Consider the following 176,766-nt stretch of genomic DNA (forward strand, 5'->3'; position numbering starts at 1 on the left):
AATAGACGACATTATAATTCCTTGAAACCCAGTACTTAATCTAGTAAAAAAGTTCAATAAACCAAAAAGAAATTTTTGATTTTTGCCTTTTTTTAATCAAAATCACAACTTTTTCGTCTACAAACAGAAGAAATCTCCCCCAAGAACCACTCTGTCGTAATTTTATCGTAAGTTTTAAATAACAAAACTAACCGATACACATCCGCGTATCGGTTCATTTTGCTTAAAATCTTTTAGGATTCTAATTAAGCGAGGCCGTTGATGACCTTAGCAACCTTGGCCTTGTAGTTGGCAGCACGGTTGGCGCAGAAACCAGCGCGGTGAGAAACGGCAGCCTTGTCGAGCATGCTGAAGAGCTTCGGCATTTCTTCGAGGGCAGCAGCTTTCGTAGCAGCAGTGCGGATAACCTTGAGGCTAGCACGAATAGCGCTACGGGTGGAACGGTTCATTGCGTTGGCCTTTTCGGCCTGGAGCAAACGCTTTTTGCAAGACTTGTGTTGAGGCACCTTAAATTCTCCGGGTGAAAACCTACTTAAAAAATGTTAGCACAAAGATAGTAAAAGTTTAAAAGTTGTCAAGGGGCGGGAAAATGCTAAATTGCACACCATGATTCCGTTTATCAACGTACGTGCGCAGCGCGAAGCCTATTTATCCGAATTTAAGCAAGCCGAACAAGAAGTCCTCGACAGCGGTTGCTTTATCGGAGGACCAGTCGTACAAGCGCTGGAATCTGAACTTGCGGAATTCACAGGAGCAAAGCACGCCATCACCTGCGGTAGCGGAACGGACGCATTGACTATTGCCCTCCTCGCCCTCGGGCTCAAACCGGGAGACGAAGTCATCGTCCCAGACTTTACCTTTATCGCCCCCGCCGAATGCGTGATGCGCCTCGGAGGCATCCCGAAATTTGCAGATATCGACGCAGAAACGCTCCAGGTCAGCGTCGAGAGCATTGCAAAACTCGTTACACCAAAGACCAAGGGCATTATCGTGGTAAACCTCTTCGGGCAGTGCGCCCCGTATGCGGAAATCCGGAAATGCGCCTGCGCAAACAACCTTTGGCTGATCGAAGATTCCGCTCAGGCGTTCGGGGCCACGCAAAACGGAGTCCCCGCTTGCACGTTCGGCGACATTTCCATCACGAGCTTTTATCCCGCAAAACCACTCGGCTGCTACGGGGACGGCGGTGCGCTGTTCACGCAGGACGACGAACTCGCGAACAAAATCCGCCTCATTGCAAACCACGGCAGCCAGACGCGCTACGTTCACGAGATTTGCGGCATGAACAGCAGGCTTGACGCCATCCAGGCAGCAGTCCTTCGTGTGAAGCTCCGCCATTTCAAGGACGAACTCAAGAAGCGCAGCGAGAACGCAAGCAAATACAACGAGTTTTTCAAAACTGTTCCGGGAATCGCGCCGCAAAAAATCGCAAGCGGTAACACGAGCACGTACGCGCAATACACTGTATTGGCGGATGACCGCCGCAAATCCTTTATCGAAAAAATAGACGCCGCGGAAATTCCCTATTGCATCCACTACCCGCAGCCGCTACACACGCAGCCATGTTTTAAGGAACTCAATCAAGGGCGCGGAAACGCCAACGCCATTGAAGCCTGCCAAAAAGTCGTAAGCCTCCCCATGTGCGCCTTCACGGACGTGGAAGAAATTATTGCGAGACTTAAGAAAGAAATGTAAAAGCGAAATAGCTAGTTACTAGTTATTAGTCAATAGTTATTAGTTTAAATCTGGTGACTTCGTCGCGACCTTTTCAACTAGCGACCAACGACCATTGACTAACGACTACAACACAAATTTCTCAATAACTTCAGTAATTCCGGAGTGGTTGTTGTCATGCTCGGTCACGTAATTGGCGACAGCCTTTGCCGCCGGTGACGCATTCGCCATCGCGACCCCAACGCCAGCCGCCTCAATCATCGGGCAATCGTTTTCTTCATCGCCCACGGCAATCGTATTTTCAATCGGCTCGTGATAGAAGTCCGCCATGTAGCGCACAGCAGCGCCTTTATTCGAAAGCATGTGCGAGAACTCAAGCATTTCGGGCTTGCTAAACACGTCGAACAGCTTGCCCGCCGTAACCGTCCGCATCTCGGCGCGGAAATCCACGAGACTCGAATGTTCAAACGGCGTAATCACGTTCACCTTAATCGGCGGCTTAACCACGACATTGATCGGACCGTCATTGCAATTAACCCCACCATAATAATTGCGGATATCATCTACAACAACATAATCCATTTTCATCAAGCGACAATACGTCTTGAGCTGTTCCGTCTCGTATTCCGAGACCACCAAATCGCCCGCATACGTATGCGCATGCATCCCGCGCTTGTGAGCCTCGTCCATGATGAACTTTACCTGATCCACTGCGATGCGACGCGTCAAAATCGGCTGTTCGGTTCCGCAGTCGTAGATGAGCCCGCCATTAAAGCTGACCAGAAAATATCCCGGCTTCAAGAAGCCGTACTTTTCAGCAATGTGCTTTACGCTTGTGAGCGGGCGCCCTGTCGTCATCACGAACTTGTGACCAGCCCCGATCATCGCCTGGATTGAAGCCATGTCTGCCTGGCTAATATTCTTCTCGTCGTCGAGGAGCGTGCCGTCTAAATCAGTAAATAAAAGTTTCATCACGGCAAATATAGAAAGTCCATCAATTCAATCCAAAAATATTTATTTACATTTTTCAAAAAAGAAGGAAAGCCTTATGCAAATTGATGATTTACTGAAAGAAGCTAAAAGCGTTGCCATTTTTGGACACGTGCGCCCCGATGGAGACTGCGTGGGTTCTACGCTCGGTCTTTACAACTACATCTGCGACAACTACCCGACTACGAAAGTCCGCATTTTCTTGGAACGCTTCCCGGAAAACTACAAGATTCTCTCCAATTCCAACGCCATTAATGAATTTTACAACGATGAATTCGGCTCGTTCGATTTGGCATTCCTTTTGGATTCATCCACATTCGATCGCGTCGGCGCAAACGGCGAAAGCTGCATCAAGGCAGCCAAAAAGACATGCAATATTGACCACCACATCAGCAATCCGCTGAACCTCTGCGACGTCAATTACGTAGATGCAAAGGCAAGTTCCGCATGCGAAGTCCTCTACTTTTTACTCGACCCGAGCAAAGTCAGCAAGGCAACAGCAGAATGTTTGTACCTCGGCATCGTGCATGACACAGGCGCCTTCAAGTTCAGCAGCACCGGGCATAAGACGATGACTGTCATCGGCGACCTGCTTGAAAAAGGCATTGACTTCACACGCATTATCAACGAGACGTACTACACGAGAACGTACACCCAGACACTCGTAACGGGCTACGTGATGATGAGCAGCAAACTCGCTCTCGACGGAAAAGTTGTCTACAGCTACATCACGCCCGAGGACATGGACCGCTATTCCGTGACACCGGTTGAACTCAGCAGCGTCATCGATACATTGCGCGAAGTTACCGGCACTGAAGTCGCCATATTCCTCTACCCGGTCAACGGCGAATACAAGATTAGCCTACGCAGCAATTACGTTGTCGATGTCAACAAAGTTGCAGGAGCATTTGGCGGAGGCGGCCACGTTCGTGCCGCAGGCGCAAGTTCCAAGGACTCGCCCGAAGAGACAATTGCAAAACTATTGAAAGTCATCCAAGAACAGCTTTAAAAAGGGACGCGCGATAAAACGCGCGTTTTTTATACCATAAACAAGGCAACAGCCAAGAAAACGAACACCGCACCGCTAAACCAGTTCAGATTGCGGTTCGCCTTCGGCGATGTCAAAAGGAACTTCTTCACTGTTCCTGCTAAAAGCGCAATGCTCCCAAATACAATCATTGTCGCCAAGATAAATTCACCGCCGAAAATAGCCATCTGCAAACTCGGGTGAATCGGACGATCCAAGCGCACGGCCGGCGGAATCAGCGAAAGCACAAAAAGAATCACCTTCGGGTTCGTGAGATTCATGATAATGCCACGCATGTAAAGGCTACGCGCTGAAGGAACGCCGCTAATCGCATCACTAGACTTTACTGGATCCTTCGACTCCGTTACACTTCGCTCAGGATGACAAGAGTCAACACGCACAACGCCGGCTTTCACCCCGAAACTCTTGTACGCGAGATAAAGCAGATAAGCCGCGCCGAGACACTGAATGACAAAAAACGCCGTCGGGCTAGCCGCAATCAACGCCGAAACGCCCGCCACAAGCAGGCAAGTATGTATGGCAATTCCTGTGCAAAGCCCAAGAATAATGCAAAAACCAAGACGCGCCCCGTATGTAGCGCTCTGGGCAAGCACAAAAAGGTTATCTGGTCCAGGAGCAATCCCAATAACAAGCGCAGCGATAAAAAATTCAAGCATTACAGTTTACTCAAAAAAGCGTCCACGTCGAGATCCGCAAGGTCTTTTTGCAATGCGTCAAGTTCATCGTCCGTAATAGCGGTGTGATTTTGATCACGTTCGTCAGCACGTGCATTCGAGACATCGACAAGCTTTTTGAGCGCATTGGCAACCTCGCCCACAGTGCCTTCCTGACGCATCACGACGTTCAAAACCTTCGAAAGTTTTTCACGCAACTTCGAGAACTCTTCGCGGTCTAACTCAGATACTTCCCCATGATAGCACATCAAGGGGGTCTGGCACCTAGCACACGGAAACACCATCATATTCGAGAAGTCTCCGTCTATCTGGACCTTAAATTTTGTTCCGCAATGCGGGCATTCGATATCCATTTCACTCATATTCTAAAATCTAGAATTTTTTACAATTCCTAGCCAACATAACTACAATATTTTATCTTTACGGAGTCCATCTCGTTTTGTGCTCTCACTATATTTTTCCCTATTACCTAAAACCTATTACCTAAAACCTAAACTATGCTTTGCCACTGGCTATATCAAACAACTCACATTGACCTTTTTGACGGTCGTCTCTTCCGTGCGGGCGTTGCCGCCATGCTCTCCATTATTTTGGTGCTCTTCTTCATGCCGAAGTACATTCGCTTCTTGCAGAGGTTGGACGCCACGAGCGATTTCGACAAGGACGGAAAGACAAAATCTCCCCCGATTATGGGCGGTCTCCTCCTCGTGATTGTCGTTGAAATTGTTTCATTGCTCGTTTGCCAGATGAACGGCTACACCATCTCGACTCTCGTAATTTTGGCATTGTTTAGCGCTGTGGGTGCCACCGACGATATGGCCAAGGTCCGCGCGAAGCGCCTTGTAAATCAGGGTAAGCTCAAAGCCGCCGAATACATGGACAAGGCGGATGGCATTTCCAGCTCACTTAGACTTTTCCTCTACTTTTTGTTTAGCTTTGTCGTTGCCGTTTTCTGCTACAAGTTCATCCCCGAACTCAAGGGCGATTTGACCATTCCATTCTGCCCGATTGACGTGTTCCAGATCCACCTCCCCAACTGGATTTTCGTTGCGTTCATGACGTTTGTCATCGCCGCTTCTGCTAACGGAACGAACTTCACAGACGGTCTCGACAGCCTCGTTTCTGTACCAATCCTCACCAGCATGGTGTTTGTCGGGCTCGTCGCTTACGTGAGTGGCAACTTCATCTTTAGCCAGTACTTGAGCGTGCCGTACCTCCCCGGCTGCGACGAACTTTTCCCGCTCGCCACCGCCATCGCAGGCGCATTGCTCGCCTACTTGTGGTTCAACAGCCCTCCGGCAGAAATCTACATGGGTGACGCAGGTTCCGTCGGCTTCGGTGCAGCCATCGGTATCATGTTCATCTTGGTGCAGGCAGGACTCTTCCTCCCCATCGTATGCATCATCATCATCGCCGAAGCTTGCTCTGTTTTGATGCAAATTACATGGTTCAAGATTACCAAGAGAACGACCGGCACCGGCAAGCGCATCTTCCTTTGCGCCCCGCTCCACCACCACTACCAAAAGAAGTGGGACGGACGCTTCCCGAGCAAACCACTCATGAACTCCAAGATTGTGTGGCGCATGCATCTCGTGAGCATTTTCGCCCTCATCTTCAGCATGGTCGTGTTCTTCGGTATTAGATAGTTTACCATAACAACAAGACTTATCGTGCCCGCCATTGAGCGGGCATTTTTCTTTTTATTATATTACATCGCATGAATATTATCGAAACATTGAACGCAGCAGGTCAGCAAGAACTGGCCCAACATTTGGAATCTTTGACGGGCGACGCCCGCGCAAATTTGGAACGCGATATTTTGAGCCAGGACTGGCAAGAACTCAAGGCTCTCCACGCCGAAAAGTCCGCTGCCAGCTTGAGCGATAACGTTTCTGCAGACCTCACTCCGATGCCATGGAAACTCGCAACCGACGATCTCCGTTATGATTTTTGGAAAGAAACGGGTGAAATTCTCCTTGGTCAAGGCAAGGTTGCCGCTTTCCTCGTGGCAGGCGGTCAAGGTTCGCGTCTCGGTTTCGATGGTCCGAAGGGCATGTTCGATATCGGTCTCCCGAGCCACAAGAGTCTGTTCCAGTTGCAGGCAGAACGTTTGCGCAACTTGGGCGCACGCGTTGGTCACGCCATTCCGTGGTGCATCATGACGAGCCCCTTGAACCACGAAGCAACGGTCAACTTTTTCAGCGAAAATAACTTCTTTGGTTTAAACCGCGAAGATATCCGCTTCTTCCAGCAGGGAACGATTTGCGCCCTTACCGCAGACGGCAAGGCAGTCCGCGATGGCGAAGACCATTTGGCTCTTGTGCCCGATGGAAACGGCGGTTGCTTCCGCGCCCTCGCCCAGAGCGGAACGCTCGCTTGGCTTGTGGAACGCGGCGTGCAATACGTGTTCCTCTACAGCGTCGATAACGCCCTCTGCCGCATTTGCGACCCGGCATTCATTGGCGCACTTGCCGAAAAAGGCACGATTCTCAGTGCCTCGAAGGTCGTCCACAAGGCTGGTCCGAACGAAAAAGTCGGCATTTTCGCCTTCCAAAACAAGAAGCCAGGCGTTGTCGAATACAGCGACCTTCCGGAAAACTTCCGCGACATGACGAATGCTGACGGTTCCCTCACATTCGACGGCGGCAACATCGCGATTCACTTGTTTAAAATCAGCGGACTCCGCAAGTTGCAGACTAGCAAGCTCCCGTGGCACACCGCACGCAAAACTGTTTGTGGCATCGAAAAGTGCTTCAAGTTCGAACAGTTCCTCTTTGACGCATTCCCGCAGCTCGGTTCCATGCTCCCGTTCGGCGTTGTACGCGAAGAAGAATTCAGCCCGGTCAAGAACGCCGAAGGCAACGATTCTCCGAAGACTGCACGTACAATGATTGGCAAGCTCCACCGCGAATGGCTCCGCAAGGCGCACGTCAAGATTGACGAGAAGAAGTTGTACGAAATTTCGCCGACGATTAGCTATGCTGGCGAAGGTCTCAAGCAGAGCATCTTTGACCGCGAACTCGGAAGAAACATCCTGGAATTCGACGAGAATTAGGATTTTATACGGGAATGCGCCGATTCAAGGTCATAACGTACAAGTTCCTAATCAACATTCTGCTGCGTTTGCCGGATGCGTTTTACGCAGTTCTTTTTGCTATCGTTTTCCCGGTTTACAAAGCTTTGCACAAGAAGCGCGCCTACGGGCGCGTCGAAAAGCACTTGGCAACCGCAAAGGAATACGAGGCAAGAGAAGGCTACGGCACTAACAAGATGCCGCGCGATGTGAAAAGCCCGAACATAAGCACGATTGCAAAGATAAATGCTCGCGACACATTCAAAGGCATTTTTTGGAATGCGCTAGAATCCTACCGCGGACTCGCACGTTTCAAGAGCGTTGAAAAGCGAATCGTTTACGAGAACGAGCATATTATTCGCAATGCCATCGCAGATTGCGCCAAGCAAAATGCTCCTATCGCAGGAATCAGCATCCATCAAGGTGCATTCGAGCTCATGCACCGCGCTCTTTGCCGCTACAGCGAACACGTCCACCTCATTACAGATTCCGTCGGCGACATCGCTTTCCGCGAAGTCCTCAAAGACCTCCGCAGTGACCCGCACCTTACCGAATATCATCCCGACGAAACAGGCCGCCTTATCCGTGAACTATTCCGCACCAAAGGCATTCTTGCAATGGTCATTGACCAAGGCAAACACACCAAAGGGAACTCGGTCTCGTTATTCGGCCGCCCAAGCACACTTTACTTGCGCCTCCCGCAAAAAATAAACGAAATGGGAGCAGGAATTGTCACATTCCGCACATGGAGCGAAAAGAAGCGCATCGTCATCCGCTTCGAAAAATATTACCCGCCAAAATACGATGAAAGCATCGGGAACGCCATAAATGCCGCGCCATCAGAAAGTGCGCTCGTCACAGGTATTGCGCGCGAAGTCGAAACATGGATTGCCGAGCACCCCGAACAGTGGAGCTGGAATTACCACAGGAATTTTATTGCAACACTCTAAAAACAATGCCAAACGCAATGTCACCCCGGATTTATTCTCTTTGACCACTTAGAACTTTAGTTCTTATGTGGTCATGATCCGCGAATGGGGACGGGGTCACCTCTTTACACACAAGAAAGCAAAGCTTTTTTTATATTTAGCTTCAAAAAGAGATTTACAATGCCTTTAAATGCCGAAGAAGAATTTCAGTTAGAATGGATCAAGAACCACCAAATGGAAGACAAGGACGAACTTGCCGAAATCCAGGCCGAGGCTGAAGCCGAAGCAAGACCGCAACGCGCCACACGCGGCAAGAAAATGCGCCGCAATCCCGCCGCCTGGGAAATGCCGAACCCCGAAGATGAAATAGACCTTCACGGCCTTACCTCCGAAGAAGCCGCCGAAGCCGTCGAGCGCCGCATCGACGACCTCCTCATCGCAGGTCTGAGCGTTCTGCGCGTGATTCACGGAGGCGGCAATCCGGAATATGGCAACGTCAAGCGCATCATTGACCGCAAAGTGCGTTCCGAATGGAAAAATCGAGTCGTTTTTTATAAGGTTGAACCCGACAACGCCGGTTCCAGCATCATGAAAATCGGCAAACCGCGCCCTCAAATCGCAAAAAAGAAAAAATAATGAAAAAAATTTCACTTTTTTTGCCCTTACCCCTTTAAAAGTGAATCGAAATTAACTATAATTGTGCGCGTCAACGACGAAGCGTCAAGACAAAAACAAAACGGAATATAGCTCAGCCTGGTAGAGCGCTTGCTTCGGGAGCAAGAGGTCGTGAGTTCGAATCTCGCTATTCCGACTAAAACAAAGAAGACTCCTTTACGGAGTCTTTTTTGTTTTATACTGATATTCCGAGAGATGAGAACTCACGAAGTGAGTTCGACAAATTTGTTCCGTGAACGAAGTGAACAATGAACAAATTTGAGATTTTGGCGCAAGCCAAAACCCGAAGGGGCAAAAGTTGAAACGAAGTGAAACTTTTGTCTAATCTCGCTATTCCGACCTCTCGCCTACCCACCGTTTTTCCGGATTCGGGCAATGATCCTCATGACCGTCAGGCCAAACCCACACTTCGTCCGCAAACGGACAAGCCCCGCACTTACCGCCAACAGCGCACTGGTCAGCACAATTCTTAAAAAACAAACTTCCTTCATGCTTCACATTCGAAGCAGAAAACACACCCGCCCGAAACTCATTGCGCAACGATTCTAACGACGCATCATCCAGCGCATACATTTCACGGAGCATTTGCAAAGCGGAACTCAGCAACACCACTTTATTCCACTTGATTCGATCAACCCCAATTGCAGAAGCCCATTCCACCAACTCCGGCACTTTTTGCAAATTCTTTTTATGCAGCGTCACTTGCAACGAGACCGTCGCGATTCTCGATTTCGCAATTCCCGCGCAGTCAGCATCAGCGTCCATCGCGCAATCAGCATCCTCACAGCCAGTTTTCTCGCGCAACTTATCGCGCACCCGAACTAACTTTTCAACGTTCGCTTTCCAACCGTCAAACTGTTCCGAAGCCAAATAGCTTACTTTGATATCGCGGCACGAACGCAATAGCACGCCCATCGCGTCTTCGCTCCCCCACTTTCCAGGGAACGTCCCATTCGTCGTGAGGTTCAACGGAATTCCAAGCGCCCTGCACAACTCCAGCAGTTCGTCAAAATGCGAATAAAGTAGAGGTTCTCCCATCGTCGAAGGAATCACTTCTCGCAACAAGCGCTTTCCCGAAGCATCCCGCTCCGCAGCATACTTTTCAATCGCCGCCCGTGCAACTTCAAAAGGCATTTCGCCCATGCCAAACGCGCGGCGCTCCTTATTACAATAAAAAAAGCGTTCCCTACCATTATCCGGCGGGCAATCCCCGTTACCATTCTCAGCACTCCGCGCATTACAATTATGCAAAGCCCGCTGGTTCAAAAAACACAGCGGACAATGCAAATTGCAAACGTCAGGATTTGTGAGTAAAGTAACGCGACGCATTTTCAGTGCGCCTTACTCTCTATGTTCTCTCAGATACTTAATTGCAGCGAGACCAGCAATAGCGCCTTCGCCAACGGCTACAGCCACCTGGAGCGTACCACCCGTGCAGTCGCCAGCAGCAAAGAGTCCTGGAACTGTTGTCTGGAAATCCTTATCAAGCACAAGCTTCCCGGCATCGAACGCAGCGCCCGCCTTCAAAGCCAAATCAGTCGCATTAGCACTACCCATAGCGACGAACATACCGTCAAAATTGGCTTCAAGACCATCGTCAAACTTCACGCCTTCAAATTGCCCAGCGCCCTTGAGCCCCGTAATCTTGCGGGTTTCAATCTTCACACTTTCAGGGAATTTCGCTGTGAGCTCAGCACCGTTCGTCAAGAGTGTTACACTGTTGACTACAGACAAAAGTTCAGTCGCTTCGTGCAACGCATACTCGCCCGAGCCAAGCACAGCCACATCCTTTTTACGATAAAAGAATGCATCGCAAACAGCACAATAACTCACGCCGTGGCCTTCCATTTCGGCCATTCCTGGGAGCGGAGTCTTTTTACGAGCAGCACCCGTCGCCATCACGCAAACCTTGCCACGATACGTTCCGTTCAAGCCCGTCGCCACAAAACCAAAACCATCAAACATGAGGTCCGTTACCTCATCGTCCACGATTTGCGCACCAAGAGCAATTGCCTGTTTCTTACCGACTTCGGCAAGTTCAGCCCCCGTGAGCGGTTTTTCAAGACCAAAATAATTTTCAATTTTGTGGGCCTTTGCAAGCGCGCCTACATCCTTACCCACAAGCTGGACCTCAAGTCCAGCACGAAGACCATAAAGGGCTGCCGAAACTCCGGCCGGTCCATGCCCCAAAATCAATATATCAGCCATAATAACCTCAACATTAATATACGATTTTATTTATTTTAAAACACATAATAATTAATGATTTTGGATACCAGGACGATGTTGCAACGCTACCCGACGCGAGATTTATTTGTTGAAGCTGGATATGGTCCCAATTTTGCGGACCAGCTTATTCAGAATGCCTATAGCAAACTTTTTGAGGGCGATCCGATCGACGAGCGCATCTACTTTGAAGCGTCCGACGACATGGCATACATCATCGACATTGGGCACGACGACATCCGTTCTGAAGGCATGAGCTATGGCATGTTCATTGCCGCGCTGACCGACCACGAAGTCACGTTCGACAAGCTCTGGAACTTTTCCAAGCGCTTTGTCCGCAACAACGATGGTCCGCACAAAGGGTATTTCTCATGGCAAGTCAACACAACCGACTTTTCCATGATGGACCCAGGAGCCGCTCCTGACAGCGAAGAATACTTTGCCGCCGCCCTCCTTATCGCCGCAAAGAGATTCAACCGCGAAGACCTCCTCAACGATGCCAAAGAGCTCATACATGATATCAAGTACAAACCGCAGAACGAACTTGTAGGCCCTATTATCGATCCGGAACGCAAGCTCATCAAGTTCTCCCCCGTTCTCGGCAACGACTTTACCGACCCAAGTTACCACACAATGGCATTCTACCGCATGTTCGCCGAAGCAACAGGCGATGAATCCTGGCTTGAAGTCGCACAGGCAAGCATTGAATTTTTGCAAAAGGCGGCCCACCCGGTCACCGGTCTTTGCGCTGATTACGCCGAATACGACGGCACTCCAAAGGCCATGCCCTGGTTCCCCGAAAGCAACAACTTTAGCGGAGACGCATGGCGCGTTGCGCTCAACTTGAGCCTCGACTATGCCATCTTCCACGGACACGAAAGCGAAAAAGAAATTTGCGAACGCATCTTGCACTTCTTCCAGAACTGCACGCCGTACCTCTCCGACTACTCCGTCGACGGAGGCCCGTACCCGCACCAAGGCCGAAACGCGACGCCAGGGCTTATCGCCATGAACGCAGCCGCCACGCAAGTGCTCCCGTTCGATGACCCACGCATTACGCCGTTTGTCAGACGTCTTGCCGCGCTCTCCGTGCCCTATCGTTTTTGGCGTTACTATGACGGGATGTTGTACTTAATCGGATTACTCGCCACCGCGGGAAAAATCACACTCTAAGGAGGATCGTATGAAACTACCTGCCATCTTATTCATTGCGGCAAGCTCTATTGCTTTTACCGCCTGCGACGATGTTCGTGTTGAAAAATACCCGAACGGAAACGTCCGCTTCGAAGCCACCTACGTCAACGACAAGAAGGAAGGCATCGAAAAGGAATACTACGATGACGGTACGCTCAAGCGAGAATCCAATTACGTGAATGACCGCCGCGAGGGTGTGACCAAGGAATATTACAAGGACGGCACGCTCCAGACGGAACTCCCGTACGTGAACGGCTACATCGAAGGAACGGTTATCCGTTACCACAAGAACGGCAAGGTTGCAACAAAGGCTGAATACAAGCAAAATAAGCAAGTTGCCTTCAGCGAAACATACAACGAAGACGGAAGCCCCGCTACAAGCGGAAGCTACAAGGATCCGCGTGACGGCATCTCCTACGAATGGATTGTCATTGGCGACCAGCTCTGGACTGCAGAGAACATGAACTTCGCTACCGCTTCCGGTGCAATTTGTTCACAATGCAACCACTGGGGACGTCTCTACGATTTCCAAAACGCACAAAAAGCTTGCCTCGAAGGATTCCATATGCCGAGCAAGGCCGAATGGCAAAAGCTCCTGAAAGTCGCCGGCAAAAAGCCGGGGGTCGCCCTCAAGGCTGGCTACGGCTGGGATCCGATCAAGCCGGAATCTCCGATTTTCGGAAATGGCAAAGATGAACTCGGATTTGGTGCAAAAGCTGGCGGCGCACACTTTGCCAAGAGCGATGTCGCTATAAAGGACCGCAAGTTTGATGAAGCAGGTAAAAAGGCATACTTCTGGACAAGCGAAGGCGAAGTCCTCGTGTTCTTCCACGACAAGGATATCGCCAAGTTCGAGAAGTTCAATCCTGAATTCGGCGCAAGCCTCCGCTGCTTAAAAGACTAAAGAGCATTTTTCGCGATTTTATGCTACTAAAATCAATTTTTAGGCTTTTTTGTAGCATGTTTTTTACTTTATCCACAGTCATTTCATGCAAGAGTCTCTTTTTTGTGCTACAAAATTAGCATTTTAACGGTTTTAGTAGCACGAAAAGAACAGACAAACTCATATTTCAAGCCATTTTTGTCTAATTTATCCAAAAATCATGCTACTAAATTGAGATTTTTCAACATTTAGTAGCATTTTTTTGATTTTTGGGGTTTATCAATTTGAAAAAAACTAAAGCATCGCGTGTGCTGCAATCGTATAAATCGCAGTCACGTCCTTCGCCTTGAGCGGCACAAAGCCCCAGCCATCACCCGGATTCAGCTTTTCGACAAGCGTCGGGATGTCCTCTTCCTTCGCGCCGAGTTCCGCAAAGTTAATCGGCATGCCGATGGAATGCAAGAATCGACGGAATGCCTTAATGCCTTCGAGCGCAGTCGCTTTCGGATTTTCAAAGTTCATTTGGCAACCGAACACGCGCGTTGCCATCTGCGCAAATCGCATCACGTTATGGTCAACTACATATTCCATCCATGCAGGCATAATAACTGCTAGCCCCGCGCCATGGGCGCAGTCATAGAGTCCCGAAAGTTCGTGCTCGATCGCGTGACTGTTCCAGTCCTGACTGCGCCCGCAGCCCACAAGACCATTGTGGGCTACCGTACCCGCCCACATGATATTCGCACGAACCTCGTAATTGTCGGGTTCGGCCATGGCGCGCGGGCCTTCCTTGAGCATCGTGATGAGCAAAGCTTCGCAAAGGCGGTCGGTCGTTTCGACTTCCAAAGTATTCGTGAAGTAGCGTTCAAACACATGTGCCATGATGTCGGTAATGCCGCAAGCCGTCTGGTAAGCAGGCAACGTGCAGAGCAAAGCCGGATTCTGCACAGCAAATCTCGGGCGGATCACGTCAGCACCGATATCGCGCTTAAGCATACCCTCTTCTTTTGTTACAACAGAATCGCCGCTCCCTTCGGAACCAGCGGCAGCAATCGTCTGCACCACGCCAATCGGGAGTGCCTTCGTGACCGGCAACTTTTTCGCATAAAAGTCCCAAAAATCGCCATCGTAGAGCGCGCCCACAGCAATGCCCTTAGAGCTATCAATGACGGAGCCTCCGCCCACAGCAAGGATGAAATCAACATCGTTTGCACGCACCATTTCGATGCCCTTGTAAATCAAGGTATCACGCGGATTCGGCTTCACGCCACCGAGCTCCACAAATGAAACGCCCGCAGCATTGAGCGACGCCTTAACGCGGTCAATCAAACCGGAACGCACCGCAGAGCCACCACCGTAATGAATCAGCACCTTCGTGCCGCCATACTTTTTGACGAGTTCACCGCATTCGTTTTCGCGGTCCTTACCAAATACAAATTCTGTGGGGCTGTAGAAATTAAAGTTATCCATATTCCATCCTTATATTTTCCAACTAAAATACAAGAAAATCCCACCCAGCGGCAGGATTTTACCAAATTTTCTGTTCTCTAGAGGAAACATCTACTAAAATTTAAGCGAAACGCCTACGTGCGGAACAATCTGAAACCCAGAAAAGACATGATTGAGTTTATAATCAATTGTTTCAAAATTATCGTTGCTATAATTAAATTCTTTCGTTCTATTTCCAAAACCGAACAAATTCACAACCACATCTACACCCGCATTAATTCCTAGCCTTTCCGTAATTCGATACCCCAAAACAATATCGCCACCTCCAACAAAATTAAACAGCAACGTTGAATATTCTTGAGTGAAATCCTCCATCTGATAAGATTTTCCCAAGTATTTCATGTCACCACCCAAAATAGCATGTACCGCTAATATGAAATCATTTACAAACGGAGCATAGCCCAATCCAACTTTTGCATTCAAATCAAAACGAGAATCAATCTGATTCATATGGTCATACGGATCAAAATAAGAATATTTTTTGGATTCATTCACAGGGAAATTAATAAAACCAATTCCCGCGCCGACCTCAAAAGACAAACCACCCTGATAAACCAAATCACGAGTCCACTTCAATTGAAGTCCCATGATCATATCCATTTTTAAATCACGATCACGAGTAAATTTATTTTCGTATTTTAAATTGCTATACTGTTCCCACGTTCCGCCCCAATCCATCGGAAGCGCAATACTAAATGTATGGAAAACAATATTTTTCTTCTGTATTCCTTCACTCTGAGCAAAAGACGTTAAAGCCAAGAGCATCACGGCAACAAACGCAATTTTTACCAATTTGGACATTCCATTCTCCATCAAAATTTATACGAAAAGATAAATATATTTTAATCAAAAACATCTTTGGATTCTTCAAAATCAAAAAATTCTCTGAATGACGAAAAAAAACTTCCCGGAGCATACCCGAGAAGTTTTAAACAATCACTGGATCCTTCCCCCCTTTGGGGCTCAGAATGACAACTCCAATGACCAATGACTATTGACCAATAACTACTAAGTCGTGTACTCTGCGTTGATTTTCACGTAGCCATAGCTCAAGTCGCAAGTGAATGCGCTTGCAGAAGCCTGACCAATGTTCAACACGAGCGTTACTTTGTATTCACGCTGACGAACCACGGCATGCAGTGCAGCCGTCTGCTTTTCATCCAGCTGTACCGGACGGCCACCTTCGAGAACCTTGACTTCACCGAAGTAGAGGTCCGTGTGTTCGGCAACCATGTTGCAGCCGCTAGAACCAGCACTGCTAAGGATACGGCCCCAGTTCGGGTCTTCACCGAACATAGCGCACTTAGCGAGGTTCGACGTACCGATGAAGCGGGCCATGCGGAGAGCTTCTTCGTGGCTTTCAGCCTTTTCAATGCGGAGTTCGATGAGCTTCGTTGCACCTTCACCGTCGCGGACAATGTCCTTGGCGAGGCTCTGCATCACGAGCGTCAAAGCAGCGCGGAATTCGCCCTGTTCGCTGAGGGAGAGGTCTTCGTACTTGATGCCGCTCATGCCGTTAGCGAGCATGATGCAAGTGTCGTTCGTGCTGGTGTCACCATCAACCGTAATTGCGTTGAAGGAGTCTGCAATGTTGGCGCGGAATTCAGCAAAGAAGTCTATCGGCAAAGCAAGGTCAGTCGTGATGAAAGCAAGCATCGTAGCCATGTTCGGGTGGATCATGCCAGAACCCTTGCAGGCGCCACCGATAGTCACCACACCCTTTTCGGTCTTGATTTCCACGGCATGGCTCTTGAGAGCAAGGTCCGTCGTGAGGATAGCGCGGCCGAATTCTTCGGAAGCATCTTCATGGAGCTTTTCCACGAGCTTCGGGATACCGGCTTCGATCTTGTCCATCGGCATCAAGTGGCCAATCACGCCCGTGCTGCAAACAAGCACGCTCTTCGGCGTGAGCTTGAGAGCTTCTTCGGTAAGCACAGCCATGCGTTCAGCATCGGCATAACCCTTTTCGCCTGTGCAAGCGTTAGCGTTACCGCTGTTCACGATCACAGCAGATGCAAAGTGGGCATGTTCCAAAGCGGCCTTGTCATAAAGGACCGGAGCGGCCTTCACCTTATTGGTGGTAAAAACGGCGAAGCAGCGGGCTGCCTTTTCGCTCTTGAGAAGAGCCATATCGGCATTGCCGCTGGCCTTGATTCCGGCGCAAATTCCAGATGCGGTAAAGCCCTTGGGGGAGCAAACGCCGCCTTTTTCCAACACAGTGTACATAGTATCTCCTAAAAAGAAGCTTTCTTTGCGATTCTGGGCTCGCAAGGCCCGTTAAAATTTTTACCTTATGGAGCATGGAAAAGATCATGTTTACACAAGAGGCTTACGACAAGCTCGTTAAGGACCTTGAAAATTTAAAAAATGTTGAACGTCCCCGCGTACTTCAAGAATTAGTTGATGCCCGTGCACAAGGCGATTTGAGCGAAAACGCAGAATACCATGCCGCCAAGGAGCGCCTCGCCGCTATCGATAACATCGAAATGCCGAAGCTCCAGGACCAGCTCGCCCGCGCCCAGGTGATTGCATTTGATGCGAACTCCGATACCATCAAGTTCGGCGCCACCATCACGGCCAAGAACTTGAAGACCAAGCGCGAAATCGTGTACCAGCTCGTCTCCCCCGAAGAAGCCGACGCCCTCAATGGCAAGATCAGCTTCAAGAGCCCAATTGGCGCAGCTCTCATGGGCAAGAAGCGTGGCGATACAGTCGAAGTCGTAACGCCCAAGGGCAAGAACCAGTTCGAAATCATCGATTTCAAGTAATCCATGTTCGTAACGCTCATCGGCAAAGACCAGTTCAGCAAGGACAAGCGGATTGAAAAATTCCTGTCCGAGACTCTTGGCGACCGGATTTCAGATCCGATGGCTAAGCAGGTGCTATACGCCACCGACACAAACATCGCCTCCATCTCCGATGTCATCATCGAAGCGTGCGATTCCGTGTCGATGTTCTCGCCTGAACAGGTCATCGTCGTACGCAAGGCGGAAGCCCTCAAGACCGACGACATGAAGGCGCTCGCCAAGTGGCTCCCCCACGCGGCAAGCGGCAAGTTGCTCTTCGATTTTGAAACGCTCCTCGCCTCCAGCGAGCTCTACAAGGCGCTTGCAAAGGTTGGCAAGGTCGAAAAGTTCGACGTCCCGAAGCAATACGAAATGGCCGAATGGATTTCAGCCGTCGTCCCGACGCACTTCAACAAAGCGATTGAGCCTACGGCATCGCAGTACCTCGCCGAAGCGCTCGGCAACGACACCAAGCTCGTGAGCGAAGAAGTCGAAAAAATCCTCCTCTACGCTCCGGACTGCAAAAAGATTACGCTCGACCTCGTGAAAACGATGGTCGTCTCCCAGCGCGACATCCCGACCTATGAGATTGAAGGATTCTTCGGCATGCAGAATGCTCAAGCATACGTCCAGAAGCTAAACGAGCTCTTGAACAGCGGCGTCGACGCTATCCGCATTTCGAACACGCTGTACAACTACGCGCTCTCGCTTTTGAACTACGGCTCGCTTACCGCAAAGGGAATCTCGCCCGAAGAAGCCGCCAAAAAGATCGGCAAGAACTACTACATGTTCGTGAAAAAAGGCCAAGCCGCCGAATGCTGCCGCCGTTGGCGTAAGCCGCTCCTCGTGCGAGTGCTCCGCCGCCTCGCCGACCTCAATTACGAAATCAAGAGTGGCAAGTGTCCGACTCGCATGAGCCAGGAACTCGCCCTCGCCGCCCTCGTCGTGCGATAATTAGAATACAGAACGTCGCAACGCGACTCTAGAACAAAGACTAAAAAGCCCTGGCTCAGCCAGGGTTTTCGCTTTTAGAAAGCAAAAAGCCGGACCTAAGTCCGGCACATGCTAATTACTAATTCCAGCTATCGTCGTGAGAGTTTTCTGGAACCGGAGCTTCCGGAGTTTCGCCCGTGGCGATCGGAGAGTTCGCAATCGCCGGGTCCACCGGCTTGAGTTCCGGAGCAGAACCAGAAGTTTCTTCGGACGGTTCAGAGATTTCGACATTGCCGATGTAATTGCGGATAATACGCGGCGTCACGAAAATCACGAGGTCCTTCTTCGTAATAGACTTACGGCTATACTTGAAGAGGTTGCCCAAGAGCGGAATGTCCTTGAGGAACGGGATACCGCTTTCGCTTTCGGTGTTTTCGTTACGGGTAAGACCACCAATCACGACCGTTTCACCGTCAGCCACAACCACCTTGGTCTTTGCTTCCTGAGTCGAAATCACGACTTCGCCCTTTTCGTCATAGCCATAGGAGTTGTTTTCCGGATGGAGGTCGAGCAAGATGCGGTTGTCGCCAGAAACATGCGGCGTTACCGTGAGCTTGATACCCGTTTCCACCATCTTGGTCGAAGATTCACCGCTATCGTCAATCACGCGGATGGAGACCTTGTCACCCATGAACACCTGAGCTTCGGTGTTGTCGAGCGTAGAAACCTGCGGAGAAGCAAGCACTTCCGTAGAAGCGTCACCCATCAAGTTCGAAATAGCAATCTGGAGGTTGTTGTCGAGGAGGCTGGCCGTAATGGCGGTATTAGCCTTGGACACAGCCGGAGAAGTTCCGTTCGGGAAAGACTGGATGGCGCCACTGATTCGGCTAGAACCAGCCGTAGCCCCACTGGCGAGAGAAGCGGTCCCCGGAGTAAGCGTTGCAGAACCAACTGCTGCAGTCCAGTCAACACCAAGTTCACGGGCAAGTTCGCTGTTCACGACCACAAGCTTAGCCGTAATCATGATCTGAAGCGTTTCGACGTCAAGTTCCGTAAGCGCATTGCCCATCTGCTCGATCTTGCTTTCGGTATCGTAAACGATGATGGAGTTCGTGCGTTCCACGACAGAAATCTTGCCGCGGTTGGACTTCATGCTTTCAAGCACCTTGACAAGTTCATCAGCCTTGGCATGATGCACCTGGAAGTTCTTACGAACAAGAGGAGCATTCTGTTCAGCCTGATTTTCTTCGTCAGCAAGCTTTTTCTGCTTTGCCTGGTAAGTGCTCAAGCGCTGGATGGAAATATACTTGTCCTGAATCACCCACGTGAGGTCATTCATGTTACAAATAATGTCCAACGTTTCTTGCCAAGTCTTCTTGGTCACGCGTAAGCTGATTTTGCCCTTGACATCGGGGGCAATCAAGATGTCCACGCCAGCAATGACCGATACGGAGCGGAAAATAGCTTCGTAGTCCATGTTGACGAAGTTAAAGTCATATAGTTTCTTATTCGGGGCAACAGAGCCTTCGGCAGGAGCAGCCCACGCAGTAGCAAAGCTTGCCACCATGATAAGAATCGTCAGAATTTTAGTCAGCTTTTTCACTTTTGACCCCCAAATTTATCGGGAAGACCCATAGAGTAGCGACGGCTCACCCCGAATTCTTGAATCAAGAAGAGCACATCAGTTTGTGTAATTTTAAGAACTTTTCCGTTCATGATCTTATCGCCTTCCTTAAGCGTGTAAGATACACTCGGATTTTTGGATTCGACGAGAATAGCCACCGGCTCCTCGGCTTCCCAAATGATACCCACCAATTCAACCTGGTCGATGTTGATACCTTCTTCGACCAAGCCCTTGATTTCAACAAACGGGTCACGACGACCGAAAGAGCTGTAAGTCACGCGGTCTTCGTAAAGTTCATCAAGAGCGCTTCCAGCAGGTTTCATGCCCTGCGTCAGCATATCGCCGCGTTCCTGGTCCACCTTCTTCAAGCGTTCCATCTGCACGGCAGAAAGTTCATCCGTAAAGCTTACCGCACGGCGGTTCACGTAACCAATCTTATTGCCCACCTGAACCTTGCGATAGAGTCCGTTCAAGTCCATATTCACAAGGCGGTCGCCAAAGACCACACGCTGCATGACTTGAGCCTTTTCGCTCGGAGCCGCATAGAATTCCGTTTCGTCAGCAACGACAATCAATTCGCGCAGGACAGGGCGCAAATGGAACGTCTGCGTACTAGAGACAACCTTCTTGCTATCCTTTTCGTAAGCCTTGACAAAGTCCGAGAATTCAGGAACGGCATCTGGAGACTTCATCCAGTCACGGACATAAATGCCATTCGGACGAGCGCTCCAGAAAACAAAGCCATCACGGCGAACCGCATTTTCGGAAGTCTGCAAAATCAAGGCACCCTCCTGCACCAAGACGGCAGGGCGAGCTTCAGCGGAAAGCTGGATATTGAGACCGTCCATATCCCAGAACACGGACTTCACGAGAGAACCTGCGCTTACCTTGAACACCGGAGAGCGTTCAGGGCCATCAATTGCCACCTTAATCACAAAGGAAGCGTTCGGTGCAGAAACCTGGCTAATCTTGAGATGGGAATCGGCAACCAGTCGGAACTGCTCCATGCCAGAGCCGATAAGCACAGTCATTTCCTTAAGTCCCGGAAGCAAGGCGGATGCACCTACAACCGGAGCAGCTGCTGCCTGAGCGAGATTTTCACGGGCGGCCTTTTCGGCGGCCTTACGTTCTGCAGCCAAGCGTTTTTCTTCTTCACGGGCGGCCTTACGGTCAAGAGCAGCCTGCTTTTCGGCAGCCTTGCGGTCTAAGAGAGCCTGTTTTTCAGCAGCCTTACGTTCTGCAGCAAGGCGCTTTTCCTCTTCGCGGGCAGCCTTTTCGGCAGCAGCCTTCTTGCTTGCATAAAGCTTCGAAAGCGTCCAGGATTTGCCGTTCTTGCCAGCAAACTTCAAAAGGAAACGAGACTTGTCGAGAGCAATGGCGTTCTTGTCCGAATTGACGGACGCGCCCACCGGCATACGGATCATCAAGAAGTTCATGCCGCGATACAGTTCCTTAGAAACGCTCATGGAACGAATAAACGGCGAAGAACCATCGACATCGTAATCACCTGAACCAAGAGCAAAGTCCGATTCAGAAAAACCAACCGTCAAAGTCTTGGAGGTATTATCGTATTTCTGGAAGAATGTCGGCAAATTCTTGTCAGAGGCAAACTGGAATACCATCTGGCAATTCTTTGAACAATCAAAGCGGACATCCTTAATCAGTGCCGCCTGCAAAGCAACGGCACTAGACAAAAGCATAAGAAGGAACTTGCATTTCATTATTTGCCAACCTTCTTGGATGTATAAGTGGTCAAGTTGAAGTTCACCGACATGGTAATCGGAGTCCAACCGTGAGTTTCAGCTTTCTGCACTTCAGCTGCAATACCTGAATAGCGAGAAAGTCTCAAGTTCGTAATAGCTGTCGGGTAATTGAAGTTTGCAATTTCAGCAAACAGGTAACCGAGCATGTGGTAACCGGAGTTAACCGCAATGGAATAACGGTTCTCGACGTAGTGTTCCCTTTCGGAACGTCCTTCCGGATTGAACTTCTGGATCTGCACACCAGAGCTGCGAAGCACGGAGTAAAGGTCCTGCAAACGGAGCGGCACCTTTTCTTCTTCCGGGAACATCTCCTTCAGCTTTTGAAAGTCCTTTTCTGCCTGCGCGAGCTGCATTTCGAGTTCTGCCACACGGTGTTTCTTGGAATTAATCTTGTCCAATTCTTTCTGAGCCGATTGCAACTGGCTCTGAAGATTTTCTTCTTCGAGAACGAACGGATCCCAAATATACGTATAGACAGAATACCCTGCCAAAAGGATGATTACAATCATCACAATGCAGTATATATTCTTTTTGTCCTTAAAGTCTATATTAAGGTTGCCCATATCACCCCTCCTCTCCAAGGTCTTTCTTGAGTTCGACCTTGAGTGTAAAGCTGTAGGCTTCGTCGCCATCAACCTTTGTCGTGGAGATAGAGACAAGCGAGACTTTCTCTACACTCATCTGCTTTTCGAGCTTGACCATGTATTCGGCAACCTCGGAAAAGTCAAACGTCGTTCCCTTCATTTCGAGATTGAACTCGCTGACCTGGGAAAGACTCAAGAGCCACATGTTAGGCGGCAATACAGAAGATATGTTTTCAAACAGCACCACCCAGCGCTTTTTGCTGATCTGGATAGACTTGAGCGCATTGATTTTTGTATTGATAATGGACTGGTTCTTTTCAAGTTCGCTTATCTTCTTGAGCAGCGGGCGTTCGCGTTCAACGGCAGCACGCACAGACTGGAGTTCAGCTTCCAGGCTAGAAATAGATTCCAGCGTGTAGGCATAAACAAACAGAGCCGCAAAAACGGAAACAATGAAAATAACAGTCGGCCAAACAACACGGCGGTCGGTAAGCCATGTCAAGTCCTTTTGCTTTTTGCGGTGTTCACCCGGCAAAAGGTTGATATTAATTGCAAGCGCCTTGTTGGCACCCTTATTCTTTTTCGTAGCCATTAGAACTTCCTCATTGCAAGTCCCAAAGCCGGGGCGTAAATGTTAGAGAGGGCGATAGACATGCCATCCTTGTCGACCACGCTGGAGTCGCATTCCACAGAGCGGAAGGGGTTGACCGTCGCCGTTTCGATCCCAGTCTTTTCAGCGATATACTGCAAAAGCCCAGGAACTGCGGCACCACCGCCACCGATCAAAATTCTTTCGAGCGGACGGGAGTCTTCTGCGGAAGAATGATAGCGGATACCAAATGTAATCTGAGACATCAGTTCTTCGAAAGCAACCTTCATGGCGTCTTCAAGAACGGATATAGCCACATTGTCGATAACCTTCAAGTCGTTCTTTTCGAACATCTCATGACACTTTTCGGCAGTAATGTCAAGACTTGAAGAAAGTTTGTTTATAATAACATTCAACGAACCGCCATTCATGGATCGCACAGAGTGGAATGCGCCATCCTGAATGAAGCCCACGCTCATCTTGTTATCGCCGATATTGAAGATAGCGGTTGTCTTCTTGCGTTCTTCATCAGAAGCTGTCATGACAAATGAATTCAACAAGCCAAAGATATCGACATCCAGCGCTGACAGTCGAATGCCCTTGCGGGTAAAGAACTGAGCCCAGGAATCGAGCATGGAGCTTTTTGCAGCGACCACATTGACCTTGACATCGTCGCCTTCACGAGAAACAACCTCGTAGTCCAGAACGTTGTCCTGGTCATCAAACGGCGGACGTGACTGGGCGGTCTGAACGATAATGGCTTCTTCGTTTCCGTTCTTCGGAACCTTGATCGAGAGGCGGTCCACAAGAACACCACCTTCACCGGCTCCGCAGTTCACGGAAGCAACGACATCCACAGTCTCATCAATCGGGTGACGAAGCATAAGCTTGGAGAAAGCTTCGCCCAACTTGTCGAAGCCGTCCTTCTCTTTCTTCGCCCCTTTATCTGTAGTCAAATCGTCGGAATCACGTCTTTGGATAAGACCATTGATGATGGAGCCTGCAGGTACAGGTTCCAAATCCACTTCGCGCACAATTCTTTTACCGTTAGCATCATGATAGACCTTAACGTACTTGATGCTGTAGTGGCCAACATCTATGCCAACAGTTTCGCGCTCTCCACGAATTCTAGCAATCAACCCTAAAGCCAAAATAAACTCCGATAGGAAACAATACTATGTAAATTTTACTTTCATAAACATCGAATGTCAAGCGAAAAATCATCACAAAAACACATAAATCTAAGTTATTTCGCTATTTCCCCCGTTTTTCTTTGACTTTGTTTTACGAGTGACCTCAAAAATGTACTGAAGGACTCGTTCTTGCGTCCAGGCATAGGCACCTGTGAATACCGCCGAGATGGAATTGTACTGTGGATAAGCCGGGTTCCGATGACCAAGATTGTTCAAAATCTTGACATCCACGTTCTGAACTCCAAACGTCGGCAAGTTAAACGAAATAGAAATCTGCTGATTCGGTTTGCAGTCTTCTTCCAGTCCCAGAAGAATACCGCCAGCCGAAAGGTCGTAAAGGCGCCCCATGTGCACCTCGCCGTTCGGGAACATCGCCTTCACAGGGAAATCGACAACTTCACGGACCCACTTACGCAACTGCTCCTTGTCGAGCTGGTCGCAGTGGGTAAAAACAACTTTTTCGGGAGTCGCCGAAAACACAATCATTCTTTTAGAATAAACGGCATCGTTCATTCGAGTCCAGCGGATGAGCGCATGAGAACCTTGTATCATCTTGGCTAAAGAATGTGAACCTTCAATCTGAACGCTCCATGTTTTTTCCGAACGTTCCAGAATAGGCACTCGTCTGAAAATTTGTCCGTTTTCCAATTCCAAGTCCACTTTATCGCCGACATTGAACTGCCTTGTCGAACAGACCATGGACAAAGGATTGGAGCCAGAAAATTCCATCTTGCGCCTGAGGCCGGCAATCGCATCGAGCGTTTCTTCTGGAACAGAAAATACATTACGAATGCGATAAAATTCCGAGACAGCGGCTTCAAAGAGTCCTGAAGAATTCAGCACAGCATCCTTGTTTTCGAACTTGGAGGAACGCACCAACTCATCCAGAGTCTCTATTTCCTTTGGCGTAAAATCAAACGCCTTAATCTTCTCGTCGAACGCTTCTGTACCAAACATCACTTCATTTTCGCGACGTTTGTACATGAGCTGCATTTCAATCAGCACAAGCGCTACAAACGGAAGAACCGGAAGAATGTAGGACTGGAAAAATTTCCAGACTTCTTGAAGCTCGCTAGTCATCAGACCTCACTACAGCTCCGTCCAAACACCGTTGATGTAGGTTGCAAGAATCGACGACGGCAATTCCTTGCCCAAGAGCGGAGAGTTGCAGACGTGACCGGCAAAGTCGCTTTCGAGAACCTTGTGCGTTTTTTCCGGAGCAAGCACCACCACGCTTTCGCCGGCGGATTCTGCACCCGCCAAACGAGCAGGAGCAGTCGAAAGGAGTTCGATAGCACGAGCTTCACCGACACTTGCCACAAGTTTGTTCCAAACAGCAGGGAGTGCGACTTCCAGAGAAAGTGCGCCCGGCACAGAATCTTCGAAGTTCACAACTGTATCCTGACGAAGCACCGGCGTGTGGTTCACGCTAATCGCATTGACGGTTCCATCGACAACGCCCTGCCACAAGGCTTCGCGGTCTGCAGCCGAACGAATCGGCGGGAGAATGTGGTATGCGGAGTCGAGCGTTTCGAGGCAGGAATCATCCAAGAGCAAGTGGTACAAATTCACATCGCAAGTGACATCGATACCGTTCTTGCGGGCGTTACGGACTAGTTCAAGAGTTTCACCGCAAGTGACCTGCTTGAAGTGTACCGGCACCTGGAGGAATCGAGCCGTTTCAAGAACCGTATAGGTGGCAATCGTTTCTGCAATGCGAGGAATGCCCTTCATGCCGAGCATGTCGGAATAGGCGCCTTCGTGAACGCAACCGCTGTGGCGGAGCGTCTTGTCCATCGGCTGGAAGAAGAAGCGCTTGCCCGTCATCTTGCCGTATTCCATCGCCAAGCGGAGGAATCGAGAGTGCGGGATTACGCCATTACCGTCGCCAAAGCCAGCGACACCAGCTTCGGCAAGTTCGACCATTTCAGCCAAACTATCCGTGCCAAAGCCCTTGCTGTAAGCGCCGAGGAACTTGATATCGAAAGCATCTTCGCCGCGTTCTTCGGACTTGAAGCGGTTCACCATCGCCGTGAACTTGTCGGCATCGTCAATCGGGTTTGCGGCACTTTCGTAAAGGCCACCGTAGAAACCACCCTTGCGCAAGGCATCAAAGCCATCGGCAAACGTATAGACGTCATCGCGAAGCGGTTCCATAAAGTCAATGCCAAGACCAAAGAGGGCCGGCATCACAAGCGCGCCATTGCAGTCAAATTCAACCGTTTCGGACGTTTCGCAAGCGTTCAGGCGAACTTCGTTCTGAAGTTCAAAAGACTTGCCGTTCCAGAACTTTGCATTTTTCAGAACGACATTCACAAGACGACCTTTACAAGGTTTACGCATTTTCATTGTTGCGACCTCCAGCCAAAAGGAAGAGAACGGCCATACGGACGGCGACACCGTTGGTCACCTGATCAAGAATAACAGAATGTTCGCCATCGGCGATGTCGGAATCGAGTTCCACGCCGCGGTTGATTGGACCCGGGTGCATGATGATGACCTTGTCCTTAGCGCATTCAAGGAGTTCTTCCGTAATGCCGAACGTATTGCGGTATTCGCGCATGCTCGGGAGGAGAGCGTCATCCATGCGTTCTTTCTGCAAGCGGAGAGCGATGATGGCGTCGGCATTGGCAACCGCCTTCTTCACGTCAGGTTCCCACGTCACGTGGTTCATGAGGTCCGTATTGCGCGGCACAAGCGTCGAAGGTCCGCAAAGCGTCACGTGAGCGCCCATCGTGGACATGCCCCAGAGGTTACTGCGGGCGACACGACTGTGGCGGATATCGCCAATGATCGTCACGTTCTTGCCTTCGAGCGTTCCGAGCTTTTCTTCGATCGTCAGCATGTCGAGGAGAGCCTGCGTCGGGTGTTCATGGGCACCGTCGCCAGCGTTCACGATAATAGCGTTGCTGTTGTCCGCAAGGAACTTCGGCACGCCCGTCCCCTTGTGACGGACAACCACGATATCAATCTTCATGGCTTCGATATTGCGGAGCGTATCGACGAGCGTTTCGCCCTTCTTGACGCTAGAGTTGGAGCTTGCGAAGTTCACCGTATCGGCAGAGAGGCGCTTTTCGGCAAGTTCAAAGCTAGTGCGCGTACGGGTGCTGTTCTCGAAGAACAAGTTCACGACCGTCATGCCCCGGAGGCTCGGCACCTTCTTGACCGGGCGTTCGAGAATTTCGCGGAACTGTTTTGCATGGTCCAGAATCAGACGGATATCATGCTTGGACACTCCACGAAGTCCAAACAGGTGTTTAATTTCCAAAGCGCTCACTTTACGCCTCCACTTCTACGAGATAAACGGAATTTTCTTTATCAATAGGTTCTATCGCCACGCGAACTTCCTGGTTCCTTGCGGTTTCGACCGTAAGCCCCACACAATCCGGAGCAATCGGAAGTTCACGATGTCCGCGGTCCACGAGCACGCAAAGGCGGATTGCAGCAGGACGGCCAAGGTCCAAGATGGAACGCATGGCAGCCAAGGCCGAACGCCCCGTGTAAAGCACGTCATCCACGAGGATAACCGTCTTGCCTTCCACAGAAGCAGGCATTTCGGTAAAGCGCATTTCAGTCGCCACCTTCTTGCGGTAGTGGAAGTCGTCACGGTAGTACGTGGCATCGAGGCTACCCATTTCGATAGGCTTGCCAAATTTCTGAGAAAGACGTTCGGTGAGCTTTTTTGCCAGCGGAATACCACGGCTAGCCATGCCGAGCACAATCATGTTGTCTGCGGACGGATGCATCTTCGCAATCTTCGCCGCCATCTCGTCCAGCGCAAATTCCATCGTCTGCGCTGTCAGAAGCTCGCTTACTTTTTTGCAGTTATCATTCATAAAACAGTCTTAGTTATTAATCGTTAATCTTCAGTCTTTTAATTTCCTGACCATATTTTTAGGTGAATGTAGTTTTTTTAGGGGCTATTTGCCTTAGCTAGTTGTAAAACACCCCCTTAATTTTATATATATAGGCAAAAAAACACTAGTTACAGGAGCCCCAAATGGCATTTAATCAGTTAGACAAACCGCAGGCAGGCGAAACCATCGCCATCATGAAAACCAACCACGGCACCATGAAACTCCGCCTTTTCGAAGAAATCGTCGGCGAATGTGCCACAAACTTCATTGAACTTGCAAAGCAGGGCAAGTACGATGGCGCTCCGTTCCACCGCATCATCAAGGACTTCATGATCCAGGGTGGCGACTTCACCCGTAGAAACGGCACCGGTGGCCACGCCGCCAAGGGTCCGGGTTCCACCATCGGCGACAAGTACGACAGCCGTCTCACCCACGTCCGCGGCGCTCTCAGCTGGGCAAAGACTTCCATGCCGCACTCTATCGGCAGCCAATTCTTCATCGTTCACGGCAACAACGTCCACTTCCTCGACCACGAACAGTGCGGTCCGGGCCCAGCTGACGGTTACTCTGTATTCGGCCAGCTCTATGAAGGTTTCGAAGTGCTCGACAAAATCGCCGGTGTCGATACCGACCGTATGGACCGCCCGTACGATGACGTGATCATCGAATCCGTCACGATCGAAAAGGCTTAATAGACAAAAAGCCGGTCTTTACGCGATGTCATCCCCGCCTCCGAGCGGGGATCTCTTTTTTTAAAACAATTTTGAAAAAAAATTTCAGTTTTTTCAAAATGCACCCTTGACACGCACAACAACTCATTCTATATTTGTGCGCGTCCTCGGGGTTATAGCTCAGTTGGTAGAGCGCCTGCATGGCATGCAGGAGGTCAGGAGTTCGACTCTCCTTAGCTCCACTAGAAAGACTCGCTAAAAAGCGGGTCTTTTCTTTTTTGCAACAATTTATTTTTCCTATTTACAAAATAAACAACTCCCACGATAATTATAGGGAAAAAGGCACTACTTTTCCAACAACGTCGTTATTATAAAATAATATTTTTGTATTTTATTCAACACTATGGTCAGGCTTACAAAAATTTCGTCACTCTTACTCTCCGCCGGATGCGTATTAAGCTTTGCCGGCACAAATCCAAACATTGTCTGCGACGCATCCAAGATGGATGCCTTTGCATACGAAGACTGCATCGCCACACAAAGAGGCGCCAAGCTCGACAACACGGACTTTTCCGAAAGAAACGCCCCACCAGCCGAATTGATTTCGGAATCGTACGTTGAACCGTTCACTTACGACCCGTTCAATCGTGATGCATACCTAACATCGTCTTTCGGCGAAAACCGTGGCACACGTTACCACGCTGGCATCGACTACTCCACACAAATGGAAGAAGGTTGGCCCATCTACGCCCCTGAAAACGGCTACATCAAAGAGATCAAGACTTCCCCCTTTGGTTACGGCAAAGTCATGTTCTACGAAGGCAATAGCGGAAAGACCTGGGTTTTCGCTCACCAGAGTAGTTTCACCCAAGCCATAGAAGACCTGATCAAACAAAAGCAGTACGCCACCAAGAGTAACGACATTTCCATCAAGCCGAACATCAGATTCCGCAAGGGTGACACGCTCACATTCGCCGGAAGTACCGGAATCGGCAATCCGCATTTACATCTCGAAGTCCGCCTGAACAAAGACGACATCACTTCGCCCTGTCAACTCGGAGTCAAATGCCTCGACACCATAGCACCGCAAATTTTTGGAGTCGCCGTATGGCAAGGGAACGAACTCGCCCTTACAACTGACGAAGCGCTCCGCAACGGTTGTGCAGAAACCCCCGTCAAGAACGAATTTAACTTGTCCATGGCAATAAAGATTGCAGATTACAGCCGCGAACCCAAAGAAAATCCGATGGCAATCCGTCGTCTTGAATTGTGGCGTTACGACGACAAAATCTACAGCAAAGTCATGGACACGCTCAGCTACAAAAAGATGCTCGACATCCGCAACGAGCTCCTTTGGGCTGAAGAAGCGGACACCGCAGGCGACTGGCATTACATCAACGCAAAGCTCGGACCCATTTCCACATACAGACTCGAAATCGAAGACTTCAGCGGACACATCATTAAACGCGAATTCAATTTCCACCAGTCCTGCAAGGATAACGGCAAACTCGTTCTCATACAAAATCAGAACACCCCGCTTTACACGTTCTTGAGCAAGAGCATGCTTGACATTTACCGCTGCGAATCCGGTTACAAGTTTGCGGCACTAAACAAAGACGAACAAGTCATCAATAACGACCTCTGCAAGATCTTTGACCACAGTAAGCCGCTCCCGATTGGAAAAATCGTCGAGACGTTCCCAGAAACAAGGTTCATTCAATACAGCGCAGATGCCGCTGCCACAGGCACCGGTCGCGGAGTGAACGAACTCATTTCGATTTACCCATACGGCAAATACAAGACAAGCATCAACTGGTATACTAAAGTAGGCAACGTTAAAATTTCGCAGAAGATTTCGGGGATTCCGGTTGTTGGCGATACTTCGCAGCGCGTTCTCGCCGTTACGCGCAACCAGACCGACAGCGTAGACTTCTATGAATTCCATCCGAAGGGATTGCAATTCTATGGCAAGTGGAATGTCTGCATTGAAAACGAAGACAATCCGGCACCGCTTTACTGGCTTGGCGAAACAACCCGCCGTTGGTTCTATTTCGAAAAGCAAACCGGCTCCAAGAACCGTTGCGCATCAACAAATGAACTTAGAGACCTCGCCAACATTTCTGACGAAGACGGGTTCTCGCTCGGATTCCCCTACTGGGCAGAAACGCTCGTCGGAGGGATGTACCAATCGGCACTCAAGATTCCGCTTTATGCTAGATATGCAGGAATTCCAGACGGAAACGCCATTACGGTCAAGTACGGCAACAAGTGGATTGCAGCGGAATACGATTCAGAACCGCGCGAAATCATCCTCCTCGGCGATGCACTCCCCGATGCAGGTGAAACAATCTCTATCGAAATCACCGACGATTCTAAGCGCAAGACCAAAAAGGAAATTACGATTCCTGGATTTTAAAGATCGCGATAAAGCGTGAGGCAGCGCTTTCTGCCAAGCGCTAATCGAATAAGGTCACGAATCTTGTCGTTCAGACGCGGGAAATCTACAGGATGGACGGCAATACGAGGAACGCCGAACGGGATTTTTAAGATTCCTTCGGCATAGACAAAAGCAGCCTTTTCCGTTGATTTTGGAATGCCCGCAAAACTCGCCACCGGCGATGCATAGCGGACACCTTCAGTGGTAGTCAAAGAAAAGCGGTCTTCGTACAACATTTTTTCTGCACGGACTTGCCCCGGCAAGAACTTGTTGCTAAACCACGTCGGCGGGACAAACGCAACAGGAGCTTCAGCATTTCCGTTTTCATCAGCGAATAGCTTTTTCCAGGATTCCAGAGCCGCTTGCAAAAGGCGGCTCGATTCGTACTCGGAAAGCCCCGCAAATTCAGCCTCGCCACCCGTGAGGTTCATACCCACGAGACCCGCATAACTGCGGCCCTGGCTGAATTCTGCTTTGTGCTTAAAGCCATGCAGTGCAAGTTCAAATCCTTCGGACTTGAGCTTGGCGAGAGCTGTGCGGAAATTTTCAACGGCTTCAGGCGTTGCGTTCTCCGTATCGGGAATCACGAGTAAGCTAAAAGGCCCACCGACTAATTCCTTGAGTTCATCAAGAATCGGGGTCACTTTCTGGTAGTTCCAGACGCTAAAATCGTGAAAACAAAGGAGAAAACGCTTGCTCATGGCAATGAAGATAGTAATAGTTCCGCCAACTAATTTACTACATTTAGCTTACTATGTTCGAATCTATCATTCTCGGCCTTTTGCAGGGCCTCGCCGAATTCCTCCCCATCTCCAGCTCCGGCCATTTAGTGCTCGGGCACGAACTTTTAAACATGAACGAAGCGGGCATGTTCTTTGACATCATGCTCCACGCAGGCACGCTGCTTTCGATTTTCGTGGTGTTCCACAAGAAGATTACGGATATCATCGTCGGTTGCCTCCGTCGCGATCGCGACCAGCTCCGCGAAGCAGGCTACATCATTCTCGCGAGCATCCCGACGGCAATGATCGGCCTCGGCTTCAAGGACGCTCTCGAAAGCCTGTTTGAAAACCCGCGCGCCGTCTGCGTTGCAGAACTTTTCACCGGTCTTTTGCTTTTCACATCGCAGTGGGGCCCGACCGGCGCTAAGCACCCGGATAACGAAGGTGTCAAGATGAACTGGTGGCGCGCACTCGTGACCGGCACCGTGCAGGGCATCGCTTGCATCCCGGGCATCAGCCGTAGCGGTTCGACCATCAGCGCCATGATGTTCATGGGCGTGAACCGCAAGTACGCCGGCGAATTCAGCTTCCTCATGAGCATTCCGGCCGTTGGCGGTGCAGCTCTCCTTGATTGCATCAAGTGGTTTAAGTGCCAGAACGTCGAAAAAGTCGCTCAGATGGCTTTGGAAAATCCAGAAAAAGCAGCCAAGTGCGCCGAAGCTGGTAACTTTACCCCGGAACTTTTGGTCGGCATGATTGTCGCATTTATCTTTGGCGTCATCGCCCTCAAGTGGCTCATGAACTTTGTCCAAAAGGGCAAGTTCCAGCACTTCGCCTGGTACGTCTGGGCAGTCGGCATTCTCGGATTGATTTTGCTGTAATAGACTTTATATGCAAAGAGCCCGTTCACAAGATAGTGAACGGGCGTTTTTCGTTTGGAAAAATTTTAGTCTTATAGAGGCTCTTTTGGAGCATTGTTAAAACAGTAAGCCGGGCGTTGCGGGTCGGCGTTTGAGACCCGCAGTAGGGGTAGCGTATGCCGCAGGCGGCAGAAGCGAGGGGGATGCCTCCCCCTCATTATCCTATTCATAATAATCATCTTTATAATAACGGGCCTTCGCTGCCCCATTCTCTCGTCTTTCGTCTCTAGTCTCTCATCCAAATTGGCACGGTTCTTGCATATACTAGCGCGGAAACAAAACAAAACCGCCCTTTAGTTTCAATTTGAAACATTAAAATTGCGGGATTGCTTAAAAATTTAACAGGAGATTAAAATGGCAACAGAAAAGATGGAGTTCCAGACCGAAGTTCGCGACATGCTGAACTTGATGATTCATTCTCTTTACAGCAACAAGGAAATTTTCCTCCGCGAATTGGTTTCTAACGCAGCAGATGCACTCGACAAGCGTCGTTTTCTCTCGCTTTCGAACTCCAGCCTCCTCCCGGTGGGCACTCAGTTGCGCATCGATATTTCGGTGAACAAGGAAGGCAAGCGCCTCGTTGTCGAAGACAACGGTATCGGCATGAACAAGGAAGACTTGATCAACTGCTTGGGCACGATTGCTCGTAGTGGCACCAAGAACTTCATCAAGAACTTGAAGGATGCCGACAAGAGCAGTGTTGATTTGATTGGTCAGTTCGGTGTGGGTTTCTACTCCGTGTTCATGGTCGCGAAGAAGGTTGAAGTGTTGACCTTGAAGGCCGGTGAAACTCAGGGTTACCTGTGGTCTTCCGAAGGCACGGGCGATTTCGAAATTTCTGAAGCACCGCTCGACAAGGTCGGCACGAAGATTACGCTTTATCTCAAGGACGACGAAGACGCCGAAGATTTCGCGAGCGAATGGAAGATCAAGGATATCGTCCAGAAGTACAGCGGCTTCGTGAGCTACGGCATCTACTTCCACCCGGAAGCAAAGAAGAACGACAAGGGCGAACTCGAAGAAAAACCCGAAGAACGTTTGAACGAAAAGACTGCTTTGTGGCGCCAGAGCGAAAAGGAAGTCACCGAAGAACAGTACAAGGATTTCTACAACGTCATCAGCCACGAAGCTGACGAACCGGCCGCCTGGAGCCACAGTCACGCTGAAGGTTCCCAGGAATTCTGGAGCCTCGTTTACATTCCGTCGAAGGCTCCGTTCAACATTTGGCACAACGACGCTCTGCACGGTCTCAAGCTCTATGTGAAGAAAGTCTTTATCATGGATGACTGCAAGGACTTACTGCCGCCTTGGCTCCGTTTTGTGCGCGGCGTGGTCGATTCCGAAGACTTGCCGCTGAACGTGTCCCGTGAAATTTTGCAGAACAACAAGATTATCACGAACATCCGCAAGCACGTGATCAAGAAGGTGCTCGACGCCTTGCAGAACATGGCTGACAAGGATGTCGCTAAGTACAACGCTTGGTGGCGTGAACTCGGCATGGTCTTGAAGGAAGGCTTCTACATGAACTGGGAACATCTTGACGAACTCAAGAAGTTGCTCCGTTTCGAAAGCACCAAGACTGAAGGCGACGCTCTCGTAAGCCTCGACGAATACGTAAAGCGCATGCCGGAAGGCCAGAAGGAAATCTACTACCTCGTGGGCGACAAGAACGCCATCAAGTCGAACCCGATGCTCGAAGCCTTCAAGGCCAAGGGCTACGAAGTGTTGCTCATGAGCGACGGCATCGATGAATTCATGATGTCTAGCCTCACGGAATTCGGCGACAAGAAGTTCCACGACATTTCCCGTGGCGATGTGGACTTTGAAAAGACCGAAGAAGAAAAGAAGGCCGAAGAAGAAAACAAGGGCATTTTCAAGGGTCTCTGCGAAAACTTGCAGAAGGTCTTGGACGAAAACATCAAGGAAGTCCGCGTTTCTAGCCGCCTCAAGGATAGCCCTTGCTGCCTCGTGACGAGCGAAGATGCGATGAGCGCCCAGATGGAACGCATGATGAAGGCTATGGGCCAGAAGAACTTGCCGAAGTCCAAGCGAATCTTGGAAATCAACCCGACGCACCCGATTTGCGAAATGCTCAAGAAGAAGGCCGAAGCAAACGAAGATCTCGGCGATTGGCCGAAGGCCCTCTACGGTCAGGCTTTGCTCGCCGAAGGTTCTCCGCTTCCGAACCCGGCTGAATATGTGGCCGCGATTACAAAGTTACTGACTGCATCTGTCAAGTAATTACGCGCTATGCACCATCAAAAAGACCGCGATTCTATCGCGGCCTTTTTTGCATTTCTGCGACACTCGGCTTGCTAGTCTTTGCACTACTTCGTAGTGCAAATCGCTTCGCCTCGGTCATGGGAAAGCAAGCTTTCCCGCGGACACTCGGCTTGCTAATTTTTGACGCAGCGGACAGGATACGCAAAGTCCTTGACCATGTCGGTCATTAACACATCATCTCTATCATATACGAATATTATGGTCGTCGCAGCAGATTCATAAAGCCCTGTAGATGTCCAAATGTATGTCCACAAATCATCTTCCGTGTCATATCTAGATTCGGTGGGCAAAACCGAGAACGCGTAGTCATCCGTTCCCGGTTTTGCATCATCATCATTATCATACCAGCCACTTGTTGATTTCAGCACCTTGCCACCCATCAACTCGCCTCCGACTGCCGCAAATAAAATTTCATATTCTTCACTGGTCGGCAAATGCCACCCTTCAGGGCATACCCCACGTACAGGGTAAGTCGGCGTACATATATTGCCCATGCCGCAATCCTTGCCATTCGAGCTCCACTCGCCTACACTATCCATAGCAGCAGACCAAAAGTAGAAGCGGCCATGTTTTGCACACTTGCTAGGATCGTTATTAAAGCAAAGACTGCCTTCCGCATCAAAGTTCAGATTTTCAGCCATCCACCATTGCTTATCAATCTTCACGGTCTTGTAAGTTTGTTTGTCGCGGGAGTCCGTTAGCGTGCCATATTCACATTCATCTTTAGTTTCAGTTTTGCAGGCTTTCGCCGTAGGCTCTGTAACCGAAGGCTTTGGCTCGACATCCATCACGCAACGGACAGAATAACCGTAGTCTGCGTCTCTGGAGCGGATATCCGCGTTATCATACTGACCCTGAAAATACACGCATCCACTACTGTTTTCATATTCATCAGAGGTCCAAAAGAACGCTTGATAACCCACCTCCCAATAATAGTTTGAGACCCAGTCCCTGAAACCTGCAGGAAGCACGGAAAAACCGAAAGCATCCGTCGCCTCGCCACTGGAGATCCAGTCACTCGTCTTGAGTGTTATGCCAGCGACTTTTTCGCCCCCCACTGAGTCAATCAAGGTTTTCCATTCCGCTGTGGAAGGCAGATGCCATCCCTTGGGACAAGCGTCCGCAGCTGCATCCCATACATATAAGCGCCCAAACTTATCGCAATTATCTTTTGAATTATTGTAACAATAGCAATAATCGTTTTTGTATTTAGCCTCTCTTCTGTAATTCAGGTTCTGGGCCATCCACCACTGGTCACCGATTTTCACAGTCTTGTAAGTTTGTCCGTCGCGGTCATCCACCAGCTCGCCATACTCGCAATTATCTTTAGTTGAAGTTTTGCAGCCTTTGGGCACAGTCACAGAACTCCCCGATTTCGCAGACGAAGAAGACTTCGCACTTGACGACGATTCCGCCTTTTTGCTGCTGCTAGACTTTGTATCAGACGAAGTTTTGGAATCCAAAACGCAGCGGACGGACAATGCATTATCCATCGGCTCGCCCCCAATATCAGCCGATGCGTAACGATTATCCAAAAACATGCTAAACGCGTGATCGACCAGAATACTGTTGCGATCAAGTCTAGTCGACGATTCAATATCTTCCGTAGAACTCCAGAAATACGCCGCAGTCTTGTCACCAATAAAATCGTACGATTTAACATTCTGAGAGACATAACCACTAAAATCATATTCCATTCTGTAGCCTCCAGGGAGGGCAGAAAAACCATACTCATCCGTTCCGACCGTTTCTTTTTTCTCAAATTTCCAGCCGTCAACAGACTTGAGCTTTATCCCCGCATTATCGCTACCGCCGACTGTTTGGATCAAGGTTTCAAATTCATCCTTAGAGGGCAAGTGCCAACCGCCAGGGCAAGCCTCCGTTGCAGCTTCCCACTTGTAAAGACGACCGTACTTATTGCATAAGCCAGGGTTACTATTTTGCATGTATGAAGGTTCTTCACCATAGCAATAGCTAAAGCACGAATTATAATTCAAGTTTTCCGCCATCCAGACCTGGTCGCCGATTTTCACGGTCTTGTAGGTCTTGTTGTCGCGAGGGTCCTTCATGGTGTTGTTTTTTTCGTCGTATATAGCCTTAGCACTGCTCGCACTTGAGGGCGTTTTCGAAGACGAAGAAGACTTTACAGAACTAGACGAAACTTTTTTACTTGACGAGGAGTTCGCCTTGCTACTGCTCGATTTTTTGACGGCACTGCTGGACACCGGTTCTTCTGAATCAGCATTGCTGCCAGAATCACCACCGCAGGCGGTAAAGACAGACATAGCCGTCACAAGCAAGAACGGCAAAAACCTAGCAAACATTTTCATAAGCATCTCCTCCCCATACATTTGAAGGAAATATAAGAAATTTGGGGATTGAAAAAGGCGACCCCGTCCCCATTCGCGGATCATGACCACATAAGTGCTAGTTGCATTCAAGGCGAGTGTCGCGACAGGCTGCTTGCAGACTGTCATGATTGAGCCGAAGATGCTGACGCAAAGCGTCAAAGTTCTAAGTGGTCAAAGAGAACAAGTCCGGGATGACAAAGCAAGAAAATCTCATTCCACAATTTTTTCAAGCAGCGAAATAGCCTTTTTCATCTGTTTTTCGGGTACCGATGAATAGTTGATGACAAATTCGTGTTGCGATGGTGTTGCCATCGTGTAATAATCCGAAAGCGCTCCGATGCGTACGCCTTTTTCGAGAGCCCGATTGCAAAAGTCTTCGTCGGAAAGCGTTGTCTTCACTTTTAGAATAAAGTGCAGACCGGCATCCTGTTCGGCAATTTCAACGCGGTCGTGAAGCGAGCTGCGACGGATGATATCAAGCAGAGCATCACGGCGATGGCGATAGAAATTACGCATGCGGTTAATGTGCTTTTCATAATGACCGCCACTGATGAACGCTGCAAGCACATACTGCACGAGATTTGAAATTGTACAAGTGTAAAACGAGAACTCTTCACGAAATTTTTTCGCAAGCGGTTTCGGGAGAACCATATAGCCCACGCGCACCGTAGAGGCAAGCGTTTTAGAAAATGAATTTATATAAATCGTCTTGTCTTGCACGTCAATGTTCTGCAACGCAGGTATCGGGCGGCCCACCATGCGGAACTCGCTATCGTACTCGTCTTCGACGATGTAGCGGTTGCTCGATTTTGAAGCCCAGCTCAAGAGTTCATAGCGACGGCTCACTGGCATTACCTTCCCTGTCGGGAAATGGTGCGATGGCGAAAGATGGACTACGTCCGTGCAAGTTTCTTCAAGCTGGTCTATGCGAACGCCATGCTCATCAAGCGGGATAAAATTGCAAACAACATTTAGCTTTTGGTAAATTTTAGAAATTTTACTGTAGCCGGGATCTTCTACGCCGTACTTTTTATCAAAGCCCAATAGTTGCACAAGCCAAGTATAAAGGCAATCTGTTCCAGCACCGACGACAATCTGCTCCGGATCCACACGCATTCCGCGAAAATCCAGAAGCATTTTAGCAATCGCTTTTCGGAGAGCAAGGACTCCTGAATTTGGCGAACGAGTCAGCAGTTCATTTTGCTGTTCACAAAGGACTTTTCGCGTAATCTTCGCCCACGTCGAGAACGGGAACGTCGAAGCATCTACTTGATTATTGACGAAATCGGCAATGTAATGTAGAGCCTTAGGCGTTTCAACGCGTTGCGATTCACGGGATTGCTTGGCGGGAATAGGCTTTGGGAGAATTTGCGGATTTTTTGATTGAATCGCCGCAACGAAAAAGCCCTTGCGCGGAAGCGAGTAAATGAAGCCCTCCGCTAAAAGCTGCTCGTACGCATTTTCAACGGTCACGACGCTCACGCCCAGCGCATTTGCAAACGGACGCTTCGACGGAAGCTTCGCATCCGCCTCCAGACGTCCCGACAGAATATCGTCCCTGATAGAACGGTACAAGAAATGATAAAGAGTATCATCCCCCGCCTTTGAGATATCATATGAAAGCATTTGTGCGAACTCCTTCTAGCAAAACGGGAACAAACTCAAGTTTTTTCATTAAGAAATACTGAAATTCTCGTAAACGAGCGTCGTAAAAACGTGCGAGAAACAATTCGCAGCGAGTGAAGCGAGCGAGGACCGTTTCGAGTGTTTTTACAATGCGAAGTTCTTGCATTATCAAGCATTCCTTTTGAAAAAACTGACCACAAACTGACATTAAACTGAACCTATTAAAATAATAGAAATTTGAATATTTGATAAAGTCAATAAAAAGTCTAATTTATGCCACGAAAACAAGAAAAAACAGCACTAGAGTCATTAACGCAGCCCTTCGGCAAGCTCAGGGATCTTTTAAGGTTGGTGAGCCTGTCGAACCACGCTCAGGATGACACTCAAAACAAGGAGCCCCCAAATGTCTACAGAAAATCGCTACGAACTCAACAAGAATCTCGCCCAAATGCTTAAAGGCGGAGTCATTATGGATGTGACTACCCCGGAACAGGCAAAAATAGCAGAAGCAGCCGGTGCCGCCGCAGTCATGGCCCTCGAACGCATTCCCGCCGATATCCGCGCCGCAGGCGGAGTCTCACGCATGAGCGACCCCAAGATGATCAAGGGAATTCAAGATGCCGTCTCCATCCCCGTGATGGCAAAATGCCGCATCGGGCACTTCGTCGAAGCACAACTTTTGGAAGCCATCGAAATTGACTACATCGACGAAAGCGAAGTACTCTCCCCCGCCGATGACGTATTCCACATCAACAAGCACGAATTCAAAGTGCCGTTCGTCTGCGGTGCCCGCGACCTCGGCGAAGCCCTCCGCCGCATCGAAGAAGGCGCTTCCATGATCCGCACCAAAGGCGAACCAGGAACCGGCGACATCGTACAGGCAGTCCGTCACATTCGCCTCATGAATCAGGAAATCGCACGCATCTCGTCCATGCGCGAAGACGAACTTTTCAACCGAGCCAAGGAATTGCAAGTTTCGTACGAACTCGTGAAATATGTTCATGACCACAAGCGCCTCCCCGTCGTAAACTTTGCCGCTGGTGGTGTCGCCACTCCGGCTGATGCCGCCCTCATGATGCAGCTCGGCGCCGAAGGCGTGTTCGTCGGCTCGGGCATTTTCAAGTCCGGCAATCCGGCCAAGCGTGCCGCCGCCATCGTACAAGCCGTCACAAACTACACGGACGCAAAGCTCATCGCCAAGCTCTCCGAAGATTTGGGCGAAGCCATGGTCGGCATCAACGAAAACGAAATTGCACTTTTAATGGCTGAACGAGGCAAGTAAATGAGCGAAAACAAAACAAACAACCACATCAAAATCGGCGTACTCGCCGTACAGGGAGCGTTTGCAGAACACCGAACGATGCTTGAAAAGCTTGGGGTCGAGACGTTTGAAATCCGCCAGTTGCGCGACTTGGAACAAGATTTCGACGGACTCATTTTACCCGGCGGCGAAAGCACCGTGCAAGGAAAACTTTTGCACGACCTCGGACTTTTCGAGCCTTTACGCGAACGCATCGAAAGCGGACTCCCGACTTTTGGAACTTGCGCAGGACTCATATTGCTCGCCGAAAAATTGAGCAACGACGGTCACACGTACTTTGCGACAACGCCCGTTACTGTAGAACGCAACGCTTACGGCAGGCAGCTCGGAAGTTTCTACACTGAAGAAATTTTCGAAGGAATCGGAAAAATCCCGATGACGTTCATCCGAGCCCCGCTCATACAGCGCGCAAGCAAAGACGTACAAGTTCTAGCGACCGTCCAAAACCAAATCGTCGCCGTGCGGTACAAGAATCAACTCGCCATTTCGTTCCATCCGGAACTGAACAACGACCTGAGAATCCACAGGTACTTCCTGGAATCAATCGTTCAGGCAAGGACTCAGTATTCTATCAGTGCATAAACAGAAAGACCACGATCCACTCGTGGTCTTTTTGCATTTTCGCTTTTGCTTACCGCGCACCGTTTATGCGGAAAAATCCGCCATTCTTGAGAATAAGCACTTCATGGTTACGAATAAGCACTTTTGCAGGTGCAAGCCTTGCGCTTTGACCGTTGCGATATTCCCCAAAATCAGCAATGGGCAAACGATTCTCTTCCGTTGAATCGGAGCTGTCGCTTCCAAAAGGTAACAGCGGATAATCCGCATCCGGGAGGCCGCCTGCAACAAGCCCTTCCACTTCAACAGTTTCAAATGTTGCGGAATCCGGCGGCACGACCAACATCAGTTCTGCAATATGTGCTGAATTGTCTTCAGAAGGCCACAAGTCATCGATTTCCATTTTGATTTGGGTGTATTTTCCCTTTTTCCAAAATACATACTGAGGGTTTTCATCTTCCTTGAACATTCCAGTGGCAAGCACTTGATATTCTTCACCATCGGTAGTTCCCGAAATGGTAAAGCTACGCAAGTAACCTTCCGACATTTCGTCACCTTGGTACATGAGCCCCAAAGTTTCCTTTTCGGTCGATATCGCAAATTCAACAGGGAATTTGTTCAAGTTTGCAGATTTCCAAACCGTAGAAGGATTCCAGTCTCGAAGGTTTTGCACAGAACTCTTGGAATCTGTAGTTGGAATATTTTCGAAAGTATATTTACCACTCAAGACGTAATCTACAACGGCATTCGGATTACCAGGCATGACAAAAGCCCATTCATAACGCCCCTGATCCGAAAGTTTTACAGTATCGTCGTTGACGACTAGCTCTTGCACCAAGCTATCGCGGACATAGTCCTTGATGCTCAGAAACGAGAGCGTTCCTTCATCCTCGTAATCATCTCGCTGAATGGTAAAGAAATACTTCAACGGTTTTCTCAAATCGAAACCCGCCGAAATATCCGTAAGGTCGTAACCGAATTCCATCTCCTCCGTATGCACGCCGTCTTTCCACTTGCCTAGCATTGGGCCCTTGAAACCGTCATTGCGGAAATGGTAAAGATATTCCGTTTTCGATGGAACCTCCGAAGACGTATCCTGCGAAACACCTACAGATAACCGAATCTTTGAGCGGTTTCCATACGACATGCGGACTTTCACGGTGCGCTTGGGGGCATAATCCTTGCGCAAATGGAAGACTTCAACGACAGGAGAACGGCTCTCCGCATAGACGCTGTAGGGCACAAGGAATCGGCCTTCGTTTCCGAAGGAAAGTCCCCAGCTGTTCTGCACAATCCACACGCCGCAATCTTCACCGATGCAAATGCTATCGTCGTAACCCGCAATCGTTATCGAATGATTTGTCGCCCCCGGGAGCGATGTTGCGACAACCCAGGATTCATCCTTGACTTTAACGGTATCCAGCGTCCAGGAATCAATATCAAAACTGGCGGCTGCTACTCCACCTGCGGCAAAAGTCGTATCGCCCCAATGATTGTAGAGCCAACCCTTGAGCGAATCCCTACCTTCGGGAGTTGCAAGCGAAACAAAAGTCACGCTGTCGATTCTGTTGTGCATGGCATCATGCCAACGCGAATACCCCTGCATCCAGCCGTAGTCTTCTTCCACATTGCCGGAGAGCTTTCCGTAAGTGTTAGAATAGAGAATTCCTCCGTAAGTGGCAGCATCAGGAATGCCCACCTTTTGTGCAAGCAATGCTTCGGACGCATGCCCGGATGCCACGACCTGCCATGTGAAAAACGCAGGCAAAAGGTTCGAAGAATCCGCAGGAACCCTGTAATAGGCGTTACGTTCATAGCCAAGCGACATCGTAATGCGGGAAACAGATGCACACGCACCCGATTCACCTTGGTCGTAACCCCGGAAAAAATAAGGAGTTTCAGAATTGTCAACTGACGAAGGCAAGTCAGACGCTAATGCGAAGCCGTTAAGCAGCCCCAAAGACAATCCCAAAATTAAACGAAAATGGTTCATTATGACCTCAAAAAAAAGCTCCCCCAGAGCATAAGGAGAGCTTTGTGAATTTATTAGGATGGATTAATAAGTGTCCTTGTCGTCCACCCATTCATAGTCGAATTTGAACTTATAACCCGTATGAGGTTCATTACCACAAGCTGAAGTGCATATATCTGTTGTTGGATTAAAATCGAATCCACTCGAACCCATAAGGTATTTAAACGAGCCCTTGTAAGGAGCGACTTTACCATCCCCCTTTATATCATTCTTCAGAACTTTTGCCATCTCAGCATACGACCAAGTGATAGACTGTTTTGCGGTAGTAGTAGCATTACATTTTTCAGCAGCATCTTCGCAAGACTTAGACAAAACATCGAAGTCCAAATATAATCCCTCAGAGCCAATGGTATCAGTATGCTCAGCGGTACTAGGCATGACGTCTTTTGTATCTTTTGATTTAGACAAGAAAAACACAGCATCCTTATTATCATTGTCTCCAGCCTTCCAATCATACCCATACCAATGAGAAAGCTTTCTTCCACCGGTACCATCACCTGCATAGAGAGTAACATTTGCTTCAATAAATGCTCGCCCCTTAAGGCCATACATATAGTGTTCACCACCAAAGTCAGTCATCTTATAGGTTACCTGAATTCGGCCTACACTACGTGAATGCAGATCTGTACCTTTAGAGAACACCATGTCGTTTCCTTCCTTGGCATAGGCGAAAACTCGATAAGAATAATAAGGAGAACCACCGCCAACATCATCGGTATAGCTTCCATCGCCGTCATCATCTACATAGGTGTTGATATTTTGATAAGTACCTTTATGTAAGATTTTTGTTTTGTTCAAAATACTATCCGGTATATTGGTTCCTTTGAGGGCTCGCAAAACGACATATCCATTTACACGAGAATCCTTAGAACGATCAAAGGTCACTATAATATTATCTCGATTTTCGCTTTTTTTGAGTTTCAAATTGGTCGGAGGTTTCAAAGACGAAGAAATCGACAAAGTGTATGTTTTGACCGTTTTTTCATCTTCAGAATTCACTTCAATCTTGACACTTGTCGGCTTCAATACCGTAAGTGTCGGGGTGTTGAATGTGTAAACTTTCTTGCCATTTACTTCATTCCCTTGTACACATTGCTCGTTACTATCCGTTATAAACTTCACATAAGTAACCTTTTTTGCATTTGGCACAACCTTGATAAAAGCAATCGGCGCTTGAATAGAAACAGAGAAATTGCTGTCTTTAGCGAGAGCCGCGGAATCCAAATCCAACTTAACGGAATCTTTCGCCGGCGACGAGGAGATCACTTCTAGCGAAGGAAACACCTGGAGCAAGGAAAGGCTTGCATCCGTAAACAACGGGCGCTTGGTCGGTTCCGGGTCTTCCTTGTCATTCATACCATCGCCATCCGTATCAGCTTCGACTGGACTTGTATAAATCTTGACAGTCGATTCCCCCTTGGTCCAACCAGAGATTTCATCGTAATCCGAAATACCATCGCCATCCGTATCCACCTTGGTGTCATCCGTTCCAAACAGGTGTTCTGTCGGGAGAGGCACACCATCGTGGTCTTGGTCCTTGCTGTAGAAGATATGCACGGCATCACCCGCACCTATGAAAATCTTTTCCATATCGTAGGAGGCACAGGCGAACGAGTACAAATCCATCGTGTTGATACCTTTTTTGAGGTTTGCTGCACGCTGGATGGTGACATACCACATGGCGCTATCGGCCAAGCTAAACTTGAATCCTTCAATAGAAGCCAGCCCATAAAGCTTCTTCTTTGAAGGGCCTACAACAGAATCCTGTTCGAAATCTACATGGGCATTGCGCAAAAGTTCTGCAAGAGTCGTCTGCGCATACATATCGTCGGAACCCTTGTGGTCGACATTGTAGCGGTAATTTGTTGCAACCTGATAACGTGCCGACGGGTTACCTGCAGAACCGGGACCGTAATCAATGGTGATATCGGCAGTCTTGGCGGCAACCTTCGTGTAAGCGACAGTAAAATCGGAGGAGCCACCATCAAAAGTTACCTTTTGCGATGAAGCTCCAAGAACGATGGAACTCGTATTGTAAATCATATTTTCAATGAGTTCAACCTTCACATTGTCGTTGCAGAAATTCGCATCAACCGATTCCGCCGGCTTGAGAGTGACATCGCTCCATTCGCCTTCTCGGGTCAATTCGGCCAAGATTTTCAAGGAACTCGTATCCTTAATGTCGTAAGTAGAGGCAGACAGTTTTAACGCCTCAATGGTAAACGCAATATCCGATGTGTTTTTGAGTTCCACCTGCATGCAGAGAGTCGCTCCGTTCACTTCACGGCCTTTAGACTTTTCATTGGAAACGGCTTTTTCGTAGTTTTCAGCAACGCTTTTTTCTTCGGTGCTACTCCAGCTCATACCTGTGGAAGTTGTGTAGCTGCCGTTATAACCTACAGTCACACTTCCCGTATATTTACCTTCAAAGCCATCTGCAACACTCCCGCCGAGTTCCCAACCTTGAGTCGTTGAAAGTTCCCAAGAATTCATGAGGTCTGCACTGCGTGTCTGTTCATAGCTCACAGAATTCGTCTTGGTAATTTCCTTGCCTTCCGTGACAGAAACGCTTTCTGTTACACCTTCCGAAACCGAAACATTGAGGTTAATGCGGGGCGATTTTTTGAGCGTTACCCTAAGTCCCGGCACATCAGCAATACGCGGGTTGAACTTGGTCGGGTTCGTGGGCGAATACATGCCGTCAGCAAGTTCTTCACCGTCGCTCCAGCCGTCACCATCCGTATCGGCAGAATTCGGGTTCGTGTCGTATTTGTAAATCTCGCTAAGGTCGGTAAGGCCGTCGCCATCCTTGTCCTCATCGGAATCCACTTCGACAATTTCGATGTTCTTGATTTCGGAAAGCTTGAATGTATGCTTACCCGCAAAGATACCATCACCCACCACGACAGTCATCGTTTCCTTGCTCTTGTCCTTGAGCGTGAAATCAATGTGATCCATATCCGAAAGCTTGATAGCGCTCTGCTTTGCCTTTCCCGAGAATTCCATCTCTTTCTTTTCGGCTTTTCCAGAGAAAGTCAAGCTATCAATAGTCGTGAGGTTAAGACTTGTCGAGGCTTTCTTGGCATCTTCTGTATAAACATTGAGGACACCAGCCATGCTAAGCGTTGCCGATGCAGCAAGAAGGGCGGAAACTGTTTGAATCGTTTTCATAATTTTCCCTTACTCCTTCACGTTGATGTTGAGAATTGTCTGACGGACACCCGATTGAACGCGCACGGCATAGAAGCCAGCCTTAAGACCGGGACGAACTTCGTTTGCGCCCTTCACGAGACTTGCGTTACGGTAAACGCAATTACCCAAGACATCAAAAATCTGAACTGACGAACGAGCTTCAGGAACGACCACGGACAAGCTTGAGGTTTGACGATTCCATGAAACCGACGCATCAAGCTTCTGAATCGACAGAGGAATCGAAACGGTCTTAGCCGAATCGTTCTTGTCGGCCACAAACGTTATTTTCGACACTGTTTCCACCCAGAATCGCTCGGTGGTACCGTCGGCCTTAGTGACTTTGATAAGATGCGTTTTTTCAGCCAAGGCGAAGGCTGTCAAAACGATTGCTAGAAGCACTAGTTTTTTCATTTTTGTCTCCATTTTTAATGTTCGGCGGAGCAAGGTAAAAAAAAATCAAACAAAAAAAAATAGCCCAAATGGGCTAATCCTAGGGTTATTTTAGGGGTTATTTTCGCCCCCAAAAAACTTAAAAAAGGCGAAAAAAAATCATCCCCGTCAGCAACGAGGATAATTTTTTGGAGATTTTTTAGCGCAGATGCAGAAAGATTTAGTGCATTACAAGGGCTACAATCGCAGTTATAAGGCCTCCCACCGCGACACCAGCAAGCACAATAAAAGCAACCATCATCCATTTGACGTACTTTGCCAGGCGGACTATCATTGCAGACTGATCCTTTGCAAAATGCTGGTAAGCGTTGAGAGCAGCCATCACCGTAAAGCCCACATCATCAAGCCAGCCAAACAGCGGAATCGTATCCGGGACCGCATCAATCGGAGACAAATCGTAAACCACCGCAAGCATAGCGATAATTACAGAAAGCGCTTTCCAGACAACAGGAGCGCCATTCTGTTCATCCCCCGTTTTCACAGTTTTCCTATCACGATGCATATCGTTCATATCGTGAACCTCGACATCATCGTAAACTTTACCATTAGCCATTCAAACCCATCCTTTAATCAAATTACTTTTTAAATATACAAACAAAAAGAAAAAGACTACCGATTTCTCGATAATCTTTTTCTAAAAGTATCTGCTATTTGCGCCGTTTAGCGAACGTTCCTAGCCATGATATAATTTACTTGTCTGGTAATTCGGTTCAGACGTGAGGTTCACACCGAGGCGGCGGAACACACCAACGTCAACCTGCGAAAGAATCACGCTGGAGTGGACTTCGCAATGGCGGAGTTCCGGGAGTTTTTCGAGCGCAATCTTTGCATTGTAATCCGTCAGAGCGCAAACGGAGAGAGCCACGAGGACTTCGTCCATGTGCAAGCGCGGGTTCTTGTGACCAAGCTGCATCGTCTTGAGGTTCTGAATCGGCTCGATCACCATCGGAGATAGCAGGCGGACTTCGTCCGGAATGCCAGCCAAGTGCTTGAGAGAATCGAGCAACATAGCAGAGGATGCACCGAGAAGCGAAGAAGTCTTGCCCGTAATAATCGTACCGTCGTTCAGTTCAATAGCGACTGCCGGACCGTTCGTTTCTTCAGCCTTAGCTACAGCAGCGACAGCAACCTTGCGGTCCTTAGCGCTGATGTGAGCCTGTTCCATCACGAGTTCAAGCTTGTAAACTTGATCCTTTTCGGCATTGCCCTTGCGAACTTGGCACAAAGTATTGTAGTAACGGCGAATGATTTCAGCATTGGCGGCTTCGCAAACAGCAGCGTCGTCAACAATGCAGTTGCCAGCCATGTTCACGCCCATGTCCGTCGGGCTCTTGTACGGAGATTCACCGAGGATGCGCGTAAAGAGAGCGTTCAACACCGGGAAAATTTCGACGTCGCGGTTGTAGTTAATCGTCGTCTTGCCGTAAGCTTCCAAGTGGAACGGGTCAATCATGTTCACGTCGTTCAAGTCAGCCGTTGCAGCTTCGTAAGCGAGGTTGACCGGGTGCTTGAGCGGGATGTTCCAAATCGGGAACGTTTCAAACTTGGCATAGCCAGCCTTGACACCGCGCTTGTTTTCATGATAAATTTGCGAGAGGCAGACGGCCATCTTTCCACTTCCCGGCCCCGGAGCGGTTACCACCACGAGTTCGCGAGAAGTTTCAACAAATTCATTTTTGCCATAACCGTCATCGCTCACCACGAGCGGGATGTTGCTCGGATAACCGGCAATCGGATAATGGCGATAGACCTTGAGTCCGAGGCCTTCGAGCTTTTTCTGGTAAGCAACTGCGCTCGGCTGTTCTTGCCAGCGGGTCAGCACCACACTGCTCACGTAAAGGCCATAACCGCGGAAAGCGTCAATCAGGCGAAGAACGTCCTGATCGTAGGTAATGCCGAGGTCGCCACGAACCTTGTTCTTTTCGATGTCGCCAGCATTGATGGCGATGATGACTTCGGCCTTATCCTTGAGCTTTTCGAGCATGCGGATTTTGGAGTCAGGAGCAAAGCCCGGCAAAACGCGGCTTGCATGATGGTCATCAAAAAGTTTTCCACCAAATTCAAGATAAAGTTTTCCACCAAATTTAGAGATACGTTCTTGAATTTTTTCAGATTGAGTTTTTAGATAAGCATCGTTATCAAAACCAACTTTAAACATATATCACTACCATTTTTAGGGTTTTCACAATTATAAAAAAATGTAAACCACTATCTCAAGTCCAAAAAACTATTTTTTTGCCATATTTCTAAATTTGTGGCATACATGTTTACATATCGCTACAGAGAACTCGCTGTCGCCCTTGAAAAAAAAGGCGAAGTCCGTCTTGCGCTCGCCAAGACGCTCCGAGTGAATCCCGAAGAAATCTTCAATCTCGAAGTCGAACGCTTTTCGCTAGACTCCAGACGCAAAGGCGACTTGCACTGGTCTTACAATGTCGTTTTCGACCTGAAACGCAAAGTCCGTGCTACGGGGAACAACGCCCGCGGGCTCATCGAATCCAAACGCGAGATTCGCAGCCTCGATGCTGAACCGTTAAAAGACACTGTAGCGATGGCTAGCCACGTGGACGTGATTGGAGCAGGGCCTAGCGGTCTCTGGGCGGCGCTACACCTTTTGCGCAAAGGGTTCTCTGTCGACATCTACGAACAAGGTAAGCAAGTTGAAGAACGTTTTCGCGACATCCGCAAATTCTTTGTAGACCGCAAGTTCAACGCCTACAGTAACGTGCTATTTGGTGAAGGTGGAGCAGGCGCATTCAGCGATGGCAAACTCAACACCCGTAGCCGCAACCTGTTCAGCGAAACCGTACTCAAGGACATGGTGGACTTCGGCGTTGACGAAAGCGTTGTCGCATTTGCAAAGCCGCACATTGGTACAGATAAACTTGTACTCATGTTGCGTCAAGTCCGCGCCGAGATTGTCCGCCTCGGCGGGCATATCCATTTCAACACGAGCCTTGAAGATATTGAAATTAAGGATGGGCGAATTTGCGCGATCAAGCTAAAGAACGTCATTGCGAGCCCCGGAACAATGTCCGGGATAAACTCCGCGAAGCAATCCAATACAAGCGCCGCGATTTCGCATTGGCAACCGTGCGAAGCGCTAGTCCTTGCAGTTGGGCATTCCGCACGTAGCGTTTACGAGATGCTCCACGCTCGCGGCGTAACTCTCGAAAGCAAGGCGTTCGCCATGGGCGTCCGCGTTGAACACCCGCAGTCGCTCATCAACATGCGACAGCTCGGACTGAACGTCGATACAAGACTCACTGGAGCCGCCGAATATTTCCTCGCCACGCCGACAATCAACAAGACTTCGAGCGCCTACAGCTTTTGCATGTGCCCCGGCGGAGTCCTTGTGCCATGTGCCTCGGAACCGGGAACGCTTGCGACAAACGGCATGAGCTATAGCCGCCGCAATGGTGCATTCGCGAACGGAGCCATTGCCGTCCCGATTACTGCAGGCGCCGAAGGCTTTGACATTCCTTCAAGCGGTTCGCTTTTTGGCGGTCTCGACTTGCAACGAAAAATCGAAACAGACGCCTACAACGTCGGCGGAAAAGTTTACGCCGCCCCCGCACAAACGATCAAGAACTTCCTCGCCCACCGCGAAGACAAAACGCTCCCCAAAACCACCTACCCTTGCGGGCTCGTGCCAAGCAATCTGTGGGATTGGATGGACAAGACGATTTGCCAAAGTCTCGCCGAGGGCTTCCAAAATTTTGACCGCAAAATTCCGGGATTCATCAACGAAGGCCTGATAGTCGCCCCCGAAACACGCACTAGCTCGCCGCTCCGCATCACGCGCAACAACGAGACACTCGAAAGCGTAAACACCCAAGGACTCTTCGTCCTCGGCGAAGGAGCCGGCTATGCAGGCGGAATCGTCACCAGTGCAGCAGACGGCGTACGACTTGCACACTACGCCAAAAAATGCAAGTAAACCATTAACTAGTAACTAAAAATGATTACACGTACTATCGATCGCAATTTTGCAAACATGCGCCTTGACCGTTTCCTCCGCAAGGCATTCCCCGAAGAATCGCTCTCGGTGTTCTTCGCAGTCATCCGCAAAAAGAAAGTCCGTGTAAACGGCGTTGTCGGCAAGGCAAACCAGATGCTCGTCGAAGGCGACGTAGTGAACATTTACGAGAACTTCAAGTCGGTAAGTGACGACGACCAAAAAGGGGAAAGCCTTCCCCTCGCTTCCGCCGCCGAAGCGGCTCCCGCTACCCCTTCGAGCGGGGACACCCCGCAACGCCCCGATGCAAAAAGTGCAATAGGATTTGCCAAGAACAAGTCCACCTGGGGCCACCACCTCACAGGTGCCGAAAAGCAGGCGCACTGGGGCGCTCACGAGCTCGACCTCGTCGTGCAAACCGAAGATTACGTGATTGTGAACAAGCCCTCGGGACTCGCAAGCCAGCCGGGCAGCGGCACGCGCCCAGGCGAAAGCCTCGTGGAATACCTCTGGGAATGGGGACGTAACGAAGGTCTCGATTTCAAGCCGACCATCGCCCACCGCCTCGACCAAGAAACTTCCGGCCTCATCATTGCTGCTCTCCACGGCGACACGCTTCGAGACTTCACCCGCATGATTCGCGAACATGTCGTAGACAAGTTCTACTTTGCACTCGTCAAAGGCAACCTCAAGAAAGACCGCGGCACCATCAGCGAATCGCTCCTGCGCACAGACAGCGCTAAGGGCAGCAAAATGCTCGTCGGCCAAGATGACGAAAACGCACAGAAAGCCATCACGCATTACCGCGTCAAGCAGCATTACGAAGGCTACGATCTTGTGAAAATCAAGCTCGAAACAGGCCGCATGCACCAGATTCGCGCCCACTTCGCAAGCATCGGGCATCCGCTTCTCGGCGATACACGTTACGGCGACTTCGCGCTCAACCGCGAAGTCAAAAAGCTGTTCGGACTGAACCGCTTATTCTTGCACAGCTGTCGTCTGGAATTCGATTGGCAAGGCGAACATAAAGTTTTTGATTGCCCGCTCCCCAAGGAACTCCGTGACGTCATCAAGCAGCTCAAGCCGATGCGTTACGAGCGTCCTGAAAACAACTTCCAAAGAAGCAGACGATAAAATGGCGATGTCAGTCCCCCCGTACTTGTTACGGGGCCGACATTTATCCTCTACACTTTCGATAACGGAAAATCGAACTGAATCGAGCGCGGAGTCGCAAACTTGTCAAAAGTAATTTCGTAACAGAAGTTCTTTTTATCGACACCGCTGACGGTCCCGATTCCAAAAATCTTGTGTACCACACGATCGCCTACCGCAAATTCTGCCGTAGGCGCTTTCTTTACCGCGCCAAGACTCTCGTCTTCATCAAAATCGCCCATCAAGTCTCGATTGCGGTCCGCTTCCGCAATAAAAGCCCGTGCCGCCAAAAGCAAATCGTCCGAGAATCCACGCGCCACATCAAGCTCGCCCATGTCCATCTCGAGCAAGAATCTCGACGGATAGCGTGACCCGCTCTCGCCCGCCACGCCATCTTCGGCGTCGCTCAGGCAAAGCACGTTTTCGGCACGCGTGAATGCCACATACGCAAGCCTGCGCTCTTCTTCGAGCTGAATCTTGTTCTGCACACGCTTCACCGGGAAAAAGCCCTCGTTCAAGCCGCACACAAAAACATACGGGAATTCCAGGCCCTTCGCATTGTGAATCGTCATGAGCTGCACGCGGTCCTTTTCCTGCACATCTTCATCCGCATTCGTAAACAGCACGATGTTCTGCAAATACTCATCCAGCGAAGCATCTTCTTCGTAGTAATTCTCAAATTCGAGAATTCCCTGCTTGAGTTCCGCAAGATTGTCCAAGCGGTCTTCATCGCCATCCAGACGAAGCATTTCCTCGTACTTCGTCTCGCGAAGCATCTTCGAAAGCAATTCCGAAACGCGCATATCCTTATAACGCGAGCGGTACTTTTCAATCAGCTTCACGTATTCAACAACATTGCTTCTCGACAAGAATTCCTTACAGTCAAAATCGATTTTCCGATGGTCATTGCCGACCGACGAAAGTTCCGCCTGCGTCGTGACATCAGGCGCCACATCGTTCAGGCGCCCCGCCTCGTACACAATTTCAAGCAAAGCCTCGTAAAGCCCGACCTTGCGCGTATCCGCAAACGCCTGCAAAATCGCCATTTTCTTCGGCCCGAACTGGCGCTTTGGCGTATTCACCGTCCGGATAAACGACAAGTCGTCGGCATACACGAGCATTCGCAAATAGCAAATGATATCCTTGATTTCCTTGCGCTGGTAAAAGCCAACCCCGCTATAGACCTTATACGGGATAGACTCCGACATCAGCGCCTCTTCAACAGAGCGCGACTGCGAATGCATACGGTACAAGACCGCAATATCCTTGTAATGCACGCCGCTCGCACCGTTTTTCACAGAATTCTGCACAGCATTCTGGATGCGCTCCACAATCCATTTTGCTTCTTCGCGAGTGTTCTTCGCATGGTAAAATACAGGCGTCTTGCCGCCTGCACGGACCGGCCTCAAGACCTTCTCTATTCTATACTTGTTGTTCTTGATGACCGCATCCGGCACCTTCAAAATGCTCGGCGTCGAGCGGTAATTGTTCTGCAACAGAATCGTCTTCGTGCCTTTATGGAACTGGTCAAATTCCAAAATGCGATTGATATCGGCACCGCGCCAGCCATAAATCGTCTGGTCCGGGTCGCCCACCACAAACAGGTTCTTGTGGTAACTCGAAAGCAAATCCGCCAAGCGGTACTGTTGTCCGTCAATGTCCTGGTACTCGTCGACCATCACGTACATCATGCGCTTGCGCCACTTGTCAAGCTTTTCCGGGAAATTCTCCAAAATATATAGCGTCACCAGAATCAAATCGTCAAAATCGAGCGCATAATTTTTCTTTTGCTCGTACAGATAGCGGTAATAAACCGCCATCCACTTGTCCGGAGCCTCGTCCGCAAGCTCCACCAGATGCTCGCGTTTCTCGTTTTCAACCGCCGGCGCATTCCCGGCAGCCGATACTTTCTCCTCATCCGCCAAGTGTTCAGCAAACAGCGACACATAGCCGATATCATTCGCCTTGCGGCCACCCACAAAATCAAGGACACTGCTGATTTTCAAGTCCTTGAGCGAGAACCCCAAATCCGCATACGCCTTGCGCAAAAGCGACTTCTGGTCATCCTCGTCGAGAATCATGAATTCCTTCGGGTAATTCAGCACGTGGATTTCTTCGCGCAAGAACTGCACGCAAAAGCCGTGGAACGTCGAAATGTAGCCGCTATCGTCGCCACCCAGAATCGAGCGGATGCGCTTTTTCATTTCGGCAGCCGCCTTGTTCGTGAACGTCACGCAGAGAATATTCGCAGGCGAAATGCCCATTTCCTTCACGAGATACAGATAGCGGTGCGTGAGCGTCCGAGTTTTACCCGACCCCGCCCCAGCCACCACACGCACGTAGCCCTCAGTTGTCTCAACCGCCTCAAGTTGCTCCTTGTCTAGGCGGGAACGCTCCCATTCGAGGGAGTTTTCAACATTTTCGCTTTTCGGGCTTTTTTCCATACGCGCACCGCCTTGTAGTGAACATCTGTTTTACTGCACAAAAAGTAATCTATTTATAGAAATCCGTCAAGTTTTACATAATTTTGGTTCAATCATTCTATCTTGGAATATAGCTATAAACTTTTCTTAAGTTTTTCGTAAGTATCGAAATATATTTAGAGACGGAGCAATGATAAACCTCGTTTTCAGCAAAGGGGAGAAACATGTTTACTACGCTTTCCAAAATAGTGGGGGTCGCTATTGTGTGTAGTACGGCGTTGTTTGCACAAAATAGCGCTGTTAAAGACTCAGCAACGATCCATCCCCAGTTGCTCCCAATAGTCCCAGATTTCGATGATAACGCATCCAGTTACATAGTTACACCCAAAGTGGACACGGTCTCAAGCATTAAGGAATCCGTTAAGGATTCTATTAAGGAACCTATTATTAAGGATTCTGTTGAAATTAAGGCACCTATTGAAGAACCAAAAGCCGAAATCATAAACGAGGCAGACTCTTCCAAAGTCCAAGTTACCGAAAGACCGGCAACTATTGAAGAAAAAGTGGTGTTTTCCCCCAACGACTCGACAAGCACAAGCTCTCCAGCCTCAAAGAGCAAATTCCGTACAAACAAAACTCTCCAAAGCTACAACTTCTATCTTCCTATCGAATCTGAGAAATGGGAAATCAAATCACAAAAGCATGAATGGAATTCTTTAAGTTTCCAGTTTCACTGGACTCGCTATAAAATGCAGGAAAACGGCTTTTCGACATTACTCGATCTTGGTGGAGGCTTTATCACAGGAGACCTCAAAGACAAGTACTTTGATAAAAAAGTCGACTTTAACGGAATTGATCTCAACATTAAATCGGGTCTAGGCTTTGCCCCTATATCAAACGATTTTATCTTAGCGTTCTACCTCATTGGTGGAGTTAACTTAAAAATGCTCAACGGTAGAATCACTGTAGACGATAAGAAAATCAACCCCTTTACCGTATTCGTAGATGCAATAATTGGTGGTGATTTTACCCTCGGGTATCAATTTTTTGAATCGGCAGGAATTCTTGCGGGCATTGATGTTACCACGAACGCTTTTGGTATAGGCGGCTATTCTAGAGAGATTTCCAAGACATCAAAAGTCACCCAGATGAAATACATATTCTCGGGAATTAATCTCACCCCTCATATCGGAATTTTCTTCGCTTTCTAATTCATAAAACATCTCCTCAAAAAGACCCCTCCCCTGCACTTGAAAGAAAGTGCAGGGGTTTTACGTTTTACAAGGATCTATCTGAGGCAGATAACAGCAAGCGTTGCCGCAAAAGCCATATAGGTAAATACAAAAAGGGCTGCCTTTTTACGGCTACCTTCCAAACGGATTTCAGGCAGAGTACTTACAAAACAGATTTGCCATAAATCAAACAAAACCCACGCAAGGTTTACAGCAGCCAAGCTCAAGCCTACATGATGCGGAGCAATAATAGCAACAAGGGTCAAATAAATTTTAATGCTTCCCGAAACACTATTAGCAAGCAAGAAGTTATGCGCCCCGACAAATCCGCCCAAGCAAGCAACGATTGCCATTTGAGTTCGGTTGCGAGGTTTCAATTCACTAAAGTCCATTTTGTCTCCCATATACACACTCGATGCCAAAGGTAAAAATATTCTCGACATTCAAAAAACTTTTTACTTCTTACTTTTTAAACACGGTGACTTACATCACAAATATTTCTATTTTATAAATATGTCTAATTCATTACTTTTTGGAAAATTTGCTGCCGTTCTCCCCGCAGGCGGACTCGGCAAACGCATGGGTGGGACAATCCCCAAGCAATTGATGAATCTCGGCAACAAGCCTGTTTACCAATATAGCCTTGAAACATTCCTCAACATGGATGAAATCGCAGAAGTCGTTATTGCGGTTCCTGCCGATTGGAAGGACTACTTTGAAAAAGATATTTTTAGCCGTTTGAGTCCCGCATTTGGAACCGGATATGGGAATATCTTAAACAAACTAAGGATTGTCGTTGGCGGGAAAGAACGCTGGCAGTCCGTGCAAAACGGAGTGAACGCGCTCACTAGCGGCGCTGAATACGTGCTCGTCCACGATGTCGCACGTCCGTTCATTAGCGAAAAGATTATCCGCGACGTTTGCGAAACGCTCGTCAACAAAGGGAGTTGCCTCGTCGCAAAGCCTGCCATCGACACCATCAAGATTGCAAGCGATGGCCGCGTCGAAAGTACAATTGACCGCAATAAGGTCTGGCTCGCACAGACTCCACAAGCGGCCCGCATCGATTTGCTCAAGAGCCTCTACGCCCGCATCGAAAAGGAACCGCTGAACTTCACGCCGACCGACGAAGCAAGCATCCTCGAATTCTTTGGCGAGCCCGTCTATATCGTGAAAGGCGAATCTGCAAACGACAAGCTCACCACCCCCGAAGACTTCGAAATCTTCGTGAACCGCGTGAGCAAATAGAGTCGTTTTTTCTATATTTACCGCCGAAAAATTTAAAGGGTATTAAAATGAAAGTTTCTTTGAATTGGCTTAGACGTCACGTTGACCTTCCGGAATCTGCGGAAGATGTCGCAAAGGCGCTCACCTCCATCGGTCTCGAAGTTGAAGGCATGGAAGAACCGGGCAAGGTCTATGACAAGTTGCTCGTTGCAAAGGTTCTCACTTGCGATCCGCACCCGGATAGCGATCACTTGCACATCACTACCGTGAACGACGGCACGAACACCATCCAGGTTGTTTGCGGAGCCCCGAACGTCGCAGCAGGTCAGACGGTTGTGCTCGCCCCGATTGGCGCAGAACTCCCGCTCCCTGATGGCACCAAGCTCAAGATGAAGAAATCCAAGATTCGCGGTGTCGAAAGCTTCGGCATGATCTGCGCCGAAGACGAAATCGGCCTTTCTGACGACCACGGTGGAATCATGGTTCTCGACGATTCCATCCCGGCAGGTACGCCGTTCGTAAGCCTCGGCATGTACGACGTATGCTTCGAACTGAACGTCACGCCGAACCGCCCGGATGCGCTCAGCCACCGCGGTGTCGCACGCGAACTCGCCGCCAAGTTTAACCGTCCGCTCAAGCCGCTCGCTTACAACTTCAAGGAAGATTCCGAAGACGCAAGCGCCGCTATCAGCCTCGAAGTCGTTCCGGGCTGCGGTTGCTCCCGTTACGTGGGTCGAGTCATCAAGGACGTGAAGGTTGAAAAGTCTCCGGCATGGCTTGCTAAGCTTTTGCACGCTGTCGGCATGAACAGCATCAACAACGTCGTCGATATCACGAACTTCATCTTGATGGACGTCGGTCAGCCGCTCCACAGCTTTGACATGGACCAGCTCCACGGCAACAAGATCAAGGTCCGCCGCGCCGTCAAGGGCGAGCATATTGAAACGATCGACCACACCGCACACGAACTCATCGAAAACGACCTCGTGATTTGCGATGGTGACCGTCCGGCTTGCGTCGCTGGCGTGATGGGCGGTGTCGAATCCGAAATCGTTGATGCAACAAAGAATGTGTTCCTCGAAAGCGCCTGGTTCAACCCGACCGTTATCCGCAAGCAGGCCAAGCGCCTCTGCATTTCTACGGACTCCAGCTACCGCTTCGAACGCGAAATCGACTTTGCAACGCAGGACGAATACAGCAAGTACGCTTGCGCCATGATCCAGGAAGTCGCTGGTGGCCGCATCCTCAAGGGTTCCGTCGAATACACCGGCGACGACCACAAGAAGGAAAACAACCAGGTCACGCTCCGCGTCGCTCGCGCCGCCAAGGTCATCGGCATGGAAGTTTCCGCCGAACAGATTGAAAAGTTCCTCACGGGTATCGCTCTCGAAGTCGTGAAGAAGGACGCCGAATCTATCACGTTCAAGATTCCGAGTTTCCGCCCGGACCTCGAACGCGAAGTGGACCTCATCGAAGAAATCGCTCGTCTCGTCGGCTTTGACAACATTCCGTACAGTTTGCCGAAGTTCACGATGCAACCGAACGAACTCCCGGCTATCGAAGTCTTGAACCGCAAGATCCGCAAGACGCTTTCTGCCATGGGCCTCCACGAATGCTTGAGCCTCCGCTTCACGAGCAAGGCCCGCACCGAAGCCCTCTTTGGCCCTGAAAGTGACGACCGTCGCAGCAAGCCGGCTCTCCTCTTGAACCCGCTTTCCGAAGAACTCGGTGCTGTGCCGACGAGCCTCCTCCCGAATTTGCTCAAGGCTGTTGCCGAAAACGAAAAGAACCGTCCGGGTTCTGTTCGTCTGTTCGAAGTTGCCAAGGGACAGTTCAAGCGAGCTCGCAAGGACGAACGCGATCCGGGCTTTGACGAATCCAACCTCGTCGCCCTCACCATCGCCGGTAACTTTGACACCGATCCGCTCAACGACAAGCCGAAGCAGATTGACTTTGCCGCATTCAAGGGCTTTGTCCAGAGCTTCTTCAAGCGTCTCGGCCTCGTCGTGGAATTCCGCGCCGCAGCAAAGCCGGAACTTTTCCTCCACCCGGGCAAGCAAGCCGAAATTGTCTGCAATGGCACGGTTCTTGGAACGATGGGCGAACTCCACCCGAACTGCCTCAAGGCTAACGAAATCAGCTACGAGACCTACGTGATGGAAGCCGACATGGACAAGATGGAACACGAAAGCCACAAGAAGATTGTGTTCCAGCCGTTCAGTCGCCAAGTGCCTTCGACCCGCGACATTTCTATCGAAGTTGCCAAGTCGATGACCCACGAAGACGTGCTCGCCCGCATCAAGGCTCTCAACCCGAAGAACCTCGCCAAGATTACTCTCAAGAGCATCTACGAAGGCGAAAAGATTGAAGCCGGCAAGAAGAACATGGTTTACAGCCTCACCTACCAGGCTATGGACCGTACGCTCACGGACGACGAAGTCAACAAGGCTCACAACAAGCTCCGCGACAAGCTCGTTGCCAACGGTGACATCGTTCTCCGCTAGTAGCGACTGCGCCACAACTAATAATTACAAGAAACGCTCCCGATGGGAGCGTTTCTTTTTTATTACTTGATCTAAAATTTTGTACCCGACAAAGGTTTTAATTCAAGCCAAGTTGTTCACGGACATTCTTAATAAATTCATATTCTTCGGGCGATATATTAGTCCTGTTGTAGTCTTCGTGCGAAGCATTTGCAATACGGACCATGCAGTTTATCACGAGAACCTTTGAATCACGGGACTGCGACTGAAGCGCCTTGACGCAAGCCTTAGTACGGTCGCTTGCCGACTTGAAGCTTGCATAAAGGTTGTTGAATTCGTCCCAACTGGCGTTCGGAGTCACTTCGTCATGAATCTTGTCGAGTTCTGCACTTTCCGCTTCCGTAGCCGAGGCAGCACCCGGCAAAAGCTGTTCATTTTCGTGGTTATGCGAAAGGCAGGCTGTCTGCCAGCACAAAATCAAAAGCGCCATATCAAAATTCATAAGTACCTCTGTTAGACTATTTGCTCTTATAAAGATACGAAATTATTTACTATATTCCCAAGCATGGCATACATCGCAATGGCGCGTAAGTGGCGCCCGCAATCATTCAGCGATATGGTCGGTCAGGAACATATCGCAAAGACTCTTGAGAACGCCATTCAGGGCGGTCGTCTCCATCATGCATTCCTTTTTACCGGCACCCGTGGTGTGGGCAAGACTACTAGCGCCCGCATCCTCGCCCGCACGCTCAACTGCAAGGGCTCTGACCCGCTGCACCCGTGTGGGCAGTGCGACAGCTGCAAGGATATCGCCGGCGGAAACCCGATGGACGTCTATGAAATAGATGCGGCCTCTAACACCAGCGTCGACAACATCCGCGATGTGATTGAACGTGTGCAGTACCCGCCCGTCATCGGCAAGTACAAGATTTTCATCATCGACGAAGTCCACATGCTCTCGACAGGCGCCTTCAACGCTCTCCTCAAGACACTCGAAGAACCGCCGTCCCACGTGATTTTCATCTTTGCAACGACCGAAGTCAACAAGGTTCCGCAGACAATCTTGAGCCGCGTGCAGCGTTTTGACTTCAAGCGCCTGACCGTAGACCAGATCCGCAGCCGCCTCCGCTACATTTGCGAACAGGAAGGCATCAAGGCCACCGACGAAGCCCTCGACATCTTTGCCGAAAAAGCCGATGGTTCCATGCGTGACGGCCTCACCTACTTTGACCAGGCATACGCCTTTACCGGGAACGAAATGACTGCGGAATCCGTCCGCTCCGTCCTTGGCATCCCGCCTGTAGAACTTTTCTTCTCGCTCATCCAGTCCATCGAAAACCACGACATCAAGGGCTGCTTCCGCATGGTGGATGACGCCGTGAAAATCGGTATCGAGTTCATCCCGCTGCTCGACGGCTTTGGCAAGTTCCTCCGCAACTTGCTCTACGCCCGCCTCGACGCCTTCACGCCGGATGCACTCAACATCACCGAAGAGCTCTACACCAAGTACAAGAGCTGCGCACAAAGTCTTACGAACGGCGACATCCTCCGCATCAGCAAGATGCTTATCGACTTGCAGGGTACGCTCCGCTACAGCACGAACCCGCGACTCCTTGTCGAAACGACGTTCGCCCGAATGGCTTGGCTCGACCGACTGGTCGATTTGCGAAAAGCTCTTGCAGCGATTAACGATCCTAAAAGCGCCGAAAACGACGCGGTAAAAAAAAAAGTAACTGAAGTCAGCGCCATGATAGACGCCCAGGAAGAAGTCCAGGCGTCTTATGATGACCCATTTGCAGGCTACGATCAGGGTGGCGTGCAGGCTTTTTCACGTTACGAAATTGCCGCCGCATGGCCTTCCATCCTCTCCAACATCGCTAACGACGGCGACTACGTATTCTCCGCCGCCATTGCCGGCACAACGCTCGAAACCGGCGACACCGAGCAGAATCCGTTCCCGATTGCGCTCACCTACGCAGGCACAACCGAGAATGCCGAAAACTGGGGCTACCGCCAGATGACGGAGCATCCCGAATACGTCGAACGCGTGACACGCATTTTGGAAGACCGCCTGCAGACAAAGATTGCGCTTTCCATCCGCACGCGCGCCTTCACCGAGAGCGAACTTGCCGAACAGCGCGCCGCCAAGATGAGCCCGTACGAACTCGACCTGGAAAAGGAACCGGGACTTTCAAAGCTCCAGCAGATGTTTGCGACGGAACTCGTTTTCACCAAGAAACTCAAGAAAGCGGCCATCGTTTCACAATGCGACGACGAGGATTGCGACGCATAGATTATCATGGACCCTATCGGTCGCAAGCTCCCTCCAGGGTGACAATTAAAACGTCATCCTGGAACGAAACGTAGTGTAGTGATAGGATCCAACCAAATAAAAATTCTATAATTACGAATGGAAAACAGTCATCCTGACACGCAAGTGGAAGGATCCAATAACCTTTAATACACTCAAAAAGCGAGGATATATTCATGGACATGAGCAAGATGCTTAAGGACCTTCAGAAAATGCAGAGCAAGATGCTTAAGGCACAAAACGACCTCAAGGCACAGAGCTTTGACGCCGAAGCCGGTGGCGGAATGGTGAAGGTCGCCATGAACGGAAAGGGCGTACTCACGATGGTGAAGATCAATCCGGATGCTGTTGACAAGGACGATGTAGAAGCTCTCGAAGACCTCATTATGGCTGCCGTGAACTCCGCCGTCAAGAAGAAAGACGACGCCCAGCAGGCAAGCATTTCGGACATCACTGGCGGCATGAAAATCCCCGGTTTGATGTAATTTTCGCCAAATTTCGCAAAAATTCGCAAATTCGGATGCACTTCATCCCCAATATTTGCGTTTCATCAAAAACAGAAAAAAGCCCCCTTATGAAAAGGGTGCTTTTTTTTTACATTTGGCAAGCTTAATATATTAGGAGAACGAATGTCAAGGAAATTTTTAGTCCTTTCTGCCCTCGCTTTAGGGCTGATGGTACCGGCCTCGGCAAAAGTCTACACTCGAGATGAGGCGATCAAGACCGCCATGGAAAATTCTTCGGACATCAAGAGCGCCGAAGAAGATCTCGTTTCTGCAAATTCCCAAGTAGACGCTGGGTATGGTAACGCCTACCCGTCCATTGACCTTAGCGCCAATGTAACCCGTATTTTCGGGCTTGATGACGTCAAGCTTGGCACCCCCATGGCCGACGCCGCCAAGGATTCCACTTTGGGCGCCAACAAGTTCGATAAAGAACGTGTCGCTCCGGCTTTAGACAAGATGATCAATGGTATGAGCACACAAGGTTACCGCTGGCAGTCCAGCGTGGGCCTCACGCTAACCCAGGTGCTCTACGCCGCCGGCAAGGTTGGTACCGCTATCGATATCGCCAAGGCCTATAAGCACTTGCAAGAGGTCAACCTCGAAAATACGAAGTCGAATGTCCGCTACGAAGTCGATAACGCTTTTGACCAGCTCATTTACTTGGATTCCTCCATCGCCATTGTTGACGAAAGCATGAAGATTACACAAGACAACATTGACTTTGTGGAACAAGGCGTTAAGAGCGGACTTGCTACAGAACTTGATTTCGCTAGAGTTCAGCTCGCCATGGAAGCCCTCAAGGTAGACAGAAAGACTCTCGAAGACAAGCGCCTCCTTGCCAAGAACGCTCTTCTCAACACCATGGGTCTTGACTGGGACAACGACGTTCAATTCAACGGAGAACTCCGTAGCCCGGAATCCAACCTCCCGTACCCGGACACCTCCATGGCAAGCGTCAAACAGCGTCGTAGAGAATTGGTGATGCTCCAAGCTACCGAAACGATGAAAGAAAAGAACATCGAAATTGAAGAAGGTGGCTACAAGCCGACAATCGCATTGGTAGGCGGCCTCAAGTATGCAAACAACCAAAACAAGATTACCGAATGGGACGCTCCGAAGTGGGACAAGCTCAATAAATACGTTTCTTTGAACTTGTCGATGAACCTTTTCAATGGCATGCAGACCAAGGAAGCAGTGGTCCAAGCTAAATCCAGCCTCCGCAGCACCCAGATACAGAAAGAAACCGCAGAACGTGGCTTCCGCGTGCAAATCGAAAGCTGCGCACAGACACTCGCCTCCGCAGAACGCAATCTTGAAGTTTTGAAGAATAACATTGACCTGGCCCAGCGCATCTACGACATGACCGACGCGGCTTTCAGAAACGGCATGGAAACGCAGCTCAACCTGCTTACCGCCAACATGGACCTCCGCAAGGCAAAACTCAACTACTTGCAGGGAATTCTCAACTGGAACACCGCTTATAACGCACTGCTCCAAGCCACAGGTGAATACTAAGATTTAAGAGGAAGACAATCATGAAGACCATTACAAAATCAATCATTACTATTTCTGCCCTGTCGCTCCTCCTCGCTGGATGCGGCGACGCCAAGAAAGACGCCAAGTCCGAGAAAAAAGTTTCGACCATCGAAGAAATCCAGAAGGTCAATGGCAAGCCAGCCCGCGTTGTGAAGGCTGCTACAGTCAAGCTCACAGACGTCCGCGCCTTCAGCGGCACCATCGAAGGTAGCCAGCAGACGACCGCAACCGCCAAGCTCGGCGACCCGATTGCCAAGATCAACGTCCGTGTTGGTTCCAAGGTCAAGAAAGACCAGGTTCTCGCGGAATTCGTCTTTACGGGCGACAACACGGCTTACCAGCAAGCAAAAGCAGCCATGGAACTGAACGAAAAGACCCTCGCCCGCACCAAGGAAGTGCAGGCAAAGGGCGGTGTCACTCAGAGCACCGTTGACCAGCTCGAAACCCAGATTAGCATATCCAAGATGCAATTGGAAGCAGCCCGTCGTGCAACGCTCGTGCTCGCCCCGTCTTCGGGCACCATTACCGAAGTCAAGTTTAAGGCTGGCGAAGTCCCGGGTGTCGGTGGTGCCATGTTCACCATCGCAAACCTCGACAAGGTGATTCTCAAGCTCAACGTCACAAGTTCCGAAATCGGTTTCTTCAAGAAGGGCGCCAAGGCAACAATCGAACTCAACGGCGAAAAGCTTCAGGGCGAAGTAAGCCTCATTCCGCTCGCCGCAAACCCGATAACCCGCTTCTTCCCGGTCGAAGTGACCTTCAAGAACAAGAACCGTAAGCTCCTCCCAGGCATGTACCTCACCACAAAGATTGACGCCCGCGAAGTCACCGGCGTTACCGTCCCGGTCGAAGCCATTGTCTATAGCAACGGCGTGAACTCGGTCTGGACAGTCGATAGCGAAGGCAAGGCCAAGCGCAAAATCGTGCAACTCGGAGTGCAGACCAAGACCGACATCCAAATCAAGGATGGCCTTAGCGAAGGCGACGTCGTGATGGTCGAAGGCCAGAACCGCATGAATGACGGCGACAAGGTGCTGATTGTCGAATAATCGACACTGGAGAATAGCCAATGATTAAAGCCAGTATTTACAAACCAATCACCATGCTCATGGTCATCTTGACCGTGGTGGTGTTCGGTCTTTATACCTATTCCATGATGGTGGTGGACTTGATGCCGAAATTCGAAGTCCCCGTGGTTACGGCCACCATCATTTACAAGGGCGCAAACCCTGAAGAAATCGAAACCACAATTATCAAGCCGATTGAAGAACAGGTGGAACTCGTGGACGGTATCGACTACGTGCAGTCCATCTGCTTGGAAAACTACGGCATTATCGTCGCCATGTTCAACATGGGCGTGAACGTGGACGTTGCCGCAAATGACGTGCGTTCCAAGGTGGACCTCGCCTCTGCGGACTTTCCGGATGCAGTACAGGCGCCGATTATTTCGAAGGTCGATATTAACGGTGCTGCCATCATGGCAATCTCGTTCACCGGTCCTCTAAACTCTACAGAACTCCGCCAGAAAGTCGAAGACGAAATCGAACCGCTCTTCACTTCTGTTTCCGGTGTTGCTAGCGTCGATATTTTCGGTGGTACAACCCGCCAGATCGCCATCGAAGTCGACAAGGAAAAAATGATGGACCGCGGTGTTGATATCGGCACCATGATGGGCCTTTACGGCATGTCCAACGTAAACCTCCCGATTGGTGAAGTTATCGGCAAGCACAAGAACACGTCTGTGCGTACCGCAGGTAAGTTCAAGAACCTCGATGAAATGCGCAACATGGAAATTCCGACGGAAAAGGGAGTCGTCAAGCTCTCTGAAATTGCCGTCGTGAAAGATACCATCGAAACAATTACATCGACTTCCCGCTTTAACGGCATCAACTCAGTCGCTCTCGATATCAAGAAACGCTCCGATGCAAACGTCGTGGAAGTTTCCAGAGGCGTGCTCAAGCGCATGGCAGAAGTCAACAAGACTCTCCCGGAAGGCTTCAAGCTCACGCTCATTTACGACAAGTCCGAAGCCGTGAACGAATCTATCGATAACGTTATCCAGAACATCATTATCGCAATTGCGCTTACCGCAGGCCTCCTGCTCCTGTTCCTCGGCAAGTTCTCGACGATGATTATCGCGGCTCTCACGATGCCGATTTCCGTGATTGGTGCATTTACGCTCATGTACTTTGCAGGCTTTGGCATCAACATGATGTCCCTCATGGCTCTTTCAAGTTCCGTGGGTCTGTTGGTGACGAACTCCATCGTGGTGCTCGAAAACATCAACAACAAGCTTTTGCAAGGTCTTGATCCGAAGGAAGCTGCATACAAAGGCACCTCAGAAATCATGATCGCCATCATGGCATCAACGCTTACAAACGTTGCCGTGTTCGTGCCTATCGCATTCATGAAATCCATCGTGGGTATCTTCTTTAGAACATTCGGTATGACTATGGTGTTTGCAACGTTCGTGTCACTCCTCGTGACATTCACGCTGACACCGCTCATGGCAGCCTACTTGTTCAAGGGCAAGAAGAAAGATGAAAACGGCAATATCATCGAAGAAAAGCCGGGCATTATCGAATCCGCTCTTGGAATTTTCCCGAAGATTTTGAACGGATTCCGCTTCGTTTACTTGAAAGCTCTCGGTTTCTGCCTCTCTATCCCAGGTGTGATTTTCCAGGTTCTCGCTCTCGCTGCAACACTTTATTTTGTCGGAACCCTCGCCAAGAACAACTTGACTGTTGAACTTACCCCGAGACAGGACCAGGGCATGATGAGCATCAAGCTCGAAATGCCTGTGGGTACAAACATCGAGACAACCGATAGCGTGGCTCGTATTATAGAATCCCGCGTCAAGGATATTCCTGAAATTGTTCACTACAGTATGAACGTGGGTGGTTCCAACGGCTTTACGACCGTAAACCAGGCCACCATGCGTGTTAGACTCTTGAAGGACTGGGAAAAGAAGAACAATCCCAACTGGAAGGGCAGACATCGCAGTACGGACGAAATCGTCGACTCCATCCGTCCGTACCTCGCCAACATTCCAGACGCCTACATTTCCGTAAAGTCCACCTCCGCCTCTGAAATGCAGAACAACTCCGCTGGCGATGTGGTGCTCGAAGTGAGCGGTCTCCATGCAGACTCCGTCATCAAGGCATCACAAATCGTCCTTGACCGAGTCCAGCAAAAGATTGACGGCATCGTGGATATCAAGACGAGCTATGAAGCCGGTAAGCCTGAAATCCGCTTGATCCCGAACCGTGCCGCCATGGCCGACTATGGCGTAACGCTTGAAACAGTCGCAAACTACAACTACATTGCAGTGAACGGTTTCGAAGCAGGCCAGTACACCGAAGACGGTGAAGAATACGACGTTTACGTACGCTTGATGGAAAAGGATAGGCAGAGCCATGCCGACATCGAAGACCTGCCTGTCAAGACACCGAAGGGCTACGTAAGTGCTAGCGAACTCTTCCACATCGAAGATGGTGCTGGTCCGACACGTATTGACCGTAAGCGCAAGATGAGACGTGTTGACGTTTCGATGAACTTGCTCCCGGGACATACGACCGGTGAAATCATGGGCAAACTCACGGAACTTACAAACAGCATGAAGGACGAACTCCCAGAAGGCATCACGTTCAGCTTCGGTGGTAACGCCGACATGCAGAACGACATGCAGAAGGAATTCATGACGGCAATCGTGATGGCTATTATCCTCACCTACATTTTGCTCGTCGCTCTTCTCGAAAGCTTCATGCAGCCGTTTATCATCATGACGACCATCCCGATGGGTGCAATCGGCGTGCTCCTCGCCCTTATCATTACCGGCAAGGCACTCTCCATGATCGCTCTCATGGCTATCGTTATGTTGATTGGTGTGGTGGTGAATAACGCTATTCTTTTGCTCGACGAAGCAAACCGCCTGTTGCGTAGTGGAAGCATGGGCCGCCGCTCGGCAGTGCTTACAGCCGCAAAAGCCAAGTTCCAGCCGATTATGCTTGCAACGCTTGCCTCCGTGATTGCACAGCTCCCGCTTGCATTCGCTCTCGGTGGTAACGTCGCTGCCATGACGCAGCCGATGGGTATTGCTTCTGTGGGTGGTTTGATTGTGTCCGCAGTGCTTACCATGTTCCTTGTGCCGACATTCTTCTGGCTCCCGAACGCCCTCTTTGGCAAGGCAAAGAAAGGCGCTCGCAAAGTCAAGGCAAAAATGAGCAAGGCTTAATCGAGTTTCATTAGACAACTCCGCAAAGTCCCCCTCTCCGGGGGACTTTTTTGCATTTATAGCCATTGGCTATTAGTCAATAGTATTTAGCCATTGTTTTTTATAATCGCGGCTTCGCCGCCAAACTTTAACAAACAACTAATGACCATCGACCATTAACTACTTTGCAAACAGTTGGTTGCAAAATTTGCATGGATATGTTTTTTCGTGATTTTTGTTTGTATTTTACGGGGATGAATACAAAAAACTTGTCCAAAAAATGGTGTCAGAAAAACGGAATTGCGGTTGTTGAAAGCGCCGAGGAAAGCACAGAGGAATGCGCCGAGTCCCTAAAAATCGCCGTGCAGAACGCAAACGATGAATTCCTTCTCGAAAAAATCCGCTTTGTCACACAGCAACGCATTATACCTGAACAGCACTCCCCAGCTGAAATCAGGCTCATGCATAACCACGCCGAATCAATCGATGACGAAGATTTACTCCAGCATCTCAATCATCTCGAGATTTCACGAAATTCTTCTTGGGAATCGGAACCGATTATAAACCTCGTCGATAACCTTATCGTCAAGGCGCTCCAGAAAAAAGCGACCGACATTCACCTCGAACCGTTGGCAGATTCACTCCGCGTGCGATTCCGCATCGACGGGCTTTTAACAGAATACAGAACATTCCCGCAATGGCTCGCCGAGCCTGTACTGATTCGCCTCAAGGTCATGGCCAATGTCGATATCACGGAACGCCGATTGCCGCACGACGGAAGTTTCGCCTTTGAAGATTTTCACGAGAAAGTGAATGTTAGACTAAGCACCATTCCCGTCAATAACGGCGAGAAATGCGTACTGCGATTACTCCCCGCTAACGACTCCGCACAAACGCTCGACAGCCTAGACTTTAGCGAAACTACACTCCAAGCCATTCGGAAAATTTTCAGCGCGCCACAAGGACTGTTCCTCGTTACAGGCCCCACCGGAAGCGGCAAGACAACAACGCTTTATGCAGGCCTCCGAGAGATCATCCAGCGAAAAATCAATGTCACAACTATTGAAGATCCAGTGGAATACGAACTCCGCGGAGCAAATCAAGTTCCCGTCAACGAAAAATGCGGATTCACATTCGCCGTTGCATTGCGTTCTATTTTGCGTCAGGATCCGGACGTGATTCTCGTCGGAGAAATCCGCGATGCAGAGACCGCACAAATTGCATTGCAAGCCGCACAAACAGGGCATCTCGTATTGAGTACATTGCACACAAACAGCGCAAAAGCAGCGGCGATGAGACTTCTTGATTTAGGCGTTCAAAAGAGTATCTTGGACGAAGCTTTACTTGGAGTTTTTGCGCAGCGCCTCGTAAGGAAACTTGATAAAACAACTTCTTGCGATTCCACACCACAATACAAAGGCAGAACAGTCGTCTGTGAATTGCTATTACCCAACAACACCTACGCCGACGGCACCATGCAAGAAAACGCCACCCACCTCATCCAACAAGGAATCACCACCGAAGAAGAAATTAAGAGAGTGCTAGGATCATAATAATTCTTATTCAGCAAATCAAAAAGCATTGAATCCGTTTAAAGCGAGAATAGTTTATTAAAATAAAAACAGAAGAAGTGAACTATTTCTTAGTTCACTTTTTCCCACCAAACCAATCGTTGATGTCTTCGCCTTCTTTCATCGACAATTTGCCGAATTGATCCACGCCATCACCGAGCACAACCGTGCGGATTCCCGCCTGAGCAAAGACAGTCTGCAAATACTCCGTGCCACTGCGCCCCGCTTCATCTTTATCTAGGCAAAGCACGACACTCTTGTTTTTAAAGAGCGGGAGCCATTCTGTCTTGAAAGAACGCACGCCCGGGATTCCAATTGCAGCAATGCGTTGTCCCAAGAACGTGAGCGTATCAACCACCCCCTCGCAAAGGTAAACCCACCCCGGCCTTTCATCAAGCGCGGAAACATTGTACGGGAACGGCACCGTTCCGCGCAAGTTCAGTTCCTTCGGCACAACCGTGCTATCGATTGCGCGCGCCTGAAAATAAAACGAACGACGTTTGGTATCGAGATACGGGAAAAATAGCGGATGCTTGTAATACCTCAAGTTCCCTTTTTCGCTGAAAAGACCCACGTACTTGAGGACTTCCAAATCGTAAGTTTCCTTGAGTTTGTTGTTGAGTGCACCGTAATCCGTAATCGTGCGCAAAAGCATTTTATCCCAAATCGGCTTGTAAATGCGGCGACGTGCAAGGTATGCAGCCGCGGGCGTCTTGTCGACAGGACTCAACATTTTCAAGAACGAGAGGATAATCTTCTTGCGTTCATCTTCACTCACAAGCTCTTTTGCAGACTCGGGAGAACGGTATTCAAGAGCGGCATCACGGACTGCCGTTTTCGCAACAAGCGCTGCACTTTGTTCAGGCGACACATTCGAAGCAGGAGCTCGATTCGGCATCGTTGATGCAGAGGCGGAATTCGTCGTTGATACGCGATTTTGCGCCTGAGGCTTTGTCCCACGCAACAGGAATCCATACGTTTCCTTGAGCCAGTTCAAAGCTTCTAGGAACGAGCAATTCTTGACAAACTGCACAAGCGAAATTACATCACCACGAACGTCATCGCAAACCCAGCAACGGAATGTTCCACGTTCTTCGGAGAACGATACAGACGGAGTTCTATCGCCATGCGCATGGCGTGTCGGGAAAAAGCAACGACAACGGCCACGCACCACCGGAAGGCCTAAATCCATAGCCACCGTCGTAATCGAGAGTGCAGCCTTAAATTGTTTGAGTTCCTCTTCTGTCATTGCACCAAGAATATATATATTTTCGTCATGATTATTCAAGAAAATGTACCGATGAGCGAGCACACGTCCTTTAAAGTAGGCGGTCCCGCACGATATTTCGTCAAAGCAGAATCCGTAAGCGATATTAAGGAAGCAATAGCATTTGCAAACGAGCGCACACTCCCGAGCTACATTCTCGGCAAGGGCACGAACATGCTCGTCTCTGATAGCGGATACAACGGTGTCATCATCCAGCTCGGTAAATTTTTCTCGGAAATCACAAATCTTAGCAACGGGAAAATCAGGGCCAGAGGCGCCACGCCACTTGCCCGCCTCGCCCGCTACACGATCAACGAAGGACACGCAGGCATCCACAAGCTTGCAGGCATTCCCGGAAGCCTCGGCGGTGCGATTTACATGAACGCAGGTGCTTACGGTCAAGATGTTTCGCAAACCTGCATCGAAGTCGAAAGCATCGATTCTGCCGGCAATTTGCACACGCGAACCGCAGCCGATTGCGCCTTCAGCTACCGCCATAGCATTTTTCAGGAACTCGCCGCATCTTGCGAAAATGCAGAAACAATTCTTTCTGCCACATTTCAGCTTACGCCCGCAACAGAGCTTGGCAAGACCGCCAAGAATCTCGAAAGCGAAATGCAGGAATGCATGACAAAGCGCCGCAATTCGCAGCCGCTTTCCATGCCCAACGCAGGCAGCACATTCAAGCGTCTTGATGCCGGCGCCGCCGAAACGCCAACACAAATCGCACCAGGTTACTACATCGAACAGGCGGGTCTAAAAGGCTACCGCATAGGCGGCGCCGAAGTGAGCCGTGTGCATGCGAACTTTATCGTAAACGCAGACCATGCTACCGCCGCAGACATCAAAGCACTCAGCGAATACGTTCAGAAAGTTGTCGCCGAAAAATTCGGCATTAACCTTCACAGAGAAGTGATTCTGCTCGGCGAATTCTAAAAAGACAGTCTACTTCACAAGCGGATCGTACTTGTTCAAAATTTTCACGACGAGCCAATAGACAAGTCCGCCAATCATACCGCCAAGCGTATCGGCAATCAAGTCATAACCGCTACAGTCACGACCTTCCACAAAGCTCTGGTGGTATTCGTCCGTGCAACCGTAAGCAAGCGCAACAGCCATAATAATCAGCACCTTGAGCCACGGCTTTATAGACCACTGTCCGCGCGCCCACCACATGCAAAAGCATCCCGCCAAAGTGGCATATTCACAAGTATGCGCAAGCTTATCCCACACATGCGGGAATCCTTCGAGTTCATAAGAAGTCATCGAAGAAATTTTGAAAATAATTGCCATGCAGAGGATGGCAGGGACTTTTCTAAAAAACGGATACTTGTCAAAGAGCGATTCAAACATGCGCCCAAATTTAGCTTTTGTAAAAGCTATTCGTTCTTGAGCAAGCGCTTGGAGACGACATTTTTGTATTCTTCTTCTGCCGTCATGTCGTTGATTCGGTTACTCTTCTTGCCATCTTCGTAATTTTCGAAGAAGCAATACGTCTCATAAACTTTCCTTGCCTTGATCTTTTTGCCGTTTACAAATGTGGCGACAATTTCAAAATGGGCTATTCGATTCTGCTTGAGGCGAATCGGCAATTTAAATGAATTTGTCATCAATTCATCGTCTGCAAAAGTCTTTACCACAACACCCTTGCGTTTCACGATAATCTTCTTGATCTGACTCAAGTCCGAGCCCATCAGTCCAGCAACACTAAAGCGAAGCGTCGCCGGGATATCACGCTCTTCGGGCAATACGTGAATGCGTTCACGACCAGAACCTTCTATGACAATCGAAGGCTTGAGTTTTTTTGGCTGGACCGTATCCTTAGCAGCCGTAGACTTGCGTTCATTAGCCTTCGTCAAGACTTCCGCCATCTTCGCCGAAACAAAGTTCGTATGCCAGGTATGGCAAATGTATTCCACTTCGCCATTGCTGCAATTCACAACAAAATGCTTCGGACCAAACGCTGTAGAATCAGCCCATTCAAACGTACGCCTGTAGAGTCCGCTTTCAGGAATCGTATCGACAATTCCAAGCACAGAAACTAAGCTTCCTGGGATAAACAACGCTTCAAGCGCTACACTCGGCTTGCCAATGTATTCATTCAAGACCTTCGGCTTAAACTCAATCTGCGAGCTCTTTATGAATGCTTCCGATTTTTTCTTGTAGGCTTCATCAAATTCCAACAGCATCGTTTCGAGTTTGTCGAGATTCAACCTTGCAGCGCGCACACCAAGTTCAGTAGCAGCTCCCGTTGCAATAGAATCAAGAGCACGAGCTAAAATAAGCGTACCCGAACTTGCAAGCGATAAAATCTTTAAGCCATTCATATTGGCAATCAAAGTCTGTCCGCTCTTGACCGACTGCGCCGTATCGGTTTTCACCGCCACGTCAAGACGACCTTCCTTAAGCGACGAGATTTCCAACCCATCAACATTTTCAATAAAGCCCGCCGTTCCACGAACAACTGACGAAACATTTTCCGTACGGATTTCAAACTCGTCCTTGACCGCCTGTTTCTGCACATCAAACAATAACTTTCCATGGTGGAGTGCAACGGTCATTCTTGTTTTCAGTTCATACGCTTTAGTGACTTCAATAGCCATCTCAGACCGGCCATCGGTCTTGAGCGCAGAACCGTCATCAACAGAAATAACAACCGAAGAACCCGCCTCAGTCACAATCGATGATTTTTCATGAACGGATAAGCCGACTTTCAACGACTTGGCATGGCTATCAGCAGTCTTCACATGGGCATCGCCCACAACGCTCTGGACAACGCCATTAAACAAAGGCTTTTCGGGAACCGCATTTAACGATTCTTTTTTGGAGGATTCAGAATCACCACAGGCAGAAAAAGATACAGCAAAAACGAGGGCCAAGCCCAAAAGTCCAACCCTAAAAATATTTGCTTGAGTCTTTCCTACCATGTTTTTTAATCTAGTAATTAAAATTTCAAAAAAGAAATTTACAATCACTTTTCCCCCTCGATTAAAAACAATAATTTGCGCACCGTCACACGTTTTATGAACCACACAAATACGTGACAAAATAAATATAACTAAAAATTCTAAATTTTCACCTATGAAAGCAATTACATTGAAAGCCGGGCGTGATAAATCAGCCCTCCGTTACCACCCGTGGATTTTTAGCGGCGCCATTGATGAAGTTGTTGGCGACCCCGCTCTTGGTGACGTTGTCGAAGTTTATAGCTACCACAGCGATTTTTTGGGCCTTGCAGCCTATTCCCCGAAATCCCAGATTCGAGGCCGTTTCTGGACATTCGGGACCGAAGGAAAGAACGTCAAAATTGACCGCGAATTCTTTAGCGACATTTTGGACCGCGCCATCGCCTCCCGCAAGAGCCGTGGGTTCGACATCCACGACAAGGAATGTGCATTCCGCCTTGTGAACGCCGAAAATGACGGCATTCCGGGTTGCATCATCGACAAGTATGCCGACATCTACTCCGTCGAAATCCTTGCTGCAGGCGCCGAAGTCAATCGCCAGATTATTTACGAATTGCTCGCCGAAAAGACAGGCTGCCGTGGCATTTATGAACGCTGCGATTCCGAAGTCCGCAAAAAGGAAGGCCTCCCCCTCCGCACAGGCGTCGTGTTTGGCGAAGTCCCGGACGAGCCGGTCATCATCAACGAAAACGGAATTTTGTTCCCGATTGACGTAAAGAACGGACACAAGACCGGCTACTACCTCGACCAGCGCGATGCCAGACGCCGCGTAGGCGAACTCGCTCGTGGCAAAAAGATGCTCAACTGCTTCTGCTACACCGGCGGCTTTGGTCTGTACGCTCTCCGTGGCGGTTGCGAAAAGGTTTATCAGGTCGATGTTTCCAAGGATGCCCTCAAGCTCGCCAAGGAAGGCATCATGCGTAACAAACTAAGCACGGCTCATGCAACCCATGTTGAAGCCGATGTGTTCCAGTACTTGCGCAAGTGCCGTGACAAGGCAGAGACGTTCGACTTCATCGTACTTGACCCACCGAAGTTCGTCGAAAGCAAGGACAACTTGCAGAAAGGCGCCCGCGGTTACAAGGATATTAATTTGCTTGCAATGAAGCTCCTTGCCGAAGGCGGCATGCTCGCCACGTTCAGCTGTTCCGGCCTTATGGAAATGGACTTGTTCCAGAAGATTATCGCCGATGCCGCAGCCGACGCCCACCGTCGCGTGCAGATTATCGAGCGTTTTGGACAGCCCGCGGACCACCCCGTGAACACAGCCTTCCCCGAAGGACAGTACCTCAAGGGGCTCCTAGTCCAGGTCGTGTAAAAAGAACGTAAAAGCTTTCAAAAAACTTACTACACAGGTGACAAAGCCTGTGTAGTTTTTTTATAATTTCAGCAGAAGAAAAAGGTATATGTGGACGGTTTTATAGAGGTCACAAATGTATCTAGTCACTTACGACATTGGCAACTCCTTTATAAAAGCAACGCTCACAAAAATTGCTAATTCAATTGAGTTTGTGGGAGCAACGGTAGTCAATACCCACAGCACAACAACGCTTGGCGGAAAAGGTGTCGAACAGAGCACCGAGCAATGGTGGGATTCCATCTGCCGCAGCACAAAAGAACTCCTCAAAAATTACGGGATTTCAAGCGACCAGATCAAGGGCATCAGTTTCTGCTCCCAGATGAACGCCACCGTACTCGTTGATGAAAACGGCAATACCGTCCGACCGCCCATGACGTTCCTCGACAGGCGCGCCGACAAAGAATTTAAGGACTACTTCAATCACGGATTGAAAATTCACGGATTGAACATATGGAAGCTCATCAAGGCGATGCGACACACATGCATGGTGCCAGTCGGAGCTTACAGCCCCATCTGGAAATACAAGTGGGTACAAAACAACGAGCCCGAGAATTTTGCACGAGTCGATAAATTCCTAGATGTTGGCGATTATCTTTTGTACAAAGCCACAGGACGACTCGTCCGCACAGAAGACTCCGCATTCTGCACCGCACTCAACGATTGCCGCAAAGGGCATTCCGGCTGGAGTCATACGATGGCAAAGGCCTATGGCATCAAAGAAACGCACTTGCCCGAAATTGTGCAGAGCACCGACATCGTCGGTCGCATTACCGCCACAGCAGCCGAACAGATGGGTCTAGAGAAAGGAACTCCAGTCATTGCAGGTGGTGGAGATGTCGCCATGGTCGCTGTTGGCTGTGGCAATATTCAAAATAACCAGACTAGCATTTACTGCGGAACATCAGGCTCTGTCTGCACGGTCGTTGATAGAATCATCCAGTTTGCAGACATCATGATGATCGCGGTCAAGGGACCGGATCCCAAGCAAAAATACTTGTACGGCGAACTTGAAACCGCAGGCAAGTGCTTCGCCTGGGCTCGAGAACTTATCGGCAAGCTCGACAATTCGCAATACAGCTACGAAGAATGCGCTTCGCTCGTTTCGAAAGCGGAACCCGGCGCACATGGGCTTATGTTCACGCCGTTCATGAACGGTTGCAAGACGCCGTTTGAAGACGGAGATATCCGCAGTACGCTTTCGGGCATCAGCTTAGAAACTACTCGTGGCGATTTGCTCCGCGCTGTTATCGAAGGCATCTGTTTCCACTTCCGCTGGCTCTTGGAATGCCAGGCCAAGAAGTGCAAGATTTCGGACACGATCCGCTTTGCGGGTGGGCTTGCGAGAATCAACATCATGAACCAGATTCTCGCCGATGTGACCGGGCATACGATTGAAACGGTCAAGCATCCGCAGTACGTGGGAGCGCTCGGCGCCGCCGCAGTTGCTGCAATCGGGCTTGGACAAATGAAGTTCGAAGACATCCACAGCTACATCGAAATCACAAACACGTACACGCCAAATCCTGAGAATCACGAGATTTACAACAAACTCTACAAGAAATTCTTGGATAAAGTCAAGAGCGATCGAAAGCTTGTGAAAGGATAATTTTTCTCAAAAATTTTTTCAAAAAAGGCGATACCCGCCCTTCGACAAGCTCAGGGACCTGAGCGGGCATGACATCTTAAAAACAATGAAGCCGGGACAAGCCCGGCATAACATTGTTCAAAATTTTTCAGTTGTAACTAAAAACTATAGACCATTGACTAATGGTCAATTAGCGTTTGTTGCGCGGGAGTTCGCTAGCATGCTTTTCAAGCCATACAGCGTCTTCGAGAGCGCGTTCAGCTTCGGTTGCCCAGTCGGAATCCGGGAATTCACGAACAACATCACGATAGCGCGTTACAGCACTGTGGAAGTCACGCATTTCGCGATAGATGTTGCCCATCTGGAGCATCGCAAAGTAGCGTTCGTCCGGCGTGATTTCATTTTCGAGCAAAGCCTTGTACATCTGGAGAGCGGCTTCGTGATAGCCATCCGCATAAAGTGCATTGGCGTTGGCAATGGAATTCGAAGCGGTCGGAGCAACGTCTTCCTTCTGCGGTGCAACATCAACAGACTTCGACTTGTCGTTCCCGCTCTTCTTAGCTTCCTTCAAAGCTTTGGCTTCGGCTTCTTGCATTGCCTTTTCTTCGGCAGCGGCACTAGCGACAGCGTTAATTTCAGCCAAACGGTCTTCGGCAGACTTGCGGAACTTGGCATCCGGAGCGGCCTTCTTCAAGTATGCAGCAAGGTACTTCTTTTCTTGATCGGTACGCTTGCTCTTCTGGTTAATCTTTGCCAAATAGTAGTTAGCGTCGTTACCGCGTTCCTTGTACGAAAGTCCCTTCTTCAAGTTGAACTCGGCCTTGTCGTATTCTCCCATCTCATAACGGGTTAAGCCCGCATAGAAGTACGCACCGGCGTCGCCAGGCTTCTTCGAAAGAACTGTTCTCCAAAGCGGAGCGGCTTCAGCATAGCGGCCTTCGGCAAGCAAAGCCTTGCCCTTTTCAAACGGATCTTCAGAAGCGGTAGCCGTTGCAGGCGCCGTTTGAGCAACCTTCGGAGTTTCAACCTTTGCAGGAGCTGCGGTCTTAGCCGGTTCAGCCTTTGTAACAGGAGCAGTTTGTGCGGGCTGTGCAGTCTTTGCAGGTTCTGCTTTAGCCTCAGCCTTCGGCGTACTTGCAGCAGCCTTGCCGCCCTTCATCTTAGCACGTTCAGCATCAGCCTTAGCCTGCTGGCCCATGGTTTCATAAGCCTTAGCGGCACCTTCGTACGCTTCTGTCAAACTCGGATCATAACCATAAGCGAGGCGGAAGTTAGCCACAGCCCCCTTATAGTCCTTCATCTTCATGCGAACCTTGCCTGCCGCCATATAAGCTTCAGTATTCTTCTTATTTTCAGCCAACATGGCTCGGTATTCACCAAGAGCCTTATCATATTGACCCTTGGCCTCAAAGCGGGCACCCTGTTCAATACGGGGGTCCACAGCCCAAGCTTGAGACAAACCAACCAACAACGCAAGCGCAATAAAAGACAATTTCTTGTTCATGTCGAAAAATTTAGTAAAAAGCATTGACTTTACGACACAGATTGACGATATTACTAGCAGAGACACGGATAATTTTAATTATCAGCAAAGGAGAAAAAATGAAAATCACTGAAGCCGTCGATAAATATAAAGCCGATGAACAGGAGCTCATCATCGAAGCCTACGAACGTGAGGGTGGCGACACCGAAGATGTGGATCTCATCCTCCTTGACCGCATTTGTGCACGACTTGGACTTGGGCTCGACAACGAAGACCTAGACAACGACGACATTGCCGAAGAAGTCAATTTTGATGATTACGGGAGCCATTTCGGAGACGTGTCCGAAAGCGAGGATGAACTGTAAAATTTTAAAGTGACATTTAATGACATAATCTTTATCTAATTTTTAGACAGTTAAAGATAAACATTAAAGGTCACACATGTTCAATACGCACTATCCTCTTAGCCCGAGCAAAATTTTTCTTCTTTCCTTAACCGTAATCGTCTTCGGGCTTTTCGTTTACCTCTCGGGGAGTTTCGCCACAGCGACAGTATTTTCTATACTGTACGCTTTTTTTGCTGTTGCCGATTAATAGACGAGCGAAGCATCAATCCGCAACGCAGCGGACATAAAGTCCCTTGTAAACGCTGACATCGGTTCGTTCGATATCCTTGTCAGAGCGATTGAATTCCCACGAACGGGCGGTATTTTCCTGGACAGAGCTCTTGGACCAGTAATGTCCAGAATTAAATCCATCGCAGAAATTGTCCCAATCCTGGCAACCACCCTGCCCTAGATTATCCCAATCCAGCGTCGCACGGTCTTTCTGGAAATCACGCCATTCGCCGTCATCTGGCAAATGCCAACCCGGAGGGCAAGCCTTGAGCGCATCTTCGTAAGTGTAATAGCGCCCGAATTTTTCGCAGAAAGACTTATCTTCAACATAACACTGCTTTGCAGAGGTCACACTGAATGCAAGATTTTTCATCATCCAGATTTTACCACCGCGAACGCCAACCTTGTACTTTTTGTTATCGCGTTTATCTGTAAAAATCATATCCTTCGGAGAGATATTCTTTTCGGCAAACTGGTCGCGAGGGAAAACGCAACGAATCTGGACAGCATCGGCTTCTTCGATATCCACGTACTTTGTGGTTCCACGTTTGGTTTCAAGCCTTATAGCATGATTCGCCGGACCGCGCACTGCAAAATAGACGAAGCCCTTTCTAGCATTTACCACTTCATCTTCTTCAAACTTGTAAAATCCACGTGAAGAATTCCCAACAAAATCACTCATATTCTGCATTTTGTCGGAACCAGAAAACTTATCTTCGATGAGTTCATCCCAATCCGTTTCATCCGGGATTTGCGAACCTTCCGGGCATGACGCCTGCCAGCTTTCGCTACGATAAAAAGGGATTCCGTTTTCGTCGGTAAAATGTGAGGTCTTGCTGTACTTAAGACTTTGCTTAAACCAGTTTAACGACCCTGATGGAATTCCGCGATAAACGCGCCCATCTCTATAATCCTTAAACTCTGCTGCGTAATTATGGCTGACCACAGACACGGTCAAAATTGCTACGGCACACAAACGATGCCACACCTCATCCAACATCAAAAAAACCTCACAAACATAGTCGACTTACGAAGTAAGCCTACACAATATATATACGCTTTTTCGTAAAAAATGCTATAAAAAATTGTCAAAAGTAAAAAATTGCGCCAATATTGCCCGGAAATGCCCAAAAAGCAATATTCTTTTTACAAATCTCATGCAATTTGAGGACTCCAAGGCTCACACCCGTCCCCATGAGCGATCCAACTACCACATCAGTAGGATAATGTTTACCAGCAACAACACGCAAGGCACCAACAGCCGCTGCAAGAGTCAAAGACGACGCCCAGACGAGACTTTTGTACTGGGAGTTCGGGTAAATTTCAGAGAACCATTCGCCCGTAAACACCGCCACCGTAAACGCAGCCGAAGCATGTCCTGAGTAAAACGAGCCATAAGCTTCCCCACGTGCAGACTCCGCTTTTTTGCGGCCTTCGCCGCGTTCAGCGTAAATGAAAGGACGCGGCCACAACTGCGTCGAACGGACAAGCTGATTCAAGGCATTCTGCAAGGCAACCGCTTCCACAAACATGAGCGTAAAGGCACCAAAGTCATGACCGTCAGCATCGCCCTTGTACCAGGAGTACCCTGCCAACGCCAAAGGTGCAACCGCCAAAGCTCCCGAATAATGGCTCACTGTAGTCGCCCACCCGCTGTAATGCCCCGCAAACGGGCGGTCCCAAGGCAACAGTTCGGATTTAGGCTTCAAGTCGCTTGATGAAATTTTCGACATCCCGTAGTACTGATAAACACCCAGCACAGAGGTCATGACGATTCCAAGCGAGAGCGGGACATCCAAGCGAACAGAGACTTCGTAATGGCGAGGTGCGGGATTTTCTACGGGGAATGCGCCGGACATGTTCCGAGATGCGTCGGGCGTACTCAAAGCAAGCGTTGATGAACACAACACCGCAAAAAGCGCTCGAAACAAGCTTTTAAATCGCCCAGAAAACATCAAAAGTCCATTAAAAATTTATATTCACAAAGACAAACATAAAAAAGTATTGGCGGACCACGTGACAAATTCGAATTTAAACCAGAACCGAGAACCCATCATCCCGAACATGGAACTTTTTGGAGCCATTTCCGACGAAATGCGCCTCAAGATACTGCTCCTACTGGACCAGTCCGAATTTACAGTCAACGAAATCAAGGACATTCTGGATATCCACCAGAGTAACGCCAGCCGCCATTTGGCAAAGCTTTCGCAATGCGGGCTCGTAAAAGACCGTCGCGATGGCATCAAGGCTTATTACCGCCTGAGCGAAGAACTTTACATGAGCAGCCGCCTGTTGCAGATTATCCGTGAAGCCTACGACGAACTGCAGGACAAGGATATTCTCAAATGCCGCGCCGCACAAGCGCTCGAAGAACGCACCGACAAGACCAAGGGACAAATTCACAAGCTCGACCAGGCAGGCGGTAGCCTCAAAGCGCAAATCAGCCTGTTCAGCAAGCTCATGGTGCCGTTCGAAAACGCCGTGGACATCGGTTGCGGCGAAGGCGGCGACCTCTCGCTCATGCTCGCAAGCCGTTGCAAAAACGTGACCGCCCTCGACTACGATCCAAAAATCATTAGCGGTTTTCAGCAGATTTTGCGCCAGAAAGGCATCGAAAACGTGACGCCGAAAGTCGCCGACATGACGCAGACGGGCCTCCCGTCCAACTACGCAGACCTCGTCTTGATGAGCCAGGTTTTGCACCACGCGACCGACCCGCGCCTTGCCCTGAAGGAAGCGACCCGTATCTTAAAACCGGGTGGAATGCTCGCGCTTTTGGACCTCGCCCAGCACAAGGAAGAATCGTTCCGCACGACACACGGCCACATTTGGCTTGGTTTTGAACGCAGCCAGCTTGAATTCTTTGTGAAGGAGCTCAACTGCAAGGTGGTCGAGAGCGAAATCATCCCGAGTGAAAACGAAGTCGACAAAAAGCTCCCCGTGATTTGCATGATCATCACGAAAGAGTAAAAAAATTACTAATATCTTTATTAAAAATAAGCCAAGGAGAAACCTTATGGGAAAATTGATTAAGTACGTCGTCATCGCCGCAGTGTGCATTATTTCTGCATTCGGCATCTACAGTCTCGTCAAGACCGCCAAGACCGACGAAAACACGCTCGAATAATCTCGATAGCAAATTCGTTCAAAAGCAAACAATTTAACAAACCGTAGTGGGACACCTCTGCGGTATTTTTATATTTCCTGACATGAATTTTCTCAATAAGAAACCCGCATTCTTTGTGGCAATGGCCACAGTTTTCTTTGCGATTTTGCTGTTTGTCTTCCGCGATTTCGCATTCGATTCCAGTCAACTCATGCTCAACAGCGACCAGCTGAACGGCATTGGCAGCCGCATTTTGCGCACGTTCGACGTCATCCTCACGGAATGGGACGATAGCCGCCTTGGCGGTGTCCCGACGATTGACGCGCTCTTTGCCGACGCTTACCACCCGCTCGTGTGGACGCAGTTCATCATGGATCCGGCACGCGCCGTCGGTTTCAAGTTCATCTTGACCGTGTGGGTTGCCTTCATGAGCGCCATGCTCCTCGCCTGGAACTTAACCGGCAACAAGTGGTGGGGTTCACTCCTCGGGTTCCTTTACGCATTTTCGCCGGAATACTTCACTTACATTTACGGCGGCCACGATGGAAAGATGATGGTTTTCGCCATCGCTCCGTTGGCTCTCCTTGCCATCCGCAAAATTGTCCGCGACGGTAGCCTCCCCTACCTCATCGTCTTTGCACTGAGCATCACATGGATGATTCTCGGAAGCCACTTGCAGCTCACGTATCTCTTCTTGTGGGGTGCAGGGCTTTACACGCTCTACGAAGCCGCATTCCATTGCAACACGCTTGCTGTACGCGGTAAACGCGTCGGGCTTGCAGCCGCAGCACTCGCCTTTGGACTTGCCCTCAGCTGCTTCCAGATTGTACCGCCCTACCTCTACACCACGACGCAATCCGTTCGCGGTGAAGGCGAACATACCAATTACGGTCACGCCGTGAGCTGGTCCTTCCACCAAGAAGAAATGGCGCAAATGCTCATTCCGGGATTTATCGGTGTCGACGTCTACGAGCAAGATGAAAAGTCCAATTCGTTCAAGGGCAGTTCCTTTGTCGATGTGACGATGGACGAATACCGCAAGATGGCTGAAGCCGGCAGTCAAGGCAGCCCGTTCTACTGGGGCCATAACAGCTTCAAACTCGACCACAACAACGCTGGCGCACTCCTCACGTTCCTCGGATTCCTCTGCTTGTTCCTCCCGGGCAAGCGCCGTTGGGCAAGTTTCTGGGGACTCGGTGCTGTCGTTGCTTTGAGCTACGGCATGGGCGACCATTCCCCGCTCTTCAAGCTCTGGTACAATATTCTGCCGGGCGTCAAGAACTTCCGCGCTCCGGGCATGGCTCTCTTCTGGCTTCCGCTCTTGCTCGTGATGATGGCTGGTCCTGTACTCAAGGCCATCTCTGATGAAAGCGAAAATGCCGCCAAGAACCGTCGCGCACTGTTGCACGGAACAGCGATGTTCGTCATTCTACTTTTGCTCGTCGTGATTGCTCGTTTCAACTGGACACTCTTTATCAGCCCGTTCGGATTTGTCGTTTGCCTCGCCTACGCAGTCGCATGCCTCGGTGTGATGAGCCTCGACGATCAAGGCAAAGCAATTAACGTCAAGAACTTTGTGGACGCATTCAAGGCAAAACTTCCGGGAACATCGAGAGGTGTCCAGGCTGCCGTCGTTATCGGATTTGCAGTCATCGGCATTTTCCTCATGAGCGGACAAAAACTCCTGAACGATCCGGTTACCGCCCCGTACTTCAAGCCGCTGAATGAAGTCGTGATGAACATGACCGCCTCGAAAATTATCCCGAGCTTCGTCTTGATTCTCGTCGTCATTGGCACAAGCATTGCCGTATTCAAATGGAAAGGGAGCACGCCCGCCAAGGTCGGAATCCTCGCCCTTGTCGCAGGCATCGAACTTTTGACCATCAATGGCGCATTTATCCAAAACGTTCCCGCCAGCGAATACTTGCAGCCGAACAACGGCGTTGTTGCCGCCCTCAAGGCACCGTACAAAGCCGACCCGATCAACCAGCCACGCGTACTTTCGCTCTCCCGCCATAAAGCTTTCGGCGCAAACATTTTCCCGCAGTACCACATGCGTAATGCGGACGGTTTCCACGACAACGAACTTGCAAGCTACCGCGAATTCCGTGGCGGTCAGGGCAATGCGAACTATCTCTTGAACATCAACGACCAAAGCGCACCGCACCCGTTCCTTGACTTGATGAACATCAACGCCATCATCTTCGACACGCAGCGCGGAACAAGCTACATGCCGATTACAACCGCCATGGGCGAAGCCTACATCTACGGGGAATCCACCACGATGGATGATGCCAAAGCCATTGACGCGCTCAAGAACGGCTTTGAATACCGCGAAAAAGTCATCCTCTCCGAAGAACCGCAAAACAAGGGCGAAGGCGGAGTCGCACAGGGCAAGGCAAAGCTTGTCGCAAGCCCCAAGATGGACACGCAAGTGTTCCAGGTCGAAAGCGACCGCGCAGGTTTCATGGTTGTCGCAGGCAACTACCACCCCTACTGGAAAGCAACCGTCAACGGCAAGGAAGCCAAGGTCTACAAGGCATTCGGCGACCTCCGCGCTGTCGAAATTCCGAAGGGCAAATCCGAAGTCCGCATGGAATATCGCTCTAAGCCGTTCCACGCCTGCCTCAAAGTCAGCTTGCTTGCCGCAATTCTGCTCATCGCCTTCGGCGCATACCTCTTCGTGAAAAACAAAAAAGCGCAGAAAGCATAATACGTGAATCGCGCGACGCATCTGTAATACGAGATGCGCGAATTTCAATAACGGGATGCGCACAGTTCCGTAACGAGACTCGCAAATTTCACTACAAGACGCTCGCCAAACGCGAGCGTTTTTTCGTACACAAAAAAAATCCCGCCAGGGGTTACCTGACGAGATTTTAAAACGTTCAAAGCTATGAACTGCGGTATCTACTTCCCCGCTAAGTATAAGCGAGCGAGACAAAGCCGCAGACCCCGAAGCTGTACAAGTAGTACAGCGAGAGGGTCGAGAAAATCCTTGAGGCGAATGCAGCGCAAGCATATTTATATGCTTGCATTGCTGAGCCGATTGGATTTCTGCAACGCCGCTAGACGAAGCTTAGACAACTTTCGTCATGCCGCTCATGCGGTCACGCAGCCAAGCACCGACTTCTTCCACCGGATGCTGACGGATGTTCTTGTTCACCTTGATGAGTTCTTCGTTATCGACAGCGTTGGTATTGCCTTCGTTGAAGATATCGCCAATGTCGCCCTTCTTGACTTCGTTCTTCATGAAGTCTGCGAGGAGAGGAACGCACTTGTTAGCAAAGAGGTAGCAGCCGTATTCTGCAGTATCGCTGATGACGCGGTTCATTTCGAACAGCTTCTTACGAGCGATGAGGTTTGCAATAAGCGGAGTTTCGTGGAGGGATTCGTAGTAAGCGCTCATCGGCTTGATGCCCACAGAGCACATGGTTTCGAATGCGAGTTCCACACCGGCCTTGATCATAGCGGTCATGAGAACGCCACGATCGAAGTATTCCTGTTCGGTGATCTGCTTGTCAGTTGCGGCAACCTTTTCGAATTCGAGTTCGCCGGTTTCGCCACGCCACTTGAGGAGGTCCTTGTCGCCAGCTTCCCAGTCGACCATCATCGTGCTGGAGAACTTGCCAGAGATGATGTTGTCCTGATGTTCCTGGTAGAGCGGCTTCATGATCTTCTTCATCTTTTCAGCAAGTTCCGTTGCGCGGATCTTAGCCGGGTTGGAGAGACGGTCCATCATGTTCGTGATGCCACCATGCTTGAGGGCTTCGGAAATCGTTTCCCAGCCGTACTGGAGGAGCTTCACAGCGTAAGCCTTGTCGATACCGAATTCCTTCACCATCTTGTCGTAGCAAAGGATCGTACCGGTCTGGAGCATACCGCAAAGGATGGTCTGTTCGCCCATGAGGTCAGACTTCACTTCGGCGACGAAAGAGCTTTCGAGAACGCCCGGACGGTCAGCGTGGAGACCAGCAGCGTAAGCCTTGGCATAGTCCCAGCCCTTGCCTTCAGGGTCGTTTTCCGGGTGGACAGCGATAAGGCACGGCATGCCGAAACCACGGAGATATTCAGAACGAACTTCGGAACCCGGTCCCTTCGGAGCGACCATGATCACCGTGATGTCCTTGCGGATTTCCTGACCTTCTTCGACGATGTTGAAGCCATGGCTGTAGGAGAGAGCTGCGCCCTTCTTCATGAGCTTCATGATAGCCGGGATCACGTTGTGGTGCTGCTTATCCGGTGTGAGGTTGCAAACGAGGTCTGCATCCGGAATCATTTCTTCATAAGTACCGACCTTGAAGCCGTTTTCAGTAGCGTTCTTCCAGGACTGGCGCTTCTGTTCGATGGCTTCCTTGCGGAGCGTGTAGGAAACATCCAAACCGCTATCGCGAAGGTCGAGACCCTGATGGAGACCCTGAGCACCGCAACCGACGAACACGATCTTCTTACCCTTGAGGGCTTCAACACCACGGCTGAATTCAGAATGTTCCATGAAACGGCAGTGGCCAATTTCTTCGAGTTGGCGACGCATAGGGATAGAGTTGAAATAATTCATTTTTTTGAACCTCTGTTAAGTAAAATGTTCCAAGCGGAAAGATAGCAAAGTAAAGTGGAAAAAGTTACTAGTTTCCAGCCACTAATTACTAGAAAACGTAAAAAAACGGGACTGGAGGGGGAAGCCTCCCCCTGATTGCAGCCCCGGCACGCCGGGTCTTCCATCACCCCTACTGCGGGCGCTCAGTCGCCGCCCCGCAACGCCCCGGCTTCATCAGCAAAAAATTTCATTTTTATTCTTCTAAAAATTATCCTATATTCCTTAACATGGATTCAGAAAAGAAAATTTCACTTATTATCGATTGTGATAACGCAAAACCAGACGCCATCTATGGTATCATGGAAGAACTGTCCAAATTCGGAGAAACAAGTATTCGAAAAGCTTACGGCAACTGGAAAGGCAATAATCCTTGGGAAGACGTTTTACATCCTTTTGCAATACAACCAATTCAACAATTTCCATACACAAAAGGGAAAAATGCAACTGATCTTGCTATTACAATAGATGTTATGGAAATTTTATTCACAGAAAGCATTGATATTTTTGCAATTGTAAGTAGCGATTCAGACTTCACCCCACTCGCAATGAAATTAAGGTCAAAATCAAAACAAGTCATTGGATTTGGGGAAGAAAAAACACCGCAACCATTCATAGATGCCTGCAACTCATTTATATATATAGACAAATTCAAAAAACCAACCGATACAGATGCAACAACCAATGATATCAAGCAACAGGATCGCAACAAGCTACGTGGTAATGCCAAAATAATGAATGCAATACGCACGGCAATAAAAGAGGAAGCGGAAGAAGCTGGTTGGGCTGTAGCATCAAAAGTTTCACAGCAAATAAACCGAATAATATCTTTAAGCCCCAAGAACTTTGGCTACTCAAAATGGCAATCCCTAATTCGAGCAACCGACTATTTCGAAGAAAGCAAAAATTCCAAAGGTCAACTAGTATTTCGAATCAAGAACAAATAACAACTCCAAGAAACTACTATCTATTCGCAGCTACTCCGTCCCTCATAGGCGAGAAGGAAAAATGATGGGCAATCCGTTTTCTTTCATAAAAAATATATTCAGCAGCAGCACACAAAAGCAAGCAATTGATTTAAAAGTTGCACGGACAACAAACCACGACAGTCCCATCTATAGTACAGATTATCTTTGCGATGTGATGAAAAACATCATCAATCAATTAAAAGAAAGAAACATTCCCATAACAGAATGCAGGATGAGCGACTATCATTTTCATGAATACTACATTCGTGTGAATGCAAATTCAGAAATCATAAAAACGCTACATTTCGAAGGTGCAAAGATTGTTGAAAATTCAATTGTATGCGATTGCCACTGGAGTATAATGGAATTCAAGGAAGAAAGCTAAACATTCTTTGCAACATTAAAAAAAGCCCAACAAAAAGGTTTCCCCATGCCCATCACAAATAAAGCGACCGTCACACAATGGAACGAAGAAAAAGGATTCGGTTTTGCAACCGCAAACGGAATAAAGTACTTTGTCCATATTTCAGCTTTAGGGCATCCCGTGAGACCGCCTAAAGTCGGCGACACAATCATCATTTGCAGCTTCGGCAAAACAGAGAAAGGCGCAAGAATCGAAAAAGGAATTCTCGATGGTGTCGCCTCACGAGACGAGCAAGTAACCTCCCCAGTACGCAAAAATTATCGCAAGGCGAAAAAATCCAAGATTGCTGTGATAGTCGCGATATGCATCGCGTTGGCATTCGCATTCGACATATACGTAGTTTACACAACCCCCGATGATGCGCCCCGCAACAAAAAAGTCTGCCTGCTAAAAGAAAATCCCGCCGAAAAGGAATACACATCAAGACTCCATGTTGCAAAGTACATCTGCGACAATGACCGTCTACCTTCCTATTATGTCACCAAGAGCGAAGGTAAAAAGCTTTACGAACAAAAGACCGGCAAAACATTTGTGAAATGGAATTTCAATCCGCATACAACGCTCGGCGTGATGATTGGCGGCGACTACTTCGACAATCGCGAAGGAAGACTCCCAACAGCGTATTACTACGAAGCCGATGTTGATTACTTCGGCAACAATCGCGGCACAAACCGCCTCGTCTATAGTAGCGGCTGTAACATCTATTACACCACCGACCACTACAAAACATTCAGCAAAATAGTGTTTGAGAAACAACCTTGAATTAAAATTTGTGCGTTTTAGAAAATTTCGCTACCCTTCCAATTTCCAGCCGCAGTCGTTGTGGTAAATCATCTGGCGAGTCATACCTCCGTCAATGCAGATGTTTTCGCCGGTAATAAAGCCGGCCTTGTCGCTCGCGAGGTAAAGCACCATATTCGCGATGTCGAGCGGATTGCCGACGCGACCTGCGGGTTGCTGAGTGGCATCGGGACCATCGTAAACCTTGAAATCCGTATCAATCCAGCCCGGTGAAATCGAATTCACGCGCACACGACCTGCAAAACTCACGGCTAGAGCATGCGTGAGAGCAGCAATCCCGCCCTTTGCCGCCGTATAGCTTTCAGTTTGCGGTTGACTCATGCGGTCGCGAGATGACGAAATATTTATAATGCTCGCGCCCTGCGCAAAATGCGGCGCAAAAAGTTTTGCAAGATAAAACGGAGCGGTCACACCGACAGCGAGCGCATAGCTGAATTCTTCGTAACTACATTCGTCAATACCCTTCATCAGCGGGAGTGCATTATTCACCAGCACATCCACGTGGTCGTACTTTTCGATAACGAACTGCGCAAATTTTTCGAGGACTTCTTTCTTTGAAAGGTCCCCGACAAAGCAAGGATTTTCGCGGATGTCGATATACGCGACTTTCGCGCCCTCTTTTTCAAATTCACTCACGATGGAAGCGCCGATTCCATGCGCCCCACCCGTCACCACAACCACTTTATTCTCAAACAATTTCATAAGGGTAAATATACATTCCTGTTCTTTACAAGTGAACAGTCTCTACTCCGCGAATCCGGGAGGCGGCAAGTGCATGCCTGCCATTAGGAGTTTGTTTTCGCGAGCGTATTGCATAATGCGTTTGCGGCTTGCAGTGGATTTTTCCTTATCCATGTCGTAATTGGAATTGATTTCGGGATGGTTCTTTTGCAAAGCGTAGCCGTGCATCAAGTCTCCGATTACAAGCAGATTTGAAATTTGGAAAGCAGTGTGTCCTGGCGTGTGGCCAACAGCATCCATCGCAAGCACTCCATACGGTAAGCTATCACCGAAAGCAAACAAATGAAGGCTATCTTTATAAAGCGACATGATGTTCTTTTGCAAGTCATTTTTCGGGATATCGTTCATCCACGCATCATATTCCACCTTGCCCGCATAAACGGCGGCATTCTTAAAGACCTTTTCCATCTTCCCGGCGCTACCATTTTTCACAAGGCCTGCAATGTGATCTGCATGAAAATGAGTCAAATACACAAGACCGATAGAATCCGGATTCACTTTCAAAGCATCAAGACGCTTTAAAAGCTGTCCGCCCCACGCTCCAAGACCAGCATCAAACAAGATGTACTTACCATCCGTTTTTACCAAGAACGCGCTGACTGAAGCAGGGAGACCCGCAGGCATATTCAAACTTTCGTAAAGAGAGTCGCTTGCATCGCTGAAAAGTTCACGAGGCATCAGTTTTTTGCCCTCGTTATCCTGAATCCAAGTGACCGTAGCCCCATTCGCAAGCGTCCGAGTTTCCGCCCCCTCGACAGCAGGCGTGTTCACCGTAGCAGAAGGCATCGTCACTTTTGCAGAAGTTTCAAGATTTACCGCAGACTTACTTTCCGCAGATTCTTTCGTGGAATTTTTCGATTCATTGCAGCCAGCAACAGCAAAAGCAAGAGCAGCGACAAAAGGGATAAATTTATTTTCAAACAGTTTCATAAGAATAAATATATACCAAAAGACGCAGGATTACATTCGCAAACTTGACACACAAGACTCATTATCCTATTCTTTCTGCAAATGCTCCAGTTTTTCGATGTCACAAGAGATGCCCCCTGGTTTCCGCAGGTCAAGGCGCTGTACGAATCGGCGTTCCCGGCTAACGAACGCATTCCAATAAAGCATTTGCTCGACGATAAAATCAAGCGAGAATTTTGGGCATTTTTTAACAAGGAAGATGGCGAAGGTGGCGCGGCCGAAAATACCGCGGCTCCCAGGTTCTGCGGGTTCTCAAATTCCATTTCACACGGCGACATCACGAACATCGTCTATTTTGCGGTTATGCCAGAACTGCGCAGTCGCGGATACGGCTCACAAATTTTGCAGGCCATCCGCGATAAGCATCCGAACTCCCGCATCGTCGTTGATATTGAAGTCGAAGAAGATTCCAAGGACGCCGAAGAACTTGAACGCAGGAACCGCCGCCGCGACTTTTACCAGCGCAACGGCTTTGACTCCTCCCCCTTTGATTACGTCTGGCAAGGCGAGCACTATCGCCTACTCACCGCAGGCGGCACCGTCACCGAAAAGGAATTCCGCGATTTTTGGAAAGAAATTTTGAAGGATATTCCCGGAGCGAAGTACCCGTAAGATTTTACAGCGGCACTTCGCACAATCTTTTCTCAATTTCCTCAATAGAGGGCATTGTGCCTTCAACCTTTTCAGGGTAGAATTTTTCCAATTCATATTCCGAAATGCTGATAGGTTGCGTACTTGATTCCAGTGCGTACTGTGCCTGCACCTTGTCCTTTTCCTTGCAAATCAGCAGACCGATTGTCGGGTTGTCGCGCCCTTCCTTTTTAAGGATGTGATTGCATGCCACCATGTATCCGCCCAGTTGCCCGATATCGGCAAATTCAAAGCGCCCGATTTTCACCTCGACAACGACATAGCAAGAGAGATTCAGGTTGTAAAAAAGCAAATCCATGAACTTCTCCCTTTCGCCCACCATAATGCCATATTCTCTGCCGACATAGGCAAAGCCCGTGCCCAATTCCACAAGAAAACGGGTAATGTTGTTCAGCAGGCTATCTTTCAGCAGTTTTTCGTTGTAGCGACCCGTAATACCCGTAAACGCGAAATTGTAAGGATCTTTCGTCAGTTCTTGAGCCAAATCGCTTGTTTCGGCAGGGAGAGTCCGTTCAAAATTCGTCAAAGCCTTTCCCTGGCGCTCGTAAAGATCGGTAGAAAGCGCATTCAGAAGGGACGAACGGCTCCAGCCATTTTCTATCGTCTGGCGGGCAAAAAACAGGGCCTTTTGTGGGGCGTCTGAGCACTTATCGATGAGCAGCATGTGGTGCCCCCACGGAACAGAGAATAATGTAGATTCAAGTCGTTCTAAAGGACTTTGAGATTTTTCAGCAACCTGCTGAAGATTTTCCAAGACAGGACTATATAGTTGGAAAAATCTTTTAGAATAGCGAATATTCGATGGAGACAGCCCTTCGGCGTTAGGGATTGCTTTCTTTAAATCAGTACTAAGCGTACCATAAAAGTTGCTCCCATATTTATTTTCAGCCTGCTTGGTTACAATATCGCACCCCAATTCCCAGTAGTAGCGCAGCATTTCACTATTTACCTTTACCGCAGCCTTGATCTGGCTCTTGCGATAACGGGAAGAAAGTTCCTTGACCCAGTGAATGTAATCCTTGTCCAAGATGTTGATAGATTTTTTCGACATTGACATCCTCTTTAAAATGGTTGCACGACGGTGCGAATACACCGTAAAAACGACGCACTATACGCCCGTTCTTTTTTGTTTTGTAATGGAGTTTCCACGATTTGCGTGGAATGGGATAATCTTGCAATTCTGTTGGCGGGGGCTTTCCCCGGCGTTACTTGCCACTCTTTCGAGTGAACTCGAGTAGGTCGTGTTCCTACCAGCTATCCAACAGGACCGTCAAGAAGGTTGATGGGCCCCGCCGCGAATGCACGTACGGACCAAATGGTCTATGTCGACTGTCGCGAGGATTATCGAATTACGATTGTAATATAAGTAAATGTGTATTCCCGGCCAAGGGGCACGCAGCTAGTTTCAAACCACCAGAGTTTCATCTTCTTCAAGAAATCCGCATCCAGTGGCCACCCTGAAGCATCGGGGATTACGGAATCCACGGCGCAATAAAGGCACAATGCCGTCCGACGACGAATCGCCAATTTAATCGCCCCCCGCTCCACAGTCTGCCTGCTGAGCGTCTCCGACAGGGAATTCCTGGAAATCTACAGTCATTTCGGCAGCACCAGGGCTCCAAAAAAAATGGCCCAAATCCCAGGAATCCATCCAATTCTTCTGATTTTTTCAGCGTCAAACCGCTTGCGAACCCGCATAAATAAAGGTATATTCAGAAAGCAGGTCTTATAGGGGCTCTTTTGGGGCAGAGGTAAAACTTGATATTGGGGACATCACCGTTGAGAATGAGTGATTTGATATGAAAAGATGCATCTTATATATATTGGCATTTGCCTTTTTTGCAGTAACGTACATTCTTATTTTTGATCCATGTTCAAAGATTTGTATTTTGTCTTTTGTTCCGCCTATTTTCTTTTGGCTGATATTTGTATTGATGCATTCTCATGGTTGGAAAACAAACGCAGACATTATGTCGGCACAAATGAAAAGTGGAACGTTATTTGATTACGAACGAGATGATGAGTTTGATAGAATTTTGATGAATAAACCTCGCGAAGAGAAATATATTCTAATGGATAAGTATTTAAATCATGATTTCGCTCATAATCCTGAAGACGACCTATTTGACGAATATATGAAAAAAATGAAGGAGAGTAAAAAAACACAGAAAAAAATTAGACGTGTATAATCCCCACGAAAACTACAAAGGTCGCCTCAGGCGACCTTTTATCTTATAAGGGCTCTTTATGAGCTGAGGTAAAACTATCCCTTTGAAAAAGTGGTATATTGTCCTAAAAGAGATTTATCTTGTTTAGTTAAGTCCTATAGGGATTCTTTAAAAGCCGAGGCAAGCAATGATAATCGCGATCAACAAAGATGATCCGTGGTGGGAAAAGACCCGCGCTTTCGCGAAAGATTGCCCATGGCAGCCGGGGCGTCGTTTAGCCGAGCGAATGTCAAAGAACGATTTCCTAGACTGGGAAAAAGTTTTCGTTGCTGTACACGGTGAAGATGTTGTCGGCTTTTGCGTTCTCGAGGAGAACGGGAACATTCCTGCGAAATTCAGTTGCAGCCCTTTTATAAATCTCGTTTACGTTGGCGAAGAATTCCGGGGAGAGCGGCTATCCAAAAGCTTAATTGACGCGGCGCTTGATTACGCCCAAAGGCTCGGCTACAAAAAAGTTTATCTCAAAAGCGAGCACCACGGCCTATACGAAAAATACGGGTTCAAGAAGATTGCTGATTTCGAACCAACGGTCGGGTTTGCGAACCAACTGTTTGAAATCAAAATTTCAATTTAACATTAGCTTTTTAAGCATTCCTTCGCGGCAAAAAGATTTTTGACTTTTCCACCCTTTTTATCCTATATTAAAAGTATGAAATACTTAAAAATGTTTTGTAGGGGGCTGCTAGGGTTATTTATGACCTATGCAGGTATCAGTCACTTGACCATCGCTAGGCAGGAATTCCTGGCGCAGGTTCCGTCGTGGTTTCCGCAGAATCCGGGATTCCTGGATTTCGTGGTATTGGCCTCGGGCGCCGTCGAGATTTTGCTCGGCCTCAGCATGATATTCTTGTACAAGCACAAGGGTACGGTTGGCGTACTGCTCGCGCTGTTCTACGTTGCTATTTTCCCGGGCAACATCAGCCAGTACGTGAACGGCATCAACGCATTCGGACTTGACACTGACCAGGCTCGTTTTATCCGCCTGTTCTTCCAGCCGGTGCTGATTGCCTGGGCGCTCTGGTCCACTGACGGCATCCAACAAATCCGGGAATGGCGCAAAAGTCCTAAAAAGGCGGAATCTCCGTAAAAAAAAACGCCCATCCCTAAAAATGCGCCTGTAGTCACAAATGTCCACAGGCGTTTATTTAATTTTTGCCAAACTATATTTTGAGTATATATTTACAGGAAAACCGTTCCGCAGGGACCATTTAAAAGGCGTTGTTTATGGGATATTCAAATTTTTTCACAGTGGCTGCATTCGGCACGCTATTTGCTGTCTCCCCCACATTGGCCATCGATGTTACCGTCGATGCAGATGCGGGCATCAAGAAAATTTCGCCGTACCTTTACGGGCGAAACATCGACAAAATCAGCGATGGCGACGCTGAGGTGACCGAAGAAGAGTCTGCCTTCATCAACCAGATGCTCGATGCGGGCATCCACATGTTGCGAGCGAACAACGGCAACAATGCCACGCGCTACAATTGGCGTCACAAAATGACAGTTCACCCTGACTGGTATAACAACGTGTACTCGCACGATTGGGCGATTACCGCACAAAAGGTGCTTGACAAGATGCCGGGAGTCGACGCTATGTATGCTTTCCAGCTCACAGGCTATGCAGCTAGCAGCACTGACTACAACTTTCCCGACTGGAACTGGAAACAAGAACACGGCACGTACGCAACGCAAACGTTCGACCTTGCGGGCGGCGGCGAAGTCTCAGAAGACGGCAAGACGCTCATCAAAGCGGGCGACCCATCGCTTTACAACATGGAATGGCCGGCCGATTCTACGGTAGCGATTATCCCGCATTGGAAAGACGAACTCAAGTTTGATATGAGCCGTTTCAAGTATTGGAGCATGGACAACGAGATGGAAATTTGGCGCGGTACACATTCCGACCTGGATTTGCCTGTCACGGGAGACTTTCTCGTTGAGCGTTACATCGACGTAGCCAAGAAGGCCCGCGCCGCCTGGGGCGACATCAAGCTCACCGGCCCGGTGGTCGCAAACGAATGGTTCTGGTGCTCCGTGTCCTCGTACAACAAACAGGATAGACCCAAAGGTCCCGATCGCGATTACTGCTGGCTAGAATACTTCATCATGAAAGTTGCCGAGGCGCAAAAGTCCTCTGGCACACGTCTTCTCGATGTTTTCGACATTCACTGGTATCCGAGTGAAAAAGATTACGAATCGCGCGTGAACTGGCATCGAGTTCTATTCGACACCACCTATAACTATCCCGGAGCAAACGGGATCAAGATGGTGAACGGCGGCTGGGACAACGACAACCAAAAGGAATACATCTTCAAGCGTATCAACGACTGGCTCGAAAAATATTTCGGCAAGGATCACGGCATCACGCTCGGCATTACCGAAACCGACCTGAACGATTCTGATCCTATGGTGACAGCGCTCATCTATGCGTCTTTCCTCGGAACCATGCAGGACAACGGTGTCGAGATTTTCACCCCGTGGACATGGGGCGACGGCATGTACGAAACGGTGCACCTGTTCAGCCGCTACGGCCATCCGAACCGCGTGCAGTCCACCTCCAGCAATGACTCGCTGGTGTCCGCCTACAGTTCTATCAGTAACAAGGGCGATTCGCTCACAGTGATTTTTGTAAACCGCACCGAAAAGGACGCCCAGAATGTGAACCTCAATTTGGCGAACTTTGCCTCCGACGGAACGGTTAAAACGCTCACCTTGCAGAATCTCAAGGGCGAAACGTTCGTTTCGCACACAAGCAACGCCTTGAAAGAGAACGCAGTAGAAGCAAAAACGCAAGGCGAAACAACCACTGCGACGGGCTACAGCATAAACAGATTCAAGATGACGCTCCCTGCAAAATCCATCACCGCGGTGCTACTCACTACGACTACGCCAAAACAAATCGACGCCATAGCCCCCACGAGAAGCGCACTCACAGGGAACCTGCTGCACCATGAAAACGGCAACTGGTTCATCAATAACGGCTCGGGCAACGTGCGCAGCATAAGCGTGTTCAACAGTCTCGGGCAAAGCGTACTGCGAATGCACGCCATCGCCCGCGGAAACATCCGCATTGCAAGCGAAGTACTCGGCAGAGGCAATTTCATTGTGCGCATAGAAACTGCAAGCGGAACGCAAATGCAAAAAATAACAGTGAAGTAGAATTTATCTATAGCAACAACTAACGAAAGCCTATCATACCAGAACGCTAATCAATCAAGTCGTTCTGGAATCTCGACAGGTGTTCGAACGGCAAGATTTGGCGACCTCTAAACAGTCCGCAGCCATCGTTGATCAAGTGATTGTTGATGGCCTTGAACATGTTCACGTCCAGCTTTGAAAGCTCAAGTTCCTGCAATTTTGTCAGGCGCTCATAAGCATCGTCAAAGTAAACGCACTCACCACTCGGAATTTGATCGTGCTTGGAACGACGCGTTTCTTGTGTTTTTTCATAACCGAAGTGGTTTGCATCACCGATTTCGGCAAAGTCGTCCATATCCTTTGTTCTAAGTTGGACTTCAGTATAGCAACGGGCAAGATTGTCATACATCGTTATATGCAACGATTGATAACCGGAGCTTCGCGGAGTCACCACCGAGTCATGGTAATACGGCTGAACAGCATCTTTCAGCAAGTCGCAATGGCCGCCATCCTTGTGTCTTGAAATTTCTGGAGTAAAACCTCGTTCCTCCAAAAATTCCGGCATCACATTCGCAATTTCATAAAGATATTTCCGTTCGACTTCAGTGCGATCTTCGCCCTTCTTGATGTGGCAAGCAGGCATCGAAATAACGATTCGATAAGCAATCAAGTCGCGAAAATTCAGCGTGCTTTTAATTTCGGCTTCAGACGGGAATACTCCATTTTTCTTGTAATAGTTATAAACAAATTCAAGGATATAGCCATTGAATTTTTCTTCGGCGCGAATCAGAGATTTGATACGCCCTTTGAACGTAAATGCCAAGAAGGGATATTCCCTCGTCATGTACTTGTAGAACTCTTTGATTCTTTGAGACTGAGAGGTCAAGAAGTCGTTATGCTCCAAAAGCTCTATTATCTGTATCAGAAAATTCGAATGCGCAAGATCAATGCTATTATGCGTTTCCTTAGCACTGTTTCTGAGGTCATTTGAATATTGGTGCAAAATTTTCAACACAGTGTTTCCAGAAAACAGATAGTCATTCAAAGAAATCATCTTACGCCTCCCGAAGCAAAAATACTCGCGTCTTTACGTGTCATAATATAACAAAAGCTCTTGCGAATTCCCACGAAATAAGGTAAATTGCAAAACAAATATTTTTTTGCAATTCAAAGCATTACGTACGATGTAAAAGAGGTTTCACGAATTGTAATAAGTTACAAAAAATTGAAAAATTTCATTCTTTAATATTCAGAAAAAAATTTATGGAAAAAAGAGAACTTAAAATTCACTGCATTTACAAGCACTTCAAAAATCGCTACTACATTGTTGAAGGAGTAGCGAAACATTCCGAAACAGACGAAGAATACGTCATCTACCGCGCACTTTACGGCGATAATACAGTTTGGCTTCGCGAGAAATCCATGTTCTTAAGCGAAGTCGATCACGAAAAATATCCGGACGTCAAACAAAAATATCGTTTTGATGAAGTCGAATTAGGATAAACTATTTAATTTTTAACAAACCTTACAACATCTGTTGAACCCGCAGGCGATTTCACAACAATTCCGTAAACGCCAGGCGGCAACGAAGACAAGTCAAGATCCTTGCGGGAATATCCATGAACTTTGTGAGATCCATTCACGGACATAATTGTATAGCGGAACGAGTCCATACCTCCGCGAACAAGCAAACGATTTCCGCAAATTTCTACTCCATACGATTTTGGAAAATACGGTAAGGCAACAACATCCGAATCTCTATTCAACGAATCCGGAACATCTAGAGTTTTTGCGACTTTAGCCTCGCGAGCATCATTAAAGAACTTGACCATTTTATCGAGATTCGCCTCGACATACATTTCATTTCCTCCATGGGAACCGCCCTGCACAGAAACAAGTTCCGCCACGACATTATGCGCCTTGAGGGAATCGTAAAGTTCTTGGCTTTGTTCTTTATTCACAATTTGGTCGGAGGTCCCGTGAAAAAGGATTATAGGCGGATCATCGTCACTTGCGTAATACGGTGAACTTGCCACCATCCACTTGTCTTTATTCCCCTCACGTTCCGCACCGATAAAAGCACCCTCGTATGTTCCCGAACCCATGAAATTATTAATCGGATTCATTGTATAAATATCTGTTGGCGGAGACCACAGCGTTGCCGCATCAATACAGCTACTGAACGAAGTAAATTCACCGAGCGAGCCCACTAAATCTACAGTCACAAACCCAGACTTGCCTTCTTTCAAGCCACAGGTTGTTGCGACCAAACTAGAAAGGTGACCACCCGACGAGAACCCTGACATGGCAATAAAATTCGTATCGATTTTATACTTTGAAGCGTTGCCACGCATAAAACGCACAACAGCTTTGAGGTCATGAAGTTGCGCCGGATAAATTGCATCGCTCGCGGAACGGTGATTCGGAGTAACCACAGCATAGCCAGCCTTAAGAAGCGCCGCACAGATTGTATTTAAATCCGCAGAACCCTTGGAATTGTTCTGGCTCCAGGCACTACCGTATGTATGGATTACAACCGGATAAGAATCCATGCTCTCCTTGGGCAAGTAAATATCCAGCGTATGGTAGACTTTGCCATCGCCCGCGTAATTTACATCGGCAAACTTTTCAGAGTACTCCATCTTACTGTTGCCAGATTGCGGACCGCCAAATCCACCACCTCCGAATCCACCGCCGCCCCACTGAGCGAACGCAGAAACAATAGCGGTAAAGCAAACCGCTATAGGCCATTTTTTCATATACACTCCAATCAACATCGGTCCTAACACACGGACCCCATCTAATTAAAATTTATACACAAAACAGACAAACAAGCAATTAGGGCAAATATTTCCATTGTTTTATTTTACAACTAACGATTGAATGTATTTTCATTACTTATATTATACGTTATGAACAAGAAAACACTCATAACTTCGCTTATTATTATCGTCGGGATTCTCATGATTACATTCTTCGTGAGAGACTGGCTTGTATTTTACAACTGCGGTGCCGTCGAACAGTGCCTCGTCGAGAGCAGTAACTACCAGAACATCGCTAAGTTCGCTGTTACCGCCATCATGACGATTGTCGTATTTTTCATTGGCGAAAATTGCCTGTGCAAGCGCGACCGCAACTTTTTGCAGGCGGGTTTCGCTATGGCTTTGTGCGCGGATTTCTGCTTGAAAATCATGCACAATTATGCACACGTTCTGGAGCACCGCAGCGATTACACGTTGCTCGGCATTTGCTTCTTTATGGTCGTGCAGGCACTTTTCATTTACCGTCACACGCGCACAAGCGATACAGACAAGAGCTCTCCGTGGATTTTGATTATTCCGTTTACGGTCATGTTCATCACGAATGCGCTTCATCTGTTCCGCATTTTCGAAGGACCGACCGTCCCGATTATCGCAACCTACGCCGCATTCCTCATTTGCTCACTCGTTGTCGCCTGCAAGGTTCCTAGCAAAGGATATTTCCCCGCTAAAAACGCACGCAACATCAAACGCGGCATGATTCTATTCTTCTGCTGCGATGCATGCGTAGGCATTTCGCTTGCAACCGGCGATGACCACAGCGTTCAAGAAATCGTGGCAACCGTCGCCAACAACTTCGTATGGTATTTCTACACGCCGGCCCTGATTTTACTCGGGCTCAGCGGGTATAAGAGAAAAGAATAAGACTCCTTATGAAAGGGAGGTGCCCGCTCGGAGGCGGGCATGACAATAACGCTTATTTCAGCTTACGGCCCTTGAAATCGTAGGTGCGGGATTCGCGGGAATTATCGCCCCGCAGCCCGTCGCCGAACAGCACGTAAAGCATCCCATTCTTACGGAAAACCTTTGCGCCATAAGCAGGGGCAATCGTCCGCGCAGTCTCGTGGATTCCAACAGACGGGTCCTTCGTCGGGATTTCATCATCAGACTTGAGCAAGCGCCACATCTGATTCCATTCCCAGTCATCAGCCCAACTTTGCACCACGCGTTCGCCATCCGTCGTTGCACGCAGATACATATTGCTGTGTTGCATTTTCATGCGCACCACGGAGCCCTCATAGCCGGATTGCTTTTCCATGACCACCTTTTGATGCCCGCCGCCGTTCCACTTGTATAGCCCCATCGTCACACCCGCATCAGTTGACTCATTCGGCGTATCTAGCGAGATATCGCCAAAATTGATGCGGTAAGTCGTCGAAGAAAGCGGAGTTATCATCGCAATCGCATTATCGCTGCTGCAATCGCCAAGCGCAAGCTTGTCCTCGGCAGTTCGCGTCATGCATGTACCAAAATTCATCGACATAATGCGCACGGTATCGGGCTTCGCTGGTTTCGCCTGCCATACACGCACCCAGTCTGCTTCGAAATACGCAGGCTTGTCCGACGTGATTTCAATATCATCGCCCGCCCAGCCGCCAATCGCCAAATTCACGATAATGTACTGCGCCGAAAGCTGCTTGATTTCAGTCGGGCGGTTGTAACTTGCAAACTTTTTGTCGTCAAAATAAAAGCTAAGCGTTGACTCGTCCCATTCCACCGCATACGTGTGGAAATCCGCCGAGCGGTCCACATTGTCGTCCTTATGGCCGCCAAAAGAGGCTTCGTGGTCCCATGCCGAACCATGGCTGTTGTACCAGCTCGGGTCGGTGTAATGCAAATAGTAATGGTGTTGCTTGCGTGATGCTGGGATTTCCAAGATGTCAATTTCTGGAGGCCAGCCATCCTGCAACGTCCAAAACGCAGGCCAAGTTCCCTTTTGTGAGGGCGCCTTGAATCGGCCTTCAATATATCCGTACTTGACTTCGAAATGGCCTTTGGTGTCAATTGCACCCGAAGTGTAATCGACCGGGATTTCCTTGTTGTTGAATTTGGCCTTTCGTCCTTTGGCATCAGGATGCGTTTTCTTTTCTCCCTTGAGCTTGAGCGTTCCATCGGAGACAATCACGTTTTCTTTGGCGCAGTAGGCGCGATGGTTATGCGTCGGGCCCCAGTTGTACGTCGAATTCCACTTTTTCGTGTCAAGCGAAGTGCCGTCAAAGTTATCTTCAAAAACGAGATCCCAGCCGCTAAAGTTAGACGGCGGGGCAGCAAAAGCGATAGAGGCGAGCGCAACGAAGCCCACAATGACGTGATTTTTCTTCATATCCAATTCCAATCCTCACCCACGACCTCTGCAAAAATAGCCCACACCAAAAACAAAAATGCCGCAGGTCTTATAAATATACCTACAGCACTTCGATAAGCCTAGTTAAAAGTTGTAAAAAAGCCCCGAATCTACGATTTTTGAGCTTTACTTAGCGTTCATCACGTGTCTGCGCCATTTTCCGCTCTTCCAGCGACGCCAGAAAATCAGCGGAGCCGTGCTATAAACGGCAACCACGACAATCCAAGCGTAATGGGCCGGCAGATGGAAGACGTAAGCCACGATGTACAAGGCAATCGCCACGAACCAGTTCATGATACCGCATGCGAACATCACCCAGACCGTATCGCCCGCACCGCGAAGCGCACCCGCATAAATCACGAGCAAGACTTCAACAAAGATGTAGAACGTCGCAATCCGAAGCATAAACATGCTCATTGGGCGAGCCGCATTAAAAATCGCAAGCGCACTATCCGTAGCCCCAGCGACATCCGGCTTAAAGATATCCGTCAGCACACCCGGCAAGAAGATAAAGAAAATACCCAAAACCAAAGAATAGCCCCAGCCAAGCTTAAGCCCGGAGTAAGTTGAACGCGTTGCCGCAGCGGCATTCTTGGCGCCCACATAGCGCCCCACCAGACTCGTCGAAGCAACTTCCAATCCCATCAGCGGCACATACGCCACCAAGTCCCAGTTGAACATGATCGAAGACGCGGTCGCCGCCTCAGGCCCAAGCGCATGGAACATCAAAATCAACGACTGAAACGCCGCCATGTTCAAGAACATCTCGACGCCAGACGGAATGCCCTTTTGCAAAAGTTCACGAGTCAACGGCCAGCTAAACGCAAACGCAAAACGCGTACGGAACCGACGATGGCAACTATTGCTAAAGAACTTCGCAAACAGAATCACCGTAGAAACCACATTGCCAATAAGCGTGCCATAAGCAGCACCCGCAACGCCCATCGCGGGAATCGGACCGTAGCCATAAATCAATACAAAGTTGCAGGCCACGTTCACAATCATGCCAACGAAAGCAGCCTTCATCACGACCTTGGTTTCGCCAATACCGCTAAAGAAACACGGAGCGGCATTACGCAACAAGTTGATTACGCCACCGAACATCAAGATGTTGAAATACGTCTTCTGGTATTCAAGCTGGTCCGCCGGCAAATGTTCCAGTCCAAACGCAAAATGCCCCAGCGGAATCGTGAGGTACAAAAGCGGCACTGAAATCAGCGACAGGTACACCGACTGCATGAACACGCGGGCACAATCCCAACGCTTTTTGCCGCCCAGGCGCTGTGCCACCATCGCCGTCGTATAGCTAATCGCGCCCGTAAAAAACATCGTGAGCGCAAGTTGCACCGCGCCCGCCCCAAGCGCCGCATTCATTTCGGCGGGGCCAAGCTTCGAGAGGAACAGGCGGTCGATAAACGTCATAAACGTATCAAATGACATCGACAGAAGCATCGGGAGTGCCACCACGAGCACATCCTTCACGTCCCCGTTCTTCTTGAATTTCGAAGGTTTATAAAACCTATTTAAAATAGCATCAACCATAGCTTGGCAAAGATAGAAAAAATCAAAGACCGCGCGACAGCCGATTTTACTTTCCTATTTCTTTTTTCAGCCTCAAGAGAACTTCTTTCTTATCTGAATCCGAGTTAAACCAAAGGCTATCGATATACAGGCCATCGACAAAGCCTTTGGCAAGCGCCTCGTTGGCATGCTCCTGAGTATCCCACTTTTTTATCTGTAACGTGATAGATTCCTTGGCAAGCGAAGATGAAGCCTTCTTCAGCAGGGACTCATCTTCTGCGCGAACTACACCCACAGAAAACGTCAATGACGTTTCCTCTTTTTTGACAGTTGCGCGTTTGCGAGCACAGCAATCAAAACGAGCCATCGCAAGGGAACTCAGCAAAATACAAAGTAATACAATCTTTTTCATATGAGCTCCTAGAAGTCAAACATCGCTTCTACACCAAAAATAAAGGAAGGATCATTCTTATTCCCTTCGGACGGCCAATCATCGCCATACGGGATATCGACAAGCACCATCGAAATAATATCAATTTTGAAATCAGGCACATTGAAGTAGAATCGCCCACCCATGCGTACAGAGCCTAAGTCGTCCTTTTTATCTAATGTATTTGTATGCAATTCCAGCGGAAGCCCGATAGTCCAGAACTCGTTCACGGCAACACTCGGTTCAATGAAAGCAAAAAAGTATTCCGGACGCGTCGTGATTTCTAGACTTGTACGAACAGGGTCATCGATGAACGCATAGAACAAAGAGCCCACTATGCAAAATCTCGAAATATCAAATGACGGTTCTACAAGCAAGACGTGGTTCGAGACAGCATCGTCACTCGCGAGGAATACCGAATGAAATCCGTACAACCCGTGGAAAGCAAAGTTTCCCAAAGATAGCGATACATCCAAGCCTGCATAAAGTTCATTGTAGTCTTTACGCTGATAGCTTTTGTAATCAAAATAAGGACGGAAAACTTGATTTGCAATTTCTAAGTCGTACGCCGCATGAACTTCATACGTATAACCTTCCAGACAATCCATTCCCATGTACTCGCCAAACATGAAATGGTAATGGCAACTTTGGTCATTGCCCGCAGTGCCAAAACCTATATCAAATTGCAATCCGTTCCACTGGAATTCTAAACCGCGAATCGTCTTTTGCGAAATGCCTGCAGCGTCATCGCGCGGATCCCCGAAATCATAATAATTCTTGAAAATACCTTCAAAAAATTTCAAGTCACCAACGCGAAAGAAAGTGCGTTCCGAACGAGTGTATTGAATATACGCGCCATTAAAGACAACAGCAGGATTTACGGGATCCATAGACGATTCATCGCCCATGTCCATCCCTTCCATATCCTCCATTCCGTTCATCGCCATCCCCATCGCTTCGAGTTCAAGCCATGCAGACCAGCGATCGTTAAAACGAAGGCCAAAGTCCAAATCTAGCATGGATTCAAAACGGTGCGTAACCTTAGGCTCATCCGTATTCCAATCGGCATAAGCGTGGACCATCACCATCCCAGAAAGGTCCAACTTCGGGCGAATTTCAGAAAAAGCGACACCCGCAAACAATAAAACGCATGATAAAATTATTTTATTCATAACACAAAGGAGTATCTTTTTACAGATACTCCTCCCCATAATTAATAATTACTTGTCGCCCTTGATAAAGTTGTCGATATAGTCCGTTACCGTTTCTACAGCGGCTTTGGAACCCCAATGTGTATTATGGTCCGCATCTTTGACTTCACGGAACACGACTTTCTTTGCCTTAGAAAGGCCATCCTGCAACGCTTCCTGCGACTTTTTATCGAATATAGCGTCTTTTGAGCCCCAAATAATTTGCACATTCGAAGAAATCGAAGAAAGGCGCTTTGCATTGTCAACAGCTACAAAGTTTTTGACAAGGAATTTCCAAGCATAATAAGGGACTTGATGCAAATGTTCCAAGTGTGCGGTCTGGAAATCCTTATCCGGATTCGTGCTATTGCCCCACTTTTCATAGAATGTATCAGGAAGCTTTTGCGTTGAATCATAAGCATAAACGCCATCGAATAATTTATCATCCGTTCCGTTCAAGAGCCAATCAATCGTAGCATTTTTCTTATCCACAGAGGCCGCCGAGCCAATCAATGTGATGGAACCGATTTTATCCGCATACGAAATAGACAATTCCTGCGCCACAAATGAACCAAAAGAATGTCCAACAATATGCGGTTTGTTCAATTCAAGCTTATCGATAAAAGCTGCGATATCCTTTGCCAATTCCTTGATTGAATACGCCGATTCTTCAATTGGCTTGTCCGTCTTTCCGTTGCCTCGCAATTCAGGAACATATACACGATAGCCCTTCTTGGCAAGCTGTGGAGCCACCTGCGACCAAGAAACGCGACCATCCGTAAGGCCGTGGATCAAAATGACAGGAGTGCCCTTTTCGTCACCCGTGACCGTATAAGCCAAGTGGATTTCTGTAGACAAATGCACAGCCTTTTCGGTCCAATCCACTTCCTGATAATCCGAAAATCTCTTGATCGTAAAGGTATTGTTCTTGCCCATAAAATGATGGCCATTCACATTTGCGTTGTCTTCAAAAGCGTAGACATCCGTATTGCTGCTACCCACATGAACCACATCGGCACTACCCGAGAAATCGACGCGGCCAGAGCGCTTAATCAACAGATTTCCCGTGACCTTGACATTTTTAAGCACCGTTGCGCCCGGCGTTGACGTATTCACCGTCAAGACGCCTTCAATCGTCGTATCTTGCAAAAAGATGATGCCATCTTTAATATTTTCATCGCCAAGTGTCAAGCCACTTGATGCAGATTTGTGGTCACCAGATTCCGTAGCATGACCAGAATGTTCATCGGCAGCACCGGAATGCGTTTCGCCAGAACCGGAGTGTTCTTCCGTAGAATGGTTTTCATGATCTTCAGAGGTTGAAGGAGCGACAGAATTTGAATCGTCATCAGAACATGCAGAAAGTGAAAGGATAGAAGCTAAAATAATAGTCGAAAGTTTCGTACGGTTTTTAAAGATATTCATTGATTCCTCCGTTGTTAAGTTGTTTTTTGTTGGCACAATATTAGATTCTGCGGAGGCTTTTGTCCAATACTATTATTTCATTACTGATGATACAATTTTTTTATAACTAAAAAAGGAGCAGCATTCCGCCACACCTTTTAATTACAAATTAATTCACACAAGCTATCGTTTCAACTTTTTCAAATTTTCCAAGCGATTGAGTGCTTCGTAAAGCGTTTCATCTTTCTTTGCGAAATGCAAACGAACAAGATGGTCCACCGGCTCGCGGAAGAAGCTCGAGCCTGGAACAGCCGCGACACCCACCTTCTGCGCCATATCGATGCAGAATTGTTCATTTCCTTCATACCCGAACTCGCTAATATCAACGAGTACAAAGTAAGCCCCTTGCGGTTCGGTAAAACGCAACCCGAGATTGCGGAGTCCGTTCGTAAACACATCCTTCATGTGCGTGTAATGCGCCTGCAAACCCGTATAATACGAGTCGTCAAAACGGAGCGCCGTCACAGCCGCTTCCATCAACGGAGCCGCAGCACCCACCGTCAAAAAGTCATGCACCTTCTTGATGCGTTCCATAACCGGTTCCGCTGCAAGCACATAGCCCAAACGCCAGCCCGTAATCGAGTAAGTCTTGCTCAAGCTGCTACATTCAATCGTACGTTCGAACATTCCCGGGAGTGTCGCGATGTAAGTATGGCGATGCGGAGCATAAACGATATGCTCATAAACTTCGTCCGTAATCACATACAAGTCGTACTTGACCGCAAGCGATGCAATAATCGAAAGTTCTTCGTGCGTAAAGACTTTACCGCTCGGGTTCGCCGGATTGCAAAGCACCAGCGCCTTCACGCCAGGTTGCGCCATCGCACTTTCAAGCACGTTCGCATCAAAGCTCAAGTCCACCGGCGAAAGCGGCACATAAACCGGAGTCGCCCCGCACAAAATCGTATCGGCGGAATAGTTCTCGTAAAACGGCGAGAACAAAACCACCTTATCGCTCGGATTGCAGACCGACATCATCGAAGCCATCATCGCTTCGGTACTGCCGCAAGTAATCACAATCTCTTTTTGCGGATCGTAACGCAGCCCGCTAAAATGGAACTGCTTATCGCTCAGCGCCTCGCGGAAATTCTGCGCGCCAAAAGTAATCGCATACTGGTGCGGCCCCGTCAAAGCCACTTCCGAAAGACGCTTCGTGAGCGCCTCAGGCGGGTCAAAATCAGGAAATCCCTGCGACAGGTTAATAGCCCCGCAAGCATTGGCAATACGGGTCATTCGGCGGATAACGGAATCGGTAAAAGTTTCGGTGCGTTTACTTAACGGTTGCATGGCAGGGAAATTTAAAAATTTTTCTACTATTTATCCAATAGGAGATTTCTATGTCAAACCCCTTACATCCCATTGTTTCGGCGCTTAACACCGCCTTGTATGATTTCTACATAGTCCCGCTATTTTTGATTGTAGCCGGGGTATTTCTTTCCGTTCGCTTGGGATTTCCGCAAGTCCGCTACCTGATTGAAACATTCCGCGTTACTCGCGAAAAGCCATTGCACAAGCACGGAATTTCGTCATTTGCGGCATTGATGGTCTCGACAGCCTCCCGCGTCGGCACCGGAAACATCGTCGGCGTATCTTCGGCCATTTGCCTCGGCGGCCCCGGCGCCATTTTCTGGATGTGGGTCATCGCCATCCTCGGCGCAGCCTCCGCATTCGTAGAATCCACACTCGCCCAGATTTACAAACGCCATGATGACGTATCAGGGCACTCCTACGGCGGACCGTCCTATTACATCCATACTGCACTCGGCAAACGCTGGCTAGGCGTTCTCTTCTCGGGCTTTGTGCTCCTCACCTACATCGTGGGCTACAACCTGCTCGCTTCGTACAACATTCAGGACTCCCTCACCGGATACAAATTCTACGATCAGGCATCCACACCGTTCATCGTCGGATTCATTTTAGCCGCCCTCTTCGCTCTTTGCATCTGGGAAGGCGCCAAGAAAATTTCCACCATCACAAGTTACCTTGTCCCCTTCATGGGAACTATCTACGTCATCGTCGCCTTCGGCATTATCATCTACAACATCTCGAATGTTCCTGCCATGTTCGGCACGATTTTCAAGAATGCATTCTCGTTTGACGCAGGATTCGGCGGCTTCGCCGGAAGCTGCATCATGTACGGCATCAAGCGCGGCCTCTACTCCAACGAAGCTGGTATGGGTTCCGCCCCGAACGCGAGTGCAAGCGCAAGCGTCTCGCACCCCGTCAAGCAAGGCCTCGTGCAATCGCTCTCCGTATTCATCGACACGCTCCTCATCTGCTCCGCCACAGCCCTCATGTGCCTCTCGACCAACATCGAACCCAGCAAGGACATTTCGGGAATCATTTACGTACAAAAGTCTCTCGCCTCCGTTCTCGGCAGCAACGGCGCCATCTTCATCACATTCTCCATGTGCCTCTTTGGCTACACCACGCTCATCGGTAACTACTACTACACCGAAGGCTGCCTCCGTTTCATCTTGAACAGACGCCCCACCAAGAAAATCCGCAACGTATTCAAGACCATCGCGACCGCCATCGTCTTCTTAGGCGCCACATCCAGCGCATCGTTCGCCTGGGACAGCGCCGACCTTTGCCAAGGCCTCATGGTCCTCGTGAACATTCCCGTCATCTTGATACTCTCGCCAATTGCCATCAAGGCCCTCAAAAACTACACCGACCAAAAGAAGAAAGGCCTCGAACCCGTCTACATCGCAAAAGAATGCGGCGTCGAGCAACCCACCGATTACTGGAATCCCGGACAAAAGCTGTAAAAATAGCTGTATACACACGCACAAAGGACAGGTTACTTCAACCTGTCCTTTTTTTTATTCACGAAACATCAAAAATTATTTAGTAGATCAGGCAAAACTATTCGATTTACGAGGCAAGATTCAAACATTTTGCGTTTTCGGGAAAAAATAAATAAAAAGATTTTGCATTTTCGTGAAAAACAGACCAAAAACATTTCTCAATTTCGAGAAAAATATATAAAAAAGATTTTACCATTTCGGGAAAAATTAATATATTTAAGAAGGAGGAAGCCATATGTTCAAGCGTAAGATCTATAGGGAAATGCTACAGTGGAAAGCCGTTTCCAAGGGAAAAACAGCTCTTTTCATAGAAGGAGCCCGCCGCATTGGAAAAAGCACAGTAGCACTCGAATTCGCCAAGAACGAATACGACGACAACCTCGTCGTAGATTTTGCAAAAGTCGGTCCAAACATCAGAGAATTGTTTCAAGAAGGACTTGACGACCTGACAACTTTCTTCAGGAATCTGTTCCTATTCACCAAAAAGAAGCCCAAGAATGGACGAATGGTCATCATCTTTGACGAAATCCAGCTCTTTCCATTGGCACGACAGGCAATCAAGTACCTAGTTCAAGACGGTCGATACGATTACATCGAAACCGGCTCCCTTATTTCCATCAAAAAGAACACAAAGGACATTCTGATTCCTTCCGAAGAATATCGTTTGAAAATGTACCCGATGGACTTTGAGGAATTCCTGTGGGCAACCGGTGACGAGGTGACGATGGATGTTGTTCGCGAGGCATTCAATGCAGGGAACGGCGTCGGTGGACGCGCTCACCACGAGATAATGAAGTCATTTCGAACATACATGGCCGTAGGCGGCATGCCCCAAGCCGTAGCATCGTTTGTTGCTGGCGAAACATATGCGCAAATTGATTTTATCAAGCGAAACATCCTTGCTCTATACGAAGAAGACCTAGAAAAACACGACTCTGAAAACAACGAGAAAGCATCGATTGTGTTCAAATATTTGCCAGAACAATTGAATCGCAAGAACCCAATTTTCAAGATGTCAGCCATTGACAAGAACGCCCGATACAAAAATTACATCAGCGCATTCAACTTCATCAGAGAATCGATGATTGGCAATATATGCACCAACGTAACTGTTCCTGATGTTGCGATGGAACTTTATAGAAAGAGCGAGCGATTTAAGCTGTACATGGGCGATACAGGACTTCTAGTCACGCAGATAATCAAGATGCAGAACTCGGAGGAACTCTACGAATCACTAATCGCAGGCAAGCTAGGAATCAATCAGGGAATGATTTTTGAAAACATCGTAGCCCAAATGCTCAGAGCCAAAGGCGACGACCTTTATTTTCACGAATTTACCGCATTAGATAAGGAATCAGGCAAAGAAAGAAAATATGAGATGGATTTTCTGCTAGTTCGCCAAAACAAGATTTGCCCCATTGAGGTCAAATCTTCAAGCTATCGCCAGCACAAATCCCTTGATGCTTTCACCGAAAAATACAGGCTAAAGCTTCCTCAAAAATATATCATTTACACGAAGGACTACCAACAATTAGATGGCGTGACTTGCTTGCCAATTTACATGGTTCCGTGTATTTAGAATATAAACAGCAGGTCGTTCGCACGGCCTGCTTTTTTACATTCTTAAAAACTGAATTTCAGTTACAAGCTGCGAATTTCCTCTTCAGAAAAACCTGTCGATTTAGCGATTATAGAAACATCGACATTCTGTTCCTTGAGACTTTTCGCCATTTCGCGTTTTTCCTTATCCGCTTTTGTACGCTCGGCAGAAGCCCCTTCGGCATAACCAACGGCACGGCCTTCTTCCTTGCCTTCGGCAAAAGCGTTTTCGCGTTCAGCCATCACATCCGTCATTTTCTTTACCTCGCAGTTGATAATAGAACTGAATAAGAATTTACTATTTCGAAAATGAGCGAGCAAGGGACCGAGCATTCCATAGAAAAAGCAGATCGTTCGCTCGACCTGCTATATTCATCAACGTCAAAAATTATTTAGTAGAAAAATAATTTTTCTACTGGATAATTTTCTTTGAGGGCGTTCCCGCACATATATGTGCGTCGGGCTATATTTGACGGCTATGGTTCTCCAGCCCTAAAAATCAATCCACGCGCAGCTCGATATTTGACTCTTTCTGCAAATTTTGGATTATTTCCCTATTCTGTTTTTTTAAACAAACTCATATAATATGAGACGTGCCAAACAGCAACTATTCGAAAAAATTGGATAGTTGCGAACGATTTTTTCACAAATTACGAGATCAAACAAGCGTTTTTATTCAAATTTGAGCACTAAAGGGTGGGTGGGCGGGGTAAGCCCAGGCGTTGCGGGCTGGCATCTGAAGCCCGCTAGAGTGGGTAGCGGAAGCCCCCGGCTGAAGCGAGGGAGAGACTTCTCCCTCCCCCATGTGGCTTTTTCACTAACATTTCTCTCGTCTCTCGTCTCTCGTCTCTCGTCTTATTACTAAATTTGACCTACTATGTTTTCACAGCTGACTGATTCTCTAGAAAATACTCTCAAGAACCTGCGTGGGCAGGGCAAACTTACCGAAGAAAATGTGGCGGAATCGCTGCGTGAGGTGCGTCGCGCGTTCCTCGCTGCCGACGTGAACTTCAACGTGACCCGCGACTTTGTGAAGTCTGTCAAGGAAAAGTCCATGGGCGCCGAAGTGCTCAATTCCGTGACCCCGGGTCAGCAGATTGTGAAGATTATCCACGACGAACTTGTGGCCGTCATGGGTGGCGAAACTAAGGAAATCAATCTTTCCGCACCGTCTCCGGTGGGCATCATGATGGTTGGTCTGCAGGGTTCGGGTAAGACGACTTTCGCAGGCAAAATTGCCCTCTGGATGCGCAGCAAAAAGAAGCGCAAACCGCTCCTCGTCGCCGCTGACGTTTACCGTCCGGCCGCTATCAAGCAGTTGCAGGTGCTCGGCAAGTCCATCGGCGTTCCGGTTTATGACGAAGGCCAGGGCAATCCGGTCGAAATCATCAAGCACGGCTACCAGTATGCTAAGGACAACGGTTTTGACCTCGTGATTTACGATACCGCAGGCCGTTTGCAGATTGACGAAGAGTTGATGCAGGAACTCGAAAAGGCCCGCGACGCGGTTCATCCGGACGAAATTTTGTTCGTTGCCGATGCTATGATCGGTCAGGAAGCGGTGAATGTCGCCGAAACGTTCTGGAACCGCCTGAACTTCACGGGCGTCTGCCTCTCGAAGATGGATGGCGATACCCGCGGCGGTGCAGCGCTTAGCATCAAGAAGATGACGGGCGTGCCTATATGCTTTATCGGCGTTGGCGAAAAGCTGAACGAAATCGACCTTTTCCACCCGGACCGCATGGCTAGCCGAATCCTCGGCATGGGCGACGTGGTATCCCTCGTGGAAAAAGCACAGCAGGTCATCGACGAAAAGGACGCGAAGGACCTCAAGAAAAAGATTCTCAACAACACGTTCGACTTGAACGACTTCTTGAAGCAGCTCCGCACAATCAAGAAGCTCGGACGCATCAAGGACATTTTGAGCCTCATCCCGGGACTCAACAAGCTCCCGCTCGACCAGATTGACGAAAAGCAGTTGGTCTATGTGGAAGCTGTCCTCAGCTCCATGACGCCGAAGGAACGCAAGAAGCCGCAGATTATCGACGGCAGCCGCAAGGCCCGTATCGCAAAGGGTTCCGGCACGGACGCCGCCCGCGTGAACGCGGTCCTCAAGCAGTACGAAAGCATGAAGGAAATGTTCAAGAAGGTCGGCGATTTCGCCAAGCGCCAGAACAACGGCGGCACGATTGGCTCGAACTACACCCCGCCTAAGGACAAGAACAAGAAAAAGAAGCGCTAAGCGAACGCTCGGCGTTAGATATTCATTCTCGCGCCGATGGTTCTGATAATCGTATTGATGATTTCGTCGCGACCCCCCTTGAGGGACATCTTGTTCTTGTACATCATGGCGTCGGCGCGTTCAAATACAGCGGCAGTATTCTTGTCGTGACCTTTGTCATACACGGAAATGCCGCAAGCCACAATAACCTTGTCTTCTTCGGCATTGCGCTTTACGGTTTCATAAAATTGCTGTGAAAGCTCTTCGCGGTTAGTGAAATCAGACCCACGCAAAACTACAACAAATTCATCACCGCCCACGCGAAATACGGGGCTATGCTTAAAGGTTTCGCAAATAAGCTTAGCCGCATCCCTAATGTATATATCACCCGTCTTGTGTCCCTGCGTATCGTTTACAGTCTTGAGGCCGTTCACATCACAGAGAGCAATCGCAAATTCAATATCCTTACCGCACTTGATTTGCTGATCCAATTTCTTTTCAAATTCACCGTAAGCGTTCTTGTTCCTGATGCCGGTCAAATCATCGTGGCGAGCCTTTTCATAATTGGCACTCGCCTCTTCCCTAATTTTCTGTTCACGGCGCACCTGCGCATCCACGTTGGTCACGCTGATAACGACATGATTCTTGTCGGCATAGACAGCCACCAAATTCACGTACATCGGACCATTGGGGCTATTCAGTCGGTACGTCATCGAGAACACACCATGTTCATCGAGTTCACGCAAGAAAGCTTCTCGCTCTAAAGCGGCAGTAATCAAAGGAATATCTTCACTATAGATGACCTGCATGGCATCCTTCTTCAGCTGATTGAAGAAGTCATCGCCTTCAACCGTAATGCTCAACTCGCAGAACAAGCGTTCACTCTTGTACTGTGCAAAATGGTCTGTCACCAAATCCACCATGTACAAGGCATCATAGCGCTCAGCAAGCGCCATCACAATCTGGCCATAAGTCTTGCTCTTTGACGCCTTCTGTTCCAATTCCAATCGTTCACGTTCTTGCTTGTCAATGTTGTTCACACCGATAATCAAATATTCCCGCCCCTGCGAACAGCCAAGGACAGCCTTCATCTGGAACCAGACGGGTTCCCCTTCCACCAGCAGACGGTACTTGAAATTAAAAACGTTATCGTCTTGAATCGCTTTCAAGAGCGTTTCGCGGTTGATATGCTCCGAGAACGACTGTTTGTCTTCGGGATAGACGACGGCTTCCATATTGACCTTCGTATCCGCCCAAAAATCTCGCGTATCGGTCAGTTCTAGCTTGGTATGCTTGCCTCGAAATGCAAACAAAGCATACTGATTAGTCTCGTTATCGACAAAGAATACGCACTCGTAATCAAGTGAAAGTGCAGATGCAACATCTTCAAAAGTCAATTGCATATCCATAGAATGGCCCCTCAAATCACTATACATACTTAATATAACTCTTTATTTGAGGAGAAAATCGAAAAACAACTGGAATTCAGCCACAGATTGTAAGAAGTTTGAAATATATCACACATAGGTAATCCGCCGGCTCAAATTTGGCGTTTTTGAATGAATTTCGGCAATTTTATAGATTTTTGCGCCGCTCAACAAATTAATTTATAAGAAAAGGACGGATTTTTTTTCAGTGCCGTCCTTTACACACAAAAGTAAGTTTGCTATATTTGGCATCAAAAGAACAAAAACCCCGAAATTTCGGGAAAAACCCCATAAAGAGGTATAAAATGGCAACTGTTATCCGTCTCGCCCGCTTCGGCAAGCGTCACAACCCGATCTACCGCATCGTCGTCATCGACAACCGCAAGGCTCGCGACGATAGCTTTATCGAACAGGTCGGTTTCTTCAACCCGAACCTCAAGCAGCCGGAAATCCGCTTCGAACAGGAAAAGGTCCTCAAGTGGCTCTCCGTCGGTGCACAGCCGTCTGACACTGTCAAGTCTCTCCTCAAGAAGACTGGCATTTCTGACTTGTTCCACGACCTCAAGGCCAACCGCTCCATCGAAGGCAAGGCTCCGGTCGCTCGCGAAATCAAGTCTAAGCAGCGCAAGTTGAGCCCGAAGGCTCAGGCTCGCCTCGAAGCCGAAAAGGCTGCCAAGGCAGCTGCTGAAGCTCCGGCCGCTGAAGAAGCACAGGCTTAATTACGCCTTTAATAAAGAGTCTCGTGCCACATGCACGGGACTTTTTTTCTTGCTAGTCAGCAGTCAACAGTCATTAGCTTTTAGTTATAAAACGCACCGCAGGTGTCAAACTTCAACTAATGACCAATGACTAACAACTAATAACCAAGCACAAACAACCATCTCTCGTCTTTCTTCTAAAATGGACTCTCAAGAATTCATCACCGTCTGCCAGCTCATGCGTGCGCATGGCGTCAAAGGCTACATCAAAGCGATGCCCCTGACCCACGACCTGACTCGCTGCAAGAGCCTCAAAGACGTGCGCGTTCAAAAGAGGAATGGCGAAGTTTTGGAACTCACCCTCGAAGATGCCAAGCAGGCAAACAACCTCTGGCTTTTGAAATTCAAGGGTTTCGACACACCAGAATCACTCTCCCCGCTCGTCAATGGCGACGTCATGATTCCCGAATCCGAACGTCTCCCGCTCCCCGAAGGCGAATACTATCTTGACGACCTGGAAGGTTTCCGCGTCCACACCGAAGACGGTCGCGACGTCGGCGAAGTCATCGAAGTGCAAGAACTGATGACGGTCGATGCGTTCCTCATCAAGTTCGACCTTGCCGTACAATCCGAATTCAGCAGCAAGTCCATCCTCGCCCCTTGGATTGACGATTGCGTCAAGGAAATCAACGACGAAGAAAAGTACATTGTTTGTGATAGCGACTATTTAAAATCCGTTTGCCCGGAGGAACGATGAAGATCGACTGCATCACCATCTTCCCCGAAATGTTCGCACCGATGAAAAGTTCAATCATGGGCCGCGCACAGGCAAAAGGCTTGTTTGAGTTCAATACAGTCTATCTGCGAGACTTCGCCATCAACGCCTACGGGCAGGTGGACGATGTTCCGTACGGTGGCGAACCGGGCATGGTACTCCGTCCCGAACCGCTTGCGAAGGCCATTCGCAGCACGGGAGTCAAGGAAGATGGCGGAAAAGTCATCTACCTCACGGCAGATGGCGTCCCCTTCACACACAAGATTGCCAAAGAACTCTCTCAAGAAAACCACCTTGTTCTTGTCTGCGGACACTACAAGGGAATCGATGACCGCATCCGCCAGACCGAGGTCGACATGGAAATTTCCATCGGGGACTTCGTCGTAAGCGGAGGCGAACTTCCGGCGATGCTCGTCACGGACGCCGTAGTGCGACTGCTGGACGGGGCTCTGGGCCACAAGGAATCCGGTGAAACGGACTCTTTTGCGCAAGGCGTTTTGGGCTGGCCCGTCTACACCCGCCCCGAAGAATTCGAAGGAAAAAAGGTGCCTGAGGTGCTACTTTCCGGTCATCACAAGAACATTTCAGAGTGGAGACGTCAAGAATCGTTAAAAAGAACGCAAGAAAGACGCCCCGACATCTTTAAAAATCTTGAAATAAATACTACATTTGGCGACAAATAATAACGAGGTACACATTATGTCCCTGAACATTGAAGCAATCCAAAACGAAAATTTGAAGACCGACCTTCCGGAATTCCGTGCTGGCGATACCGTTACCGTTAACGTCAAGGTTATCGAAGGTACCAAGGAACGTATCCAGCCGTTCAAGGGCGTCGTTATTCAGCAGAAGAACTCTGGCATCGGCAAGTCCATCACGGTCCGCAAGATGTCCGGTGCAGTCGCTGTCGAACGTATCTTCCCGGTCAACTCCCCGCGCATCGACTCCATCGTTGTCGAACGCTCCGGTAAGGTTCACCAGGCTCGCATTTACTACATGCGCGACCTCCGCGGTAAGGCTGCACGTATCGAAGAACGCCAGGCTTAATTAGCCGGACTTCGAAGGCGGTTATTTCCCGATGATTACGGGGAATTCGCAACCAAGACTTATCCCGCCCACGCGACTCCGCGTGAAGGCGGGTTTTGTTGTATCCTCACCAGAGGACGAAGACAAGAAAATCATCCTTTTGAACGAAGGTGAGCTTGTCGCACTCGACCCTAAAGCGAACAACAAGGTCGTTTTCAAGATCCATCCCGGAAATCTCGTGGGCGTAGGCGCCCTGCTTGAACGCGAACCCGTACGCTATATTTTCCAGGCGACCACCGATTCCACCATCACCATCATCAATGACGAGTGCATGGAATCCGAGCTAAAGGCGCTCCCCGTCTGGCTTTTGGCAGCTATCAAGGCGATTTCGGCCAAAACGCGACGCATCAACGAGTCCATCCGCGCTGCAAAGACGGAAAATCCGCTCGAAAGCCTCGCCTCTTTCTGCAAGTTCTACAGCAAAGACGAAATTTTGCAAAAGCAGTTGCTGTTGCAAGAATTCTCGTGGCTCACCAAGACGCCGTTCCCCGCTGCAAACGAAGCGCTAAAGACGCTGATCCGCCGCAAGATGCTCATCCCGCAAGCCAACGGCTCGACGCTTACCGTCCCGGACCCGCGCCTTCTTGAAATTTTCGCGGACTACCTTAAGACGCAAGAACTTGAACTTCCGTGGCTTCCGTTCAAGCTCACGCTCCAGCAAAAGAGATGCCTCGTCTGGCTATCGACACTCGCCCCCGAAACGACCATGGACGGCTCTGCATGGATAAATTTATTCAAGGAACACCACCTTGAAGTTAGCGTTGCAGACTGGCTCCAAATGCAGCAATTTGAATGGTTCAGCGAAAAAGAGAACAATCTTTTTGCGCTTAGTTTTGACAAAGTAAATTACTATTTATTGGCATTGCAGTACGAGCCAAATCTCAAGGGGACGGTCAAATGATTTTGAGAGAAGGCGAAAAACTCTGCCAGCAAGGCGACCACACCCATTCCTTTTACATCGTCAAAAGCGGTACGCTTACCGCGACTTCTAAAGACGAGCAAAACGGCACGCAAGTTCTGAATTTCGGACCCGGTTCCACGTTTGGTGAACTCTGTCTCATCGCAGGCGAACCCATGGATTACACGGTTTGCACCGAAGAAGACTGCGAACTCGAAGTCATTCCGCAAAGCGCCTTGCACGACACGATGAAGGAACAGCCCATCTGGCTCAAGTCCATCCTCGCATTCCTCACGCAACGCAACCACATTGCGCAAGAGAACAAGCGTAAGAGCGACTTGATTACAACGTTCCCATCGCTGTTGTTTGTACTTTCGAGGGTGCCCGCAAAAAATATTAGTTTAGATGCACTACAACACGAGATTGCTCATTTTTCAAAGCTTTCTGCGTTCGGTACATACAAACTACTAGTCATTTTGCAAGACTTCAAGCTCGTCCGTCTGCAATCGGAATCCGTATCGGTCGAGAACAAGCCGCTGATCAAGATTCTCTACGAAACGCTCCGCCATCGCGCCATTTACAAGAGCACATCGCCGAACATTCTTTCGCTTACCGACCAGGCAATTCTTACCGCATTCGTGAAAGCCGCCTGCGATAAAGGCGACCTCCAGTCCGACGGTCTCGTTGCAGTAAACTTGAACGATTTGATTGAGCAGACCAAGCGTACCATGCACGGGATGAGCCTCACCCCGCGAAATCTCGAAACGCTTTTGCAAAAGCAGCTCCTCAAAGAGCTCCCCAAAGAAAAATATTGCGCCAACTTCGACAGGCTCCTAAACCTGCTCGAACTCAACCGCATTTATCCATTGCTCGATAAGAAATTAATTACTGGTCAGTAGTCATCGGTCATTAGTCAATAGACTGTATGTCATTCCCGTCCCGGAACAAGTCCGGGATGACAGTCGGGAATCGCCTTCTTGTAAAACGAAAAAAATTCAAGTATCGATTATTGCCAGCAATTCTAAGCTCTAAGTTCTAAGTTCTAAAATCCAAATTACTATCTTTGTTACGTAACACATTCACCCTTTTACAAGGTTCAATATGAAACTCTCTGCACTTCTCGTGACTCTTTCCTCCATCGCCGCTTTCGCTCAGGACGCAGCCGCTCAGCCGGAACAGCCGGGCGCTCTCGCTAGCTTCCTCCCGCTCATCCTCCTCTTTGTGGTGATGTGGCTCTTCTTCATCCGCCCGAAGCAGAAGGAAATGAAGCAGATGGACGAAATGCGCAAGCAGCTCAAGAAGGGCGACAAGGTCATGACAGCCGCTGGCATCATCGGCACCATCGCTAGCATGGAAGAAAACATCATCATGCTCCGCACTGGCACCTCCACCATCGAATTCGAAAAGGCTGCCATTCTCCGCGTCATCAACAACGACACTTCCGCTAAGGTCGAAGAAAAGAAGTAATCATGGCCATTCTCCCCATCAGAATTTATGGTGATCCGGTACTTCGCAAAAAGTGCGAACCCATCACCGAAATCACGCCGGAACTCCGCCAGCTTGCAAAAGACATGCTCGAAACCATGTACGATGCTCCAGGCTGCGGCCTTGCCGCTCCGCAAATTGGCAAGAACATCCGTCTCGTGGTCATCGACACCGCCATTCCAGACGAAGAGGAACCGCGTCCGTACATCATGTTCAACCCCGAATGGGAAGCTGAACCGGATGCCAAGAACGTCGATTACGATGAAGGTTGCCTCTCCCTCCCGGAAATTTTCTGCAACGTTGTCCGCCCGGACCGCGTGACAGTGCGTTTCTTTGACATCAATGGCGAAGCCCAGGAAATTCATAACTGCGAAGGTCTGTTCGCCCGCTGCATCCAGCACGAATGCGACCACCTCAACGGCGACCTCTTTGTCGATAAGATCTCGACGTCAGACCGCACGATGAATCAGTCCAAGCTCCGCAAGATGGCAAAAGAAACCCAGGCGAAGCTCAAAAAGAAATAAGGTCCATGGGCCTGCTCCGGATATTTTCAGCAGTTGCTTTGACGACACTCTCCTTGGCGACCTCATCTCTTGCGGCCGGCAATTCTGAGTATAGCCCGATCGAAGCAAACAGCGTATCTGAGCAGACCATCGTTCCTCAAAAAATAGCCAAAGAACTCAACCGCCCTATCCAGGTGGGCGTCTTTGTCGGTGTGCCAAACATTTTCGTCCGTCAAAAGAACGAAGAACTGCACATCACCGCCTCTAAAGGCAAACTTAAAATCAAGACAAAATCAAAGCGCCAGCAAACCGCAGACCGACGCGTTTTCAAGGCCACAGGATCTTCCGCAAGCGATTGCATCGCCATTGCAACAGACAAGGCAGGCCTCAATAAAGCCTGCTACAACGGTGAATTTATCGTCACCGCCAATGGCAACAAGCTAAACGCCATCAATGTCATCGACATTGAAGATTACTTGCGTGGCGTCGTTCCTTACGAAATCGGCAAACTCGACGAATCCAAGTTCGAAGCACTCAAGGCACAAGCTGTTGCCGCACGCACCTACGCGTACAAGCACTTCGGCAGTCGAGTTGCACAAGGCTTTGACGTTTACGCCGACACACGCGACCAAGTCTACAAAGGTCTCCACAGCGCCACAGAACTTACAGACAAAGCCGTCCGCGAAACCGAAGGCGTCGTGATGACGTACAACGGAGAATTCATCACCGCCTATTACCATTCCACTTGCGGAGGCGAAACCGAAGGCGTTGTTACCTGGGGTCGCCCAGACCACCCCTATCTCAAGAACAAGCCCGACCTCCGCCCCGACGGAACGCCGTGGTGCCGCGAATCAAGCTACTCGGAATGGACTCGTGAATTCACCGAAGATGAACTTCGTGATTTATTCCAGATAAACGCAAAAGAAGCAAAAGCAAACGTCCCGAGTTTTTCGAGTATCAAGTCGATGCACATTCAAGACACGCTCAAGAGCGGTCGCATCCACACGCTCGTCATCGAAACGAACAACGGTTCTTTCACTGCCAAAGCAGACAAAATCCGCTGGCTTTTCAAGCGTGGCGGCACCATCCTCCCCTCCAGCTTTTTCCGCATCCACAAGAACGGTAATGAATGGATTCTCAAGGGCAAGGGATTCGGGCATGGCGTTGGGCTTTGCCAAATGGGCGCTCGCGCTCGCGCACAGGCCGGTCAAAGCTACATCCAGATTTTAACGCACTATTACCCCGGCATCACGCTGGAAAAATTCAAGAGATGATAGTCGTTTTAAGCCAGGGCTGTGCCGCAAATTTCGGTGACGGTGAAAAGATTGCGCGCATTCTCTCGCAAAAATCCGAAGTCACGTTCGAGTTTCCAGAAGCGAAGCCGGCGCATTCCACAAAAGCCGAGAATGCCGCGGACTTCCGCACTGAAAAGCCCGAAGCATTCTACTTGAACGTTTGTACGGTTAAAGGCAATGCAGGCGCCATGAAGCTTCTGCGCAAAGCAGCGAGCACATTTCCGGGCGTTCCCATATACATCACGGGTTGCGCCCCCAAGGACTTCTGCGAAGAAGCGCTCCGCACCGTTCCACACGTTCAATTCACAAGCCTGAAAGAACTTGAAGATTCGGCAGCATTACCAACCCAGCCCGCGCAATCACCCTCAAGCCAGATAAACGCGCGCACTCCCGACAGCAATAAAGCCTCTCGCAATGTCCTTCGCGAATCCCCGTTCGTCGGCATAGTGAACATCGAAGAAGGCTGTCTCGACGCATGCGCCTTCTGCAGCACGCATCTCGTCAAAGGACGCCTCCACAGCTTTGCGCCTCAAACCATCGTGGATCAAGTCCAAGCGCTCGTCGATGACGATTGCCTCGAAATCCAGCTCACCGGCCAAGACTGCGCCTGCTACGGTTTTGACATCGGCACGAATCTCGCTGAACTCACGCAAAGAATCCTCACACACGTGAACGGCAATTACCGCATCCGCCTCGGCATGGGCAATCCGCGCCATGTCCTCGGCTATCAAGAAGCGCTTTTGGATTGCTTCACGGATGATCGCATTTACAAGTTCATCCACATTCCCGTCCAGAGCGGCAGCGAAAACGTGCTCAAGGCGATGAACCGTCGCCACACCGCACGCGACTACGCGACCCTCGCCCACGCCTTTACCGAGCGATTCCGCAAGTTCACGCTCAGCACCGACCTTATCGTCGGCTATCCCGGCGAAACCGACGCAGATTTCAACGACACGTTAAAGCTTTTGAAAGAAACTCGCCCGACAGTCTGCAACATCACGCGTTTTGTCGCGCGCCCAGGCACTGTCGCCGCGCATCTTGAGTCAACAATAAACAGCGCGCATCTCGAAGCTAGCAATTCAGAACGTCTCGCCCCCGCCCCCCTTGCAGTCCCCGACACCGTCAAGCACGAGCGTTCCGCGATTCTCGCCGAAGCATTCCAGCAAATTGCCATCGAGAACAACAGCGAATGGATTGGCGATGAATGTACCGTCGTCACTGAAAAGCAAGGCTACCGTGCCGGAACCACAATCGCCCGCAACGAGGCGTACCGCCCAGTCGCCCTTCAAGGCACATTCCCTGCCGGGCAAACGCTCCGCGTCCGCGTCACCGATGCAGAGCCCTTCGCATTAATTGCGAAGCCTCTCTAGCCATTCCTGCGCAATTCTCGCGCATTTTTCTAGCAACCAAAGACTATTGACCATTGACTATTAAAAAACTCCCCGTGGCATTCACCACAGGGAGTCTTGAAAATCTCTAAGAAATCTTATTTCTTCTTAGCGGTTCTACGGTAACCACGTCTCGTCGTTTCAGTAGTACGCTGGAACGGCATCGTCATCACCGTTGCGTTATTACCGTTACTCAGATAGCAGTATTCGTAGGCTTCCTTAACGACGGTCATCTGGTAAATGTACGGACCCGTTGCAAGCAAGCGACCCTTATCCGTCACCGGATACATCTTGATCGTAGCAGTCATGGCACCCGATGCACCATAGAGCTTTGTATTGGAGCAACCAGGAACTTCCATACCATTCGGAGCAGACGGATTACCTGTACCCAGAGCCTTTTCATATTCTTCCTTAGTCACGCGCTTGTTGTACTGGTTCACAAAGTGACCCAAGTGGTCAAACACGCGAATATTTACCTGGAACGGCTGAGTTGTCGAGAAATGCCATTCAGAACAAGATTCATTACTCTTCTTGCCCGGAATCTTAGAAGAACCATCATTATAGCAGAGAGTCGAATTCGTAGCCTGACCAGCGCCATAAACAACGCCATTAGCAACAACTGTATTGCCCTTGCCACCAGAAGCCATAGTTTCATCGGCATGATCCTTAGCCCACTTCAGCGGGTCGGTGCCACTGACAGCCGGAATCGGAGTCAAAACGAGGTCTGCAGTCATGTCTGTCGGAATCGTACCATCATTGCTTTCTGCAAGATCCGAAAGCTTCTGAGCTTCTTCCGTAAAGTCCGGACGGTCGTATGCCGGGTCATCAGGAATCACAGGCGTCGTAGCCACAGCGGTATAAGAAATCTTACCCCACTTTTCACGTTCATCAAAGCCTTCCACGTGCTTGCCAGAACTAGAAGCCACATAGAAATTCACCTTCTGAGACCAGAACATCAACTGAGACCATTCGATATCCGTATAGTTACCACCGTTGCCATCGTCATGAAGTCCCTGACTAAACGGTACGTTGAAAGCAATGCGGTCATCGCCCAAAAGTCCGCCATCGACAATATTGCCAGCAGCATCCTTCACAACACCTTCAAACTGGTACATCTGACCATCGGCACCCTTGTCAATCGGTCCCGTCATCGAAGTTACATAGAAACCATAGACAACAGTCTGCTTCACACCATTTGCATCAGTCACTTCACGCAAAACCACCATCGCCGGGATGCCCATATTACCCGAGTTCTGGATAGCGGCAAGGCTGGAGTCAGCAAGCGGGACGTTCATATACATGCTGTTATGAGACACACCGTTTTCGTCCACCTTCACAACGACATCGCTCACAGAAGGCTGACCATAGCGAGACGGAGCGAGTTCAGCAAGAGACGTACGGATGTAAATGTTAGAACCATCGGACTGGCGGTCAGCATAGAAGAAGTGCAAATGATGCCAGGTATCATCAGCCCAGCCAGACACGTCACTAGAATTCAAGCAGTTGGTATAAGTGGCAAGCGGTTCACCAGCATGGCAACCATGGTTGTTCATAGCCAAAGTCTGGATATTGACCTTACCCGGAGCAGCCAAGTGCGTACCGCCCAAGTCCACAACAAGCACACCGTCCACAAAGATCCACATGTCATCGTCACCGGCGAATTCAAACACTTCCGGAGTCGGGAGCTGGTTAGAAGACTTATACTTGAAACTTGCATAACCCATCATAGTGAAAGCGTAGTTACGGAGATGCTGCATGCCGAGGCTACCATTCATAGCAGCGGCGTTCCATGCGGCACTATAACCATTTCCAGTCGGGTTCACAGCACGCGGACCACCCTGATTCAACCAGTCCGTGCAGAGCTTAGCCGTATTCTGTCCCAAGAAGTCAGCCTGATCTTTAGCATACTGATAATTGTACGGCGGGCAGAAAATGGAGAGCGTCTGCGGACCAAACTGATCGCACACACCATTCGGCTGAATAGAGGCATTACAGGACTTCGGACCAACCCATTCTCTCGTAAGCGGGTTAATACTGTCGAGCGGAGAATAACCACCATTATTGTAGTTATAGTCATAAATGTAATACTTGGATTGCGTATCCTTCGGGATATCCATCGTCGTATTGACACGTTTATTCTGGCCAGGAACATCAAGGAACCACTGGTCAAAAAGGGAGTTATCACAAAGGTCATTCTGCTTAAGGATGACAACATCGTTAAGCATATCGATTTTGCCTTCTTCCTTAGGAACAAACATCAAATACGGCTTTACCATCCCCGGCGTGTAAATAACCGGGTTATTCCAGTTCATACCGCCACCTGGGCACTTGTAGCCACTGACATTTTCTTCAGCATTCTTGTAACCACGAAGTGTAATATTGCCGTTTTTCTGGGAGCATTCACCGTATTCCAACACGGTTCTAGTAGTAGAAGTCCCTTGCAAATAACCCGGCAAGAGCAAGTTCGCCTGAATCGGAAGACCATCGGTACCAATCTGGGCACCCACGATCCCCTCCCGGAATGTATTCATGTTACCACAAGTAGTGTGATAAGGAGCATTGGCATACCATGCATTGTCGTAGCCAAACATATTCATGGCTGCGCCGGTAGCGGTCCTGTAATTATAGATTTCGTTAATATGATTAACTGATTCTTCCGAGAAATTTTCAAAGTCAGGGTGATTCGGCTGAAAATCGCGAATCACAATATCCAACGTACGGACATCCTGGGTCTGGGCAAAAGCAACAACGGAACAACCAAACAGAGCACCGAGGGTTATCCATCTATAAAATTTCATAATATTCCAATCTCCACCTAAAGATAGGTTACAACAATTCCACCTAAATATAAACCAAATAAAATGAAAAGAGGTCTTGCAATATTGCAAAATATATGTAAAAACATAAAATCTTGAGAAATTTCAACAATTACCGTATTATATCGAAAAAAACACAGCGTTCACAAGCTCTTTTTGAACAGATTATCTATTTTTTCGCGCGTGAATTGGTCCATTATTTTTTTTATCGCCATGATGCTTTTGCTCTTGCGCATTTTGCGCTTGAGAATCCGCGCCAATACAAGCCGTTCTGAGTCATTCAAGCGACTCCCCGCCAAAGATCAGCTGGCGGTGCTCAAGGAATGCCTCCTGAATAATCCTTCGGAAACAAACCTCAAAAATCTTGCCGATTTTGCCGAACGCGCATCGATAGAAATCGACATCGAAAGCTACCGTCCGTTCCTCAAGTCGCAGTTAGCCATTTTCGGTCGTAAAGACGCCATCGCCGAAGACAACGAGCTTTATATTGCAGAATCTGCCTGGATGGACAAAATTAGACCTCTCGAATTTCAAGAAGCCTATACATTCAAAAGCGAAAACAATACGCAAAAATATATCGAAAGCAGCCTAGAAGGCATTGCCCGCCTGTATTCTGACAATACCATACTAGACGAACTCGCAAAACTCGCCCCGAATTATCCGCATGCAAGCGAACTCGCCGAAAGCTACAAGCAGCTCATGCAAAAGCGAGACGAAAGCGGTGCCGACGACAAGTCCCTCGAAGCCCTCCGCAAGCTCAAAGACGCTTGGGAAGAAGACCTCTTGAACGTGAGATTAGTAGACATAGGAAGTAGACGGTAGGAAGTGGACTACAATCCTTAACGTCATGCTGAGGGCAAACGCCCGAAGCATCCAGTTACTTTTCTAAAAAATCCAACGCTTCGCCCGCCAGTTCCACGCAACGATTGCACGGGATGATCTTATTCGGGCGAATTTCCTTACACTTGGTACAGCCTTGCGCCCCGCGCTTAAAGACTTCTTCAATCGATTCAGCATGGTCGGGCTGCATCATCTTCGCGGCATAGAGCGCCCCGCACAAGCCGTCCGGAGCCTTGCCGCCGCCAAACGCACGGAACATTTCGGCAGCCTTCACCGCCTCTTCTTCGGACTTGCCCGTTGCTCGCGCATAGCCATAAGCAACAGCCATGGCACAGTTACCGCGCTTATCCGCATGGAATTTCTTCGAAAATTCAGCAATTGACATAAAAGCTCCTTTTACATTGTCTCGCCGGCCTCCGTGTTCTTTGACCACTTGCGCTTTAGCGCTTATGTGGTCATGATCCGCGAATGGGGACGGCATCACCTTTTCTTATAAATATATATATTCTAGACATGCCTAACGAAAACAACGACATTCAAAATCTTGACCTCGACCAGCTCATCGGCAACATGAGTTCCATCAACAGCGAAGACTACTGGTTCACCAAAGTCTCAAAAATCGAGGAACACGACGAAACCGCCGAGCCCAAGCAAGGCGAACAAGACTAGAACGAAAACGCCAAAACGGCGCCGTAACGCCCATCCAGTGGATTCAGCAAGGGAGCGATTCCAACCTGCATGGAATTGCTTGAATTTTTAGAAATTTCCCACTTTTGGTAGTATTTTTCATACTTACTGCGACGGAGTAAAGTCGCGATTTCAAAGATTATATATCCAATCCCAGCCGTTCCCATAATAGCTAAGGGAGCGATAATACCAACCATTTCCATGGTAGACATTTTTCCACCGCGAGATCCCGCACCCAAAGCCACAGGTAAAGAGATACAACCAGACGCGATCATGCCCCCAATATAAGTCCAAAACATCACGTCTTTCACAAAAACATCGGTGTGATATTTTTCCAAGTTGTACTCGTACATTTTCTGATAATACGCCGCCGAATCAACTGGCGTAACAGTAGCCGGTTCATCAGCCAAGCATGGCATCATCAACAACGCGACACACAACAAAATAATTTTCATGCGAATTAATATAAAAAACTCCGCACAAAAATGCGGAGCTTTTAAAATCCAAAATTTTATTTTGAATTACTTGTCAGTAAGCACTGCAACACCCGGAAGAACCTTACCTTCCAGGAGTTCGAGGGAAGCGCCACCACCCGTAGAGGTGTGGGTCACCTTCTTGTCTGCGCCGTACTTCTTGGCAGCCGTAGCGGTATCGCCACCACCGATAACGGTGATTGCGCCAGCAGCGGTAGCTTCGACGATAGCGTCAGCCATAGCCTTGGTAGCCTTTTCGAAGGCTTCGAATTCGAACACGCCTGCAGGACCGTTCCAAACGATGGTCTTTGCGGACTTGATAGCGTTCACGAAGAGCTTGGTGGATTCAGCGCCCACATCGAGGCCCATCCAGCCAGCCGGAATGCCTTCAGCGTCAGAGACAGCCTTGGTAGCAGCGTCGGCAGCGAACTTGTCAGCAGCGATGTAGTCGACCGGGAGGATGATTTCCTTGCCAGCAGCCTTAGCCTTGGCCATCAGATCCGGAACGAGCTTGGCACCTTCTTCGTCAAACAAAGAAGAACCGATTTCGATGTTGTTGAGAACCTTCTTGAAGGTGAAAGCCATGCCACCGCCGATGATGATCTTGTCGGCCTTGTCGAGGAGGTTGTTGATGAGCTGGATTTTGTCAGCGACCTTTGCACCGCCGAGGATGGCAAGGAACGGACGCGGAGGATTGTTGAGGACCTGGTCGAATGCCTTGAGTTCCTTGTTCATGAGGAAACCAGCAGCACGCTGCGGGAGTTCAACACCAGTCATGGAAGAGTGGTCGCGGTGAGCGGTACCGAAAGCGTCGTTCACATAAACGTCAGCGAGCTTGGTGAGGCTTGCGCGGAATGCCTTGACGGCTTCCTTGTCGGCCTTTTCCTTAGTTTCGGTGCCATCGGCGTTCTTGATCTTGCGCTTGCCTTCTTCTTCGATGTGGAAGCGGAGGTTTTCGAGGAGGATGATTTCACCCGGCTTGATAGCAGCGCAGGCAGCTTCAACTTCCGGACCAACGCAGTCCGGGAGGAACTTCACCGGCTTCTTGATGAGTTCTTCGAGCTTCTTAGCAACCGGGGCGAGCGTGTACTTCATGTTCTTTTCGCCATTCGGACGGCCGAGGTGGGAAGCGAGCACGACTGCTGCACCCTTTTCGAGAGCGTACTGGATGGTCGGGAGAGCGGCTTCGATACGCTTGGTGTTGGTGATTTCGCCAGTCACCTTGTCCTGCGGAACGTTGAAGTCGACACGGATGAACACGCGCTTGCCGGCGAGTTCGAGATCTTCGATAGAAAGCTTTGCCATTATAGCACCTTCTTTTTTAGAGTTAAAATTTTACGGATGAAAATATAGTAACTTTTGCGTAGGGCGAACAAAGCGAAGCTGCTTGCAGATTCATTTTTGAGCCCAGCAAAAGACGCTCAAAGAGCGTCAAAGGCGAGAGCAGCGGCAAAAGTGTACAAGGCGAGAGTAGCAAAATCGTACTTGCGCGAATTTATTACCGAGCCGTAGCCACGGACGCTGTAAGCGTCAAACAACTTGTTGTTTTGACATTGCCGAGCCGTACTAGATGCGCTCCAAAGGAGCGCCATATAGTAAAGTAGTCACTAGTTACTAGACGTTAGTTGTTAGAAAAGTCTTCTTGGAGTGTCACAACGACATTAAAGACCTCAATCGTCCAATCACTTCGATTGAATTTCTTGTAACCAGATTTTTACAAACAAAGCGTTAAACCGTACAATTAATTGATAATTTTATCACACCAATAATTTATTCATCGCATTTGTGATTCTCCGCGTGAAAAAAAATTATATAATTCACTATCGGTGTTTTTTTTATATATTTTTCCAAAAAAATTGGATTATTCGGAGTAGATACGATGAAGCGTTCTTTCTTATTGGCCCTATGCCTTTCCGCTGCAGCAGCTTTCGCTGGAGTTTATGATATCGCTGATTTTACGGCAAAAGATGCCGTCATGTCTGACAATCAAGTTTTTGCCTCTAGCGGCGAACTGAGCACAGCTTCTGTTGACGAAGCTGCCGCCGTTCCTTCCGGAAACGTCGTTCTCCGTCAGAAGTTCGCACAGGAATCTGGACTCAATGCTTATCAGCTTTACATTGGTCAAGTCGGCGATCTTTCTTCCATGACCGCTTTGAGCATTCCTTCCACAGTTTCTTACAAGAACGTCATCAAGTCCAAGCTTTACGTTCGCCGCGGCATGAAGCCGGGTGACGACGCCGAAAAGGTCTACTTCGATGGCAAGTACGTTTACATTCCGGGTGCCACATCCGCAATCACATTCGTGAACGGCATCGCAACAGAACTCAAGGGCGAAGCTCCGTCCGCCTCCGCAAGTTCTGCTCCCAAACAGGAATGCGATGAATTCGACGTTTCTTGCGACGAAGACATCATTGCAGCAAAGAACAACAACAGCTACGATGTTTCTGGCGACCTGAGCCGCACAAACTCCCGTGCAGACGCTCGCGATTACTCTGCATCCGCTGCCGCACAGGACGTTACCGACCGTTTCGGTATTGCTGACGAAGTCCGCTTCTGGAGTGCAGTTGCACTTTCTGCAGTTGCCGCAACAAGCGCTGTTGTCGGTGTCCTCAAGCAGATGAAGTCTAGCGAAGCTGACAAGGCTTACAAGGATCTCGAAGGTGTCGCTAACATTGTCGGTGAAAAGATCGAAAGAACTTGTAGCTCAATTAGCGGTGTAACCAACCAAGAAAAATGCGTTGACTGGTACAAGAACAAAGCAGACGCATCGGCATTCATTGCTCAGAAATCTGGCTGGACCTATGCAAATCTCCAAACGAGAATGCAGACCAACAAGGACACCAAGGATTCCTACGCCATGGCTCGTAACATCTGGTTTGGTGTATCGGCACTTACCTTGACTACAGCTATCGTATTGTTCGCATGGTAATGGAACAAGGGCGAATCCGACTCAAGGACGTTCAATTTGATTGTATTGTAGGCATACTCCCCTACGAACGCGAAAACGAGCAACCAATCATCTTGAACCTGACCCTTTGGTTGGACTTTGCCAAAGCTGCAGAAACAGAAGATTTAAACGAATCTATTGATTATGCAAAGCTGGCGGAAGAACTTAAAGGGTTCATCCGCCTTTCTTGTTTCAAGCTGGTAGAAACGCTTGTTGTAAAGACTGCAGAATACGTCTTGGAACATTACCCCAAAGCAACCGCCGTTGAAGTCTCCGTTGCAAAGCCTAAGGCGGTCCCCGGCTGTCTAGGCGCCGAAGCAAGCATTAAAATCAGTAGACAGTAGGCGGCAGGAAGTAGGAAGGAGACTTCCCCAGTCTGTCATCCTCGAAGCAGTCATCCTCGACCGAAGGGAGGGGATCTAGAAAGCAGTGTTCCTAAGCCATCAATTCAAAAAGATCTTTCCATTCGGAATTAACAGATTCAATTAATCTTATTTTATCGCACCGATGCAATCGCTTTAATTTTTTCTCCCTTTCTATAGCAAAGCGAATTGATGTTAGCTCTTCAAAATAACCTAATTTATCCACATTATATTTTTTCGTGAATCCAGGAATGATTTTAGACTTATGCTCTAAGACCCGCTTTTTCAAATCAGAAGTCACTCCAACATAAAGAGTTCCATTCTTTTTATTGAATAAGATATATGTAAAACCTTTCTTTTGCATATTTATCGACATATAAAATTCTTCTTGGATCCCCTCCCCTCTCGCGCTGCGCGTTCAAGGGTCGAGGATGACAAAAATTTCCAAATTAGCCACTAGCCTCTAAAGGCACGGTAGCGCAAGGCTTCGGAAAGATCCATAATATCAACGGCGGAGGCGCCGCGCAAGTCAGCAATCGTGCGCGCGACTTTTAACAATCTAAAATATCCGCGCGCACTCAATTCCATTTTAGCGGCAGCATTTACCGCAAAACTTTCTATAGCAGGCGTCATCGCCGCAAATTTCCGTGCGTATTCCGATGACATTTCGGCATTGGATTTAAACGTCAAATTACGGAAGCGTTCCCGCTGAATCGCACGTGCCGCACATACGCGCCTACGAATATCAGCAGAAGACTCCCCTCGTCCTTTTATCGCAAACATCGCAGCATCTACAGGCGGCACGCTCACTTGAATATCAATACGGTCCAATAGCGGACCCGAAATTTTTTCACGATAACGTTTACGCGCCTCGGGTAAGCAAGTGCATTCACGCTTCGGATCCATAGAATAGCCACACGGACACGGGTTCATTGCAGCGCCCATCATAAATCGAGCAGGCCACACTACAGTACCGCTTGCTCGGCTAACCGATATTTCTCCTTCTTCCATCGGCTCGCGTAACGCTTCCAAGACACTCCGGTTGAACTCAGGCAGTTCATCCAGAAACAGTACCCCATTATGCGCCAAGCTCGCCTCGCCCGGCAAAAGCCTAGTGCCGCCACCCACAAGCGAAACCATCGACGCTGAATGATGCGGTGAACGGAACGGTCTAGCAAGCACAGGTTTAAATTCGTCAGAATCACCTGCACTACGAGCACACGAATGAATTCGCGTTGTCTCCAAGATTTCCTGTTCAGTCATCTCGGGCAAAATTCCCGGCAAGCATTTCGCACAAAGCGTCTTGCCCGCACCAGGCGACCCAACAAGTAAAAAGTTATGCGCACCAGCAGCGGCAATTTCAAGCGCACGCTTTACGCCTTCCATCCCCACCACATTCTTAAAATCAGGGACTTTATCATCAACATCTACTCGGTACGAGGCAATCCCTTTTGCAATTTTCACATTCTGACTGGAATTGCGCGCCAAGATTTCAACACATTCACCAAGTGAATCCGCACAAACAAAATGAAGACCTTCCACCAGCGAAGCCTCCTGCACATTCCCGCGCGGAATAACGAGAATACACCCACGTTCTGTAGACAAATTCATTGCAATGGATAACACACCACGGACAGGCTTCAACAAACCATCCAATGAAAGTTCGCCCACAAAGACATAACGTTCCAACTGCGGGACTTCAATCTCCCCCGTTGAAACAAGCAAGCCAATCGCCAGCGGAAGGTCTAACGCACTCCCCTCCTTTCGCAGATCCGCAGGTGACAAGTTTACCGTTGTACGAAAACCGGTCACCACTTTTCCGATGGAACGTATCGCCGAAACAACACGTTCTCGAGATTCCCTTACCGCATTGTCCGGAAGCCCAACAAGAGTAAACCCAGGCAGTCCTTGAGCGGCATCGACTTCTACACTAACAGGAACAGCCTTTATTCCAAACAAGCAATAAGAACGGATTCTGCGAAACAACTTGCACCTACCTTAAGCTACTGCAGCCTGATACTTTTCAAGCACGCAATTTTCAATGTGTTCACGCAGCTGACGCGTAATCGGCAAACACACAGTACGATAATCTTCGCCCTTGTAGAACGTATCAATCGGGTAGCCCACAAACATGCCATTTTCGCCATCCATCACGCGGAGCCCGCGAATCTGGATTTGGTCGTTCAACACGATGGTCGCAAGCCCCTTCATGTGGCCAAGGTTTGCACCTTCCTTGAACGGAAATACTTGAACATTCGTCACGGCAAGGCAATCAAATGCCGGGGACATTGCAGGGAAACCCGGAGTTTTCTTTTCTGTTTTTTCAGCCATATCGGCCTCCTATTTTTTTGAAGATTAACCGCAATTGAACGCACTCGCATTCTTGCGGAACGCTACACAGTATGCAAAAGACGTGCCAAAGACAAAATCGGCGTTTTTATGCAAAATTCGGCATTTTCATTCGAATAAAAAAGTGATTAATCGATTTAATCACTGATTAATCAGCCCTTTTAATTCATATAAGTTAATCAAATTTAATACTTTATCCACATTAAATTAAAGTTATAAAATAAGGTCAATAGTCATTAGTCAATGGTCATTAGAAAATCTTTAGTTTCAATAATCAACTATTGACTAATAACCAATAACTAACTACCAATAACTTTTTCTAATTTCTACCCATGCTATTAAAACCGAATATGAAATGGACGGCAAATCAGGGTATCATCCACCCGATGGTCACTGCCGAGTTTTCGCAAACGACAAATTGCATCGTCGTCAAGTTTACCGTTGAAGAACCTGTAGACTGCTACCGCGCCGCCGTTCAGAAAGACAACGGACGCAGCTGGGAAGATTCCTGCGTGGAAATCTTTTTGCAGAACCCAGCAAACCCAGCCGAATATTTCAACTTCGAAACGACAAGCCGAGGATTTGTACTTGCTGCCCGCGGCACCGATCGCAATAACAGACAAACGCTTTCGCTTGAAGCAATTGCAAAAATCAAGCGTTCGGGAACAGCGCCAAGCATCCAGGACGATTCCGTCTACTGGACAATGTCGATTGAAATTCCTGCCGAAATTTTTGGAATCAAAGCATTCGAGGCGCCACTCCGCGGGAACCTCTACAAGTGCGCCGATAAAGCAAACACGCCCCATTACCTGAGCGCGTTCCGCATAGAAACAGAAAAACCGGACTTTCACCGTCCGGAGTTCTTTCAAGTTTTAGGATAAAAGGCGATTCCGGCACAGAGGCCGGAATGACAGTCGCCATTACATCATACGGAGTTTCATCTCGAAGACGGCGCGATCATTTTCGTCAAGGATGCGCATGTACGTAGCACCGTTGTGATCGGCACGGAAGACTCTCATCGTCTGCCCTTCTTCGGATTCGCCCAAGTAATGAACTTCGAGCTCTGACGGGATGCAGAGTTCCAAATCCGAAGCGCTAAACACGTTCAACGCAAGCTTCACGTACTCGATGTTGTTCATGTGGTGCGACATATCGATATGTTGCGGCAACACCTTTTGCTGATAAACTTCTTCGTATTCTTCGGGCTTCACGTTAAAGCGGTCGAATTCGTCCGTCATAAACGCATCCGGGAATCCTTCCGTCGGGAAGTCCACATCCGAAAGGCGCATCGGGCGATGGCGATCCAAGCTCAGACAACACATTTCCTGTTTTGCAAAAATAATCGGTTCGCCTTCCACCGTGGTAATTGCCGTATTTTCGTTCAAACGAATCAGCTGATTATCTGCCGGGAAGGACGTTGTCACGACTTTATCGCGCCAATACGGGCGCTTGAGGAACTTGAACTTCGCCTTGTAAACGACCCAAAAGCCGCCCTTTTCTTTCACCACGAAATTATCCATTTTCATGGCGCCAAAATTTTCTGTAATATTGTCCTGGACCATGAGCACAGTCTGTGCAAGGCCCATCTTTCCAGAAACATCAATATAAGCCGAAGTTATTGTTCTCGGCTTTTGGAACACAAGCGGATTTTTCGCCAAAGTATAAATATCAATCATGGTTTTTAATATAATTTTTTTATCATTTGGGCGCATGTCTACCGTTATTATTTTCAATAAGCCTTTTGGTGTTTTGAGCCAGTTCACCCCCGAAGCGGGCCACCCCGCCCTCGATAGCTTCGGATTTCCGCCGGGAGTGTACGCCGCAGGCCGCCTCGACCATGATAGCGAAGGCGCTTTGCTCCTGACTGATAACGGCAAGCTCATCAAAAAACTTTTGGACCCGAAATACGAGCACCCGCGCACATACTTAGCTCAAGTGGACGGTCAAATCACCGAAGAAGCCGTCCGTAAGCTCGCCAAAGGCGTAGACATCAAGGGCTACCACACCAAGCCCTGCAAAGCTGAAATTGTCGAAGCCCCAGACTGGATTTGGGAACGCAATCCGCCGGTACGTTTCCGCGCAAACATTCCCACTAGCTGGGTAAAGCTCACACTCATCGAAGGCAAGAACCGCCAAGTTCGCCACATGACTGCAGCCGTAGGCTTCCCCACGCTCCGCCTTATCCGCATACAAATCGGAAACATTCCGCTTGGCAAATTAAAGCCCGGCGAGTGGCGTATTGTTATAGATAAAGTTATTTAAACATCCGATCATTCGCCTTTGATAAATTGACAATGGAAGATTTCTAAAAGCCAATATTTATCCCCTACAAAGAGATATTTTCTTAATAGTAATCACCAAAGGGGGATATTTGGATGCGATACACAACAATCAAGGTTGTAGCCTTGTTAGCGGCTACAGCCATAACAGTCTATGCTAACGAAGGCCCTTGCGACATTTACGCCAGGGCAAAAACTCCATGCGTCGCAGCACACAGCTTGACACGTGCACTCTACTCCAGCTACAGCGGGAACCTCTACCAAGTCCGCAGAGCCGATGGGCAAACCAAGGACATTCCTGTCGAAGAGCCGGGAGGCTTTGTCAAATCCTCCGTGCAAGACGACTTTTGTGCAGGTTCCAAATGCACAATTTCAATCATTTACGATCAGAGCAGCTACAAGAACGACCTGAAAAAATCGCCACCAGTCTATTGGCTAAAAGAAGGCGCCAAGGAAGCGGACGCCAACAGAGCCCCGATTTACATCAGCGGGCACAAGGCTTACGGATTCTATCGCGACGCCTGGTCCGCTACCGGTTACCGCAATAACAACACCAAAGGTGTAGCCACCGGAGACGAAGAAGAATCCATGTACATGGTGGTTGATGGCAGGCATTACAACGACCTTTGCTGTTTCAACTACGGAAACGCAGAAACGACCGGTAACGATGATGGCCCGGGAACCATGGAATGCATCTACTTCGGAAGCGACAAGGACTGGGGCGGTCCAGGACAAGGAAACGGTCCGTGGGTTGCCGCCGACTTGGAAGACGGAGTGTTCAAGGGAAACGATGCTGGTTGGCAATGGGGCAAGACCCATACGACACCGTGGCCGGACGCACTTTCTATTGAAGCAGACTATGTGACCGCCATGCTCAAAGGCCCGAACGACGGGACGTTCAAGCTCAAAGGCGGCAGTGCCCAAAAAGGAAACCTCAACACCATGTGGGACGGACCACGCAAAAGAGGCTACAGCCCGCGCAAATTGCAAGGCGCCATCGTTCTTGGCAACGGCGGTGACGGCAGCGACGGCGGCGCAGGAACGTTCTTCGAAGGCGTGATGACCATCGGAAACCCGCCCGATTCCGTTGACGATTTGGTACAGGCAAACATCGTTGCCGCCGGTTACGGAAGTAAAATTGACATTTCCAAAAAAGTCGAAATTGAACCGTTCAAAGATACGCTTACCATCCCCGGAAAAATCGAAGCCGAGAATTACGACAAGGGCGGAAACGGTCGCGGATTCCTGGACAGCGATATCGAAAACGAAAACAACCTCTACCGCGAAGACAACGCAGGTCTCGACAGCGCAGGCGACGCCATTATTTACGGCTGGGGTTATGCCAACGATTGGTTGCGTTATACGGTAAAAGTTTCCAAGAACGATTCGCTCGACATTACCGCACGCGTCTCGTCGCCAAGCGATAGCACATTCTTCTCCATTCTCGTTGATGATAAAGATATCGCCAAAATCACAGTTCCCAACACCGGTGACTGGAAAAACTTCGAAACCGTCACAACGACCGTACCTGCAATTACCGCGGGCGAACACGTACTCAAGATTAGAATCGACAAGCCATACTTTAATCTCGATTGGATTGAAATTGCTGCGGCCAAAGAAAAAACGGCATTGCCTAAATTCAGCATTCGGACAAATTCATCGCAAGCCTACTCCGTCTATGATGTCCTTGGGAACCGCGTGACCTCATTCCAAGCAAGTGAAAGCTCTATGCAAAACATTTGGGATAAAGCTCGTGTAAATCTACCAGGTGGCATTTACGTCATCAAGACCAATAGCAAAACAATTCGAATTTCAAATACGAAATAACACACTCCTCACAACCAAACAAAAGCACCCCGCAAGCACAAACTTGCGGGGCGTTTCTAAAGGAAGGAGATTCCGACTAAATCAAGCCTTCGAAGAAGTTGTTGCCCCAATGAGACTCCGTATTTGGCTATCGCATTAAAGAACTTACGACGCCAAATACTCCGCGCTTCTACGGCTCGTCAAAACGAGCCGCATCCGCTTGGCACAAGGGCAACATCTTTTAAATCAGTCCTTCAAAGAAGTTGTTGCCCTTGTCATCCACGAGGATGAATGCCGGGAAGTCCTTGATAGTGATCTTGCGGATGGCTTCCATGCCGAGTTCCGGGAAGGCCACGATGTCGTTGGACAGAATGTTCTGTTCAGCGAGGATTGCAGCCGGACCACCGATAGAGCCGAGGAAGAATCCACCGTACTTCTTGCAAGCGTCGGTCACGTCCTGAGAGCGGTTGCCCTTGGCGACCATGATCATCGAAGCACCCTTGCTCTGGAAGCGCATCACGTACGGGTCCATGCGATTAGCCGTCGTCGGGCCGAAGCTACCCGTGGGCATGCCTGCCGGAGTCTTGGCCGGACCAGCGTAGTAAATCGGGTGGTCAGAAACAACCTTGAGCACGGTCTTTTCTTCGTCCGTGAGTTCTTCGCCGCGTTCCTGCTTGTCGAAGATTTCAGCAATCTTCGCGTGGGCCATGTCGCGGGCCACAATCATCGTACCCTTGAGGGAAAGGCGCGTCTTCACCGGATACTTGGTGAGGTCAGCGAGCACTTCCTTCATCGGACGGTCGAGGTCAATTTCGATAGCCGGAGCGAGGTTCACGGCGTTGCCAGCCGGGATGTAATTTTCCGGATGGTGTTCCATCTTTTCGAGCCAAAGACCGTTTTCGTCAATCTTAGCCTTGATGTTACGGTCAGCTGAGCAAGAAACACCGATAGAAACCGGGCAGCTAGCAGCATGACGCGGAGCGCGGATCACGCGGACATCGTGTACGAGGTACTTGCCACCGAACTGAGCGCCAATGCCCGTCTTCTGGCAAATGTGGAGAACCTTTTCTTCCATTTCAAGGTCGCGGAAGATACGGCCGCCTTCGGAACCGCTCGTCGGAATATCGTCGAGGTAGCCGCAGCTAGCGAGCTTCACCATGTGCGTGTTCATTTCGGCAGAGGTACCGCCAATCACGATAGCGAGGTGGTACGGAGGGCAAGCGGCTGTACCGAGAGTCTTCACCTTTTCGGCGAGGAACTTTTCCAAGGACTTCGGGTTGAGGAGCGCCTTGGTCATCGGCCAATAATAAGTCTTATTGGCAGAGCCACCGCCCTTCGCCACAAACAGGAACTTCATTTCGGCACCTTCTTCGGCGTGGATATCAATCTGAGCCGGGAGGTTGCAACCGGTGTTCTTTTCTTCGTACATCGTCAAGGGAGCAATCTGGCTGTAGCGAAGGTTCTTGGTCGTGTAGGCGTTGTAGACACCTTCAGAAATAGCTTCGGCGTCATCAAAGCCCGTCCAAACCTGCTGACCCTTGTGGGCAACGCAAATAGCCGTACCGGTATCCTGACAGAACGGGAGGATGCCCTTGGCGGCAACGCATGCGTTCTTGAGCATGGTGAGGGCGACAAACTTGTCGTTATCCGAAGCTTCCGGATCCTGGAGGATCTTTGCGACCTTAGCCGTGTGGGCCGGACGGAGGCAGAATTCAACTTCTTCGAAAGCAGCCTGAGCAATCTTTGTCAAAGCTTCCTTAGAAACCTTGAGGATCTTCTTGCCTTCGAATTCGGCGACGGAAACGCCATCTTTACCGAGACTTACGTATTCGGTAGTATCTTCACCGTGCTGGACGGTAGCTTCGTATTTGAATGCCATAGTAGTTTGGGCGCCAGAGGCGCAGTTGATAGTTAAAGGACAGGTCCACAGTCATTGGTCAATAGTCATTAGTTTTATTTAGGCGCCAAAGGCGCAATTATATCTAATAACCAATGACCAACTACTAAAAACCTTATTTCGTTACTTTCGGCTGTAAAAAATAATTCTTTCCGTCGAAAAAGCCACCCAAATTCGTTCCACTTATCCCCCAGAACCGACCATTCATCCCCCTTTTTCACATTTTTTTTGAACTTTTTTACTTTTTCCATGACCCAAATCACAGAAGATGTATTATTTTTGATAACGAAACAAAAAAACTCATTTTATAAGAGGATTGAATGATGAAAAAGATTCTGCTTGCTACGATGATTTCGGCAGCCATGGTTTTTGCAGCTCCGGCAGCAAAGAAGGTTAGCAAGGCAGCAACGGCTAAGAAGGCCGTCGCCGCTAAGGTTGAAAAAGCAGCCGAAGCACCTGCTGCAGTAGAAGCTAAGGCTACAGAAGCCACAGCCGCTGCTCAGACTCAGGCCGCAGAAGCAACAACAGCCGCTCAAGCTCAGGCAACTGACGCTAAGGCAGCAGCAGCCCAGACTGCAGAAAACACTGCAGCCGCAGCTCAGGCTCAGGCAACCGCAGTAGCCGACACCGCTAAGGCACAGGCAACAGAAGCAGCCGCAGCAACGCAGGCTCAGGCCGCTGACGCCGCACAGGCAGCAACTGCACAGGCAGCAGCAACCGCCGACTCCGCTCAGGCTCAGGCACAGGCTGTCGTAGATACCACTAAGGCTCAGGCCGCTGAAGCTACTGAAGTTCTCGAAGCTAAGGCCGAAGAAGCTCCGGTTGACTCCGCCGCTCTCGCTAAGGCAGAAGAAGAAAAGAAGGCTGCCGAAGCAGAAGCTCAGGCAAAGGCTGAAGAAGAACAGAAAGTTGCTCAGGAAACCAGCGGCACCGCTAAGTCCGCCGTCATGGACAATCCGTGGGAATTCATCGCCGTGTCTGCAGCATTCATTGCATCTGTTCTCGTGATCATCTTCACTGGGGACGACTAATAAGCGCAATTCAACGCTTTCCCAAAAGTTTAGAGACCGCCCGAAAGGCGGTCTTTTTTTGTACCCAAATTTTGCAAAAACGAGGAACAATTTGAGAACAGAAATAAATTTATTTTAAGTCATTTCCATCCAAATAATTTATTTTCATTTTTAAGTAGATAAAGTAATAGAGCAAAATTCATTTTTGCCTTTTTACATGTTTGGGAGGAAAGATGTCTATCATAAAGTATCTTTTGATACTGTGTGTTGTTGTACAATTTGCAAACGCGCAACAAGAGCAACCCACTCCTTATGACCTGATCAGGCCAACATTCCCGCTAACATGGGACACGACCGTTTTTGATCATTATGATGCATCGGTCACCAAGAAAAGAAACACGATTCCCAAAATCAAGACAACTCCATTTTATGCACCGAACGCCTTTATCGTTGATACTCTAGACCAAGCTTATCTCGATGCTATCAATTACCACATGTCGCCCATCCGCGTGAACCAAGCAGGCTATCTCGAAAGCGACAAGGAACGCCAATTTTACTACATCGGAACCGCATCGACTTTTGAAATCGTCGATGTCAACGGCAAGCCCTTTAGCCCAACCATTACCGGCACGCTAAAGTCATCAGGTCATACAACCTCCTCTGACTGGACCATTGTCGCAGGCACAAACGCCGCCACAAACGACCAGATGCGCTATAGAGTGGATGTTACCGGTCAATCCGGCACCATCATGATCGGAAACATTCCGCAGGGACTCCCCACCGACACCCGCCTCCGCATTAAAGTCGGCAACGACATTTCTAGCACATTCATCATTTCCGACCAGGTGTACACCATGGTCAAGGACGCCACCATCAAATTCTACGGCATCAACCGCAGCGGTTACGGAGATTCCTGGTTTCACCCAGCAAGCCACACTAAAGATGGCGCCGGTGCAGTAACCGTCGGCGACAAAACCGAAGTTCGAAACCATTACGATGCCTCAATGGCAGGAACTCTCGAAGGCGGTTACTACGACTGCGGTGACCACCTGAAAGAATCCCAGACCCAGATGTACGCCTTTATGGTAGCAGCGGTCATGGCAGCCACAAACCCGGATGTGGACGTCGACCATTACAAATACAACCACGGAGCAGGCGGACGCGACGGCGTCCCGGACATGCTCCGCGAAGCGAAGCACGGCGCCGATTTTGTACTCCGTTCTTTCGTAAGAGCAAAAGGCATTATCGACGATATGGCTCTTTCCATTGGAGCGAAAGGATCTGATCACGGCTGGTGGGGACGCCCGGAAAACCAAGATGGTCTTCCGGTAGATGGTTCGCCATCAGCAACAGACCGTGGTGGCCCAAGTTCTAGAATGGTCCGCTTAGGCGAAATAGGCTCGAACATTGGCGGCGAAACTGCCGCAGGCCTCGCCATTCTTGGCAAGATGTTCAAGGATTATCCCGAATACGAAGCATTTGCAGACAGCTGCCTGATGGTCGCCCAAAAGATGTACAGCATGGCAAAAGCCATCGCTCAAGGCAAAAGCACTTATGACGGCGACAAGCCTATTAAGAACAACACATCTGCAGCAAGCTGGTCCAGTCAAGCCTATAACGGCAACAATGAATTTTACGACGACCTGGCACTCGCCTCAGTAGCTCTTCTCTACGCCACCGGAGACAAGCAATACGCCGATGATATGATCCGTACCAGAAACTTAGTGCCGTCAGGAGTAAAAATTGGCGACAAAGGTGAAACGGCTCCAACTCAGGAATATATGGAAAACTGTGCCGGTTGCTTTGAAGGTGGCTGGTTCGTCACAAACGACAAGGGCTTTTTAAAAAACGTAAAGACAACTAGCTGGGCAAACAGCTACACATTCGCTCTATACGCATTGTACAAGCTCATCCTCGCCGACAAGAACAAGGCCATCACGCAATACGGTTTAACCGAAGATGAATGGCTGAACGCCGTTGAAGACTGCGTTGCCAACTTGATTTACAACGTTTCCGACATGTCAGAAGGTGCCGGAAATGCATCCATCGAACTTCCCATGGGAAGCATCATCTGGAAACCGAACAAAGTTATATATGACGCCGACTGGTACAACATGGCATCTCCTTCGGGGGAATGGATTTACAACCGCTACCAGGCAGGCAACATTTTTGATGTCATGGCATACGTCGATGTCGCCAAAAGCATAGAAGCCCAAGGCATCACGCTCCCGCACATGGGCACGCCCAACTGGAAAACCGACGAAATGCAGCAGCTCGCCATCAACCAGATGAACTACATGCTCGGTGTGAATCCATGGGACATTTCGTTTATCTATGGTGTTGGAGACAAGAACGACGCGCATCCGCACCACCGCGCATCAAACCCCGAAGGAACCAATGTTCCCGGCAGTCATTACCCGTATAAAGTCCCCGCTGGCGCCTTCCTTGGAGGCATCAAACCCGGTGGAGCCAACTCATTTGTCCCCAAAACAATGAGCTGGGAAGACTACGAAAAATCCGAAGTTTGCATCGACGCCTCGGCAACGTTCTTAGGCGCAGTCAGCCTTGTCGCCCACAAATTCGACATGACCCAGGCGCCAGACATAAGCGTAGAAATTCGCCACAAAAGCACAGACTCCGCCATCGTAACAGTCAATCTCACCGTGCGCGGTACAGCTGTAATTCATTACGGCACCACAGAAGGTGAATACACTCTTACCGCAACAGATGATACCAAAAGCGTCCAGCACGACATCATCCTCCGCAACTTGACTCCAGGCACCACCTATTACTTCTACGTTACGGGCGCAAACGCCTACAAACCAGAAAATGCAAAAAACAAGTTCCTAGTCGACAGCACACAAACTCCTTATTCATTCACGACCCGAAGTTCCGTTGAAAGCGCAGAAATCACCAACGTCACCGTCTGTAACGTTTCTGCTGACAGCGCCGAAATCATGTGGTACACTCCCAACGGCGAATACGAATCCAGAATTTACTGGGATACCCAGCCACATTCCACAGCAGCCGAATATGCAAACAACAGCGGAATCGGGAACGCAGATGTATCCGGCATTCCAACCCAGTTCCATTACGTAAAGATTGGTGGACTCAAGGAAAAGACGACTTATTACTTCATGGTCGAAAGCAATGGCACATTTGCCAATGTCGACGATGACGACAAGCCGCTAAAATTCACAACACCCGTCATGTGGTACGACTTTAGCGTAAAAACTTACCAATATCCTTGGCAAGGAGATATGGCCATGGTCAACATCAATATTTTCAATAACGAATCAAGAGCATTCGACAGCTTGACCATCCGCCTTTACATGCGCGGTACCGACGAAATCGAAAACGATATCGGCATGGGCACAGACATTTGCAACGACTACGACGAAGCGGGTTTCAGCGGCTCATGCCCTGAAGAAACCATCGAGGAACTCGCAAGACTCCTGCGCGATGCCCATCCTGTCAAAATCGAAGACACCTACGATGATGCTACGGGAACCTGGCAATGGTACTTCCCGCTAAACCTCGGTTCGACCGTCATCAAGAGTTCTAGCCGCCTGCGCTTTGACGTGAGATTCGATCACCGCAGTCCGTACCCTCCGTACAAGGACTTGATGAACGAAGCGCCGAATAAAAAACTTTATTGCTATTCTGGCAACAAATGGTATGCCCCGTCCAACGAAACTCCGGGCGCCCCCACTTTAGACGAAAATCCGGGAGACTGGAGCTGGATGCCGCACTCACGCGCAAATGGCGAAGAACTGGATTACCCCGGCATGCCGTGTATCGAAAAAGACGAAGGAGATACCGACTTTGATGCCGCTCCGGTGAATCCGTATGTATCCGTCTACCGCAAGGATGAATTTATCTGGGGTTACAGTCCTTCCAAGAAGGAAATGCAAACCAAAAGAGCGAACTACAAAATCAACATGGTACTTGATCCACCGTTCAATGTTTCCAACGGTTCCCATATCGATATTGACCAAACCAGCAGCACCATCCACGTTACCGGCAAGGTGCACGTTTCCGAAGGTGGATACATCACCAAAATTTGGGCAAATGGCGTTAAAGTCAGTGGCATGGCATTCAACGACGGCTTAAGCCTAGACAAGTGGCTTTTGGACGAATCCGGAACGAAGATTATCGCTAAATACGATATTCCGACAGACATGTGGGAGCTTGATATCCCAGTCAAGATGAGTATCGGGAGCAAGAAAGTCGACATTACTCTGTTCGCAGGACCAGACCCCACGTGCGATGTCTGCTTAGAAAACGGCGGTTGTGCCTTCGAGAACAGAACCTACTACGTAAACTTTTCCAAAGGCGATGCCACAGAATCGCAGCTCGTCATCAAGGACGCCTCTGGCAACCCAATTATAAGTCCCGCCAATCCGGAAGGCACGACATTCTACATTGACGTGATGGATAAAGACAAAGTAAAGAGTAATACAAAGACTATCGATCTCGAAATCATCAACAACAAGAAGAACGACAAGCTCGTTGTAACCTTGAAAGCAGACGAAGCGAACCCCGGTCACTTTGTCGGAGGTCCAATTACCGCCGTCAACCATTCCAAGGAAACGAGAAACCAGACTTCCGAGATTTCTTTCTTCGCAGGCGACACCATCCAAGTCATCTACACCGACCCGAATGACGAAGACGATATTTCGAAGCAATCGTTCTACGCCATATCCAAGGTTCCGTCGCCACAGAAGGTTCTCGCCATCGACACCGACTGCGACAACAAGGCAGACCAGCTGAAGATTATCTTCACGAACAAGCTCGCCGAAGGCTACACGCTCGACAGCATCAAGTTCTTTATCGAGGGCATGGCTGATTCCGTAAAAGTCCCGCTCATAGCATCGAAATATGCGGACATGAACGAAGTCATCATCCCCATCGACACAAGTCTTATCCCGACCAACGCCTCCCCTTCCGGGAAAATCACAACTTACATTACCGACCAAGGGACGCCTAATGCAGAAACCACAAAAATAACAGACGGCATTCTCCCCACGCTCACAAGCGTCTCGATTCTCGAAAAAACAGACGACGACCAAAGCGAATACGATACAGTCCTCGTCGCCTTCTCGGAAGAAGTCATCCTTTCTTCCTTGAACGAATGGCCGCTTATCATCGCAGGAGCAACAGGCTCTCCGACTCTCGTTGGACCTGCAACAACCACGAACAACGGCAAGAGCTGGCAGCTCATCATCAGTGGGAATACCAACAGTGCTCTCGTACCCATTGGCGCCCAAGCTGGCGCAAAAACGACCAACAACTATTCCATCACCGACCAAAGTTTCAACCCAATCGATCCGTTTGGCTGCAAGCCGACCGTACCTGTAACACTCATTTCCCGCCCGGTACCTATCTACCATGCCGAAATGATCGACAAGGAAGGCGACGGCATTCCGGACGTGGTCTACATGATGTTCGAAAGAAAGCTCAAGACGAAGGACATGTTCGACAGCGTCGTGACAGTCTGGGGTGACCCGGGCATCACGCGCACATTCAAAACAACGGCAGACACCACAGGTGGAGTCATCAAGCCGAAGGAAACCTACTGGACCATCCGCGACTCTGTATCCGCACCGTTCAAAGTCATGCTTCCCGACTCCACGACGAAGGATTCCGTCAACACCTACAGCATCGTCGAAATCACCATCCCGGCTGACAACGCCTACCCCTATGGCTCTACCAGCGGCGAAAAGGACGGCAACGGAACGGTATCCCCGCTCAAGGGTGCTGCAAACGGCTTCTTCGAAACGACCTACACGCTGTATGACAAGTGCGCCCCGGTCATTTCCACGGCACGATTGATCAAAGGCATGCTTACCGTCAACATGTCCGAACCCTTGACGATTCTGGACCACAACGGCAAATACATCCAGCGTGAACGTGGCGAATACATTCCGTCCGAGGAACCGCAAGGTTCTGGTAAAACTCAAGCATTCATCTACAACGAGAAGGACAATGTCGTCCATGCCGGTGACCGCATCCGCCTCGTCCCGCAGGAACTCGGTGCCGCTTACGTCGACAAGAACAACAACGCTCCGACGAAGTTCAATCCCTACGTCCGTATCACTGGCGATGACAACATCCGCTTCAACGTGACGCTCTCCAAGCCGGTCTCGACACCCTCGCAGAACGCCTACATCGGAAGACCGGAAGCGACCGCAAACGACGCATTCGTGACGACAGCGGTTATCGCAGGCAAGAACAACTTCATCAACGGCAACGGAACACTCCTCGGGGTCGCCGACACCGCTGCATATGTGGGTTCGGGTCCGAACTTCCAGATCGAAGTCACAATGCCTTCTGCAAGCTTCACGACCAAGGATGGCATGCCCATGTACGATATTCACCTGAAGATCGTCATGGACCTTTACGATAACCTCGGTCAGTACGTCAACACCTACAGGCTCGACATTCCACGTGAAAACTTTGCCGCAATCCGAAATCTTATCGACAATGGCATCCTGAAGCTCAACGTGGAATGGTCAGCCAAGGATAACGAAGCCCCGGTCGCCAAGAAGGGCAACAAGATCGGAACAGGCGCCTACATCGCAAAGTTCGACTTTACGGCAGAATCCTTCTGTACTTCGAAGTTCGACGAGACGACCAACGACTACAAGGCATCCTGTGCTGAAGTGGGCGCTAGAGTCGAAAAGGCAACCGACAGCAAGACCAAGACTCTTGGCTTCAAGAGAAGAAAGTAATTGCAGCAAGGTCGCCTGGATTTAGCAGTCCAGGTGACTTTTTATCAAATACATTACGTAAACTTTTGTATACAAATTTATGGAAATGGAATTTTTTTGATTCCTTTTATCCCACTTTTTCATTTTCTTTATTCATATGATACGCTTTAACAAACAGAAAAGCAAAGTAGAGAATATTTTGAGAACAAAAAAGGAATATATCACAAAACTTTTTTACATAAATAATCTATTTTAGCATTTGAGAGAATATAATTAGAGGGCAAGACTTGTTTTGCCCGCTTTTTACATATGTAAAAGGAGACACTGTGAGTATTAAGAAGTATCTGATTGCATTGTGTACCGCCACCTCTGTTATGGCGGCACAACAGGAACAACCGACTCCTTATGACTTGATTCGCCCCACATTCCCACTCACATGGGATAGTACTGTATTCAAGTATTTTGACACCTCGGTTACCAAGAAAAAGAACATGCTGCCCAAGAACCTGACTCCGGCAGCATACGCCCCCAACGCATTGATTCCCGATACGTTGAACCAGGCATATTTGGATGCAATCAACTACCGCATGTCTCCGATCCGCGTGAACCAGGCGGGTTATCTAGAAAAAGACTTAGAACGTCAATTCTATTACGTCGGTACAGCCACGACATTCGAAGTTGTCGATGTCAACGGCAAATCCCTTAGCCCTGCTGTGACTGGAACGCTCAAGTCCTCCGGTCAAACAACCACTTCTGACTGGACGATTATTGCAGGCACAAACGCCGCCACCAACGACCAGAAACGCTATCAAGTCGACATCAAGGGTCAAAGCGGCACCATAATGATCGGTAACATCCCTCAGGGTGTCCCGACTGAAACGCGCCTCCGTATCAAGGTAGGCAACGATATTTCGAGTACATTCATTATCTCCGATAAGGTTTACTCCATGGTGAAGGACGCCGCCCTCAAGTTCTACGGCATCAACCGTAGCGGAAATGGGCAGTCCTGGTTCCATCCCGCCAGCCACACATTGGATGGTGGTGGTCCTATCGTTACAGAAGCTGATGACGTCCGCGGACCGTTCAACGCAGCTCTCGCAGGTACGCTTGAAGGCGGTTACTACGACTGCGGTGACCACCTGAAGGAATCGCAAACCCAGATGTACGCATTCATGGTTGCCGCCGTTTTGGCAGCCACGAACCCCGAAGCTGACGAAGACCATTATGCATTCAACCAGGGCGAAACAGTCAATACCGATGGTATGCCGGACATGCTCCGAGAAGCCAAACACGGTGCAGACTTCGTCCTCCGTGCTTACGTCCGTGCAAAGGGAGTCATCGATGACATGGCTCTTTCCGTCGGTAACTTTGGTTCTGACCACGCCTGGTGGGGCCGTCCCGAAAACCAAGACAAGCTCCCTGTCGACAATTCTGCATCAGCAACAGACCGTGGCGGTCCGGCATCCCGTACCGTACGTCTTGGCGAAATCGGTGCCAACATCGGTGGTGAAACGGCTGCAGGCATGGCCATTCTCGGCAAGATGTATGCCGAATACCCCGAATACAAGGATTTTGCCGATAGCTGCTTGAAAGTCGCAAGAGAAATGTACGACTTTGCAAAGTCCATGGCACAGGGCAAGACCTACACCAACAACAAGAAGGCTGCCGGCTGGTCCAGCCCCGCTTACAACGGGAACAACGAATTCTACGACGACATGGCTCTTGCTTCTGTCGCCCTCCTCTATGCAACAGGCGAAAAGCAGTACGCCGACGACATGCTCCGCAACAAGAACATGGTCCAAGGACAGGAATATTCTGAAGGTCCGGGATTTTTCCAAGGCGGTTGGTTCGTCACGAACAACAAGGGTTTCTTCAAGGACGTCAAGAACACCAGCTGGGCAAACGCCTACTCCTATGCCCTTTACGCCCTGTATAAATTGATCCTCGCCGATAAGACTAAAGCAACGACCGAATACGGCTTGACCGAAGATGAATGGCTGAACGCTGTCGAAGACTGCATTATCGACATGATCAGTAACTTGAACGACATGAGCGGAAACGGAAGCGGCTCCATCGAGCTCCCGGCAACCGGCAACTGGAAATCCCGTACATTCCAGTTCGACCCGATTTGGTACACGATGCACACGGACCAGACCTGGATTTACAACCGCTACCAGACCGGCAACATCTTTGAAGTTCTTGCTTACGCAGACGTCGCCAAGGACATAGAAAAGAAAGGCATTACCCTCCCGCACATTTCGAATCCAAACTGGCACGCCGATGAAATGTACCAGCTCGCCATCAACCAGCTCAACTACATGCTTGGCGTGAACCCGTGGGATGTTTCTTTTATCCTCGGTATTGGCGATAAGAACGACGCCCACCCGCACCACCGTGCAGCAAACCCCGAAGGCAAGAACATGCCGGGCGCAAGCTACAAGTACAATCCGCCGACAGGCGCCCTCTTCGGTGGCGTGACACCGGGCATGACAAACTCCTGGGTTCCTGACAACAAGAGCTGGGAAGACTACCACCTTTCTGAAACCTGTATCGATGCTGCTGCAACTTTGGTCAGTGCAGGCATGCTTGCCGCCAATAAAGTCGACAAGACTCTCGCTCCGGATATCAGCGTGGAAATCCGCCACGTGAGCATGGACTCCGCCATCGTGACCGTCAAGCTCACCCAGCGCGGCACCGCAACAATCTCTTACGGCACAACTGAAGGTCAGTACAATTTGAACGCAGCAAGTGCAGGCGCAGGCGTCCAGCACGACATCGTTCTCCACGACCTCAAGCCGGGTACCGCTTACTACTTCTACGTCACAGGCGCTAATGCCTACAAGCCTGAAAACACGAAGACCAAGTTCCTCGTCGATAGCACACAGACTCCGTTCACTTTCACAACGCTCAGCACGGTCGAAAACGCAAACATCGCAAACGTCACCGTCTGTAACGTTACCGCCGACAGCGCCGAAATCATGTGGTACACCCCGAACGGCGAATACGAATCCAAGGTCTACTGGGATACAAAGCCGCACTCTACGGCAGCTGAATTCGCCAACAACACAGGCATCGGCAACGCAGACGTTTCTGGCATTCCGACGCAGTTCCACTACGTAAAGATCGGTGGACTCAAGGAAAAGACGACTTACTACTTCATGGTAGAAAGTAATGGCGCACAGTCTACCGTAGACGACAATGGCAACTTGCTCAAGTTCACGACGCCTGTCACCTGGTACGACTTTAGCGTGAGAACATACCAGTACGAATGGGATGGCAAGCCAGCCATCAACATGAACATTTTCAATAACGAAGCAAGACCGTTCGACAGCCTCACGGTTCGTATGTACATGCGCGGTGACGACGACCTTTACGATGACGTCGCCATCCGTACTGATATTTGCCAAGCCTATGACGAAGCAGGCTTCAACAAGGCTTGCGATGCGGCAACACTCGCCAACCTGAACGAAGGTTTCCGCCATGCCCGTCCGGTCAAGATCGAAGATACCTACGACGAAAAGACAAAGACCTGGCAGTGGTACTTCCCGATCCCGCTCGGCTCTACAGTCATCAAGTCTTCTAGCCGTTTCCGCGTTGACGTTCTCTTTGTGGCACGTATCCGCGCTGTTGGTCAGGACGATCCGCTCGACATCCCGCCGCAGAACAAGAGACTCTACTGCCATTCCGACGTCGACAACAAATGGCACTGGGTCACAGACCTCACCAGCCAGCAAGCCATCGACGCCAATCCGGGCGACTGGAGCTGGATGCCGCATTCCCGCACGAACAACGAAGAAAAAGACTACCCCGGCATGCCTTGCGAAGAAAAGGATGCGGGTGATATTGACCTTGATCTCGCCATCGAAAACCCGTATGTGTCCGTCTACCGCAAGGACGAATTCATCTGGGGTTACAGCCCGTCCAAGAAGGAAATGGAAAACAAGAGAGCGAACTACAAGATGGATATCACGCTCGACCCTCCGTTCAACGTTTCCAACGGCTCCCATATCGATATCGACCAGGCAAGCAGCACCATTCATGTTACCGGCAAGGCTCACGTGAGCGAAGGTGGCTACATTACCAAGATTTGGGCAAATGGTGTTAAGGTCAGCGGCATGGCATTCAACGACGGCGTCAGCCTCGACAAGTGGCTTTTGGACGAATCCGGAACGAAGATTATCGCTAAATATGACATTCCGACAGACATGTGGGATCTCGACATTCCGGTCAAGATGGGCATTGGCTCCAAGAAGGTGGACATCACCATCTTTGCAGGTGCAAACCCCACATGCGAAACATGTGCCGAAAACGGCGGCTGCGCCTTCGAGAACAGAACCTATTACGTGAACTTCTCCAAGGGCGACGCTACAGCTTCGACTCTTGTCATCAAGGATGCCTCAGGCAACCCGATTGTAAGCCCGGCAAATACCGAAGGCACCATCTTCTATATCGACCTGACGGACAAGGACAAGATCAAGAGCAACGCAAAGACCGTCGATGTCGAAATCATCAACAACAAGAAGAACGACAAGCTCGTTGTAACCTTGAAAGCAGACGAAGCGAACCCCGGTCACTTTATCGGAGGCCCGATTACCGCCGTCAACCATTCCAAGGAAACGAGGAACCAGACTTCCGAAATTTCGTTCTTCGCAGGCGATACGATCCAGGTTGTCTACACCGACCCGGATGACGAAGAAGACATCTCCAAACAGACATTCTTCGCCGAATCCAAGGTGCCGACTCCGCAAACCATTCTCGCCATCGACACCGACTGCGACAACAAGGCAGACCAGCTGAAGATTATCTTCACGAACAAGCTTGCCGAAGGCTACACGCTCGACAGCATCAAGTACTTTATCGAAGGCATGGCTGACACAGTCAAGCTTCCGCTTACAGCTTCCAAGTACGTGGACATGAACGAAGTGTTCATCCCGATCGATACAAGCCTCGTCCCGACAAACGCAAGCCCGTCCGGAAAAGCAACGACATACGTCACAGACCGTGGCACGGCAACCCCCGAAACGGTCAAGATTACAGACGGCATCCTCCCCACGCTCACAAGCGTCTCGATCCTCGAAAAGGCTGATGACGACAAGAGCGGATACGACACAGTCCTGGTCGCCTTCTCGGAAGAAGTCATCCTTTCGTCCCTGAACGAATGGCCGCTCGTCATCTCGGGTGCCGCAGGAACGCCGACACTCGTCAGCCCCGCAACAACCACAAACAACGGCAAGAGCTGGCAGCTCATCATCAGTGGAAATACGAACAATTCTCTCGTACCCATCGGTGCACAGGCTGCAGCAAGAAACAGTGACGACTTTAACATTACCGACCAGAGCTTTAACCAGATTGACCCGTTTGGCTGCAAGCCGACCGTACCTGTAACGCTCATTTCCCGCCCGGTACCTATCTACCATGCCGAAATGATCGACAAGGAAGGCGACGGTATTCCGGACGTAGTCTACATGATGTTCGAAAGAAAGCTCAAGACGAAGGACATGTTCGATAGCGTCGTGACGATCTGGGGTGACCCGGGCATCACGCGCACGTTCAAGACGACAGCCGACACCACGGGTGGAGTCATCAAGCCGAAGGAAACCTACTGGACCATCCGCGACTCCGTATCTGCACCGTTCGTTGTTCAGATTGACTCTGTCACGACGAAGGATTCCGTCAACACCTACAGCATCGTCGAAATTACCATCCCGGCGGACAACGCCTACCCCTATGGCGCTACCAGCGGTGAAAAGGACGGCAACGGAACGGTATCCCCGCTCAAGGGTGCTGCAAACGGCTTCTTCGAAACGACCTACACGCTGTATGACAAGTGCGCCCCGGTCATTTCCACGGCACGCCTGGTCAAGGGCATGCTTACCGTCAACATGTCCGAACCCTTGACGATTCTGGACCACAACGGCAAGTATATCCAGCGCGAACGCGACGAATACATCCCGCCTGACGAACCGCAGGGCTCCAGCAAGACCCCGTACTTCATCTACAATGAGAAGGACAACGTCGTCCATGCCGGTGACCGCATCCGCCTCGTCCCGCAGGAACTCGGCGCCGCCTACGTCGACAAGAACAACAATGCCCCGACGAAGTTCAACCCCTACGTCCGCATCACAGGCGATGATAACATCCGCTTCAACGTGACGCTCTCCAAGCCGGTCTCGACACCCTCGCAGAACGCCTACATCGGAAGACCGGAAGCGACCGCAAACGACGCATTCGTGACGACAGCGGTTATCGCAGGCAAGAACAACTTCATCAACGGCAACGGAACACTCCTCGGAGTCGCCGACACCGCTGCATATGTGGGTTCAGGTCCGAACTTCCAGATCGAAGTCACAATGCCTTCTGCAAGCTTCACGACCAAGGACGGCATGCCCATGTACGATATCCACCTGAAGATCGTCATGGACCTCTACGATAACCTCGGTCAGTACATCAATACCTACAGGCTCGACATCCCGAGCGAAAACTTCTCGAACGTCCGTAACCTCGTCGACAACGGCATCCTGAAGCTCAACGTGGAATGGGCAGCCAAGGATAACGAAGCCCCGGTCGCCAAGAAGGGCAACAAGATCGGAACAGGCGCCTACATCGCGAAGTTCGACTTTACGGCAGAATCCTTCTGCGCCTCGAAGTTCGACGAGACGACCAACGACTACAAGGCATCCTGTGCTGAAGTGGGCGCCAGAGTCGAAAAGGCAACTGACAGCAAGACCAAGACTCTTGGCTTCAAGAGAAGAAAGTAATTATAAACAGGCAGCCACCAGGATCTAGCCATCCTGGCGGCTTCTTTATTTTTGGATAAAAGAAGAGAAAGTATGAAAAGATTACTCAGCATTGTTTCTTTACTTGCTATGTTCTGCATGGATTATGCAGAGGCAGAACTACCGAACATAGACAGAACATGTACCACCTGTAGCCGACGCTATTTGGACTCGTTGAACGTCTACAACAGACGTCCGATCCGAATGAACCAAAGCGGATTCAGACCGCAAGACTACAAGTACGCCTATGTCGCCGATCCAAAGGAAATGACCTTCAAAGTCATCGATGCGAACAGCGGTAAAGAAGTTCCAGGTGGCGGAAACCTCTCGCTTATCAAGAAAGGCGCTACAAAGCCAAACATCTGGATTAACGGCGCATTCAACTCGTTGGAAAGCATTTATGAGTTTGGTAAACAGGACTCCATCAGCACAGAAAAAGAAGACCTGTACCGAGCCGATTTTACTACGCTTTCAACAACGGGCGAATACTTCCTTGTCGTGGGCAAAGACACATCGGCAACATTCCATGTGCACCCTTCCATCTACAACTCCATCCTCGAAAACTCCTTGCAGTTCTTCGGGATCCAGCGCTGCGGTAATACAGATTCGCACTTCCACAAGCCCTGCCACTTGAAAGACGGCTCCAAAGTCGGACATGACTTGACGGGTGGTTGGCACGACTGTGGTGACCATTTCAAGGTTTCTGAAACTCTTGGCTATACCGCCTACGTGCTTTCGATGGTTTACCTTACCTACCCCAACAAGGCAGAAGACCGCTATGGTCATTCTTATGCTGACACAGTCTTTACAGACGGCATCCCGGATATTCTCTACGAAGCAAAAATCGGTGCCGATTACATACTCAAGCTTTACAAGGCCTCCAAAGAAGATGGATTGATTGCCCAAAATGACATGTACCATTCCGTGGGCGTTGACGAAAAAGACCACTCATTCTGGGACTTGCCGGAACGTCAGGACGCTCAGCCAGAATCTAAGGGCGGTCCAGACCGCGTTGTGCTCACAGGCATAGGTGCAAACACTTCGGGTATGTTTGTTGCAGCCCTTGCAAACGTCGCTGCCGGCTATCGCGTTTACGACCCAGCCTATTCTGATACGCTCATCGAAGCAGCAAAAGACATTTACAAGAACGTGATGATGCCGCTCTTTGACTATGGTAACGGAAACGAAATGGGAAAGACGACATCATTCCCTGGATTCTATACCGGTGGCGGTCCGCGTTATGACGATGGTGCGGCAGCTGCACTCGCCTTGTGGTACGCCACTAAGGACACGACCTACCGCTATGACCTTTACAAGAACACCAACATTTTCAACAACCCCACCAACTCTAGATTCAACCTGGACTACTTCAAGGCAGGATTTCTCGGCAATGAAAGTGGCTTTTCTCCTGGCGGCTGGGCAACAGACTACCAGAACATCCACACCTATGTGCTGTTTGCATTCCAGAACCTGATTTTGAAGAGCACTGAAACAGCTGCAGAATTCGGTCTTACAGAAATCGAACGCGACTCCCTCTCGATGCGTACGATGGCAACATTCCGCAAAATTTTGAATGACGCCACAAACCAGGGAGACTCTACCGTTCTCGTCAATCCGGGGGTAAACTCCAACGAAAAAAGCGAAGCTCATGAAGGTCCGACAGACCTCAAGGTCATTACACCCTACAACCTTGTATGGACTAGCTTTGACTGGGGCGTGATCCGCTACAACCTGGGTACAGCCGTTTCCATCTTCTTGATGTACGAACTCACGAAGGACGAACGCTATTTGAAGGTCGCTCTCGACAACATGTACTACGCACTTGGCGCAAACCCGTGGGATATTTCCCTCTTGATGGGCGCAGGTGACAAGAACCCGCAACACCCGCACAACCGTTCTGCAAACCCCGATGGCTTCAATACCGGTGGCATGCCTTACCAGTACCGCTGCCCGAAGGGTGCACTCATGGGTGGCCGCGATCCGGAAAAAACACTTATCGAAGACTGGAGCAAATACACCTCTACCGAAACATGCATTGACTTCTCGGCACAGTTCCTCTTCCCGGCCCAGAGCCTTGCTGAAACACTCCCGCCCGATAACGAAGGCCCGATTTTTAGCAACATCGTCGGAACGCCGATTACAGACTCTACCGCTATCGTAAGCTGGGACGCAAATGAAGTCGCCCTTGTTACGGTTTTCTACGACGTCGTCCCCAATTCCGCCAATCCGAAATCAGTGCAGCAGACCACAGCCTCTAAGGGCGGTTCTGTAACGCTTACCGGCCTCATTCCTGGACAGACATATTACTTCTTCCTCGAAGGCATGGACACCAAGAGAAACATCACGACTGATGACAACCATGGTTATTGGTACTCCTTTACCATGACTCCCAAAATGACTGAAATCAAGGGAGTTACGATTTGCCAGGTAGACCATCGCAGTGCAAAGATTTACTGGTGGAGCACCGACCGTCTGAACGGCGTCGTCAACTACGGAAAGGCCAAGGGAGCCTACACTGAAACCCAAAATGCAAGTGGCAGCGCCGTCCTTTTCCACGAAGCTGAACTCACAGGACTTGAAGCCGGTACGACCTATTACTTTACCGTTTCCTCGGGCGCAAAGACTTCTGAAGAATACTCATTTACCACAGAAACCCACGCCACCTACGCTGACCTCGATATTTCTTTGAAACCGAGTTCTTACGGTGGAGAAGCAGCCTGTAGCCAATGGCAAGATTGCCATGCCTTCATCATGTCGCTTTCAAACAACGACACCGTACCATTCGAAGACTTTGAAGTGCGTATGTACCTCAAAGATCCAAACCTCTCCGCACTCGGAAACTGCCACCAAAACTTCGGTGGAGACGGTCAAATGGGTAAGCCGATTAGCGTTACTTTCGGAAGCGCTCAGGAAGACGGTTTTGGAGGCTATTACCTCCCCATTAACGTCAAAGGCAAACTAGAAGTTTCTGGACAGTTGATTATCCAAATCATCTTCCACAACTACGATCCTAATGTAAAGACAGTGAAATTCAAGGACATCGAAGGTTCCTGGTCACTCCGCGCACACACCGAAGAAACCGATCCGGAACATTTCGAAGGCATTGACTTGACACAAGCTCCTTACTTCAAGGGTTCTGAAACGACATTCCTTGAACACAATTCCAACGGTGAAAAAGTCGTTGCCTTTACCCGTGACCCCTATATTACCGTCTATTACCACGGCAAACACATCTACGGTTACGGTCCGGACTACACGCCAGAAAATGGCCCGCAAGTCAAACGCACCATCGAAACAACATTCACGAGCCCGTTCGTAAGCCCGAGATACTCTGTTGAAAGGGAAGATCCGCTCACAACGTACGCCGCCACAAGTAAGGTTTCGCCGACGGGTGTCCTCGATGCTGTTGAAATGAACAGCAACCCGTACAAGTTTGAATACCCCAACACCAAGCGCACCGACTCTATCGCCTTCGGTACAGATACGACTCTCGCCTACGGCAACAACTACATGGAATGGGTCACCTGGCATAACCGAAATGCCAATATGAAGGACGAAAACAAGTATGACTGCGCCTGTGCCGTGGTCCGTAGCAACGTTGAAATCGACAGTATCACGAAGCCACTCGAAAAACGTTACCTCGTTTTCGACAAGAGCAATATTGTCGGTTATAAGGACAAGTTCATTGAAGTCCAGATTTCGCTCCTCGACAGCAATCTCGAGCTCTACAAGGACGAAAAGAACCTGAACGTCGAATTGGTTAGCGATGATCCGAATGTTCTCTTCTATACAGACCCCACAGCCACTATTCCGGTAACAACCATAACGCTTTATGACGGTGTTGCGACAATCTACGTGAGCTCCAAGGTCGCCGTGAAGACAACTATTTCTGCAACACACGCCAATACCGCAGATTACGCCTACACGCCGGCAGTTGCGGAACTCGACATCGAAGAATTGCCGCCTTGGCCGATTATCGACGTGGCAAAGATTGTGGACTTGAACTGCGACCACATCCCGGATGCCATGGACATCACGCTTTCTTCGGAATATACGGCAAACCAGAGTTTCACGTCTATTTCGTTCACTTACGGAAGCACGACCATCAATGCGAACAAGGTCAAATCCCTTAATGGCAAGTCGCTCGTTGTCGAATTTGACGACATCAAGGACATCGTAACAAACGCCACAGGAAAGATTACGCTTACAAGTAATATCGAAGGACAGGTCAAGACCGTCGAAGATTCCTATTCCGACGGCATTCCGCCCGCACTCCTTTCAGCTACAGTCCTCGAACGCCAGGATACGGCAAACGCAGATCACGTTTATCTGCAATTTAGCGAACCGATTTCTGCTCCGGGCACAAACTTTCCGCTCATCCTTTACGCAGCAGACGGCATTACAAAGGCTGCTACACCGACGGTCCTCTCGGCTAAGCTTTACAATGAATCGAAGAACATCTGGGACTTCGAAATCGCCTTTGATGCAAGCAACAATTCTGTAGTCACTGCAGGCATGTGGGGACAACTCGACCCGGCAGGTTCCATCAAGGACTTGAACGGCAACGGCGTAGCCGGTCTCTGCACACCAGAAAAGGTCGAAATCCTCCTGAAGATTCTCCCGATCCCGATGACTTACGCCGTCATTACCGACAAGGATAAGAACGGCTATGCAAGCCACGTCGATGTACAGTTCTCCAAGGCACTTGACGCCAAGCACACACCGGATACGCTCGAAATCATCTTCGGTATCGCAAAGCCAGAAACGCTTAAGGTCGAAAAGAGCAAGTTCGCCCTCAACGGTGAAAACCTCGCTATCGACCTTGAAAAGCCGTTCCAGTTCGGCAATACCGCAGGTAACTACGACGGAGCACTCCCAGGTGGAAAGATGCTGACTCATGCAGGTCTTGTCACGCAGTACCTCGGTACAGGCGCCGCCACGGAATCGAACTCGGTCCTCGCCGAAGACAAGGTCGGTCCGGTCTTTGTTTCCGCAACAATCAACCAGACAAACTCTGCCGACGTTCTGAACATTACCGTCAGCGAACCTCTCGTTGTTGCAGACTCGACTCAGGAATTCTACAGACACAAGCGTGCCGAAAGACTTTCCAATGCGTTTAGCAGCAACTTCTCCGCATGGAGCTTCTCGCAGAGCAATTCGAGCCTCACCTTCCTCTACATGAACAGCCTCGCAGGCACCGTCATGGAAGGCGACTATGTGAGAATGGGTTCCATGATGACAAGCACATTCAAGGATGCCAATGGCAACTATCCTGAATTTGATGTTCCCTGGGTTTTGGTCAACGGCAAGGGCGCTCCGAAAATCAAGTTCGACGTGCATCTCCGCGAAACCGTTACCGATGCTAATTCGCTCAACCACTCTAAGGTCAACACCGACGAGACCATGCGATTCTACATCAGGAATCCGTCGAACAACAAGTTCGACCTCATCCAGGGCGGCAAGGTCACACAAACCGCCATTGACTCAGCAGATATCGGCGGTGCCATCTTTGACGTGAAGCTGACTGTTCCGCGCGGCTCTTCGTTTGGTGAAGAATGCGCATGGGAAAGCCTCCTCGTCAAGTTCAGCATTCCGATATACTCGAACCTCGGTAACTTTGTTAATAGGTTCAAGCAAGCGTTCAGTGTAGATCCGAAACAGTACCTCTCGACGAACAACCTGGTGGAATTCGCCATCGAATGGGCAAACAAGGCCCCGTCTGGCATCCGCACCAAGGATGACAGAGCCGTTGGTACTGGCGCCTACATTTACAAGGCAGAAATAGAAGCTACATTTACGCCAAACATGAACAATCCTGATGTCAAGGGAGACGAGAAGCTCATCAAGAACTTCTCGACGAAGAGTTCGTTCGATCAGACAAAGACCTTCGGCATCAAGAGAACTAAGTAAAAAGGTCAAGAAGCTGGGAAAATATGCAAGAGAGTCTATTTACAAACTCGCCCTACGTTATAACGCTTACTGTAGTAGCGTTGATCATCGTATGCTATTTTCCCATCATGCTTGGTCAAAAGACGTCCGTCAAGCAGCTCCCTCGCCCCATACACCAGCTGGTCATCATCAGCATATTCTGGCAAGCAAGCAACTTGATAGGCGACATTTTCTTTAGTGGCGATAACTTTATTGCAGGGACCAGAGCCTATACGGCAAGGCAACTCATATTCTGCGCGGCAGCCCTTGGCTGGATCCAGCTCGGGAACGCCATACACCATACCGCAGAAATCAGTCTCAAGATAAAGCGCAAGAACGGCTGGAAGCTCATGAACATTTTCGGAGCTTTAGCGGTTCTTATTTCGACATATCTCTTTATCAGTAATCCTAGCTTCATTCCCAATTTAAACTTCTTTGGTTACCATCCCTTTGCAGAACGCCCTGTATTCAACTTTTATTCTTTACTGTTCTGCTTATTCGTAGTCCCCAACATCATCGTTACCGCCTACATTATTCTACGCAACATTGTACAAACTAGCGATACGACGCTCCCCTACCAGGTTAGCATTTACATGTTATCCTCGTTTGTATTCTTTGTAACCTTGGCGGCACTCTTCGATTTCGTTATTCCCATTTCCACAAAATTCAGTAACTACGACCAATTCCTCAAATGGTCGCAATTCATCTCGGTATTCTTGGCAATCCTTTCGGGGCAATATTTCACTTCCGTATCGTTCAAGAACAAAAGCGCATCCTGGTTTTTGGACAAGCTAAAAGACAAGATGGTAGACGGGCTTATCTACTACAACTACAAAGGTGAAATCCAGCTTGCAAACCCAGCAGCTCTTGGAATTTTACACACAACGCAAGAAGCCCTCCACAACAAGAAAATCACGTCCATATTCCCGCAAATACAAGACCCGGCAAGAGAATCGACCTACAACAAGATTAGAGTCAAAATCGATAACGAAGACCATATTTTTAATGTCTCGATTTTTGAAATCCGCCAGTCATTGACAACAAACTATAACGTCGCCTTTTTCAGCGATGTCTCCAACACGCTGCATTACCAGCAAATTATCAAGACCCGCGATGAGCAGTTCAAGGAATACCAGCTCGACCAAATCCGTTATCAGGAACGACTGAACATCTGGAAGAAGAAGGTCGATGAAAGTAAGTACTTCTTAGACACGCTTATCAGTACACTCCCCTTCCGCTTCTGGTCCAAGAACGAACAGGGCGTGTTCATGACGCAAAACCAGACAGACATCAAGAGCCGCGGAAACCTGCTCCAGACATCAGAACCGGACAGCAAGATTTTGCCGCAGGAACTCTTAGCCCGTAACGAAGGCGAACCGCAAAGCTTTATTTCTTACGAACGAATTAAGAGATCGTTTAACGAAGACCAGGATGAAGAAGACGATATCGAAATTTTGAAGCAGGACGACTACAATATGGCAGTCCGCAAGGGCGCTGCTAAGGATATCATGATTTTCAACAACATGTTCATCCCAATTATGGCGCCCCGCAAACCGTACAAAATCATCGGTATCAAAATCGATATTACCAAGGAAATGCGTCTCGAAAAAGAACGCGACATGTTGCAGGAACAAAAGCACATCCATTCGAGACTCGAAGAACTGGGCACCATCTGCGGTGGCTTCGCGCATGACTACAACAACATTCTCGGCTCGCAAATCGGCTTCTGCGATCTCGCCCTTGAAGTGCTCGACAAGGATAACCAAGCTTACATGTTTATCCAGGAAGCCCGAAAGGCTGCAACACGCGGTAAGGAATCGCTCGAAGAGCTTTTGAACACCATCCGCGGAAAGACATCCGAAAAGGACAAGCTGACAGAATTTGCGCCGTACATGATTATCGACGACGTGGTGAAGAAGCTCTGGATTACGCTCCCGCCGAACGTGAAGGTCAAGGCAGAAAACCTCGACAAGAACATCCGCATCGTCGGAAACGTCTCTGCACTCGACCGTATTATCAGCAACCTCGCGAACAACGCCATCTTTGCCATGAAGGAAAACGGCGGTACGCTCACGATTGCCCTCAAGCGCGAAGTGCTCACGGAACCGCTCATTACGCCATACGCCCCGCAGATCGAAGCGGGCACGTACGCCAAAATTACAGTCGAGGATACCGGTACCGGCATGGACACCGCCACCCTCGAACGCATCTTTTCACCGTTCTTTACGACCAAGGCACCGGGTGAAGGACTCGGTTTGGGCTTGTCATCCGCATTAAGACTGCTAAAAGAAGGCAATGCGGGCTATACAGTCCAAACAACATTGGGCGAAGGAACTATTTTTAATCTATATTGGTCTATAAGAAACGAGAAAATGGAGGCTTAATGTCTACAATACTCATCATTGACGATGACGCTCAGCTCAACCTCATGTTGAAGTCTGCTTTGGAATTGAAAGGTTACACTGTCGATACTGCATGCAACGGTAAGAAAGCCAAGTCGCTTTATCAGAAGAATACTTATGATGTGATTATCACCGATATCATCATGCCGGAAGGCGATGGCTTCGAAGTCATCCTCGATCTCCGCCGCATGGGCCTTAGCGACAGGGTTATTGCGATTAGTGGTGGTGGACGCACCTCCGCCGAAGACTACCTTGCAACGGCACAGCATTTCGATGTTGCTGCTATTTTCAGCAAGCCGCTGGACCTCCAGCAGCTCCGCAACAAAGTTGACGAGATCATCAAGGTACATTCGTAATAGCATAAATGATGAATATCCTGATCGCTGATTTTGATCGGAAATTTGTCGAGGAGCTACAACGGAACTGGTCTGTAGCCGGAACGAACCTCCTGGTCTGCTCCGACGACAAGACTTTGATGCCGCTAATAAAAAAAACGTCGATAGACCTTGCGTTTATCGAGGTTCCTTTTTTAATGCTCGACAATATGGATTTGATCAGCTATTTGAAGGAACGCCAGCCTGGTATCGAGATTTTTGTACTGTGCGATGACCGCAACTGGCAGGGAGCTGCTAGCGCCATTACCCGTGGAGCCAGCAGTTTTTTGAAGAAGCCGGTCACGCTATCGCTCCTTGAGAGCACGGCAAGCAAAATCCAGGCTCAGCAGCAAAACAAGTCCAACACGCAGCTCATGGAATCCCAGGTGTTGGACAGCCTTCTCGGCGACACGCCCGAGATGCGCAAAATTCTAAAGACAGTTTATAAGGTCGCACCGACCAACAGCACCTTGCTTATAACCGGCGAGTCCGGTTCGGGCAAGGAATTTTTGGCAAACGTCGTCCACCGCTACAGCAAGCGTGCAAACGAACCGTTTGTGCCAGTCAACTGTGGCGCCATCCCCGAGAACCTCGTGGAAAGCGAACTCTTCGGTAGCAAGAAGGGATCGTACACAGGTTCGACCGCCGACAAGAAGGGCTTGTTCGAATCCGCCAATGGCGGTACGCTCTTTTTGGACGAAGTCGGTGAACTCTCACTGGCAACCCAGGTCAAGCTTTTACGTTTTCTGCAAAGTCACGAAATTCGTCGCGTGGGTGAAACGGACGCCCGTTACCTGGACATCCGCATTATAGCTGCAACGAACCGCGATTTGCAAAAATCCATGCACGAAGGACGATTCCGCGAAGACCTTTACTACCGCTTGAACACGTTCCACTTGCAGCTTCCGCCGCTCCGCGACAGGAAGCCCGTCATCCCGAACTTAATCCGTTACTTTATCTTAAAGAACAAAGAAGCGCAGGGCAAGGAAATTCTCGACCTTGAACCAGCCGCTCTTTATGCTTTGACAAAGTACCCCTACCCCGGCAACATCCGCGAGCTCGAAAACATCATGGAGCACGCGATTGTGCTTTCGGAAGGTGGAGTCATCAAGCTCGAAGACCTGCCCGAATACGTGCAAGTAGAAGCCCGTGAAAAGACAGTCGCCATTCCACATATAAAGGAAGCCGGCAGCAATAAAGAAAGCTCCAGCGAGTCTATTTACAACAAAGTCGAAGATACGGAAGATGACGAGAAGTCCGCCGAGAATCCATTCGGAAAGCCGATTCATTTTGAACCGATTTCGGGCAAGACGGATAGCGCAGGACTTTTGACGCACAACCCGACGAAGTTCATCACGCATAATCCGGCGCCCGCCGAAGAAGAAGAAATTCTTTCGCTCGACGAGATGGAACGCAGGCACATTCTGCATGCCTTAAGCATTTGCAAAGGCAACAAGACTGAAGTCTGCAAAAAGCTCGGCATTAGCCGTGCCACACTTTGGCGCAAGCTCAAAGAGCTCAAAATTGAAATGGACGGCGGAGAAGATTAAACTTCGACAAGAGTTGCGACTAAGCAAGAATCTTTTGTAGAACCGCTACCGACAAAGTCTACGTCTTGGGATTTTTTCCAAGACGTTTTTGCTTTCGGGTGCACAGAAGAAACGGCGGCGAGCACATCGCGGGCAAAAGCGGACAAGTTAAATTCACTATAGTTGGAACTGACCATGAAAAAGCCGCCCGGATTTAAAAGCGTCGCACAATCGGCAACGAGCGGCATCAAGTGTTCGCGCACATTGAAGTTAAAGCCCTTGAAACGCGCAAAGCTCGGCGGGTCAAGCACAATACCATCAAAGCGTAAGCCCTTCTTTTGAGCCCAGTGAACGTATTCGATAGCGTTACCGCGGAAGAACTCTCCAGGGCGCAAATCAAGCCCATTTAAGGCATAATTTTCACGACCCTTGTCAAGAATTTTGCCACTGATATCGGCGTTTGTAGCGACAGCAGCACCGCCTAGACGGGCATGCACGGAGAAACTGCATGTATAGCTAAAAAGATTGAGGAAGCGAAGGCTCTCCCCGGACATTTCACGGAAGCGTTCTTCGACTTCGAGACGCACATGGCGCATATCGAGAAAAAGTCCCGGATTAATCGTATCCAGCAAATCCACATGGAAATGCGCATTGCCTTCGCGGACGGTACCCACGGCATCTTCGCGCGAGCCAATCACGACATCCATCGGAGCGTTCTCGAGCGATTTTCCAGAGCTCGAAAGGCGTTCCTTTGTCACAACACAAACAGGATTGAAAAGAGCGGCTACAGCCTCGACAATTTCAGTCTTGCTCGTTAAAAGCTCCGGTCCAAAAAACTGCATCTGGTAACGGTCACCAAGCTTATCAATCGTAAGTCCCGGGAAGCCGTCAGCAGCGCCATTCACAATGCGCAAAGCATCCGTTACCTCGAATAACGAGGCGCGCTTGTCGAAAGCAATCGCTAACTTGTTTTTTAAATCAAAAGCCATTCGAAAAAAGACGAATTACTTATCAAGAGTCTTGATCTGGTCGACGAACTCGCCCACTTCCTTAAATTCACGATAGATGGAAGCAAAGCGGACATAAGCAACGGCATCGAGCTTTTTGAGTTCCTGCATCACGAGGTTGCCAATCTGATCGTAGCTGACTTCAAAGCCCTCTGACATCTGCAACGAATTTTCAACTCGCGTCACAAGTTGTTCGATATCGTCCATGGAAACCGGACGTTTTTTGCAAGAGTTCATGACGCCACGCTGGAGTTTTTCGCGCTGGAACGGTTCGCGTTCGCCACTGCGCTTGATGACGGTCAGCGGCTGAACTTCGATATATTCACGAGTCGTAAAGCGACGACCACAGGCACAACATTCACGACGACGACGAATGGACGAGCCACTCACGCGGCTATCGACAACCTTGTCGTTATCATTCTTGCAAAACGGGCAAATCATACCTTGAATATAGCTTTTTTAAGAAAAAATTGCAAAAAACACAATAAAATTACATAGCCAACAGATACACTACCGGTTTAGTCCTTTATCTTTGTTGCGATAGTATATATACGCATCTTCGCTTTCCCAACATCCGCAATATTCAACAGCAGCAAAATTACATCCATTTATTTTTTTGAGGCATTGTACGTCATTAGGGCTTTTGCACTCTATAAAACGAGCATTACCAAGACTGGCGGAAGCACAGGCAGGAATCAAAGTCGGAAGATAAAACATTCGATCCCCTTTATCCTTACTACTACCAGATTTGACTACTCGACTACTGCTGCTAGATTTAATTACGCAACCAAATCCATAAGGTCAAAGTACATCAACCTTGTATGCGGATCGTCATCTTCAGAATTCATAAACCGAAAACCATTCTTTTCATAAAAAGGAACGGCGTTCAAATACGCATCAACAGTCAAAAATCTACAACCTGTCTTGTTGTCAATCACAAACATAGACTTGATGTAATTGAGGATTGTCGTCCCGATTCTATGTTTTTTAGCCGAGACATCAACGCCCAAGCGGCATAATTTGACCGCAGGATAACTTTTCAAACGTTTTTCGTTCGGGAAACCACTCTTTTTTCGGAACCGATTGAATTCTGTTTTATCCTTGAAATTGTCCAATGCCACCCTGTCATTTGCAAGGCTGCAATAAGCCAATACTTGACCTGTACCAGAATCGGTACAAGCATAGCTTACAGCAAGCAAATGTTTCTGAAATGCAGACGCACGATTCAGAATGAAATCATCTAAATCGCGATCACCGCAATTAAAATTTTTAACAGAATAATATGGTCGAATCCTAATAAAACTTAATTTTTCTGTATCTATACCTTCTTGAACCACGGATCTATACCTCCATTAGCTTCTTCTCGGGCACGCTGTTCAGCCATACCACGTTCGTAAGCCTTTTTCATAAACTCATAATCGCGCAAGCGCTGAGCACGAGCTTCTGGAGTTTCCGGTCGACGAATCTTCATGTTTTCAAGAAAGCGACGAGCATCCTCGCCATAGAGAATCGGAGTTTCACGAATGGGTCTAGCCATAGCTTTGTCCTCTTTGAATCATATAACAACGCATATATTAACTCTGGAGCGTCACTAGACAGGTGAAACCCGACAACACACTACTAAGGTGGTTCTCATAATATAAAATGATGAAATTTCAAAAACAAGGGATCGTCCGTCGGACGATTTATTTTGCAAACAACCGTTAGCAAGAATCGAAAAAATTTACAAAAGAGAAAGCGAGCACGAAGCATCGTCAAAGTCAAAGCCATAGCTAATATAACATGTTTTAGCTTAATTGGAATAGCCGATGCCGGAATAAATCCGGCATGACAAATCACAAATGTGTTTGTTGAGCACATCCCTCTTCCCCAAATCGCAAAAATTTCTAAATTTGGGCTATGTTCTTAGACGAAAAAAATATTGAAGTTCGCTCCGGCAGAGGCGGTGACGGCATCTGCAGTTTCCATCGTGAAAAGTTTGTACCCCTCGGCGGTCCCGATGGCGGTGATGGCGGTCGTGGCGGTCACGTGATTTTGCAGGTGAACGAGCAGTACACCACGCTCCTCGACATGGGCAACACGCACATTTACAAGGCAAAGAGCGGTCAGCCCGGTGGCGCCAAGCGCTGCTCCGGCGCATCTGCCGAAGATTTGATTATTAGCGTTCCGCGCGGCACAATCGTCAAGGACGAACAGGGCCACATCCTCACGGACTTGACTGAACCGGGCCAGAAGTGGATTGCGGCTCGCGGTGGCAAGGGCGGCATGGGCAACCAGCATTTCGCAACCCCGAAGGTGCAGGCTCCGCGCAAGTGCACTCCGGGTGAAAAAGGCGAAGTCCGCCAGCTGTTCCTCGAACTCAAGCTCATGGCAGACGTGGGGCTCGTAGGTTTCCCGAACGCAGGCAAGTCGAGCCTCGTGAACAAGATTTCTAGCGGTCGCCCGAAGGTTGGCGACTATCCGTTTACAACGCTTGAACCGGTGCTCGGCATCGTCCAGGTGAACGGCCACAGCTTTGTGGTTGCCGATATTCCGGGTCTCTTGGAAGGCGCGAGCGAAGGCAAGGGCCTTGGCCACCAGTTCCTCAAGCACATCGAACGTACGCACACACTGCTCTTTGTGATTGACGGTTTTGCCGAAAACGCTTACGAACAGTTCAAGGTCTTGAAGGAAGAGCTCAAGGCATTCCACCCGAAGCTTGCCGAAAAGAACTTTGTCGTAGCGCTCAACAAGAGCGACCTCGGCATCGAAAACGCCATCAAGGAATTCAAGAAGCACCGCCAGAAAGTGGTCATCACATCGGCTGTCACTGGCGAAGGTTGCGCTGAATTGCAGCAGGCATTGGACGCTGCAGTGCCCCATATGCACAAAAAAAGCATCGGTTGGAGCAAAAAAGCGTAACGGTTGCTTAAAATTATTGTAAATTCTTTAATATGAAGGCGACTCAGTCCAACATAACTAAGAAGGAAATCGTTGATGAAATCGCTTCCCAGACTGGATTTACGCAAGTAAAAACCAAAGTCATCGTGGAAGAACTCATCGACGCTATTTCCAATTGCGTTATCGAGGGCAACAATATCGAGTTGCGTGGATTCGGTCGCTTCAAGAATAAACAGCGCAAGGAACGCCGCACTCGGAACCCCAAAACTGGCGAGCTCGTGAACATTCCCGCCAAGGTGCGTCCGGTGTTCGAACCCAGCAAGGACCTGATCGAAAAAATCAACAACGTTCCTTTCGACTTAGAAGAGGCTTTTGTCCCTAAAGATGATCAAGAAAGAATCTAGTACGCCCGTTATCCAGAACCGCAAGGCGAACCACCTCTATTTTGTAGATGAAACTTTTGAAGTGGGAATCATGCTCATCGGTTCGGAAGTCAAGTCTATCCGTAACGGCAAATGCACTTTGGGCGAAGCGTGGATTGATATCGACGAAAACAAGGATGAACTCTGGCTCGTCGGTGCGCATATCGATGAATACCTTTTCGCCAACCGTTTCAACCATTTCCCTGCACGTAGGAGAAAGCTCCTCGCCCACACGCACGAAATCCAGAAGATGCGCAAGGCGAAGGAATTGAAGGGTTGCACGATCATCCCGCTGAAAATGTACTTTAAGAACCGTATTGCAAAACTCGAAGTAGGAATATGCCGAGGCAAGGATCAACACGACAAGCGACAGGACATTCTAGTCCGCGACGCCAAGATGGAAATGGCTCGCGCCGCCAAGGCTCATCGCTAATTTTAGCTTTACTGCTAGTCGCATGTAGCTTGGCCCTCGCTGCTACGGCAAGGGTCGATGTGGAGTCTGTCGCCCGCGAAATCAAGGGTTCGTTCCACTGGTATCCGGTACAAAAGACGTTCTCGATTGTTTCAGCAAAGGACACGCTCAAGTTCGCCGTCGGCATTCCGTACATGACGCGCAACGGGCGCACGGTCGATTTGTCGGCAGCGCCGGAGCTCGATAACGGGCATCTGTGGATTGCCGAGAACGATGCCAAGAAAATTTCCAGTAAGGTTGCAGCGGTCCCTGTAACAAAGACCGAGACCGCACAAGTTAAGGCAAAAGAAACTGCGCCGGCCAAGCCCGCTGCAAAGCCCGCCGAACAGAAACCTGCACAGCCGGTTGTCGTAAAGCCGAAGGCTCCGAAGCAAGAAATCGCAGGCACACGCGAAGTCCGCACCATCGTGATTGACCCTGGACATGGAGGCAAGGATCCCGGCGCTTCGGGCAAGAAGTCTCAAGAAAAAGATATCGTTCTCGCCGTTGCAAAGCTTTTGCGCAAGAACCTCGCGGACGAAGGCTTCAACGTGAAGCTCACCCGCAGCAAGGATGTTTTCATTGAACTGCGCCAACGCGCAAACTTGGCAAACCAGTGGGATGGAGACCTCTTCATCAGCCTGCACTGTAACGCCATCGACGCGAGCGAAGAACGCAAGAAGATTATCCAGGGTTACCAGTTCTACGTGCTGCGCGCCCCGGAAAGCGAAGAAGACAAGGCTATTGCCCGTCGTGAAAACGCGGTTGCCACGCTCTACGGCGAAAAAAACGCCAAGGACGAACTTTCACCGCTGGAATGGTTCAAGCTCGAAGCTCGCCTCGAACAGTACAAACAAACTAGCTACCTCTTCACTGAGAAATTGCTAGACAGTTTTGATGGCGGAAAAATCAAGAAGATGAACACAGGCGTCGGCGGTGCGGGATTCATGGTTCTCGTAGGCGCAATGATGCCAGCCGTGCTCATTGAACTAGGCTTTATCAGCAACGAAGAAGACGAAGCTTACATGATGACTAAGGCAGGACAGCAAGACCTCGCCGACCGCATCGCACAAGCCGTCAGCAAATATAAGGACGCCGTCCACAGCTACCGTGAAACGCTGGGTAGAAATTAGACGAAAAAAGGAATCCGCAAGATTTGACTGGATTCCTCGTTACACTCGGAATGACGAGATGTTTGCGGAATGACGTGAAGCTTTCGAAATGACGAAAGGCTTTCGACAAATAAACTATTCTGCAGCCTTTGATTTCTTCTCTATAATTTCAAGGCATTCCGCGAGAATCGCATCATACATGTCCTGATAACGTTTTGTAATTTCAGGCGTTCCGTCTGCGCAAGCCTTCGTCTTTGCAATAAAACCGTTGAACCAATTTTTCGATTTATCCTTTAAAAGGAAAACATCTGCCTCATTATCGGCAGAAAAATAAGGTTCATAAAGACCCTTTAATGTTCTATTTTCACGATCCAAAAGACTATTTAAATATTTTTGTTCCGATTCAGGTCTGGCAACATCTTCCATAAGCCTTCCAGAAACAATCTCATACAGTTTTTTCTGCACATCGGCCAAAATATCCGGGAACAAAGCAAACCCATCTTGTTTGCAGGACTTGACCCAATCTTCAGGGTAAATTCCATGGGCTATGTCATATTCTTCATCGCTCGTATAGAAAAGATTCCCTTCGATTTTGTACCCACTCCTATAAGTGCGTGTATCAGAACACACAATCATCGGAGCGTCATAATACGAAGTAGGATAACAACCAGGGCTGACGATACCATAAACCGGCGCCATTTCTTGAATAGATCCGCACGATTGAAGTTTATCTTCCCATTCCGTCAAAATTTTTTGAGACAGCGATGTATCTTTCCCTAAATACTTCTTATAATCATCGCATGTAGGACTATGCGTAGTTTCAGGGCAATTGCTTCGCTTATACGACCCTTCTACACAAGTCACGGAAGTATCCCGTGCCATGAGATATTTCACGGGTTCCGAAGAACTTGAAGATTCCGTCATGTCAGCACTTGAAGAGCTTTCGACATTCGAAGAACTCATCGCAGCATCAGACGAACTAGTCGCGCCAACATCTGAAGAACTCGTATTTTCTTCAGCCAAAGAACTTGAAGACTCTTCAGGTAAAGCAGCATCACTACTAGAACTATCCCCGAAAGCATCCGCTGACGAATCCGGATTAGTAGATTGCATTACAGGAAATTGCGGGTTCGAATCACTGCCACAGCTTGCCCAAAAAAACGATGTGACAGTCAAAAAACTCAAACGCCAAAACTTGCGAATATTCATAAGATTCTCCTTTCACTCTCTAACATATAATTTATCACAAAAAGAGGTCTTAAAGTGCATTCTATTCAAATAAAAATGTTGACATTCCGTCAATGAACAACGAACTAATCTTCGTCTTCAGCAGTCTTGGCATTAGTTTCAATAATCTTCAGGCATTCCGCCAAAATTGCATCGTACTTTTGTTTGTAGCGTTCCGTTATCACGGGCGTGCCATCTTCGCAAGTCTTGGTCTTGGCGATGTAGCCACGGAACCAATTTTTAGAGTCTATTTTATAATAATAATCATCCCACAAAAGATCCGGTGAATACGGCGCAATGGCAACATAATCATGGAGTTCATGTGGAGTCGAATTCTTCAAAGTTTTCTGTTCTCGATCCAAAAGACTTTCCAAATATGTCCGCTCCGTTTCCGACAAAACATCGTCTTTGAGTTTTTGTTCAATTATTTCGTACAGTTCTTTTTGGACATCTGCAAGGATACCTGTAAATGGAAGATAATCCTCTTGAGGACAATTACGAATCATTTCTTCTGATGAACTGGAGCTTTGAGGAACAGAGCTGGAACTTACTCCATGAGCTTCGTTATATTCCGCAACACTTGTATAAACTAGATTATCTTCTAACCAATATTCTTTATAAGTACTATCATTGGAACACTCATAAGCGGGTTCAAAATGAATCGGTTTTGGGCAAGGATTAAAAGGAACTCCATAAACCACAGATGAAATATACTCCATAGCCCTACATGATTCAAGTCCAAATTCGGCCCGCTCCAATTCATTTTTAGAAATAATTCCATTGGTTTCCAAATCGCGTTTAGCCGCATCACAACTTTCGTAACAATAGCGATACGCTGGGTAAAGCGTTTGCTTGCAGCCAACAGATGGATCTCTCGCTAATACATAACCAGCAGAACTCGAACTGCTGTTAGCGCTAGACGAACTTTCAACGCGCGACGAACTCGATGCGGATTCAGAAGAAGAACTTTGCTGCGGCATTTCGGAAGAGCTTGATTCAGGCGCTACCGCAGAACTTGATAATTCGCTAGAGCTACTTTCATTTGCATCAGACGAAGAATCAGGATCGGACGCACGAAAAACAGGCAACTGGGGGTTGGAATCACCACCGCAACTCGCCCAAAAAAACGATGCGACAGTCAAGCTAAACAGGCGAAAAAATTTATGGATAGTCATACCAACTCCTTCGTGATTTTCTAGGAACAAGGAACTAAAATTTATTTGGAAGCTTTAGACTCTTTCTCAATCAATTCAAGGCATTCTGCTAAAATCGAATCGTACTTTTCCTGATAACGTTCTGTCGTTTCTGGAGTTCCGTCAGCACAAGTTTTGGTCTTGGCAATATAGCCGTCAAACCAATATTCAGAATAACCATCCATCGAAGTATATTCAACTTCTAGATTTCCCAAACGATACGGAGCAAAGTTGCCCTTCAACGTTTTATTTTCGCGATCTAGAAGTTTTTCTAAATAAGTTGTTTGAGATTCAGTCAAAGAAGCATTCTTTAGCAATTCGCTAACGATTTTTTCGTACAATGCTTTTTGCACATCAGCAAGGATATCGGCAAACAGCACAAAGTCTTCTTGCTTGCATGATTGGACTAAAGGCTCAGCTGAGCTTGAGCTTTGAGGTGCTGAACTAGAGCTAATTCCATGAGCCTCGTTATATTCTTGCGTGTTCCTATAGGCTAAATTTCCATCCAACTGATAATATCTATAGGTGCTATCATTAGAACATTTAAGCACCGAGGATAGATAAACAGCGTTAGGATTGCAAGCTGGCGGAAAAACGCCATACACTACAGACGGCATCTCCGAAATGGCACCACAAAACTCTAGTGCATCCTCCCATTTATTCAGGACCCTTTCAGTAACGCTAGTATCCTTACCCAAATATTCTTTATAATCATCACATGTATAACTCGAAGTTTGACAAGATGTAGAAGGAAACAATTGGGATTCTTTTACGCACGTCACAGAAGAATCTTTTGCTAAAATGTAACGTTCAGATTCCGATGAACTAGAAACATCTGAAGAACTGGAATTTGCAGAGCTAGAAGACGGTGTTTCGGAAGAACTCTCGGGAGGTTCATCAGCCGAACTAGAGGACTCTTCAGATTCCGCAGAACTAGATTCAATTTCAGCAGAACTAGAATCCGCTTCGGAAGAAGAACTCTCCTCCACATCTTCGGAAGGATCCAATTTGGCTGACTGCGGGTAATAAAGCTGAGGATCAGAATCTGAGCAGCTAGCCCAGAAAAGTGATGCGACAGTCAAGCTACACAGGCGGAAAAACTTATGGATTGTCATGCCAACTCCTTCTTTGTGCGATAATATACAAATTGTTCGTCTACTAAGTACAAATTATTGATGTAAATAAAAAAAGAACTGTCACAATCGCAACAGTTCTCTTTTTAAAATTTGACTGGATTCCTATTGACGCTTACGCCTTCGGCTTCAGCGTCCATCCTTCGGCTCGGTCATGCCGGCAAGCAAGCTTGCCGTCGCGACTCTCGCCTTACGGACTATTGACGCCTACGCCTTCGGCTTCGGCGTCCGTCCTGCGGCTCGGTTATGGGATTGCAAGCAATCCCGCATCACTCGCCTTACGGACTATTCAGCGTCCATGTCAGCTTCGTCGATTTCGGCGTTGTGGTAGACTTCCTGAACGTCGTCGTGGTCTTCGAACTTGTCGATGAGCTTGAGGAGCTTGACAGCGTCGTCGTGACCGAGCTTGACCGGGTCATTCGGGACGTAGCTGAGTTCTGCGCTCATCATTTCGATCCCAGCATTTTCGAGAGCCTTGGAAACAGCGTCGAAAGCTTCCGGAGAAGTGGAGATTTCATGAACGCCATCTTCGGTGCTCATGTCTTCTGCGCCAGCTTCGAGAACGAGGTCCATGATCTGGTCTTCCGGATACTTTTCAGCATCGACGACAATCACGCCCTTGTAAGTGAATGCCCAAGAAACGGAACCAGACTCGCCCATGGAGCCGTTGTTCTTGTTGAAGATGTTACGGATTTCAGCAACCGTACGGACCTTGTTGTCGGTCATGCACTGCACCATGATAGCGATGCCTGCCGGGCCGCGTCCTTCGTACAACGGTTCCGTCATTTCGGTACCGGAGTTAGCACCCGTACCCTTGGCAATAGCACTTTCAATGTTCTTGGTCGGCAAGCTCTGGCTCTTGGACTTGAGAATTGCAGCACGGAGACGCGGGTTAGCGTCAGGGTTGCCGCCGCCGAGCTTAGCAGCGATGGAGATTTCCTTGATCAGCTTGTTCCAAGCCTTGGCACGAGCGACGTCGGTTTTGGCTTTCTTGCGTTTGGTGGTGGCCCATTTGGAGTGACCGGACATAATTTACCTCTAGTTGTTAAAAAAAGTTGTTAGTCATTAGTTATTAGTTTGTAGTTTAAATAATCGCGGCGTTGCCGCCTAGCTATATCTAAGAACCACTGACCAATGACTATTGACTGATTCTAAGTTCTATTTTCCATTCATCTTGCAGCGGCGTTTCTGCTTGGCAGTGAGCTTGCGGCTAGAGCAATCAAGGTCATCGTGCTTTTTAGACTTGAACTTAGCCTTTTCTGCTTTTTCAGCCTTTTCACGAGCCCTGCGGTCTGCCTCTTCCTTAGCCTTGCGTTCAGCTTCTGCTGCTTTAGCCGCTTGACGCTTCTGCTGCATATCGACAAGCTTTGTCTTGTCTATAGGAACAGCAGATGCCTTAGTAATTTCACGTTCGAACTTACCGCCCCAAATTCTACCGAGAAGCGAACCAGACTGGAGAGCATCATCCAAAATGCTCTGTGCCCAGCTGTCATTTGCAGGCGGCAAAAGCTTGAACGACAAGTTGCGAATTCTAGTCGGTTCTTCGTCGTAATAAAGCATCATGTCGAAGAAGCCCACGTTGTATTCTTCGCCATCGGAACCGGCAGCAATCTTGTCCGGAATGTAGGCAAGCACAGCGTAGAGCGCTCTATCGAAAAGAGCTGTTATAAGGACATCGGAATCTCCACCGGGAGCCTGAACTTCACCTTCCGCAAGGAATGCCCACGGAGCCACATCGACTCGGAGCCTAAACTTGTGGAAACCCTTCTCAGCCTTTTTGAGCTTGATCAAGGCGCCAGAGAAAGCCTGGAATTCCGGCTTAATGGAGCCTTCCTGCGCGAACACAATGGCACACGCAAGGAAGATGACCGTTAGAAGTTTTTTCATTTCCCTAATCCAATTCGCTTAATTTGTCCTTAGTTCTTGAAGAACAAAGCCTTGGCAGCTTCGAACATAGGATCCTTTTCATCCGGGTTACGGCATTCCGTATAAATACGGACCTTCGGTTCCGTACCGGACGGACGCACGAGCATCCAGGAATCGTCGTCGAAGATGACCTTCACGCCATCGAGCGTGAGGAGCTGCTTCACGGTCTTTTCATTTGCACCGACCATGACCTTTGCACCCGGCTTAGCGATATCAGCGATAGCATCGACCTTAGCCTTGAGCGGAGCACCGACGAGGGACTTGTCGACTTCGAAACCAGAACGGGTCGGGTAGAAGCGGCCGTATTCTTCGTACAAAGCGTCGAGGTATTCGCCGAGGTTCTTGCCAGTCGTAGCAAGAATTTCGAGAGCGATGAGGAGGCCGAACTGGGCGTCCTTTTCAAGCGTGTTGTTGAGGCCGGAGATACCGTCAGATTCTTCGAATGCGACGAGAGCCTTCTGCTTAGCATTGCGAGAGAGCCACGGGCGGAAGTTCTTGAAGCCCACCGGAGTTTCCATGACAGGAACGCCGAGCTTTTCAGCAATGATGTTCACAAAGTTGGATGTTGCAACGGACTTAGCCACGCAGCCCTGTTCCTTGCGCCAAGTTGCCATGTAGTGGAAAGCGATTGCACCGAACTGGTTCATGTCGATTTCGCGAGTGCCATCGTAGAAACGGATACGGTCGCCATCCGGGTCAAAGATTGCACCGAGACGGAACCAGGACTTGCTTTCGTCGAGGACCTTGCGGACCTTTTCGAGGTTCTTGCTGGACGGTTCCGGAGCGATACCACCGAACAAAGAATCGTCTTCGTTGCGGAGCGTGATGAGGCATTCCGGATTGTCGAGGAGAGCAGCCGGACGGCGGCGGGTAGAACCGTGAACGTGGTCACACACGAGCGTGAGGCGGCCCTTCTTGATGAATTCCTTGATGCGGTCGAACTTGATCGTGCCCTGCTTGACGAGGAATTCCTTGTAAATCTTAAGGGAGTCGATAATTTCCCAGTCAACCTTGGAGACCGGTTCGAACTTCCAGGTAGCCATCATTTCGTTAGAAAGCTTGGTGATGACGTTCGTGATTTCCGGACCTGCAGGACCGCCGTCTGCCGGGTTGAACTTGATGCCGTTGTAGTGGCTCGGGTTGTGGCTCGGAGTCATGTTGATGGAGCAAGCAGCACCGAGCATTTCGATAGCAGCGGAGAATTCCGGAGTCGGCATTTCGCCACCGTAGTAGACCTTCACGCCAGCCTTTGCAAACTGGTCTGCGACAGCTTCGCAGAATTCGTGACCGAGCAAGCGGTTGTCATGGCCAACGACCACACCACGCTTCTGGAGTTCAGCAAAATCCTTGACACCCAGAGCAGCGAAGAGTTCCGGAGTTGCTTCCTTGTACAAACGCACAATAGCAGCACCGACAACCTGCAAGTTGCGGAGCGTGAATTCAGAACCGATTTCACCGCGCCAGCCGGAGGTACCAAAGCTGACCTTAGCCGGTTCCTGGGAGGTCAATGCGACCTGCTTCACGGTTTCAACCAGGTTCATATCGGTAGCCGGGTTGAATTCGGGGGACTGAATCTTTTTCCAAATCTGGGTAATGTTTTCCATAAGGGTTCCTTTGTAGTTTTAACGCGCAAAATTTAGAAAAAATCCAGTAGGACGTAGGAAGTAGACAGTAGGAAGAAACGCCCAAAATAAGGGATTACAATCTACGTAAAAAAGGCTCACACTCGTGAGCCTTGGCTAAATTCATTTTTATTTCTGTTCAAGGGTCGCCTTGATTTGAAGAATTTCTGATTCAAGAAGCCCCGTAAACTCGACGATTTCAGCTAAGGGCTTGTTTTTCAACAACATCCTCGTTGCCATTTCGCGAGCCTTGTCCTGAGCACCATCTAAAAAGCCCTCGTACCTGAGGACAGCCTCATCATAATCTTTCATCCATGAATTTGACATAGTTCTAGGACTAAAATTACTCATTTTCACTTCGTTTTGCAACACCTT

Annotated in this window: 145 protein-coding genes, 2 tRNA genes and 2 pseudogenes (1 of these 149 running past the window's edge); 76 read left to right on the forward strand and 73 right to left on the reverse strand. The window is 49.1% G+C overall.

What is annotated here, in order from left to right; translation table 11 throughout:
* Positions 1 to 12, reverse strand: a pseudogene (locus BUC30_RS16515) (ADP-ribosylation factor-like protein); its annotated part reaches 579 nt to the left of the window's first position; the annotation flags it as partial.
* Positions 13 to 245: 233 nt separating this feature from the next.
* A complete protein-coding gene (rpsT, locus tag BUC30_RS09150; RefSeq protein WP_012820070.1) occupies positions 246 to 506 on the reverse strand; it encodes a 30S ribosomal protein S20 in 261 nt (86 codons plus the stop codon).
* Positions 507 to 606: 100 nt separating this feature from the next.
* Between rpsT and BUC30_RS09155 the strand changes: the two genes are divergently transcribed.
* A complete protein-coding gene (locus BUC30_RS09155) occupies positions 607 to 1,695 on the forward strand; it encodes a DegT/DnrJ/EryC1/StrS family aminotransferase (RefSeq protein WP_073424547.1) in 1,089 nt (362 codons plus the stop codon).
* 105 nt (positions 1,696 to 1,800) lie between these two features.
* Here BUC30_RS09155 and BUC30_RS09160 read toward each other — a convergent pair whose 3' ends face one another.
* Positions 1,801 to 2,646 carry a Cof-type HAD-IIB family hydrolase gene (locus BUC30_RS09160; RefSeq protein ID WP_073424548.1) on the reverse strand — a complete coding sequence of 282 codons (846 nt, stop codon included), beginning with the start codon at positions 2,644 to 2,646 and terminating at the stop codon, positions 1,801 to 1,803.
* A 76-nt stretch (positions 2,647 to 2,722) separates the two neighbouring features.
* Between BUC30_RS09160 and BUC30_RS09165 the strand changes: the two genes are divergently transcribed.
* Complete coding sequence (locus BUC30_RS09165) at positions 2,723 to 3,673, forward strand: DHH family phosphoesterase (RefSeq protein ID WP_073424549.1); 951 nt, start codon at positions 2,723 to 2,725, stop codon at positions 3,671 to 3,673.
* Positions 3,674 to 3,702: 29 nt separating this feature from the next.
* On the opposite strand, the gene BUC30_RS09170 is transcribed toward BUC30_RS09165, so the two are convergent.
* Positions 3,703 to 4,368, reverse strand: coding sequence for a LysE family translocator (locus BUC30_RS09170; protein WP_073424550.1), 666 nt, complete (start codon positions 4,366 to 4,368; stop codon positions 3,703 to 3,705).
* A complete protein-coding gene (locus BUC30_RS09175) occupies positions 4,368 to 4,748 on the reverse strand; it encodes a zinc ribbon domain-containing protein (RefSeq protein WP_073424551.1) in 381 nt (126 codons plus the stop codon). Before BUC30_RS09175 ends, BUC30_RS09170 begins: the two co-directional genes overlap by 1 nt.
* Before the next feature lie 135 nt (positions 4,749 to 4,883).
* Between BUC30_RS09175 and mraY the strand changes: the two genes are divergently transcribed.
* From mraY to BUC30_RS09200, 5 genes are all read left to right on the forward strand, one after another.
* A complete protein-coding gene (gene mraY, locus BUC30_RS09180; protein WP_073424552.1) occupies positions 4,884 to 6,032 on the forward strand; it encodes a phospho-N-acetylmuramoyl-pentapeptide-transferase in 1,149 nt (382 codons plus the stop codon).
* Between the two features lie 71 nt (positions 6,033 to 6,103).
* A complete protein-coding gene (locus BUC30_RS09185; protein WP_073424553.1) occupies positions 6,104 to 7,441 on the forward strand; it encodes a UTP--glucose-1-phosphate uridylyltransferase in 1,338 nt (445 codons plus the stop codon).
* Positions 7,442 to 7,455: 14 nt separating this feature from the next.
* Positions 7,456 to 8,409 (forward strand): LpxL/LpxP family acyltransferase, encoded by a 954-nt coding sequence (locus BUC30_RS09190; protein WP_073424554.1) that lies wholly within the window; start codon positions 7,456 to 7,458, stop codon positions 8,407 to 8,409.
* Between the two features lie 159 nt (positions 8,410 to 8,568).
* Complete coding sequence (locus tag BUC30_RS09195; RefSeq protein WP_073424555.1) at positions 8,569 to 9,024, forward strand: Smr/MutS family protein; 456 nt, start codon at positions 8,569 to 8,571, stop codon at positions 9,022 to 9,024.
* Positions 9,025 to 9,125: 101 nt separating this feature from the next.
* Positions 9,126 to 9,199, forward strand: a tRNA-Pro gene (locus tag BUC30_RS09200).
* A gap of 194 nt (positions 9,200 to 9,393) precedes the next feature.
* Here BUC30_RS09200 and BUC30_RS09205 read toward each other — a convergent pair.
* Together BUC30_RS09205 and BUC30_RS09210 are read right to left on the reverse strand one after the other, a co-directional pair.
* A complete protein-coding gene (locus BUC30_RS09205) occupies positions 9,394 to 10,206 on the reverse strand; it encodes a hypothetical protein (protein ID WP_073424556.1) in 813 nt (270 codons plus the stop codon).
* Between the two features lie 198 nt (positions 10,207 to 10,404).
* The gene (locus BUC30_RS09210) at positions 10,405 to 11,271 is read right to left on the reverse strand and encodes an NAD(P)/FAD-dependent oxidoreductase (protein WP_073424557.1); all 867 of its coding nucleotides are present in this window, start codon (positions 11,269 to 11,271) and stop codon (positions 10,405 to 10,407) included.
* Positions 11,272 to 11,346: 75 nt separating this feature from the next.
* Here BUC30_RS09210 and BUC30_RS09215 point away from each other — a divergent pair, with 75 nt between their 5' ends.
* A complete protein-coding gene (locus tag BUC30_RS09215; protein WP_073424558.1) occupies positions 11,347 to 12,462 on the forward strand; it encodes a glycosyl hydrolase family 8 in 1,116 nt (371 codons plus the stop codon).
* A gap of 10 nt (positions 12,463 to 12,472) precedes the next feature.
* Positions 12,473 to 13,387 (forward strand): FISUMP domain-containing protein, encoded by a 915-nt coding sequence (locus BUC30_RS09220; protein ID WP_073424559.1) that lies wholly within the window; start codon positions 12,473 to 12,475, stop codon positions 13,385 to 13,387.
* 273 nt (positions 13,388 to 13,660) lie between these two features.
* Here the strand turns inward: BUC30_RS09220 and BUC30_RS09225 are convergent, their stop codons facing one another.
* From BUC30_RS09225 to argJ, 3 genes are all read right to left on the reverse strand, one after another.
* Positions 13,661 to 14,836, reverse strand: coding sequence for an iron-containing alcohol dehydrogenase (locus BUC30_RS09225; protein WP_073424560.1), 1,176 nt, complete (start codon positions 14,834 to 14,836; stop codon positions 13,661 to 13,663).
* 93 nt (positions 14,837 to 14,929) lie between these two features.
* Entirely contained in the window at positions 14,930 to 15,676 is a 747-nt protein-coding gene (locus tag BUC30_RS09230; RefSeq protein ID WP_073424561.1) for a hypothetical protein, read from the reverse strand.
* Positions 15,677 to 15,883: 207 nt separating this feature from the next.
* Positions 15,884 to 17,101, reverse strand: coding sequence for a bifunctional glutamate N-acetyltransferase/amino-acid acetyltransferase ArgJ (gene argJ, locus BUC30_RS09235; RefSeq protein ID WP_012820087.1), 1,218 nt, complete (start codon positions 17,099 to 17,101; stop codon positions 15,884 to 15,886).
* Positions 17,102 to 17,175: 74 nt separating this feature from the next.
* Here argJ and greA point away from each other — a divergent pair, with 74 nt between their 5' ends.
* Positions 17,176 to 17,643 (forward strand): transcription elongation factor GreA, encoded by a 468-nt coding sequence (greA, locus tag BUC30_RS09240; protein WP_072827204.1) that lies wholly within the window; start codon positions 17,176 to 17,178, stop codon positions 17,641 to 17,643.
* A gap of 3 nt (positions 17,644 to 17,646) precedes the next feature.
* Positions 17,647 to 18,615 (forward strand): DNA polymerase III subunit delta, encoded by a 969-nt coding sequence (gene holA, locus BUC30_RS09245; RefSeq protein WP_073424562.1) that lies wholly within the window; start codon positions 17,647 to 17,649, stop codon positions 18,613 to 18,615.
* A 118-nt stretch (positions 18,616 to 18,733) separates the two neighbouring features.
* Here holA and pilQ read toward each other — a convergent pair whose 3' ends face one another.
* The 9 genes from pilQ to pyrR all read right to left on the reverse strand — a co-directional run bounded on the left by pilQ (position 18,734) and on the right by pyrR (position 28,183).
* A complete protein-coding gene (gene pilQ / locus BUC30_RS09250; RefSeq protein WP_073424563.1) occupies positions 18,734 to 20,197 on the reverse strand; it encodes a type IV pilus secretin PilQ in 1,464 nt (487 codons plus the stop codon).
* A complete protein-coding gene (locus BUC30_RS09255) occupies positions 20,194 to 21,939 on the reverse strand; it encodes a hypothetical protein (RefSeq protein ID WP_073424564.1) in 1,746 nt (581 codons plus the stop codon). Before BUC30_RS09255 ends, pilQ begins: the two co-directional genes overlap by 4 nt.
* Entirely contained in the window at positions 21,939 to 22,544 is a 606-nt protein-coding gene (gene pilO, locus BUC30_RS09260; RefSeq protein WP_073424565.1) for a type IV pilus inner membrane component PilO, read from the reverse strand. The genes BUC30_RS09255 and pilO overlap by 1 nt, the downstream gene beginning before the upstream one ends.
* A gap of 1 nt (position 22,545) precedes the next feature.
* Complete coding sequence (locus tag BUC30_RS09265; RefSeq protein ID WP_073424566.1) at positions 22,546 to 23,157, reverse strand: PilN domain-containing protein; 612 nt, start codon at positions 23,155 to 23,157, stop codon at positions 22,546 to 22,548.
* Positions 23,157 to 24,305, reverse strand: a complete 1,149-nt coding sequence (pilM, locus tag BUC30_RS09270) for a pilus assembly protein PilM (protein ID WP_073424567.1) — start codon at positions 24,303 to 24,305, stop codon at positions 23,157 to 23,159. The genes BUC30_RS09265 and pilM overlap by 1 nt, the downstream gene beginning before the upstream one ends.
* A gap of 90 nt (positions 24,306 to 24,395) precedes the next feature.
* Positions 24,396 to 25,427 carry a PilZ domain-containing protein gene (locus BUC30_RS09275; protein WP_073424568.1) on the reverse strand — a complete coding sequence of 344 codons (1,032 nt, stop codon included), beginning with the start codon at positions 25,425 to 25,427 and terminating at the stop codon, positions 24,396 to 24,398.
* A gap of 9 nt (positions 25,428 to 25,436) precedes the next feature.
* Positions 25,437 to 26,696 carry an amidohydrolase family protein gene (locus tag BUC30_RS09280; protein WP_073424569.1) on the reverse strand — a complete coding sequence of 420 codons (1,260 nt, stop codon included), beginning with the start codon at positions 26,694 to 26,696 and terminating at the stop codon, positions 25,437 to 25,439.
* A complete protein-coding gene (locus BUC30_RS09285) occupies positions 26,683 to 27,624 on the reverse strand; it encodes an aspartate carbamoyltransferase catalytic subunit (protein ID WP_012820097.1) in 942 nt (313 codons plus the stop codon). The genes BUC30_RS09280 and BUC30_RS09285 overlap by 14 nt, the downstream gene beginning before the upstream one ends.
* A gap of 1 nt (position 27,625) precedes the next feature.
* Positions 27,626 to 28,183 carry a bifunctional pyr operon transcriptional regulator/uracil phosphoribosyltransferase PyrR gene (gene pyrR / locus BUC30_RS09290; protein WP_073424570.1) on the reverse strand — a complete coding sequence of 186 codons (558 nt, stop codon included), beginning with the start codon at positions 28,181 to 28,183 and terminating at the stop codon, positions 27,626 to 27,628.
* A gap of 164 nt (positions 28,184 to 28,347) precedes the next feature.
* On the opposite strand from pyrR, the gene BUC30_RS09295 reads away from it, so the two are divergent.
* The 3 genes from BUC30_RS09295 to BUC30_RS09305 all read left to right on the forward strand — a co-directional run bounded on the left by BUC30_RS09295 (position 28,348) and on the right by BUC30_RS09305 (position 31,291).
* On the forward strand, positions 28,348 to 28,896 hold the full coding sequence (locus tag BUC30_RS09295) for a peptidylprolyl isomerase (protein WP_073424571.1): 549 nt from the start codon (positions 28,348 to 28,350) through the stop codon (positions 28,894 to 28,896).
* 148 nt (positions 28,897 to 29,044) lie between these two features.
* Positions 29,045 to 29,117 (forward strand) — tRNA-Ala (locus BUC30_RS09300).
* Between the two features lie 161 nt (positions 29,118 to 29,278).
* Complete coding sequence (locus BUC30_RS09305; protein ID WP_073424572.1) at positions 29,279 to 31,291, forward strand: M23 family metallopeptidase; 2,013 nt, start codon at positions 29,279 to 29,281, stop codon at positions 31,289 to 31,291.
* On the opposite strand, the gene BUC30_RS09310 is transcribed toward BUC30_RS09305, so the two are convergent.
* Entirely contained in the window at positions 31,288 to 32,013 is a 726-nt protein-coding gene (locus tag BUC30_RS09310; RefSeq protein ID WP_073424573.1) for a polysaccharide deacetylase family protein, read from the reverse strand. The two genes, BUC30_RS09305 and BUC30_RS09310, sit on opposite strands and share 4 nt — an antisense overlap.
* 53 nt (positions 32,014 to 32,066) lie before the next feature.
* On the opposite strand from BUC30_RS09310, the gene BUC30_RS09315 reads away from it, so the two are divergent.
* On the forward strand, positions 32,067 to 32,915 hold the full coding sequence (locus tag BUC30_RS09315) for an undecaprenyl-diphosphate phosphatase (protein WP_073424574.1): 849 nt from the start codon (positions 32,067 to 32,069) through the stop codon (positions 32,913 to 32,915).
* 393 nt (positions 32,916 to 33,308) lie between these two features.
* Positions 33,309 to 35,195: a molecular chaperone HtpG gene (gene htpG, locus BUC30_RS09320; RefSeq protein ID WP_073424575.1), complete on the forward strand. Its 1,887-nt coding sequence runs from the start codon at positions 33,309 to 33,311 to the stop codon at positions 35,193 to 35,195.
* Positions 35,196 to 35,350: 155 nt separating this feature from the next.
* Here the strand turns inward: htpG and BUC30_RS09325 are convergent, their stop codons facing one another.
* Both BUC30_RS09325 and BUC30_RS09330 read right to left on the reverse strand, forming a co-directional pair.
* Entirely contained in the window at positions 35,351 to 37,567 is a 2,217-nt protein-coding gene (locus tag BUC30_RS09325; protein WP_073424710.1) for a fibrobacter succinogenes major paralogous domain-containing protein, read from the reverse strand.
* Between the two features lie 231 nt (positions 37,568 to 37,798).
* A complete protein-coding gene (locus BUC30_RS09330) occupies positions 37,799 to 39,214 on the reverse strand; it encodes a MocR-like pyridoxine biosynthesis transcription factor PdxR (RefSeq protein ID WP_073424576.1) in 1,416 nt (471 codons plus the stop codon).
* Positions 39,215 to 39,617: 403 nt separating this feature from the next.
* Between BUC30_RS09330 and pdxS the strand changes: the two genes are divergently transcribed.
* Positions 39,618 to 40,496 (forward strand): pyridoxal 5'-phosphate synthase lyase subunit PdxS, encoded by an 879-nt coding sequence (gene pdxS, locus BUC30_RS09340; protein WP_073424578.1) that lies wholly within the window; start codon positions 39,618 to 39,620, stop codon positions 40,494 to 40,496.
* Positions 40,497 to 40,523: 27 nt separating this feature from the next.
* The gene (pdxT, locus tag BUC30_RS09345) at positions 40,524 to 41,117 is read left to right on the forward strand and encodes a pyridoxal 5'-phosphate synthase glutaminase subunit PdxT (protein ID WP_170861530.1); all 594 of its coding nucleotides are present in this window, start codon (positions 40,524 to 40,526) and stop codon (positions 41,115 to 41,117) included.
* Between the two features lie 49 nt (positions 41,118 to 41,166).
* On the opposite strand, the gene BUC30_RS09350 is transcribed toward pdxT, so the two are convergent.
* The 5 genes from BUC30_RS09350 to BUC30_RS09370 form a co-directional block, all read right to left on the reverse strand.
* Positions 41,167 to 43,086 carry a C1 family peptidase gene (locus BUC30_RS09350; protein ID WP_073424580.1) on the reverse strand — a complete coding sequence of 640 codons (1,920 nt, stop codon included), beginning with the start codon at positions 43,084 to 43,086 and terminating at the stop codon, positions 41,167 to 41,169.
* Between the two features lie 63 nt (positions 43,087 to 43,149).
* Positions 43,150 to 46,296 (reverse strand): thrombospondin type 3 repeat-containing protein, encoded by a 3,147-nt coding sequence (locus BUC30_RS09355; protein WP_073424581.1) that lies wholly within the window; start codon positions 46,294 to 46,296, stop codon positions 43,150 to 43,152.
* A gap of 9 nt (positions 46,297 to 46,305) precedes the next feature.
* Positions 46,306 to 46,728, reverse strand: a complete 423-nt coding sequence (locus BUC30_RS09360; RefSeq protein ID WP_073424582.1) for a T9SS type A sorting domain-containing protein — start codon at positions 46,726 to 46,728, stop codon at positions 46,306 to 46,308.
* Between the two features lie 199 nt (positions 46,729 to 46,927).
* Complete coding sequence (locus tag BUC30_RS09365) at positions 46,928 to 47,320, reverse strand: YkvA family protein (protein WP_073424583.1); 393 nt, start codon at positions 47,318 to 47,320, stop codon at positions 46,928 to 46,930.
* Between the two features lie 120 nt (positions 47,321 to 47,440).
* Positions 47,441 to 48,925, reverse strand: a complete 1,485-nt coding sequence (locus BUC30_RS09370; protein ID WP_073424584.1) for a DUF1846 domain-containing protein — start codon at positions 48,923 to 48,925, stop codon at positions 47,441 to 47,443.
* Between the two features lie 105 nt (positions 48,926 to 49,030).
* Here BUC30_RS09370 and BUC30_RS09375 point away from each other — a divergent pair, with 105 nt between their 5' ends.
* Together BUC30_RS09375 and BUC30_RS09380 are read left to right on the forward strand one after the other, a co-directional pair.
* Complete coding sequence (locus BUC30_RS09375) at positions 49,031 to 50,707, forward strand: NAD(P)/FAD-dependent oxidoreductase (protein WP_073424585.1); 1,677 nt, start codon at positions 49,031 to 49,033, stop codon at positions 50,705 to 50,707.
* Positions 50,708 to 50,728: 21 nt separating this feature from the next.
* On the forward strand, positions 50,729 to 51,859 hold the full coding sequence (locus BUC30_RS09380; RefSeq protein WP_073424586.1) for an RluA family pseudouridine synthase: 1,131 nt from the start codon (positions 50,729 to 50,731) through the stop codon (positions 51,857 to 51,859).
* 50 nt (positions 51,860 to 51,909) lie between these two features.
* On the opposite strand, the gene BUC30_RS09385 is transcribed toward BUC30_RS09380, so the two are convergent.
* On the reverse strand, positions 51,910 to 54,321 hold the full coding sequence (locus BUC30_RS09385; protein ID WP_073424587.1) for an ATP-dependent helicase: 2,412 nt from the start codon (positions 54,319 to 54,321) through the stop codon (positions 51,910 to 51,912).
* Positions 54,322 to 54,524: 203 nt separating this feature from the next.
* On the opposite strand from BUC30_RS09385, the gene BUC30_RS09390 reads away from it, so the two are divergent.
* Positions 54,525 to 55,511: a hypothetical protein gene (locus tag BUC30_RS09390; protein ID WP_083555692.1), complete on the forward strand. Its 987-nt coding sequence runs from the start codon at positions 54,525 to 54,527 to the stop codon at positions 55,509 to 55,511.
* A 77-nt stretch (positions 55,512 to 55,588) separates the two neighbouring features.
* On the opposite strand, the gene BUC30_RS09395 is transcribed toward BUC30_RS09390, so the two are convergent.
* Complete coding sequence (locus tag BUC30_RS09395; protein ID WP_073424712.1) at positions 55,589 to 55,924, reverse strand: hypothetical protein; 336 nt, start codon at positions 55,922 to 55,924, stop codon at positions 55,589 to 55,591.
* A 121-nt stretch (positions 55,925 to 56,045) separates the two neighbouring features.
* Here BUC30_RS09395 and ispD point away from each other — a divergent pair, with 121 nt between their 5' ends.
* A complete protein-coding gene (gene ispD, locus BUC30_RS09400) occupies positions 56,046 to 56,780 on the forward strand; it encodes a 2-C-methyl-D-erythritol 4-phosphate cytidylyltransferase (protein ID WP_073424588.1) in 735 nt (244 codons plus the stop codon).
* Positions 56,781 to 56,827: 47 nt separating this feature from the next.
* Positions 56,828 to 59,263: a phenylalanine--tRNA ligase subunit beta gene (gene pheT, locus BUC30_RS09405; protein ID WP_073424589.1), complete on the forward strand. Its 2,436-nt coding sequence runs from the start codon at positions 56,828 to 56,830 to the stop codon at positions 59,261 to 59,263.
* A 97-nt stretch (positions 59,264 to 59,360) separates the two neighbouring features.
* Here the strand turns inward: pheT and BUC30_RS09410 are convergent, their stop codons facing one another.
* Positions 59,361 to 59,744 carry a hypothetical protein gene (locus tag BUC30_RS09410; RefSeq protein ID WP_073424590.1) on the reverse strand — a complete coding sequence of 128 codons (384 nt, stop codon included), beginning with the start codon at positions 59,742 to 59,744 and terminating at the stop codon, positions 59,361 to 59,363.
* A gap of 63 nt (positions 59,745 to 59,807) precedes the next feature.
* Here BUC30_RS09410 and dnaX point away from each other — a divergent pair, with 63 nt between their 5' ends.
* The 6 genes from dnaX (at position 59,808) to BUC30_RS09440 (ending at position 69,361) form a co-directional block, all read left to right on the forward strand.
* A complete protein-coding gene (gene dnaX / locus BUC30_RS09415; RefSeq protein ID WP_073424591.1) occupies positions 59,808 to 61,535 on the forward strand; it encodes a DNA polymerase III subunit gamma/tau in 1,728 nt (575 codons plus the stop codon).
* Between the two features lie 194 nt (positions 61,536 to 61,729).
* The gene (locus BUC30_RS09420; protein ID WP_012820129.1) at positions 61,730 to 62,038 is read left to right on the forward strand and encodes a YbaB/EbfC family nucleoid-associated protein; all 309 of its coding nucleotides are present in this window, start codon (positions 61,730 to 61,732) and stop codon (positions 62,036 to 62,038) included.
* A gap of 144 nt (positions 62,039 to 62,182) precedes the next feature.
* The gene (locus BUC30_RS09425) at positions 62,183 to 63,574 is read left to right on the forward strand and encodes a TolC family protein (protein WP_073424592.1); all 1,392 of its coding nucleotides are present in this window, start codon (positions 62,183 to 62,185) and stop codon (positions 63,572 to 63,574) included.
* Positions 63,575 to 63,594: 20 nt separating this feature from the next.
* A complete protein-coding gene (locus BUC30_RS09430; RefSeq protein ID WP_073424593.1) occupies positions 63,595 to 64,644 on the forward strand; it encodes an efflux RND transporter periplasmic adaptor subunit in 1,050 nt (349 codons plus the stop codon).
* Between the two features lie 20 nt (positions 64,645 to 64,664).
* Positions 64,665 to 67,829 carry an efflux RND transporter permease subunit gene (locus BUC30_RS09435; RefSeq protein WP_073424594.1) on the forward strand — a complete coding sequence of 1,055 codons (3,165 nt, stop codon included), beginning with the start codon at positions 64,665 to 64,667 and terminating at the stop codon, positions 67,827 to 67,829.
* A 233-nt stretch (positions 67,830 to 68,062) separates the two neighbouring features.
* On the forward strand, positions 68,063 to 69,361 hold the full coding sequence (locus BUC30_RS09440) for a GspE/PulE family protein (protein ID WP_073424713.1): 1,299 nt from the start codon (positions 68,063 to 68,065) through the stop codon (positions 69,359 to 69,361).
* Between the two features lie 94 nt (positions 69,362 to 69,455).
* Here BUC30_RS09440 and BUC30_RS09445 read toward each other — a convergent pair whose 3' ends face one another.
* Positions 69,456 to 70,628: a toprim domain-containing protein gene (locus tag BUC30_RS09445; RefSeq protein WP_073424595.1), complete on the reverse strand. Its 1,173-nt coding sequence runs from the start codon at positions 70,626 to 70,628 to the stop codon at positions 69,456 to 69,458.
* A gap of 27 nt (positions 70,629 to 70,655) precedes the next feature.
* Between BUC30_RS09445 and murB the strand changes: the two genes are divergently transcribed.
* Positions 70,656 to 71,582, forward strand: a complete 927-nt coding sequence (murB, locus tag BUC30_RS09450; RefSeq protein WP_073424596.1) for a UDP-N-acetylmuramate dehydrogenase — start codon at positions 70,656 to 70,658, stop codon at positions 71,580 to 71,582.
* Between the two features lie 9 nt (positions 71,583 to 71,591).
* Here the strand turns inward: murB and BUC30_RS09455 are convergent, their stop codons facing one another.
* Positions 71,592 to 71,999, reverse strand: coding sequence for a VanZ family protein (locus tag BUC30_RS09455; RefSeq protein WP_073424597.1), 408 nt, complete (start codon positions 71,997 to 71,999; stop codon positions 71,592 to 71,594).
* A gap of 26 nt (positions 72,000 to 72,025) precedes the next feature.
* Complete coding sequence (locus BUC30_RS09460; protein ID WP_244536570.1) at positions 72,026 to 73,573, reverse strand: FecR family protein; 1,548 nt, start codon at positions 73,571 to 73,573, stop codon at positions 72,026 to 72,028.
* Between the two features lie 154 nt (positions 73,574 to 73,727).
* Here BUC30_RS09460 and BUC30_RS09465 point away from each other — a divergent pair, with 154 nt between their 5' ends.
* Both BUC30_RS09465 and BUC30_RS09470 read left to right on the forward strand, forming a co-directional pair.
* A complete protein-coding gene (locus BUC30_RS09465) occupies positions 73,728 to 74,930 on the forward strand; it encodes a class I SAM-dependent rRNA methyltransferase (protein WP_073424599.1) in 1,203 nt (400 codons plus the stop codon).
* Positions 74,931 to 75,045: 115 nt separating this feature from the next.
* The gene (locus BUC30_RS09470; protein ID WP_073424600.1) at positions 75,046 to 76,578 is read left to right on the forward strand and encodes a xylulokinase; all 1,533 of its coding nucleotides are present in this window, start codon (positions 75,046 to 75,048) and stop codon (positions 76,576 to 76,578) included.
* Positions 76,579 to 76,747: 169 nt separating this feature from the next.
* Here the strand turns inward: BUC30_RS09470 and BUC30_RS09475 are convergent, their stop codons facing one another.
* On the reverse strand, positions 76,748 to 78,061 hold the full coding sequence (locus BUC30_RS09475) for a tetratricopeptide repeat protein (protein WP_244536571.1): 1,314 nt from the start codon (positions 78,059 to 78,061) through the stop codon (positions 76,748 to 76,750).
* Between the two features lie 98 nt (positions 78,062 to 78,159).
* On the opposite strand from BUC30_RS09475, the gene BUC30_RS09480 reads away from it, so the two are divergent.
* Positions 78,160 to 78,405, forward strand: coding sequence for a hypothetical protein (locus BUC30_RS09480; protein ID WP_073424602.1), 246 nt, complete (start codon positions 78,160 to 78,162; stop codon positions 78,403 to 78,405).
* Positions 78,406 to 78,649: 244 nt separating this feature from the next.
* Here BUC30_RS09480 and BUC30_RS09485 read toward each other — a convergent pair whose 3' ends face one another.
* Positions 78,650 to 79,657, reverse strand: a complete 1,008-nt coding sequence (locus BUC30_RS09485) for an FISUMP domain-containing protein (RefSeq protein WP_073424603.1) — start codon at positions 79,655 to 79,657, stop codon at positions 78,650 to 78,652.
* Positions 79,658 to 79,745: 88 nt separating this feature from the next.
* Positions 79,746 to 80,516, reverse strand: a complete 771-nt coding sequence (locus BUC30_RS09490; protein WP_073424604.1) for a phosphatase PAP2 family protein — start codon at positions 80,514 to 80,516, stop codon at positions 79,746 to 79,748.
* A gap of 157 nt (positions 80,517 to 80,673) precedes the next feature.
* Between BUC30_RS09490 and BUC30_RS09495 the strand changes: the two genes are divergently transcribed.
* Entirely contained in the window at positions 80,674 to 81,627 is a 954-nt protein-coding gene (locus tag BUC30_RS09495; RefSeq protein WP_235002810.1) for an ArsR/SmtB family transcription factor, read from the forward strand.
* A gap of 239 nt (positions 81,628 to 81,866) precedes the next feature.
* Complete coding sequence (locus tag BUC30_RS09500; RefSeq protein WP_073424605.1) at positions 81,867 to 84,476, forward strand: YfhO family protein; 2,610 nt, start codon at positions 81,867 to 81,869, stop codon at positions 84,474 to 84,476.
* 366 nt (positions 84,477 to 84,842) lie between these two features.
* Here the strand turns inward: BUC30_RS09500 and ilvC are convergent, their stop codons facing one another.
* The gene (gene ilvC, locus BUC30_RS09505; protein ID WP_073424606.1) at positions 84,843 to 86,321 is read right to left on the reverse strand and encodes a ketol-acid reductoisomerase; all 1,479 of its coding nucleotides are present in this window, start codon (positions 86,319 to 86,321) and stop codon (positions 84,843 to 84,845) included.
* A 266-nt stretch (positions 86,322 to 86,587) separates the two neighbouring features.
* Between ilvC and BUC30_RS09510 the strand changes: the two genes are divergently transcribed.
* From BUC30_RS09510 to BUC30_RS09520, 3 genes are all read left to right on the forward strand, one after another.
* On the forward strand, positions 86,588 to 87,304 hold the full coding sequence (locus BUC30_RS09510) for an NYN domain-containing protein (protein WP_073424607.1): 717 nt from the start codon (positions 86,588 to 86,590) through the stop codon (positions 87,302 to 87,304).
* Positions 87,305 to 87,365: 61 nt separating this feature from the next.
* Positions 87,366 to 87,710: a hypothetical protein gene (locus BUC30_RS09515; protein ID WP_139260819.1), complete on the forward strand. Its 345-nt coding sequence runs from the start codon at positions 87,366 to 87,368 to the stop codon at positions 87,708 to 87,710.
* Between the two features lie 45 nt (positions 87,711 to 87,755).
* Positions 87,756 to 88,511 carry a ribonuclease domain-containing protein gene (locus tag BUC30_RS09520; protein WP_073424609.1) on the forward strand — a complete coding sequence of 252 codons (756 nt, stop codon included), beginning with the start codon at positions 87,756 to 87,758 and terminating at the stop codon, positions 88,509 to 88,511.
* Positions 88,512 to 88,541: 30 nt separating this feature from the next.
* Here BUC30_RS09520 and BUC30_RS09525 read toward each other — a convergent pair whose 3' ends face one another.
* Both BUC30_RS09525 and BUC30_RS09530 read right to left on the reverse strand, forming a co-directional pair.
* Positions 88,542 to 89,252: an SDR family NAD(P)-dependent oxidoreductase gene (locus tag BUC30_RS09525; protein ID WP_073424610.1), complete on the reverse strand. Its 711-nt coding sequence runs from the start codon at positions 89,250 to 89,252 to the stop codon at positions 88,542 to 88,544.
* A 42-nt stretch (positions 89,253 to 89,294) separates the two neighbouring features.
* Positions 89,295 to 90,221: an MBL fold metallo-hydrolase gene (locus tag BUC30_RS09530; RefSeq protein WP_073424611.1), complete on the reverse strand. Its 927-nt coding sequence runs from the start codon at positions 90,219 to 90,221 to the stop codon at positions 89,295 to 89,297.
* Positions 90,222 to 90,302: 81 nt separating this feature from the next.
* On the opposite strand from BUC30_RS09530, the gene BUC30_RS09535 reads away from it, so the two are divergent.
* Positions 90,303 to 90,872 carry a GNAT family N-acetyltransferase gene (locus BUC30_RS09535; RefSeq protein WP_073424612.1) on the forward strand — a complete coding sequence of 190 codons (570 nt, stop codon included), beginning with the start codon at positions 90,303 to 90,305 and terminating at the stop codon, positions 90,870 to 90,872.
* 4 nt (positions 90,873 to 90,876) lie between these two features.
* Here the strand turns inward: BUC30_RS09535 and BUC30_RS09540 are convergent, their stop codons facing one another.
* Both BUC30_RS09540 and BUC30_RS16440 read right to left on the reverse strand, forming a co-directional pair.
* On the reverse strand, positions 90,877 to 91,962 hold the full coding sequence (locus BUC30_RS09540; protein WP_073424613.1) for a PDDEXK nuclease domain-containing protein: 1,086 nt from the start codon (positions 91,960 to 91,962) through the stop codon (positions 90,877 to 90,879).
* A gap of 477 nt (positions 91,963 to 92,439) precedes the next feature.
* Complete coding sequence (locus BUC30_RS16440; protein WP_280168782.1) at positions 92,440 to 92,562, reverse strand: hypothetical protein; 123 nt, start codon at positions 92,560 to 92,562, stop codon at positions 92,440 to 92,442.
* Positions 92,563 to 92,710: 148 nt separating this feature from the next.
* Between BUC30_RS16440 and BUC30_RS09550 the strand changes: the two genes are divergently transcribed.
* From BUC30_RS09550 to BUC30_RS09565, 4 genes are all read left to right on the forward strand, one after another.
* Complete coding sequence (locus tag BUC30_RS09550; protein ID WP_073424614.1) at positions 92,711 to 93,100, forward strand: hypothetical protein; 390 nt, start codon at positions 92,711 to 92,713, stop codon at positions 93,098 to 93,100.
* Between the two features lie 166 nt (positions 93,101 to 93,266).
* Positions 93,267 to 93,713, forward strand: coding sequence for a GNAT family N-acetyltransferase (locus tag BUC30_RS09555; RefSeq protein ID WP_073424615.1), 447 nt, complete (start codon positions 93,267 to 93,269; stop codon positions 93,711 to 93,713).
* 75 nt (positions 93,714 to 93,788) lie between these two features.
* Positions 93,789 to 94,226, forward strand: coding sequence for a DoxX family protein (locus BUC30_RS09560; RefSeq protein ID WP_073424616.1), 438 nt, complete (start codon positions 93,789 to 93,791; stop codon positions 94,224 to 94,226).
* Between the two features lie 137 nt (positions 94,227 to 94,363).
* On the forward strand, positions 94,364 to 96,298 hold the full coding sequence (locus BUC30_RS09565; RefSeq protein ID WP_073424617.1) for a glycoside hydrolase family 44 protein: 1,935 nt from the start codon (positions 94,364 to 94,366) through the stop codon (positions 96,296 to 96,298).
* A 46-nt stretch (positions 96,299 to 96,344) separates the two neighbouring features.
* Here the strand turns inward: BUC30_RS09565 and BUC30_RS09570 are convergent, their stop codons facing one another.
* The gene (locus BUC30_RS09570) at positions 96,345 to 97,331 is read right to left on the reverse strand and encodes a nucleotidyltransferase family protein (RefSeq protein ID WP_073424618.1); all 987 of its coding nucleotides are present in this window, start codon (positions 97,329 to 97,331) and stop codon (positions 96,345 to 96,347) included.
* Between the two features lie 209 nt (positions 97,332 to 97,540).
* Here BUC30_RS09570 and BUC30_RS09575 point away from each other — a divergent pair, with 209 nt between their 5' ends.
* A complete protein-coding gene (locus BUC30_RS09575) occupies positions 97,541 to 97,780 on the forward strand; it encodes a DUF1653 domain-containing protein (RefSeq protein WP_073424619.1) in 240 nt (79 codons plus the stop codon).
* Between the two features lie 5 nt (positions 97,781 to 97,785).
* Here BUC30_RS09575 and BUC30_RS09580 read toward each other — a convergent pair whose 3' ends face one another.
* Complete coding sequence (locus tag BUC30_RS09580) at positions 97,786 to 99,036, reverse strand: alpha/beta hydrolase (RefSeq protein ID WP_083555699.1); 1,251 nt, start codon at positions 99,034 to 99,036, stop codon at positions 97,786 to 97,788.
* 153 nt (positions 99,037 to 99,189) lie between these two features.
* On the opposite strand from BUC30_RS09580, the gene BUC30_RS09585 reads away from it, so the two are divergent.
* Entirely contained in the window at positions 99,190 to 99,960 is a 771-nt protein-coding gene (locus tag BUC30_RS09585) for a lysoplasmalogenase family protein (protein ID WP_073424620.1), read from the forward strand.
* Positions 99,961 to 100,012: 52 nt separating this feature from the next.
* Here BUC30_RS09585 and BUC30_RS09590 read toward each other — a convergent pair whose 3' ends face one another.
* The 6 genes from BUC30_RS09590 to BUC30_RS09615 all read right to left on the reverse strand — a co-directional run bounded on the left by BUC30_RS09590 (position 100,013) and on the right by BUC30_RS09615 (position 107,332).
* Positions 100,013 to 101,419, reverse strand: coding sequence for a glycoside hydrolase family 16 protein (locus tag BUC30_RS09590; protein WP_073424621.1), 1,407 nt, complete (start codon positions 101,417 to 101,419; stop codon positions 100,013 to 100,015).
* A 147-nt stretch (positions 101,420 to 101,566) separates the two neighbouring features.
* Positions 101,567 to 102,982, reverse strand: coding sequence for an MATE family efflux transporter (locus BUC30_RS09595; RefSeq protein ID WP_073424622.1), 1,416 nt, complete (start codon positions 102,980 to 102,982; stop codon positions 101,567 to 101,569).
* A 46-nt stretch (positions 102,983 to 103,028) separates the two neighbouring features.
* Positions 103,029 to 103,373 carry a MetQ/NlpA family ABC transporter substrate-binding protein gene (locus BUC30_RS09600; protein WP_014547040.1) on the reverse strand — a complete coding sequence of 115 codons (345 nt, stop codon included), beginning with the start codon at positions 103,371 to 103,373 and terminating at the stop codon, positions 103,029 to 103,031.
* An 8-nt stretch (positions 103,374 to 103,381) separates the two neighbouring features.
* On the reverse strand, positions 103,382 to 104,563 hold the full coding sequence (locus tag BUC30_RS09605) for a hypothetical protein (protein ID WP_244536573.1): 1,182 nt from the start codon (positions 104,561 to 104,563) through the stop codon (positions 103,382 to 103,384).
* A gap of 48 nt (positions 104,564 to 104,611) precedes the next feature.
* Positions 104,612 to 106,006, reverse strand: a complete 1,395-nt coding sequence (locus tag BUC30_RS09610; protein WP_073424624.1) for an alpha/beta fold hydrolase — start codon at positions 106,004 to 106,006, stop codon at positions 104,612 to 104,614.
* Positions 106,007 to 106,168: 162 nt separating this feature from the next.
* Positions 106,169 to 107,332, reverse strand: coding sequence for a pyridoxal phosphate-dependent aminotransferase (locus BUC30_RS09615; RefSeq protein WP_073424625.1), 1,164 nt, complete (start codon positions 107,330 to 107,332; stop codon positions 106,169 to 106,171).
* Positions 107,333 to 107,382: 50 nt separating this feature from the next.
* Here BUC30_RS09615 and BUC30_RS09620 point away from each other — a divergent pair, with 50 nt between their 5' ends.
* Positions 107,383 to 108,816 (forward strand): alanine/glycine:cation symporter family protein, encoded by a 1,434-nt coding sequence (locus BUC30_RS09620; RefSeq protein WP_073424626.1) that lies wholly within the window; start codon positions 107,383 to 107,385, stop codon positions 108,814 to 108,816.
* Positions 108,817 to 109,090: 274 nt separating this feature from the next.
* A complete protein-coding gene (locus BUC30_RS09625; RefSeq protein WP_073424627.1) occupies positions 109,091 to 110,434 on the forward strand; it encodes an ATP-binding protein in 1,344 nt (447 codons plus the stop codon).
* 62 nt (positions 110,435 to 110,496) lie between these two features.
* Here BUC30_RS09625 and BUC30_RS09630 read toward each other — a convergent pair whose 3' ends face one another.
* Complete coding sequence (locus tag BUC30_RS09630; RefSeq protein ID WP_170861524.1) at positions 110,497 to 110,697, reverse strand: hypothetical protein; 201 nt, start codon at positions 110,695 to 110,697, stop codon at positions 110,497 to 110,499.
* A 634-nt stretch (positions 110,698 to 111,331) separates the two neighbouring features.
* Between BUC30_RS09630 and ffh the strand changes: the two genes are divergently transcribed.
* Complete coding sequence (gene ffh / locus BUC30_RS09635) at positions 111,332 to 112,696, forward strand: signal recognition particle protein (RefSeq protein WP_014547033.1); 1,365 nt, start codon at positions 111,332 to 111,334, stop codon at positions 112,694 to 112,696.
* Positions 112,697 to 112,710: 14 nt separating this feature from the next.
* Here the strand turns inward: ffh and BUC30_RS09640 are convergent, their stop codons facing one another.
* Complete coding sequence (locus BUC30_RS09640; protein WP_073424629.1) at positions 112,711 to 114,084, reverse strand: GGDEF domain-containing protein; 1,374 nt, start codon at positions 114,082 to 114,084, stop codon at positions 112,711 to 112,713.
* Between the two features lie 323 nt (positions 114,085 to 114,407).
* On the opposite strand from BUC30_RS09640, the gene rpsP reads away from it, so the two are divergent.
* The 10 genes from rpsP to BUC30_RS09690 all read left to right on the forward strand — a co-directional run bounded on the left by rpsP (position 114,408) and on the right by BUC30_RS09690 (position 122,212).
* The gene (gene rpsP / locus BUC30_RS16445; protein ID WP_073424630.1) at positions 114,408 to 114,821 is read left to right on the forward strand and encodes a 30S ribosomal protein S16; all 414 of its coding nucleotides are present in this window, start codon (positions 114,408 to 114,410) and stop codon (positions 114,819 to 114,821) included.
* Between the two features lie 181 nt (positions 114,822 to 115,002).
* Positions 115,003 to 115,557, forward strand: coding sequence for a ribosome maturation factor RimM (rimM, locus tag BUC30_RS09650; RefSeq protein WP_073424631.1), 555 nt, complete (start codon positions 115,003 to 115,005; stop codon positions 115,555 to 115,557).
* Positions 115,554 to 116,258 carry a tRNA (guanosine(37)-N1)-methyltransferase TrmD gene (gene trmD, locus BUC30_RS09655; RefSeq protein ID WP_014547027.1) on the forward strand — a complete coding sequence of 235 codons (705 nt, stop codon included), beginning with the start codon at positions 115,554 to 115,556 and terminating at the stop codon, positions 116,256 to 116,258. The genes rimM and trmD overlap by 4 nt, the downstream gene beginning before the upstream one ends.
* 16 nt (positions 116,259 to 116,274) lie before the next feature.
* Positions 116,275 to 116,622, forward strand: a complete 348-nt coding sequence (gene rplS / locus BUC30_RS09660; protein WP_073424632.1) for a 50S ribosomal protein L19 — start codon at positions 116,275 to 116,277, stop codon at positions 116,620 to 116,622.
* A gap of 31 nt (positions 116,623 to 116,653) precedes the next feature.
* Positions 116,654 to 117,562 (forward strand): Crp/Fnr family transcriptional regulator, encoded by a 909-nt coding sequence (locus BUC30_RS09665; protein WP_073424633.1) that lies wholly within the window; start codon positions 116,654 to 116,656, stop codon positions 117,560 to 117,562.
* Complete coding sequence (locus BUC30_RS09670; protein WP_073424634.1) at positions 117,559 to 118,458, forward strand: Crp/Fnr family transcriptional regulator; 900 nt, start codon at positions 117,559 to 117,561, stop codon at positions 118,456 to 118,458. The genes BUC30_RS09665 and BUC30_RS09670 overlap by 4 nt, the downstream gene beginning before the upstream one ends.
* A 202-nt stretch (positions 118,459 to 118,660) precedes the next feature.
* The gene (gene yajC / locus BUC30_RS09675) at positions 118,661 to 119,026 is read left to right on the forward strand and encodes a preprotein translocase subunit YajC (protein WP_073424635.1); all 366 of its coding nucleotides are present in this window, start codon (positions 118,661 to 118,663) and stop codon (positions 119,024 to 119,026) included.
* 2 nt (positions 119,027 to 119,028) lie between these two features.
* Positions 119,029 to 119,568, forward strand: coding sequence for a peptide deformylase (gene def, locus BUC30_RS09680; RefSeq protein WP_014547023.1), 540 nt, complete (start codon positions 119,029 to 119,031; stop codon positions 119,566 to 119,568).
* Between the two features lie 38 nt (positions 119,569 to 119,606).
* A complete protein-coding gene (locus BUC30_RS09685; protein WP_244536574.1) occupies positions 119,607 to 120,821 on the forward strand; it encodes a SpoIID/LytB domain-containing protein in 1,215 nt (404 codons plus the stop codon).
* Positions 120,818 to 122,212, forward strand: a complete 1,395-nt coding sequence (locus tag BUC30_RS09690) for a radical SAM protein (RefSeq protein WP_073424637.1) — start codon at positions 120,818 to 120,820, stop codon at positions 122,210 to 122,212. The genes BUC30_RS09685 and BUC30_RS09690 overlap by 4 nt, the downstream gene beginning before the upstream one ends.
* Positions 122,213 to 122,328: 116 nt before the next feature.
* Here BUC30_RS09690 and BUC30_RS09695 read toward each other — a convergent pair whose 3' ends face one another.
* A complete protein-coding gene (locus tag BUC30_RS09695) occupies positions 122,329 to 125,028 on the reverse strand; it encodes a fibro-slime domain-containing protein (protein WP_244536575.1) in 2,700 nt (899 codons plus the stop codon).
* A gap of 201 nt (positions 125,029 to 125,229) precedes the next feature.
* Between BUC30_RS09695 and BUC30_RS09700 the strand changes: the two genes are divergently transcribed.
* Positions 125,230 to 125,868 carry a hypothetical protein gene (locus BUC30_RS09700; protein ID WP_139260821.1) on the forward strand — a complete coding sequence of 213 codons (639 nt, stop codon included), beginning with the start codon at positions 125,230 to 125,232 and terminating at the stop codon, positions 125,866 to 125,868.
* Positions 125,869 to 125,923: 55 nt separating this feature from the next.
* Here the strand turns inward: BUC30_RS09700 and BUC30_RS09705 are convergent, their stop codons facing one another.
* The gene (locus tag BUC30_RS09705) at positions 125,924 to 126,271 is read right to left on the reverse strand and encodes a hypothetical protein (RefSeq protein ID WP_073424640.1); all 348 of its coding nucleotides are present in this window, start codon (positions 126,269 to 126,271) and stop codon (positions 125,924 to 125,926) included.
* Positions 126,272 to 126,399: 128 nt separating this feature from the next.
* Here BUC30_RS09705 and BUC30_RS09710 point away from each other — a divergent pair, with 128 nt between their 5' ends.
* Positions 126,400 to 126,555, forward strand: a complete 156-nt coding sequence (locus BUC30_RS09710; protein ID WP_244536576.1) for a hypothetical protein — start codon at positions 126,400 to 126,402, stop codon at positions 126,553 to 126,555.
* Here the strand turns inward: BUC30_RS09710 and BUC30_RS09715 are convergent.
* From BUC30_RS09715 to BUC30_RS16095, 3 genes are all read right to left on the reverse strand, one after another.
* On the reverse strand, positions 126,552 to 127,028 hold the full coding sequence (locus tag BUC30_RS09715) for a hypothetical protein (protein ID WP_073424642.1): 477 nt from the start codon (positions 127,026 to 127,028) through the stop codon (positions 126,552 to 126,554). The genes BUC30_RS09710 and BUC30_RS09715 overlap by 4 nt on opposite strands.
* A gap of 66 nt (positions 127,029 to 127,094) precedes the next feature.
* The gene (gene pgk / locus BUC30_RS09720) at positions 127,095 to 128,351 is read right to left on the reverse strand and encodes a phosphoglycerate kinase (protein WP_012820223.1); all 1,257 of its coding nucleotides are present in this window, start codon (positions 128,349 to 128,351) and stop codon (positions 127,095 to 127,097) included.
* Between the two features lie 116 nt (positions 128,352 to 128,467).
* On the reverse strand, positions 128,468 to 128,638 hold the full coding sequence (locus BUC30_RS16095) for a hypothetical protein (protein WP_170861525.1): 171 nt from the start codon (positions 128,636 to 128,638) through the stop codon (positions 128,468 to 128,470).
* Positions 128,639 to 128,925: 287 nt separating this feature from the next.
* On the opposite strand from BUC30_RS16095, the gene BUC30_RS09725 reads away from it, so the two are divergent.
* Complete coding sequence (locus BUC30_RS09725; protein ID WP_073424643.1) at positions 128,926 to 129,975, forward strand: hypothetical protein; 1,050 nt, start codon at positions 128,926 to 128,928, stop codon at positions 129,973 to 129,975.
* On the forward strand, positions 129,969 to 130,337 hold the full coding sequence (folB, locus tag BUC30_RS09730; protein ID WP_244536577.1) for a dihydroneopterin aldolase: 369 nt from the start codon (positions 129,969 to 129,971) through the stop codon (positions 130,335 to 130,337). The genes BUC30_RS09725 and folB overlap by 7 nt, the downstream gene beginning before the upstream one ends.
* Positions 130,338 to 130,428: 91 nt before the next feature.
* On the opposite strand, the gene BUC30_RS09735 is transcribed toward folB, so the two are convergent.
* The 3 genes from BUC30_RS09735 to BUC30_RS09745 form a co-directional block, all read right to left on the reverse strand.
* Complete coding sequence (locus BUC30_RS09735) at positions 130,429 to 130,719, reverse strand: GIY-YIG nuclease family protein (RefSeq protein WP_073424715.1); 291 nt, start codon at positions 130,717 to 130,719, stop codon at positions 130,429 to 130,431.
* Positions 130,720 to 130,811: 92 nt separating this feature from the next.
* A complete protein-coding gene (locus tag BUC30_RS09740; protein ID WP_073424645.1) occupies positions 130,812 to 132,341 on the reverse strand; it encodes a YifB family Mg chelatase-like AAA ATPase in 1,530 nt (509 codons plus the stop codon).
* Positions 132,342 to 132,353: 12 nt separating this feature from the next.
* The gene (locus BUC30_RS09745; protein WP_139260822.1) at positions 132,354 to 132,686 is read right to left on the reverse strand and encodes a SpoVG family protein; all 333 of its coding nucleotides are present in this window, start codon (positions 132,684 to 132,686) and stop codon (positions 132,354 to 132,356) included.
* Between the two features lie 368 nt (positions 132,687 to 133,054).
* Between BUC30_RS09745 and BUC30_RS09750 the strand changes: the two genes are divergently transcribed.
* Entirely contained in the window at positions 133,055 to 133,585 is a 531-nt protein-coding gene (locus BUC30_RS09750) for a carbohydrate-binding family 9-like protein (protein WP_244536578.1), read from the forward strand.
* Positions 133,586 to 133,624: 39 nt separating this feature from the next.
* On the opposite strand, the gene BUC30_RS09755 is transcribed toward BUC30_RS09750, so the two are convergent.
* Positions 133,625 to 134,380, reverse strand: coding sequence for an acyl-[acyl-carrier-protein] thioesterase (locus BUC30_RS09755; RefSeq protein ID WP_012820229.1), 756 nt, complete (start codon positions 134,378 to 134,380; stop codon positions 133,625 to 133,627).
* Between the two features lie 34 nt (positions 134,381 to 134,414).
* Between BUC30_RS09755 and BUC30_RS09760 the strand changes: the two genes are divergently transcribed.
* Together BUC30_RS09760 and BUC30_RS09765 are read left to right on the forward strand one after the other, a co-directional pair.
* A complete protein-coding gene (locus BUC30_RS09760; RefSeq protein WP_073424648.1) occupies positions 134,415 to 134,966 on the forward strand; it encodes a pseudouridine synthase in 552 nt (183 codons plus the stop codon).
* Positions 134,967 to 135,079: 113 nt separating this feature from the next.
* Positions 135,080 to 136,810, forward strand: a complete 1,731-nt coding sequence (locus BUC30_RS09765) for an arabinofuranosidase catalytic domain-containing protein (RefSeq protein ID WP_073424649.1) — start codon at positions 135,080 to 135,082, stop codon at positions 136,808 to 136,810.
* 220 nt (positions 136,811 to 137,030) lie between these two features.
* Here the strand turns inward: BUC30_RS09765 and BUC30_RS09770 are convergent, their stop codons facing one another.
* Both BUC30_RS09770 and BUC30_RS09775 read right to left on the reverse strand, forming a co-directional pair.
* Entirely contained in the window at positions 137,031 to 138,668 is a 1,638-nt protein-coding gene (locus BUC30_RS09770) for a fumarate hydratase (protein WP_012820233.1), read from the reverse strand.
* 74 nt (positions 138,669 to 138,742) lie between these two features.
* Positions 138,743 to 138,937 (reverse strand): hypothetical protein, encoded by a 195-nt coding sequence (locus tag BUC30_RS09775; RefSeq protein ID WP_073424650.1) that lies wholly within the window; start codon positions 138,935 to 138,937, stop codon positions 138,743 to 138,745.
* Between the two features lie 69 nt (positions 138,938 to 139,006).
* Here BUC30_RS09775 and BUC30_RS09780 point away from each other — a divergent pair, with 69 nt between their 5' ends.
* The 7 genes from BUC30_RS09780 (at position 139,007) to BUC30_RS09810 (ending at position 163,439) form a co-directional block, all read left to right on the forward strand.
* Entirely contained in the window at positions 139,007 to 139,717 is a 711-nt protein-coding gene (locus tag BUC30_RS09780) for a hypothetical protein (protein WP_073424651.1), read from the forward strand.
* 212 nt (positions 139,718 to 139,929) lie between these two features.
* Positions 139,930 to 146,430 (forward strand): glycoside hydrolase family 9 protein, encoded by a 6,501-nt coding sequence (locus BUC30_RS09785; RefSeq protein WP_073424652.1) that lies wholly within the window; start codon positions 139,930 to 139,932, stop codon positions 146,428 to 146,430.
* A gap of 305 nt (positions 146,431 to 146,735) precedes the next feature.
* Positions 146,736 to 153,167: a glycoside hydrolase family 9 protein gene (locus BUC30_RS09790; RefSeq protein WP_073424653.1), complete on the forward strand. Its 6,432-nt coding sequence runs from the start codon at positions 146,736 to 146,738 to the stop codon at positions 153,165 to 153,167.
* A gap of 72 nt (positions 153,168 to 153,239) precedes the next feature.
* Positions 153,240 to 159,095 carry a glycoside hydrolase family 9 protein gene (locus BUC30_RS09795; RefSeq protein ID WP_073424654.1) on the forward strand — a complete coding sequence of 1,952 codons (5,856 nt, stop codon included), beginning with the start codon at positions 153,240 to 153,242 and terminating at the stop codon, positions 159,093 to 159,095.
* 107 nt (positions 159,096 to 159,202) lie between these two features.
* Positions 159,203 to 161,497 (forward strand): ATP-binding protein, encoded by a 2,295-nt coding sequence (locus tag BUC30_RS09800; RefSeq protein WP_073424655.1) that lies wholly within the window; start codon positions 159,203 to 159,205, stop codon positions 161,495 to 161,497.
* Positions 161,497 to 161,871, forward strand: a complete 375-nt coding sequence (locus tag BUC30_RS09805; protein ID WP_073424656.1) for a response regulator — start codon at positions 161,497 to 161,499, stop codon at positions 161,869 to 161,871. Before BUC30_RS09800 ends, BUC30_RS09805 begins: the two co-directional genes overlap by 1 nt.
* An 8-nt stretch (positions 161,872 to 161,879) precedes the next feature.
* Positions 161,880 to 163,439: a sigma-54 dependent transcriptional regulator gene (locus tag BUC30_RS09810; protein ID WP_073424657.1), complete on the forward strand. Its 1,560-nt coding sequence runs from the start codon at positions 161,880 to 161,882 to the stop codon at positions 163,437 to 163,439.
* Here BUC30_RS09810 and BUC30_RS09815 read toward each other — a convergent pair.
* The 4 genes from BUC30_RS09815 to BUC30_RS09835 form a co-directional block, all read right to left on the reverse strand.
* Positions 163,436 to 164,407: a class I SAM-dependent rRNA methyltransferase gene (locus BUC30_RS09815; protein ID WP_073424658.1), complete on the reverse strand. Its 972-nt coding sequence runs from the start codon at positions 164,405 to 164,407 to the stop codon at positions 163,436 to 163,438. The two genes, BUC30_RS09810 and BUC30_RS09815, sit on opposite strands and share 4 nt — an antisense overlap.
* Before the next feature lie 15 nt (positions 164,408 to 164,422).
* Positions 164,423 to 164,866 carry a transcriptional regulator NrdR gene (gene nrdR, locus BUC30_RS09820; RefSeq protein ID WP_073424659.1) on the reverse strand — a complete coding sequence of 148 codons (444 nt, stop codon included), beginning with the start codon at positions 164,864 to 164,866 and terminating at the stop codon, positions 164,423 to 164,425.
* A 338-nt stretch (positions 164,867 to 165,204) separates the two neighbouring features.
* Positions 165,205 to 165,762, reverse strand: a complete 558-nt coding sequence (locus BUC30_RS09830) for a GNAT family N-acetyltransferase (protein WP_073424660.1) — start codon at positions 165,760 to 165,762, stop codon at positions 165,205 to 165,207.
* A complete protein-coding gene (locus tag BUC30_RS09835) occupies positions 165,744 to 165,962 on the reverse strand; it encodes a hypothetical protein (protein WP_073424661.1) in 219 nt (72 codons plus the stop codon). Before BUC30_RS09835 ends, BUC30_RS09830 begins: the two co-directional genes overlap by 19 nt.
* 362 nt (positions 165,963 to 166,324) lie before the next feature.
* On the opposite strand from BUC30_RS09835, the gene obgE reads away from it, so the two are divergent.
* From obgE to BUC30_RS09855, 4 genes are read left to right on the forward strand one after another with little or no spacing between them, the layout of a single operon-like run.
* Complete coding sequence (gene obgE / locus BUC30_RS09840; RefSeq protein ID WP_012820189.1) at positions 166,325 to 167,326, forward strand: GTPase ObgE; 1,002 nt, start codon at positions 166,325 to 166,327, stop codon at positions 167,324 to 167,326.
* Positions 167,327 to 167,358: 32 nt separating this feature from the next.
* Complete coding sequence (locus tag BUC30_RS09845; protein ID WP_012820190.1) at positions 167,359 to 167,709, forward strand: HU family DNA-binding protein; 351 nt, start codon at positions 167,359 to 167,361, stop codon at positions 167,707 to 167,709.
* Positions 167,678 to 168,160, forward strand: a complete 483-nt coding sequence (gene smpB, locus BUC30_RS09850) for an SsrA-binding protein SmpB (protein WP_014545305.1) — start codon at positions 167,678 to 167,680, stop codon at positions 168,158 to 168,160. Before BUC30_RS09845 ends, smpB begins: the two co-directional genes overlap by 32 nt.
* A 29-nt stretch (positions 168,161 to 168,189) precedes the next feature.
* Positions 168,190 to 169,311, forward strand: a complete 1,122-nt coding sequence (locus BUC30_RS09855) for an N-acetylmuramoyl-L-alanine amidase family protein (protein ID WP_073424662.1) — start codon at positions 168,190 to 168,192, stop codon at positions 169,309 to 169,311.
* Positions 169,312 to 169,425: 114 nt separating this feature from the next.
* Here the strand turns inward: BUC30_RS09855 and BUC30_RS09860 are convergent, their stop codons facing one another.
* From BUC30_RS09860 to BUC30_RS09890, 7 genes and pseudogenes are all read right to left on the reverse strand, one after another.
* Positions 169,426 to 170,499 carry a hypothetical protein gene (locus BUC30_RS09860; protein WP_073424663.1) on the reverse strand — a complete coding sequence of 358 codons (1,074 nt, stop codon included), beginning with the start codon at positions 170,497 to 170,499 and terminating at the stop codon, positions 169,426 to 169,428.
* Between the two features lie 104 nt (positions 170,500 to 170,603).
* The gene (locus BUC30_RS09865) at positions 170,604 to 171,692 is read right to left on the reverse strand and encodes a hypothetical protein (RefSeq protein WP_073424664.1); all 1,089 of its coding nucleotides are present in this window, start codon (positions 171,690 to 171,692) and stop codon (positions 170,604 to 170,606) included.
* Between the two features lie 41 nt (positions 171,693 to 171,733).
* Positions 171,734 to 172,825, reverse strand: a complete 1,092-nt coding sequence (locus tag BUC30_RS09870; protein ID WP_073424665.1) for a hypothetical protein — start codon at positions 172,823 to 172,825, stop codon at positions 171,734 to 171,736.
* Between the two features lie 303 nt (positions 172,826 to 173,128).
* Entirely contained in the window at positions 173,129 to 173,872 is a 744-nt protein-coding gene (locus BUC30_RS09875) for a YebC/PmpR family DNA-binding transcriptional regulator (protein ID WP_073424666.1), read from the reverse strand.
* Between the two features lie 129 nt (positions 173,873 to 174,001).
* Complete coding sequence (locus BUC30_RS09880) at positions 174,002 to 174,730, reverse strand: hypothetical protein (protein ID WP_073424667.1); 729 nt, start codon at positions 174,728 to 174,730, stop codon at positions 174,002 to 174,004.
* Between the two features lie 29 nt (positions 174,731 to 174,759).
* Complete coding sequence (locus BUC30_RS09885; protein WP_073424668.1) at positions 174,760 to 176,373, reverse strand: phosphohexomutase domain-containing protein; 1,614 nt, start codon at positions 176,371 to 176,373, stop codon at positions 174,760 to 174,762.
* A 147-nt stretch (positions 176,374 to 176,520) separates the two neighbouring features.
* Positions 176,521 to 176,766: pseudogene (locus BUC30_RS09890) on the reverse strand (hypothetical protein); the annotation flags it as partial.

Origin of the sequence: Fibrobacter sp. UWB7 (assembly GCF_900142945.1) — a bacterium.
GTDB lineage: Bacteria > Fibrobacterota > Fibrobacteria > Fibrobacterales > Fibrobacteraceae > Fibrobacter.

Coding starts and splice junctions, on each gene's coding strand:
- BUC30_RS09155 (WP_073424547.1), top strand. CDS start 607: ATGATTCCGTTTATCAACGTACGTGCGCAGCGCGAAGCCTATTTATCC.
- BUC30_RS09160 (WP_073424548.1), bottom strand. CDS start 2,646: ATGAAACTTTTATTTACTGATTTAGACGGCACGCTCCTCGACGACGAG.
- BUC30_RS09165 (WP_073424549.1), top strand. CDS start 2,723: ATGCAAATTGATGATTTACTGAAAGAAGCTAAAAGCGTTGCCATTTTT.
- BUC30_RS09170 (WP_073424550.1), bottom strand. CDS start 4,368: ATGCTTGAATTTTTTATCGCTGCGCTTGTTATTGGGATTGCTCCTGGA.
- BUC30_RS09175 (WP_073424551.1), bottom strand. CDS start 4,748: ATGAGTGAAATGGATATCGAATGCCCGCATTGCGGAACAAAATTTAAG.
- mraY (WP_073424552.1), top strand. CDS start 4,884: ATGCTTTGCCACTGGCTATATCAAACAACTCACATTGACCTTTTTGAC.
- BUC30_RS09185 (WP_073424553.1), top strand. CDS start 6,104: ATGAATATTATCGAAACATTGAACGCAGCAGGTCAGCAAGAACTGGCC.
- BUC30_RS09190 (WP_073424554.1), top strand. CDS start 7,456: ATGCGCCGATTCAAGGTCATAACGTACAAGTTCCTAATCAACATTCTG.
- BUC30_RS09195 (WP_073424555.1), top strand. CDS start 8,569: ATGCCTTTAAATGCCGAAGAAGAATTTCAGTTAGAATGGATCAAGAAC.
- BUC30_RS09205 (WP_073424556.1), bottom strand. CDS start 10,206: ATGGGCGAAATGCCTTTTGAAGTTGCACGGGCGGCGATTGAAAAGTAT.
- BUC30_RS09210 (WP_073424557.1), bottom strand. CDS start 11,271: ATGGCTGATATATTGATTTTGGGGCATGGACCGGCCGGAGTTTCGGCA.
- BUC30_RS09215 (WP_073424558.1), top strand. CDS start 11,347: ATGTTGCAACGCTACCCGACGCGAGATTTATTTGTTGAAGCTGGATAT.
- BUC30_RS09220 (WP_073424559.1), top strand. CDS start 12,473: ATGAAACTACCTGCCATCTTATTCATTGCGGCAAGCTCTATTGCTTTT.
- BUC30_RS09225 (WP_073424560.1), bottom strand. CDS start 14,836: ATGGATAACTTTAATTTCTACAGCCCCACAGAATTTGTATTTGGTAAG.
- BUC30_RS09230 (WP_073424561.1), bottom strand. CDS start 15,676: ATGTCCAAATTGGTAAAAATTGCGTTTGTTGCCGTGATGCTCTTGGCT.
- argJ (WP_012820087.1), bottom strand. CDS start 17,101: ATGTACACTGTGTTGGAAAAAGGCGGCGTTTGCTCCCCCAAGGGCTTT.
- greA (WP_072827204.1), top strand. CDS start 17,176: ATGGAAAAGATCATGTTTACACAAGAGGCTTACGACAAGCTCGTTAAG.
- holA (WP_073424562.1), top strand. CDS start 17,647: ATGTTCGTAACGCTCATCGGCAAAGACCAGTTCAGCAAGGACAAGCGG.
- BUC30_RS09255 (WP_073424564.1), bottom strand. CDS start 21,939: ATGAAATGCAAGTTCCTTCTTATGCTTTTGTCTAGTGCCGTTGCTTTG.
- pilO (WP_073424565.1), bottom strand. CDS start 22,544: ATGGGCAACCTTAATATAGACTTTAAGGACAAAAAGAATATATACTGC.
- BUC30_RS09265 (WP_073424566.1), bottom strand. CDS start 23,157: ATGGCTACGAAAAAGAATAAGGGTGCCAACAAGGCGCTTGCAATTAAT.
- BUC30_RS09275 (WP_073424568.1), bottom strand. CDS start 25,427: ATGACTAGCGAGCTTCAAGAAGTCTGGAAATTTTTCCAGTCCTACATT.
- BUC30_RS09280 (WP_073424569.1), bottom strand. CDS start 26,696: ATGAAAATGCGTAAACCTTGTAAAGGTCGTCTTGTGAATGTCGTTCTG.
- pyrR (WP_073424570.1), bottom strand. CDS start 28,183: ATGAATGATAACTGCAAAAAAGTAAGCGAGCTTCTGACAGCGCAGACG.
- BUC30_RS09295 (WP_073424571.1), top strand. CDS start 28,348: ATGGCATTTAATCAGTTAGACAAACCGCAGGCAGGCGAAACCATCGCC.
- BUC30_RS09305 (WP_073424572.1), top strand. CDS start 29,279: ATGGTCAGGCTTACAAAAATTTCGTCACTCTTACTCTCCGCCGGATGC.
- BUC30_RS09310 (WP_073424573.1), bottom strand. CDS start 32,013: ATGAGCAAGCGTTTTCTCCTTTGTTTTCACGATTTTAGCGTCTGGAAC.
- BUC30_RS09315 (WP_073424574.1), top strand. CDS start 32,067: ATGTTCGAATCTATCATTCTCGGCCTTTTGCAGGGCCTCGCCGAATTC.
- htpG (WP_073424575.1), top strand. CDS start 33,309: ATGGCAACAGAAAAGATGGAGTTCCAGACCGAAGTTCGCGACATGCTG.
- BUC30_RS09325 (WP_073424710.1), bottom strand. CDS start 37,567: ATGAAAATGTTTGCTAGGTTTTTGCCGTTCTTGCTTGTGACGGCTATG.
- BUC30_RS09330 (WP_073424576.1), bottom strand. CDS start 39,214: ATGCTTTCATATGATATCTCAAAGGCGGGGGATGATACTCTTTATCAT.
- pdxS (WP_073424578.1), top strand. CDS start 39,618: ATGTCTACAGAAAATCGCTACGAACTCAACAAGAATCTCGCCCAAATG.
- BUC30_RS09350 (WP_073424580.1), bottom strand. CDS start 43,086: ATGAACCATTTTCGTTTAATTTTGGGATTGTCTTTGGGGCTGCTTAAC.
- BUC30_RS09355 (WP_073424581.1), bottom strand. CDS start 46,296: ATGAAAACGATTCAAACAGTTTCCGCCCTTCTTGCTGCATCGGCAACG.
- BUC30_RS09360 (WP_073424582.1), bottom strand. CDS start 46,728: ATGAAAAAACTAGTGCTTCTAGCAATCGTTTTGACAGCCTTCGCCTTG.
- BUC30_RS09365 (WP_073424583.1), bottom strand. CDS start 47,320: ATGGCTAATGGTAAAGTTTACGATGATGTCGAGGTTCACGATATGAAC.
- BUC30_RS09370 (WP_073424584.1), bottom strand. CDS start 48,925: ATGTTTAAAGTTGGTTTTGATAACGATGCTTATCTAAAAACTCAATCT.
- BUC30_RS09375 (WP_073424585.1), top strand. CDS start 49,031: ATGTTTACATATCGCTACAGAGAACTCGCTGTCGCCCTTGAAAAAAAA.
- BUC30_RS09380 (WP_073424586.1), top strand. CDS start 50,729: ATGATTACACGTACTATCGATCGCAATTTTGCAAACATGCGCCTTGAC.
- BUC30_RS09385 (WP_073424587.1), bottom strand. CDS start 54,321: ATGGAAAAAAGCCCGAAAAGCGAAAATGTTGAAAACTCCCTCGAATGG.
- BUC30_RS09390 (WP_083555692.1), top strand. CDS start 54,525: ATGTTTACTACGCTTTCCAAAATAGTGGGGGTCGCTATTGTGTGTAGT.
- BUC30_RS09395 (WP_073424712.1), bottom strand. CDS start 55,924: ATGGACTTTAGTGAATTGAAACCTCGCAACCGAACTCAAATGGCAATC.
- ispD (WP_073424588.1), top strand. CDS start 56,046: ATGTCTAATTCATTACTTTTTGGAAAATTTGCTGCCGTTCTCCCCGCA.
- pheT (WP_073424589.1), top strand. CDS start 56,828: ATGAAAGTTTCTTTGAATTGGCTTAGACGTCACGTTGACCTTCCGGAA.
- BUC30_RS09410 (WP_073424590.1), bottom strand. CDS start 59,744: ATGAATTTTGATATGGCGCTTTTGATTTTGTGCTGGCAGACAGCCTGC.
- dnaX (WP_073424591.1), top strand. CDS start 59,808: ATGGCATACATCGCAATGGCGCGTAAGTGGCGCCCGCAATCATTCAGC.
- BUC30_RS09420 (WP_012820129.1), top strand. CDS start 61,730: ATGGACATGAGCAAGATGCTTAAGGACCTTCAGAAAATGCAGAGCAAG.
- BUC30_RS09425 (WP_073424592.1), top strand. CDS start 62,183: ATGTCAAGGAAATTTTTAGTCCTTTCTGCCCTCGCTTTAGGGCTGATG.
- BUC30_RS09430 (WP_073424593.1), top strand. CDS start 63,595: ATGAAGACCATTACAAAATCAATCATTACTATTTCTGCCCTGTCGCTC.
- BUC30_RS09435 (WP_073424594.1), top strand. CDS start 64,665: ATGATTAAAGCCAGTATTTACAAACCAATCACCATGCTCATGGTCATC.
- BUC30_RS09440 (WP_073424713.1), top strand. CDS start 68,063: ATGAATACAAAAAACTTGTCCAAAAAATGGTGTCAGAAAAACGGAATT.
- BUC30_RS09445 (WP_073424595.1), bottom strand. CDS start 70,628: ATGACAGAAGAGGAACTCAAACAATTTAAGGCTGCACTCTCGATTACG.
- murB (WP_073424596.1), top strand. CDS start 70,656: ATGATTATTCAAGAAAATGTACCGATGAGCGAGCACACGTCCTTTAAA.
- BUC30_RS09455 (WP_073424597.1), bottom strand. CDS start 71,999: ATGTTTGAATCGCTCTTTGACAAGTATCCGTTTTTTAGAAAAGTCCCT.
- BUC30_RS09460 (WP_244536570.1), bottom strand. CDS start 73,573: ATGGTAGGAAAGACTCAAGCAAATATTTTTAGGGTTGGACTTTTGGGC.
- BUC30_RS09465 (WP_073424599.1), top strand. CDS start 73,728: ATGAAAGCAATTACATTGAAAGCCGGGCGTGATAAATCAGCCCTCCGT.
- BUC30_RS09470 (WP_073424600.1), top strand. CDS start 75,046: ATGTATCTAGTCACTTACGACATTGGCAACTCCTTTATAAAAGCAACG.
- BUC30_RS09475 (WP_244536571.1), bottom strand. CDS start 78,061: ATGAACAAGAAATTGTCTTTTATTGCGCTTGCGTTGTTGGTTGGTTTG.
- BUC30_RS09480 (WP_073424602.1), top strand. CDS start 78,160: ATGAAAATCACTGAAGCCGTCGATAAATATAAAGCCGATGAACAGGAG.
- BUC30_RS09485 (WP_073424603.1), bottom strand. CDS start 79,657: ATGTTGGATGAGGTGTGGCATCGTTTGTGTGCCGTAGCAATTTTGACC.
- BUC30_RS09490 (WP_073424604.1), bottom strand. CDS start 80,516: ATGTCCGGCGCATTCCCCGTAGAAAATCCCGCACCTCGCCATTACGAA.
- BUC30_RS09500 (WP_073424605.1), top strand. CDS start 81,867: ATGAATTTTCTCAATAAGAAACCCGCATTCTTTGTGGCAATGGCCACA.
- ilvC (WP_073424606.1), bottom strand. CDS start 86,321: ATGAATTATTTCAACTCTATCCCTATGCGTCGCCAACTCGAAGAAATT.
- BUC30_RS09510 (WP_073424607.1), top strand. CDS start 86,588: ATGGATTCAGAAAAGAAAATTTCACTTATTATCGATTGTGATAACGCA.
- BUC30_RS09515 (WP_139260819.1), top strand. CDS start 87,366: ATGATGGGCAATCCGTTTTCTTTCATAAAAAATATATTCAGCAGCAGC.
- BUC30_RS09520 (WP_073424609.1), top strand. CDS start 87,756: ATGCCCATCACAAATAAAGCGACCGTCACACAATGGAACGAAGAAAAA.
- BUC30_RS09525 (WP_073424610.1), bottom strand. CDS start 89,252: ATGAAATTGTTTGAGAATAAAGTGGTTGTGGTGACGGGTGGGGCGCAT.
- BUC30_RS09530 (WP_073424611.1), bottom strand. CDS start 90,221: ATGAAACTGTTTGAAAATAAATTTATCCCTTTTGTCGCTGCTCTTGCT.
- BUC30_RS09535 (WP_073424612.1), top strand. CDS start 90,303: ATGCTCCAGTTTTTCGATGTCACAAGAGATGCCCCCTGGTTTCCGCAG.
- BUC30_RS09540 (WP_073424613.1), bottom strand. CDS start 91,962: ATGTCGAAAAAATCTATCAACATCTTGGACAAGGATTACATTCACTGG.
- BUC30_RS16440 (WP_280168782.1), bottom strand. CDS start 92,562: ATGGATTCCTGGGATTTGGGCCATTTTTTTTGGAGCCCTGGTGCTGCC.
- BUC30_RS09550 (WP_073424614.1), top strand. CDS start 92,711: ATGAAAAGATGCATCTTATATATATTGGCATTTGCCTTTTTTGCAGTA.
- BUC30_RS09555 (WP_073424615.1), top strand. CDS start 93,267: ATGATAATCGCGATCAACAAAGATGATCCGTGGTGGGAAAAGACCCGC.
- BUC30_RS09560 (WP_073424616.1), top strand. CDS start 93,789: ATGAAATACTTAAAAATGTTTTGTAGGGGGCTGCTAGGGTTATTTATG.
- BUC30_RS09565 (WP_073424617.1), top strand. CDS start 94,364: ATGGGATATTCAAATTTTTTCACAGTGGCTGCATTCGGCACGCTATTT.
- BUC30_RS09570 (WP_073424618.1), bottom strand. CDS start 97,331: ATGATTTCTTTGAATGACTATCTGTTTTCTGGAAACACTGTGTTGAAA.
- BUC30_RS09575 (WP_073424619.1), top strand. CDS start 97,541: ATGGAAAAAAGAGAACTTAAAATTCACTGCATTTACAAGCACTTCAAA.
- BUC30_RS09580 (WP_083555699.1), bottom strand. CDS start 99,036: ATGAAAAAATGGCCTATAGCGGTTTGCTTTACCGCTATTGTTTCTGCG.
- BUC30_RS09585 (WP_073424620.1), top strand. CDS start 99,190: ATGAACAAGAAAACACTCATAACTTCGCTTATTATTATCGTCGGGATT.
- BUC30_RS09590 (WP_073424621.1), bottom strand. CDS start 101,419: ATGAAGAAAAATCACGTCATTGTGGGCTTCGTTGCGCTCGCCTCTATC.
- BUC30_RS09595 (WP_073424622.1), bottom strand. CDS start 102,982: ATGGTTGATGCTATTTTAAATAGGTTTTATAAACCTTCGAAATTCAAG.
- BUC30_RS09600 (WP_014547040.1), bottom strand. CDS start 103,373: ATGAAAAAGATTGTATTACTTTGTATTTTGCTGAGTTCCCTTGCGATG.
- BUC30_RS09605 (WP_244536573.1), bottom strand. CDS start 104,563: ATGAATAAAATAATTTTATCATGCGTTTTATTGTTTGCGGGTGTCGCT.
- BUC30_RS09610 (WP_073424624.1), bottom strand. CDS start 106,006: ATGAATATCTTTAAAAACCGTACGAAACTTTCGACTATTATTTTAGCT.
- BUC30_RS09615 (WP_073424625.1), bottom strand. CDS start 107,332: ATGCAACCGTTAAGTAAACGCACCGAAACTTTTACCGATTCCGTTATC.
- BUC30_RS09620 (WP_073424626.1), top strand. CDS start 107,383: ATGTCAAACCCCTTACATCCCATTGTTTCGGCGCTTAACACCGCCTTG.
- BUC30_RS09625 (WP_073424627.1), top strand. CDS start 109,091: ATGTTCAAGCGTAAGATCTATAGGGAAATGCTACAGTGGAAAGCCGTT.
- BUC30_RS09630 (WP_170861524.1), bottom strand. CDS start 110,697: ATGGCTGAACGCGAAAACGCTTTTGCCGAAGGCAAGGAAGAAGGCCGT.
- ffh (WP_014547033.1), top strand. CDS start 111,332: ATGTTTTCACAGCTGACTGATTCTCTAGAAAATACTCTCAAGAACCTG.
- BUC30_RS09640 (WP_073424629.1), bottom strand. CDS start 114,084: ATGGATATGCAATTGACTTTTGAAGATGTTGCATCTGCACTTTCACTT.
- rpsP (WP_073424630.1), top strand. CDS start 114,408: ATGGCAACTGTTATCCGTCTCGCCCGCTTCGGCAAGCGTCACAACCCG.
- rimM (WP_073424631.1), top strand. CDS start 115,003: ATGGACTCTCAAGAATTCATCACCGTCTGCCAGCTCATGCGTGCGCAT.
- trmD (WP_014547027.1), top strand. CDS start 115,554: ATGAAGATCGACTGCATCACCATCTTCCCCGAAATGTTCGCACCGATG.
- rplS (WP_073424632.1), top strand. CDS start 116,275: ATGTCCCTGAACATTGAAGCAATCCAAAACGAAAATTTGAAGACCGAC.
- BUC30_RS09665 (WP_073424633.1), top strand. CDS start 116,654: ATGATTACGGGGAATTCGCAACCAAGACTTATCCCGCCCACGCGACTC.
- BUC30_RS09670 (WP_073424634.1), top strand. CDS start 117,559: ATGATTTTGAGAGAAGGCGAAAAACTCTGCCAGCAAGGCGACCACACC.
- yajC (WP_073424635.1), top strand. CDS start 118,661: ATGAAACTCTCTGCACTTCTCGTGACTCTTTCCTCCATCGCCGCTTTC.
- def (WP_014547023.1), top strand. CDS start 119,029: ATGGCCATTCTCCCCATCAGAATTTATGGTGATCCGGTACTTCGCAAA.
- BUC30_RS09690 (WP_073424637.1), top strand. CDS start 120,818: ATGATAGTCGTTTTAAGCCAGGGCTGTGCCGCAAATTTCGGTGACGGT.
- BUC30_RS09695 (WP_244536575.1), bottom strand. CDS start 125,028: ATGAAATTTTATAGATGGATAACCCTCGGTGCTCTGTTTGGTTGTTCC.
- BUC30_RS09705 (WP_073424640.1), bottom strand. CDS start 126,271: ATGTCAATTGCTGAATTTTCGAAGAAATTCCATGCGGATAAGCGCGGT.
- BUC30_RS09710 (WP_244536576.1), top strand. CDS start 126,400: ATGCCTAACGAAAACAACGACATTCAAAATCTTGACCTCGACCAGCTC.
- BUC30_RS09715 (WP_073424642.1), bottom strand. CDS start 127,028: ATGAAAATTATTTTGTTGTGTGTCGCGTTGTTGATGATGCCATGCTTG.
- pgk (WP_012820223.1), bottom strand. CDS start 128,351: ATGGCAAAGCTTTCTATCGAAGATCTCGAACTCGCCGGCAAGCGCGTG.
- BUC30_RS16095 (WP_170861525.1), bottom strand. CDS start 128,638: ATGGCGCTCCTTTGGAGCGCATCTAGTACGGCTCGGCAATGTCAAAAC.
- BUC30_RS09725 (WP_073424643.1), top strand. CDS start 128,926: ATGAAGCGTTCTTTCTTATTGGCCCTATGCCTTTCCGCTGCAGCAGCT.
- folB (WP_244536577.1), top strand. CDS start 129,969: ATGGTAATGGAACAAGGGCGAATCCGACTCAAGGACGTTCAATTTGAT.
- BUC30_RS09735 (WP_073424715.1), bottom strand. CDS start 130,719: ATGCAAAAGAAAGGTTTTACATATATCTTATTCAATAAAAAGAATGGA.
- BUC30_RS09745 (WP_139260822.1), bottom strand. CDS start 132,686: ATGGCTGAAAAAACAGAAAAGAAAACTCCGGGTTTCCCTGCAATGTCC.
- BUC30_RS09750 (WP_244536578.1), top strand. CDS start 133,055: ATGAAATGGACGGCAAATCAGGGTATCATCCACCCGATGGTCACTGCC.
- BUC30_RS09755 (WP_012820229.1), bottom strand. CDS start 134,380: ATGATTGATATTTATACTTTGGCGAAAAATCCGCTTGTGTTCCAAAAG.
- BUC30_RS09760 (WP_073424648.1), top strand. CDS start 134,415: ATGTCTACCGTTATTATTTTCAATAAGCCTTTTGGTGTTTTGAGCCAG.
- BUC30_RS09765 (WP_073424649.1), top strand. CDS start 135,080: ATGCGATACACAACAATCAAGGTTGTAGCCTTGTTAGCGGCTACAGCC.
- BUC30_RS09770 (WP_012820233.1), bottom strand. CDS start 138,668: ATGGCATTCAAATACGAAGCTACCGTCCAGCACGGTGAAGATACTACC.
- BUC30_RS09775 (WP_073424650.1), bottom strand. CDS start 138,937: ATGGAAAAAGTAAAAAAGTTCAAAAAAAATGTGAAAAAGGGGGATGAA.
- BUC30_RS09780 (WP_073424651.1), top strand. CDS start 139,007: ATGATGAAAAAGATTCTGCTTGCTACGATGATTTCGGCAGCCATGGTT.
- BUC30_RS09785 (WP_073424652.1), top strand. CDS start 139,930: ATGTCTATCATAAAGTATCTTTTGATACTGTGTGTTGTTGTACAATTT.
- BUC30_RS09795 (WP_073424654.1), top strand. CDS start 153,240: ATGAAAAGATTACTCAGCATTGTTTCTTTACTTGCTATGTTCTGCATG.
- BUC30_RS09800 (WP_073424655.1), top strand. CDS start 159,203: ATGCTTGGTCAAAAGACGTCCGTCAAGCAGCTCCCTCGCCCCATACAC.
- BUC30_RS09805 (WP_073424656.1), top strand. CDS start 161,497: ATGTCTACAATACTCATCATTGACGATGACGCTCAGCTCAACCTCATG.
- BUC30_RS09810 (WP_073424657.1), top strand. CDS start 161,880: ATGATGAATATCCTGATCGCTGATTTTGATCGGAAATTTGTCGAGGAG.
- BUC30_RS09815 (WP_073424658.1), bottom strand. CDS start 164,407: ATGGCTTTTGATTTAAAAAACAAGTTAGCGATTGCTTTCGACAAGCGC.
- nrdR (WP_073424659.1), bottom strand. CDS start 164,866: ATGATTTGCCCGTTTTGCAAGAATGATAACGACAAGGTTGTCGATAGC.
- BUC30_RS09835 (WP_073424661.1), bottom strand. CDS start 165,962: ATGGCTAGACCCATTCGTGAAACTCCGATTCTCTATGGCGAGGATGCT.
- obgE (WP_012820189.1), top strand. CDS start 166,325: ATGTTCTTAGACGAAAAAAATATTGAAGTTCGCTCCGGCAGAGGCGGT.
- BUC30_RS09845 (WP_012820190.1), top strand. CDS start 167,359: ATGAAGGCGACTCAGTCCAACATAACTAAGAAGGAAATCGTTGATGAA.
- BUC30_RS09860 (WP_073424663.1), bottom strand. CDS start 170,499: ATGAATATTCGCAAGTTTTGGCGTTTGAGTTTTTTGACTGTCACATCG.
- BUC30_RS09865 (WP_073424664.1), bottom strand. CDS start 171,692: ATGACTATCCATAAATTTTTTCGCCTGTTTAGCTTGACTGTCGCATCG.
- BUC30_RS09870 (WP_073424665.1), bottom strand. CDS start 172,825: ATGACAATCCATAAGTTTTTCCGCCTGTGTAGCTTGACTGTCGCATCA.
- BUC30_RS09875 (WP_073424666.1), bottom strand. CDS start 173,872: ATGTCCGGTCACTCCAAATGGGCCACCACCAAACGCAAGAAAGCCAAA.
- BUC30_RS09880 (WP_073424667.1), bottom strand. CDS start 174,730: ATGAAAAAACTTCTAACGGTCATCTTCCTTGCGTGTGCCATTGTGTTC.
- BUC30_RS09885 (WP_073424668.1), bottom strand. CDS start 176,373: ATGGAAAACATTACCCAGATTTGGAAAAAGATTCAGTCCCCCGAATTC.